Raw genomic sequence first — 230,686 nt, 5'->3', positions numbered from 1 at the left:
CCGGGACGGTCGTGGACACCAGCGAGAGCAGCACCGAACCCCGGGCCGAGGAACCCGCACCCAAGAGGGCCGTGCCGGGTCCGTCAGGTCCGTCGCGCACGGCAGGTCCTTCCGGGCGGCGCAGGCCGCGCGGCCTGCGCCGGTGGGCCATGGACACCCGCCCCCTGCGCCGCCCGGCCTACCGACGGCTGTGGGTGTCCACCGCCGTCACGGCGGTCGGCAGCCAGCTCACCGCCGTGGCCGTGCCCCAGCAGATCTACGGCATCACCGGCTCCTCCGCCTGGGTCGGCGCCGCGAGTCTGGCGGGTCTGCTGCCGCTGATCGTGTTCGCCCTGTGGGGCGGCGCGATCGCCGACGCCATGGACCGCCGCAGGCTCCTGCTGATCACCAACACCGGGATCGCCGTCACCTCGGTCCTGTTCTGGGCGCAGGCCGCCACCGGACTGGACTCCGTCGCCGTGCTCATGGTCCTGCTCGCGGTGCAGCAGGCGTTCTGGGGACTGAACGCCCCGGCCCGCAGCGCCTCCATCGCCCGCCTGGTCCCCGAGGAGGAACTGCCCGCCGCCAACGCCCTGGGCTCCACCGTCATGCAGACCGGCCAGATCGCCGGACCGCTGCTCGCGGGCGCGCTCATCCCGGTCGTCGGGCTGGCGGAGCTCTATCTGATCGACGCGCTGGCGCTGTGCGTCACGGTGTGGGCGGTCCACCGTCTGCCCGCCCTGCCGCCGCTCGACGCCACGGTGGCGCGGCGCGCGGGTCTCCGGGAGATCCTGGACGGATTCCGCTACATCTCCGGGCACGCGGTGCTGCTGCTGTCGTTCGTGGCGGACATCGTCGCCATGGTCCTCGGCATGCCCCGGGCCCTGTTCCCGCAGCTCGCCGCCGAGACCTACGCCTCCTACGGCGAGGGGTTCGCGCTGGGGCTGCTGTTCGCCGCCATCCCGATCGGCGCGGTGGCGGGCGGACTGTTCTCCGGCACGTTCTCCCGGGCCCGCCGGCACGGCTGGATGGTCATCGGCTCCGTGGTGGTGTGGGGCGTCGCCGTCACGGGGGCCGGGCTCAGCGACAGCCTCTGGATCGCCGTGGCCTTCCTCGCCGTCGCCGGGATCGCGGACATGGTCTCGATGGTCTTCCGCGGGGCGATCCTGCTCTCCGTCGCGACCGACGAGATGCGCGGCCGGATGCAGGGCGTCTTCACCGTCGTCGTCGCGGGCGGTCCCCGGCTCGCCGACGTCCTGCACGGCACCGCCGGGTCCGCCTTCGGCCCCCGCACGGCGGTGGCGGGCGGCGGGCTCCTGGTCGTCGTGGTGATGCTGGCCCTGGCCGCCGCGATGCCGGCGCTGCGCCGCTACCGGGTGTGAGGCGCGGCCGGGCCGTGGGGGGCGCCGGGGCTGTGCCGGGTCACAGCGCGTGGTGTCCGCGCGTCGTGTGCGGCTCCATCAGCCGGATCCGCGTCGCCTCCAGCCGGTGCGCGAGGACCTCGGCGACGCAGCGCACCAGCGTCAGCCCGAGCGCCGGGTCCTCCTCGCACAGCCGGAGCACGGCCGCCGCGTCGAACTCGTAGGCGCGGACCGGGCTGAACGCCTCGGCGCCGAAGTCCCACCGGTGGGGCGGGAAGAGCCAGGACCAGCCCAGCAGATCGCCCGCGCCGAGGGTGGCGACCGTCACCCGGCGCAGGTCGTTCACCCGCTGGTCGAGGGAGACCGCACCGGAACGGACGACCCAGAAACGGTCGGCGACGGCTCCGGCCTCGAAGATCCGGGTGTCCTCGGGGAAGGCCACCTCCCGCGCGAGCGCCATCAGACGGTGGCGCTGCGGTGGGGGGAGGGCCGTCAGGAGTTTGATCGCTTTGGTCATGAAGCAGGGCTCCTCGCCGGGCATTCGGTACCGGTGCCTACGTCCATTGGAGCCGCTGCCGCCGTTCGGGGCACTTCGGCAGATAAAAGCCCTGGCTGGACGGGGGAAGCCAGCCAGGGCGGTAAAGGTGGTGGAGGGAGGACGGGCGTCGACTCCGTCACCACTTATGGATGAACGATAAACCATCTGCGCCGGCGTGCGCCGCCGGAACCAGGTCACGTGACCGGTTTCACTTCCGCCGGTTCGGGACCAGTGCCGGAACCGGCCGGTCAGCCCCGCACATCGGACTTGCCGGGAGTCAGGATCTCGTCCAGCACCCGCAGCACGGCCTCGTACGCCAGCCTGTGCATGTCGGCGACTCCCTTCTCCGCGGGATCGGCCCGTTCGAGTTCGGCGCTCCTCGTCCGCCACAGCCGCTCCTCATGGGCCGCGCGGGCCCGCGCCCGCTGGATCCGCCGTACCAGTTCGTCCGAGTCCACCACACCGGTCATGACGTCCGCCTACCCCGTTGCGCCAAGGCAATGGCAGGCGTCCGGAAAAAAGGGCCGGAAGGTTTGCCGGTGCCGGGGCAGGTGAGCCGAAAGAGATGACATTCCTCATCGGACAGGGAGCCGAACGATGTGCGAGGAGCGCATGACCGGAACCGACACCGCCCCGCCCGGCGCGCGCCGCGCCGACACGCGGCGACCGTATCGGCCACGGCCGGCCGAGGCGCGCCAGGCCGTGTGGCAGGCGGTGTGCGAGCGCTGCCGCGCCACGCACACCCCGTGCGACACCGAGGCCCTCGCGGACGCGCTGCTCGTCACCTCCGAACTCACCACCAACGCGATCCTGCACGGTGGCGGCATCACCGACTTCCGGGTCGACGTCACCGGTCCCGGAGTGCGCGTCTCGGTGAGCGACCGCAGCGCGGAACTGCCCGTCGCGCGGCCGACGACCGACCGGCAGGGGCGCTTCACACCGGGCGGCCGAGGCTGGCCCATCGTCTGCCGGCTGTGCCGCGACGTGCGGGTGGCCGACCTGCCCTCGGGCGGCAAATGCATCACCGCCGTGGTCCCCCTCTCCTGAGGGCCTGCCGAGCCCGTCCGGCAGATTGTGCCGGGAAGCGGAGTTTGCGCCACCGGCGGGAGGGCAGTCGGAGGGTCGTGCTTCGGACCGGAGGCGCGCCAGCGGGAGAGACACGGCTGCTGAGGGATTCCCTCCGGACACCCCCGCAGCGGCCGTCCCGCGGTAGACCATCCTGAAATCCACTGTTCGGGAGCGAAATCGCATGCTCATAGACACGCCCACCGACCGCCCCGACCCCGCTGCCACCACGACCGCCACCGCCACCGTGACGGCGGCCGCCCCCACGGCCCGCGACGCGCGCAGGCGCCACGAAGACGCTCCGGACACCGCGGCCCTGTTCGCCCGGCTGGCCTCCCTGGAGGACGGCCCCGAGCGGGACGCCGTCCGCGACGAACTCGTCACCGCGTGGCTGCCCATGGCCCACCGCATCGCCGGCCGCTTCCGCGACCGCGGCGAATCCGTCGAGGACCTGCGTCAGGTGGCCGCACTCGGACTGGTCAAGGCGGTGGACCGCTTCGACCCGGCACGCGGAGCCTTCGAGAGCTACGCCGTCCCCACCGTCACCGGTGAGGTCAAGCGGCACTTCCGGGACCGGATGTGGGCCCTGCGGGTGCCCCGCCGGGTGCAGGAACTGCGCAACAAGGTACGGATCGCCCGGCGGGACCTCGCCCAGACGCCAGGCAGCCCCGAGCCCTCGCCCGCCGCCCTGGCCGCGCACACGGGACTGACCGAGGAAGAGGTCGGGGCCGGGCTGGAGGCGCTGGAGAGCTTCAGCACCCTGTCGCTGGACGCGGAGATGTCGCCCGACGACGACGGCTACAGCCTGGCCGACACCCTGGGTGCCCCGGACGCGGCCTACGACGTCGTGGTCGACCGGGAGTCCGCCAAGGAAGGACTGCGCCGCCTGCCCGAGCGCGAGCGCACCATCCTGTACATGCGCTTCTTCGAGGACATGACCCAGAGCCGCATAGCCGACCATCTGGGGATCTCCCAGATGCACGTCTCCCGGCTCATCAGCCGCAGCTGCGCCCGCGTGCGTGCCGACGCGATGGGCCGGCGGACGACGACCGCCCATCGGGGGCATGCCTGAGCGCCGTGCCGTCGTCGGGCCGTACCATCCTCAGTCCTCAGTCGTATGAGCGACCGCAAGAAGGGAACACGGTGCAGATGAGTGAATCCGAGATCCCGCCGGAAGGCCGCCCCGTGGACGTCTACCTCGACCTGCTGCGCATCCGGATGGACACCGAGGACTACCGCCTGCTGCTCCGTGTGGTGGAGCCGGTGCTCCGGGCGATCGAGGAACACCGCCTGTCCGGTCTCGACGTCGCCCTGGACGGCGGGGACGACGAACTGCCCCAGGAGGTCCGCGACGAGGCCGCCCTCGTCATCGCCACAGCCGTCACCGGCCGCATGGACAACGAGGTGGTGGAGCTGGACGTCGACGAGAGCGGACCGGTCCGCGTGGTCACCGACGCGACCACGGCCGCCGACCCGTCCCGGCTCGACGAGATCGCCGGCTACATCAGGGAACGGCACCGGCAGAACGACGAACTGCGCGGCATCGCCGAGGCCAGCGGCCTGCCCACCGACTTCTGAGCGGACCCGCCCACCGGACCCGCCCCCGGACCGCACGAGGCCGCCGGCCGGCCGCCCGCCGCGGACGGCCCGTCACCGCTCGCGCCTCGCCAGCGGTACGTCCAGCGGGCGCGCGAGACCCACCACCGCTTCGTCCAACCGCTCCAGGTGCCGCAGCACCCGGCCGGTGATCCGGCCGTAGCGCGAGGCACCGTCGTCACCGGAACCGCCCAGCAGTGAGGCGAAGCTCGGCCCCGTCTCGATCCTGCCCGTGACCTCCTCGTCCGCGACCCGGGCCGCGATCACCGCGATGTTGCGCACCGTGCGTCCCGTCGCCCCGCGCAGCCGTGGATCCGCCGCGATCGAGGGGTGGGTCTGCAGCAGTTCGGCCGTCGCCGCCAGCGAGCGGGCGTGGTACGCACAGGTCTCCAGAAGTGCCACGACGTACCGCGCGGTGTCCCGTCGGCCCCGCAGCGGAGTGACCGGATGGGTGAGCGGCTGGGTGGCGGAGCGCAGATCGCCCAGCGCCTGGTCCAGCTCCCGCGCCCGGTCCAGCAGATCGACGGCGGGTCCGCCGCTGAGCTGGTCGACGGCGGCCTCGGTGACCTCGGTGAGCCGCTCCAGCACGGTGCCCAGCAGCTCGTTCGTGCGCCGGTCCGTACGCACCGGCAGGACCAGGGCCGCGGCGACCACCCCGCAGGCGGCACCCAGCGCGGTCTCCTCCACGCGCAGCACCAGCACCTCCCAGCTGTAGGTGTGCAGCAGCGTGTACAGCAGCCCCACCATCGCCGTCACGAAGAACGACATCAGCGTGTACGAGAGCGGCGCGGTGTAGGACATCGCGAAGATCAGCACCAGGATCAGGCCGAACGTCGTCCAGGTGTGCCCGCCCACCACCGTGGCCAGCGCGATGCCGGCGACCACGCCGAGGACCGTGCCCAGCAGCCGCCGGTAGCCCTTGACCAGGATCTCGCCCGTCGACGAGGTGTTGATGAAGACGATCCAGCACGTCAGGACCGCCCAGTACCAGCGCTCGGCGGACAGCAGCTCACCGCCGACGATGGCCAGCGACGAGCCCACGGTGACCTGTACGGCGGCCCGGGTGGTGGGCCGTCGCAGTCCCCTCTCCTCCTCGGCCGTCCGGTGCTCCTCCCCGGCGTCGATGGAGGCGTCCTCGGCGTCCAGCTCCTCCCGGGAGCGGGCCGTGGCAGGGGTGTCGTCCGACTCGTTCTGCGGGCCGTCCAGGGCGATCCGCAGGCCCATCACCGAGCGGGCCGACTCGCCGATGGCCCGGAAGACGTCCTGGAGGGACGGAGAACACGCCGGCAGGTTCTCCTCGTCCCGATAGGCGAGCAGGCGGTTGCGCAGGTGCGCGACCGCCGTCCCCGGCGCCCCGGGCCCGGCGAGCAGGACCAGCGTACGCAGCGCGAGCAGATCGCGGCGCAGTCCGGCGGTGGCCTCGTCCGGCACCGCCGCCCGGCCCGCCTCGGGAGCGGGCGCGCCCGGCAGGTGCAGGGTCAGCGTGTCCGCGCGTTCGGCGCTGCGGGCGGACAGCAGCAGCAGCCCCAGCCGCTCGGCCGCGATCTCGGCGTCCGCGATCCGGCGCTGCACCAGCCGCGCCGACGACTCGTCGGGGGTCCCCTGCTCCAACCGCGTCTGGATCATCAGGGCCGTCTCGTGCAGCCGGGCCGTACCCGCGCGGACGTCCTCCAGCGCCTTGTCGACCTCGTCCGGCGCGGCGTCGAGCAGCGCCAGTTGCGCCGTCACGAGCTGCGCCAACCGGGCACGGAAGGCATCCCGGAGCCGCGCCAGGAGCCCGGCAGGGGTCACGGGGACGACGGCGAACCGCATGACGGCACTGCACGCGAACGCGGCGGCCAGGGCCGCCCACATCCCGGGCAGCTCCCCGGGGGAGGCGCCGATGAACAGGGAGACGAAGTAGACCTGGAAACCGATCAGCCCCAGGGCGGTCCCGCGGTCGCCGAACCGGCGGGCGTACACCGCGCAGAAGATGAGGAGGGTGAAGAAGACGTCACCGACGACGATCCGCTCGCCCAGCACCGCGCCGAGCGACACGGCCACGAGCGCGACCGGCAGACCGAGGGCGAGCGTGACGGCCTGGGCGCCGCGCTGCTTCTCCCGGATGGCGAAGGTGGCGACCGTCGCGGTCATCGCACCCGCCACCAGCTGGGTGACACTCGCCCCCGTGAGGGCCAGCACGGCCAGCGTCAGCGCGATGGCGCCCACCGTCCGCAGTCCGGCCGTCAGCCGCAGCAGCCCGGGATCCGACGCCGCCAGGCGGTCCCGCAGCCGTGTCCGCACCGAGTGTCCCGCCGCCTTCACGCCGCCGCACACGCTCCTGTCGCTCGCGTTGATCGGGATGCCAGCATGGCACGTGCCCGGGCGGCACCCGCCCCGGGCCCCCGCCGGCAGGGTCACCGGGACGTCGGGGAACCGAACGGGCGGAGCGGCCGCGGGAGCGGGGTCACCGCACCCGCCGGCCCGCCTCCTCGACGTGCGCCCGCACCTGCTCGGGCGTCAGATAGGCATGCGTGTACTCGAAGTCCCCCAGCTTGGCGCGCTGGCGGGACTGGAAGCCGGTCCGCACGAAATCGTCCCCGGCGACCGAGTTGAGCAGCCAGTTCGTCATGACCCGCGCCTTGGCGACGTTGGTGCGCAGCGCCGTCCAGTGGTACCCGCGGGCCGCCACCTGGGCGGGCAGGCCCCGCAGTTCCACACCGAGCGGCTTGGACACGGCGTCGGTGCCGCCCAGGTCCACGACCAGCCCGAGGTCCTTGTGGTGGTACGGCCGCAACGGCCGGCCGGCCAGCGTCGCGATGACGTTGTCGGCGACCTGCCTGCCCTGCCGCAGGGCGTGCTGAGCGGTCGGCGGGCACACCGCGCCCTCGCCCTTGGCGAGGTCGGGCACCGCGGCGGAGTCACCGAGGGCGAACACCCCGTCGTGGCCGGGCAGACACATGTCCGCGTTGACCGCGAGGCGCCCCCGGACCGTTTCCGCGTCGAGCGTGGCGATCAGCGGGCTGGCGACGACACCGGCCGTCCAGATGAGGGTGTGGGTGGGGATCACCCGGCCGTCGGTGAAGGTGACCTCCTCGGGACCCGCCTTCGCGATGGAGACACCGAGCGAGATCTCGATGCCGCGCCGGGTGAGGATCTCCTGCGCGCTGCGCCCGAGCTTCTCGCCCAGCTCGGGCATGAGCTTCGGCGCGATGTCGATCAGGTGCCACTTGATCAGGCCCGGGTCCAGACGCGGGTAGCGCTCGACGGCGGCGTGGGTCAGCCGCTGCAGACAGGCGGCGGTCTCGGTGCCCGCGTAGCCGCCGCCGACCACCACGAACTGCAGCCGCGCGGCCCGCTCGGCCGGGTCCTCGCTGGCGTCGGCGAGGTCGAGCTGGGCGATCACGTGGTCGCGGATGTAGGCGGCCTCGGCCAGCGTCTTCATGCCGTAGGCGTGATCGGTGAGTCCGGGGATGTCGAAGGTGCGGGTGATGCTGCCGGGGGCCAGCACGATGTAGTCGTAGGGTTCGGTGACGGTCCGGTCCGTGATCGTGCGGATGACACAGACCTTGGACCTCAGGTCCACTCCGATGGCCCCGCCCGGGATGATCCGGGTGCGGTACTTCGTGCTGCGGCGCAGGGAGAGGGCGACCGACTGCGGTGTCAGCACACCGGAGGCGACCTGGGGGAGCAGCGGCATGTAGAGCTGGTAGGAGGTCGGTGTCACGAGGGTGATGTCTGCTGCCCACGGAGAGAGTTTCCGCTCCAGCCGGCGAACGCACGCCACGCCGGCGAAGCCTCCGCCCACCACCAGGATCCTGGGTCGTGTCACGGTGTTCATCCCTTTCTGTGGCTCCGCACGGTCTGCCCCGAACGTCGACGCCCTTCGCGTTCCCCGGGAAGGCTGCCCTGCACCTCCTCGATCGCGGCACACCCCACGTCACATCGGCCCCGAGGGGCCGGCACACGAGAACCTTCAGCACCACGATGCCCGCACCGGCGGCGGAACGCACCGGGAAGCCCGTGACACGCGCGGACCCGCCGCCCGCCGCCCGGCGGGCGCGAGGGCTCAGCCGTGCAGGTGGCAGAGGAGCAGGCAGACGTCGTCGTCGCGTTCGGAATCGCTGAGCATCGGCTGCAGCAGGCGGTCCGCCGAGCCTTCCAGGTCCGTGTCCAGTTCCGCGGGGACGAACGAGCCGAGCGCCGCCGCGAGCCGCCCGATGCCCGGATCGATGCCCTCGGCGCGCCGCTCGACCAGCCCGTCCGTGTAGAGCGCCAGCGTCGAACCCGGTGCCACCCGTTCGGTGTGGTCGGCGATCTTCTGCTCCAGCGGGATCCCGAGCATCGCGCCCGGTTTGGCGTCCAGGGTGCGCACCCGCCCGTCGGGCAGCCGCAGCACCGGCGGCGGATGCCCCGCGGCGGCCCAGGTCAGCGTGGACCCGTCCGGATGGAAACGGGCGATGACGGCCGTGGCGTACAGATGCGGCTGGAGCTGGTGCAAGAACCTGTGCAGCCGGGTCAGCAGCCGGCCCGGACTGCCGACGTCGACGGCGTAGGCGCGCAGCGCGGTGCGCAACTGGCTCATCATGACCGCCGCGTGCAGCCCGTGCCCGGTCACGTCGCCGATGACCGTGATCAGGCTCCCGTCCGGCCGGTGGAAGGCGTCGTACCAGTCGCCGCCGATGTTCATGCCGTGCGTGGCCGGCAGATACCGGGCGGCCAGGCTCAGCCCCGGAGTCGTGGGCAGTTCGGTGAGCAGGGCGCGCTGCAGCGTCTCGGCGATGTCCCGGTTGTGCTCGAAGCGGCGGGCGTTGCCGATGGCGATACTGGCCCTGCGGGCGAGCTCGAGCAGCATCACCGCGTCGTCCGGATCCCAGCGCTCACCGGGCGGCGACAGGGTGAGTACGCCCAGGGGCGCCTGGCGCGTCAGCAGCGGCACGCACAGCAGCGGCCTGCCGGGATCGAGCAGGGAGGGCGGCCGGTCGTCCACGCCGCGCAGCCCACCGGGGTGGTCGGCGGCGTACTGCGGCCGGCCGGTGCGGGCCGCGCGCACCGCGGCGGCCGGACGGGTCGGGGGGTGGTGCGGATCGTCGTCCTCGTCGAACAGCCATATGTCGACCCGGGCCGCGTACCGCGGCACCAGCAGTTCGGGCAGCCGGCGCACGATCTCGCCATGGTTCAGCGAGGCGTTGAGCACCGCGCTGGCGTCCGCCAGGAAGGTCAGCCTGCGGCGGGCGTTCTCCGCCTCGTTGCGCGCCCGGTGCTCGGCGGCGAACGCCTCCCGCTGGGCCCGCCCGGCCGCGTCCAGCTCGGCGTGCAGGGCCAGGACGCCCTGGTTGGTCTGGTGCAGCTCCTCCCGGTGGAAGGCGACCAGCGCCTCCTGCTCGGCGAGCCGGTCCAGCACCTGAGCCGTGTCCTCGTCGGCGCTCAGCAGTGCCTGGGCCAGATCGGCCGGATCGTCCGTCACCGTGCCTCCGTCGTCCGGCCGGCCCGCCTCCGGGCAGGGGACCGTCACCTCCCACGGAGTCTCCCCGGCGGCGCTCACGTCCGGCGGGGGGAACAGCACGACGTGCAGCACGCCCTCCTCGTCGTCCGAGCCGGGCGTGCCCACGGTGAGCCGCCAGGTACCGCCCTTGGCCAGGCACTGCCGCAGCCGGATGCCGAACGCCGCCGCCAGCCGGGCCCGCTCGACGGCGGGCACCCCGTGGCGGGCGGCCAGCCGTGCCAGCGAGACCCGCGCGCGTGCCGCGTCGGTCACGCTGCCGATCTGCCATACGCGGGTCATGACCGGCCCGGCGGTGCGGAGGTGAGGACGGCCACCGCGGTGTCGTCCCGTACGGGGCGGGCGGCACTGCCCGCGTCGCGGATCGTCACCGCGGCCGTCACGGCAGGGTCGGCCGCCGGGAGACAGGGGTCCGACGGCGGGGTCCAGGAGCTGGGCAGACCGTCGGTGTGCAGGATGAGCACACTCCCGGCGGACCACGCGAGATCCTCCTCGCGCACGGTGCCGGGCCGGTGGTGACCGACGATGCCGGGCCGGGAGAGCAGGGCCCGCCACCGGTCGCCCTCGCGCAGCCGGGCCCCTATGTTGCCGATCCCCGCGAACCGCAGCCGCCCGGTCCGGGTGTCGAGCTGGGCCACCGCGACGGCCGCGCCCCGGGTGGCACCCAGCTCCTCGTGCAGCCGGAGCAGTGCCTCGGCGGGGGCGAGACGGGGCCTGCGGCGCACCGCCTCCACCGCGGCGGTGGAGGCGCGTGCCGCCTCGGGGCCGTGGCCCAGCCCGTCGGCCAGCATCAGGGTGTGCCGGTCCCCGGACCTGACCCAGACCCAGGCGTCCCCCGAGTAATCGGCCCTGGCGTAGGGGACGTTGACCCCGCCGGCCCGGATCACGGGCACCGGCGGCCCGCCGTCGCCGGGCGGGCCGTCGTCGCCGGGCGACGGCGGGGCGCCGCCACCGACACGAGCCACCGCGACCGTGCCCCGGCCGAGCACGCTGTGCAGAGCGAATTCGTCCGAGAGCCGCCGGCAGGTGCCGAGGCCCGCGCCCAGCGAGCGGGTCGTGCTGAACCCGTCCCGCAGCGCGTCGGCCACATCGGCGATGCCCGGTCCGTGGTCGACCGCGGCGATCTGCACGGCCGGTGCCCGCCCGCCCTCGCGGAGCACGGACGGCTGCACGACGTCGATGAGCACCTCACCGTCCCGCGCGTGCTTGAGGAGATTGGTGGCGAGCTCCGTCGCGACCAGCGACACGGCGGCGGTGCTCCGCTCGTCGAGACCGGCCAGGGCCGCCGCGTCCTCGGCCGCGACCCGGGCGTCCCGCACCCGGGTGGAGTCCCGCACCGGCACGTTCCAGAGCCGTGGCATCAGATCTCCTCCCGCGCGCGGGGCGGCCGGTTCACCCACGAGGTCACCCGCACCGTGGTTCCCGATCCCACTGTGCTCTCGACCTCGAACTCGTGCACCAGGCGCCGCGCGCCGCCCAGCCCCATCCCCAGCCCGTCGCCGGAGGTGTAACCGTCGCTGAGCGCCCGGTCGAGGTCGGGGATGCCCGGTCCGGAGTCGGTGAACGTCAGCCGCAGCCCGCCACCGAACCCGGCGGACACCTGGGAGGCGTTCATCTGCCCGCCCCCGCCGTGCACCAGGGTGTTGCGCGCCAGCTCGCTGGCGGCGGTGACCAGCTTCGTCTGGTCGACCAGTCCGAAGCCGAGCAGGGCGGCGGCCTGCCGCACATGCTGGCGCACCCACATCAGGTCCAGGTCCGACCGGATGGGCAGGCAGGCCTCGACCTTCGAGGCGGTGGGCGTCACCGGTGCTCCCGGCGTGCGGCAGCCGTGCGGGACAGCACGACGGGCTGCTCGAGCAGTGCCATCGCCGCCTGGGTGTCGAGCGAGGTGCGCAGCCCCGGCAGCGTCAGCCCCAGCTCCACCAGGGTGATGGCGACCGCCGGCCGCATCCCGGCCACGACGGTCCGCGCGGCCAGCAGCGACGACTGTGCCGCGATCTCGGAGAGCACCCGCCCCAGGAAGGAGTCGACGATCTCCACACCGGAGATGTCGATCACCACCCCCGTGACCCCGCTGCTCGCGATGGTCTCCGACAGGTCCTGCTGGAGCTGCTGGGCCGCGCTGTCGTACAGGTCCCCCTGGAGGGTCACCAGAAGCACGTCGCCGAGCCTCAGTACCGGCACATGTCCCGCGACCGGGCGGGAGAACGCCTCGCTCACCGGCGGACCGCACTGCCGGCCGTCGCGCTCACGACGTCGACCCCCAGCTCGTGCAGGCAGTAGCCCAGCGCGTCGGCGAGGCTCGCCCGGGTGAGGACCGAACCGAGGTCGAGACCCAGGTGGACCATGGTCTGCGCGATCGCCGGACGGATACCGGAGACGATGCACTCCGCGCCCATCAGCCGGGCCGCCGCGACCGTCTTCATCAGATGCTGCGCCACCAGCGAGTCGACCGTCGGCACCCCGGTGATGTCGAGGATCGCGAACCGGGCGTGCTGGTCGACCACCGAGTTCAGCAGCGTCTCCATCACGACCTGGCTGCGGGCACTGTCGAGCGTCCCGATCAGCGGGACCGCGACGATCCCGTCCCAGAGCTTGATGACCGGCGTCGCCACCTCCAGCAGCTGCAGACGCTGCCGGTCGATGAGCGCCTGCCCTTCGCTCAGGGCCGTCTGCATGGCCACCACGCGCAGGGTGCCCATGAGCATGCTCAGCGTGGTCGCGCACTCCCGCAGCTCCTCGGGCGGGGCCTGCTCCAGGTCGGCGGCGAGGAGATTCTCGACCGGCGGCCACAGGGCGGCCAGCTCGTTCGACACCTGCGTGGCGGACAGCCCCGCGCGGCTGCGGGCCGCGGTCATCCGCGCCAGCTGCTCGCGGACACCGGTGAACCCGGCGGCGTCGGAGTCCTCGACCCGCTGCGCGTCGGCGACCTGGGCCAGGGCGTCGACGACCGCCTTGCCGGCCTCCACCGCCTCGTCGCGCGAGAGGGTGAACACCGCACGGAACAGGGGCTCGTCCGCCCAGCGCTGGGCGATCTGCTCACGCCGTCGCCGCAGGAAGTCCCTGACCTCGAGCGTCGGCGTTCCGAGCGGTTCGCCCGCTTCGCGCTCAGGCACCTGTGTCTCCTCATCGTCGTTGCCGCACCGAGCCCGTGAAGGTGCCGAGACGGTGCTGTGACCTTTTCGGACGACCACTCTAACGACGCCCCGGGCCGGTGCGGCATCCCGTGCGGGACGAGCGGCCCCGCGGGCGGTTTCCCCCGGGTCTCTCAGGAACCGGGTTCCCGCGGTGCGCCGGAAAGGGAGTCGACGCGCCCCAGAGCCTCCTCGAGGCTCTCGGACAACGGAACCGTGATGCTCACGCCGGTCAGGTCCAGGACGCGGCGCACCGCAGGGAGAGGGGAGATGATCTGCACGCTCCCCGGCAGATCACGGGCCTCCTGATAGACACGCAGGACGATGTTCATACCGGACGAGTCCATGAAGGGGACCGCCGACAGGTCCAGCAGGAAGTGCCGGCGCCCGTGATGGAACTGGTTGGCCAGATGGTGCTGGAACTCCTTCGCGGTGTCGGCGTCCAGGTATCCCTGAACCGTCAGCAGGACGGTGTCCTCCCGGGGCACGGTCACCTCGACGGACAGCGGGTTCGGAACCATGGACACGAATTACCTCCCAGACGAGCCGGCGGCCCGGATACGGCCGCACGTGCGGCCGCCTACCCCCGCATCGCCGTGTCATGCGGTGCCCCGCACACCGGCCCGGCCCCGCCCAGGGCCGGTTTTGTGGCGGCGCCCGCCGAATGCACCGGCTCCAGCCGGGTAGTTGGCTGCTGTGGAGACGGCCGGGCCGACGGGGGGCCCGCCCGCTCCGGGAGCGTCGTCCACCGGGGAGGCAAGGAGCAGCGTGTCCAACGACAGCATCTGGTCATACGCGCCGGAGCTGGGTCCCGCCCAGGGGCAGGATCTGGACCTGACGGGATACACCGTCGTCGCGAGCGACGGCACCATCGGCCATGTGGACCGGCAGGCCGACCACCACTCCATGCGGCACCTGGTCGTCGACACCGGCGTCTGGGTGTTCGGCCGGAGCCTTCTCGTGCCGGTCGGCGTCATCACCGCCGTCGAGGCCGGCGAGCGGAGGATAACGGTGTCCTGCACGAGGGCGGAGGTGAAGGCGGCGCCCCGGTTCAGGACCGACAGCGAGACCATGGACCCCGAGTACCTCACGGCGGTCGGTGAGTACTACCGGGGGCTGCCCGGCCCGGTCTGCTGAGCGCCGCCGGGCGAACCCGCCCGGCGGCCCCCGCCGGCCCCGTCCGCGGCCGTCACCAGGGCAGGAACACATGGATGTCCTTGCCGTGGTCGGTACCGACGACGCTGACCTGGTCGCACAGCGTGTGGATCAGATGCCAGCCGATCCCGCCCCCGCCGCGGCTGGGCCGGAAGGGCCGGGGCGCGGGCGCGGTGGTGCTCGTGTCGTGCATCACCACGTGCACACCGTCGAACGTCCGGCGCAACCGCATCTCGAAGGGGCCCGGCGCGTACTGGACCGCGTTGGCGGCCAGCTCCGTGACCACCAGGAGGATGTCGTCCCAGTGTTCCGGAGCCGTCGGCGCGGACACGCGGGCCAGGTCGAAGAGGAACTCCTCCGCCACCAGACGCGCGTCGGTGACGTCGTGCAGCTCCCCGTGGAAGCCGGCGACGCGGTCCGTGATCTCCTCGGCGGCCAGTGACTTGTCCCTATACGGCTCGGATGCCATGTCGCCTTCCCTGCCCCGCATTCGACGGGCAGCCGTTCATGTGGCTCGTTCCTTTTCCTTCGTCTCCCTGGTCTGTGGGTTCCCGGGCCGGCGGAGCCTACGCGCCCGTATGTCCGTGCGCGGTGGGTGACACCCACGTCACTTCGGCGACACGTGCCGCGCGGTCAGCGGAAGACGTTGTCCGAGTCGTCCCAGACCGACGGCTCCTCCGCCGCCGGGGCCCGTTTCGGACGCGAACGCGCGTGGTACATCGCGTCGATCTCCAGCGCGTGACGTCGCACGATCTCGTCCCGGCGCAGTTTCATCGACGGCGTCAGCAGCCCGTTGGTCACGTCGAAGGGCTCCGACAGCACCCGGAACACCCGGATCGACTCCGAACGCGACACACTGCTGTTCGCCGCGGCGACCGCCCGCGCGATCTCCTCGTGCAGCGCGTTCTCCTCCCGGGCCTCCCGGGTCGGCGCGTCGCCCGGCGGGGAGAGAGCCGCCCGCCAGTGCGTCAGGAACTCCGGGTCCAGGGTGATCAGCGCCCCCACACAGGGCCGGTCGTCGCCCACGACGACGGCCTGGTGGACGAGAGGGTGCATCCGCAGCCGCTGCTCCAGGGCGGCCGGCGCGACACTCTTGCCGCTGCTGGTGATGATGATGTCCTTCTTGCGGCCGGTGATCGTCAGATAGCCCTCCGGGTCCACCCGGCCGAGGTCCCCCGTCGCCAGCCAGCCGCCGGCCAGCGCGGTCAGGGTGGCGGCCTCGTCGCCCAGGTAACCCTGGAACACCGACGGCCCGCGCACCAGGATCTCCCCGTCGTCGGCCACCCTGATCTCGCTGCCCGGCAGCGCCCGCCCGACGGTGCCGGACTTCTCCCTGCCGAGCGGCTGCATCGTCACACCGCCACCGGTCTCGGTGAGCCCGTAGCCGTCGTGGACGTAGATGCCGATGCCCTCGTAGAAGAGGGACAGGTCGCGGCTGAGGGTAGAGCCGCCCGAGGTGGCCCTGCGGACCCGGCCGCCCAGCGAGGCCCGCAGCTTGCGGTAGACCGTGCGCTCGTACAGGGAGTGCTGCATCCGCAGGTCGAAGCCGGGCCCCGGGCCCCGGCCCAGCCGCTGCCGCTCCACGGCGGCGGCGAAGTCGCGGGCCGTGCCGGCGGCCCGCTCGAACAGCGTTCCGCGTCCGGCCTGCTGGGAGGCGCGCAGGAAGTTCTTGTAGATCTTCTCCAGCAGGGAGGGGACCGCGTGCAGATAGGTGGGCCGCAGGGTCTGCAGGGCCGAGGAGAGGGACTCCGTGCTGATGTCGGGTTCGTGCCCCATCAACAGGCCGCCGCGCACGCACAGGCCCTGGACCATCAGCCCGTACACATGGGAGAACGGCAGGTAGGCGAGGAGCACGGGCTGCTCTCCCGGCGGGGCCGCCGTGTGGGCCCAGCCCGCCAGCAGGGTGTCGCAGGAGGCGGCCAGGCTGCGGTGGCTCAGGGCGCACCCCATCGCGTGCCCCGAGGTGCCGGAGGTGTAGGCGATCACGGCCGTGGAGTCCGGCAGTACGATCCGGCGCAGCGAGTCGATCATGGCCGCCGGTATGTACTCGCCGCGCGCCACCAACTGCTCCAGCGCGCCCGAGTCCAGCTGCCAGACGTGCCGCAGCAGCGGCAGCGCGGCGCACACGGACCCGACGGTCATCACCCCCTGCTCGTCCTCGACCATCACGGCCACGCAGCCGGACTCCCGGAGGATCCACTCCACCTGCTCGCGTGAGGAGGACGGATAGACGGGGACGACCTCGGCACCCACGGTCCACAGCGCGTAGCACAGGACCGTCCACTCGTAGCGGGTACGCGCCATGATCGCCACGCGGTCGCCCGGGGACAGTCCCGAGGCGACCAGCCCCTTGGCCAGGTCGACGACCTGGTCGCGGAACTCCAGCGCGGTGACCTCCTCCCAGGTCGTGGAGGCCGGGCCGGTGCGGCGGGCGAGCATCGGCAGGGTGGGGCTCTCGGCGGCCGTCTCGAAGAGACTGTCCGCGAGGCCGCCCGTCAGGGGCGAGGCGGCCCAGGGAGCGAGAGCGGGGTCGCGCATGCACTGCTCCTGACATGTACGGGCTGTGACTCGGCCGACGAGCAGAGTCATCGGCGGTGCCTGAATGTAGCCGAGCCGGGGCGTTCCGGGGCCGGGATCGCGGGAAGTGTGGCCACACCGATGATCGCGGAGCTTCCCGTGCCCCCGGACCGGACGTGAGCCGCACGGTTCGGTGACCCCGGACCGGGACGTACGCATGGCTCCGGACAGGGCGCACACATGACCCCGGACGGAGCCGATGATGGTGATCATCACGCCCGTGTATACCGCACACGGCCGGTCGGGGCATCGCCGGGCCCTCCCTTACGGGCCGTCAGGACGCCCTGTACCCACGCCGGTTGCCGTCCGGCGCGGGTACGGGGCGGGGTGCCGCCGGGGTTCACGGGACGTCGGGCACCAGCCACACCGTCGCGAGGGGCGGGAGCGTGATCCGGACGCAGCCGTCCTCGGGCTTGACCGGGTCCGGATGGGTGACGTCACCGCCGCCGTACCGGGCCGCGTCCGTGTTGAGTACCTCCCGCCAGGCACTCACCTCGTCGGGCACGCCGAGCCGGTACCCGTGCCGGACGACCGGGGAGAAGTTCGACACCGAGAGCAGCGGCCGCCCCTCGGCGTCGAACCGCAGGAACGCGAACACGTTGTCCTCGGCCGCGTCCACCGAGACCCAGCGAAAGCCCGCCGGGTCGGTGTCCCGCTGCCACAGCGCCTCCGTCGCGCGGTAACGGGTGTTGAGGTCGCGCACCAGGTCCTGTACCCCGCGGTGGTCGCCCGCCGAGTGGTACGCGTCGTCCAGCAGCCACCACTCGGGGCCGTGCTGCTCGGACCATTCGGCGCCCTGCGCGAACTCCTGCCCCATGAAGAGCAGTTGCTTGCCCGGGTGGGCCCACATGAAGCCGAGATAGGCCCGGGTGGTCGCCCGGCGCTGCCACCAGTCGCCGGGCATCTTCGACACCAGGGCCTGCTTGCCGTGCACCACCTCGTCGTGCGAGATCGGCAGGACGTAGTTCTCGCTGTAGGCGTACACCATCGAGAACGTCATCTCGTGGTGGTGGTACTTGCGGTGGACCGGTTCGTGGGAGACGTACTCGAGCGAGTCGTGCATCCAGCCCATGTTCCACTTCAGGCCGAACCCCAGCCCGCCGGTGTCGGTGGACCGGGTCACCCCGCCCCACGCGGTCGACTCCTCCGCGATCGTCACCACGCCGGGGCAGCGCCGGTACACGGTCGCGTTCATCTCCTGCAGGAACGCCACGGCGGCCAGGTCCTCCCGGCCGCCGTGCACATTGGCCTCCCACTGGCCGGAGTCCCGTGAGTAGTCCAGGTAGAGCATGGAGGCGACCGCGTCCACGCGCAGTCCGTCGATGTGGAACTCCTGGCACCAGTACACGGCGTTGGCGACCAGGAAGTTGCGCACCTCGGTCCGGGCGAAGTCGAACGTGTACGTCCCCCAGTCCGGGTGCTCCGCCCGCCGGGCGTCCCCCGGCTCGTACAGCGGGTCCCCGTCGAACCGGGCCAGCGCCCAGTCGTCCTTCGGGAAGTGGGCCGGCACCCAGTCCATGATCACGCCGATCCCGGCCCGGTGCAGGGCGTCGACCAGGTACTTGAAGTCGTCGGGTGAGCCGAGTCGCGCGGTCGGCGCGTAGAACCCGGTGACCTGGTAGCCCCAGGACGGACCGTAGGGATGCTCGGCGACCGGCATCAGCTCGACATGGGTGAACCCGAGGTCCTTCACGTACGCGGGCAGCTCGTCAGCGAGTTGACGGTACGTCAGGCCGGGTCGCCAGGACGGCAGATGCACCTCGTACACCGAGAACGGTGCCTCGTGCACGGGCACACCGGCCCGCCGCTCCAGCCACTCGGCGTCGTCCCACTCGTACCGCGAGGACGTCACGATCGACGCCGTGTTCGGCGGTTCCTCCGCGAGGCGCGCCATCGGGTCCGCCTTGAGGGCCAGGTGACCGTACCGGGAGTGCACCTCGAACTTGTAGCGGGTGCCCTCACCGATCCCCGGCAGGAACAGCTCCCACACCCCGGAGGCACCGAGCGAGCGCATCGGGAACGCGGTGCCGTCCCAGCAGGTGAAGTCCCCGGCGACCCGCACCCCTTGAGCGTTCGGCGCCCACACGGTGAAGCGGGTGCCGCTCACGCCCTGGTGGGTCATGGGGTGCGCGCCGAGCGCGGTCCACAGCTCCTCGTGGCGGCCCTCGCCGATCAGATGCAGGTCGAACTCGCCCAGTGCGGGCGGCATCCGGTACGGGTCGTGCACCTCCACGGCGTCCTCGTCCCCGTACGCCACCGCCAGGGTGTACGCGGGGATCGTGTCCAGCGGCAGGACCACGGAGAACAGGCCGTCGCCCTCCGAGGTGAGCGGGACACGCTCGCCGCCGGTGACCACACTCACCGCCCGTGCGAAGGGGCGCAGCGCCCGGAAGGCGATGCCGCCCGGCACCGGGTGCGCGCCGAGCAGCGCGTGCGGATCGTGGTGGGCGCCCGCCAGCAGGCGCCCCCGGTCGGTGGGATCGAGGGCGGGAGCGGTCCCGGGGGCCGCCGGAGCGGACGGGGCGGGCCCGGCCGACTCGGGAAGCGGGGTGTCATGCAGGGCCACGGCTTCAGTCTCCTCTCACGGCGAGGCGCTCGATCGCCGCCATGGGTACGGGCAGCCAGTCGGGTCGGTGCCGGGCCTCGTACAGCACCTCGTACACGGCACGGTCCGTCTCGTAGGCGCGGAGCAGGCCGTGCTTCTTTCGCGGGTCCCAGCCGGAGCGCGCCGCGTAGCCCGCGCAGTAGGCCTCGCGGCAGCGGCGCGCCCACTCCGGGCGCCAGGGGCGCCGCTGGCGGGCGGCGTAGTCGAACGAGCGCAGCATCCCGGCGATGTCCCGCAGGGGGGAGTGGGCGCTGCGCCGTTCGGAGAGCGGCCGGGACGGCTCGCCCTCGAAGTCGATGACGAACCAGTCGCGTCCGGCCCGCAGCACCTGCCCGAGGTGCAGGTCACCGTGGATGCGCTGGGCGGCCGGCCCGGGGTCGCAGAGCGCGAGTGCGGCGAACGCGGCCTTCAGGCCGGGCACGAACGGCTGGAGGACGGGGACGGAGTGCGCGGCGGCCGTCAGCCGCTCGGTCATCGCCGTCGCCGTCGGCCCGTTCTCCCCGGGGCCACCGACGGGGAAGGCCGAGGCCAGCGCCAGGTGCACGTCCGCCGTGGCCCGGCCGAGGGCGTACGACTGGGCGGTGAAGTCGTCCCCGGCGGCCAGTGCGTCCAGGGCCAGCGTCCAGCCGTCGGAGGCGTCCCGCAGGAACGGCTGGAGGACACCGAGCGTCGCCTTGAACGGATGCGTGGTCCGCAACCAGGCCACCGGGGCGGGAACCCGGTGGCAGCCCTGCCGGGACAGCGCGCCCGGTACCTCCAGATCCGGGTTGACTCCGGGCTGGATCCGCCGGAAGACCTTCAGGATGAACTCCTCGCCGTACACCAGCGAGGAGTTGGACTGCTCGGCGTCCAGCAGACGTGGTACCAGCCCGGCGCCGGGCCCCGGCTGGGCCGCGTCGCACTCGAAGTGCAGGGGCCCGGTCGTGCCGGGGTACCGCAGCCGCTCCAGGAGCAGCTGGGCCGAACGGGGGTCGTGGAGGGCGTCGTAGACCGTCCGCCCGGCCAGCGGCCCGTCCTGCACCCTGCCGATGAGGGCCCGGCCGAGGCGCGGCGTCGGGTGCTCCCGCACACCGAGGAGGAGCTGGTAGCAGTCACCGGCCCAGGGAGTGTTGCCGGGGGAGGGCACGCCGCCGTGGCCCGCGTGGACCAGCAGGTGCAGACAGCCCGGGAACAGCTCCGTCATCGACAGCACATGGAGGTCGGTGACGGGACGGTCCTTGCCGGCGAACCAGCGCTGCCCCGGCAGCCACTCGCGCAGCAGCCCGGTGAACGACTCCATGGACCCGGCGGGTGCGCTGCGCGGGCGCAGGAACGCGGCCTTCGTCATGGTGACGCCTCCTCTCGTCGGCGCACGCTCACAGTCGTCGGCCGATGCGGGGTCGAGGTGCGGTTCGGGTGAGCCGGAACCAGTAGAAGCCGTGGCCCCCCAGGGTCAGCAGGTACGGCAGTTCACCGACGGCCGGGAAGCGCACCCCGCCGAACAGCTCGACCGGATGGCGGCCCGCGAAGGCGCTCAGGTCGAGTTCGGTGGGCTGGGCGAAGCGGGAGAAGTTGTTGACGCAGAGCACCAGGTCGTCTCCGTTTTCCCCGTTCGGGGGGGCCTCCCGCAGGAAGGCGAGGACCGCGGGGTTGGAGGAGGGCAGCTCGGTGTAGGTGCCCAGGCCGAAGGCGGGGTTCTGCTTGCGGATCTCGATCATGCGGCGGGTCCAGTGCAGCAGCGAGGACGGGGAGGCCATGGACGCCTCGACGTTGCTGACCTGGTAGCCGTGGACCGGGTCCATGATGGTGGGCAGGAACAGCCGGCCCGGGTCGCAGGAGGAGAAGCCGGCGTTGCGGTCGGGGGTCCACTGCATCGGGGTGCGCACCGCGTCGCGGTCGCCGAGCCAGATGTTGTCGCCCATGCCGATCTCGTCGCCGTAGTAGAGGATCGGCGAGCCGGGCAGGGACAGCAGCAGGGCGGTGAAGAGTTCGATCTGGTTGCGGTCGTTGTCCAGCAGCGGGGCGAGCCGGCGGCGGATGCCGATGTTGGCGCGCATGCGGGGGTCCTTGGCGTACTCGGCCCACATGTAGTCGCGTTCCTCGTCGGTGACCATCTCCAGGGTCAGTTCGTCGTGGTTGCGCAGGAAGATGCCCCACTGGCAGCCGGCGGGGATGGCGGGGGTCTTGGCGAGGATCTCGGAGACCGGGTGGCGCGATTCGCGGCGTACGGCCATGAAGATGCGGGGCATGACGGGGAAGTGGAAGGCCATGTGGCATTCGTCGCCGTCGGCGGTGTAGTCGCCGAAGTAGTCGACCACGTCCTCGGGCCACTGGTTCGCCTCGGCCAGCAGCACGGTGTCCGGGTACTGGCTGTCGATCTCCTTGCGCACCCGCTTGAGGAACGCGTGCGTCGCGGGCAGGTTCTCGCAGTTGGTGCCTTCCTCCTGGTAGAGATAGGGCACCGCGTCCAGCCGGAAACCGTCGATGCCCAGGTCCAGCCAGAAGCGCAGGGCCGCCAGGATCTCCTCCTGGACGCGCGGGTTCTCGTAGTTGAGGTCCGGCTGGTGGGAGAAGAACCGGTGCCAGTAGTACTGTCCGCGCACCGGGTCGTAGGTCCAGTTGGAGGCCTCGGTGTCGACGAAGATGATCCGCGCGTCCGGATAGCCCTTGTTGTCGTCGGCCCACATGTAGTAGTCGCCGTAGGGGCCGTCCGGGTCCTTGCGGGACTCCTGGAACCAGGGGTGCTGGTCGCTGGTGTGGTTCATGACGAAGTCGATGATCACGCGCATGCCGCGCTGGTGCGCGGCGTCGGCGAACTCGACGAAGTCGGCGAGGTCACCGAAGTCGGGCAGTACGGCGGTGTAGTCGGAGACGTCGTAACCGCCGTCGCGCAGGGGTGACTTGAAGAAGGGGGGCAGCCACAGGCAGTCGACGCCGAGCCACTGCAGATAGTCGAGTTTGGCGGTCAGCCCCTTCAGGTCGCCGATGCCGTCGCCGTTGCTGTCCTGGAAGGAACGGACCAGGACCTCGTAGAAGACGGCCCGTTTGAACCAGTCCGGGTCGCGGTCTTTCGCCGGTGTGTCCTCGAAGGTGTCCGGTACGGGCTCGTTGACGATCATGGCGTTCCCGCCCCTCCGGCTCGCTGTGCGGCGGTCGGTCGCTGGACGTGCAGGACATGCGCGGGAGCCCGCCCCGGTTCCAGACGTACGTAGTTGGTGCTGCCCCAGTGATAGGTCTCGCCGGTGAGCTCGTCGTGCACCGGCACCGACTCGTGCCGTTCCAGGCCGAGTTGCGGCATGTCCAACGAGACGGTGGCCTCCTGGGTGTGGTGCGGGTCGAGGTTGGCGACCACCAGCACGACATCGGACCCGCTGCGCTTGCTGTACGCGATGACGGCGTCGTTGTCGGTGTCGTGGAAACGGAGGTTTCTGAGTGCGCGCAGGGCGGGGTGCGCCCGTCGGATGGTGTTGAGCCGGGTGATCAGGGGGGTGATGGTCTCGCCCCGGCGTTCGGCGCCCTCCCAGTCGCGGGCGGTGAGCTGGTACTTCTCCGAGTGCAGGTACTCCTCCGAGCCCTCCCGCAGCGGGGTGTTCTCACACAGTTCGTAGCCGCTGTAGATGCCCCAGGACGGCGAGAGGGTGGCGGCCAGCACGGCGCGGACCTCGAAGGCGGGCCGGCCGCCGTGCTGCAGGTAGGCGTGCAGGATGTCGGGGGTGTTGGTGAACAGGTTGGGCCGCATGGAGCAGGCCGCCTCCCCCGACAGTTCGGTGAGGTAGTCGGTCAGTTCCCGTTTGGTGGTGCGCCAGGTGAAGTAGGTGTAGGACTGCTGGAAGCCGACGGCCGCCAGGGTGTGCATCATCGCCGGGCGGGTGAAGGCCTCCGCCAGGAAGATGACGTCGGGGTCGGTGCGGTTGATGTCGGCGATCACCCGTTCCCAGAAGGCCACCGGTTTGGTGTGCGGGTTGTCCACCCGGAAGATCCGCACGCCGGCGGTCATCCAGTGCCGCAGCAGCCGCACGGTTTCGGCGGTCAGGCCGTCCGGGTCGGTGTCGAAGGCGAGCGGGTAGATGTCCTGGTACTTCTTGGGCGGGTTCTCCGCATGGGCGATGGTGCCGTCGGGGCGGTGGTGGAACCACTGGGGGTGTTTGTGCACCCAGGGGTGGTCGGGGGAGCACTGCAGGGCGAGGTCGAGGGCGACCTCCAGGCCGAGTTCGCCGGCCCGGGCGACGAAGCGGGTGAAGTCGGCCAGGGTGCCCAGTTGGGGGTGGACGGTGTCGTGGCCGCCCTCGGGGGAGCCGATGGCCCAGGGCACGCCGACGTCGTCGGGGGTGGCGGTGAGGGTGTTGTCGCGGCCCTTGCGGTGGGTGGTGCCGATGGGGTGGATGGGGGGGAGGTAGACGACGTCGAAGCCCATGGCGGCGATGGCGGGCAGCCGGCGGGCGGCGGTGGTGAAGGTGCCGTGCGGCTGTTGGGGGGTGCCCTCGGAGCGGGGGAAGAACTCGTACCAGGAGCCGTACAGGGCGCGTTCGCGTTCCACGAGCAGGGGCATCGGGTCGCCGGTGGTGAGCAGTTCGCGCAGGGGGTGGCGGGCCAGGACCGCGTCCACCTCCGGCGTCAGTGCCGCCGCCAACCGGGAGGCGCAGGGCAGGGAGTCGTCGTGCAGCCGCTTCGCCGCGGCGAGCACGGCGGAGCGGCCGTCGCCCTCGGGTACCCCGGCTGCGGCCCGCCGGTACAGGTTGCCTCCCTCCTCCAGCACCAGACCGGTGTCGATGCCGGCGTGCACCTTGATCCGTGCGTGGCGGCGCCAGGTCGTGACGGGGTCGCTCCAGGCCTCGACGCGGTAGGTCCACCGGCCCATGGTGTCCGGGGTGATCTCCGCGCCCCACCGGTCCGTGCCCGGCGCCAGCTCCCGCATCGGGACGAACGGCCGCCGACGGCCCTCGGGATCCTTCAGGACGACATGGGCGGCCACCGCCTCGTGCCCCTCACGGAACACGGTGGCCGTCACCTCGAACGTCTCACCGACGACGGCCTTCGCCGGCCGTCTGCCGCATTCGACGGCCGGTCGGACGTCCCGTACGGGGATACGTCCGATGGTCCGCGTCGTCTTCATGGGTCTGCACCTCCGCCGTGCTCGACGCCGGGCCGGCGCCCGGTCGTGGAAACCAAACTGAGGCGGGAAGGTCCGTTACCTTCCCGCCGGGGAGCGCCGCTCGATCGACGGCGGGGCCCGTCTCGCCGGGGCGGCCGGACGCGGCCTGTCGTCCGCCACCGGGCCGGGCCACGCGGTCGCGGACGGACGGGTCCGTTCGCTCTGTTCCTGCAGGTAGGTGACGAGACTGGTACGCAGGTACCGTTCGGCGGCGTCGGCCGCCTCCCGTGCGCAGCGCTTTCCCATCAGCACGCAGAGGGTGTATCCCGAGTCCTCGAACGTGGTGCGGACCGTGCGATCCGTCGGGGCGGCGAGCATCACGCGTTCCCAGGCCCGGTAGCGACGCAACTGCCGGGCGACTTCGGCTCTGGCGGGTAGCAGCATGGCGCCGTTCACCTTTCCGTGGCTCGATGGGGTACGTACTCCCGACGGCAGGGTGACGGTCGTGCGTACGGCGGCACGGACCCGTGACGGCGATCGAGGGTGTTCACACATGGTGCACGCCCGGTAACCCGGCGTCTTGTTGGTTTTTCAACCATGAAGAGCCGGTGTGCGGGCCGGGTGTGGACCGGACGCGGCTCGACGGCGAGATCCGGAGCGGGGCGCATCATGCGCGGCCGTCACCCCGGGCGCCTCGGCCGTGCGCTCGTGTTGCACGGATGGACCAACCGGGTCACGCTGATGGTGACTCAGAAGCGCCAACCGCTCACTTTTCGTGTTCGGGGCTCGTCCCGCAGGGGCGAGGGGAATCGGGAGCTTCGCGGTGAGGAGCCAACGACGATGAAGACGACAGTGCCCTGCTACTACCACCTCGACGTGGAAGTGAGCCCGGAGCGGGTGGGGCAGGTCAGCCGCATTCTGGCCGCTCACCTCCGGCACTGGGACCTGGAGAACCTGATGGAGTCCGTCTGCCGCGGCACCGAGATGCTGCTGCACGCCATCGACGAGCACGCCACCGACAAGAACACGTCGATCGAGATGTGGTGGAACGGCCAGCACCTCATCACGGCCGTCGGGGACCACGACCGCGCACTGCGACCCGACCAGGAGCTGCGCGGCTGTCTGGAGCACATCGCGGCCAGCAGTGACGGGTGGGGCTGCTGTGCCGCCGAGACCGGCAGCAGGGTCATCTGGTTCTCGCGGCGGGCCCGGGCCGGCGAACGCGTCCCGCTGGTGCCGGCCGCGCCCGATCCGAGGGTCAGCGAGGGCCTGGACCTGCCCCGCGTGATCAGCGTCGCCCAGCTGACCAGGCTGGTGCGCACCCCGGCCGGCCTTCTGGAGGCGGCCCGGTGACCCGACGGAACAACCGGAAAGGGGCGCCCGCGTGGAGCGGGCGCCCCTACCCGCTGGGTGCGGTCCCCGACAGTGAGGGCACCAACTTCGCGTTGTTCAGCGAGGTCGCCGAACGCGTCGAACTCGTCCTGGTGGACGACGCCGGCCGGCACACGGGTGTCCCACTGACCGAGGTCGACGGGTCGGTGTGGCACGGCTACCTGCCCGGTGTCGGCCCCGGCCAGCGCTACGGCTACCGGGTGCACGGGCCGTGGGCACCGGCGGCCGGGCACCGCTGCAACCCGGCGAAGCTGCTGCTCGACCCGTACGCCACGGCCGTCGACGGGCAGATCGACAACCACCCCTCGCTCTACGAGCGCCGGCCCGACGGCCCCGACCGGGCCGACAGCGCCGGACACACCATGCTGGGCGTGGTGACCGATTCGGCGTTCGACTGGGGTGACGACAGCCGGCCCGGCCGGTCGTACGCCGACACGGTGATCTACGAGGCCCACGTCAAGGGCATGACCCGCGCCCACCCCGACGTCCCCGCCGAACTGCGCGGCACCTACGCCGGACTGGCGCACCCTGCGGTGGTGGACCACCTGACCTCGCTGGGGGTCACCGCGGTGGAGCTCATGCCGGTCCACCAGTTCGTTCAGGACGGCGTGCTGCAGAGCCGCGGCCTGGCCAACTACTGGGGCTACAACACCATCGGCTTCTTCGCCCCGCACAACGCCTACGCCGCTCACGGCACCCGCGGCCAACAGGTCACCGAGTTCAAGACGATGGTGCGGACCCTGCACGCGGCAGGGCTCGAGGTGATCCTGGACGTCGTCTACAACCACACCGCCGAGGGCAACGAGAAGGGCCCCACCCTCTCCTTCCGCGGCATCGACAACTCCTCGTACTACCGCCTGGTGGACGGTGACTGGTCGCATTACTACGACACCACCGGCACCGGCAACAGCCTGCTGATGCGCCACCCCTACGTACTTCAGCTGATCATGGACTCGCTGCGGTACTGGGTCACCGAGATGCACGTCGACGGCTTCCGCTTCGACCTCGCGGCCACGCTGGCCCGGCAGTTCCACGAGGTGGACCGGCTGTCGGCGTTCTTCGACCTCATCCAGCAGGACCCCGTGATCAGCCGCGTCAAGCTGATCGCCGAACCCTGGGACCTCGGTGAGGGCGGCTACCAGGTGGGCAACTTCCCGCAACTGTGGTCGGAGTGGAACGGCAAGTACCGGGACGCCGTGCGGGACTTCTGGCGCGCCGAGCCGCACACGCTCGGCGAGTTCGCCTCCCGGCTCACCGGCTCCTCCGACCTGTACGCGCACAACAGGCGGCGGCCCCGCGCCAGCGTCAACTTCGTCACCGCGCACGACGGTTTCACCCTGCGCGACCTCGTCTCGTACAACGACAAGCACAACACGGCCAACGGAGAGGGCAACCAGGACGGCGAGAGCCACAACCGGTCCTGGAACAGCGGCGCCGAGGGCGACACCGACGATCCGTCCGTACTCGAACTCCGGGCCCGGCGCCAGCGCAACTTCCTCGCCACCCTGTTTCTTTCGCAGGGCATCCCGATGCTCTCGCACGGCGACGAAGTGGGGCGCAGCCAGCGCGGCAACAACAACGCCTACTGCCAGGACAACGAGATCTCCTGGATAGACTGGCGGCCGACCGGCGAGCAGCGGGCCCTGCTGGACTTCACCCGGCGGGTCATCGCCCTGCGGACCGCCCACCCCGTGCTGCGGCGGCGCCACTTCTTCCGCGGCGAGAGCACGCGCCGCGCGGGCCGGCACCTGCCCGACCTGGCGTGGCTGCTGCCGAACGCCGAGGAGATGACCGACGACGACTGGCAGCGCTCCGACGCCCACAGCGTCGGCGTCTTCCTCAACGGCGACGCCATCGCCGAACCCGATCCGCGCGGCCGGCGCCTGGTCGACGACTCCTTCCTGCTGCTGCTCAACAGCCACTGGGAACCGGTGGACTTCCGCCTCCCGGCGGCCGCCTACGGCGAACGCTGGACGGCGCTGATCGACACCACCGACCCGGACGGCGTCCCCGACGAGTCGGAGCACAAGGCGGGCACCCGGCTGACCGTCGGACCACGCAGCCTGGTGCTGCTGTCCAGGCCCTCACTCACCGCGGAATGAGGCACGGACGGGCCTGCCGGGCGCACCGCCCGGCGGGCCCGGATCAGCGGCCGTGGCGCGAGGTCACCGTGAACTGGGCGCCCTCGTTGTCGCGCAGCACGGCCTCGTCGTCCCGCAGGGCCAGCACACTGCCGCCGTGCTGCTCGGCGGCACGGACGCACGCGGCCACGTCCGCCACGGTGAAGTGGACCTGCCAGCGCGGCCGGATCGCGGGATCGGGGGCCGACCCCAGCGCCCCCGACTCGATGCAGGCGACCACATGCCCGTCACTGCGCAGCACCACCTCGTCGCCCTCGTAGACGACCTCGGTGTGTCCGGCCCCCGCCGCACCCCAGTCGAAGACCTCGCCGTAGAAGATCGCGGCGTCGAAGGCGTCACGGGTGTGCAGCCTGACGAAGGCGGGTTGCGACCGGCGCCAGCTGAGCCAGTGGGTGAACAGCTCGCCCTCCCAGACGCCGAAGGTCGCGCCGTCCCGGTCGGCCAGCAGCGCCGCGCGCCCCGGAGGCAGGGAGAGGGGACCGACCGCCAGGGTGCCACCTCGTTCCTGCACCCGCGACACCGCCTCGTCCGCGCTGCGCGCGGCGAAGTACGGGGTCCAGGCCACGGCCATCCGCCACATGTCGGCCACCCCGGCGAGGCCGGCCACCGGCACGCCGTCCATCAGGGCGATCCTGAACCGCTCGCCCAGCCGGGCAGGGCGCCACCGCCAGCCCAGCACGGCCGTGTAGAAATCCTCGGTCGTCCTGATGTCGCGACTGGTCAGGCTCACCCAGCAGGGTGTCCCGTACACGGAGTGGGTGGAGAAGACGTCCGTCGTACCGACGGTGGAGGGGGTGTCGTGGTTCATGGGCAGTCGCGTCCTGATCTCGTAGGCCTGGCAGCCGTCTGCAGGACTCCAGTGTCCGGCCTGTACCGCTCCGGGCGCCCGCCGAGTACCCCGGTGGGGGCGCCGAAACGGTGACCGGGACGTCTCCGCCCCGTCCGGGTGGCACCGGACGGGGCGAGTGACGACGATGGAGGGGCAGGACCCTGGGTGAAGGCACCCGAGCACTGGGTGAAGACACCACGAGAGCGGCACACCGGACCCGGAGGTGACCATGCCCACGGACGGGGACGCGGACGCGGAGCGGATCCTCCGGCTGGAGGAAGAGGTACAGCAGCTGAAGGAGGCGGTCGTCTCGCACGCGGTGGTGGACCAGGCGATCGGTGTGATCGTCGCGATCGGGCGGGTGTCACCCGATCAGGGGTGGACGGTGCTGAAGGAGGTCTCCCAGCACACCAACGTCAAACTCCGCGACGTGGCCGGGACGATCGTCGGCTGGGGAAGCACCGGCGTGCTGCCGCCGGAGACGGGCGCTGAGCTGGAGAAGGTCCTGGACCGGATCAGCCGGCCTCCGTCCGCAGCTCCTCACGTACCTGGGCGAAACAGCTGCTGAGCAGCCGGGACACATGCATCTGCGAGATGCCGAGCAGCTCGGCGATGCTGCTCTGCGTCATGCCCCGGAAGAACCGCAGATAGAGGATGAGCCGCTCGCGCTCCGGAAGCGCCTCGAGACAGGGCCGGACCGCCACCCGGTCGACGACGGTGTCGTAGGCGGGGTCCGGGCCGCCGAGCGAGTCCCCGAGCGCGTAGCCGTCCGTACCGGGCATCTCCGCCTCCAGCGACAGCGCGGAGAAACATTCGAGAGCCTCCGTGCCGGTGCGCACCTCGTCCTCGGTCAGCTGCGCGTACGCGGCGATCTCGGCGGTCGTCGGGGCCCGGCCGGGAGTGGTCTGGGCCAGTTCCTTCACGGCGTGCCGCACCCGGTTGCGCAGGTCCTGGACCCGGCGGGGGACGTGCAGGGTCCACATGTGGTCCCGGAAGTGACGCTTGATCTCGCCGGTGACGGTCGGTACGGCGTACGCCTCGAAAGCGTTGCCGCGCGCCGGATCGTAGTGGTCGACCGCCTTGACCAGGCCCAGAGCCGCCACCTGGTACAGATCCTCCAGAGCCTCACCGCGCCCCCGGAAGCGGACGGCGATCCGCTCGGCCATGGGCAGCCAGGAACGGACGAGCCCGTCCCGCAGCGCCTTACGCTCGGGGCCCTCGGGCAGCCGGGCGAGGCGGAGGAAGTCCTCGGCGGTGTCGGGTGCGTCGTGGTGGGGATGCGGCTTCGTGGTGCTGCCGGCGATACGCATGAGGCGCACCTCCCTGAGCAGGTGCCGGGTGGACGGGCACCGTGGGAGCGCGGGCTCGGACCGCACGGAGGTGACCCCGGGGGCGGCGAGCCGGTTCCCACGGTCGTGCCTCCGGTCCGAAGCACTGGCCCTTTCCTTCCCCCGCGCCGGGCCGGTGAAACTGCTTCCCGAATTTCCGGGGCGGCCATGCGCGAAAAAACGAGGGAATACAGGGGAAACGCACGCTGCGACATCGCGGAAATTCATTGTGTGAAGTTCCGGAATACCCGGGGAGCCGGTCGGCGGCCGGGACGCGGGCGGGTTCGCGTCGTACGCCGGTGGCGCGGCCCGCCTCCGGGCCGGCCGATGTGATCGATGTGATCGCGCCCCCGAACGTGATGTGCGGCACGCCGTGCTCCGGGCCGGACGACCGGTCCGGCGGATCGTTCCAGCGCAGCGCTTGATCAACGATCAACGGGGATGAACCACTGACCACAGCGCATTCCGCGCATTTGACAGTGCCGGGAGCCCACGGATAGGAAACAGCGACGGAAGTGGAAAGGTGAACCGTGTACGAGCCGAACGTGGTCGGGGACTGGCAGGAGTACGACGAGCATGCCGGTCTGCGGGTACGCGTCCACCGTCTGGAATCGGGTGAACCGCCCCGGGGACGGGACGACGCCGCCCAAGGGCTGACGTACTTCAGCGTCCGGGTGACCGTCGAGAACCGCGGTGAGCGGAAATTCGGGATTCATCTCGAGGACGGTCAGGTCGACGTACGGACAGGGCCGGACGGGGAGAGCGCGTTCATCGACTGGCGCAACTCACAGTTCATCGAGGGATTCGACGTCTATCCGCTGCGCCGTGCCACCGCCGTGCTCTACGCGGCAGCCCCTGAGGCGTCGCTGAGCCATGTCGACGTCCAGATCCAGCTCCGGGCCGACGAGGAGTGGACCGGCCGCCGCCTGTGGTCGGGGGGCATCGCCGTGCACGACGGGACGGCCGGGGCCCCGGGGGGCGGGGCCAGGGAGGGTCTCGCGCACCAGCTGAGCGCGTTCCTCCGGGGCCAGGCGGAGGAGGGGACCGCCTGATCCGCCGTCAGTGGGCGATCCCGTCGATGATCTCGCGGGCGCCCTGACGCAGCAGGGCCACGGCGACGGAGGTGCCGAGCGTTGCCGGATCCAGTCGGCCCGCCCACTCGTGGGCGTTCAGCCGCACCTTGCCGTCCGGTGTGAAGACGCAGGCCCGCAGGGACAGTTCGCCGCTCCGGTCGACTCGTGCGTACCCGGCGATCGGGCTGTTGCAGTGCCCCTGCAGCACATGCAGGAACATGCGCTCGGCGGTGGCCTCCCGATGGGTGTCCGGGTGGCCGAGGGCGCTGACCGCGTCGATGAGACCGGTGTCGCCCTCACGGCACTGCAGGGCGAGGATGCCCGCGCCGATGGGCGGCATCATCGTCTCGGGGGAGAGGACCTCGCTGATCACGTCACCCCGGCCGATGCGTTCCAGGCCGGAGACCGCGAGCAGCAGTGCGTCCGCCTCACCGGCGGCGAGTTTCGCCAGCCTCCGGTTGGCGTTGCCGCGGAACGGCACGCACCGGAGGTGCGGATGGGTGGCCGCCAGCTGTGCGACCCGGCGCACCGCGGAGGTGCCGACCCTGGCCCCGGCCGGGAGTTCGTCCAGAGTGAGCCCGCCCGGGTGCACGAGCGCGTCACGGATGTCGTCCCGCTTCAGGAACGCGGCGAAAACGGTGCCCGCCGGGAGCGGGCGGTCGGCGGGCACGTCCTTGACGCAGTGCACCGCGACATCCGCCTCCCCGGCCAGCAGCGCGGCGTCCACCTCCTTGGTGAACGCGCCCTTGCCCTCCACCTGCGACAGGTCGCCCAGCCACTTGTCCCCGGTGGTCCGCACGGGGACGACCTCGGTGCGCACACCGGGCAGGGCGACCGCCAACTCCTCCTGGACACGACCTACCTGAGCGAGTGCCATGGGCGAGTCGCGGGAGACGATTCGAATCAGTTCGGGGACCGGCATGGCGACACGATAGACCCTTCTGCCCGAATCCCACTGCCGGACGGACCGGGTCGGGAGTCCGAACGGGGGATCCGTCCGGACTCCCGGTGACGGGCGGTCGGCCGGAAGCCGGTATCAGGCGTTCGGGTCGAACGGTATGCCCGACGGCTTCGCCGCGGCCAGATGGGAGGCGAAACTCCCGTCCTTGAGGCCGAAGTTCGCACTGCCGAAGTTGTGGGCGACGAGTTTGTCGCGCAGCCCGGCGGGATAGCCGTTCCAGCCGACCAGCGGCGGGAACTGCCAGCTGCCCTTGTGGTTCTCCGGCGGTTCGTCACCCGGACCGGCGAGCCGGAAGCAGTGCGTGCTGATGCCGTCCTTGTGGTACACGATCTTCGGGTGCGTCCCCTCGAAGCGGACCGCCGACCGGGCGTGGATCGAGAACGAGCCGTGGCGGGAGGTCGCGACGTACTGAGCGGTGTCGTTCTGCACCCACACCACGACATGCTCCCAGTCGTGGCGGTGGCCGCCGAGGCTGACACCCGGCAGTGCCTGGTCCTTCTCGAAGTACAGGGCGTAGACGATGGCGCACCAGCCGTTGTTGCACTTCGAGCGTGAGTAGCCGTTGGTGCTGTCCAGGTCCGGGGCGTCACGGCAGTTGCCGTTGAGGGCGCCGGTCGGGTTGAGCCCGGGGTTGACCGCTCCGTCCGGGCCGATCGCGGGTGTGGGGTAGCACCCGTCGGTGTCGTAGTCGTAGGCGGGCTGGAAGGTCTGGTCGAGGCTGTCCGCGTTCGCCGGCAGGGCCGGCGGCGGAGCGGCGAAGGCGGTGGCGGGGAAGGCGACGACGAGAGCGGCGGCACCGGCGAGACCGGTCAGCCATCTCCTGCGGTGCGTTCGGGACGAACTCGACGACACTGCGTCCTCCTCATGGTCCGGGCGCAGCCCAACGGCTCTGGGGGGCAAGGGCGTTCAGCATCCCGGCTGAGCACTTCCGTGCCAAGGGGCCACGGGCGTACCGATGGTGAAACGCTGCCCAACACTTGACGAGCCGTTACCGGATCACTCCCTGCCGTCCGGAATGTCGGAGGCCGCCTTCTCGGGCGTGAGGTCAGGACGGGGTGCGCGGCCTGACGGTCTCGGCCCGTGCCGCCCGGTTCCGTTCGCGTCGATCCCGGCGCGAACGGCGCAGTTCGGCGCCCCTCCGCATCCTCACTGTCCGGTGAGGTCGTGTGGCAGTCCGTCAGAGGCCTTCAGAGGCCGCCGGAGGAGGAACCGTGCCCCGGTCCGCTCGTTCATCCCTGCTGCTCGCGGGCCTGCCGGCCGTCACGGGCGCCATCCTCCCCCATGGTCTTGAGGGCATGGGCGGTGCCCCCATCGCGGCCCCGCGCCGGTTCGACCCCATCGTGCCGCGCTCCCTGCCCGGCTCGCCCCGGACCTGGACCTACGCGAGTGGCGCCGCGGAACTCGCGCCGGCCGCCGGAGTGGTACTGCCGCAGACCCGCAAGGCGGCCGCGCAGGCCACGCCGCCTTCTTCGTCGGAGTGTTCCCCGCCCCTGTGAAGGCGGCCGTCCATCGGAACCGCCGCCCCGCCCCGCAGCGGGTCGCGGCCCGGGGGCGGCTGCCCCTGCAGGCGCCCCTGGTGCTGTGGGCGCGCGGAGTCGCCAAGGGGGTGGCGGGCCGGCCGTGAGCGGGCGACCGCGGCGGCGGTGACGAGGTGGGCCGGCGGGCGGAGTCCACCGGCGGGGTGGGGCGGGGCGGTCAGAACTCCTCGTGCACTTCCGGGTCTCCGCCGATGCGCCGATGGGCCCGGTCGGCGATGGCCCGCATCTGGGCGGCGTCCAGTTCGAAGCCGAAGACGTCGAGGTTGGCGCGCTGCCGTCCGGGATCGGCCGACTTGGGCACGGGCAGTGCGCCGAGCTGGATGTGCCAGCGCAGCACCGCCTGGGCCGGTGTGACCCCGTGGGCCTCGGCCACCGAGGCCACGGTCAGGTCGTCCAGCACCTGTGAACCCCGGCCCAACGGGCTCCAGCTCTCGACGAGCACGCCCTTGTCCGCGTGGTAGGAGCGCAGCTCCTCCTGGGGGAAGAACGGGTGCAGCTCGACCTGGTTGACCGACGGCAGCACCCCGGTCTCCTGCTCCAGCCGTTCGATGTGGGCGGGTGTGAAGTTGGAGACCCCGATCGAGCGTACGAGCCCGTCCTCCCGCAGCTTGATCATGGCCTTCCAGGAGTCGACGTACCGGTCGACCCGGGGGAGCGGCCAGTGGATGAGGTACAGGTCGACGTACTCCAGCCCGAGACGCGCGCGGGACTCCTCGAAGGAGGTGAGGGTCTCCTCGTAGCCGTGGTGGCGGCCGGGGAGTTTCGTCGTCACGACGACCTCCTCGCGCGGGACGTCGGCGCGGGCCACGGCACGGCCGACACCGGTCTCGTTGCGGTAGTTCGTCGCCGTGTCGACGAGGCGGTAGCCCATCTCCAGGGCCGCCGTCACCGACTGCTCCGCCTGTGCGTCGTCCATCGGCCAGGTGCCCAGGCCGAGAGCGGGGATCGTCGTGCCGTCGTTGAGTGTGTGGTTCGGGATGCTGATCACGAGGGGACCCTCCCATGGACAGTGTCGTCACCCTCCAGCCTCACCGACAGAACGGCCGATGATCAACCCGACGGGCGGGCCGGACGACACGCACGTGTGTGAACCGGCAGGGATCCGCACGGATCGACCCGGAACGACGGAGAGGGCACACATGACGACGGGCGTGAGCGGTGCGGGCGGGGCGGGTGGAGGAGGCGCGGAGAGCGGGACGGGCGGAGGGGAGGACGCAGAGAAGGCCGAGAAGAGCGTGGGGATCGGGGTGCGTCCGGTCGCCGGGCACATCGGTGCCGAGATCACCGGCGTCGACCTCGCCGACGAGCCAGGCGACGCCGTGATCGCCGCCGTCCGGGCGGCGGTGCTGCGCTGGAAGGTGGTGTTCTTCCGCGGACAGCGCCTGGACCACGCCGGACATGTGGCGCTGGCGCGGCGGTTCGGTGAGCCGGTCGTCCTGCCCCGGCGCGGGAGGGCCTCGCCGCCCGGCTTCCCCGAGGTCGAGACGACCGCCGACCGGCTGGAACTCGGCGGACGGTTCGGCATGGAGCACGACGAATGGCTGCGGCGCCGCCGCCACACCCTGCTGCGCGGCTGGCACTGCGACCACGGCGCCCGCGTCGATCCGCCCGCCGCGACGATCCTGCGCGCGGAGACCGTACCGCCCTACGGAGGCGACACCACCTGGTCGAATCTGGCCGCCGCCTACGCCGGACTGTCCGCGCCGGTACGGGAGTTCGCCGACCGGCTGCGCGCCGAGCACCGGCTGGGGGTCGGCTACCAGCCCCGGCCCGGCGACGACGCGTATCTGCGGCACCTGCTGGTCCGTCAGACCGCTTCCGAGCACCCCGTGGTGCGGGTCCATCCGGAGACGGGGGAGCGGGTGCTGTTCGTCAACGGCTACTACGTCGAGCAGATCACCGGCCTGTCCCGGCCGGAGAGCCACGCCGTCCTGGAGATGCTGCTGGAGCAGGCGACCCGGCCCGAGTACACGGTGCGCTTCCGGTGGGAGCCGGGCAGCGTGGCGTTCTGGGACAACCGTGCCACCATCCACCTGGCTCCGAACGACACCGCCCACCTGGGCCACCCGCGGATCATGCACCGGGTGATGCTGACAGGTGACGTGCCGGTGGGTGTCGACGGCCGCCCCTCGGAGCCGATCACCGGAACCGCCCCGGGACGCTGGTGACCGGCCGATCAGCCGACCGCCCCTACTCGAACCGTGAGGTGTCGCCCGCGCCCCGCCGTACGATCTCCGCCTCCCCGCCCGAGAAGTCGATCACCGTGGTCGGCTCGGTGCCGCAGTCCTCGGAGTCGAGCACCGCGTCCACCTGGTGGTCGAGCCGGTCCTTGATCTCCCAGCCCTGGGTCATCGGCTCGTCCTCACCGGGCAGCAACAGGGTGCTGGACAGCAGGGGCTCGCCGAGTTCCGCCAGCAGCGCCTGGGTGACGACGTGATCGGGGATGCGCACGCCGACGGTCTTCTTCTTCGGATGCTGCAGCATGCGCGGCACCTCCTTCGTCGCGGGCAGGATGAAGGTGTAGCTGCCCGGTGTGGACGCCTTGACCGCGCGGAACACGTCGTTGTCGATCCGTACGAACTGGCCGAGCTGCGCGAAATCCCGGCACACCAGAGTGAAGTGGTGGCGCTCGTCCAGCTTGCGGATGGTACGGATCCGGTCGATGCCCTCCCGGCTGCCCAGTCGGCAGCCGAGCGCGTAACAGGAGTCCGTGGGGTACGCGACCAGGGCGTCGGCGCGGATGCTGTCGGCGACCTGGGCGATAGTGCGCGGCTGGGGGTTGTCGGGGTGCACGTCGAAGTACTTGGCCATTCACCGAGCTTATGCCGCCCAAGGAGCAGGGCCGCACACCCCGGCCGGTGCCCGGCGTCCGGCCGGGCCCGGATGGACTGGAAGTTCCTCCTCGGCCTGGAGCCGGACGACCCGGGATTCGACTTCTCCGCCCTGAGTGACTTCCGGGCCCGGCTGATCAAGCACGGGCTGGAGGAAAAGGTCCTGGCCCCGGTCCTGGAGCGGATCTCCGCGCTGGGACTGCTGCGCGCCGCACTGGAGGCCCTGGCGGCGGCCGCCCCGCGATGGCTGTCACCAGGTTCGTTCCTGCCGCGGGAGCGCGGCCGGAACGGGGGACCGGTCGCGCTCCCGCGTGTCCTTCCCGCCAGGACCCGCCGCCGGCCCGCCTCATGACGGCCGTGGCGGCCGCGGACGGCTCCGCCGTTCTCGCACCGGCCCGCGCGCCGCGCGTGTGCGCCGCTGCTCCGAGTCGCCGCTCTCCGTGATGCACGGCAGCATGGCCCTCGTACGTACGCCACCGGCGGGACGCGCGCGATGCGCGTGACCAGGCCGTCCGGCGACGGGAGGTCCCGCGAGCGGGCCCCGGGAACCGGGGAGCCCGCGAGCCCGGGACACCGGAGGACCACATCACCCGGACCGGCCTCGACGACCGGCCCACGGCCACACGCCACCGTGCTCCGGCCCGCCCCCAGCCATGAGCAGCCGAAGGAGTCCACGAACATGACGGACGTTTCGAGCCGAGGTCCTGCCCCGGGCGACGGCCGCAAGGTACTCACCAACCGGCAGGGCCATCCGGTCCACGACAACCAGAACCAACGCACGGTCGGCGCCCGCGGGCCCGCCACGCTGGAGAACTACCAGTTCCTGGAGAAGATCAGCCACTTCGACCGGGAGCGCATCCCCGAACGCGTCGTGCACGCCCGGGGGGTGACCGCGTACGGCTACTTCGAGGCCTACGGAACCTGGGGCGACGAACCGGTCGGCCGTTACACCCGGGCCCTGCTGTTCCAGGAGCGCGGCAAGCGCACGGACGTGGCCGTCCGGTTCTCCACCGTCATCGGCGGACGCGACTCCTCCGAGACCGCCCGCGACCCGCGCGGCTTCGCCGTGAAGTTCTACACCGAGGACGGCAACTGGGACCTCGTCGGCAACAACCTCGGGGTCTTCTTCATCCGGGACGCGATCAAGTTCCCGGACGTCATCCACGCCCTCAAGCCCGACCCCGTCACCTTCGAGCAGCAGCCGCGGCGCATCTTCGACTTCATGTCGCAGACGCCCGAGTGCATGCACATGCTGGTCAACCTGTTCAGTCCGCGCGGCATCCCCGCGGACTACCGTCACATGCAGGGCTTCGGCGTGAACACCTACAAATGGGTGAACACCGAGGGTGAGACCAAGCTCGTCAAGTACCACTGGATGCCCAAGGCGGGCGTCCGCTCCATGACCGAGGAGGACGCCGCGAACGTCCAGGCGGGCTCCCTCGGCCACGCGACCAAGGACCTCTACGAGGCGGTGGGGCGCGGCGACCACCCGGAGTGGGAACTGCTCGTCCAGATGATGGACGACCACGACCACCCGGAACTGGACTTCGACCCGCTCGACGACACCAAGACCTGGCCCGAGCAGGACTTCCCGCCGAAGCCGGTCGGCCGGATGGTGCTCGACCGGATGCCGGAGAACTACTTCGCCGAGAACGAGCAGATCTCCTTCGGCACGGGTGTCCTCGTCGACGGCCTGGACTTCTCCGACGACAAGATGCTCGTCGGCCGGACCTTCTCCTACAGCGACACCCAGCGCCACCGGGTCGGCCCGAACTACCTCCAGCTCCCCGTCAACCAGGCCAAGGCCGCCGAGGTGAACACCAACCAACGCGACGGCCAGATGGCCTACCTCGTGGACCAGGCGGGAGAGCACCCCGAGGTCAACTACGAACCGTCGCTCATCGGCGGCCTGCGCGAGGCCAAGGAGCCGTCGCACGACGAGCAGGGCCCGGAGATCCGGGGCTACCTCACCCGCAAGCGCATCCCCCGCACCAACGACTACCTCCAGGCGGGCCAGCGCTACATGCTCATGGAGGACTGGGAGCGCGACGACCTGGTGAAGAACTTCACCGACCTGCTCTCCCAGTGCGACCGGCCGGTGCAGGAGCGCATGGTGTGGCACTTCCTGCTGGTCGAGAACGACCTCGGCCGCCGGGTCGGTGACGGACTCGGTATCGCTCCGGGGGACGTCGCCGGTCTGGGACCCCTCGCGGACCAGGACCTCACCGACGAGGACCGCAAGCGGCTGGCCAACCTGGGCGACAACCCGTCGCGTGACGTGCGGGGACTGACGATGACCCACTGCGTCCCCGACGAACGGCACGTGGTGAACCGCTGAACAGGTCACCGGCCCCGGGCCGGCCCCACCAGGGGGCCGGCCCGGGGGCGAGTGCCGTGCGTCCCTTCGCACGCCCGGCACTCGCCCCCGACGTGTCACGACTCGTCGCGCAGGACGGTGAAAACGCGCCGCCCGCCGATCGAACGGACCGGTTCCCGGGGACCAATCGAGTCATGACAAGCGCATCGTTCCAACGCACCCTCACCCTGCCCGCCTCCGTGTGCGACCAGGCCGCACAGCACCTGGAGCAGGCCGCCAAGCGGACCGTCGACGGGGCCGGGATCCCGTTGAAGGCGTTCCGCACGGCCGCCGACAGCGACTACACACTCCCGGTCTCCGTGGTGGAACAGGCCGCGTCCTGCCTGCTCGTCCTGGCCACCGAGACCGCCCAGACGGTACGGCCGTCGGCGCTGCGCGCCACCATCAGCGTCGCCCTGAGCCTGCGCGACGCCGCCCAGGCGGTCCGCCGGCCCGCGCTCACGAACCGGTTCTGGTGAGACACCGCCCTGCCGTCACCGGAGCAGGTGCCGCCGAATGGCCCGTCACCGCGGGGGAACCCGGCGACCCGCACACCACGGACCCCACCGAGAGCATCCCGAGACCCCCGACACCCACCAGGAGAAGGCCATGAGTCTGCTGCGCGCCGTCGGCCGCCCGATGCTGGCATCGATGTTCGTCGCGGGCGGTCTGGAATCCGTTCGCCACCCCCAGGACGTCGTCCCGGTCGCCGAGCCCGTCGTCCGGCCCGTCACCGAACGCGTCGCCGTGCTCCCGGACCGCACCGAGCAGACCGTACGGCTCAACGGCGCCGTACAGGTCGTGGCCGGGCTGCTGCTGGCCACCGGACGCCTCCCCCGCACCGCGGCGCTCGCACTCGCGGTCACGCTCGTGCCCACGACGCTCGCCGGACACCGCTTCTGGGAGGAGGACGACGCCTCCCGGCGTGTCCAGCAGCGCATCCACTTCCTCAAGAACCTGGCCATGCTCGGCGGCCTGCTGATCACCGCCGACGACACCGGGGCCGCCCCCTCGATGCTGTGGCGCGGCCGTCGCACGGCTCGCGAACTGCGTCGCGACGCCCACCTGGTACGGCACGCCGCCCGGGCGGGAGCCCGCCCCGCCGCGGCGGCCGCCCGCGTCCGGGCCAAACTGCCCGGCTGACCCGGGGCCCGTCGGTGAGGGGACCGACCGGGGGCCGAATCGCGTTAGCCCCCCGGAGCCCGGGGAACCCAGGGGCGGGTGGACCCGGCCGGGTGCCACCACGATCCGGAGGTGAAGAACATGGGACACGGAGGCAACGTCATCGACGAACTGATGACCGATCACCGGGAGGTCGAGGAGCTCTTCGGCAAGATCGAGGCCCTGCCCCCCGGCCACAAGGACCGCAAGGTGTACGCGGACCAGGCGACGATCGAGCTCGTCCGGCATTCGGTGGCGGAGGAGGCATATCTCTACCCGGCCGTGCGCGAGCACGTGGAGAACGGGAACACCCTGGCCGACAGGGAACTCGCGGACCACGCCAAGGCCGAACAGGTCATGAAGGACTTGGAGGGCCGCGACGCGGGGGAGGCCGAGTTCGACCGGCTCGTCGGCATGCTGATGGGCGAGATCCGCGAGCACATCGCCGACGAGGAGCAGAACCTGTTCCCCGAGCTGCGCGCGTCCTGCTCCCCGGGACAGCTCGACCAGCTCGGTGACAAGGTCCGGCAGGCCAAGAAGACGGCCCCGACCCGGCCGCACCCTGCGGCCCCGGACAAGCCCCCGGCCAACAAGCTGCTGGCACCGGGCGTCGGCCTGGTCGACCGGCTCCGCGACGCGCTGAGCGGTCGCGGCAAGCTCGACTGACGCCGTCACGCCGTCACGCCGTCACGCCGTCACGCCGTCACGCCGTCACGCCGACGGTCCGACACGCCCGCTGCCCGGGCCGGGTGGTCCGGGCAGCGGGCGTGGACGGGCCCGGCGTCAGGCGGTGAGCGTGTGGTCCGGAGGGAGACGGTCGAGCAAACGGGAGCGGTGCAGTTCGGCCACGGGCGCCAGCAGATCGGGGTGGCGCAGCAGCGCCGCTGCCTTCTGGTCGCTCTCGTCGGGTGCGAGCAGCCGCCGGAACTCGGCCGGCGCACCGGTGGTGTGGGTTCCCCCGGCGAGCGCGGTCACGGCGCGGGAGGCCATGTCCGGGTCGGCGAGCAGACAGGCCGCCCAGCTGGTCACGACCTCGTCCACCCAGGTGCGCCAGGCGGCTGCGCCGTCCGGGTCGGCGCCGGCGCCGGTGACCCCGTCGAGCCGTGCCGAACCGCCCGGGCCCGCCAGGCCGACCAGGGCGGCGTCCATCGCCGTCGGATACCGGAGCCACGCGGCGACCGTCACCGCCTGCCGCGCCTGCACCTCGCACAGGGCGGAGGCGAGCGCTCCGCCGGAGGCGGGGAAGGAACGGGTCAGCCACTGCGTGGTCGCCGCGATGACCGGGGAGAGGTCTGCTGTCACTGCCGGGCCGTCCGAGCTGATGGGGTCAAGGACATCTGCCCGGAAACGGTAGCTTCCGGCACACCCGGCCGGATATGGCCCCGGTCTCCTCCGGTGCGTGGCCCCGGCCACACCGGCCGGGGCCACGCACCGGAGGAGACCACGGACGTGCTCAGCCGCCCGGAGGTTCACCGCGGCCCTGGTGGAACGGTCACCCGCGCTGCCACAGGGCCGGGGCGTCGGCCGGTGCCCAGGCGCCCTGGGCCTGGTGGCTCTGCAGACACCGGTAGCGCACGCCGTCGCGGGTCACCACCGCCCCTGCCTCGTACACGCGGCCCTCGGTCCACTCCCGGGTGGCGCCGTCCTGCGGGGCGGGGGCCGGGGCCGGTGTCGTGGCCTGGGTGGTGGTGAGGACGAGGCCGAAGTCGCTGAGGATCGGGTTGACCGGCTGGTAGAACGTCGTGCCGCCGCTGGTGCAGTTCCCGGTGCCGCCGGAGGTGACGCCCTGCGCCTGGACGCCCGCGACGAACGGCCCGCCGGAGTCGCCCGGCTCGGCACACACCGTGGTCCGGGTCAGCCCGCCGACCGTGCCCTGGGGGTAGGTGACACTCGTGTCGTGCTGCTGGATCGTTCCGCAGTGCCATCCGCTGGTCGAGCCGGACCGGCACACCGCGGCACCGACGAGTGCCTGCACCGATCCGGCGACCTGCACCTCCTGACCGTCCTGCGCCTTGACGCCGGGCGTGGCCGTCCACTGGTCGTCGGTGGCCACCCACGCCATGTCCTTGCCGGGGAACGTCGAGGCCCGGAAGGTGCCCTGGGCGGTGCGGTCGTAGCCGGTCGTCACCGCGCCAGGCGCGCCGCAGTGGCCCGCGGTGACGAAGCCCTGCTGCTCGTCCCCGGTGACGGAGAATCCGACGGAGCAGCGGGCGGTGTCGTCGATGTAGAAGGCGTCGCCGCCGGTGATGTCCTGCATCAGGCGCGGCGACTCCGTCGTCGTGTGGATACCGACGTCCGACCCCTGGAGCCCCGCCGCCTCGACGAAGGCGGCGCCGGCCGCCCGGCTCCTCGCCCGCACCATGACGCGGTTGTTCGGCACGTCGACGTACCACACGGGCGTGTCCAGGGTCTGGACCCGGGCAGCCGTCGAGTCCAGCTTCTCCTTGGCCGCCACGAGGTCGGACAGCGTCCGCCGGACGACCGCGGCCGTCGCGCCCTGGGCCTCGATGGCGGGGACGTCCCCGGCGTCGACGGTCGCGACCGTGAGGTTCTCGGAGGCAGTGCCGTGCACCCAGGCACCGGCGAACCGCTCGCCCAGGGAGATGCGCAGCCGGCCCGCGCGGGTGCCCGCCTCCGCCTCGTTGGCCGGCCGTTCGGACGCCTGGGCCCCGGTCAGCCCCAGATCGCGCTGCAGGGCACGGAGCAGCTGCGCCGGCGGTTCGTCGGTGTCGGCACCCGGCGGCCGGGCGGCGACGGGCGCGGGTCCCGCCGTGGGCGGGAGCCCGGCCGCCGCGACGGAGGGGAGGCCGGCGAGGACGAGACCGCCGAGCGCGGCCAGGGCCGCTCGGCGCGCGGTCCGGGCATGTCTGAGGGCCATTCGGTACGTCTCCTTCGTTCGGGGGCCGACTGCCGCGAGCCCCGGGGTCTGTCCGGCGGTTTCCGCCGGGCCCGCTGCCGCGCCCCGCCACGCTGCCGGGGCCCGCTCGCGTACGTCCCGTACGAAAACGGCCCTCCGCCCGGCGACGCCTCCCCACTGACTGAAGGACGGGGGAGGTGCCCCGGAGCCGGATCCCGCGGTCCGGTCCGGCGCGAGACGCCGGACCGGACCTAGGTCTTGCCCGCGGCGCCCGATGCGATGTCGGGAGCGCGCCCATTTCGCGCTTTGGTGAGACGAACGCGCCATGTGCAGTACCAGGACGCGACGGCGGACGCCGGGCGTGGGCGGACGGGAAGCGCCGCCGGCAACCCGGCCGGCGGCGCCGACGGGACCGCCTCGGGTGAACAGGAAAAGCGCTCCGGCCGTTCACGGCTGAAAATGGGTCACAAGGCAGGGGAACCGATGGGCGCCCCTGGGTGACGCGCTTCGGAGGTCGACATGAACGACATGGCCGGCAGGGACCCAGACACGTCTCGTTCGTCGGATCTTCCGCAGCCCCTGCGGGCCATGGCGTCGGGGCTGCGGCAGGTGCCGGGCGCGGAACAGGTCGGGAAGGCGGCCGGCGGTGCGCTGGACGCGATCGGGGCGGTGTCCCCGCGCGGTCGCCGCATGGCCGTCTACGCCGGAGCCGGCGTGCTCGGTGTGGCCGGCCTCGTCGAGTGGCCGGTGGCGCTGACCGGCGCGGCCGTCGCCTGGCTCACCCAGCAGCGGCCGGCCCGGCCGCCGGAGACGGAGTCGCCGAACGGCACGGCACCGTCCGGTGAGGACGGGGCGCACCGCCCGGAAACCGGAACGGAACCGCAGCCCGCGCCCGGACCGCCCACCGACCAGGGCCCCGGCGACCGGCTGGCCCTCTCCCGCCACCGGCAGGAACCGGCGGAACCCCCTGTGCGCGAACAGCCCGCCAAGGTGGGCGACCCCGCGACGGCGTCCGCGCTCAAGCAGGTCGCCGAAGCCACCGCGCACCACGAACCGCACACCGACCGCCACCCGGGCCGGGACGGCGCACACGACCCGCAGACCGGCTGAGCCAGGACCACGGGACACCCTCAGATGCTCACACGCTTCGATGTCGCCCCCCTCGCCGGGACCGTGGCGGGGGCCGCCGCGGGCGCCGCCCGCAGCACCGCCCGGGGCATGACGTCCGTCCACGGCACGACGCGCCGCATCGGCAACGTCGCCCGCAACGCCCTGGGCGGCGGCCGGCACTGGCGGGCCGGACGCCGCGTCCACCTGGCGCTGCGCAATCCCGGCGGCGACGCCGGCCCGCTCGCCCGCAAAGTGGCCACCGAACTCCTCGACCACCCCGACGTGCTGACGGCGTACTGGGACGAGGGGCTGACCCGCCTCGTCGTGACGGCGGCGCAGGACGCGGCCGGCGACCGGGTGACCGAGCGGGCCGTCGCGCTCGCCGCCCGCCTCGGGCTGAGCGAGGACGCCGATCCGGAGGCGGACGAGACCCGGCACCCCGGCGACCCCCGCGAGGTACGGGTCAACGCCGCCGCGCTGCTGCTGGACGCCGCCGGTGCGGCCGGGGCCCTCGCCGGACGCTCGTTGGGCCTGCCACGGAGCCCGAGAACGGTCACCGCCGCCGTCACGCTGATGCGCGAGAACCCCCGCTTCCGCGCCCTGCTGCGGCAGCGGCTCGGCTGGAACGGCATGGAACTCGTCCTCGCCGCCGCCAACGCCGCCGCCCACGGAGCCGGACAGTCCCCGATGTCCCTGGTCCTCGACGGGCTGCTGCGGACCGGCCAGCTGACCGAGGCGGTGGCCCGGGCCGCGGCCTTCGAGGCGCTGCACGACGACCTCTGCACCGAGGAACGCGCGGGCCTCCCCGGCCTTACCGGCGGCCGCCCACCGCTGCGGGTCACCCCCGCCCAGGCCTACGCGGCCAACGCCGGCACCGGCAGCCTGGCCGGCGCGGCCGCCGCCCTCCTCGTCACGCACGCGGCACAGGAGGCGGCCGAAGCCCTCCTCGCCGGATCGCCCAAGGCGGCACGCTACGGCCCGGCCGCCTTCCAGGCGGCCCTCGGCACCTTCCTCGCCCGGTCCGGGATGCTCGTACGCAGTGGGGAGCGGCTGCGGCAGCTGGAGATCGCCGACTCCCTCGTCCTGCACGCCGACGTCCTGCGCAGCCGCCCGCCGGACACCCCGGACGCCGTCAGCGGGACCGCCGCGTTCGACGATCCGGTCGACCCGTTCGCCGAAGCCGTCCTCGACGCGGCCCGCCGGGCCGGGCTGTACGTCGTGATCACGGGCGGTTCCGACCTGAGGGACATCACCCGGCTCGCGGACGAGGCGGCCCCGGCGGACATGCCGCTCGGTGACGTCGTACGGGCGCTGCAGAACGACGGGCACATCGTGGTGGGCGTCGCCCGGGTGGCCGAACGCGGTGGCGGCGAGGTGGCGGACGGGCTGTCCGCCGCCGACGTGGCCGTCGCCCTCACCGACGCGCGGTCGGCGATCGCCTGGGGAGCCGACCTGATCGTCCCGGGGGGAACGGCCGATGTGTGGCGGCTGCTGACGGCCATTCCGGCGGTCCGCCGGGTCGGCCGCCGCTCACAGGTCCTGGCCCGTGCGGGCGCCGCCCTGTCGGGGCTCATGGTGGCCCGCGGCGGAAAACCCGGCGGCCGCGCCTGGCAGCGGCTCACCCGGCACGCCCCGGTGAACTTCGCCGCGGCCGGCGCCCTGCTCTCCGGCTGGGCCGAGGCCGTCGGCGTGGCCCGCGCCACGCCGCCCGAACCACGGCTGCACGTGCCCTGGCACGCGCTGGAGCCGCACGAGGCGCGCGACCGGCTGAGCAGCCCCGCGACCGACGCCGGACCCCGCGGTCCCGCCCTGCTCGCCGACCGGTCCCGCCGACGGGCGGCCCGGCTCGCCCGCACCCCCGTGGCGGCCCCGGCCCGCTGGGCCTGGCAGGCGGCCGGTGCCGTCCGCCGGGAACTCGACGACCCCCTCACGCCCGTCCTGGCCACCGGGGCGGTCGCCTCCGCCCTGCTCGGCTCGCTCGTCGACGCGCTGCTCGTCGTCGGCGCCATGGACCTCAACGCCGTGACGGGCGGACTCCAGCGGCTGCGCGCGGAACAGGCGCTCGCCCGGCTGGCCGCCCGCCAGCAGCCCACGGCACGCCGGCGGGACACCCGCGGGCGCACGGTCACCGTCGACGCGGTCCGGCTGCGGCCCGGAGACCGGATCAGCCTCGCCGCCGGCGATGTCGTACCGGCCGACGCGCGACTGCTGGAGGTGGACGGGCTGGAGGTCGACGAGTCGGCGCTCACCGGCGAGTCCCTGCCCGTGGCCAAGGACGTCGACGCCACTCCCGGCGCGCCGGTGAGCGGGCGGACCTGCATGGTCTTCGAGGGCACCATCGTCGTGGCCGGCCGGTCCGTCGGGCTGGTGGTGGACACCGGCGACCGTACCGAGGCGGGCCGCGCCGTCGCGCTCGCCGCCCGCACCCCGCCGCCCGCCGGCGTCCAGGCGAGGCTGCAGGAACTGACCCGCAAGACGCTGCCGGTGACCCTCACCGGCGGCGCACTGGTGACCGGGCTGTCGCTGCTGCGCGGCAGCCCACTGCGGCAGGCCGTCAGCGGCGGGGTCGCGGTGGCCGTCGCCGCCGTCCCCGAAGGACTGCCGCTCGTCGCGACCGTCGCCCAGATGGCGGCGGCCCGCCGCCTGTCCCGGCGCGGCGTCCTGGTGCGCACGCCCCGCACCCTGGAGGCGCTCGGCCGGGTCGACACCGTCTGCTTCGACAAGACCGGCACCCTCACCGAGAACCGGCTGCGCCTGGTCCGGGTCGCCACCGCCGACGGCACCGTCCTCGCCCCGGACGCCGAGTCCGCCGTGCCGGTGGTCCGGCTGGCCGCCCGCGCCTGCCCGCAGGTGGAGACGGGCCAGGGACGCCGGGTCGCGCACGCCACCGACGAGGCGGTCCTCGACGCCGCACCGCCCGACGAGCACTGGGTGCCCAGCGGTGAGCTCGCCTTCGAGGCCAGCCGGGGATACGCCGCGGCCGTCGGCCGGGACAACGGCGGCACCCACCCGGACGCCGGTGACCTCCTCGTGGTCAAGGGCGCCCCCGAGACGGTCCTCCCGGCCTGCCGCGACCTGCCCGACGACACGACCGGAACGGCCCACACCCTCGCGGGACAGGGGCTGCGCGTCCTCGCCGTCGCCCGGCGGCCGTGCCGGGGCCCGGACGCCACCGCCGGACTCGAGGCCGACCTCGCGGACCTGGAGTTCGTCGGGCTGATCGCCCTGGCGGACGTCCCGCGCGACACCTCGCAGGCCCTCCTCACCCAGCTGCGCCGCTCCGGCATCCTGCCCGTCATGCTCACCGGCGACCACCCGGAGACCGCCCGCGCGATCGCCCTGCAACTGGGCTGGCCGGAGGCGACCGAGGTGGTCACCGGCGACGAACTGGTCGCCATGGGCCGCCGCGACCGGGTCCGCGCCCTGCACGGAGCCGGAGTCGTCGCCAGGGTCGCGCCCGAGCAGAAACTCCATGTGGTGGAGGCACTGCAACAGGCGGGCCGGGTGGTGGCCATGGCCGGCGACGGCGCCAACGACGCCGCGGCGATCCGCGCCGCCGACGTGGGCGTCGGCATCGAGGCGCGCGGCTCGGCCGCCGCCCGCAACGCCGCCGACCTCGTCCTGACCACCGGCGACCTGTCGGTCCTGGTCGACGCGGTCCACGAGGGCCGCGCGCTGTGGCGCAGCGTCGCCGACGCGGTGAGCATCCTCATCGGCGGCAACGCGGGCGAGGTCGGCTTCAGCGTGCTGGGCACCCTGCTCGCCGGCTCCTCACCGCTGTCGACCCGTCAGCTGCTGCTGGTCAACCTGCTCACGGACATGTTCCCGGCGATGGCGGTGGCGGTGACCCCGAGCGACGATCCGTCGACGGCGGCCCACGCCGAAACCGGCCCGATGGGCCTCGACGTCCTCGGCGCCCCCCTGCTGCGCGCCATCCGGCGCCGGGGCGTGACCACCTGCCTCGGCGCGGTCACCGCGTACCTGATCGGCCGCCTCACCCCCGGCAGCAACCGCCGCTCCACCACCATGGCCCTGTGCGGCGTGGTCGGCGCCCAACTCGTGCAGACCCTCTCCGGCCGCCGGCACAGCCCCCTGGTGTGGACGACGGCCCTGGGCTCCGCCGCGGTGCTCGCCGCCCTCGTCCAGACGCCCGACGTCAGCCACTTCTTCGGCTGCACCCCGCTGGGCCCGGTGGCCCTGACGGGCGTGACGCTGGCCATCGCCCTCTCGGCGCTCGCACCGCGCCTGGAACGCCTGGAGGCGGTCCGGCGCCTGTACGAGCTGCTCTCCCGCCTCGCCCTGCGCCTGGGGGCCGACGCCCGGCAGGCCCGGCACCTGCTGCGCAGCGGCGTCGCGCGGCCGGTGGTGGCGTAGAGGCCCGGTCCAGCGGGAAGCGGGCCGCCGGCGGGACGGCGGCGGCCCGAGCGGAACTCTCCGGGTGCGCTCAGACTGGAAGGGCAGGGCGGCCCCGGGCTCCTTCGGGAGATCCGCCGACGCAGTCGGGCGCGGGCCGCGCCCGGGACGGTCCGGCGCATGGGCCGTTTTCGGGCCGGTCCGACCCCGGGGCGGGGCCGTTCGGCCCATGCGCCGGACCGCCCCGGTGACGGATCCTGGAGAGGAGGCGCCGCGGCCCCGACGGACCGGCCGGTCCGGCATACCGGCGCGGCACGTCGTGGCCTGCGGCACCCGCGCGAGGAGGTGACGTCCCATGGCGCGGACGCGTGGTGCGCGGCCACGCACAGTGTGGTGGTGGCGCTGGCGCAAGAACCCGTTGAGGCGTCGCAGCGATCTGATCGAGGCCTGGCTGCTGCTCGCCACTCTCGTCCTCGCCCTCCTGGCCGGGACGTTCACCGGCCTGGCGGTGGCGGGGGCGGTGGACGGGTCCCTCGCGGAGCACCGCGCCCAGGCCCGTACCGCACCGGCCACCCTGGTCGGGGACGCGGCACGGGCGCTGCCCGCGCCGGTGGCCGGGGACGGTGGCGGCAGCGGTCGCGTGTGGGCCAAGGTCCGGTGGACCGCCCCCGACGGCACCGTCCGCACGGGCCGGGCGGAGGTCGACTCCGGGAGCAAGGCCGGCAGGGTGGTCACCGTGTGGACGGACGGGGAGGGGCGCCTGGTCTCCGAACCGCCCGGTGGAGTGGACGCCCGGTTCCAGATCGTCGTGGCGGGCCTCACGGTCGCGGCCGCGAGCGGGGGACTGGTCCTGCTCGGCGGACGGCTCGTCCAGGGGCGGCTCCAGCGGGGGCGCGCGGCGGCCTGGGAGGCCGAGTGGCGGCTGGTCGAGCCGACCTGGCGAAAGCGCATGACGGGCTGACGGAGGCACGGCCGGAGCGGGACCCGCAGGGATCGTATGCGGCATTCGCGACCTGCTGAATTGCAAAAATTAGCAATTGCCTACATCATTGAATGGTATGCCCGTCGTCGCGGCCCCCTGAGCGCGTCGTACGACGGAGCGCCGTAGAGCCCCGAACCCAAGGGGCGCCTGGTGCGTGCGACGCCTTGCGATCGCACGCTCCCCCAAGCTCTGGGCTTCGCTCGAGCAGGGGGGACCCCATGACGCCGCGAGCTGATCGGACGCCCGCGGTGTTCGGAGTTCTTGACCACCTGGAAGTCGAGGGGTTGTGTCGGTACCGTTGCTGCTCGCCGGGGTCTGGACCCGGATCACGTCGCTGCTGCCCACCCGCGGCGACCTCGACCAGATGCGGCGCGATCCGCGCCGTGACCTGCTCGCCGGACTGACCGTCGCGGTCGTCGCACTGCCCCTCGCCCTCGGATTCGGCGTCTCCTCCGGGCTCGGCGCGGAGGCGGGGCTGGCCACCGCCGTGATCGCCGGTGCGCTGGCCGCCGTGTTCGGCGGCTCCAACCTCCAGGTCTCGGGCCCGACCGGGGCGATGACCGTGGTGCTCGTCCCCATCGTCGCCGACCACGGCGCGTCGGGCGTGCTCACGGTCGGGCTGATGGCGGGCGTGATCCTGGTCGTGCTGGCGCTGCTGCGGGCCGGGGGCAGCATGCGGTACGTGCCCGCACCCGTGGTGGAGGGCTTCACACTCGGCATCGCGTGCGTGATCGCACTGCAGCAGATCCCCAACGCCCTCGGTGTCCCCGTGCCCGAGGGCGACCGGGTGCTGGTGGTGGCCTGGCGGGCGTTCGAGGAGTTCGCGCGCACACCCGACTGGATCGCCGTCGCCCTGGCGCTCTCGGTGGCCGCCGTGATGCTGATCGGGGCGCGCCTGCGGCCGACCGTCCCGTTCTCCATCCTGGCCGTGATCGCGGCCACGCTCGTGGTCCAGGTCGCAGGACTGGACGGGGTGCGCCCCATCGGCGACCTGCCCTCCGGCCTGCCCACCCCCTCGCTCGCCTTCCTCGACACCGGCGCACTGACCGAACTGATCGCACCCGCCGTGGCCGTGGCGGCGCTGGCCGCGCTGGAGTCGCTGCTGTCCGCCTCCGTGGCCGACGGCATGACCGTCAACCAACGGCATGACCCGGACCGCGAACTGTTCGGCCAGGGCCTGGCGAACATCGCCTCGCCGCTCTTCGGCGGCGTCCCCGCGACCGGCGCGATCGCCCGCACCGCGGTCAACGTCCGCACCGGAGCCACCTCGCGACTGGCCGCCCTCGCGCACGCGGCGGTCCTCGCCGTGATCGTCTTCGCGGCCGCCCCGCTGGTGTCGAAGATCCCGCTCGCCGCGCTGGCGGGCGTCCTCCTGGCCACCGCCGTCCGCATGGTCGAGGTCGGTTCGCTGCGCGCGATGGCCCGCGCCACCCGCTCCGACGGGCTGGTCCTGGTCCTCACGGCCGTCGCCACCCTCGCCCTCGACCTCGTCCTCGCCGTGATCATCGGGCTGGCCGTCGCGGGCCTCCTCGCACTGAGCGCCGTCGCCCGGCAGGCACGCCTCGCCCCGCTCCCGCTCGACCGGGGCGACCACACGGAGGCGGAACGCGAACTGCTGGCCGAGCACATCGTCGCCTACCGCGTCGACGGCCCGCTGTTCTTCGCCGCCGCCCACCGCTTCCTGCTGGAACTGACCGAACTCGCCGACGTGCGGGTGGTCATCCTGCGCCTCTCCCACGTGAGCGTCATCGACGCCACCGGCGCCCTGGTGCTCAAGGACGCGGTGGCGAAACTGCGGCGCCGCGGCATCGCCGTCATGATCTCGGGCGTCCGGCCCGAGCACCGCAAGGTCCTCGAATCCGTCGGCACACTGGAGTCGCTGCGGCGCGAGGGCCGGGAGTACGCCACGACGCCGGAGGCGATCCGTGCGGCCCGCGACCACCTGGAACTCACCGGTGTCCTGCCCGCGCCCAGGGCCCCGCAGTCGGCCGCCGCGCCCACCGGGCCGCCGAACAGGCCCTGACCGACCGGGAGATCGGCCGGTACAGCCCCCGGAACACAGGGATGTGCGAAGTTGCTAATGTCGGAAAGCTCAGAGAATGGCGAGGTCGGGTGCCGACGACGCACAGGTGGGGCGAGGGACCTCGGACCGGACGACGGGACCGGGGCGGCGCGCCGGAAACCGGGAACCGGAGAGGGGACGGCACGATGACCATGCCGCTGTACCAACTGAAGGCCGAGTTCTTCAAGACCCTGGGCCATCCCGCCCGCATCCGGGTCCTGGAACTCCTCAGTGAGCGCGAGCACGCCGTCGCGGAGATGCTGCCCCAGGTGGGCATCGAACCGGCTCACCTCTCCCAGCAACTGGCGGTGCTGCGCCGGGCGAACCTCGTGGTCAGCCGCAAGGAGGGCTCGACCGTGTACTACTCGCTGACCAGCCCGCACGTGGCGGAACTGCTCCGGGTGGCCCGCACCATCCTGTCCGGAGTGCTGGCCGGCCAGGCCGAACTGCTCGCCGACCTCAGGGGCGAGACGAAACCGCTTCCTTAGCCCCGGCTTCCCCGACCCCGGCCCGCGGGGCCGGGGTCAGCCCGCCGGGGCCGCCTCCCCGCCCTCGCGGCGGCCGTGCAGGAAGAGCTGGGGCTCCGGAGTGGCGTCGGGATGGGCCGGGGTGAACAGCACGCTCTCCTCCGACAGCACCGTCAGCCCCGCCTCGCGCACCAGCGCGGTCACGGCCTGGGCGGCGAAGCTGGTGACCCGCACGCCCTGCCCCATGAAGACACCGTCGAAGCCCTCGACGTCCAGGGGCACGGTGGCCAGCGCGAACAGGCCGCCGGGGCGCAGGACCAGGGCCAGCCGCCGCACCAGGTCCGCCTGCTCCGCACGGGACATCTGGAGCAGGGCGAAGTACACGCAGACGGCGTCGAGGGAACCGTCCTCGAGCGGCAGCCCGCGGATGTCACCGCAGCGGAACTCGGCCTCGGGCACCTGCCGGGACGCGATCTCCACCATCACCGGCGACACGTCGACCCCCAGCACCCGGTGACCGGCCGCGGCGAGCGTGGCGGCCGTGGGCCGTCCCGTCCCGCTGCCCACGTCCAGCACCCGGCTGCCGGGCGGGAGCCGTTCGAGCAGCCACGCCAGCGAGGCCCGGTGCGCCTCGGAGGCGGCGAACGCCTTCTCGTAGTCGCTGCCCAGCGCGTCGAACACCGCCGCTGCCGGTGACCTGCGATTCCCGTCGGCCAAGACGCACCCCGTCTCCGCGTGTCGATGCCGGGCATCGTGCCATCCCCGAGCCGCCCTCACAAGCGTTCCCCGCTGCTCCTTCCGGCGCCCCTCCCACACCCCGGACCGGCTTGCGAAGGCCCCGGCCGGCACGGCAGGGTCGGGGTGTGCCGACTCTGCTGATCATCCATCACACGCCCTCGCCCCACTGCCAGACGATGTTCGAAGCGGTCCTGTCCGGGGCCGGCGCCCCGGAGATCGAGGGCGTCCGGGTCGTCCGGCGGGCGGCGCTCTGTGCCACGGCCGGCGACGTCCTGGACGCCGACGGCTATCTGCTCGGCACCCCGGCGAACCTCGGCTACATGTCAGGGGCGCTCAAGCACTTCTTCGACCAGGTCTACTACCCGTGCCTCGACACCACCCGGGGCCGGCCGTTCGGCTACTACGTGCACGGCGGCAGCGACGTCACCGGGGCGGTGCGGGGCATCGAGTCTGTCACGAAGGGCCTCGGCTGGCGGCGCGCCGCGGACGCGGTGACCGTCACCGGCGAACCCGACAAGGCCGCCGTCGAGCGGTGCTGGGAACTGGGCGCCACGCTCGCCGCCGGACTGATGGACGACTGATCCGCCCGGACCTCGGTGGCGGGATCAGCCCCCTCCGTCCACCCGGCGCCGCTCCTGCTCGTCCCAGGCACGGGTGTCCCGGGGCCGGGTGTACGGCTCGGCCTCGGGCGGATGACCACCGGCGATGGCCCGCTGCCGGGCGATCTCCGCGTCGAACTCCAGACCCAGCAGAATGGCCAGATTGGTGATCCACAGCCAGACCAGGAAGACGATGACACCGGCCATCGTGCCGTACGTCTTGTTGTACGAGGCGAAATTGGCGACGTAGAACGCGAAGCCGCCGGAGGCGGCCAGCCAGATCAGCAGGGCCAGGAAGCTGCCGGGGGTGATCCACCTGAACCCCCGGACCTTGGCGTTCGGAGCGGCCCAGTACAGCAGCGCGATCATGATCGTCACCAGGACGACCAGCACCGGCCACTTGGCGATCGACCACACCGTCAGCGCGGCGTCCCCGATACCGAGGGTGCCGCCGACCTGACGGGCCAGACCACCGGTGAAGACGACGATGAGCGCACTGACCACGGCCAGCACCATCAGCACCACCGTCAAACCGAGCCGCACCGGCAGCACCTTCCACACCGGACGTCCCTCGGGTATGTCGTAGACCGCGTTGGCCGAGCGGATGAACGCCGCCACATAGCCCGACGCCGACCACAGGGCGAGCACGAGACCGACGATCGCCACGACCGATCCGGTACCCGCGTTGCCCTGGAGCTGGTCGACGGCCCGGGTGATGATGTCGCGGACCGCCCCGGGGGCGAGTTGCCGGACGTTCTCCATCACCTTGTCCACCGTCGAGCGTCCCGTGATGCCCAGCAGCGACACCAGCACCAGCAGTGCCGGGAACAGTGCCAGCACGCCGTAGTACGTGAGAGCGGCGGCCCGGTCGGTCAGCTCGTCGTCCTTGAACTCGCGCAGCGCCCCCTTCAGCGCGGCGCCCCAGGCCCCTTTCGGGAGCTCGGTCGGCGCGTCCGGTGCCGACTGCTCCACCTGGTCGCTCGGTCCTTGCTCCCCCGGATCCGGGCCTGAGCGCTCCGGGTCCGGGGCGTCGCCGTCGGACCGCCTGCGGCGTCCCGGGACATTCGGTTTCATGGCCTTCGAGTAACCACGGAACGGGAGATCACTCCGCGCACGAGCGGCCACGGGAACGGGACAAGGTTGTGGGAGCGCTCCCAAAGCGTGCAGGATGCCGGGCATGATCTCCTCTCCCGTGATTCGTCCGTACCGCCGCGAGGACCGGCCGGCCCTCGACGACATCTGTGTCCGCACCGCGCACAACGGTCAGGACGCCCGCCTCCACTACCGTGACCCCGGCATCCTCCCGGCGGTCTTCGCCGCTCCCTACGTCCACCTGGAGCCCGAACTCGCCTTCGTCCTGGACGACGGGAAGGGGCGCGCGGTCGGTTACGTCCTCGGCACCGCCGACACGCCCCGCTTCGCGCGGGACTTCCGTGCCGCGTGGCTGCCGCTGGTCGCCGACCGGCACCCCGAGCCGGACGGGCTGCCCGGGAGCCCGGACGAGGAGATGGCCTGGCTCCTGCACCACCCCGAGCGGATGTCCGTCCCCGAACTGGCGGCCTACCCCGCCCACCTGCACATCGACCTGCTGCCCCGGTGGCAGGGGTGCGGGTACGGCCGGGAGCTGATGCGGACGTTCCTCGAGGCGCTGCACGTCCGCGGGGTGCCCTCGGTCCACCTCGTGATGGCGAAGGCCAACAGCTCCGCCAGGGCCTTCTACGACCGGATGGGCTTCCACGAGATCGAGGTGCTCCTCGACGATTCCGTCACCTGCCTCGGGCGCTCGACGCGGGACCACGACCGGCTCTGAGGGTCCCGTGCGCCGGCAGCCGACGGACGTGAACCTCCGTCGGCCAGCGGTCACTTCGGCTGTCCGGCATCTGAACTCCCTGCCGCGCAGGCCGAGTCGGGCGGGACCGTGGAGGCGCCCGGGCGCCCTGCGGTTCCCGGGAGGTTCCTGAGAATTCCCGAAGAAACCGTGAGGCGCTTGAACACACCGCGACGCGCCTACGTATGGGGCGTGGGAATCCCATGCCCACCCCCCGCGACAGAAGCGTAGGAGTACCGCCTTGGCACGCAACACACGCAGACGCCCACGAGGTCCACAGCGCGCGACCTTCGCCGCGGTCGCGCTGATCCTGGGCGGAGGGGGGTTGATGGCGGCCAATGTCTACGCTTCCGCGACGGAGGACGACTCCGTGGGCGGGGCCGGTCAGGCGCGCGTCCTCGGCGGCACCACCATCGACTGCCCCGACGTGGCGACCGAGCTGACCACGGTCCCCGAGAAGGCGCGGCCGGACGTCGACAAGGAACTGGCCGCGCTGGACGAGCAGATCGCCCAGGCCTACCAGCGCCTGGGGGAGTCCGCGCAGGCCATCCAGCAGGACCCCGGCGTCGCCGACGACAAGGTCATCGACCCGCTCGAGGAGGAACGCTCCGCGACCCTCGAACGCATCACGGCCGCCATGGAGAAGGAGGGCGACCGCCCCGAGGGCCTCGGTGGACTCGCCGACTGCTCCGTCCGCGACTCCGGAAACGCGTCCGCCCAGCCGGAAGACGGCCAGGACGGGAACGGCCAGGAGGGCGACCAGGGCGCAGGCGGCGCCGACGGCCAGGACCAGGGCGGCGGAAACGGCGGACAGGCGGGCAACGGGCCCGTCGCCGCGGACTTCGTGGACATCGAGAGCGTCCAGCCCAACGTGGTCAAGCCCGACCCGGCGGCGGACGCCTCGAAGGGCACCTTCGTCAGCAGCTGCGGTGTCAACGAGAACGGTCTGTTCAACTCGGACAACGTGATCGCGGCTCCCGGTGTCGCCAACGGCGCGCACCACTTCCACGACTACATCGGCAACCAGGCCACCAACGCCTTCTCCAGCGACGACCAGCTGGCGGCGGCCGACACCAGCTGTGAGGACCAGGGCGACAAGTCGTCGTACTACTGGCCCGTGCTGCGGCTGCAGAACGGCACCGAGGAGCAGGACGCCAACTCCCCCGGCGGCGGCATCGAGGGCAACGCCGGTGAGATCGTGACCCCCAAGGAGGTCACGCTGACGTTCGTGGGCAACCCGCAGGGCGAGGTCACGGCCATGCCGCGGCTGCTGCGCATCATCACCGGTGACGCCAAGTCGTTCGTCAACGGCCCCGCCAACGCCAACGCGTCCTGGAGCTGCACCGGTTTCGAGGACCGGCAGCTCGAGGACAAGTACCCGCTGTGCCCGCAGGGCAGTGACGTGGTGCGCACCTTCGACTTCCAGAGCTGCTGGGACGGCCGCAACACCGACAGCGCCAACCACCGTACGCACATGGCGTTCATGGACGCCCAGGGCAACTGCCCGTCCGGCTTCGCGCCCGTGCCGCAGCTGGTCCAGCGCATCGTCTACGACGTCGACGCGCCGAGCCTGAACGACGGCGGCGCGACGACCCCGCTGTTCGCCGTGGACTCCTTCCCGGAGCAGCTGCACAAGCCGGGCACCGACCACGGCGACTTCATCAACGTCTTCGACGAGGACCTGATGCAGGAGATGGTCGACTGCATCAACAGCGGCCGCACCTGCGGTGTCGGCGCCGGCGACGGCGGTGAGCAGCCGGGTGGGGACCCGACGGAGGAGCCCACCGAGGCTCCCGGTGGGGGCGGCAACGGCGGCAACGGCGCCGAGCAGCCCGGTGACGGCGCCGCCCAGCCGGGCGACAAGGGCGGTAAGGACGACAAGGGTGGCAAGGGGGGCAAGGGCGACAAGCCCGGTGCCGGTGACGGCGGTCAGGAGAACCCCTCGGAGCCCCCGGCCGACGCCCCGGCCACCGAGGAGCCCGCGGGTGACGACGCCACCACCCCGCCCGGCGACAAGCAGCCCGAGGTCCGGGCCTCGGCCGCGCCCCAGGGCGGTCAGCAGGGCGACGGCGCCGGCCAGGAGACGCCGGGCGTCGGCACGGCGACCGACGACGGCGGCCGGCAGACCGCGGCGGCCGACGCCACCGAGCCGCAGACCGTGAGCGGCGGTCTGGCCGAGACGGGTGCCCAGCTCTGGCCGGCGGCCGCGGGCGCGGTCCTGGTCATCGCCGGCTTCGTGCTGCTGCGCCGCGTGCGCCGCACCTGACCCGGACGGCCCGCGCGGCGAGGCGCGGGTACGCACGACGGCGGCAGGCCCCGCGGGGCCTGCCGCCGTCGTGTCGCACGCCCGGCCGTCCGGGCCTTGGGGAAGGCGCCGGCGCACCACGGTGGCGTCGACGAGGACGCTGCCGGCGAGGCCCGGACCCCAGCATCCTGACCACGATGTTCTCGCTGATGACGAACGCCGCGAACACGCTCACCACGATCAGCGCGGCGCAGGTGATGACCCGCGCGGTGATCTACCAGGGCGTGTTCTCCTCCGCCCCGGCTCTCCGCCCCGCCCCGTGCCGAGGCCGAGCCGGTCCTGGCCTCGTCCCCATCGCACGGGGAGGGGATCACCCCGGCTCTCGGACCGCGCGGGTGACCATGGCCGGCGACGGGCCCGGTGCCCGGGCGCGGTCACCCGGCGGACCCGGGCGGGGCGGGCCGCGAGGACATGCCCGCGGAGCGGGTCGGGCGTACTGTCCGAGGTGTGGAACGTGTACGTCCCTGAGGGAACAGCGGGCACCCGCGCACCTTCTCTGACGGGCGGGCAGCCTTCCTGCCACCGGAGCGGAGGCCGTGATGTCCGGGATGAGCGAGTCGTTCCTGGGCGCCGCCTCGCTGGACGACGCCCTGGGTGCGGGCCTGGCCGCCACGGTGCGGCGCACCGGAGCCTCGGCCGGCGCCCTCTACCTGCTGGACGCGGCGGACGGGGTACTGCGCCTGGGATGGCTGAGCGGGATCCCGGAGGATTTCAGCACCCCGTGGCAACGGCTGTCCCCCATCTCACCGACGCCCGTCACCGACGCCGTCCGGGAGGACCGGCTGGTCTGGCTCGGCGGTCAGGACGAGATGGTGCGCAGATACCCCCGGATCGCCGCGGTCCTGCCGTACCCGTTCGCGATGGCCGCGATGCCCCTGACCGGGGCCCGCCGTTGCTGGGGCGCCATCGGCCTGATGTGGCCCGCCGACCACCCGCAGCACGTCACGGCCCGTGAACGGCACAACATCACGACCAGCGCGCGTCACCTCGCACGGCTCCTGGAGGACAGCTCCCGGCCGCCCACCCTCCACGACCGGCCGCGGATCGTCACCCCGGGCGCCGTGGCCGGCCCGGCGCAGACCGGGCTGGCCGCCTGCGACTATCTGGAGCGGCTGCCCGAGGGAGCGGTGTCCCTCGATCTGGAGGGCCGGATCACCTTCCTCACCACCGACGCCGCCCGCCTGCTCGGCCGCCGCACGGAACAGCTCCTCGGCACCAGGCCCTGGCAGTCCCTGCCCTGGCTGGACGACCCGGTCTACGAGGACCACTACCGCACGGCGGTGGTCAGCCGGGTACCCGTGACCTATGCCGCCTGCCGCCCCCCGGACCAGTGGCTGACCTTCGAACTCCACCCGGGCAGCAGCGGCATCAGCGTCCGTATCACCCCCCGGAAGGAGTACACCGCGGTCCTGCCGACGCCCGCGGACCTGCCGCGCCCCGAGCCGGCCCCCATGGGACGCCTGCACCAACTGGTCCATCTGGCCGCCGCGCTCACCGAGACGGTGACCGTGCAGGACCTCGTGGACCTGATCACCCACCAGATACTGCCCGCCTTCGGAGCCCAGGGCCTGATGCTCACCTCGGCCGAGGCAGGCCGGCTGCGGATCGTCGGCCACCACGGCTACCCCGGCGGCGTCGTGGAACGGCTCGACGCCCTGGACCTGGACACGGAACTCACCCCCGCGGGCGATGTCCTGGCCGCCGGCACGGCCGCCTTCTTCGGCAGCCAGGACGAGATCGCCGCCGGGTATCCCAGCACCGTCCACCTCAGCGACAAGACGGCCTGGGCCTTCCTCCCGCTGACCATCTCGGGACGACCGGTGGGCTGCTGCGTCCTGTCCTACGACCGGCCGCACACCTTCACCGCCGACGAACGGGCCGTCCTGACCTCCCTGGCCGGCCTGATAGCCCAGGCCCTCGACCGCGCCCGCCTCTACGACACCCAGCGCCACCTCGTCGCCGCCCTGCAGCGGACCCTGCTGCCACGCGCCCTGCCCACCGTGCCCGGCCTCGACGTCGCCGTCCGCTACCTGCCCGCCGGGCCCGGCCTCGACGTCGGCGGCGACTTCTACGACGTGCTGCCCCTCGACGACACCACCGTGGCCGCTGTCATCGGGGACGTGGAGGGCCACGGTGTCACCGCGGCGGCCCTCATGGGCCAGGTCCGTCTCGCCGTCCACGCGCACACCACGGCCGGCGCGGCACCGGACAAGGTCCTCCTCCGGACCAACCGGCTGCTCGCGGACCTGGACTCCGAACTGCTCGTCTCCTGCCTCTACGCCCATATCGACCTGGCACGCCACGAAGTGACCCTCACCAACGCCGGACACGTCCCGCCGCTGCTGCGCCGGGCCCCCGGACGGGCCGACGTGGTGCACCTCGAACCCGGACCGCTGCTCGGTGTCGGCACCGGCGGCCACTATCCGGTCACCACCGTCGGCTTTCCCCCGGGCTCCGTCCTCGCCCTCTACACCGACGGCCTGGTGGAGGCCCCCGGCACCGACGCCACCCACGCCACCGAGCGGCTCGCCGAACGTCTGGCGGCGGGCGCCGACCTGGACCTGCACCGGCTCGTCGACCACCTTCTGCGCACCACGGAGCGCACCGGCCAGTCCGCCGACGACATCACCGCACTCCTCCTGCGGCCCACGGAACAGGGAGAGGGCGTCCTCCCGGTGCAACCTTCGGCTCAACCAGGCCGTCTCACCTGATACCAGCAGAAGGCGACCCTTGGGGGCGTAAAAAATGAAAAGAAGAACAATGTGCGTGACTCTGGCACTCGTGGGCGGCACGCTGGGAACGGTGGCGGCCCCCGCCGCCGCCACACCCACCGCCTCCCCCCGGACCGTCTCCGTCCAGGCCGTGACGCCCCGGTCCGCGGCGTGCCCCACCGGCTGGGGCAGCCGGGCCAAAACCGCCCCCACGGCCACGACGACACCGGTCCGGGACGTCAGGACCGGACACCACACCTGCTACGACCGGATGGTCGTCGACCTGCCGGGAGCGGGCGGCAGCGGCATCGGGTACACGGTCCGGTACGTCGACCGGCTGTACCAGGACGGCTCCGGCCGGCCGGTCCCCGTCGCCGGCGGCGCCGTCCTGGAAGTGCGGGTGGCCGCTCCGCCGTACGACCCCGGGACCGGCCGGCCCACCTACCCCGCGCGCGCCGGACAACCTCTGCCGGGAGTGGACCTGACCGGGTACCGCACCTTCAGGGACGCGCGGTTCGCAGCCGGCTTCGAGGGCGACACCCAGATCGGGCTCGGGGTGCGTACCCGGTTGCCGTTCAGGGTGCTGCAGCTCCCGGACCGTCTCGTGATCGACGTCGCCCACAGCTGGACGGACGCGAGCTGAACGCGACTGTCAGTGGTGGATGCCACCCTGCCGGTATGGACGAGCTGGAGTTCATGCGCGGCAGGGTCTACGGAGCGGACCACGACGATCCGGGGCCGCGCGACGGGCGGTTGTACGCGGAGCTGGCGGGAGGGCCGCTGGACGGTCTCCTGCTGGACATCACGGACCGTTCCGAGAGGGACCTGAGAGGCGGCGTCGGGCTGCCCACCGAGATAGGCCGCTACGGCGCGGGCGGCCGCGCCCTGTACGTGCCCCGCGGCAGGGGCGGGCGTGTGTTCGACTGGAAGGGCGACGTTCCCTGAACACGCGGCCCGTGCCGGCCGGCCGGCACGGGCGCGAGGAGGCGGGAGTGAGCCATGGGACTCCTTTCGGACGGCGGCCGGGCGGTGCGCGGCCGGATCGGTGACGCGATCTTCTCCCGGGTGGCGGGACCGGACGGCCGGGACAACCGTGCCCGTATCCACGGCACGCCCGGCCCGCGCTGGTTCGGTCCCGAACGGCCCGTCAGACAGGTGCACGGGGATGCCTCGATGTTCATCGGCGGACTGTCGGCCCTGCTGCTCCAGTCGCTCCATCCGCTGGCCATGGCCGCCGTCGCCGGGCACTCCGGGTTCCGCGGGGACCCGTGGGGCCGCCTGCAGCGGACCAGCACCTTCCTCGCCATGACCACCTACGGCCCGGCCGACGGCGCCCAGCAGGCCGTCGACCGGGTACGGGCCGTGCACGAGACGGTACGCGGCACGACCGCCGACGGCCACGAGTACCACGCCGCCGATCCCCACCTGCTGTGCTGGGTGCACATCGCGGAGGCCGACATGTTCCTGCGCGCCCACCAGCGCTACGGCGCCCACCCGCTGGACGACGAGGGCTGCGACGGCTACGTGGCGGACATGGCGCGCATCGCCACCGCGCTCGGCGTGCCCGACCCGCCGAGGAGCCGAACCGAACTCGCCGACCGGCTGGCGGACTACCGCGGGGAACTGCGGTCGACCCCCGAGGCACGCGGCGCGGCGCGTTTCCTGCTGCTCAACCCGCCCGTACCGGCCCTCGCCCGGCTGCCCTACGGCGCCCTCGCCGCCGGCGCCGTGTCCCTGCTGCCGAACTGGGCGTCCCGCGCGCTGTGGCTGCCCCGGGCGGCACCCGCCGAAGGCGTGCTCGTCCGCCCGTTCGGCACCGCCGTCACCGCGGGCATCCGCTGGGCGCTGGCCCCGCCCGCCGGCCCGGGGCAGGACGTCGCCGGTTGACCCGTCCGATCCGGGGCACTCAGAGCTGGCCGGTGCCGTTCGGACACGGGAGGCCGCAATGGCGGTTCGTCATCGTCTGATCAGTACGCGTCCGCAGACGGTCTGGGCCGTCCTCGCCGACGGCCGTCGCTACGCACAGTGGGTGGTGGGAACCTCGGATTCGGAGCCGGTCCGGGGCCACTGGCCCCGGCTCGGCGCGGCGATCCGCTACGAGGTGCGGCTGGGGCCCCTTCGCCTGTCCAACGAGACGGTCGTCCGACGCTGTGAGCAGGGTGAGGCCCTGGAACTCGAGGCCAACGCGGGCCCCCTCGGCACGGCGCGCATCGCCATCGAGCTGCGGCCGTGGGGAGACCAGTGCCTGGTGCTCGTGGACGAGCATCCACTGCGCGGAGTCGGCGGCCGCCTGCACAACGCGGCCGTGGAAGCCCTGATCCAGGTACGCCACCGCGCCATGCTCGCCCGGCTGGCGAAGCTCTGCGAGGCCGAGGCCGCCGAGGAGGAACGCCGCCGCCCCCTCGGTCAGGTCGTGTCGCCGAAGCCCGGCCGGGGAGGCGCTCGTGCCTGACGCCGTGGTGATCGGGGCCGGTCCCAACGGACTCGTGGCGGCGAACCTCCTGGCCGACGCGGGCTGGAGTGTGGACGTGCTGGAGGAGCAGCCGGAGCCCGGTGGCGCGGTACGGCACGACCGGGGCGTCGACCCGGACTTCGTCAGCGACCTCTGCAGTTCCTTCTATCCGCTCGCCGCCGCGTCCCCGGTGCTCGGCGGGCTCCGCCTGGAGGACCACGGGCTGCGCTGGAGCCACGCCCCGCACGTCCTGGCCCACCCGCTGAGCGACGGCAGGTGTGCGGTGCTCGACCGCCGGATCGATGTCACCGCCGACTCCCTGGAGGCCTTCGCGCCGGGCGACGGAGCCGCCTGGCGGCGGCTGCACGACGTGTGGCAGGACCTTCGCCCCGACCTCCTGAACGCCCTGTTCACCCCGTTCCCGCCGGTCCGCTCCGCCGCCCGGCTCGCCGTCCGGCTGCGCGGCGCGGGCGGCCTGCGGATGGCCCGCACCCTGGTACTGCCCGTCCGCCGTCTGGGGGAGGAGGAGTTCCGGGGCGAGGGCGGCGGACTGCTGCTGGCGGGCAACGCGCTCCACGCCGACCTGGCACCGGAGGCCGCGGGCAGCGGGGGCTTCGGCTGGCTGATGTCGATGCTCGGACAGACCTACGGCTTCCCCGTGCCGTCCGGCGGCTCCGGTGCCCTCACCGAGGCACTGTCCCGCCGGCTGGCCGCACGCGGTGGCCTGCTGCACTGCGGCCGGCGGGTCGACCGCATCGTCGTGCGCGAGGGCCGGGCGGTGGGGGTGCGCACCGCGGACGGCGAGACGATCGGCGCCGGGCGGGCCGTCCTCGCGGACGTGTCCGTACCGGCCCTGTACGGCGAACTCGTCGACGCCGTGCACCTTCCCGCCCAGCTGATGTCCGATCTGCGGTGCTTCCAGTGGGACTTCGCCACCTTCAAGGTGGACTGGGCACTCGACGGCCCGGTGCCCTGGCGGGCCGAGCAGGCCGCGGGCGCCGGCACCGTCCACCTCTCGGACGGCGTCGACGAACTGACCCGGTTCGCGGCCCAGCTCGCCATGGGCCAGGTCCCCGACCGCCCCTTCTGCCTGTTCGGGCAGATGACGACCTCCGACCCCACCCGCTCCCCCCGGGGCACCGAGTCCGCGTGGGCCTACACCCATGTGCCCCACGCCGCCGCCGGCGACGCGGGCGACGAGGGACTCACCGGTACCTGGGGCGCCGGGGAGCAGGAGGTCATGGCCGACCGCGTCGAGCGCCAGGTCGAACGGTTCGCACCCGGGTTCCGCTCCCGGATCCGGGCCCGGCGCGTGCTCGCTCCGCCGACGCTCCAGTCCCTCGACCGGAATCTGCACGGCGGCGCCATCAACGGCGGCACCGCGGCCATGCACCAGCAGCTCTTCTTCCGACCGATCCCCGGCACCGGACGCCCGGAGACCCCCGTGAAGGGGCTGTATCTGGCGTCCGCGGGAGCACATCCGGGCGGCGGCGTCCACGGCGCACCGGGCGCCAACGCCGCCCGCGTGGCCCTGCGCCGGCACCTGACGCCGGGCCCGGCACGGGTGCAGCGCCTGCTGGCCCGCCGGGACCGCACCGGCCGCAGGCAACCCGGTCCGGGCGCCCGAGCCGACGGCGGATGACCGGCACACCGACGACCACAGGCGGAGGCCAGACGATGACCAGCCACGACAACGGTCCCGACCGCGCGCACCAGCGCCCCGAAGGCGTCAGCCACACCACCGTGGAAGCCCTGGGGTCACTGTCGAAGGCACTGGAGACCACCGAGCGCGCCCGGGGCCACCTCTACAGCTTCCACCAGCTCACCGGCACCGCCGACCTCGAGCTGGACCGGGCGGTCGAACTCCTCCGCGAGGCCGGGCACCCGGAATGGGCCGAGACGGTGCGCACACAGATCCTGGGCCGGAACGTGATTCCCGGCCACTGGACGTTCCAGATCGTCGAGGCCTACGACCACACGTACTACGAGCCGTTCAGAGAATTCGAACGCGCTGCCGTCGAGGAACTCGCCGAGGGACACGACCACCTCTACGAGGCGGAGATGAAGGAAGCCCGCCGTACCGCCGGTCACCCCGACCACACCGCCCGTCCCGGCACCACCCCGGGGCCCGGGGCACGGGCGGAGGAGCACAACCGCACGGACCGCGCCCGGGAGTCCCGGAAGGAAGGGCCATGAAAGCCAACCCGCTCCACGGCCGTACCGTCGTGGTGACCGGCGCCGCGCGGGGCGTCGGAGCGGCCCTGGCCCGCGACCTGTCCCGGCGGGGGGCCCGGCTCGCCCTGCTCGGCCACGAGAAGGCGGCGCTGACGGCGGTGGCGGCCGGCCTGCCCACGGCGACACTGGTCTGCGAGGTCGACATCACCGACGAGGCAGCCCTCGGCGACGCCGCCGCACTGGTGCGGACGCGCCTCGGCACACCCTCCGCCGTCGTGGCGAACGCGGGTGTCGCGGAAGGCGGCCCGTTCGCCACCTCGGACCCCGCCGACTGGCGCCGGGTCATCGACGTCAACCTGACGGGAAGTGCGGCGACCGCCCGCGCCTTCCTGCCCGACCTGCTGGCGACCCGGGGCTACTACCACCAGGTCGCCTCGCTCGCCTCGATCGGCGCCGCCCCCATGATGAGCGCCTACTGCGCCTCCAAGTCCGGGGTGGAGGCCTTCGCCCACGCGCTGCGGGCCGAAGTGGCGCACCACGGCGTGGCCGTGGGCATCGGATACCTGAACTGGACCGACACCGACATGATCCGCGATGCCGACCGGTACCCCGTGCTGCGGGAACTGCGCGCCCGGATGCCGCCGCCCGCCCGGCGCGTGTACCCGGTGGACCGGGTCGCCGCCCGGCTGGCGGCGGCGGTGGAGCAGCGCAGTACGGCCGTGTACGTGCCCCGCTGGCTGCGCCTGGCGCAGGCGGCACGTGCCGCGCTGCCGCCGGTGGTGCTGCGGGTCGCCCGCCGCGAGCTGGCCCGCCTGGAGGCCGAGGACCCGATGCGGCACACGGGTCTGCTGGGCGCCGGCGGGGAGGCCGACCGGACGGCCTCCCGGAAGAACGGGTGACTCCCGGAGCGGCCGTGACGCCGGCCTCAGGACGCGGGCGTGGCCTCCCGCACGGCGCGGTGCACGGCCCGCGCCAACCGGGCGCCCCACAGGGAGCGGGGCCCGGCGAAGGCCTGCGGCTGCTCGCCGGGGCGGGGGACGCGGGCGGCGACACACACCGCGTCGGTGGGGGTCCCGGAGCAGTCGTGACCCGCCTCCAGAAGGGCCTGCACCTTCGCCTCGGTGGCCGTGGCCACCGCGTTGACCAGGGCGGCGTCGCTGAGCGGCACCGGCACGGCGACGATGATGTTGATCGTGCCCGGAGCGACGGAGCCGTCTGTGCCCGCGGTGTCCGGGGTATCCGCCGTATCCGCCGCCGGAGCGGCGGCCCAGCCGCGTACCTCGATGCCCGACGTGACGACCGCCTCCGCGCCGCCGTCGTGCGCGTGGGCGTACGCCGAGACATCCGCGGCCGTCATCAGCCCCACCCCCGGACCGCGGGCGCCCGCCCCGGAGGCGAGGACGGCGAGGTGCCGGTCGGGGTCGGTACGCCGATAGCCGTGGGAGACCTGGGCGTTGAGGACCCAGGCACGCTCGCCGATGCCTCCGCCCAGTACCGCGCTGCTGATCATCCGCAGGCCCGGCCCCGGAACCCACAGCAGGGCGTGCAGCCGCTCGCCGTCCTCGACACGGGTCAGGCAGCGTGGGCGCAGCAGCCCGACGGGGGTGCGGGGCGGTGGGAGGACGGCGGTCACCGGGCGGAACTCCTTGCGGGATCGGGGTCGGCCGATCGTATGCCGGACCGGCCGGCCCGGCACGTACGGGCCCCGCCCGGCCCTCCACCGCCGCCCCTGCTCCCGCCGGCCGGGCGCCGCCGCGGGCGCGTGCCGACGGGCGGGGGACACGGTCAGTGGCGACGGCCGCGGAGCTTGCCCAGCAGGCGCTGTGCCTGTGCGCGGCGCCGGGGGTCGGCCGCGGCACGTCGTACCTGCTCGGTCGCGCGCTGCCCCTGAGGGCTCCTGGCGAACCGCCTGATGCGCTCCACGATGCCGGCCATGAGGGCTCCTTTCCACGGGCCTGCGCCCTTGCCGTCCTCGGCGTTCCTGTTCCCCTCGCCTACCCCCCGAAGGACGGGATCAGCCCTGCGGGCACCCGGAGACAGTTACGTGCGGCGGGTACCGTCGGACTCCGGAGTGGAGTTGACGACCTCCGCCATCACGACCGCCTCGCCGCCGACGAGTTCGACACGCCAGAGCACGCCCGTCCCGTCCCGGTGCACGGGCTCGGCCCCGGAGTCGGCCAGACAGCGGTCGTAGCCGTAGCACTCGAGCATCACCCGGCGCAGTTCGGCGTTCTCCTCGGCCCGGATCCGCTCCGGCGTGAGGGCGCACAGCTCCTCCAGGACGGCACGCGGCACCGGCATGCCGCGCCAGGAGCACAGGGCGAAGCCCTCGGGGAACTCCGGCGCCGGGCCGTCGCCGTGGTCCAGCCGGTCCGCCTCGTCACGGTGCAGGGCGACCGGACGCTCGCACACCACCGCGCCCAGGTGGCCCGCCCGGAAGAAGCCGTACGGGAACTGCCCGACGAACAGCGTCTGTTCCCCTTCGTCGACGTGGCCGCCCTGCACCGGTCCAACTGGTCCCACCTGCCCGGCGCGACCCGGGAGGACGGCGACACCCGCCGACGCACGCCGCGACTACGTCTCCCGCCCGGCCGCCGACCTGGCCCGCGCCGAGTACGGCAGGCGCATCGACGCCGACGAGGTCCGCCGACGCCGCCTCGTCCAGTCACTGCTCCAGGCGGACGGCCTGCCCACCGCCGACTACCGGGCCCGGTTCGGCACCACGCCCCAGGACGACTTCGGCACCGAACTGTCCCGGCCCGCCGACCGCGGCCGGCTGACGGACGGCGATTCCCACACCCCGGTGCTGCGCCTGACCCCGGAAGGGCCGGCCCACTCCGACGCCATCGGCCCGGAGCCGTTCTCCCCGGCCGTACGGGCCGCCATGGCCGCCTGCGAACGGAAGTGAGACCCCGCCCATGGACCTGACCGCGCTCTGCCGGGGCCCGCTCGCCTCGTGCGACTACGACTGCCGTACTGCCCCTTCGCCAAGCGCCGCGACAGCCGGGAGCAACTGCGTGCCGACCGCGCCGCCCTGGAGCGGTTCACCCCCTGGGGAGAGGGCCTGGTCCGCTCCTGGTGCCGGCGCGCCCTGACGAAACTCTCCCACCGGCCGCACATCCGCCGGATCGCCGCCAAGTGCCACGAACCGGCCCGCCTCGGCGTCCGGTTCAGCGTCGGCATCGTCGGCCTGCCCGAGCACCTGGAACCCGCCCGGCGGCTGCGCGCCGAGCTCGGCAACCTCTACGACGGCACCCACCGGCAGGCACTGGGCCCCCGGACCTGCCCCCTCACCAGCTGCGACTGCCACATCGGCTACGTCCATCTGGAGACACTGCCGCTCTACGACGTGTTCGCGGGCGGTGTCCTGGAACGCATCGCGGCCTCGCCCGCGCGGACCGGTCCGCGCGATCGGGCGGGTTTGCCGCGGGACTCAGCGGCAAGTCGGTTTCCATGAGTGAACAGAACAAGAGCCCGAATCAGAAGACCACTTCCACCCGGACCGCCGCGTCCAAGGCCCGGAACGCCACGGAGAAGGCGACCGCCCCCGCCGGGCGGGCGGCCTCCGACACCGCCGGCAAGGCCGGTGACGCGGCGTCAGCGGCCAGGTCGGGCGCGGAGCGCGCGGCCGAAGCGGCGAACGGCGCCGTGCAGAGCGCGGCCAGGGGAGTCGAGGCGGGCCGCAAGGCGGTCGTCGCCACCTCGGGTCAGGTCGCCGCCACCGCGGTGACCGCCTGGACGGTCCTGTCGAACCGCAAGCTCGTCGCCGCCGGTGTCGGCGCCGGCCTGACCGTACTGAGCGCCGCGTCCTACGCGGTGGGCCGCCGTGCGGAACGCCACACCCAGGGGCCTTTCACCCGGATGACCGGCGGACGCGTCTGACCCGGAGCGGTGCCGGGGCGGGCGGTTCCACTCGCGCGGTGCGGCCCCGAAGGGGAAGGATGTGTCCGCAAGCGCACAAACAACCCCTGCCAAGGAGTGGGCACATGCAGCACGAGAGAGCGGGCGGCCCGGCCGGCCCCGAGGATCTCGTCGACGTCGCTCGGCTGGTCACGGCGTACTACGCCGTGCATCCGGACCCGGAGGAGGCCGGGCAGCGCGTCGCGTTCGGGACGTCCGGGCACCGCGGCTCGTCCCTGGCGGGCGCGTTCAACGAGGACCACATCGCCGCGACCAGCCAGGCCATCTGCGAGTACCGCGCGGGGCAGGGCACCGACGGCCCGCTCTTCCTGGGCGCCGACACCCACGCGCTCTCCGAGCCGGCCAGGGTCACCGCCCTGGAGGTGTTCGCGGCCAACGGCGTCACCGTGCTCATCGACAGCGCCGACGGATACACGCCCACCCCCGCGGTCTCGCACGCGATCCTCACCCACAACCGGGGCCGCACCGCGGGCCTCGCCGACGGCGTCGTCGTCACCCCGTCCCACAACCCGCCGGCCGACGGCGGTTTCAAGTACAACCCGCCCAGCGGCGGCCCCGCCGGCTCCGAGGCGACCACCTGGATCCAGGACCTGGCGAACACCCTGATCCGCGGCGGCCTGAAGGACGTCCGGCGCATCCCCCACGCCCGTGCCCTGGCCGCCCCCGGCACCGGCCGCCACGACTTCCTGGGGACGTACGTCGCCGATCTGCCCAGCGCGCTCGACCTGGACGCGATCCGGGCGGCCGGCGTCCGGATCGGCGCCGACCCGCTGGGCGGGGCGTCCGTCGCCTACTGGGGCCGCATCGCCGAACAGCACGGCCTGGACCTCACCGTGGTCAACCCGCTCACCGATCCCACCTGGCGGTTCATGACCCTGGACTGGGACGGCAGGATCCGCATGGACTGCTCCTCGCCGTACGCCATGGCCTCCCTCATCGCGCAGCGGGACCGCTTCGACATCGCCACCGGCAACGACGCGGACGCCGACCGGCACGGCATCGTCACCCCGGACTCCGGTCTGATGAACCCCAACCACTACCTCGCCACCGCCATCCACTACCTCTACGCACACCGTGAGCAGTGGCCGTCCGGGGCGGGTGTGGGCAAGACGCTGGTGTCGTCCGCGATGATCGACCGCGTCGCCGCCGACCTGAAGCGCGAACTGGTCGAGGTGCCCGTCGGCTTCAAGTGGTTCGTCGACGGGCTGGCGGACGGCACCCTCGGTTTCGGCGGGGAGGAGTCCGCCGGCGCCTCCTTCCTGCGCCGCGACGGTTCGGTGTGGACCACCGACAAGGACGGCATCCTCCTCGCGCTGCTCGCCTCCGAGATCACGGCGGTCACCGGAAAGACCCCCTCCGAGCACTACGCCGCTCTCACCGCGCGCTTCGGCGAGCCCGCCTACGAGCGGATCGACGCCCCGGCGACCAGGGAGGAGAAGGCCCGCCTGGCGAAGCTCTCCCCGGCACAGGTCACCGCCGACACCCTCGCCGGGGAGACGGTCACCGCGGTGCTCACCGAAGCCCCCGGCAACGGCGCGTCCATCGGCGGCATCAAGGTGACCACGGACAGCGCCTGGTTCGCGGCCCGCCCTTCGGGCACCGAGGACGTGTACAAGATCTACGCCGAGTCCTTCCAGGGCCCCGACCACCTCCGCCGGGTGCAGGAGGAGGCCAAGGCGGTGGTCCTGTCGGCACTGGGCGGCTGAGCGGTCCCGCGCGGCCGGTCCCTCGGCACGAGGGGCCGGCCACGCGTCAGCCCGTCCGGAGCTCCGACGCGGTCGGGGCGGGAGAGGCGAGTCCGGCCGGCGGCGACGTCGCCGTGGGCAGCTCCGCGGGGATGTCCTCCGACTGCTGCAGCACGGTTTCGCCGGGCTCCTGGCGCGCTGTGCCGGCCCCGGTGGACAGCAGGGACCAGGCGCCCACGGCCACCGCGATCGCGGCGGCCGTGCCGATCACCCGGCCGACCCGGCGCACTCTGGCCCTGCCGTCCAGATTCCGCCACGACGGCCCCTCCCACGGGTCCTCCGGGTACCACAGGTCACCGACGAAGGCCGTGGTGTCGTCCCCCTGTCCCTCGGTGCCGCGGCGGGCGGCGCGCGCCGGCTGCGGCCGCCACCCCGCCGCCCGCTGCGACGCGGAGGGTTCGACGGGGGCGGAGGCGCGGATGGCCCGCTCGTTGTCCGTGAGGAACCGCTGCCAGACCTCGTCCGGCGGGGACGGAGTGCCGTCCCCGCCCTTCGGCGTCTCGCCGTTCTCCGGTCGCTGCGCGGTCACGTCCGTTCGTTCCTCTCCGGTGCGGGAGCCCGCCGACGACACCACAGCCGACTCGCACCAGGACCCCGGCAGGATCATTGCACAGTGCGAAATCCGAGGACCAGGTACCCGACGGCCGACGCTTTCGCACGGCCCCTCCTCCGGGCGGGCGAACACATCCGCTCGAGCAACCCGGCACACCGGGCCCTGGAGGCACTGCGCGAGAACCGGCTCGCCGCACTGCCCCTGCCGCGTCAAATATGCATGTTAGGTTCCTATTTGAGAGGCCCCCGAGGACAGGACGGTGACACCCGATGACGGCAGACGGCGACGACGCCACCGAACACGACGGCGACCTCCCGCTGCCGCGGACGCTGTGCGACACCGCGGCGCTGGCGGCGCTCGAGGACGCGCCGGCCGGCGCCCTGTGGCGGCTCGCGGAGCCGGGACGGCAGCTCGACGCCAATGTCGTACGCATCCCGCCCGGCCGGCGGGTCGACACCCACCGCGAGCCCGACCTCGACGTCCTCCTGCTGGTCCTGGCGGGTGAGGGCTCGCTGACCGCGCCCGACGGCACGCAGCCCCTGCGCGCGGGCACCCTGATCTGGCTGCCGCACGGCTCCACGCGGAGCCTCGCCGCCGACGACGAGGGGCTGACCTATCTGACCGTGCACCGGCGCCGCCCCGGCCTGCGGATCGCCCCACCGGGCGCCACGGGTCCTTCGGACGGCCCTCCCCGGCAGCGGTGACGAGGTGAAACCGACACCAACAAAGTAATAACAGCAGACAACTTCTGAGCACTTCAGGCTGTCTAGTCCGCCATGAAGATCTCTTTCCTGATCCACAACGCCTACGGGATCGGAGGCACGATCACCACCACGTTCAACCTCGCGGCGGCACTGACCGGGCGTCACGACGTGGAAATAGTCTCCGTGTTACGGCACCGGGAGCACCCCCACCTCACCCCGCACCCCGGAGTGAGGCTGCGGGCCCTGGTGGATCTCAGGCGGGAACGGGACGATCCCCGGCACCGCAGACCGGCGAAGGTGTTCCCCTCGGCCGAGTACCGCTACCACCAGTACAGCGAGTTGACCGACCAGCGGATCGCCGAGTGCCTGGAGGACATCGACGCCGACGTGATCGTCGGGACCCGGCCGGGACTCAATGTGCACCTCGCGCTCCAGGCCCCGCAGCAGGTCGTACGCGTCGGTCAGGAACACCTCACCCTCGACAACCACCCGCCGAGACTGCGCACCGCCCTGCGCCGCGCCTACCGGCGGCTCGACGTGCTCACCACCGTCACGGAGGCGGACGCCGACGCCTACCGGCGCAAGATGCGGCTGCCCGGGGTACGGGTGGAGGCCCTCCCGAACAGCGTTCCCGACCCTGAACTGCCCCCCGCGGACGGCACCGCCAAGCTGGTGATCGCGGCCGGCCGGCTGGTCCCCGTGAAGCGGTACGACCTGATCATCGAGGCGTTCGCCCGGGTCGCGGCCGAGTACCCGGAGTGGCAGCTGCGCATCTACGGGAAGGGCGAGGAACAGGCCGGGCTGCGGCGCCTGATCGAGTCGCTCGGCCTGTGGAACAACGTTTTCCTCATGGGCGCGGCGACCCCCATGGAGGCGGAGTGGGTCAAGGGCTCGATCGGTGTGGCCGCGTCGAACTTCGAGCCGTTCGGCATGACGATCGTCGAGGCGATGCGGTGCGGACTGCCCGTCGTCAGCACCGACTGCCCCTACGGGCCCGGTGAGATCATCAAGGACGGAGTCGACGGCAGACTGGTGCCGGTCGGGGACGCCGCCGCCCTCGGCGCGGCCCTGCTGGACCTCGTCCGCGACGACGAACTGCGCCGCCGCATGGGCAGGGCGGCCCTCGACAACGCCCGCCGTTACGCACCCGGCCCCGTGGTGGCGCAGGCGGAACGCCTGGTCCGGGACGCCGTGGCGGCCCGAAGCGCCGGACAGCGCCTCGCCCCGGAGACCGGCCGCACACACCGTGCCCTGACCGGCCGGGGCCACGCCGCCGCCGACCTCGCCCGTGCCGCCGCGTCCGACGCGCTGCGCACCCTCCGGAAGGGACGCCCATGAGCACCCAGCAGGCCACGGACGGCCCGCGCGCCCACTGCACCGTCGACACCGACGGCCGGATCACCTTCCGTCTCCGGCTCCGGTCGTCCGGCCGCCCCCGACTGGAGTTGGTGCCACGGCCGAAGAAGAACCGGCCGGAGCAGCCGGCGCACCTCCTCGACCTCGAACCCCACGGTGACGACGGAGAGGTCCGGGCGGTACTCGCACCGCGACCGGAACTCCCGGAGGGCCGCTGGGACGCGTACCTGCTGAGGGAGCCGGAGGCCGGACGGGAACGGCTGCGCCCCGGCCTGCGGGACCTGCGCGCGCTCGTCGACGGAACGTTCCGGGTGGGACCGTCCCCGGTGGCGGTCCGGGTGCCCTATGCCACGAAGGCCGGCTTCCTCACGGTCCGGACCTGGCTGCGTACCGCCCACGCGGAGGCCGGCCGGCTCGACCTCACCGACGGTGCGATGACGGTCCGGGCCCGCCTGTACGGCGCCGAACTCACCGACGGGGCCGAGGTGCTGCTCCGGCTACGGGGCGACAGGACCACCGTGCGCGGCTACCGGCCGCGGGCCGAGGGCGACACGTTCGACTTCTCCGTGCCCTTCGCGGAACTGGCGGCCGCAGCGGCCGGCAATCAGGTCTGGGACGCCTTCCTGAGGCCCGCCGCCGACGCCCCGCTGGTCCGGATCAGCCGGCTCCTCGACGACATGGCCGACCGCAAGGCGGTGTGCGCGTACCCGCGGTCCGCGGCCGGCGGAGCCGTCCTGCGCCCCTACTACACCGTCGACAACGACCTCTCCGTCGAGGTGACCGCGACGGACCGACCGCGGTGACCGAGCGATCGTCATGACAGCCGTTCGGCACCCCCTGCGGCGGGCGCCGAACGGCCTTCGGCGGAGCGGGCGCCCGGAGTGCGGGCGGCCCCGATGAACGTGTGACCGTTTTGCCTCCCCGGACCGCTCTCTTGACCGTTTGTCGGTCGGGCGTCGACGATTCCCGTGTCCCGAACGGTTGTGTCCCCGACACGCAGGAGCCGCAGGAGGCGCCATGACCGGGCATCCGCCGGCCCCGCCTCCCGGCCCCTCGCCGCGCCTTCGCGCTGCACCGGCCGGCCGCATCCGTGCCGTGCTCGACGCCACCGACCCCGAAGTCCTGCCGCCCGACCACCCCTTGTGGCACTGCGAGCATGTCCTGCTCACCCCCCACCTCGCCGGTTCCCAGGGCAACGAGCCGCGCCGCCTGGCCGATCTCGCACTCGTGGAGATCGTGCGCCGGGCCGCCGGCGACGGCTTCCTCCACCCGGTATGCCGCGAAAGGATGACCTTCCTCGCATGAGCATCCCCTTCGAACTGCCCCCGGAGGACCGCGACCTGAGCCCGCACACCGGCTATACCCGCGCCCACTGGGAGGCCGCCGCGGACGGGCTCCTCACCGCGGCCTGGCGCTGGAGCACTCCCGGCCACGCCCTGCTGGACCTGCCGGGGCGCCCCTCCCGCTCGGGCGTGCGCTCCGACGGCCTCGAGGGGTACGCGAGGACGTTCCTCGCCGCCGCCTTCCGGGTGGCCGGCGCCGACGGGGACGACCCGCACGGCCTGCTGGAGCGCTACGCGAGCGGACTCGCCGCCGGCACCCGTACCCCGGGCCGCGAGGACACCGAGTCCTGGCCGCTGATCCTCGACTTCACGGTGCAGGGCCAGCCCATGGTCGAGTCGGCGTCGATCGCCCTCGGCCTGCGCCTGACCGCCCCCTGGCTGTGGAAGAACCTCGACCCCGGGGTGCAGGACCGCGCAGAGCAATGGCTGCGGGGCGCGCTGCGGCACACCCCCGCGCCGAACAACTGGTACCTCTTCCCGTACACCGTCGCCGGGTTCCTGGAGTCCGTCGGCCGGGGCGACGACGAGACGGCCGCCGCCCGGCAGCGCGCCGTGGAGCTCCTCGAGAGCTGGTACCAGGGCGACGGCTGGTACACCGACGGGGACCTGCGGGCCTTCGACCACTACAACGGCTGGGCCCTGCACCTCTACCCGGTCCTCGACGCCCGTCTCTCCGGCGACGCGGACGCCCTGGCCCACTACGGTTCCCGGCTGCGTTCCCATCTGGATGGCTTCGCCCTCATGTTCGGCGCGGACGGAGCGCTGATGCACTACGGACGGTCGCTGACCTACCGTTTCGCCGCCGTCTCCGCCGTCGCGCTGGGCGCGCTGACCGGCCACAGCCCGCTGACGCCGGGGGCTTCGCGCCGTGTCGCCGCCGGCAGTCTGCGCCACTTCCTGGACCGGGGCGCGCTGACCGGCGACGGACTGCTGAGCCTCGGCTGGCACGGCCCGCACGACGCCGTACTGCAGACCTACTCGGGTCCGGCGTCCCCCTACTGGGCGTCGAAGGCGTTCGTCGCGCTGCTCGCCCCCGCCGGCCACGCCTTCTGGAGGGACCGTGAGGAGCCCGCGCCGGTGGAGGAGCGCGACCGCGTGCTCGCCCTGCCCGCGCCCGGACTGCTCGTCCAGGCGACCCGGGCCGGCGGAGTCGTCCGGCTGCACAATCACGGCAGCCACCATGTGCGCCCGCACCAGGCGGAGTCGGCGGCCGAGGACGACCCGCACTACGGGCGCCAGGCCTACTCGACCCGCACCGGCCCGACCGCGACCGGGAACATCGCCGACAACCACCTGTCCGTGGTGGTCGGCGGCCGTCCCGGTGTCCGCCGCCGCGTCCACCCGCTGGGCACCGGGCACGGCGAGGGGTGGGGCTGGGCGGCCTCCTGGCACCGGCCGGTGTTCGCCGACGGTCCGCCGATGGTGCCGGGCCTGCGGGTGGAGAGCGTCACGGTGGCCCACGGCCACCACGAGCTGCGGGTGCACCGGGTGGTGGGGGCACCGGCGGACTCCCGTGTCACCCACACCGGCTGGGCCACCGGCCCCGACGAGCCGCTGGTCTCCTTCCTGCACGGCCTGTACGGCTGGGACGATCCCGCCCCGGTCCTGGTCCGCGCTCCCCGGGGCACGGCCTTCACCCGCTGGGCGCGGGTACCACGGCTGACCGGTCGGGCCGGCGGCACGACCGTCCACGTCAGCCTGGCGAGCCTGACCGCCGTGCCGGACCCCGGGCCCTTGTCGGAGGCGGTCCAGGAGATCCGGGTGGACGGGGCGGCGGTCGAGGTCGGGTGGGCCGACGGCGGAGCCCGTACCCGCGTCACGTTCGACCCGGTGGAGGTCGGCCACCCGCGGCAGTGAAGACCACTGCGCCGAACGGCCCCGTCACCTGGCGGTCCGTCCCGGATCCCTGGAGAGTCGTCCCGACCGGTGTGTGGACCGCCGGCCGGCCGGCACATCCCGCGACGCGCCGGGCCGAGCACGGGTCTTACAACTATGGCCGCGATTGCGGAATCCTGCCGGAGGGATTCTGAGCCCATGAGCAAGGAGCGGAACAGTGGCGGTGCACAGTACGTCGGACTCACTCGATTCGGACACTTACGAGGACGAACTGCCGGTCCGGCGGAGGCGCCCCGGAAAAGTCGTCGTCTCATGGCTGACCACGACTGATCACAAGACCATCGGCACGCTCTATCTCACGACATCATTCGTATTCTTTATTCTCGGTGGCATCCTGGCACTGGTCATCCGCGCGGAGCTCGCCCGGCCCGGTCTGCAGATCGTGTCGAACGAGCAGTACAACCAGGCGTTCACGATGCACGGCACGCTCATGCTGCTGATGTTCGCGACGCCGCTGTTCATCGGCTTCGCGAACTGGATCATGCCGCTGCAGATCGGCGCGCCCGATGTGGCGTTCCCGCGGCTGAACATGCTGGCCTACTGGCTCTTCCTGTTCGGCTCGCTGATCGCGGTCAGCGGTTTCCTCACTCCGGACGGACCCGCCAGCTTCGGCTGGACCGGCTACAGCCCGCTGTCGAACGCGATCCGCTCGCCGGGCCTCGGCTCCGACCTGTGGATCATGGGCCTGAGCTTCCAGGGCTTCGGCACCATCCTGGGCTCGGTCAACTTCATCACCACGATCATCTGCATGCGCGCCCCGGGCATGACGATGTTCCGCATGCCGATCTTCACCTGGAACGTGCTGCTGACCGCCCTCCTGGTCCTGCTCGCCTTCCCGGTGCTGGCCGCCGCGCTCCTGACACTCGAGTACGACCGGAAGTTCGGCGGAATGGTCTTCGAGGCGGCCAACGGCGGGGCGGTGCTGTGGCAGCACCTGTTCTGGTTCTTCGGCCACCCCGAGGTGTACATCATCGCGCTGCCGTTCTTCGGCATCGTGAGTGAGATCATCCCGGTCTTCTCCCGCAAGCCGATCTTCGGCTATCTGGGTCTGGTCGGCGCGACCATCGCCATCGCGGGTCTGTCGGTGACGGTGTGGGCGCACCACATGTTCGCCACCGGTGCGGTGCTGCTGCCGTTCTTCTCCTTCATGAGTTTCCTGATCGCCATTCCCACCGGGGTGAAGTTCTTCAACTGGACCGGCACCATGTGGAAGGGGTCGCTGAGCTTCGAGACGCCGATGCTCTGGTCCGTCGGCTTCCTGGTCACGTTCCTGTTCGGCGGTCTGACCGGTGTCATCCTGGCCTCGCCGCCGCTGGACTTCCACGTCACCGACTCGTACTTCGTGGTGGCGCACTTCCACTACGTGGTGTTCGGCACCGTCGTCTTCGCGATGTTCGCCGGATTCCACTTCTGGTGGCCGAAGTTCACCGGCAAGATGCTCGACGAACGGCTCGGCAAGATCACCTTCTGGACGCTGTTCGCCGGCTTCCACGGCACTTTCCTGGTCCAGCACTGGCTGGGCGCCGAGGGCATGCCGCGCCGCTACGTGGACTACCTGGCGGCCGACGGCTTCACCGCGCTGAACACGGTCTCCACGATCTCCTCGTTCCTGCTCGGCATGTCCATGTTGCCGTTCTTCTACAACATCTGGAAGACGGCCAAGTACGGCGAGAAGATCGAGGTCGACGACCCGTGGGGCTACGGCCGCTCCCTGGAGTGGGCCACCTCGTGCCCGCCGCCGCGGCACAACTTCCTCACCCTGCCCCGGATCCGCAGCGAATCCCCGGCCTTCGACCTGCACCACCCGGCGGTCGCCGCGTACGACCGGGAGGTCAACCGTCCGGAGACCTCCGCCATCCAGCCTCCCGGGGACGTGCGGGAGTGATCTCACAGCCCAGTGTGGAGGAGCATGTGAACCCCATCCAGGACAGTGCTCGAGGCCTCAACCAACTCGAGGGGTACCTGCTGTGGGCGGCCGAGGTCGAGGACGCCCGGCGGCAGGCCGGCCGATTCACCGAGCAACTGCCGTGGCTGACATCCGCACAGCGCGAGGACGTGGAGCACCTCTACACCGCCGAGCGGATCGCGGCCTCCCGCGCCTCACTCACCCGGATCTGCGACCGTGCGGCCGAGCTCCGGGGCGAGTACGAAGACCGCTACCGACAGCTGCGGGTGCGCTGCGTGGCCGCGGCGGTGGTGGGCGTGGCCAGTGGCGTGGGCGCGGCGATCGTCGCGATCCTCACCGGGTCATGACCGACCGCAGCGGTGCAGACGGGGGACGTTGCCCGGACTCGCGCGGGGTGCGAGGCGTTTTGACGAAGTCGAAGTCAGGCTGACCCCCATGGCTTCATCGATCCCCATGGCTTCACCGATCGAAGGTCCGCACCACGGATGTTGCCGGGTTCCGGCCCGGGGCGGCCGACGGTCCGCCGGCCTCGTCCGGGTGCGTGGACGGCTGCCGATGTCGGCCGTCGCGCTCCTGGTGACGGCGGTCCTCACCGGTTGCGGAGCGATCAGCGGCAGCACGGCGCGGGAGGCCCCGGCGGCCGCCGCACCCACGGCCGCCGCCTCCCCGGCCGCCACGCCCGAAGCCACGCCGTCGGTGGCCGCGCCGCACGCGGCCGGACCGCCGAAGACCGGATCGCCGGAGCACGGTGCCCCCGGCGCCGGGAGCACCACACAGGGCAGGTCCGATGCCGGCGCGGAGACGGGGTCACCCGCCCCGCTCGGCGCTCTCGGCCCACGGACGCTGGCGCTGATCCCCGGGAAAACCCGCCAGGCCGTCGTCGTCACCGGCGCGGGCAGGGACGCGAACCGCTCCGAGGCCGTGCTGTACCGGCGTACCCCCTCGGGGTGGAAGGCGGGTACTCCGTGGCCCGCCCGCAACGCCCTCAACGGCTGGACCGACGACCACCGGGTGGGCGACCTCCGTTCGCCGATCGGCGTGTTCACCCTCAGCGACGCGGGAGGCCTGCTGCCGGACCCGGGCACCCTGCTGCCGTACGACGCGTCACCGGGGTTCGCCATCAGCGGCACGGGCTTCATGGGGGAGCCGCTCGCCGGCTCCTTCGACTACGTCATCGCGATCGACTACAACCGCGTCCCGGGCACCTCACCGCTCGACCGGACCCGGCCGCTCGGCGCCGACCGGGGCGGCGGCATCTGGCTGCACGTGGACCACCAAGGGCCCACCCAGGGCTGTGTGAGCCTGGAGGAACCGCACATGAGGCAGCTTCTGCAGGCGCTCGACCCCGCGCAGCACCCGGTGATCGTCATGGGGGACGCCGGGTCACTGCGCAGGTGAACGCGGCCCCCGGGGAGCCGGTGCCACGCTTTCCCGTGCTCCGCGCTCCCGTGCCGCGTCGCGTGGTCCACTTGCCCGTACCGCGTTCGTCCCAGTCCGGGTCGACCTCGGCCCGCTGCGTTCCGCCCCTGTCCAGGAGGGACCGGCCGGGGGCGCTCTCGCCGGCGGTGAGGTGCTCCAGCACCTCGACCAGCTTCTGGCACGCGCGTTCCACGGAACGTCTGGTGTCGAGCTGCTCGGTGATCACCGCGGACAGGAGGAGGGAGGGCAGGGCCACCGTGCCGTTGAAGGCCTGGAGACCGATCAGCACCTCCTCGCGTGCCAGGCCCTGGAAGGGCCCGGCACGATCGGTGGCCGCGACGGTGGCCATGACGGAGGCGAACAGCGCGCACAGCGAGCTGCCGATCAGCTGGAACCGCAGCGCCGCCCAGATCAGCAGCGGATGGATGAGGAACAGCATGCTGGTGCCGATACGGGTGACCAGGGGCACCAGGCAGACCGTCACGACCAGCAGACCCGCGGCCTCCTTCCAGCGCGACCAGCGCAACGGACCGCGGAAGTGGTGGATCGCGAGCAGGACCGGGGTCATGATCGGCACCCCCGTGGCGTCGCCCACCCACCAGGCCGGCCATACCCCCCCCAGAAACCGGACACCGGCAGCTCGCCGGTGGCGACGAACAGGACGGCGGCGGTGGACGAGCTGATCAGCATCGAGGCGAAGGCACCGAGGAGCACCAGTGCCACACCGTCCCGCAGACGTGCGAGGTCGCTACGGAAACCCACCCCGCGCAGCAGCAGGTACCCGCACACAGGCGCGGCCGTGTTGCCCGCGAGGAGGACGAGCGAGTGGAGGGTCGGGGAGGTGAGCGACAGGATGACGGCCAGGGTACCGAGGGCGATCCCCGGCCAGCAACGCAGTCCGAGGACGAGCAGAGCGGCGACGGCCACCCCCGTGGGCGGGCCGGACGGGTGAGACCACGGTGCCCTGGATGCGCAGCTCCCGGGTCGGTCCCAGTTCTCCCGCCGCGTCACAGCAGGCGGCGACCGCCAGTGTCTCCAGTGTGCAGACGACCGGCTTGCGCAGATCCTGGCTGGCCACCACAGAAGCCATCGGACGCCGGACGCGCACCGTCTGCGAGGTGAGGGGCTTCAGGGCCGCCGGTCCAAGCCGTCGTGCCCGATCACCAGGACGGCGGCGTCGTCCTCGTGGCCGACCTGCGCCGCCCCCTTGATCACGGCGGCGGCGAGCGCGTCCGCGTCCCTCTGCACGACGGCCGCGGTCCCCGCGAGCCGGACCACGTGGTCCAGTCCTTCGTCGAGCCCCATCGAGGGGCCTTCCACGACCCCGCCCGTGACCATGACGAACACACCGCCCGCGTCGAGCCGGTACCGGGTGACCGGATGGGCCGCCCCCGGCTGGACGCCCAGGGGAGGTCCGCCCCCGTCCCTGCGTCACGCCCGACCGGCCGTCGGCCGTGGCCCACACGCACGGCAGATGTCCGGCCCGAGCGCTCTCCAGCACGCCGCTGGACGGGGCGAGCCGCATGAAGGTACAGGTGGCGAAGAGACCAGAGCCCAGCGACATCAGCACACCGTTGGTCCGGGCGAGCAGCTCGCCCGGTTCACCGGTGACGGAGGCCAGCGCCCGCAGCCCGACCCGGACCTGGCCCATGAAGGCGGCCGCCTCGACGTTGTGCCCCCGGACGTTTCCGATGGACACTCCGATGCGGCCGTCGGGCACCGTGAAGGCGTCGTACCAGTCGCCGCCCACATCGAGCCCCTGATAGGCGGGCGAGTAGCGCACGGCCAGGCGCACGCCGGGGGCGACGGGCAGACTCCGGGGGAGCATGCCGCGCTGCGGCGCGACGGCCAGTTCGACCCGGGAGCGCTGCACCTCGGCCTGCGCACGCGTCTGAGCCGTCAGCGCCCCGAGCCCGGCCAGCCCCTAGGCTGTGCCCATGGAGCAGCGCGAGATCATGCAGCGGGGTGTCGGCATCCTCACCGAGGCCCTCGAGATGCGGCGGCAACTCCGAGAGAACCCGGACGCCGAGGTGATGAGGAGCGGAGCCGTCTCCAAGCTTCTCGAAGAGATGCTGCCGCACATCCAGTTGCCGGCCGACGCGAACGCCCGCGAGGTGGCGGAGATCGTCACCGAGAAGCTGGGGCCCGCCATCGTGCACATCACCTCCGCGCTGGCCTTCGCCTTCGTGCAGCTCGCCGAAGTGCACGACGCGGGCCGCACGGACGTGTCCTCCGCGGACGTCCTGCGCTCCATCTCGCTGCGCTACGAATCCGGGAACGAGCGGTAACCGGCGGGGGCGTTCGCCGTACCGGGTGCGGGTGCGGGCGACGGTCGGCTGTGGCGCGACGGCGCCCGGGGGGACGGGATCCCGGGTCCGCCGCACCGCCGTTCGTCCCGGACTCTTGACTCCCTACGTGCCGGTAGCCATGCTCGGCGCATAGCTTGTACCGGTCATGACAATCGGATGGGCCCGGGTCATCGGTCCGGGCCGCCCGGTGGGCCGGCCGTGCCGCTGACGGAGGGACGTGGGCCGTGATCACCGCTCGACGCCGGTACGGCGGTGGACGCCGCCAAGTCGCCCTCGTGACAGTGCTTCTGCTCGTGCTCACCGTGATGTCCCTCGGTCCCACGCCCAGTTCCGCGGCCGACGGCGACTGGTGGGAGCCGACCGCGCGGCCGGCGCCGGACTCCGGGATCGGCGTCACCGGCGAGCCGTTCACCGGTACCGACGCGCGCGGAGAGGTCCGCGGGTTCGTCGACGCGCACAACCACATCATGTCCAACGAGGCCTTCGGCGGCCGGCTCATCTGCGGCCGGCCCTTCTCCGAGAAGGGGATCGCCGACGCGCTCAGGGACTGCCCCGAGCACTACCCCGACGGCTCGCTCGCGATCTTCGACTTCATCACCAACGGCGGTGACGGCAGGCACGACCCCGTCGGCTGGCCCACCTTCGAGGACTGGCCGGCCCACGACTCGCTGACCCACCAGCAGAACTACTACGCCTGGATCGAGCGGGCCTGGCGCGGCGGGCAGCGGGTCCTGGTGAACGACCTCGTCACCAACGGCGTGATCTGCTCCGTGTACTTCTTCAAGGACCGCGGCTGCGACGAGATGACCTCGATCCGGCTGCAGGCGAAGCTGACCTACGACATGCAGGCCTACATCGACAGGATGTACGGCGGCACGGGCAAGGGCTGGTTCCGGATCGTCACCGACAGCACCCAGGCCCGTCAGGTCGTCGAGCAGGGCAAGCTCGCGGTCGTCCTGGGTGTGGAGACCTCCGAGCCGTTCGGCTGCAAGCAGGTCCTGGACATCGCCCAGTGCGACAAGACCGACATCGACGCCGGGCTGGACGAGTTGTACGACCTCGGCGTGCGCAGCATGTTCCTGTGCCACAAGTTCGACAACGCGCTGTGCGGGGTGCGCTTCGACGAAGGCGCGCTCGGCACCGCGATCAACGTCGGACAGTTCCTGTCGACCGGCACCTTCTGGCGGACCGAGCAGTGCGCGGGCCCCCAGCGCGACAACCCCATCGGCCTGGCCGCCGCGCCCGGAGCCGAGAAGGAACTGCCGGCGGGCGTCGAGGTCCCCGCCTACGCCGAGGACGCCCGGTGCAATGTACGGGGTCTCACGGACCTCGGCGAGTACGCGGTGCGCGGCATGATGAAACGCAACATGATGCTCGAGATCGACCACATGAGCGTCAAGGCCACCGGCAGGGTGCTCGACCTCTTCGAGGCCGAGTCGTACCCCGGCGTGCTCTCCTCGCACAGCTGGATGGACCTGAACTGGACCGAGCGCGTCTACGGCCTCGGCGGCTTCGTCGCCCAGTACATGCACGGCTCCGAGGACTTCGTCGAGGAGGCGCGGCGCACGGAGGCGGTGCGCGACGAGTACGGAGCGGGCTACGGCTACGGCACCGACATGAACGGCGTCGGAGGCTGGCCGCCGCCGCGCGGCGCCGACGCGCCCCACCCCGTCACCTATCCCTTCCGCAGTGTGGACGGCGGGTCCGTCATCGACCGGCAGAGAACCGGCGAACGCACCTGGGACCTGAACACCGACGGAGCCGCGCACCACGGACTCGTCCCCGACTGGATCGAGGACATCCGGCGTGTCGGCGGCCAGGACGTGGTGGACGACCTCTTCCGGGGCGCCGAGACCTACCTCGGCACCTGGGGCGCCTCCGAGCGGCACCGGGCGGACGCCAACCTCGCCGAGGGCGCCCCGGCGACCGCCAGTTCGGCCGAGTGGAACCCGTTCACCAGCTACGCCCCCGGCCGGGCGGTGGACGGCGACCGGGGCACCCGCTGGGCCAGCGACTGGAGTGACGACCAGTGGCTCCGGATCGACCTCGGCGCCACCCGGGAGGTCGGACGCGTCACGCTCGACTGGGAGCGCGCGTACGGGACTTCGTACCGCATCGAGCTCTCCGCCGACGGCTCGGACTGGCGGACCGTCTGGTCCACGGCCTCGGGGGACGGCGGCCTCGACACAGCCCGCTTCCCCCCGGAGCCGGCCCGCCACATCCGCCTCCGGTTCCTGGACCGGGGGACCGGCTGGGGTTACTCCCTGCACGAGGTCGGCGTCCACCGGAATTGACGGCGGTCCCCGCCCGCCCGGGACGGGGCACTTCTCAACTCCGTTGCGGCAGGGCGCCGTCCAGGAGTTCGCGTACGGCGGGGAGCGCCGCCGTACGGTCGGCGGGGACGAGACCGATGCGGGTGCGGCGGTCGAGCAGGTCGCTCTCGTCGAGCGCCCCCTCGTGGCGCAGGGCCCACAGCAGTTCGGCCCCGGTGACCGGGTGCCCGGACAGCACGGGCTCGCCCAGCCGGGCGTCCCGCGCGCCGAGCGCGTGGACGGCCGGCGCCTCCGTTCCGTAGCGCCGCACCAGGCGGCGGGGTGCGGCCAGGGCGGTGAGGACGTGCGGCGGTGCGGCGCCCACGAGCGGGAGGGACGCGGTGCGGGACGGGCCGGCCGGCAGCCGGCGGACGCGGACGGCGGTGTCGACCGCGTCCTCGGCCATGCGCCGGTACGTGGTGAGCTTGCCGCCGACGACGGTGACGACCCCCTCGGACGAGGTCAGGACCGCGTGCCGTCGTGAGACGTCGGCGGTCCTCGTCGCCGTACCGGCGCCGGCCGCCGCGGTGTCCAGCAGGGGGCGCAGTCCGGCGAAGGCCCCGACGACGTCGTCCCGGTGCAGCGGGACCTCCAGGACGGAGCACAGGACGTCGAGGAGGAAGCCGATGTCCGTCTCGGGTGCCTCGGGAACCTCGGGGACACCGCCGTCCACGGGTTCGTCGGTGAGCCCGACGTAGACCCGGCCGTCGTCCTGGGGCAGCACGAGGACGAAGCGGTTGCTCTCCCCGGGGACCGGGATGTGCAGGCCGGCCGGGAGCGGACCGAGGCTGTCCGGGCGCAGCACGAGGTGGGTTCCGCGTGAGGGGCGGATCCGGATGCCGTCGACGAGACCGCCGGCCCAGACGCCGGACGCGTTGATCACCGCGCGGGCGCGGATCTCGCCCTCCTCGCCGGTGAGTTCGTCGCGGACCCGGGCGCCGGAGGCGGTCAGCTCCAGGGCCCGGAGCCGGGTGAGGACGCGCGCCCCGTGCGCGGCGGCGGTGCGGGCGAGGGCGGTCACCAGACGGGCGTCGTCGGTGAGCCGGCCGTCCCACGACAGCAGGCCGCCCCGCAGTCCGTCGCCCCGTACGGCGGGGGCCAGGTGCCGGGTCTCGGTCACCGAGACCCGGCGCGGTGCGGGCAGGGTCGCCCGCGCGGTGCGGGCGGCCAGCCGCAGGGCGTCCCCGGTCCGGAAACCGGCGCGGGCCAGGGCGGCCTGACCGCGGGAGACCAGGGGGGTGAGGGGCAGGACGAAGGGCTGGGCGTGCACCAGATGGGGGGCGGTGCGCTGCATCAGCACCCCGCGTTCGACCGCGCTCTCGTGGGCGACGTCCAGCTGGGCGGAGGCGAGGTAGCGCAGCCCGCCGTGGATGAGTTTGCTGCTGAAGCGGGAGGTGCCGAAGGCCAGGTCGCGGGCGTCGACGGCCACCACGCTCAGACCGCGGGCCGCGGCGTCCAGGGCGGTCCCGGCGCCGGTGGCACCGAGACCGACGACCAGCACGTCGACGGCCGGGCCGCCCACGGTCTCGGTCAGCTCGCGGATGCGGCGCCCGGCGGACAGGGACGAGACGGAGGACGGTCCGGTGAGGGCGTTCATGGGGTGAGGGTCCTCTCCAGGATGTCGCGCAGTTCTGCGAGGAACGCCTCGGAGGTGAGGTCGGGGTCGTCCTCGTCGGTCATGGTGCGCAGGGACAGGGTGAAGGACTGGACGATCAGGAGCACCGACCGCGCCTGCCGTTCGGGATGACCGGTGCGCACCGACCCGTCGGCGTGTCCCTCGCGCACGGTGCCGGCCAGCATGTCCAGCAGAGCCACCTGGCTCGCTCCGCGACGGTCCAGCACATAGGGCAGGAGCAGTTCGGGATCCACGTCGACGATCTTCCGGAAGAGCGGGTGCCCGCCGAAGGCGCGCACCCCCGCCACCAGTCCGCCGACCACGCGCTCCCGGCCGGTGACGTCCGAAGAGCGCTCGGGGATCGCGCCGGCGGCCACGGCGATCCATTCCCGGGTCATGAGGTCCCCGACCAGCGAGCGCACATCGGGCCATCGCCGGTACAGCGTCATCCGGGAGACCCCGGCGCGGCGGGCCACGTCGGTCAGTGTGGTGCGGCGGACCCCGACGGCCAGAACGCAGTCGCGCACCGCGTCGAGCACGGCGTCGTTGTCCGAATGATTGTGACGAGTAGGCGTCATGTGTAACAGTGTAACGGCAAGTGGGGCCGTCGGCGACGGCATCGCTCCTATCGACGCTCGAACCGACCGGTGAGGACGACAGTCATGGACATGCTGTGGAGCGGCTGGGGCGACCCGGCCCGGGCGACGCCGCTGCCCGACACGGTGATCGGGCTGTTGCGCGATCTGCTCGGCGTCGAGCCGTGCGCGGCCGAGCCGGTGGCCCTCGGGGAAGTGGCCGTGCCCGAGCCCCGGTTGGCGTCCGCCGCGCACCGCGCGCTGGTCGAGGCGCTGGGCGGTGAGGACCAGGTGCGCACCGACCCCGAGACACGGATCCGGCACACGCGCGGCAAGTCCACCCCCGACCTGCTGCGGATCCGGCACGGTGACGTCACCGACATCCCGGCGGCCGTCCTGTTCCCCGCCGGCCACGACGAGGTGCTCGCCGTCCTGCGCGTCTGTGCCGAACAGCGCCTGCCCGTGGTGCCGTTCGGCGGCGGCACCTCCGTGGTCGGCGGTCTCGCCCCCGGCCGGCAGGGCACCTTCGTCGCCCTGGACCTGCGGCGTATGGACGCGCTGCTCGCCCTCGACCCGGTCTCCCGCACCGCCACCCTGCAACCCGGCCTGCGCGCCCCGCAGGCCGAGGCGCTGCTCGCCGGACACGGCTTCACCCTCGGCCACTTCCCCCAGTCCTACGAGTGGGCCACCCTCGGTGGCTTCGCCGCGACCCGCTCCAGCGGCCAGGCGTCCGCCGGGTACGGCCGCTTCGACGAGATGGTGCTCTCCCTCACTCTCGCCACCCCCGAAGGCACCCTCGACACCGGCCGGGCCCCGCGCTCGGCGGCCGGGCCCGACCTGCGCCAGCTCGTCCTGGGGTCCGAGGGGGCCTTCGGCGTCATCACGTCGGTGACCGTCCGGATCCGGCCTCTCCCGCAGGCCCGCCTCTACGAGGGCTGGCGGTTCGACTCCTTCGAGGAGGGCGCCGCCGCGCTGCGCCGCCTCGCCCAGGACGGGCCGCGCCCCACCGTGCTGCGGCTGTCCGACGAGACCGAGACGCTGGTCGGCCTCGCCCAGCCGGACGCGATCGGCTCCGGCACCCCGCAGTCCGCCGGATGTACGGCCGTCGCCGGATACGAGGGCACGGAGGAGGACACCGCGTACCGCAGGGAGAAGGCCGCGGCCGTCCTGCGCGCGTGCGGTGGAACGCCGCTGGGGGAGGAGCCCGGCCGCCGCTGGGCCCACGGCCGCTACTCGGCTCCTTACCTGCGCGACTCGCTGCTCGACGCCGGGGCCCTGGCCGAGACGCTGGAGACCGCGACGTTCTGGTCCAGGATCCCCGGGCTGTACACCGCGGTCCGCGACGCGCTCACCACCACGCTCACCGAGGCCGGCACCCCGCCCCTGGTGATGTGCCACATCTCCCACGTCTACGAGAACGGCGCCTCCCTGTACTTCACCGTGGTCTCGGCACAGGGCGACGGCGACCCGGTGGCGCACTGGACGCGCGCCAAGCACGCCGCGAACGAGGCGATCCTCGCCGCCGGCGGCACGATCAGTCACCACCACGGTGTCGGCACCGACCACCGGGACTGGTACGTCCGCGAGGCCGGCCCGCTGGGGGCCGACGCCCTGCGCGCGGTCAAGCGGCGCCTGGACCCGGCCGGAGTGCTCAACCCCGGCGTCCTCCTGCCCGCCGACTGAACCGAAGCGCCGTCATCCGTCAGAGGGGCATCCCGCTCCATCCCGTCGGTCCGCCCGGAGGCAACCCGATGCGACAGTTCACCGCCGTCGTCAACCCCACCGCGGGCGGATCCACCGGAGCGGCCGCGCTGCTCGCCCTCGCACGACGGCTCCGGGAGGCCGGGGCCGAACTGCACACGGAGTACAGCCGCAGTCTGGCCCACGCGCAGGAACTGGCCCGGGACGCCGGGCGGCGGGGGCGGGTGGTGCTGGCCGTCGGCGGGGACGGCATCGCCGGAGGCATCGGCGGCGCCCTCAGCGGGACCGGTGCCACGCTCGGCCTCGTACCGGCCGGCCGGGGCAACGACTTCGCGCGGGCCCTGGAACTGCCCACCGAACCGGCGGCCCTGGCCCGGATACTGCTGGAGGGCGAACCGCGGCACGTCGACACCATCGAGGTCGAATCGGCCGTCCACGACCGCACCGTGGTCCTCGGCAGCGTGTACGCCGGAGTGGACGCGCTCGCCAACCGCCACGCCAACCGCAGTAGGCTGCTGCGGGGCGCCGCCTCCTACTACGCCGGCGGACTGCGGGCGGCCGCCACCTGGCGGCCGGCCCGCTACCGGGTCACGATCGACGGCGAGGAGCACGCACACACCGGCTACACCGTGGTGGTCGCCAACTCCGGCTACTACGGCTCCGGCCGCGTCATCGCGCCCGACGCCCGGGTGGACGACGGGCTGCTGGACGTCGTGATGATCGAGGACGCGCCCCGGCGCCTGTTCTTCGCCCTGATGAACGACCTGAGGACGGGCGCCCACGTCCACCGGCCCCAGGTGCGGATGGAGCGGGGCCGGGAGATCCGTGTCGCCGCCGACCGCGACGTCCCCTACGGTGCGGACGGCGAGGTCGACGCCCTTCTTCCCGTGACGCTCAGAGTGCTGCCCGGAGCGCTGCGCGTGCTGTGCTGACCTCAGACCCGGGAGCCGTGGTAGCGCTGGGCGAGCCGGGCCAGTGCGACCGCGCCGAGGAGCAGGCCGAAGTCGCGCAGGGCGATGTCGTAGTAACCGGGGACGGTGAGGAGGCTGACGATGATCCCGGCCAGCCAGCCGGCGACCAGCCAGCCTCCGAAGCGCGGCGCGAGCGCCACCACGACGCCGGCCACGATCTCGACGACCCCCACGGCGTACATGGCCGACTGACCGCTGCCCGGGACGAGGTCGTTGATCCACGGCGCGAGGTAGGCGGGCCAGTCGACGAGCAGGTTGGCGAACTTGTCCAGGCCGAACAGGATCGGGGCCACGGTGAAACCGGTGCGCAGGATCACGAAGGCCTGGTAGCCGGGGTCGGCGAGGGCGGCCCGCCGAGGTGCGGCCGAGGTGCTGCTGGAGCTGGAGGTACTGGGGGCGGCCATGGCCCCTCCTTCTGTCGTCCCGTCGAGCTTCTATCGACAACTTTCACTTTCTATAGAAGCTCCGTCTCCTTCTTCAGTCAATGCCTGTGGGTTTTACACTGGTGTTCGTGGACGACACGGACGAAGTACGGGGCCGGCCGGACGAGGCGCGTGACCAGGACGTCTCGGCCATCGCCGCCCTCGACGAACCCACCCGCCGCAGGCTCTACGACTACGTGGTGCGCGAGCCGGAACCGGTGGGCCGGGACGATGCCGCCGCGGCCCTGGGCCTGGCCCGGCAGACCGCGGCCTTCCACCTGGACCGGCTGGCCGACGAGTCCCTGCTCGACGTGGTCTACGCGCGGCGCAGCGGACGCACCGGCCCGGGCGCGGGCAGACCGGCCAAGCTCTACCGCCGCTCGGCGCAGCAGATCGCCGTCAGCCTCCCGGACCGGCGCTACGAACTCGCCGGGCAGCTCCTCGCCCACGCCGTGGAGGAGTCCGGCGCCACCGGGGAGCCGGTGCGTGACGTCCTGTACCGCACGGCACGGGAATGCGGCGTGCAGGCGGGCGCCGACAGCCATGAAGAGGTCTTCCCCCTGCTGGAGCGGTACGGCTTCGAGCCGCGGCACCAGGGCGACGCCGTCGTCCTGGGCAACTGCCCCTTCCACACGCTGGCCCGCGCGCACACCCGAACGGTCTGCGGGATGAACCTCCACCTGCTGCGCGGTGTCCTCGACGGCCTCGGCGACACCGGCTTCGAGGCACGCCTGGCGCCGGAACCCGGCCACTGCTGCGTCCGCCTGGAGCCGGCGGCCTGAAGGCCGCTCACCTCACTCGGCGAGGAAGGACAGAAGCGCCCGGTTGACGTCCTCGGCGTGCGTCCACAGCAGGCCGTGCGGAGCGTCCTCGACCTCCACGTACTCCGCGTGCGGCAGCGCCCGGTGGAACGGGCGTCCGGTCGAGTCGATGGGCAGGATGTTGTCCGCCGTTCCGTGCAGGATCAGGGCGGGCACGTCGACGGCGGGGATGTCCCCCCGGAAGTCGGTGAACCACGTCATCGGCGCGGCCGCCGCGGCGAAGGGTCCGCCGGACGCCGCCGTGTGCCAGCTGTTGCGGACGGATTCCGGGCTGATGCGGCTGCCGAGGTTCTCGTCGAGGTTGTAGAAGTCCTTGAAGAACGACGTGTAGTACGCGTACCGGTCGGCCTTCACCGCCGCGGAGATGCCCTCGAAGAACTCGCGGGGCGCCGCGCCGTCCGGGTTGTCGTCGCTCTTCAGCAGGCAGGGCTCCAGCGAGGCGAGGAAGGCCGCCTTCGCGACGCGCTCCGTCCCGAACCTGCTGACACAGCGGGCCACTTCACCGGTGCCCATGGAGAAACCGACGAGCACGGTGTCCGAGACGTCGAGGGTCTCCAGGACCATGTTCAGATCGGAGGCGAAGGTGTCGTAGTCGTATCCCGTCGTGGGCTGACCCGACTGTCCGAACCCGCGCCGGTCGTAGGTGATCACGCGGTACCCCGCGTCGAGCAGCGCGGCGGACTGTTTCTCCCAGGAGCGGCCGTCGAGGGGGTACCCATGGATGAGGACCACGGCCTGTCCGGCCCCGTGATCCTCGTAGTAGAGCTCGATGTCGGTGGAGTTCTCGCGTCCCACGGTGATGTACGGCATTGCGGTTCCGTCTTTCCTCGGCTCGATGGCGGGCAATCCGGGGCGCACGGCCGCGCCGGGGCGGAACCGGGCGATGTCTCCAGGTTCCCGCGACATGCGCGACCCCGCATCCGGTCGACGGCGCGTACGGGATCGCCGAAGGGGGCCTGCCGCAGCATCCTCTCCGCGATCTTGGGCATGCATGGGGCGTTCGACGGCCCCCCCACAAGGAGTGATCCGCTCGATGAGCGCCACGACGAGACCGTCCGCCCCGACTCCGACCGCTCCCGGCGGCCTGCCGCTGATCGGTCACGCCCACCGGCTCGCCCGGGACCCCCTTCCGTTCATCACCTCACTGCGCCGGTACGGCAGCGTCGTCCGGATACGCATAGGTCCGAGCCCCGCCTACGTCGTCACCGATCCCGCGCTGACCCGCCGAGTCCTGGTGACCGAGGCCGCCCACTTCCCGAAGGGCGGCAGGATCATCGACGCTCTCCGCCTCTTCTTCGGCGACGGCCTCGCCACCATCGCCGACGGCGAGGCACACCTGCGCAATCGCCGGCTGATACAACCCATGTTCAACAAGTCGCACATCGCCGACCGCGGCGACGCCATGATCCGTCAGGTGCGCGCCATGGTCGAGGCGTGGCCACAGGGCGTGCCGCGGGACGTGTACGCCGACATGAACGCGACCACCCTCGCCGCGTTCCTCGTCGCCCTCTTCGGCACGGACCTGCCCGACCGGCTGGAGAGCGAGTTCACCTCGCTGATGCCCGAGATCATGGAGGGAACGATCCGGCAGACGATCCTTCCCTCCTGGATCACCGGACTGCCGCTGCCCGCGAACCGCGCCCACGCCGCCCGCGTCGCCCGCCTGCGGGCCCTGATCGACCAGGCCATCGACCACCACGTCCACCGGGCCGCGCACCCGGGGACGGACGGGACCGGTGCGGTACCGGCGCAGTGCCCGCACGCGCCGGCACCACCGACGCGGCAGGCGGGCCTGTTCGCCGCCCTGCTCACGGCCGAGACCCCGCTCAGCCGCCGGCAGCTGCAGGACGAGGTCATCACCCTGCTGACCGGAGCGATCGAAACCACCGGGACCACCCTCGCCTGGGCCCTGTACGAGATCTCGCGGGACCCCGGGACCGAGCGGCTCCTCCGGGACGAACTCGCCCTCGTGTGCGCCGGCCGTCCCCTGCGGCACGAGGATCTGGACCGGCTGGTCCACGCCCGGAGGGTTCTCCAGGAGGCGATCCGGAAGTACGGACCGGCCTGGATGGTGACGCGCACCGCGAGTCGCGACATCGAACTCGGAGGGCACCGCATCCCCGAGGGCGCCGACGTCGTCTGGAGCCCCTACCTGCACCAGCACGACCCGGAGGTGTTCCCCGCCCCGGACGTCTTCGACCCGGACCGCTGGGCCCCCGACCGCTCGCAGGCCACCCGCGGCTCCTTCCTGGCGTTCGGCGACGGCCGCCGCAAGTGCATCGGCGAGAACTTCGCCTGGACGGAACTCCAGATCATCCTGGCCACCATCCTCCAGACCTGGCCCCGGATCGGCGTCACCTCCGCCGCACCGAGCGCCCAGGCGGTGGTCACCGTCAAGCCGGACAAGCTGATGATGACCTTCTCGTCCGAGGCTTCCGGCTGAAGACGGACCGGCCGGGCCGGTCGCGGCAGGCGCACCGGCCCGGCCGATCCGGCCGTGAACGGCGAAGAACAGCCAAGTGCGGTCAGAAATCAGCACCTTCAGTGGCCGGTGACGGGTTAATGTCGGTGTCAGGGAGCAGAATGATCAGTGAAAGAGATCAACACCGGCGCCGTGCTGGGTAGACGGTCTCGAGTTCCGGCTCCGGAAAGGCCCAGCGATGCTCATCACCATCAACCAGATGCAGGACCGTCCGCGCGCCGGACGGGTGACCACCGGGCTCCGGGCGGCCCCCGAGAGTTCGTTCACCCCGGCCGGTACCGGCAACGCCGACGTACTGCGCATCATCGCCGACCCGCGTACCCCCACCTTCGTCACGGTGTACGCGAACGGCCGCCGCAGATACAGCTACTGGCGTCCGCTCGACTCCACCACCGGCCAGGGCGGCTGCTACGCGGCCCTGCCCACCCCGGACTGCGACGAGCTGCACGCGGCCGGGAAGATCGAGCTCGGGGACCCCGTCGAGGACCCGAACCGGACGACATACCGGGTCAGCGCGTCCCCCCGGCTGGCCCCCGCGCCGATACGCTCGGCGCGGGAGCGCCCCCGCGTGGTGCGAGCCGCTCGCGTGGCCTGAACCGGCCGCCGGGGTGCGCTCCCGTGCCGCGCGAGGTGTGCGAGACGCGGCACGGGAAGGCCGAACGGCGACGTCGGGAGCCGGGCAGAGTCCCGGGGATGCGCGGGAACAGCATGAGCACGGAGGCGACGGCACACCGGGCGGGAACGACGCGGACGCGAGGGGCGGTCGCGCTCCGGGCGCTCGCCGTGCTGACGGTCGGCGCGCTGGCCGGCTGCGGCGGCTCGGGCGGAGTGGGCGCACCGTCCCCGGACGGCGACCGGGCGCCGGAGCCCCGTTCCGCCTCGACGCAGCTGCCGGTGCCGGCGGCGGACGGGCACGACACGGCCGTCTGCTCGGACGGGAACTGCGAGATCGCGGTCTCCGAGCCGGTGACCGTCCGCTTCGACGGGCCGGCCGGCACCACGACCCTGTCCGTGACCGAGGTCGGCCCGGACCGGATCGAGTACGTACTGAAGTCCGGCAACGGCCGGTCCAGGAACGGAGTCGAAGGCCCGGGGCAGGTCTGCCTCACCGTGCTGCGTTCCCACGGCTCCAGCACCTCGTGCGGCGGCAAGGGCGACGGGCGGCCGCCCGCCGCCCGGCCCGGCGCCGTCGTCATCCGGGCGGCGACGGGGGAGGACGGGACGGCCCTGCTCCACGTGGTGTCGGGCTGACGGGCCGTCAGGTGATGGAGGCCGGAACGACGGCGGACGCCGCGAGGCTGCAGGGCGCCGTCAGGTCTCCCGCCCGCTTCCCCGTTCCTCGCCGAGCACGGCCCACCGCGTCGGTTCGCCCTCGTGCGGCACGTGTCCTCGGCGCCCGGTCCTCCGCCACGGTGTACGCCTCGTCCGTCGGTGAGGCGCTCGGGGACCACTACGGGTAACAACTAAGCCTGAAACATTCTGCTTGGTGCTCAAAGGGGGCGGCGGCAGGCGTCTGTGGGCGGCGGACGGGTGCCTGTGCATCATTGGTCCGTACCAGAGTGTTGACGCCTTCTGGTTCATGCCTTAAATCAAGGAGCGAAGCACTTGCCCCCCCACACCCTCGGTCGGTGCGCCCGTGGACGCGGGCCGCCGCACGGAAGGGAGAGCCATGTCCTCTCCACGCACGCTTCGCAGATGGCTGACGGTCGCGCTGTCCGCGGCCCTGGTCGCCTCCGCCGCCGTCGGGACCGCCCGGGCGGAACCGGTGGACGACACCACCGCCGCTGCCGCGGCTCCCGCGGCCGTGACGTTCTCGGACCACTTCGACGGGCCCGCCGGGGCGGCCGTCGACTCCTCCAAGTGGCACATCGAGACCGGCGACAACGTCAACAACCACGAGCGGCAGTACTACACGTCCGGCAGCAAGAACGCCGCCCTGGACGGCCAGGGCCACCTGGTGATCACCGCCCGCAAGGAGAACCCGGCCAACTACCAGTGCTGGTACGGCACGTGCCAGTACACCTCGGCCCGACTGAACACCTCCGGAAAGTTCACCGCGCAGTACGGGCACGTCGAGGCGCGGATGAAGGTCCCGCGCGGTCAGGGCATGTGGCCCGCCTTCTGGATGCTGGGCACGCCGGTCAACTGGCCGGACTCGGGCGAGATCGACATCATGGAGAACGTCGGCTTCGAGCCCTCCACCGTCCACGGCACCCTCCACGGCCCCGGTTACTCCGGCGCGGGCGGCATCGGAGCCGGTTACACACTGCCCGGCGGCCAGGCCTTCGCGGACGGCTTCCACACCTTCGCCGTCGACTGGGCGCCCGACTCGATCACCTGGTCCGTGGACGGGAACGTCTACCAGCGGCGGACCCCCGCCGACCTGGGCGGGAAGCAGTGGGTGTTCAACAAGCCCTACTTCCTGATCCTCAACCTGGCGGTGGGCGGCTACTGGCCCGGGGACCCGGACGGCTCGACCGTCTTCCCGCAGCAACTCGTGGTCGACCACGTGTCGGTGACGACGAGTGACGCGCCGGCCGGCGGCGCGATCCGCGGCCTGGCGGGCAAGTGCGTCGACGTCGCCGGGGCGGACACGGCCAACGGCACCCCGGTGCAGCTCTACGACTGCAACGGCACCTCCGCCCAGCGGTGGTCGGTGGGCGGGGACGGCACGATCCGGGCGCTCGGCAAGTGCCTGGACGTCACTTCGGGCGGCACGGCGGACGGTACCCCCGTCCAGTTGTGGGACTGCAACGGCACCGCGGCCCAGAGGTGGGTCGTCACCGGCGCCCGCGACATCGTCAACCCCCAGGCCGACAAGTGCCTGGACGTGACCGGCAACAACGCGGCCAACGCCACCCGGCTGCAGATCTGGACCTGCACGGGTGCCGCGAACCAGAAGTGGACGGTGGGCTGATTCCCGACCGGCTCCGGCGGGACCGCGACCCCGGTGGCGGTCCCGCCGGCCACTACGCTCGCCGGATGCGTACTCCCCGCTCAGCCTCGGGCTGGACCATGGCCGTCTTCGGGGCGCTCGCCGCCGCCCTGGGCGCGGTGGGCCTGATCGCGCCGGCCGCGCAGCTGTCGCTGCTGGGCCTCGCGGCCCCGGGCGGGCAGGGCAGTGGCGGCCTCACGCCGGCCTTCGTGACGGCGTCCTCGATGGCGGCGCTCAACATGGGCGCGTACTACATACTGGCGGCGCTCGCCGACTGGCGGGCCTTCTTCCGGTGGACGGTGCCGTTCCGGCTGCTGACGTGCACGGTGTTCACGGTGGCCGTGCTCACCGGACGGGCACCCGGGGCGTTCGTCGGTGTCGGCGTGTGGGAGGGCCTCGGCGCGGTCGCGACCGGTGCGGCGCTGCGGTACGAACGGCGCACCGCCGCGGCGGGCGACCCCGACGGGAGTGCGGTGGCCCCCGGCCCCGCGGACCGTGCCGAAGCCTGAACCCGAGGCATCGGGCCGCCATAAATGTTTTTACCTTTCTTTTGTTGTCGGGGAACGTGGCCACCACCACGTCCGTTGACCGGTCGGACCGTGGGATCCGGGACTGACGACCGGTACCGGAAAGACAGCGACAGAAGCCGAGGTGGAACCAGTGGCGATGTGGGACCGAGTCAAGGACCAGGCCAGGGCGCTGCAACAGTCCCAGGGCGCGCGGGCGGGAGGCGGACAGCACGGGAACCCCGGACCGGCACCGGCCGGCGGCCCCGCGCGCGGTTCGTCCTCCGGCGGCTCCAGGGCCCAGCTGATGGGCCTGCTGAAGTCCCAGCTCGCCTCGGCGAAGGCGGAGCTCAAGAGCGGCGCCTACCGGGACGCCAGCATGGCGATGTGCGCGCTGGTCGCGGCCGCCGACGGGCGGGTGGACCCGGCGGAGCGGCAGCGTGTGGAGGAGCTGATCGTCTCCAACGACGTCCTGCAGAACTTCCCGCCGGACCAGCTCCGCAAGCGGTTCAACGAGCACGTGGACCAGCTCGTGGCCAACTTCGAGGTGGGCAAGGGGCGGGCTTTGCAGGACATCGCCAAGGCGGCGAAGAAGCCCGTCGAGGCACGCGCGGTCGTCCAGACCGGCATGGTCATCGCCGGCGCCGACGGCACCTTCGAGGCGTCCGAGCAGTACGCCATCCGTGAGGCCTGCGCGGCCCTGAACATCTCACCGACGGAATTCGGGGTCTGAGGGCCGCGCAGGTCCCTTCGGTCACACCGCCGGAGCGCCGCCGACGGTGTGACCGAGCAGATGCAGCGGGGCGGCCGACACCCCGGCCCGTTCCACGGCCTCCCAGTAGGCCAGGGACACCCCGGCGTCCACCAGGCCGTGCACCAGCGGCAGTTCCTGACCGGCCGCGTGCAGCAGGGACTCGGCACGGCAGGACGCCAGGGTGCCCTCGATCCAGGGCTGAGCGAGATAGCCGGCCGCCGCCACGGCCGGCAGGTCCTCGGCGACCTGCCGGTCGGTGCGGCCGACATGCAGCAGCCCGCCGCCCAGCACCAGCACGTCCTCGTGTTCCCGCATACGGGTAAGGGCCCGCTCGGTGTCGAAGCAGTGCGGGAAGGAGTCGTCGACCACGATGGCCCCCGGCCGCAGCCGGCCGACGTCGAGCACCGCGGTGGCGCCGCTCACCGCCGTCACCAGCAGGTCCGCACCGTGGACCGCGTCCGGCAGCACCCGCTCCGACTCCGCCACCTCGACGCCGCCCGCACCGGCCAGCCCACGTTCTTGCAACCGCCGTCCCAGCGCGGCCAGTCGTGGTCCGCTGCCCCGCACGTCGCACAGCAGCAGACGCCGGGGAGGCCGGGCGGCCAGGGACAGCAGCAGTTCCAGGGAGGAGGCACCGATCGAACCCAGCCCGGCGAACGCCACGTCGAGATCCGAGAGATTCCGGCCCGTGGCCTCGAGCGCCGCGTGCACCGTCCTGACCACCGCCACCACCGTCGCCGCGTGCCCCGTCGTCACGGCCGCCGGATGGCTCCCGGACCGCAGTACGTCGAAGCCGTATCCGGTCAGCGACGGAATCATCCCCGCCAGGGACACACAGCGCGCTCCCTGTGCGGCGGCGAGCGACACGGCACGGGTGGTGTGCCCCACCAGCCCGCTGCCCGCCGCGAGTTCGTCGGCGAAGAGCGGAACGCAGACGAAACCGGACCGGCCCAGTGGCGTACGGACCGTCTCCAGCAGACGCGGGGCGCCGTCGGGGAACAGCAGGTCGCGCAGCTCGGCCCGCGGCAGTGCCGCCCCGGGCAGACCCGCCAGGCGCGCCAGATGGCCGGGAGCGGGCAAGTAGCCGACCAGGGCCGCGTCCATGGTGTCCCGGGTTCCGGGTCCATGACGGCCACCCGACGCGGCCCGGGTGAGACGCCGGCGCACCGCGTCGGCGAAACGGTCGAGCGTGCCTGGTGGGAACGCCGCAGCCGAGCCCCGGACCGTGACCCGCACCCCGTCCGTCTCGGGCCGTACCGCCATGAACACGTCCGTCGTGGCGGCGGGTGGCAGGAACGTACTGTCGCCCGACTCCCACGACAAGCGCAGCGTTTTGCCGTCCGCGGGGGCCAGCGCGGAGAAGTCGAGGAAGGTGAAGAAGAACTGCGAGGTCAGGGGAAGCCCGTCGGCGCTCCGGGGGAGCACGTCCTCATGGGTGCGTGCCTCCTCCGCCTCCGCCGCGACACGGCGGAGCGCACCGCCGAAGTCCCCTTCGGAAAGGGGCCCCTCGGAGGCCGGCCGTACGGGTACGGCCGTGGCGAACGGGCCGAAGACCCGGTGCGCGTCGGGCAGCGTTCCGTCCCGGCCGCTCACCGCCAGCCCCACGATCAGGTCCGGTCGGCCGGTCAGCGCCGCGAGCTCCTGGTAGTAGGCGGTCAGCAACGGCGCGTAGAGGGTGGTCCGCGCGCGTGCGGCGAGCGCCCGCAGTGCCGCCGTCGGGGAGGCTTTGAGGGTGAACTCCGCGGAGCGGAACACGATGTCGCGGTGGGCCCCGGTCTGCTCCTCCTCGCCGTTTCCGCCGACGGCGGTCCGCAGCACCGGCGGCCGGTACGGGGCGCACACCCGGGCCCGGCGTCGCTCCCGGGCCCGCCCGGCGACACCGGCCTGGTGCCCGGCCTGCGTCGAGGACCGGACGTGGTCACGGAAGTCGCCGCGCAGCGGCGGGAGCGGGGGCGTGGAGCTGCCGCCGGTCAGCCGGTCGTACACCTCGGTCAGTTCCTGCGTCAGCAACGCCGCACTGTATCCGTCGCCGATGACATGGTGCGCGTGCACCAGCAGGACGTGCTCCTGTGGGGCCAGGCTCAGCACCTGAAGCCGCACCAGCGGCCAGGCCCAGGGTTCGAGGCACCGTGCCGCCTCGGCGGCGGCCCGTTCGTCCACTTCGGCCGGGGTCGCGACCGTCGTGAAGGCGACCGGCAGACGCAGCGACGGCGGCAGTTCCTGCTGCACGGGCGGCCGAGTACCGGCCGGGAAGACGGTGCGCAGCATGCCGTGACGCTCCACCAGCAGGTCGACCGCGGCCTGGAAGGCATCGGGGTCCAGCGGTCCGGACAGCCGAAGCCGCGCCAGCCAGGTACCACCGCCCGGCGAGAGCTCCTCCGCGAGCAGGAAACCGCGTTGACCGGGCGTGACGGGGAACGGGGCCGTGCGGTCGTCCGCGGCCGGGGAAAGGGGAAGGGAAGGGGAAGGGGAAGCGGAACACGGCTTCACCGCATCGGCGTCGACCGCGTCGTCGACCGCGTCGTCGACCGCGTCGACGGCCGCGGAGAGTGCCGCGAGGGTGCGGTGACGGTAGATCACGGTCGGCCGGGGCAGCGGCGCCTGCAGCTCCGCGAGCCGGGAGAACACCCTCAGGACGAGCAGCGAGTCACCGCCCAGGTCGAAGAAGTCGTCCTCCCGGCGTACCGAGGCCACCTGAAGCACGTCGGACCAGATCTCCGCCATGCGCCGTTCGGTCACGGTGGCCGGGGGAGTCCCGCCACCGTCCGGCAACGCCGAACCTGCGGGGGAACCGTCCTGGACCGCCGTCGCGCCGGAGCCAGGGGCCGGACCGGCCAGTGCGAGGCGGTCGACCTTGCCGGTGCCGGTGAGGGGCAGTGTGTCAAGGCAGGTGATCCGGGCCGGGAGCATGTACGAGGGCAGGAGACCGGCCAGATACCGGCGCACCTCCCGGGTGTCCGGCCGGTCCGCCGCGGACCCGGGGGTGACGAAGGCGAGCAGCTGCCCCTCCTGCGCGATCACCGCCGCCCGTGCGACGCCGGGACAGCCCTGGAGCGCCGCCTCGACCTCTCCCGGCTCCACCCGGTGCCCACGGATCTTCACCTGGTCGTCGATCCGGCCGAGGAAGTCCACGGTGCCGTCGGCCGACCGGCGTACCCGGTCTCCGCTGCGGTACCAGCGCCTCCCCGCCCGCAGGGTGAACGCCCGCCCGGTCAGCTCCGGTTCGCCCAGGTAACCGGGGGTCAGACCGGTGCCCGCGATGAGCAGTTCCCCCGGCTCGTCCGGCTCGCAGGGGGTGCCGTCGGCGCGGACCACCTCCAGGTCGGTGCCGGCCACAGGGCGTCCGATCGGCAGCTGCCGCACCTCGTCGCCGGGGCGGGAGTCGATGACGTGGCAGGTGGCGTTGACGGTCGACTCGGTGGGCCCGTACAGATTGGCGATGCGCGCGCCGGTCCCGAACAGGTCGAACCAGCGGCGCACATGGTCCACGGGCAGCACCTCCCCGCCGACATGGACCCACCGCAGCGCGGTCAGGTCCGGCAGGCCCGCCCCGCTCCGGGCCCTCGCCTCGGCGGCGGTCAGCAACTGCTCCCACAGCGTCGGCACGGAACTCCACACGGTCACCCGTGCCCGCTCCATCTGCGTGAGCAGCAGTTCGGGATCCCGCAGCGAGGACCGCTCCACCGTCACCACGGTGCCGCCGACCAGGAGGGGGGCGAGCAACTGGCGCACCGAGGCGTCGAAGCAGAGCGACGCGGTCTGTGCGAGGCGGTCGCCGGCACGGTACCCGAAGGCGGCGACGGCCCAGTCGAGGTAGTTCTCCATCGCCCGGTGAGTGATCGGTACCGCCTTGGGCCGTCCCGTGGAACCGGAGGTGAAGATGACATACGCGATCGCCTCGGCACCGGGCGGCGCGGCAGGAGCGGCAGGGGGCTCCGGCGCGGTCACCGGAACGCCGCCGTCCACCGGTGCGTCCCCGAGGACGGGAACCGCCCGTACGGCCGTGAGGACGTCGGCGGTCTGCCGGGTGGCGGCGTGGCACACCACGGTGGTGGCGCCCGTGCGGACCAGTTGGCCGGTCAGGCGTGCGACGGGATGCTCCGGGTCGAGCGGGACCCAGCCGGCCCCGGCGCGCAGGATGCCCACCACGCCGACGACGGTGTCGGCACCCGGCTCGGTGAGCAGGCCCACCAGATCACCCGGGCGTACGCCGAGGGCGCGCAGGCGCGCGGCGAGCAGAGCGGAGGCGCGATCGAGCGCTCCGTAGCTGAGCGACGCACCCGCGGCGTCCACGGTGGCGGTGGTGTCCACCGCGACCGCGTCGGGCTGCTCCCGGAACCGGTCGAGCAGCCGCGCGACCAGCGAAGCCGGCGCGGGGGACGGCACCGGGCGGACGGCGCCGGCATCCGGCGACGGTGTCGTCGAGCCGGGCGACGGCCGTGTGCCCAGCACCGCGGCCAGTTCGGCGCGGAACTCCCGGTCCAGTCGTGCCACGGTGGCCCGCCGGAACAGCGGCTCAGGGAAGTTCCATGACCAGCGAAGGAGTGGGCCGTCCGCCCAGCACAGCAGACTCAGCCGGGTAGCGGCCGACCCGGTGCCGGCCGCGGTCGCCCGTACCTCCACCGGGCAGCCCGCGGCCGTGCCCACCGGGAAACGGGCGAAGCTGAAGCCCGCCGGGCTCACCGTCCGGGGGCCGGCTCCGGCGCCGGGCGCGGCGCCGGGAAGCAGTGCGGCCAGGTCCAGACTGCTCAGCCCCGCGTGCCGTTCACTCTGCAGCCAGATCCGGCGCAACCGCTCCGCCAGGGGCAGAACCCCCTCGTCGTCGGCCGTCCGGCACAGCAGGGGGAGGGTGTCGGCGAGCGGGCCGACCAGCCGGTCCACCCCCTCGAAGCGGTCCTCGCGACGGGCCCTGGCCACGTTCACGGCGACGTCCCGGCCCTTCGACCACCGGGCCAGGCAGCGCACATACGTGGCGAGCAGCAGATGGAACAGGGAGACACCGTGCGCGGCGGCCAACTGTTCCAGACCGGCGGTGAGTTCCGCGTCGAGCCCGCCGTAGTGCTGCACGATCGGGCCGGACGGGCCGGACACGAGCGCGTCGGGATCACTGTCGTACGGCAGCCGCAGCGGTTCGCCCCGTGCGGCGAGGCGCTCGGACCAGTAGCGCCGGTCGGCACGCCGCTCAGCGGAGTCGGACGGCGGCAGACTCGACGCGTACCGCGCGAAGTCCGGTGCTGGGAGATCCTGTTGCGGACGGTCTCCGCGGCACAGAGCGGTGTACGTGTTCCACAGTTCCTCGGCGAGGAAGTTCAGGCTGTAGCCGTCCGCCGCCACGTGGTGCACCACCAGCAGCAGATGGGCGAGCGCCGGCTCCCGACGGAGCAGCACGGCCCGGATCGGTGGCAGCGCCGCCAGGTCGAACGGCTGGTTGCACACGGCCGTTTCGGCGGCGTCCACCTCGTCGGCGGCGCAGTCGCGCACCTCGTACCAGTCCGACAGCGGCACCGGCGGCACCGTGCGCTGCGTCGGCAGCCCGGCGGGTTCACGCACGTCGTCCACCCGCAGCCGCAGCATGCCGTGCCGTTCGGCCAGGGCCGCCAGCGCCCGGCCGAGCAGGTCGGTGTCGAGCGGGCCGCGGACCGTCAGGCGCAGATGACCCCGCGCCGGAACGTCCGGGTGCAGCCTGCTGCTGGTGTACAGCGCGAGTTGCACGGGCGTCAGGGCGAAGGACAGCTTGTTCCCGGCACCGGCACCGGACCCCTCACCCGCCCCGGGCTCGTTCATGGCCGGTACGGAGGGCCCGCCGGTGTGCTCCTCCAGGTGGGCGGCGAGTTCACGCACCGTCCGGTACTCGAAGAAGAGCGTGGTGGGCAGGTGCCGTCCCAGCCTCCGCTCCAGCCGCTTGACCAGGTCGACGGCGCCCAGCGAGTCCAGGCCGAGTCGCAGGAACGGCGTGTCGTCGTCGACGGCGGACGCCGGGACACCGAGCGACTGCGCCAGCAGTTCCCGCAGCACGACAGCGGTGTCCGACGGCACCGAGGGCCGGCGCCCGCCGGCCTCGTCCGGACCGCCGGACCGCTCGACGGCCGTGGGCCGCGCGGGACGCCGCGGCACTACGGCAGACCGTGGCGTCGGCGCCGAGGTCAGGTCGGCGAGGACCAGCTGAGCGGCGTCGGCGCCGCACGCCGTGCGCAACGCCGCGAGCGCGGGCGCGGTGGCCAGGGGCCGGCCTCCACCGCCCGCGCCGGCCGTGCGGCCCCCGGCACCGTCGCGTGCTCCGAGGCCCGCGGCGGCCGCGAGGCCCGTCTCGGCGAACGGACCCAGGTTCACCGACAGCCAGGGCCGGCCCGCCAGGCGCTCCGCCCCGGCGAAGGAGTCGAGGAAGGCGTTGGCCGCCGCGTAACCGCCCAGCGCGCCGGCCAGGCCCGGCAGGACCGACGAGACCGACGAGAACGCGACACACACCCCCGGACGCTGCCCGTGCCGCTGCAGCGCACCGGCCAGCAGGACCGTGCCCAGGGTCTTCGCCCCCAGCGCCTCCACCGTCTCCCGCACGTCCGCCCCGCGCAGGCTGCCGGGCCGTACCACGCCCGCCGCGTGGAACACGGCATCCAGCGGCGGCAGCCCGCGAACGAGGCGCTCCACGTCGTCGGGTGCCGTGAGGTCGGCCATGACATAGCGTGCGTCGGCACCGAGGCCGGTGAGTTGCTTCAGCAGACCCGAGGGCGGGTTCGGGGACCGCCCCGCCAGCACCAGGACCGGCCGGCCCCGGCCCGCCAGGTCCCGGGCCAGCGCGGACCCGATGCCTCCGGCACCCCCCGTGACGAGGTACGCACCGTCGACCGGCAGCCGGTCCTCGCCGACCGGCCTGCCGGACCCTTCCACCGGGCTCTCCGCGTCGGTGCCTCCCGGCACGACGGACCGTACGAGACGCCGCCCTCCCCTCCAGGCCACGGCCCCCGCCGCCTGCGGCGCCGTCAACTCGGTGACCAGATCCCGCAGCAGCCCCTCGTCACCGGGGGAGTCGGGGAGGCCCGGTGAGTCGTGGGACGAGAGGTCGACCCAGTTCGCGACCACCCCGGCCGACTCCTCCGGTACGGCCAGTGCCAGACCGCCCAGGACCGCCCGCCCCGGCACCGCGTGCTCCACACCGTGCCCGGTGACGTGCGCGTCCTCGGTCACGACCAGCAGGCGGCGGGCTCCGGTCCGGTCGAGCAGGGTGAGGGCGTCCTGGACCGCCGTGACGGCCTGCCGCAGGTCCCCTTCGAGGCCCTCCGCCGGGTGCGGCCGGGCCGGCCCACCGAGGAGGAGCACCGTCTGCGGACGGACCTCACCGTCGTCGGCCGTGCCGGCCCGCACTCCGACGGCGGCGAACCCGTCCACCAGGCGGCGCACCGCCACCGGGTCCGCCCCGGTCACCAGCACGGGGCCGGGAAGACCGTCGCCGGTCAGCGGCGCGGGCCGCCAGCCGATGTGGTGCAGCAATCCGCGTGCATCGGGTTCGGGCCAGTACCTGCGCCGCCGGTACGGGTACGGCGGCAGCTGCACCCTGCGGTGGCCCGCGTCGAGCGCCGTACGGTCCAGCGGCACCCCGCGCACCCACAGCCGCGCCACCGTCTCCATCAACTCCCGCGCCCCGCCCGGCGCGGACCCGGTGCCGGACGGCTGCGCGGGGGCGGACAGCACAAGGGCACCGTCATGAGTGCCGTCATGACGGTCGCCAGGACTGCCGTCATGGGCGCCGCCGAGGTGCCTCCGGCGGGCGGCCACCGCACGGAGGGGACCCGCGAGGCCCTCCCCCGGGCCGAGTTCCACGAACGTGTCGTAGCCCTCGTCCAGCAGACGGTCCACGGCCCGGCCGAACAGGACCGGCCGCAGCGCGTGTTCGCGCAGGTGGTCCGGGTCCAGGCGCGGCTGCCACTGGGCGGTGAGCGTACTCATCACCGCGAGCGCGGGCGCCGAGGGCTTCAGCAGCCTGCGCGCCGCATCGCTCACCGCGTGCGCGACCGGTGCCATCAGCGGCGAGTGGAAGGCGCGCGGCACCCGCAGCGCACGGACCGTCGCGCCCCGCGCGGTGAGCAGCTCCGACGCCTGCCGCACCGCCTCGGGGGTGCCGGAGACCACCAGTCGGCCGGGACCGTTGTACGCCGCCACCGCGAGGTCACCGGGGGAGGCCGCCACCAGGTCCTCCACCGCCCGTTCGTCGGCCCCCCGCACCGCCGCCATGGCGCCCGGGGCGGTCGATCCGCCCATCAGCCGCCCTCGTTCCGCGGCGAACAGCACCACCTCGGACAACGACAGCATGCCGCCGACACAGGCGGCCGCCAGTTCACCGACGCTGTGCCCGACCACCGCGTCGGGCCGCACCCCCCAGGCCGCCAACTGCCGGGCGAGCGCGACGCCGTGCGCCACCAGCAGCGGCTGCGCCACCTCGGTCGCGGCCAGCGAGGAGGCATCGGCTCCGCCGTCGACGCACCAGGCCGTCAGCTCCCGCCCGTGCACGGCTCCCACCAGCGCCGACGCCTCGTCGAGCGTCGTACGGTACACAGGCGCCGTGTCGTACAACTCCCGGCCCTGCCCCGGTCGAAGGCCGCCCTGACCGGGCAGGACGAAAACGGTCCGGGGCCGGTGCGTCACCGTCCCGGCGACCGCGCCCGGCACGGGCGCCCCGTCGGCGGCGCGCACCGAGGCGAGCCGCTCCCGCAGGTCGCCGTCGGCCACGACGGCGAGCCGGTGCGGCCGTTCGTCGCGTGCGGCGCCCGCCGTCAGGCAGACATCGCCCTCCGTGAACTCCGGGCGGTCGCGCAACCGCTCCGAGACCCGCGCCGTCCACGCGTCGAGCCCGGCGGCACTGCCCGCCGACAGGGTGAGCAGGTTCGGGCCGCGGACGTCCCCGCCCGGCGGCAGGGCACAGGAGGGCGGAGCCTGCTCCAGTACGGCGTGCGCGTTGGTGCCGCCGAAACCGAAGGCGTTGATCCCCGCCCTGCGCGGCCCGGACGACTCCCAGGCCGTCACCTCGGTGACCAGGGCGAACCCGGACCGCTCGACCGCGGGGGAGACCGGTGCGTGATGCAGGGAGGCCGGCAGCCGCCCGTGCCCGAGGGCCAGGACCACCTTCACCAGGGAGGGCAGAGCCGCCGCGTTCAGCAGGTGCCCGACGTTGGTCTTCACCGAGCCGAGCAGCCGGGGCCGGCCGTCCGGGCGGGCCGGGAAGGCATGGGCGAGGGACCGCAGTTCGATCGGATCCCCCACGGCGGTGCCCGTCCCGTGGGCCTCGACGTACGAGACCGACGCCGGGTCGACACCGCAGTGCGCGTAGGCCCGGCCGATCACCTCGCGCTGCCGCAGCGGGTTGGGTGCCATCAGACTCAGCGACGTACCGTCGTTGTTCACCGCGGTACCGCGTACGAGGGCCAGGACCACGTCGTCGTCCCGCCGGGCCTCCTCGAGGCGCCGCAGGACGAGGACCGCGCCGCCCTCACCCGGTACGAACCCGTCGGCCGCGGTGCTGAAGGCACGGCTGCGCCCGGTCGGTGACAGGGCCTTGGCCGCTTCCAGAGCCTGGTGCGCGGAGGGGGTGAGGTGCAGGTTGACCCCGCCGACGACCGCCACGTCGCACTCGCCGTCCGCGAGACTGCGCCGGGCCAGGTGCAGCGCCACCAGGCCCGAGGAGCACGCCGTGTCCACGGCCAGCGCCGGGCCGTCCAGGTCGAGGCAGTGCGCCACGCGCGCGGCGACCAGGTTGGGGAGATTGCCGGTCAGGGCCGTCGCGTCCGCAGGAGCGCCCGCGGGGCCCGCCTCGGCGAGAAGCTGCCGGTAACCGCTGTCGCCGACGGCGGCGAAGACCCCGGTCCGCAGGCCCCGCCGCCGGGCCCCCGCGTAACCGGCGCGTTCCAGCGCCTCGTGGGCGAGTTCGAGGAAGACACGCGCCTGCGGATCCAGCGTGCGCGCCTCCTCGTCGCCGATGCCGAAGTGGCCGGCGTCGAAGGCGGCGGGGTCGTCGAGGAAGGCCCCCCGACGTGCCGGCCGCCCCGCTCCCGTGCGGCCGTCCGCGCTCCAGCGGCCCGGAGGCACCGCGGACACGGCGTCGCGCCCGTCGGTGAGCAGGTCCCAGAACTCCTCCGGCGTGTCGGCCCCGGGAAACCGGCAGGCCAGACCCACCACGGCGGTCGCGGACACGCCGTCCGCACGGCCCGCGGCGGGCACGCCCTCCTGCCCGTACGCCGCCGAGGCGACCGCCTCCCCCGGCGCGGGCGTGCCCTCCCCGGCAGCCGTCCCGACGACGCCCATGAGGTGGTCGGTGAGCGTGGCGACCGTGTCGTTGCGCATCACCGCCGGCCCCAGAGCGACACCGAGGAACCGTTCCAGCCCGGCCAGCACCTCCATGGCCCTGATCGAGGTACCGCCCAGCTCGGCGAACCGCTCCCGGTCCCCGAACGACGCCTGCGGCAGCCCCAGGACCCCGGCCCACGCCTCACGCACCGCACGCCGGACCTCCCCACGGGAACGGGGCACCGTCCCCGGCCCCGCGGACGACGGCCGCGGCCGTTCCACCGGACCGCCGGACGCCGCACCGGAGCGCGCCGACGGCCGGTACGTCCCCGCCTCGAACCGGGAACGCATGAGCTGCCGCCGCACCTTTCCGCTCGTCGTCCGGGGGAAGGCGGACGGCGGCAGCGCGAGCACCCGTACGTCGTCGTGGCCCAGCGCCGCGCGGACCCGGCGCGCGACCCGGTCCAGCACCTCGGACGCGGTGCGCGGCGGTCGCGCCCAGGCGACGAACACCACCACCCGCTCCCCACCGCTCACCGGGTCGGTCGACCCGACCACCACCGTCGTACCGGCCGGCACCCCCGCCGTACCCGCCGCCACCTCCTCCAGGTCCGGGGCGTGGAACGTACGGCCGCTGACGAACAGGACGTCCTTGTGCCGGCCGCTGACGCACAGCCGGCCGTCCCGGAGGAAGCCCAGGTCCCCGGTGCGCAGCCAGCCGTCCGCAAAAGCCTGCTCCGTCGCGTCCGGCAGCCCGTGGTAGCCGCGTGCGATCTGCGGACCGCTCACCTCGATGTGCCCCACCCGCCGGTCGCCCAGCACCCGGCCCCCGCCGTCGGTGACACGCACCGAGCACCCCGGCACCGGTACGCCGACATCCATCAACTCCACGGCGTCACCGCCGGGTTCCCGTTCCACCACACGGCCCCGGCTGAGCGCGGCGCGCTCCACGGCCACCGGCACGGCCACCTCGCCCAGCGGCGGGAACGCGACGGCCAACGTCGCCTCGGCCAGCCCGTACACCGGCGTCGCCGCCCGCGGATCCAGCCCCGCCGCCCGGGTCCTGGCGGTGAAGTCCCGCCACACCGTCGCCGATATCGGTTCGGCCCCCACCAGGATCAGCCGCACCGCGCTCAGGTCCAGCCCGGCGAACACCTCGGCGGGAACCCGGCGGAGGGTCAGGGCCAGCGCGAAGTTGGCCGCCGACAGGATCGTGGCGCGATGCGCGGCGGCCACGTCGAACCACAGCCGGGGATTCTTCGCGAACGACAGAGGACCGATCTTCACCTGCTTGGCCCGCGCGGCCAGCGGTGCCAGATGGGTGCCGATCAGGCCCATGTCGTGGAAGTACGGCATCCAGCTGACCACCACGTCGTGTTCCGTGAGGGCGGAGGCCCCGGTCAGCTGCCGCAGGTTCGCCAGGACGGCCGTGTGGGTCAGCTCCACGCCCTTGGGCGCACCCGTGCTGCCCGACGAGAACTGCAGGAAGGCCAGTCCGTCCGGGGAGACTTCGGCGGGAGTGGCCAGGGGCGGGCACGCGCGCAGTGCGTCCAGCCGCAGGACCTCGGCGCCGTCGGGGAGTTCGGCGGCCACCGGAGCGCAGGCCGCGTCCACGACGACCGGGGGCCGGCCGAGGTGCTCCCACACCGGCCGGACCCGCCGCACGTCCGGCGCCAGTGGCACCGGTACCGAACCGGCCGCGAGCACGCCCCAGAACAGGGGCTGGAAGTCCGCGCCGTCCTCCGCGAGCACCGGAACACAGGTGCCCGGCGCGACATGTGCCGCACGCAGACCGCCCGCGACGCGCAGCGCCCGGTCCACCAGTTCCCGGAAGGTGACGGCCACCTCGCCGCCCTCCCCCCGGACATGGACGATCACCTGGTCGGGGGACCGGTGGGCGGCATCGAGCAGGACGTCCAGCAGCGTCTCGGCGTTCATCTGTCCGTTCGTTCGTCGGTGAGGCAAGCGGTGGGGCAAGCGGTGGGGTGCGGCATGCGTTGTGTGGGACGGTCGAGAACCGGGACAGGTTGCTTTTGCCGGTGCCGCCTTTCGCGGGGCGTACCTCCGGCGTACACGGTGCATGCGTGAGCCCTGTACGCGCCCCCGTGGCCGTACGGAGAATGCAGTGTCCGTGATCATGTGCGGAGTCCCCGGTTCCTTCCGCCGAAGCAGAGGAAAGCAGGTCGACCGCCGTGCTGTTGCGTCTGCCCACATCCCTGTCCGAAGCACGGAACTGCATGGCTGAGGGAGCGGTGCCCGTCGGCGGAGCCACCCTCGTGTGGGCACTCTGGCAGCGGGACGGCTTCCCCGAGCAGGCGATGTCCCTGCGCGGCCTCCCGGAGGCCAACGTGCTCGAGCGTGAGGCCCTGGGCGCGGCCGTTCTGCTGCACCGGATCGACGACCGGGTGCCGGAGGTCCTGCGCGGCGCGGCCGCCACCGTGGGCACCGGCGCCGTGCGCCGGACGGCCACGGTCGGCGGCAACATCGTGGGCAGCACCCTGCGCTGCCTGCTGCCGGCGGCGCTCGTCCTGGACGCGCGCGCCACCGTGCTGGACCGGGACGGAACCTACGAGACCGATCTGGCCGAGGTGGTGGCCAAGCGCCACCTGCTGCTCAGCCTGCGCTGGCGCGACCCCGTGGCGAGCGGGTACCACAAGGCGCCCGGCGAGGTGGGCGGACCGCCGCCGCTGGTCGTCGCCACCGCCGTGCACACCGAGGGTGACGGACGGCGCCGTGTCCGCGTCGCCGTCCGTGACGGCTACGAGGTGACCGGCGGGAGCACGGAGTGCGCGGCCGGCCCGGACGAGGTGCTGGACGCCCTGGAGCGCACGGATCTCGGTTCGCTCCCCCCGGCGCCCCGCGACGTGGTGCGCCGGGAGGTGTCCGAAATCCTCGTCCGGGCCACCGACGGCTGACGGCACCGACGGCCGACGGGGCACCGACGGCTCGACGCTTCAGCCGGCCATGAGAGGGGGTGCGGGGGCCCGCGTCAGTCGACGGGCCAGGTGTGCACCGGGGCGTTGAGGTGCATGTAGTCGATGTACAGCTGCGTCATCCGGCGCAGGGCCTCATGGCGGCCGCAGCGGGCCGAGGCGTCGATGTGGTGGAACATCTCCTTCTGCCACACCGCCCCGTTGCGCCCGGTGACGCACCGCTGCTCGATGATGCCGAGCAGCGGCTCCCGCCAGACCTCGTCCATGCCGGAGAGCTCCAGCCCGCGGTGTGCCAGCGGCAGCAGCCGCCGCAGCACGAGTTCGGGCACCGGCACCTCGCCCATCCCGGGCCAGTACAGCCGGGCCTCGATGCCGTGCCGTGCCGCCGTGTGCAGGTTCTCCTCGGCGGCCGAGAACGACATCCGTGACCACACGGGCCGTTCCTCCTCCACCAGGGCACGGGTGAGCCCGTAGTAGAAGGCGCCGTTGGCCAGCGTGTCGGCCACGGTGGGGCCGGCCGGCAGCACCCGGTTCTCCACCCGGACATGCGGCTTGTCGTGCGCGATGGCGTAGACCGGGCGGTTCCAGCGGTAGATGGTGCCGTTGTGCAGGGTCAGCTCGCCCAGTTCGGGGGTGTCGCCGCGGTCCAGCGTCTCGGCGGGGTCCTGCTCGTCGCACAGGGGGAGCAGCGCCGGGAAGTACCGCAGGTTCTCCTCGAAGAGGTCGAAGACGCTGTTGATCCACCGCTCCCCGAACCAGACCCGGGGGCGCACCCCCTGCACCTTGATCTCCTGCGGGCGGGTGTCGGTGGCCTGCTCGAACAGCGGAATGCGGGTCTCGTGCCACAGCTCCTTGCCGAAGAGGAAGGGTGAGTTGGCCGCCAGGGCGGTCTGGACCCCCGCGATCGACTGCGCCGCGTTCCAGTAGTCGGCGAACTGCTCCGGATACACCTGGAGGTGGAACTGGGTACTGGTGCACGCGGCCTCGGGGGTGATCGTGTCCGCGTAGGTCCGCAGCCGGTCGACGCCGTCCACCTCGATGCGCAGGTCCTCGCCCCGGGCCGCGAAGATCTGGTCGTTGAGCAGCCGGTAGCGCGGGTTCTCCGACAGCGCCGACTCGCCCACGTCCTCCTGCCGCAGGGTCGGCAGAATGCCGGTCATGATCAGATGGGTGCCGACCGACTTCGCGCGTCGCTCCGCGTGATTCAGCGCGGCGCGGATCTCGGACTCCCAGGAGTCCGGGCCACCCGCCGTCAGCTGGCGGGGCGGCACGTTGATCTCCAGGTTGAACCGGCCCAGTTCCGTGGACCAGGCGGGGTCCGCGATCACGTCGAGCACGTCGATGTTGCGCATCACCGGCTCCGCCCGGTCGTCGACCAGGTTCAGCTCGATCTCCAGCCCCACCTGGGGCCGCTCGGACTCGAATCGTTCCTCGCGCAGCATCTGCGCGAACGTGTCGAGGCACTCCTGCATCTTGATCCGGTACCGGCGGCGGTCCTCACGGGTGAACACCAACGCCGGGACGTCGCGTCCCATCGCTCTGCCTCCCGGCCTCCCGGCTTCCCGTCCTCAGACACCTCTCCACCCAGCGTCGCACCACCGGGCGACTCCGACCAGACGGGACGGGACGCACCGGGAAATCCAGGTGCCCGGTACCTGTACGGGGTACCTCCGGCACCCGGCTTCCGCCCCCTCGACCTCCGTGTCCCGGCGCCGCGCCCTGCGCCGATCGTGCCGGCGAGGGTGCGGCAGCACCCTGCGTACGCCGTTCGCTCCGGTCGCCGTGCGTCGGCCGGAGGCCTCGGTGAGCATCTCCGGTATGACCCTCGGCAACGGGACGGGCCGGCGTCCAGGGCTCTCGAACGGAGAAACGCGAACATGATGCACCGGACGGTCGTCCTCGCCCTGATGAGCGTGCTGACCGCGGCGCTCTCGGCCGGGGCGGCCCTCGCAGGGACCGCACCCCCCGGCGGAGGGCCGAAACCACCCCCTCCACCAGGGGCCGGGCCCAGCAGCGAAGCGTGGGCATGGACCCAACTGACCAGTCGCGGCACCCAGATCCGCTACGTGACCACCGACACCACCCTCACCTGCCCCACCGTGCGCTACACCGTGGGCACGACCAGGGGTTCCTTCCCGATGCACCGGGTGAGCACCCCGGGGTCGTCGCAGTTCCCCACCACCGTGTGCGAGTTGGGCGTGCCGCTCGGAGCCTTTGACGCGGTGCTCCAGCAATCGACGGTCCAGGCGGCCGTGGTGCACCCCGCGAACCGCCGGCTCCCCCTGCCGAACTGGACCGACACCACACGCCCCGGCACCATCGGCGTCATCGGCGACACCGGCTGCCGGGTCACGACGGCGGGCCCCGACCAGGACTGCGCGAACCACCAGACCGGCTGGCCGTTCCCGCGGATCGCGGACAGCGCCGCCACGGTGACCCGGCCGGACCTCGTGATCCATGTCGGCGACTACCTCTACCGTGAGGACCCGAGCCAGGCGAACGACACGGCGGCCAATCCGGGCTGCACCACGCAGGCGGACAGATTCAGCTGGCCGTGCGTCGTCGCCGACTTCCTCAGACCGGCGGAGACACTGCTGGCCACGGCACCGGTCGCACTGACCCGAGGCAACCACGAGGACTGCAACCCCGCACAGCAGGGCGGCGCGGGCGGCGCGTGGTTCCGCTACCTCGCCGACGACCTCCGCGCCGACGGATCGTGCAGTCCCTACACCGCGCCCGTGGAGATCCGCGCGGGCACTTTGAACCTCCTCTCCGTGGACTCCTCGTTCGCCGACCCGGCCGACAACGGGAGCACGACGCAGCGGGCGCTCTACACCGCGCAGTTCGACACCGTGAACCAGGCCGCGCGGCAGCACCCCACCCACGATTACTTCGTGTTCACCCACAAACCGCTGTGGATGGTGAGACTGGCCGGCCCTCCGGCCCGATCGGTGACCCGTGTCCTCGACGAAGCCGTCGCCGACACGACCCTGGGCCGGCTGGAGGACAACATCCGCATGGTGCTGTCGGGTCACGTCCACCTCTACCAGATGATCGACTTCGACACCGCACGCCCGCCCCAGGTGACCGTGGGCTTCTCGGGCGGAACACCACTGGACCAGGGCCCGAACGACGCAGGCGTCGTCGGACAACCGGTCGGTACACCGCCGCAGCCCGTCCACCAGTCGATCACCCAGGGAGGGGTCTTCGGGTACGGGCTCCTGCGCGACAACGGCGCGACCTGGGACCTCACCTCTCACGACCCGACCGGTGCTGTCCGCGGTCAGACCTGCACCCTGAGCGCGAGCACCGCCAACAAGGCATTCACCTGCCACTGAAGGACGCGAACGACGGCGGAGATGTCTCACGGCATCTCCGCCGTCGGCGTGACGTCCCGTCCCGGTTCCGGAGGCGTCGGTGAGTGGCCCGGCTCACATGGCGTAGTGGGCGCGGCACCGACACCATGGTCTTCGTCACCCGGCAGGCTGAAGGGATCAAGAATGTTCCGCAAGGTGCTGGTAGCCAACCGTGGTGAGATCGCGATTCGGGCGTTTCGCGCGGGCTACGAGCTGGGCGCCCGAACCGTCGCGGTCTTTCCGCACGAGGACCGCAACTCGCTGCACCGGCTCAAGGCGGACGAGGCGTACGAGATCGGGCAGCCGGGGCATCCGGTACGGGCCTACCTCTCCGTGGAGCAGATCATCGGCGCGGCGCGCCGGGCGGGAGCCGACGCCGTCTACCCGGGGTACGGATTCCTGTCCGAGAACCCCGAGCTGGCCCTCGCCTGCGAGGACGCGGGCATCACGTTCGTCGGACCGAACGCACAGATCCTCGAACTGACCGGGAACAAGGCCCGCGCGGTGGCCGCGGCCCGTGAGGCGGGCGTGCCGGTGCTGGGGTCCTCGGCGCCCTCCACCGACGTGGACGAACTCGTCCGTGCCGCCGACGGCATCGGCTTCCCCGTGTTCGTCAAGGCGGTCGCCGGCGGCGGCGGGCGCGGAATGCGCCGCGTGGAGGCCCCCGCCCAGCTGCGGGAGGCCATCGAGGCCGCCTCCCGGGAGGCCGAGTCCGCGTTCGGCGACCCCACGGTCTTCCTGGAGAAGGCCGTGGTCGAGCCCCGCCACATCGAGGTGCAGATCCTCGCCGACGGCGAGGGCAACGTCATCCACCTGTTCGAGCGCGACTGCTCGGTGCAGCGCCGCCACCAGAAGGTGATCGAACTCGCGCCCGCGCCGAACCTCGACCCGGGACTGCGGGACCGGATCTGCGCCGACGCCGTGCGCTTCGCCCGCCGGATCGGCTACCGCAACGCCGGGACCGTGGAGTTCCTCGTCGACCGCGACGGGAACCACGTCTTCATCGAGATGAACCCGCGCATCCAGGTCGAACACACCGTGACCGAAGAGGTCACCGACGTCGACCTGGTGCAGGCGCAACTGCGCATCGCCGCCGGTGAGACGCTGGCCGACCTCGGTCTCGCCCAGGAGAACATCACCCTGCGGGGCGCCGCGCTGCAGTGCCGCATCACCACCGAGGACCCGGCCAACGGCTTCCGCCCCGACACCGGGCGGATCAGCGCCTACCGCTCACCCGGCGGCTCCGGCATCCGCCTGGACGGCGGCACCACCCACGCCGGTACGGAGATCAGCGCCCACTTCGACTCGATGCTGGTGAAACTGACCTGCCGGGGCCGGGACTTCACCACCGCGGTCAACCGGGCCCGGCGCGCCGTGGCCGAGTTCCGCATCCGCGGCGTCGCCACGAACATCCCCTTCCTGCAGGCCGTGCTGGACGATCCGGAGTTCCAGGCCGGACAGGTCACCACGTCGTTCATCGAGCAGCGTCCGCACCTGCTCACCGCACGCCACTCCGCCGACCGCGGCACGAAGCTGCTGACCTACCTCGCCGACGTCACGGTGAACAAGCCGCACGGCGAACGGCCCGAGCTGATCGACCCGCTGACCAAGCTGCCCCGGCTGCCCGCCGGTGAGCCGCCGGCCGGGTCCCGGCAGCGGCTCACCGAACTCGGCCCCGAGGGCTTCGCCCGCTGGCTGCGCGCCTCACCGACCGTCGGCGTCACCGACACCACCTTCCGCGACGCCCACCAGTCGCTGCTCGCCACCCGGGTCCGCACCAAGGACCTGCTCGCCGTCGCCCCGGTGGTGGCACGCACCCTGCCCGAACTGCTCTCCCTGGAGTGCTGGGGCGGTGCCACCTACGACGTCGCCCTGCGCTTCCTCGCCGAGGACCCGTGGGAGCGCCTGGCCGCCCTGCGGGAAGCCGTACCGAACATCTGTCTGCAGATGCTGCTGCGCGGCCGCAACACCGTGGGCTACACGCCGTACCCGACCGGGGTGACCGACGCCTTCGTCCAGGAGGCGGCGGCCACCGGCATCGACGTCTTCCGCATCTTCGACGCGCTGAACGACGTCAGCCAGATGCGGCCCGCCATCGACGCCGTACGCGAGACCGGGACGGCCGTCGCGGAGGTCGCCCTGTGCTACACCGCCGACCTGTCCGACCCGTCCGAGCGGCTCTACACCCTGGACTACTACCTGCGCCTGGCCGAGCAGATCGTCGAGGCGGGCGCGCACGTCCTGGCCGTCAAGGACATGGCCGGCCTGCTCCGGGCACCCGCCGCGGCGACCCTGGTGTCGGCCCTGCGCCGGGAGTTCGACCTGCCGGTCCACCTGCACACCCACGACACCTCCGGCGGTCAGCTCGCCACCTACCTCGCCGCGATCCAGGCCGGAGCGGACGCGGTCGACGGGGCGGTGGCGTCCATGGCCGGCACCACCTCGCAGCCGTCCCTGTCGGCGATCGTCGCGGCGACCGACCACTCGGAGCGGCCCACCGGCCTCGACCTCCAGGCCGTCGGCGACCTCGAACCGTACTGGGAGAGCGTCCGCAAGGTCTACGCCCCCTTCGAGGCGGGCCTGGCCTCGCCCACCGGCCGGGTCTACCACCACGAGATCCCCGGCGGGCAGCTCTCCAACCTGCGCACCCAGGCCATCGCCCTGGGCCTGGGCGACCGCTTCGAGGACATCGAGGCGATGTACGCCGCCGCCGACCGGATGCTCGGCCGCCTGGTGAAGGTCACCCCCTCCTCGAAGGTGGTCGGTGACCTGGCACTGCACCTGGTGGGCGCCGGGGTCTCCCCGCGGGACTTCGAGCAGGATCCGGACCGGTTCGACATCCCCGACTCCGTCATCGGCTTCCTGCGCGGCGAACTGGGCACCCCGCCCGGCGGCTGGCCGGAGCCCTTCCGGACCAAGGCGCTGCGGGGCCGCGCCGAGGCCAAGCCCGTCCAGGACCTGTCCGCCGACGACCGGGAGGGGCTGGCGAAGGACCGCCGGCCGACCCTCAACCGGCTCCTCTTCCCCGGCCCCACGAGGGAGTTCGACACGCACCGCCAGTCCTTCGGCGACACCAGCGTCCTGGACAGCAAGGACTTCTTCTACGGGCTGCGCCCCGGCAAGGAGTACACCGTCGACCTCGACCCCGGGGTGCGGCTGCTCATCGAACTCCAGGCCGTGGGCGACGCCGACGAGCGCGGCATGCGCACGGTGATGTCCACCCTGAACGGTCAGCTGCGGCCGATCCAGGTCCGCGACCGGGCGGCGGCCTCCGAGGTCCCGGTCACCGAGAAGGCCGACCGGACCGATCCCGGCCATGTCGCGGCGCCGTTCGCCGGAGTGGTGACCCTCGCGGTCGCCGAGGGCGACGAGGTGGACGCGGGGGCCACGGTGGCCACCATCGAGGCGATGAAGATGGAAGCCGCGATCACCGCCCCGAAGTCCGGCACGGTGAGCCGGCTGGCCATCAACCGCATCCAGCAGGTGGAAGGCGGCGACCTCCTGGTGGAACTCGCCTGACCCGACCGCAGACGGTGGACGTCCCCGCCCGGCACGGGAGCGGGGACGTCCACCGTTCTGGGACCGGCCCCCGCTCCGCGCGGCCGGGGTGACGGCGCCGGCGGGTTCCCGGGGGGTTCAGCCGGCCGGTGTCGCGGTGCGGGGGCGCACCGGGTGCTTGCTCAGGACGGAGACCCGGTTGAAGGCGTTCATGGTGATCGCCACCCAGATCACGGCGGAGATCTCGTCCTCCGACAGCACGGAGCGCGCGAGCGCGTACGCGGAGCTCTGCGCGTCGGCGTCCGTGGGCAGGGTGGTGGCCTCGGCGAGTGCCAGCGCGGCGCGCTCGCGCGGAGGGAACAGTTCGGTGTCGCGCCAGGCGGCCAGCACGCCCAGGCGCTCTGCGGTCTCGCCGGCGCGCAGCGCCCGCGTGGTGTGCAGACTGAGGCAGAACGCGCAGGAGTTGAGCTGGGAGACCCGGATGTTGATCAGCTCGACGAGGACGCGGTCCAGGCCGGCGTCGGCCGCGACCTTGCGCACCGCCTCGGCCGTGGACGCCAGTGCGCGATAGGCGGCCGGGCTCTGCTTGTCGACGAACACCCGCTGGTCCGTGGTCTCCGCTGCCGTCTGGGTCACATGAACTCCTTCACCGCGCGGTGTCTGAACCTCTGTTCCTATCATCCATGATTGTTGAAGGATGTAGTTTCAGTGGCCGGCCGGACGCGGGCCCTCGCCCATCGCCGTGAGCTGCAGCCGCAGCGCCAGCCGCACCCGGGGCGAGGACAGGTCCACCGGGGCCACCTCGTCGAGCTTGCGCAGCCGGTAGCGCAGCGTGTTGGGATGGATCCGCAACAGCCGCGCGGCGCTCTGCGGGTCACCGAAGTGGTCCAGCCAGGCCGCGAGCGTCGCGCGGTACGGCGTGCCGTGCTCCTCGTCGTGCGCGCGCAACGCGGCGAGCGGCCCGCCGAGCAGGCCCGCGTCGATCCCGACGGCCGCCGTGGCACGCTCCACGACGACGGTGTCCCAGGCGTCCTCCATCAGAACGAGCCCCGTCCGGCCGGGGAGCGGGAGCCGGCCGGCGCCGATCAGCCGGTGGAGCTCGCCGGCCTCCGCGGTGGCACGGGGCAACTGGTCGGGGGAGCGGGCGGTACAGCCCGTCGCGGCATACAGGCCCGGGTCGTGGGCGTGGACCTCACGCAGCACATGCCGAAGCCAGTCCAGGGTGCCCGCACCGGCATCGGCCATGCCCCCGGCGGTGACGGGGCGTCTGCCCCGCGGCCGCTCGACGACCAGGCCGAACAGCAGTCCGTCGAGATCGGTCAGCAGGGGCTGGTGCCAGCCGAAGCGGAGGGCCACCGATTCCCACAGATCCAGTTGCCTGCGCACGTCGGTCCCGTCGGGGGAACCGAAGGCCACCACCCGCCAGGGCCCCGCCGGCAGCGCGGACGCGGCGCCCGGACCGGTGCCGGTGGCGGCACCCTCGCGCAGGGTCACCCGCAGCTGACCCGTCGAGACCCGCCGTGCGATACCGGCCTCGGCGCGCAGCCGCAGCAGATGCAGGGCGAGGACCGAGGCCACGTCGCTGAGCTCCCGGATACGCTCCGGGGGGACCGGGGAGCGGACCACCGCCCAGATCGAACCGAGCCACTCGCCGCCGGCCCGTACCGGGATGATCAGCCGGGGCAGGGTGCCGTCGGGGCCGGCCGGGGTCCAGATGGGGTCGCTGGAGCGGGCGAGCCTGCGGAAGACACCGCCGGCCCGGAAATGGGTGAGGGTCTCCGGGGGCACACGCCGGCCCACGATGGTGGAGACGCGCGCCGGATCGGTCGTGTCCTGCCGCGCGGAATAGGCGAGCACCCGGGACTGCGCGTCCTCCACCGTCACCGGCGCGTCGATGATCTCGGCCGCCGTGTCGGCCAGCGCGAACAGGTCGACGTGCGGCCCGGGACTGCCGAGGCGACTGGTGTCGGGCGCGGAGGCCCGGTCGATGACGCCCCGCAGCAGCCAGACGACATGCGCCCACGAGGTGTGCGGCTGCAGCTCGACCAGCGCGGGGCCCGCCAGCTCGCGGGCGGCACGGGCCACCTGCGGATCACCGGCGAAGGGGCCCTTGAGCACGACACCCCCGGCCGCCGCCCGGGCGGCCCGTTCCAGCAGGGCGACGGCCCCGGCCCGGTCGGCCACGCCCACCCCCAGGACGAGCTCTCCCGGCTGCCCCACGGCATCCCCGGGCTCGGCCAGGGCGACGTCGTGCACTTCGGCGTCCCCGGCCGCCACGACGGTACGGAGGAACCCGGCACCCAGGGAATCCACCAGATCGGTGACCGTGATCATCATCGGCCCCCAGCGGCGTGACGGCAGCAGCTCATGAGCAGAGTCATGCCCCCATTGTGACCCGGGGGCATGGTTCCCGGCGCACCACGTGCAAGGCCCCCATTGGCCGTACAGCACAAAGACAACGGCACGGCCCGGGCTCACCATCGAAGACACCACCGCCTTGGAGAAGAGGTTCCGCATGACCCGCCCCGCCTCGCCCGCGCACTCCGGCCCCCGCTCCGTCGCCGTCGTCGGTGCCGGCATGGTCGGACTGTCCACTGCCTGGTTCCTTCAGGAGCGAGGCGTCGACGTCACCGTGTACGACCGCGACGGGGTGGCCGCCGGCTCCTCCTGGGGCAACGCCGGATGGCTGACCCCCGGCCTGGCGACACCGCTGCCCGAGCCCGCGGTCCTCAGCTACGGCGTACGCGCGGTCCTCAGCCCGTCCTCCCCGGTCTACGTCCCGCCCAGCGCCAACCCCGGCCTGCTCAGGTTCCTCGCGGGATTCGCCCGGAACAGCACCGCGACACGGTGGCTGCGGGCGATGCGCGCGCTCGTCCCCATCAACAGCCTGTCGCTGGCCGCCTTCGACACGCTGGCCGAAGGCGGCGTCGAGGCGCGGACCCTCGACGCCAAGTCCTTCCTCGCGGCCTACCGCACGGCAGCGGAACGCCGGGTCCTGCTGGAGGAACTCGAGCAGATCCACGCCGCCGGACAGCGCATGGAGTTCGACGTCCTCGACGGCGACGAGGCCCGGGGGATCGAGCCGTCCCTCTCGGACGAGATCGGCGCGGCGATCCGCCTGCACGGCCAGCGCTACATCGACCCCGGACACTTCGTGCACGCCCTGGGCGACGCGGTCCGCGCCCGGGGCGGCGAGATCCGGGAGAGGACGGAGGTCACCGATGTGGGGGACGCGGCCACCGGTGCCGTCGTCCGCACCGGTGACGGCCAGGACCGGCGCTTCGATGCGGTGGTCCTGGCCACCGGAGCCTGGCTCGGCCGCCACGCCAGGAAGTTCGGGGTCCGCTCCGTGGTGCAGGCCGGGCGGGGGTACAGCTTCAGCGTCCCGATCGAGCACGTGCCGACCGGCCCCGTGTACTTCCCCGGCCAGCGCGTCGCCTGCACCCCGCTCGGTGACCGGCTGCGCGTCGCCGGAATGATGGAGTTCCGCAAGCCGGAAGCGCCCCTGGACGCGCGCCGGATCAACGCCATCGCCGAGGCGGCCCGTCCGCTGCTGCGCGGCGCCGACCTGGACGCCCGCGAGGACGAGTGGGTCGGCTCGCGCCCCTGCACGACCGACGGACTGCCCCTGATCGGGGCCACCCGCTCACCCCGGGTCTTCGCCGCCGGCGGACACGGCATGTGGGGCATCACCCTCGGCCCGGCCACCGGAGAGCTGCTCGCCGAGACGATGGTCACCGGCGCACGTCCCGCGCAGCTCGCGCCGTTCGACCCGCTGCGCTGACCCGCCGCCGGAGGCGGGGCGGGAACACCCGCCCCGCCGTTCCTAGTGGGGCGGGGTCGGTGTGTCGTGGGTCCGGTACATGGCCTGTACGTCGAGCGCCAGCTGGATCGTCGGCCCGACGACGGCGATGCCGCGGGCGAGCATGGAACGCCAGTTGAGGGTGAAGTCCTCGCGATGCAGCTCGGTCCTGGCGAGGGCGGCGCAGCGCAGCTCCTGCTCGTAGCCGCCGTTCACGGTGCCGAGATACTCGGTGTCGAGGCCCACCGAGCGAGTGGTGCCGTGCATCGTGAGGGTGCCGTGCACGGTCCACTTGGAGCCGCCGTGGTAGGCGAACCGCGTGCCGGCGAAGTCGATGTACGGGTAGTTCTCGACGTCGAGGAAGTCGGCCGACCGCAGGTGGTTGTCGCGGGTCTGGTTGCCCGTCGAGATGCTGGAGGCGTCGATGCGCACCGAGACCTGGGAGTCGCCCATGTCCTCCGCGACCCGGATGCCGCCCTCGAACCGCGTGAAGCGGCCGTGGACATGAGCCATGCCCACGTGCTTGGCGATGAACCGGATCGCGGTGTGCGGAGGGTCGAACACCCAGGTGCCGGCGGGCGGCAGCTCCAGTCGGCGTCCGGGCTCCAGCACGACGCGTGCGGGGGCGAGAGCCACCCCGGCGACGATGTCGACGCTCTCGCGGGCGGGTGACAGACCCTCCGCCGTCAGCATCACGCTGTACCTGCCCGGGGGCAGGGCCGCCATGTAGTAGCCGTACGGGTCGGTGGTGCCGCGAGCCGCGACGCGGTGGCTGTCCAGCTCGGTCACCGTGACCTCGGTCGCGCCCAGCGGCCGCCCCAGGGCGTCGACGGCCTCGCAGCCGAACGCCCCCGCGCCCGCCGGCAGGGGGACCGAGAGGCCCGACGCGGCGCCGGAGGCGCCCTGCGGACGCAGGCGCCGCAGCAGTCCGAGGACCATGGTGTTCACCTTTCTTCACGCATGTTTCCGCTTGGCCCGTACGGCACACCGCGTTCGCGGCTGCCAAGAGCCAGGGAATCAGGGCATCAGGACGAGGGGGTGGCCTGTCATCGATCCTAAAGCCGTCGGAAGGGGAGAGTGACTGTTCCCGAAGTCGGCGCGGGCACCGTGCGGTGCCGGGTGAGCCATCGGGGGCGTGGTGTTATGGAAGGTGATGTGCCGATTTTCAGGGGTGCTTCTTTGCAGTGCCGCTCCGGCAAATGGTGGGAACGTGTCGGAGTGTCCATGCGTCACTCGCGATTTCGGTGAACAATGCACACGATCCGCACACTCCGCCGGGGTCGCCCGGAGCGATGAGTTCTCGCGCGTTCCGCGGTCCAAGTCCGCCACGAGGCGACACCGCGCGGGCCGGCGGTCCACGTCTGCGAATCGACCGGACAGCCCGAGTACGGAACCCGCGGAGCCGGCGCACAGGGGACCACCGGGCGCACGGCACGGCGAAGGTCCTCGCCCCGGACCCGGTCTGTGAGGGGTGTGACCGGGCGGGGCGAGGACGGCTGCGTGCCGCAGGGCGTACCGGGCAGGCCGGGGCGCCGGTTCAGCCCTGCAGGCGGTACTCGATGATCGCGCCCGGGTTCTCCAGGGGGTCGGAGACCGGACTGCCCTGCGCGTCACGGACGGGGCCCGCGGAGTCGGTCACGACGAAGAGGGACCTGCCGTCGGCGCTGAACTCCGTGTCACGGAAGCGGTTGTGCTCCATGAGGAGCTCGGTGACCTTGCCGACGCCCTGGCCTCCCGGCGTGAGGTCGACGCGGTAGACGGTGCCGTCCTTGAGGGTGGTCATCACCAGGGAGTTGTTCCAGCCCGGGATGCCCTTACCGGTGGCTTCGGCGGACTTCCTGGACGTCCCGTAGTGCTCGAAGCTGGAGGGCGCGATGGTGGGCCAGCACAGGGACCACTCCTCGCCCCGCGCGCACCTGGGGTTCTGGAAGTTGAAGTCCGAGCCCACGGTGCCGAAGGTGTGGACCGGCTGGACGAAGGGCTGCTTGAAGTCGGTCTCCCGCTGGACGGGGACCGTCTTGGGGATCTCGAAGTTGCTGAAGGTCAGCTCGTCGCACGGCGTCGGCCACGAGGCGGACCAGTTGGCGTAGACGTACGCCTTGTCGTCGCGGTAGCCCGAGACGTTCGGCCAGCCGTAGTTGCCGCCCTTCTTCAGGATGTTGATCTCGTCGTCGGTCTTCGGGCCCTGCTCGTTCGAGTAGAGCGTGCCGTCGGGGCCGAAGGCCAGGCCCTGCGCGTTGCGGTGTCCGTAGGTGTAGACGTGGCTGCGCACGCCGCCCAGGACCGGGTTGTCCGAGGGGACCGAGCCGTCGGTGTTCAGCCGCAGGGTCTTCCCCTGATAGGCGATCCAGTCCCTGCCCTCGACTTCGTGGGCGGTGGGCAGCCGCATGGCGTAGCTGGGCTTGCAGGTGTTCCCGAACTGGTTCACCCCCTGGTCACCGATGGTGTAGTACAGCTTGCCGTCGGGACCCAGTCGCAGCCGTGCCGACTGGTGGTCGTTGCCGGCCGGCAGGCCGGCGATGACGGCCTTCGGGCTGTGCAGCCGCTTCCGGACGGGGTCGTAGGTGTAGCGCTCGATCTTGGTGCGGGCCTGCACGACCGGGGTGGGGTCGATGTCGTTGGTGTAGGAGAGGTACGCGTACACCTCGCCCGTCCCGCGCCGTTCCTCGATGGCGAGGCCGAGCACACCGTCCTGCCCGCCCTCACTGTGGACGGCCTGCGGCAGGCTGAGCAGGGTGGTTTTGGCACCGGTCTTCGGATCGACCCGGGTGACCTTTTTGCCGGTCTTCTCGGTGGCCCACAGGGACCCGTCGGGGGCCCGTACGATCTCGTAGGGGTTGTTCAGCCCGGTGGCCACGACGCGCTTGGCGAACATGCCAGGGGCGGGCGGTGTACTGGTGCGGGCGGGAGGGGAGACGGCGTCGGAGTCCGAGTCGCCCAAGGGGTCTCCACCGGTGACGGCGGCGCCGGTGAGGGAGGCGCCGAGGGCCAGGACGAGTGCGGTCGCCACCGGCCCGCGCAGTATGTGGTGCATGTGGTTCCTTCCAGTGAGGTCGCCCCTGTCCGAGCATCGCTTGGAGTAATCGATTCAGCACTCCGGGTGTCGCGACGTTCTGCCGTTCAGGTGACGGGGCGCCGTGGCCGGGAGGCGGGACATGCGCGAGAACCCGCCCGGTCGACGTCCGGGTGGGCGTGAAGAGCCGCTCCAACTCGACGAGTTGAGGGCCGGAGTGCCGGGGTGTCGCTGTACGCGGCGGCCGGCCCGGCGGTAAACCCAGGCTTCGGGGGCGCCCAAGGGGCGCGCCACCGGTGTTCACCCGATCGAAGTGCAAGGAGCGCCCCGCATCGTGGTTCGCCCGGATGGCTAGACTGCACCGGCAGTGCCGTACCGCCGAGCCGACCGCCCAGGAGTGCCCCGTGACCCACCGTTTCTCCTCGTGAGCCGGGGGCTCCGCATGGCAACGAACCGTACGGCCAAGAGCATCGCCACCCGTCAGCGATTCGTCGACGAAGCCCTGCGCCTCTTCAAGGAACAGGGGTACGAACGCACGTCCATGGCCCAGATCGCGGCCGCGGCCGGCAGCAGCCGGGCCAATCTGTACCTGTACTTCAACAGCAAGTCCCAGATCATCAGGGCCCGCATGGCCGAGATCGAGGCCGAGGTGGCCGAGCTCTACGCCGTACTGGACGGGATGCCGGGGCACACACCCGAGGCCATGCGGGAGTGGCTGGGCACCGCCCGTGAGATGTGGCTGCGCTACGCCACCGAGTTCGAGGCCGTCAACCAGGCCATGGCCATCGATCCGGACGTCCTCGAGGAGTGGCTGGGCCTGATCCGGCGCGTCTCGTCGGCCCACGCGTCGCTCCACCTGGACGGTGCGGCGGAGGACGAGCGGGTGGCACGCGAAGTGCACATGACCACGCTGATGATGAGCCTGGAACGCAACTTCTACTTCCTGTACATCCGCGGCCACAAGGAGCGGGAGGAGCTGATCCTCACCTCGCTGGCCCGGCAGTGGGCCCAGCTGTTCGCCGACTGACCGGACACAGGACTCCGTCGGGAAACCCGGTGAACGGGTTTCCCGACGGAGTGGGAGGAGGCAGTGAGCGGCCCGGCGTCAGCCGCCCAGCACCAGTCGGGGGCAGCCGGCCGCGGCCCGGGACACACAGATCAGCATGGTCCTGTCGGCCTCCTGCTCCGACGGGGTGAGGATCGAGTCCCGGTGGTCGGCCCGGCCATCGACGATGGGCGTCTCGCAGGTGCCGCACGTACCGGTCCTGCACGAGGAGACCACCGGGAGTCCGGCCTTCTGGGCGGCCTCCAGGATCGTCTCGTCCGCGCCGACCTCGACGACCGTCCCGGACTCGGCGAACTCCACCTGGAACGGTGTGTCGGGAACGGTCCGCACCACGGGCTTCGGGGCGAACCGCTCCAGGCGCAGAGAGTTCTTCGGCCAGTGGGCGGTGTTCTCCTCCACGGCCCGCAGCAGCGGCTCGGGGCCGCACGCGTAGACGAGCGTCCCCTCGCGCACCTCACCGAGCAGGCCGGGCAGGTCGATCAGCCCGAGCTCGTCCTGGGGGACCACCGTGACGCGGTCGCCGTGGGCGGCCAGCTCGTCGCGGAAGGCCATCGACGCGTGCGTGCGCCCACCGTAGACGAGGTCCCACTCGGCGCCGGCCCGCTCGGCCTCCCGGACCATGGGCAGGATCGGGGTGACACCGATGCCGCCCGCGATGAACAGGTAGCGGGGCGAGGGCAGGAGCCGGAAGTTGTTGCGCGGCCAGGACACGGTGACCCGGGACCCGACCGTCAGCGCGTCGTGCACCGCGGCCGACCCGCCCCGGCCGGCCTGCTCCCGCAGCACGCCGATGCGGTAGGAGGTGCGGTCCTTTGGGTCGGAGGACAGCGAGTACTGGCGCACCCACGGCTCACCGTCCCCGCCCGGCACATGGACGTCGACATGGGCCCCGGCCTTCCACGGCGGCAGTTCACCGCCGTCCGGATGGCTCAGGGTCAGGGCGACGACGCCCTCCGACGCCTCGGTGCGCTCCGTCACCTCCAGGGTGAGCGTGCGCACGGTCCGCGTCCGGGAACGCTCGACGTCCGCGACGTCCCAGCGCACCTGCAGGGAGCGGCGCACCGGGAGCAGGGCCATGCGCAGGAAGTCGAGCTCGTCCGTGTCCTCCGGGCGCAGCGACGGCAGCCGCTCGAAGAGCACCCGCAGCCCCGTGGCGCCCTGGACACGGGCCAGGGGGTTGCCCAGACAGGTGTGCCGTCCGGCCGTGAAGGCCAGGTGACCGGTGGGGTCGGGGCGGTGGATGTCGAACTCGAAGGGCCGCTCGACGTGCTCGGGATCGGTGTTGGCCGAGGCCAGCGCGACCCACACCATGTCACCGGCCGAGATGCGCACACCGGACAGTTCCACGTCCCGCGTCACCCGGCGCGAGGTGAACGTCGAGGACGGGCGCCGCCGCAGCGTCTCCTCGAAGACCCGGGGCCAGAGCTCCGGTTCGGCGAGCGCGTCCTCGAGCGCCTGCGGGTTCTGGGACAGGAAGAGCACCGCGTTGGTCATGGCCTGGGCCGTGGTGTCCGTGCCGGCCGCGGCGAACTCGGAGACGTGCAGGGCGATCTGGGGCGTGGGCAGCGCGTACGAGCCGTCCTTGGCCCGGGCCGACGCCATCACGGAGATGATGTCGTCGGCATCGGAGTCGCGTCGCGCGTCGACGATGGCACGCAGCTTCAGGTTGGCCTCGACGAAGCGGTCCCACACCTCGGACCGCGCCGGCTCGGGCAGCGGCTCGTGCGCGGACGACAGCACGGCGAACAGGTCGTCGCGCAACTGCCGCAGCATCGCCTCGTGTTCGTGGCCGAGACCCAGCAACGCCATGATGGTCTGGGTGGTCAGCTCCAGCGAGTACTCCTCGAGCAGGTTCGCGCAGCCGTTGCTCTCGAACCGGTCGATGATGCGGTGCGCCCTGGCCTCGATCTCGGGCTGCAGCCGGTCCATGCGCTCCTTGACGAAGCCCCGCTGCGCCACGGACCGCGTCTCGGTGTGCCCGGGCGGGTCCTGCCCCACGATCATCTTGGAGACGAGGTCCGGCGGGTAGACCTCCCGGTGCTTGGCCGGCACGTCCGCGGCCGAGTTGGCGGCCGAGGAGTAGGTCTGCCAGTCCGACAGGACGGTGAGGCAGTCCTCCCGCCGCGTGACGATCCACGCGTTCAGGTGCGGGTACCAGAACACCGGCGAGGTGTCCCGGACCGTGGCCAGATGAGCGGCCGGGTCCCGGTAGTAGTCGTCACCCATCGCGTCGAAACCGTGGGCGACGGGGCAGCGGCCCATGGGACGGGCCTCTTCCTGCAGTGACGTCATGGCCTGCTCCTTTCGCGGGTCAGACGCTGGTTGCCGCGGAGGCGGCGATCGAGGAGAGCTTCTGGAAGCGGGCGACGTTGTCGCCCTCGTCCATCACTCCGGAGGAGAGGAAGCAGAAGGACATGCCCGAGACCGGGTCCACCCACAGCAGGGACGAACCGGCGCCGTAGGAGCCGAAGGTGCGCGGCGAGACGAACGGGCCGAAGAAACGGGCGTGCGTCCCCGTGCCGGCGAGGGCCATGCCCAGGCCCATGTTGCCCGGCGGGAGGTCCCACTTGCGGGCGGCGGCGACCATGCCGTAGAGGTCGTTGATCTGGTCGCCGGTCTGGTTGGTCGTGGCGAAGTCCAGCACCGACTCACCGATGAGCTGCTCCCCGGAACCGGTGCGCCCCTTGTTCCGCAGCATCTCGGTGAACGCGAAGACGTCGTCGATGGTGGACACCGCGCCGACCCAGGGCATCTCGGCGTCCTCGCGGTCGATGACCTCGTTGAGGCACTCGATGTCCTCGGGCTTGAGCCAGGAGTCGTTGGCGACGATGACCTTCAGCGGAACGCCCAGGTCACGCCATTCGGCGGGCATCCCGAACCTGGTGTGCGTCATGCCGACGGGGCCGAAGACCTTCTCCTGCACGAGTTCCCGGAACGAGTCGGCACCGTAGGCGCGGCGGGCCATCTCGCCCATCAGCGCGTGGTTGATGGCCGCCGAGTAGTTCAGGTTCGTGCCCGGTTCGTGCACGACGTCGACGCCGCCCAGCGCCTCGATGACATCGGCGAGTACGGCGAAACCCTCCGGGCCCAGCCCCGGGTTGGGCGTCGCGGGCAGGCCGGCGCGATGCGTGAGCAGGTGGGCGAGGTTGATCCGGTCCTTGCGCGCCGCGCGGAACGGCTCGGTGCCGAAGAACTCGGGGATGAGGTCGACGACGCGGGTCGACAGCATCAGCCTGCCCTCGCTGAGGGCCCGGAAGACCAGGGCGTTGGTGAAGCCCTTGGACATGGACAGGATGCGGTAGACGTCGTCGCGCCGGGTCGGGCGGCCGGTTCGGGCGTCGGCCAGCCCGTAGCTGCCGCGCAGGGCGATCTCGCCGTGGCGGGCCACGATGACGTTCGCCCCGTGGTAGGCGCCGCTCTCGATGTCCGCGCGGATGGTCTCGTCCAGGACCTCGAGGAAGCGGCGCTCGACGCCGGGCGCCCCGGTGAGGGCGACCGCGGGCTTCGGGGCCTCGGTGTGCTGCACTGGATCTTCTCCGTCCGGTTGTCGATGGGGGTCAGAGCATGAGGGCGCCGCCGGAGGGCGCCAGGGTCTGACCGGTGTAGTGGCCCGCCGCGTCGGAGGCGAGGAAGAGGACCGTCCGGCCGATCTCGTCGGGCTCGGCCAGACGCTTCAGCGGCTGGAGGGAGAGCAGTGCCTGGACGTGGTCGTCGCCGGACGCCGTGAGCATGGCCGTCCTGATGCCGGCCGGGGCCAGCGCGTTGACCCGGATGTCGAAGGGGGCGAGCTCCGCCGCCACCGCCTTGGTGAGGCCCACGACCGCGGCCTTGGACGCCGGGTAGTAGGCGGGCATCGGCAGGCCGATGAGCCCCGCGACGGAGGCGAAGTTGACGATCGAGCCGCTGCCGCTCTCCTTCATCAGCGGTACGGCGGCACGGATCGTGTAGAAGGTGCCGTTGAGGTTGATCGCGACGACGCGGTCGAAGTCCTCGTCGGAGATGCCGTCCAGGAACTCGGGGTGGTAGGGCTCGCCGCTCTTGAAGGACTCGGTCATCCTCTGGTTGATCCCGTCCACCCACGCCTGCCCGGCCTTGTTCGGCGTGGCGACACCGGCGGCGTTCACGAGGACGTGCAGGCGGCCGTGATCCTCCCGGACCCGGTCGAAGACGCGGTTCACGGCGGCGGAGTCGGAGACGTCCGCGGCATGGCCCCGGACCCGCTCCAGACCGGCGAGCTCGCGGTCGAGGTCCTCCTGCCGCAGATCCTGCCGTACACCGTGGCACCGGCTCCCGCCAGGGCCTTCACAGCGGCCAGGCCCATGCCCGAAGCCGCACCGGTGACGACCGCGATCCTGCCGTCGAGTTCCATAGTCGATCCCCTCGTCGTTGAGGTGTGACCTGCCGATTCAGGGCAGGTCCTGCCTGCTGGCGGTGAAGTCCGGTCAACCTAACCAAGAATTTGACACCTGTCTAGGTTTGGTTCTCGAGGGGTTGTCCGGTGCCGGGATCCGATGGTTCGGACCGACGGGGTGCCCTGGTTCGATTCCACTGGGCGGAAGAGGGTTCTGGCCGGGCGGCTCGGACGGACGCAGAATGTCGCCCATGTCCTCCTCGCGCATTCACAGCCGTACACAGATCGGCATCGTCGGGGCCGGCCCCGCCGGCCTGATGCTCTCCCACCTGCTCGCCCGGGCCGGGATCGATTCCGTCGCGATCGACCTGCGCAGCCGCCGGGAGATCGAGGAGACCCACCGCGCCGGGATCCTCGAACAGGACTCGGTCGACCTGCTGGTCGGCACCGGCGTCTCGGACCGGGTGCACCGCGACGGTTACCGCCACGACGGCATCGAGCTGGCGTTCGGCGGGGGCGGCCACCGCATCGACTTCCAGGGACTGGTCGGCGCCTCGACCCAGCTCTACCCCCAGACCGACGTCTTCATCGATCTCGCCGACGCCCGCGAACGCGACGGCGGCGACGTCCGGTTCGGCGTCACCGACGTCACGGTCGACGGCCTCACCTCCGACTCCCCGGTCATGCGGTTCACCGACGCCGACGGCACCCGCCACGAGGTGCGCGCCGACTTCCTGGTGGGCGCCGACGGATCGCGCAGCCTGTGCCGCCGCGAGGTGCCGGAGGCGCGGCGCACGCAGTACTTCCGCGAGTACCCCTTCGCCTGGTTCGGCATCCTGACCGAGGCGGCGCCCAGCGCGCCGGAGCTGATCTACAACCACTCGCCGCGGGGCTTCGCGCTGATCAGCCAGCGCACCGAGACACTCCAGCGGATGTACTTCCAGTGCGACCCGGCGGAGGACGCCGCCACCTGGTCCGACGACCGGATCTGGGAGGAGCTCCAGTCACGCGTCGGGGCCAACGGCCACACGCTCAAGGAGGGGCCCATCACCTCCAGGACCGTGCTGCCGTTCCGCAGCTTCGTCCAGGAGCCGATGCACCACGGCCGGCTGGTGCTCGCCGGCGACGCCGCGCACACCGTGCCGCCGACCGGCGCCAAGGGCCTCAACCTGGCCCTGGCCGACGTACGGGTACTGGCCGAGGAACTCGAGCGGGCGGTCGCGAGCGGTGACACCGCCCCGCTGGCGACCTACAGCGAGCGGGCCCTCGGCCGGGTCTGGAAGGCCCAGCACTTCTCCTACTGGATGACCACGATGCTGCACACGCTGCCGGGGGCCGGCCCGTTCGACGTCCGGCGCCAGGAGGGCGAACTGGCCGCGGTGACCGGCTCGACCGCGGGCTCGACCTACCTCGCCGAGGCCTACACCGGCTGGCCGGAAGGACGATGAACGAGATGAACACGGCACTGCCCCGTCAGAGCCCCACCGCCAACCAGCTCGGCACGGACGTCACCGGCCATCTGCCCGACCGCGCCGGCGTGCCCGGTACCGCGGGCTTCCGGCCCGAGGACGACGCCGTGTGGCGCCTGGCCGTCGACCACCTCCACGTGCGGAGCAACGACGGCCACACCGCCTACTCCTACGGCCTCGCCGCGGCCCTGTGCGACCTGCATTCCGGTGCCGACCGCGATGTCGTGCTGCCCGCGATCATCCTCCACGACACCGGCTGGTCGAAGGTGCCCGAGGACGAGGTTCTCGAGGCCATCCGTCCCGGCGGGGGCCGCCGCGACCTCGTCCTGCGCCACGAGAAGGAGGGCGCCGCGATCGCCGCGGACATCCTCGCCCGGCTCGGCCACGATCCCGCGCGGACGGCCGAGATCGTCGAGATCATCGACGGCCACGACACCCGGCTCACCGCGCTCTCCCTCAACGACTCGCTGGTCAAGGACGCCGACAAGCTCTGGCGGCTCACCCCGCACGGCGTGGACACCGTCATGGACTGGTTCGGGCTGACCCGCGAGCAGGCGCACACGCTGATCGGCAGCCGGGTCCACGACCACCTGTTCACCGACACCGCCCGCACCATGGCCCGCGCCCTCGCCGCGGTCGCGACGATCGACAGCACGCCCCAGCGGATCGCGCTCGGCTGAGACGGGCGGGGAACCTCCGGCCGACGGGCCGTGCCCGTGCGGGGCACGGCCCGCCCCACGTGCTCGACGAGCCACCCACCGTGCGCGACGATGGCATTTCGACGATCTCTGGAGGTCCCATGCGCGGTGACGGCCGCACGGTGACCTCGAAGGCGTTCGCACTGCTCAGCGCCTTCGAGAGCGGTCCCAACGCGCAGTCCCTGAGCGACCTCGCCGAGCACGCCGGCCTGCCCCTGCCCACCGCGCACCGTCTCGTGAGGGAACTCGTCGAGTGGGGCGCGCTGGAACGTGACGAGCAGGGCCGCTACACCGTGGGTCTGCGGCTGTGGGAGGTCGCCCAGAACGCCGGCCGCCATCTGCGCGACACCGCGCGGCCCTACCTCCAGGACCTGTTCTCCCTCACCCACGAGACCGCGCACATCGCGATCAGGGACGGCGACGAGGCCCTCTACATCGACCGGATCTACGGCTCCACCCGGGTCCCCCGCGCCTCCCGCGTCGGCGGCCGTCTGCCGCTGCACGCCACCGCGGTCGGCAAGGTGCTGCTGGCCTACGAGGAGGAGTGGGTGCGCGCCGCGTACCTCGACCACCGGCTCGAGGCGGCCACCCGGCACACCCACGTCAACCCCGGACGGCTGGCCGCGGAGCTGCGCAGGGTCCGCGACGAGGGCTACGCGACCACCCAGGAGGAGGTGCGCGCCGGATCGTGCTCGATCGCCGTCCCGGTCCGCATCGAACCCCACCCGGCCGCCATCGGCCTGGTCATGCTGTCGAGCGACGGAAGCACCATGACCCGCCACCTGCCGGCCCTGCGAGGCATCGCGCGCCGCATCGAGGCGGCCGCCGTCCGCCCCCAGCCCAGCCTCGCCCGCATCCCGCGACGGCCGGGCCGCGGACGCTCCTGACCTTGCGCGGGCCGCCTCGGTGCGGCGCGCGAACCACTTCCGTCCAACGGAAGTCACACATGGACCTTCCAGGTGCCCGGGGCCACGATGAGGTGGTCGTCACACGGCGACGTGATGAACAGGAGGCGGGATGACGTCGACCCAGACCCCGGCCGGCACGGCTCCGGGCTGTCCGATCCATCACGGCTACGAGCCGTTCGCCCAGGACGACCCGTTCCCGTCGTACGCCGCCCTCCGCGCGGAGGAGCCGGTGATGTACGACGAGCGGATCGGCTACTGGGTGGTGAGCCGCTACGACGACATCAAGGCCGTTTTCGAGGACTGGGAGACCTTCTCCTCCGAGAACGCCCAGGCGCCGGTGCGTGAGCGCGGTCCGCAGGCGAAGCAGATCATGGAGGAGGGCGGCTTCACCGCCTACTCCGGCCTCTCCGCCCGGGTCCCCCCGGAGCACACCCGGATCCGCAAGGTCGCCGCCAAGGCGTTCACCCCGCGCCGGTTCAAGGTGCTCGAACCCGAAATCCGCGCCAACGTCGTACGGCTGCTCGAAGCGATGCTGGCCCGCCCCGAGCGCCACGGCGACCTGGTCCGGGACCTGGCCTACGACGTACCGACGATCACGATCCTCACCCTGATCGGCGCCGACGTCTCGCAGATCGACACCTTCAAGCGCTGGTCGGACTCCCGCTCGGCCATGACCTGGGGAGACCTCTCCGACGAGGAACAGGTGCCGCACGCCCACAACCTCGTCGAGTACTGGGCGGAATGCCGCCGGCTGGTCGCCGAGGCCCACGAGACCGGGCGGGACAGCCTGGTCGGCGACATGGTCCGGATGCAGGCGGAGGGCGACCCGATCAGCGACCACGAGATCGCCTCGGTCTGCTACTCACTGCTCTTCGCCGGGCACGAGACCACCACCACACTGATCTCCAACGCCCTGCGGGTGCTGCTCTCCCACCCCGAGCAGTGGCGTCGGACCGTCGAGGACCCCCGTCGCATCCCCGGCGCGGTCGACGAGGTGCTGCGCTACAGCCCCTCCATCGTCGGCTGGCGCCGAAAGGCCCTGCGCGACGCCGAGATCGGCGGTGTGGCGGTCCCGAAGGGCGCCGACATCCTGCTGCTGATGGGTTCGGCCAACCGCGACGCGTCCCGCTTCGAGGACGCCGAGTCCTTCGACATCGGCCGGGCCAACGCCCGTGAGCACCTGTCCTTCGGATTCGGCATCCACTACTGCCTCGGCAACATGCTGGCCAAGCTCCAGGCGAAGATCACGCTCGAGGAGACCGCCCGCCTCGCCCCCGGCCTCCGCCTGGCCGACGACTCCGACATCCACTTCGGTGACAACCTCTCCTTCCGCGCGCCCGCCGCGGTCAGGGTGACTTGGGAGGACTGACCCGTGAACGACTCCATCGTCTTCTTCGACAGCGGCCACGCGCCGACACTGGCGCTGCTCGGCGGCAAGTGCGCCTCGCTGGTCTCCATGACCACCGCCGGCATGCCCGTACCGCCCGGCTTCGCCGTGACCACGGTCGCCTTCGACCGCTTCGTCGACGGCAGCGGCCTGCGCGAGGAGATCCAGGCCGCCCTCGCCGAGATCGACCCCGACGACGTCGCGTGCGTCGACCGGGTGTCGGCGAGGATCCGGGCCGCGATCGAGTCCCGGGACGTCCCCGACGACATGCACGGCATGCTGCAAGGCGCCTACGACACCCTGATGGCGCGGTTCCCCGAGGAGGTGCCGGTCGCGGTCCGCTCGTCCGCGACCGCCGAGGACCTCCCCGACGCCAGCTTCGCCGGCCAGCAGGACACCTACCTCTGGCTCACCGGCTACCCCGCCGTGCGGGAACACGTGCGACGGTGCTGGGCCTCGCTCTACACCAGCAGGGCGATCACCTACCGGCTGCGCAACAACATCCCCGAGCAGGACCTGTCGATGGCCGTCGCGGTGCAGAAGATGGTCAACGCCCGCTCCTCGGGCGTCGCGATGACCCTCGACCCCGTCAACGGCGACCGCTCCAAGATCGTGATCGACGCCTCGTGGGGGGTCGGCGAGATGGTGGTCTCCGGACAGGTCACCCCCGACAACATCCTGCTCGACAAGGTCATGCTCACCGTGGTCGGCGAGCACCTCGGCGACAAGCACGCCGAACTCGTCCCCGACCCGCGGACCGGCTCGCTCGTCGAACGCGAGGTCGAGCCGGACCGCCGCGCGGTGCGCTGTCTGACCGACGACGAACTGCTCGCCGTCGCGGCCCTGGCCAAGCGGGCCGAGAAGCACTACGGCTGCCCGCAGGACGTCGAGTGGGCACTCGACGCCGACCTGCCCGGCGGCGAGAACCTCCTGCTCCTGCAGTCCCGCCCGGAGACGGTGCACTCCGCTGCTCCGGCCGCCCCGGCCGCCCCGGCCGCTCCCAGGGCCTCGGGCCCGGCCGGCTTCTCCATGACCGGTCTCACCTCCTCCCTCATTGGCCGCTGAGCCCGAACCGCAGAGGAACCCGCATGACCATCGAACAGACGATGAAGTCTTTCCCGAAGCCCTCGGAGATCGAGGTGCCCGCCGGTGCGGAGGGGTGGGAGAAGCTCTACCCCTACCACCTCGTCTTCGACAACGCCCCCGGCGGCGACGAGAAGTTCTGGTTCTGCGACAGCCAGCACTGGCCCACGGTGTTCAAGCCGTTCGAGACCATCGGCGGTGAGTTCGCGGTCAAGTGTCTCGGCCAGTACAACACCCGCCACCTGCTGATCCCGCCGGCGAACGGCATCGAGTTCAAGATCCACCTCGGCTATCTGTACATGAGCCCGGTGCCGGTGCCGGAGGGCGAGATCGCCGCCCGCGTACCGGAGTTCGAACGCCGCGCCGGCCACTACTTCCAGAACTGGGACAGCCTGCTGGAGGCCTGGCACTCCAAGGTCCGCGCCACGATCGACGAGATGGAGGAACTCGGGTTCACCGCGCTGCCCGACGCCGTGCCGTTCGACGACATCGTCTCCGGCAAGGCCATGGACGGCTCCCAGGTGCTGATGGAGAACTACGACCGCCTGATCGCCCTGCTCTACCGCAACTGGCAGTACCACTTCGAGTTCCTCAACCTCGGATACCTCGCCTACCTCGACTTCTTCGGCTACTGCAAGGAAGTGTTCCCCGGCATCCCCGACCAGGCCATCGCGAAGATGGTGCAGGGCGTCGACATGGAACTGTTCCGGCCCGACGACGAGTTGAAGAAGCTCGCCGTCAAGGCCGTGGAGATGAAGCTCCAGACGGCGTTCGCCGACCCCGACGACGTCGAGGGCACCCTGCGGACGGTCCGCGACGCGGGGGGCGAGGAGTGGCTCGCGGCGTACGAGGCCGCGCAGGACCCGTGGTTCAACTTCACCGTAGGCAACGGCTTCTACGGCCACGACAAGTACTGGCTGGAGCACCAGGAGATCCCGCTCGGCTACATCAAGGACTACATCCGGCGCGTCGACGAGGGGCAGGACATCATGCGGCCCGTCGACGCGCTGATCGCCGAGAAGGAGCGGATCGTCGGGGAGTACCGCGACCTGCTCCAGGGGGAGGCGCAGGAGCAGTTCGACGCCAAGCGCGGTCTCGCCGCCACCGCCTACCCCTACGTCGAGAACCACAACTTCTACATCGAGCACTGGACCATGGGCGTCTTCTGGCGCAAGGTCCGCGAGCTCGCCCGCGTGTTCACCGACGCCGGCTTCTGGGCCGAGCCCGCCGACATGCTCTACCTCAACCGCAACGAGGTGCGCGACGCGCTCTTCGACCTCGTCACCGGCTGGGCGGTCGGCGCCGAGTCGGCCGGACCGCACTACTGGCCGGCCGAGATCGAGCGGCGCCGCGGCATCATCGACGCGCTCTCCACCCGCCGTCCGCAGCCGGCGCTCAACACCCCGCCCGCCCAGATCACCGAGCCCTTCACGATGATGCTCTACGGCATCACCACCGACCAGGTACAGCAGTGGCTGGCCGGGGACGAGGGCGGTGACGACGGTGCCATCACCGGCATGGCCGCCTCGCCGGGCGTGGTCGAGGGAACGGCCCGCCTGATCACCTCCGCCGACCAGCTCGGTGAGATCCAGGACGGCGAGATCCTCGTGGCCACGATCACCGCGCCGTCCTGGGGCCCGATCTTCGGCAAGATCAAGGCGACCGTCACCGACATCGGCGGCATGATGAGCCACGCCGCCATCGTCTGCCGCGAGTACGGCCTGCCCGCCGTGACCGGCACCGGCTCGGCCTCGACCACCATCCGCACCGGCCAGCGTATCCGCGTCGACGGCACCGCCGGCCGTGTCGAGATCCTGGAGAGCTGAGCCACCATGTCGCTCCCTCACCCTCAGGCGTCCGCCCGCACCGTCCTCGTGACCGGTGCCGCGGGCGGCCTGGGCCGGGCCTTCGCCCTCGGCTTCGCCGGCCGTGGCTACCGCGTCGCCGTCGCCGACCTCGACATCGACGGCGTCAAGGAGACGGCCCGCCAGGTCCAGAACACCGGGGCCGACGCCTGGCACGGGCGCGTCGACGTCACGGACACCGACTCCACCGAGGAACTCGCCGCCCGGGTCGCGGACTTCGGCGGCGGCCGGATCGACGTCCTCGTCAACAACGCGGCCGTGTACGGCACCGTCACCCGCTCGCCGCTCGAGGACATCGACCCCGCGGAATGGGACCTCGTGATGGCGGTCAACCTCAAGGGGCCGTGGCTGATGACCCGCGCCGTCAGCCCGCACCTGCCCGAAGGCGGCCGGGTCGTCAACCTCTCCTCGGCCACCGTCTACAGCGGCTCGGAGAACTGGGCGCACTACGTCGCCTCCAAGGGCGGCGTCATCGCGCTCACCCGGGTGATGGCCAAGGAACTCGGCCGCCGCTCGATCACCGTCAACGCGATCGCGCCGGGCTTCACCCTCACCGAGGCGAGCCGCGGCCTGCTCGAGCACGCCGAGTCCTACGGCGTCGACCGCGGCTCCCTGCGGCGGGCCAGCCGGCCCGAGGACATCGTCGGCGCCGCGCTCTACCTCGCCGGCCCCGACAGCGACTTCGTCACCGGCCAGACCCTGGTCGTCGACGGCGGCCGCCAGTTCATCTGACCTCGAACCAGGAGGAAAGTCATGCCCCAGGTCACCTATACCGACCACACCGGCGCGTCCCGCACGGTGGCGGCCAACGTCGGCGACTCGGTCATGGAGACCGCGGTCCGCAACGGCGTCCCCGGCATCGTCGCCGAGTGCGGCGGCTCCCTGTCCTGCGCCACCTGCCACGTGTACGTCGACCAGGACGCCCTCGACTCGCTCCCGCCGATGGAGGAGATGGAGGACGAGATGCTCTGGGGCGCCGCCGAGGACCGTCAGGACAACTCCCGTCTCTCCTGCCAGCTCAAGGTCACCGACGGCTGCGACCTGCACGTGACCACCCCGACCACCCAGGTGTGAACGACCATGGCTGACGGACTGCTGATCATCGGCTCCTCGCAGGCCGGCGTCTCGCTCGCCACCTCCCTGCGCGCGCTCGGGTACGACGACCCGATCACCCTGCTCGGCGACGAGAACCACCGCCCCTACCAGCGGCCCGCCCTGTCGAAGGAATGGCTGCAGGGGGAGATCACCAACGAGTCGCTGATGTTCCGCACCCAGGAGTACTGGGACGAACACCGCATCGACGTGGTGAAGAACGAACGCATCATCCGCATCGACAAGAACGACGACGGCTCGGGCGTCGCCCACTCCATGTCGGGCGCCGACTTCCCCTTCGACCGGCTGGCGCTGGCCGTCGGCGCGCGGGCCCGGCGGCTGCTGCTCGACGGCGTCGACCTGCCCGGCGTCCTCTACCTCCGCAACGCCGACGACGCCCTCGAACTCAAGGCCCGGATACCCGACGTACGCGACGTGGTCGTGATCGGCGGCGGCTTCATCGGCATCGAGGCGGCCGCCTCCCTGACCAGGATGGGCCGCTCGGTCACCCTGCTCGAGGCGGCGCCCCGGCTGGTGCCGCGGGCCGTCGGCGAGGAGACCTCGGCGTACCTCCTCGACCACCACCGGGCCACCGGCATGGACATCGTGCTCGGCGCCTCGGTCCGCCGCATCGTGCCCCGCGGCGACCGGGTCGGCGGCGTCGAACTCGCCGACGGCCGGACGGTCCCCGCCGACCTGGTGCTGGTCGGCGTCGGCGTCATCCCCCACACCGAACTGGCCGAATCGATCGGCCTGGTGTGCGACAACGGTGTGCGGGTCGACGAGTCCGCCCTCGCCTCCGACGGGGTCACCGTCGCCGTCGGCGACTGCGCGAACCTGCCCAACCCCGTCCCCGGCGCCCCCGCCGGCGACCGGGTGCGCTTCGAGAGCGTCAACAACGCCGTCGAACAGGCCAAGGTGGCGGCCTACGCCATCACCGGCCGCCGCGAGGAGTACGCGGGCATCCCGTGGTTCTGGTCCAACCAGGGAGACATCAAGCTCCAGATCGCGGGGCTGTCCACCGGGTACGACCGCACGCTGGTCCGCGCCGACCCGGAGCGGGGAAAGCACTCGGTCCTCTACTACCGCGGTGATCGCATCCTCGCCGCCGACTGCGTCAACCACCCGCTGGACTTCATGGCGGTCCGGGGCGCGCTGGCCAAGGGCCTGTCCATCCCCCACGACGCCGCCGCAGACCCGTCCGTCCAGCTCAAGTCCGTGACCGTCGACCCGGCCGCCCTGGTCGCGGCCGACTGAGAAGGGAACCCCATGCCCACCGCGCTGCCCCCCGAGCGCCCCGTACCGGCGCCCGGACCGGTCGACACCTCACCCATCTCGTTGACCCCGGCCCCCGGCGACGATCTCGACCCCATATGGAAGGCGGTCGTCCCCGAGACCCGCACCCGCGCCAACGACATCCACCTGCCGATCTCGCTGGCCTATGCCGAGCGGCTGTGCGACTCCTTCCCCCACGCCGACCGGCTGCTGGTGCGCGTGGCGATCCAGCTGCACGACACCGGGTGGGGGAGGGTCGACGAGGAGCGCATCCTCTCCGAGGGCTTCTCCGGCGACTGGCGCAAGGCCGAGATCCGGTTCGAGCACGAGAGGCAGGGCTGCGCGATCGCCCGTGAGGTGCTGCCCCCACTCGGCTACGACGACACGTTCGTCCAGCAGGTCTGCGACATCATCGACGGGCACGACACCCGCAAGGAGGCGTACTCGCTGGAGGACGCGCTGGTCCGCGACGCCGACCGGCTGTGGCGCTTCGACCCCGCCGGGATCGCGCTGGCCTCCGGCTGGTTCCGCATGGACCCCGCGGCCTACAGCGACCGGCTCGAGACGGAGATCATTCCCGAACTGCTCACCGCCCCGGCCGTCGCCATGGCCACCGCCACCCTCAACCGCTCGCGCGCCCTGCTCAAGACGGCCGTGATCCGATGAGCGCCACCGATGCCAGGCCGGCGACCGGACGGACGGCGCCCACCCGGCCGGAGCCCCGCTGGACCCATGTGGACGATCTCTACGCCGACGGCGCCTGGATCCGCTCGACCGCCGCTGCCCGGCTGCCGTTGGTCGATCCGGCCACCGGCCGGGAGTGGGGATCGGTCCCGGACTGCTCGGCCGACGACGTCGACGCCGCGCTGTCCGCCGCCGACCGGGCCTTTCGCACCGGCCCGTGGCCGCGGACCACGCCGTCGCAGCGGGCCGCACTGCTGCTGCGGATCGCCGACGAGGTCGAGGCCCGCGCCGCCGACACGGCGCTGACCAACACCCTGGAGAACGGCTCACCGATCAGCGAGACCCGCGGCGCCGCCGCGAACGCGGCGGGCATCCTGCGGCACGTCGCCGGACTGGCGTCCTGGCTCGAGGACGAGGACGTACGGCCGTTCCCGGCGGGGGGCGCCGAGACCGTCGTACGCAGGGACCCGGTGGGCCCGTGCGTGCTGATCGCGCCCTGGAACTTCCCGATCAACCTCATGGTGGTCAAGCTGGCGCCGGCCCTGCTCGCAGGCTGCACGGTCGTCATGAAACCCGCGCCCGGCACATCGCTGTCGATCCGGTTCGTGGTCGAGGCGTGCGAGGCCGCCGGTCTCCCGCCCGGGGTGGTCAACCTGGTCACCGGCGGCGGTGAGGCCGGCGACCGGCTGGTGCGCCACCCGCTCACGGCCAAGGTCGCCTTCACCGGGTCGACCCCGGTCGGCCGCCGGATCGCGGCCGCGTGCGGCGAACTGCTGCGACCGGTCACCCTCGAACTCGGCGGCAAGTCCTCGGCGATCGTGCTCCCCGACGCGGACCTCGAGCAGATGTCCGCGGCGCTGATCCGCACCTGTCTGCGCAACACCGGGCAGACCTGCTACGTCTCCACCCGCATCCTGGCCCCCTCGGAGCGCTACGAGCAGGTGGTCGACATGGTCACCCGCACGGTCGGGGCCGCCCCGCAGGGCGACCCCTTCGACGAGCGCACCGTGTTCGGACCCATGGCCTCGCGGGCGCAGTACGAGGCGGTGTGCGACCACCTCGAGTCGGCCCACGAGGAAGGGGCGCGAGCGACCGTCGGCGGACGCCCCGCCGACACGGAGCGGGGCTGGTTCATCGAGCCGACGGTTTTCGCCGACGTCACCCCCGGCATGCGGATCGCGCGCGAGGAGGTCTTCGGGCCGGTGGTGAGCGTCCTGCGCTACGACGACGTCGACGAGGCGGTCGCCCTCGCCAACGACACGTCGTTCGGGCTGGGCGGCGTGGTGTTCTCCGCCGACCGCGAGGCCGCGCAGGCGGTCGCCGAACGCATGGACACCGGATCCGTCGGCGTGAACTTCTTCGGCTCCAACCACAACGCCCCCTTCGGCGGGCGGCACGACTCGGGGCTGGGTGTCGAGTACGGGATCGAGGGCCTGTCCCAGTACGTCACCTTCAAGTCGATCCACCGCCGTACCGGCTGACCCCCCGGCAGGCCCGCCGGCCGGCACGGCCCGCGACGAGCGGCGACCGCGACGGCATCCCACTGGAGAAGGAGGCGGTGAAGGGGGCGCCTGGGGCAACTGGATTTCCCCGAAAGCCGGTTGAGGGCTGTTCAGCTACGGCGTCACCCCCTCGGACAAGTACGTCACTCCCTCGAAGCCCGACATCCGTACCGCGTTCTCCTCCGTCCTCGGACGATGACCCCTGGGCGCCCTCGACGCCGGCCGTCGTGCGGCGCCCGGCTGTCAGTGCCCGGTGCGAGACTGCGGGGCATGACGAACCCGGAATCGAACCTGAACCCGAACCCCGACCTGGAACAGGACCCGAAAGCGGACCTGACCCGATATCTGCAGGACGCCAGGGAAGCCCTGGTGTGGAAGCTCGAGGGGCTCTCGGAGTACGACGTCCGCCGCCCGCTGACACCCACCGGCACCAACCTGCTGGGGCTGGTCAAGCACGCCGCCGGAGTGGAACTGGGGTACTTCGGCGACGTGTTCGGCCGGCCCTTCTTCCGGAAGGATCCGCCGTCCTGGTGGTACACGCAGGACGCCGAACCCAACGCGGACATGTGGGCCACCGCGGACGAGTCACGCGAGGAGATCGTCGGGCTCTACCACCGGGCGTGGGAGCACGCGGACAGTACGTTCGCCGCGCTCCCGCTCGACACCGTCGGTCATGTGCCGTGGTGGCCGAAGGAGCGGAGGGAGGCCACGCTGCACCACCTCCTGGTGCGGGTGATCGCCGACACCCACCGGCACGCCGGCCATGCGGACATCGTGCGGGAGCTCATCGACGGGGCCGTCGGCTGGGGGAAGAGGGCGAGCGATCTGCCGTCCGGTGACGCGGCCTGGTGGGAGGCCCACCGGGCCCGGCTGGAGCACGCGGCGAGGGAGGCGGACAGCCGCCGGCCGACCGAGGCGTAGCAAGCCCGACAAATCCTCGCGGCGGCACGGATCTTGACGGGCAGTCGGCTGTGCGGAAGGTCTGGACAGCCGACTGCCGACGTGTTGTCATTCCGCTGCACAGTGAATTTCCAACGTTGGAATAGCGTCCGGCCGTCGCGGCTCCGGCTCCGGTGCCGTGCCGTACCGGTGGTTCCGCGTGGGCCGCCGGTGAACACCCCCTGCCCGCCCGGCCGTCGACCTGACGCGGTCCCGTTTCGTCCTGTCCCCATGCCCCCTGCGCGAGGAAAGGTTCGATGACAAGACAACACACCCGCCCGAGAGCCCGGTGGTGGGCTCTGCTGACCGCCGCGGCCCTGCTCCTGCCCACGGGCGCGGCAGTCCCCGCCGCGGCGGCGGCGGAGCCCGTGAGCACCGGCACGTCCGCGCGTACCGCCGGTGCGGCGGCCGATGCCGCCGTCGAGCCACACGGCCTGAAGGGCGAGTACTTCAGCATGTCGGCGCCGGGAGCACGGGATTTCGCCGTGCTCGGCGGCACCCTCCTGGAGTCGCAGATCAACTTCTCCGGCCTGACGAGTACGTTCGAGGAGCTGACCGGGAGGACGGAGCACACGACCGCCCGCTGGACGGGGCAGATCGAGGCGCCGAAGACCGACGACTACACGTTCCACGCCATCGGGGACAACGGATTCCGGCTCTTCATCGACGACAAGCCGGTCATCGACCACTGGGAACCGGACTGGGACAGGGAACAGACCAGCGAGCCGGTCAGGCTCACCGCCGGTGAACGGCTCACCTTCCGGCTGGAGATGTTCCAGGACTTCGGCGGGTCGAACATGTTCCTGCGCTGGTCGAGCCCGACGACGCCCAAACAACTCGTCCCCGAGTCGGCGTTCACACCGCCCGCCGGCTTCGAGGTCTTCCCGGTGGACCTGTCGGTCGCCGCGGACGGGAAGCGGCTGCGCGCCCGCTTCGAGGACCGGGTCGGGGACCTCGCCGAGGTCGCGGAGCACCTGAAGATCGAGGCCGACACCACCGCCATGCCGGTCACGTCGGCGAAGGCGGTACCCGGCGACCGCAGCTCCCTCCTCGTCACGCTCGCGAAGCCGATCCAGAAGAACCAGCAGGTCCGGTTCACCTACGACGGCGAGGGCGGCCTGACGGCCGGCGGCAAGACCGTCCCCCGGATCGTCCGCTACGCGACGAACACCTCCGAGCACCGTCTCACCACCAAGTGGGGCGACACGCTGGACAGGAAGAACCCGCTGCCGGAGTACCCCCGTCCGCAGCAGGTGCGGTCCCAGTGGAAGAACCTCAACGGGACCTGGCAGTTCAGTGGCGCCGAGGCGGGCGAGCAGCCGGTCTTCGGCAAGAACCTGGACGAGAGGATCACCGTGCCGTTCCCCGTCGAGTCCCAGCTGTCCGGGCTCGAGCGGCACGAGGACCACATGTTCTACCGCAAGCTCGTCGAGGTGCCGAAGAGCTGGAAGGTCGGTGAGGGCAAGCGGCTGAAGCTCCACTTCGGCGCCGTGGACTACCAGGCCCGCGTCTGGGTCAACGGCCGGAAGGTCGCCGAACACACCGGCGGCTACACCGCGTTCAGCGCCGACATCACCGACGCGCTCAAGGGCAGAGGGGCGCAGGAGGTCGTGGTCGCGGTCACCGACACCGGCGGCGCCGACCAGCCGACGGGCAAGCAGCACACCCGTCCCAGCGGCATCTTCTACACCCAGTCGTCCGGCATCTGGCAGACGGTCTGGATGGAGCCCGTCGCCGAGCGGGCCGTTGACAACGTCGTCACCACACCGGACATCGGCAACAGCAGCCTGGCGGTGACCGTCGAGTCCGAGAGCGCCTCCTCGAAGGCGCGGGTGGAGGCCGTCGCCCGTGACGCCCGCGGCAAGGTCGTCGGCAGGGTCAGCGGTCCGGCCAACCGCGAGCTCCGGCTCCCCGTGGCGAAGCAGCGCCTGTGGAGCCCCGACGACCCCTACCTCTACGACCTCGACGTCAGGCTGACCGACGGCCGGTCGGCGGACGAGGTCACCGGCTACTTCGGCATGCGCGAGATCGGGATCGAGGAGGTCGGCGGCTACCGGAAGCTGGTGCTCAACGGAGAGCCCGTCTTCTCCCTCGCCACCCTCGACCAGGGGTTTTGGCCCGACGGCCTCCACACCGCCCCCAGCGACAAGGCACTGGCCTTCGACCTCGAGGCGCACAAGAAGCTCGGCTTCAACGCCGTCCGCAAGCACATCAAGGTGGAGCCGGCCCGCTGGTTCCACCACGCCGACAAGCTCGGCCTGCTGGTCTGGCAGGACTTCGTCTCCGGGAACCTCACCAGCGAGACCGGACAGAAGGCCTTCGTCGACCAGGGCCGCGCGATGATGCGCCAGCACCACAACTCGCCCTCGGTCATCGGCTGGATCGTCTTCAACGAGGGCTGGGGCGAGTGGAACCGCGAGGAGAGCGGCCGCCTCGCCGAGTCGGTGAAGGCCGCCGACCCCTCCCGCGTCGTCAACGCCCACAGCGGTGTCAACTGCTGCAACTCCAAGGGTGATTCGGGCAAGGGCGACATCATCGACCACCACGACTACAACAACGAGGACCCGCCCTTCCCCGACCACCGGGCGGCCATGGACGGCGAGCACGGCGGCTTCACCCTGCGCACCCCGGGCCACATGTGGCCGGGCACGCCGACGGTGATCTACAGCGGCGTCGCCGACAAGGAGGCACTGACCCGCAAGTACGTGGAGAACACCGAGCGGTTCTACCTCGACCAGGCCGCCGCCGAACTCTCCGGTTCGGTGTACACACAGATCACCGACCTGGAGAACGAACTGAACGGCCTCTACACCTACGACCGCCGGGAGATCAAGGTCGACCCGGTCCGGGTGCGCGAGGCCAACCGCAAGGTGATCGCGGCCGGCGCCGCCGCGGGCGAGCGGGAGCAACTCAAGGGCGGCGGCCACTGGGCCCTCGACGAGGGCACCGGCACGATCGCGAAGGACGGCGGCCCCAACGGCAAGCCCCTGACGCTCACCGGAGGCGCCGGCTGGACCCCCGGTGTCAGCGGCAGCGCGCTCGAGTTCGACGGGCAGGGGCAGCACGCCGAGACCGACGGCCCCGTGCTCGACACCACCGGCAGCTACTCGGTCGCCGGCTGGGTCAGGCTCGACTCGCTCCCCGGCAACTACGCCACCGCGATCAGTCAGGACGGGCGGCGCCAGGCCAGCCCCTTCTACCTGCAGTACGGGCAGGGCGCCTTCGCCTTCAGTACCCCCGACGGGAAGCGCGCCAGGCTGGAGACGAAGCCGGACACGGGCCGCTGGTACCACCTCGTCGGTGTGCGTGACGCCGCGCGGGGCGAGATCGACCTCTACGTCGACGGCGTTCCGGCGGCGACCGCCACCGCCGGCCCCGCCTATGTCGGCTCGGGGCCGCTCGCCGTGGGCCGTGCCCAGTGGAACGGCACCGACACGGACTTCTGGGACGGCGCGGTGGACGAGGTCCACGCGTTCGACAGGGCCCTCACCGCCGAGGAGGTGAAGGCCCTGCACGACCGGGAGGAGCCGTGACCGGCCGGGCAGGCACGGTCGCCTGTGCCTGCCGGCAGTAGCGGGAAGGTGCGGGTGCCGGACGGCACCCGCACCTTCCCGCACGCCGGGGAGCGCCGGCCCGGGAAGGCGGTGGCGGCCCTACGGCCGTCACCGCCTCTCACCCGGGGGACCGCACACCGCTCACGGTGCCCAGGGCGCCGCCACGGTCCAGGTGGTGTCCTCCGTGAACAGAGCGGGGTTGTCCCAGGCGTGCGTACCGCCCGGAGTGGCCAGCCACAACTGGGCGTCGTAGTGGCGCAGGTACTGCCCGGGGAAGTTGTGGGCGGACAGCCGCACCGCCCCGTTCGCGCCGCGCACCGGGCAGAAGGTGGCGTCCGCCCGGAACAGGTCGCCGCTGCCGGACTCCTTGTACACGCGGTACTCGCGGTGCCGCAGATACTCGCCGGGATAGTTCCGCGACTCGAAGGAGTAGCAGGATCCGTCGGCGAGGCCGGGGACGATCCTCCAGGTGGCGTCGTTCTTCAGCAGCGCGCTGCTGCCGCCGTCCACGGCCTCGGTGGACACCGCGCCCTCCCGGTGCCGTACATACCGGTTCGTCAGCCCCGGCGTCGTCACGCCGAGGGACCGGTACTGACCGGTCGGCAGGGTGACGGGGGCCGACGGCGAGCGGGACGCGTCGATCAGGGCGCGGTTGGCGGCCCGCACCCGTGCCTCGTCCACCTTGACGACCTGACGGTCGTAGGTGAGCAGACCGTTGGCCTCGTTCTCCACGTCGGTGATCTCGGTGTAGACCGAGCCGGACAGCCCCCGCGGGAGCCGTACCTCGCGGATCGCGTCCAGCAGACCGACGAACCGGTTGTCGAGGCGGGCCGCGTCCGGCTGGTCCTCGTAGCTGAACCCGCCGCCGGGATACCACTCGTGACCGGACACCTTCAGGCCCAGGCCGCCGTACTCGCCAAGGACGGCCGCGCGGCCGGCGTCGGGCACCGTGGTGCCGGGACCGACGTAGACGTGGTGGTCGACGACGTCCCCGTTGCCGCCGTCGACGGAGCCGCAGCAGTTGACGCCGCTCATGTTGTTCACCAGCCGCGACGGGTCGTACGCCTTGACCTTGTTCGCCATACGGGCCTGGTCGTACTGGCCCCATCCCTCGTTCTGGTTGACCCACATCACCACCGAGGGCGAGCTGCGGTGCTGGTCGATGACGCGGTCGTACTCGGCCTCCCACTGGGTGCGGGCGGCCGCGTCCGGCGTGCGCAGGTCCATGGACGGCATGTCCTGCCACACCAGCAGGCCGAGCCGGTCCGCGTGGTGGAACCAGCGCTGCGGCTCCACCTTGATGTGCTTGCGGACCATGTTGAAGCCGAGGTCCTTGTGCTTCTGCAGGTCGTACCGGAGGGCGGCGTCGCTGGGCGCGGTGTAGACGCCGTCCGGCCAGTAGCCCTGGTCCAGGGTGCCGGTCTGGAAGACGAACTCGCCGTTGAGGACGGGGCGCAGGACACCGCCGACGCGCGCGATGCCGATGGAGCGCATCCCGGTGTAGCTGCCGACGGAGTCGGCCGTCGTGCCGCCGGAGAGCAGGTCCGCCCGTACGTCGTACAGGAAGGGATCGTCCGGGGTCCACCGCCGGGCGGAGGGCACCGGCACGGTGAACTCGCTGCCGACGGGGCCGGTGGCGGTGCCCACCGCGTTGCCGCCGGTGGAGACCGTGACCCGGGCCTGGTGGCCGTTCGTCCCGGCGCCCCGCACCGTGACCTTGAGCCGGTTGTTCACCAGGTCGGGAACCATGTCGAGGCGCGTGATGTGCGCGGGCGCCGTGGGTTCGAGCCACACCGTCTGCCAGATGCCGGACGCGGCGGTGTAGAAGATGCCGCCGCCCGGATGCGGTGTCACGTCGTTGATCCGCTGCTTGCCGACGGCCTGGCCGCCGGTCTGGGTGGGGTCCCACACGGAGACGACGACGGTGTTGGTTCCGCCGCCGAGCAGGTCGGTGATGTCGTAGGAGAACGCGTCGAAGCCGCCGCTGTGCGGCGTGCCGGCCTGCCGGTCGTTGACCCACACGGTCGTACGCCAGTCACTGGCGCCGAAGTGGAGCTGCACGCGGCGGCCGTTCCAGCCGGACGGCACGGTGAAGGTGCGCTTGTACCAGAGCTTGTCGTTCTGTGTGATCCGGCGCTGGATGCCGGACAGGGCGGACTCGGCCACGAACGGCACCCGGATCTGCTCGGTGAACGACGCGGGCCGGCCGGCGTCCGCCGGGGTGACGGCGAAGTCCCAGATGCCGTTGAGGTTGGCCCAGTCGGGGCGGGTGAGCTGGGGGCGGGGATACTCGGGCAGGGGCGTGTCGACAGGGACCTGGCTGGTCCAGGGGGTGGTCATCGGCGCGGGTTCGGGCGTCCACGCCTGGGGTGCGGCGGTGGCGGGGGCGGACCCGGTGAGGGCCGCAGAGCCGAACAGGGCCAGCACCAACAGCGCGGTGGTGACCCACCACCGGTGTCCGGGCCCGTGAACCGGGGAACGTGGTGCGGGTGGTCGACGCATCGTGCCTCCTCGGAGAGTGGGGGTGGTACACGTGCGCGTGCGCGGGACGGCCGGCCCCGCTCCCGTACGGGAACCGGGGGCCGGCTGCCCCGAAAGCCGGACGCGGCAGCCGTTTCGGGGAGGGGGCTGCCGCGTCCGGAGCTTCACAGCAACTGGCGTCTGCGGCCCAGCCAGGTCTGGGCGACGACCACGACGGCCAGGAAGGCACCGCTGACGACCTGCTGGTAGGAGGAGTCCAGGGAGCCGATCTGGTTGATGACGTTCTGGATCACCTTGAGCAGAAGGACACCGACCAGCGAGCCGCTGACATAGCCGAGGCCGCCGGTGAGCAGCGTGCCGCCGATCACGACGGCGGAAATGGCCTCCAGCTCCATGCCGTTGCCGAGGATGGTCACACCGGACGCGAGCCAGGCGGCGTTGAACGCACCGGCCAGCCCGGCCAGCACCCCGGACAACGTGTAGACGAGGATCTTGGTCCGGGCCACCGGAGCACCCATCAGGGCCGCGGCGTCCTCGTTGCCGCCGACCGCGTACACATGCTGTCCGAAGCGGGTGCGGCGCAGGACGACCGCTCCGGCGACGAACAGCGTCAGGGTGACCCACACGGGGTTGCCGATGCCGAGCGTGGTGCCCTGGCCGAGTTCGGACAGGAAGGAACCCTTGCCGATCAGGTAGGTCTCGGCGCCCTCGTCGGTGAGGGCCAGCATCAGACCGCGCGCCCCCAGCATGGCCGCCAGGGTGACGATGAACGGCGCCAGCCGGGAACGCGCCACCAGCAGGCCGTTGACGGCACCGATCCCACCGCACACCACGAGGGGCAGCAGCAGCGCCACCAGGGTCCCGTGCCGAGACCCCCAGGCCGCCAGGACGCCGCCCAGGGCGAACAGGGAACCGACCGACAGATCGATGCCCCCGGTGATGATGACGAAGGTCATCCCGAGGGCGACGATCGCCAGGAAAGCCGAACTCGTCGCCATGTTGCCGACGTTGTCCCCGGTGGCGAAGGAGTCGAAGCCGACCGACGCCACCAGCGAGACGAGCACCAGCACGGCCAGCGCCCCGTGCTGCTGGACCAGGGCACTGAGGCGCTCCGAGCGCAGGGGACCCTCGGGGCCCGCGGCCTTCGGCGGTCGCCCGCCCGCGGTGGCCACGGGCACGTCCGTCTTCGTCGCGGTCATCGTTTCCCCCGTCCCCGTGCCGCGTAGACCGCGCACACGATCACTATGGCCTGCGCGATCTGGGTCCACGACGGCGGCAGATCGTGCTTGATGAGGGTGGCGGTGAGCAACTGGATGAGGACCGCTCCCGCCACGGTGCCGGCGATGTTGACACGGCCGCCGGTCAGCGGGGTCCCGCCGACCACGACGGCGGTGATGGCGGACAGTTCCATCAGATTGCCCAGTGAGGTCGGGTCGCTGGCCTGGAGCCGGGCGGTGGCCAGCACGCCCGCCACGGCCGCCAGCAGCGCGCACAGCACGTACACGACGATCAGCACGCGCCGCACCGGCAGGCCCGCCAGCTGCGCCGCGGGGCGGCTGTCACCGATGGCCAGCAGCTGGCGCCCGAACGTGGTGCGGCGGACCACGAACGCGGCCAGCAGCGCCAGGACGGCGGCGATGAGGATCAGATAGGGGACGCCCAGGACGTCGCCGGATCCCAGGGAGGCGAGCGCGGGGTTGCGCAGATCCTCCAGCTGCGGCAGCAGGACCAGGGCGAGGCCCCGGCCGCCGACCATGAGCGCCAGGGTGGCCACGATCGGCTGCACTCCGACGAAGGCGACCAGTGCCCCGTTGGCCACCCCCACCGCGGCGGCGAACACCGCTACCACCAGCAGCGCCGGCAGCAGACCGTAGCCGAGGTACAGGGCGGTCACGGAGGCTGCCAGCGCCATCACGGCGCCGACCGACAGATCGATGCCCTCGGTGCCGATGACCAGGGCCATGCCGAGCGCGACGATGATGACGGGGGAGACCTGCACGGCCTGGGTGCGGAAGTTCTCCGCGGACAGGAAGTGCGGGGTGATGACGGTGTTGACGACCAGCAGCAGTGCCACGCCGGCGTAGACGCCGTATGTCTGCAGCCACTGCAGGACGCGGGCCCGGTCCAGCGGCGCGGTGCGCAGAGCGGCTTCAGCCATCGCCGGCCTCCTCCGCGGCCGTGGCACCGGCCGTGTTCCCGGCCGGTGCGTGCCCGGCGATGGTCCGCATCAGTGTGTCCTCGGTGACGTCCTCGCCGGCCAGTTCGCCGACGACCGCACCGTCCTTCAGCACGACCACGCGGTCGGACCCTTCGATGAGTTCCTCCAGATCGGAGGAGATGAGCAGAACGGCCAGGCCGTCCGCGGCCAGTTCGTCCACGAGTCTTTGCACCTCGGCCTTGGCCCCGACATCGATGCCCCGGGTGGGCTCGTCCAGCAGCAGCACCTTGGGGTTCATCGCCAGCCAGCGGGCGAGCAGCACCTTCTGCTGGTTGCCGCCGGACAGTTCACCGACCTTCTGGTGCGGGGAGGACGCCTTGATGCGCAGCCGCTCGACGAAGGTGTCCACGACGCTGTCGACGCGTGCCTCGGAGACCAGACCGAAACGGGAGAGCCGGGGCAGCACGGCCAGTGAGATGTTCTCGCGGACCGAGAGCCCGGGAACGATGCCCTCGCTCTTGCGGTCCTCGGGCAGCAGACTGATGCCTGCCCGGATGGCGGCGGGGGTGGAGCCGCCGCGCAACGGGACACCGGCCACCAGGACCTGCCCGGAACTCGTCGCCAGCGCACCGGAGATGGCCTTGGCCGTCTCGGTCCGCCCGGACCCGAGGAGTCCGCCGAGTCCCACGACCTCGCCGGGCCGGATCGCCACGGACACCTCGTGCAACTTGTGCGGGGCCGTCAGCTCCCTCGCCTCCAGCACCGGTTGGGCGCTGACGGCGTGGTGGTCGCCGGTGAACCGGGTCAGGCCCTCCGTGCGGACCTCGCCCAGCTCCCGGCCCAGCATGGTCGACACCAGGGAGAGACGGTCGAGGTCGGCGAGGCGGCCGTGATGGACGCGCCGCCCGTCGCGCAGCACGGTGACCGTGTCGCACACGGCGTACAGCTCGTCCAGCCGGTGACTGACGTAGACGACCGCGATGCCCTCGTCACGCAGCCGCCGGATCACCGAGAACAGCGTCTCGACCTCACGCGGTTCGAGCGAGGAGGTCGGTTCGTCCATGATGACGACGCGCGCCTCGGTCGCCACCGCGCGGGCCAGGGCGACCATCTGCTGAGCACCGACGCCGAGGACGCGCAGCGGCAGACGGACGTCCACCCGGACGCCGTAGGAGCGCAGGGTCTCCTCGGCCTCCCTGTGCATACGGGCGAAGTCCAGCAGGCCGAGACGGGTGCGCGGCTCGCGGCCCAGGAAGAGGTTGCGGGCCACGCTCAGCAGCGGGATGAGGTTGACCTCTTGGTAGATGGTCGAGATCCCGGCCTTCTGCGCCTCCAGCGGTGTGGCGAAGGAGACCTCACGGCCCTGGAAAACGATGTCACCCGCGTCGGGCCGGTGGACACCGGTGAGGAGTTTGATGAGCGTCGACTTGCCGGCGCCGTTCTCGCCGATCAGGGCGTGGACCTCGCCCGGATGCAGGGTCAGGTCCACGTCGTCCAGGGCCCGGACGCCCGGGAAGGTCTTGCTCAGTCCGCGGACCGCGAGGACTGCGGCGGGGGGAGCCACCTGTGCCTCCAGGAAGTGAGTGGTGACGGACGGCGGGGCCCGGAGGGAACGGGCCCCGCGGGGGATCAGTAGGCCTTGCCGAGGTCCTGCCCGGCGTTGTCGGCGTCGTAGGCGCTGTCCTGGATGACGATCTCCTGAGGCACTTCCTCGCCCTGGGTGAAGGTGTCCAGCGTCTCGAACGCCAGCGGACCGAACCGCGGGTTGGACTCGATGACGCCGGTGATCCAGCCGTCGACGATGCCCTGTACGGCGTTGCGCGTGCCGTCGACCGTGACGATCTCGACGTCGCCGGCCTTCTTGCCCGCGCCCTTGAGCGCGGCCACCGCGCCCAGGCCCATCTCGTCGTTCTCCGCGTAGATGCCCTTGATGTCCGGCTTGGACTGGATGAGCTGCTCGGTGACCTGCTGCCCCTTCTCGCGGGCGAAGTCACCGGTCTGCTCGAAGACGACCTTCAGACCGGGGGCCTTCTCCGCGACCCGCTCCTTGAATCCCTCGGTGCGTTCGGTGGTGACGTTGTTCCCGGCCGCGCCCAGCAGGATCGCGACCTCGCCCTTGCCGCCGGTGGCCTCGATCATCTGGTCGGCGGCCCGCCGGCCCTGCTCGACGAAGTCCGAGGCGATGAAGGAGACGTAGTCCTTGCAGGCGGTGGCGTTGATCTTGCGGTCGATCGTGACGATCGGGACCTTCTTGGCGGCGGCGGCCTGCAGCACCGGGTCCCAGCCGTCGGAGTTGAGCGGCGCGATGACCAGCAGGTCGGCACCCTTGGCGAGCAGGTCCTGGACGTCGCTGATCTGCTTGGAGAACTGCGACTGGGCGTTGGCCGTCAGGAGTTTGACCCCCCGCTTCGCCGCCTCGTCCTTGATGGACTGCGTTTCGGCGATGCGGAACGGGTTGGCCTCCTTCTCCGACTGCGAGAAGCCGACGGTGGCGCCCTTGAGGTCGAGTTCCTTTCCGCCGTACGCGTCGATGGCGCAGGTCTTGCCGCCCGGCTTCGGCGTGACGACCTTCTGGCCGGCGTCGGCCGCGGCTGCCGGGGATTTCTTGCTGTCCGACGCGTCGTCCTCCGATTTCGCGCAGGAGGTGGCGGTCAGGGCCACCGTGGCGGCCAAGGCCACGAGCACGGGGCGGGCGAGGAGGTGAGGGCGATGAGTGGTGCGCTGCATGGTGACCCCGATCCGGGTGACGCTGAAAAGGGAACTGGGGAGCTGGAGAGCGCGGAACCGGTGCTGCTCCCGGTGGGCGATACGGCGTCCGGTTCGCCGCCAACAGGTTTTTACATCGTTGGAAGAACGCTGTAAACCCCCTGCGCGCAAGGCGGGAGCGGAGCGCGGCGGGGGAGAGGGTGGGCGGGGCGGGCAAGTTCTGCCCGCGGCGGTGACGGCGCGCGGACGCGGAGCGGGTCCGGCAAGCGCTTGCCGGACGGGGCCGGTCCAGGCCCGGTTCGGGGCCCGGGGAGGTGCCCGCACGGCCGGTGAGCCGGGAGCCGACACCCGCGGTCAGACGTCCGCGGTTCCGGTGCCGGCGGGCCGGCCCAGGGTGCTCTCCCGTTCGACCAGGCGGTAGTCGGCCCGGATGCGACGCGGCTCGGGAGCCGCGTCGTGCAGCCGGGCCAGCACCGACTCCACCGCGAGTCTGCCGATGGCGGCCTTGTCCGGTGACACGGAGGTGAGGGTCACCGCGCCGAACCGTCCTTCGAGCACGTCGTCGAATCCGACGACGGCGATGTCGTCGGGGATCCGCAGGCCACGCTCGTGCAGGACCCGCATCGCCCCGATGGCCATCGGGTCGTTGTAGGCGAACACCGCGTCGGGCCGCTGCCCGCTGTCCAGGATGTGGGCCATCGCCGCCGCACCGTCCGCGTGGCCCCAGCCGTCGGTGGCGGCGACGAGGCCCTCGTCGGCGGGGAGCCCGACGGCGGTGAGCTCCTCGCGCCAGCCCCGTACCCGCAGTTGGGCGGGTTCGCTGCGGGCGCGCCGGGCCCCGATGAACGCCACCTTGCGGCGTCCCAGTGAGACCAGGTGCCGGACGGCGGCGCGGGCCGCGGCGACGTTGTCGATGGCGATGTGGTCGTACGGCAGGTCGTACTCCCGCTCGCCGAGCAGCACCAGCGGCACCTGCTCCGTGCGCTCGCGGAAGTCCTTGGCCTCCAGCTCGATGGGGCTGAGGATGAGTCCGTCGATGACCCTGGCCCGGAACCCCTGGCTGACCAGGATCTCCTGCTCACGGCGGCCCCCGGTGTGGTCCAGCAGCACGATGTAGTCGTGCTCGGCCGCGGTGTCGATGACGGCGGCGGCGAGTTCGGCGAAGTAGGGGTTGCCGAGTTCGGGCAGGGCGAGCGCGATGATGCCGGTGCGCCCTTTGCGCAGGTGCCGGGCGGTCAGGTTGGGCCGGTAGCCGAGAGCGTCGATGGATCTCTGGACGCGCTCGCGCATGGCAGGGGTGACGTGCTGATAGTTGTTCACCACGTTGGAGACGGTCTTGATGGAGACCCCCGCGTGCGCGGCGACGTCCTTGAGGCTGACCCGCACGGCAATCCCTTCGTGGACGGCCCGGCCGGGGACCGGAGCCGAGACGGGTGCCGTCACCGTGAGCCGGGCGCCGAGCCGCCGGATGAGAGTTTTACAACGTTATACATGCGCTTCCGCGACACTGACAAGGCCAGGGGCGGGACGGGGAGGGCGGACCCGGACCGGCCGCCCCCCGCCGTCCCCGCCCGGACCGCCGCTTCGGGGTCAGGTGCCCGCCGTGGAGGTGGCGATGTGCAGGGGACAGATCACCGGGGTGCCGTGGACCGGGTCGGTGAGGATGGAGCTCTCGACGCCGTAGAGCTCTCGGACGAGGTCGGGGGAGACGATGGCGGACGGGGCGCCCTGGGCTACCACCGCCCCGTCCTTGAGGGCGATCATGTGGTCGGCGTAGCGGCACGCGGTGGTCAGGTCGTGGAGGACCAGGACCGGGGTGCGGCCCTGTGCGGCCAGCGAGCGGACCAGTTCGAGCACTTCGAGGGCGTGGCCCATGTCGAGGGCCGAGGTGGGTTCGTCGAGGAGGAGGATCTCGGTCTCCTGGGCGACGGCCATGGCGATCCAGGCACGCTGGCGCTGACCGCCGGAGAGCGTCTCGAGCGGGCGGTCGGCGAGGCCGTGCAGGTCGGCGGCGGTGAGCGCCTCCTCGACCGCGCGGGCGTCGGCGGCGGACCACTGACGCAGCAGGCCCTGGTGGGGCTGGCGGCCGTAGCGGACGAGGTCGCGGACGGTGAGGCCGTCGGGGGCGATCGCGGACTGGGGGAGCATGCCGATGGTGCGGGCGATCTCCCGGGTGGGGATCTTGGCGAGCTCCCGGCCGTCGAGGAGGACGGCGCCGCCCCGCGGGCGCAGGGTGCGGGCCAGCCCGCTGAGGAGGGTGGACTTGCCGCACCCGTTGGGGCCGACGATGACAGTGACCCGGCGCTGAGGCAGAGCGAGGTCCAGACCGTCGATGACGAGGTCGGAGCCGTGCCCCAGAGACAGGGCCCGGGTGCGCAGGCGGCTGTCGGCGTCGACCGGGTTCACAGGGACCTCCTGGTACGGGTGGTGAGCAGCAGCCAGATCAGGTACGGGCCGCCGACGACGGCGGTGACGAGGCCGACAGGGACCTCCAGCGGAGCGAGCACGGTGCGGCCCACCAGGTCGGCGAGGAGGGTGAAGAGCGCCCCGGCGAGGGCGGAGAGCAGGACGGGGACGGCGCGGGGCCCGGCGATGCGGCGGGCGGCCTCGGGGGCGGCGAGCGCGATCATGCCCAGCGGCCCGGCGACGGCGACGGCGAGGCCGCCGAGGACGACCGCGACGGCGATGACGGCCAGGCGCAGGGCCCTGACCCGGACGCCGAGACCGGAGGCGACGGAGTCGGACAGGCGCAGCAGGAGCAGCCGGCGGCCGAGGACCATGCCGAGCGGCAGGGCGAGGAGCAGGGCGACGGCGAGCAGGGACACCGTTCCCTGATCGCGGCCGTTGAGGGTACCGACGGTCCAGCCGTAGGCGGCGTTGGCCGCGTCGGCGGCCGAGCGGGCCAGGACGAGACTGGTGACCGCGCCGAAGACGGCGCCGACGCCGAGACCCACGACGAGGAACCGGTAGCCCCCGCGTCCGGCGCCGCCGCTGAGGGCGAGAGTGAGGGCGGCGGCGGTGGCGGCACCGGTGAGAGCGGCGGCGCTGGGCAGCAGACCGGTGCTGATTCCGGTGACCGAGGCGACGGCGAAGGCCGCGGCGCCGTCGTTGAGGCCGACGGTGTCGGGGGTGGCCAGCCGGTTCTGGGCGAGGGTCTGCATCAGGCAGCCGGCCGCGCCGAGGGCGGCGCCGACGGCCAGGCCGGCCTGCAGGCGCGGCAGCCGCAGACGTTCGACGACCAGGACGTCGCGGGGGGTGCCCTCGCCCGCCAGAGCGCGCAGCGCGTCCAGCGGGTGGACGAAGATCTCGCCGACGGCGAGGTGCACCCCGCTCGCGGCGATCAGCACGACCAGGACGGCGGCGGTGCCCAGCAGCGGCTTGCGCGGGACCAGGACGGCGTAGGGGCCGACGGCCAGGCGCCAGGTGCCGGGGACGCCGCGCGGTGCGCGGCGGGCCTGCGCCGCGGTCCCGGTCGCCGGTCCGGACGGGTCGGGGAGAGTCTTCACAGCGAGGGCAACCTGTGGGATCGGACGACGGCGACCAGGACGGGCGCGCCCAGGAGCGCGGTCATGACGCCGAGGGGCATCTCGTAGGGGCGCGCGACGAGCCGGGAGACGACGTCGGCGGTGAGCACGGTGGCGGGGCCGATGAAGACGGAGACGGCCAGCAGCCGGCGCAGGTCCGGGCCGACCAGGGCGCGGGCGGCGAACGGCACGACGAGCCCGACGAAGGCCACGGGGCCCGCCAGGGCGGTGGCCCCGCCGACCAGCAGGGCCACGGACGTCACCGCGAGGGCCCGGACCCGGCCGGGCCGGTGGCCGAGGCCGGTGGCCACGTCGTCACCGAGACTCAGCGCGGTCAGGGAGCGAGCCACGAGGACGGCGAGGAGAAGCCCGAGACCGACGACGGGGACGACGGCCCACAGATCCGCCAGTTCCCGTCCGGCCACCGACCCGATGGTCCAGAAGCGGATCTCGTCGGCGGCCCGGGCGTCGACGAGCAGCATCACCGAGGAGCCCGCGGCCATCAGCCCGCTGAAGGCCGCACCGGCGAGCACGAGGCGCACGGGATCGTCCCCGGCCCCGCGCAGCCGGGCCGCGGCCAGCGCCAGCAGACACCCCGCGCCCGCCCCCAGGACCGCCACATACGGGCCGAGGGTGGCCGCCGAAGCACCGAGGACCAGGGCGACGACCACGGCGAAGGACGCCCCCGCGCTCACCCCCAGCAGGCCCGGTTCGGCCAGGGGGTTGCGGGCGGCCGCCTGGAGCAGGGCTCCCGCGACGCCCAGGGCCACGCCGACGGCGACCGCGACCAGGGTGCGCGGCAGCCGCAGTTCCAGCACGGTGAAACGGGCATCGCCGTCCGCCCCGCCGAGCAGGGCGGCCAGGGCGCGCCCCGGTCCGACCTCCCCCGCGCCCAGGAGCAGACTCGCGAGTACGGCCGCCAGCAGCAGCCCGGCGCCGGGCAGCAAGCCGCGCAGGACGAGTGAACGCAGCGTCACGACCGTCCCTCCTTCCGCATTCAACAAAGGTGAGGTTAACCTAATTTTGCTTGTGTCATACATCCACCTTTCCTGGAGACCCCCATGTCCGGAAGCCGCTCCCCGCTGCGCTCCGCCGCTCTCGCTCTGGCGGCCGCCCCGCTGGTCATGACCCTCGCCGCCTGCTCGGGCTCCGACTCCGGCACTCCGGGCGACAGCACGGAGAAGGCGGCGGACGCCGGGACCGGGCGCACCGTGCAGACGGCCTTCGGCGAGGTGAAGATCGACGGCACGCCGAAGAAGGTCGTCACCCTCAATGACGCCTCCCTGGACACCGCCCTCTCCCTCGGCGTCACCCCGGTGGGCACCAGCGCCGCCAGAGGAGCCGAGGACGCCCCCGCCTATCTGGGCGAACGGGCCGAGGGCATCCCGCTGGTCGCCACCGTCCGGGAACCCAACACCGAGGCGATCCTCAAGGCCGAGCCGGACCTCATCCTCACCGGCCCCGATCTGGAGAAGTCGCAGTACGAGACGCTCTCCGCCATCGCACCGACCATCGTCCCGGCCGCCGGCGACTGGCGCTTCGGCCTCGACACCTACGGCGAGGCGCTCGGCAAGGCCGACGAACTCGACCAGAAGATCGACGCCCTGCTCGACCGCGCGCGGAAGGCGGGCGACGGCGCCAAGGGCACGGGCCTCGTGATGCGGTGGATGCCGGGCGGCCCGATCGTGATGAACGCCGCCAACATGCCCACCGCGATGCTGCGGGAGGCCGGTCTGACACCGATGCCCATCGCCGAGGACCTCGGCGCGCAGCCGCACTCGGACCCGCTGTCCCTGGAGAACCTCACCCGGGCCGACGCCGACCACGTCTTCATCGCCACGCTCAACGCCGAGGGCGACAAGGCGCTGGAGGCCGCACGCTCGGAGAAGGCCTTCACCCGGATGAACGCCGTCCAGGCAGGACAGGACCACGGGGTCGACGGCCAGGTCTGGAGCAGCAGCAACGGCCCGAACGCCATGGAGCAGGTCATCACCGACATCGAGAAGGCACTCACCGAGTGACCTGAGCCGCCCCGCTCCCGCCCCGTCGGTCCGGGGCACCGCGGACCCGGCCGGGAAGCGGCGAACTGCCCACAGAAGCCGGGCCGAGCGAGAGAGAATGACGCGGTCGTGACACGGGTCATGACGTCCACTCGGCTCGGAGAAGGCATGCCGCACAGTTCCCGACGCCCCGTCCGCGGTGCCCGTACGGCCGCCCCGCTGACCGCCGCCGTAGCCGTCATGGCCGTCGTACTCGCCACGGCGACACCGGCGGCGGCCGGACCCTCCGGGGCGCAGGCCCCGGCCGTACCGCTGCGGGTGGCGACCTACAACATCCACGCCGGAGCCGGCCAGGACGGGGTCTTCGACCTCGGCCGCACCGCGGAGGCCCTACGCGGTCTGGACGCCGACGTGATCGGTCTCCAGGAGGTCGACGTGCACTGGGGCGCCCGGAGCGACTTCGTCGACGAGGCCCGCGCGCTCGCCGACGCGCTGGACATGCGGGTGTTCTTCGCACCGATCTACGATCTGGACCCGGCCACCGCCGACGGGGAGCGCCGGCAGTACGGTGTCGCCGTGCTGAGCCGCCCCCCGGTGCTCGAGGCCGAGAACCACGAGATCACCCGGCTCTCCACCCAGACGTCCGATCCGGTGCCCGCCCCGGCGCCCGGCTTCGCCGAGGTGACGGTCGACGTCAAGGGCGTGTTCGTGCACGTCTACAGCACGCATCTGGACCACCGGGCCGACCCGTCGATCCGTGCGGCCCAGGTGGCGGACATGCTCGAGGTGCTGGCCTCCGACCACGGACCGAAGATCCTGGTCGGCGACTTCAACGCCGAGGCGACGGCTCCGGAGCTGGCGCCGCTGTGGCGGCGGTTGCGGGACGCCGCCCCGGACGGCGGTGGGACGTACCCGGCGGTCGACCCCGTCAAGCGCATCGACCTGGTGACGGTTTCCCCCGGCATCACCGTGACCGGTGCCCACGAGGCCGCGACGGACGCGTCGGACCACCGCCCCGTGGTCACGGACCTGAAGCTGCACCGGCGCGGCCGCTGAAGGGGACGGGACGTCAGCCCTTCTCGGGAACGCTCATCTCGCCCAGCAGCGACCAGTCGTCCTGCGGCACCGTCGCGTTCACGATCCGCGGGGTCTCGGCGAGGTGCGGCGGCAGGGTCCGCTGCGCGGCCCTGAAGTGCTCGGACTGTACATGGGCCGCCCCCGCCGCGTCGTCACGGAAGGCCTCGACCAGGACGTACTCCGTCGGGTCGTCGATGCTGCGGGACCAGTCGAACCACAGACAACCCGGCTCGTCGCGGGTCGCCGCGGTGAAGTCGGCGGCGATGTCCGGCCACTGGTCCGTGTACTCGGGACGGATACGGAATTTGGCGGTGATGAAGATCATCGGTCGGTCTCCCTCATCGGTTCTCTGCGCGCCGTCGCACCGCCCGGAGCCATCGTCCGACGGGCGAACACCGGCCCGGGCGGTGCCCGCTCCGCCAGCCGGGACGGTCACCGGTTCGATGGATCCGGCAGTGCGTGGTCGTGGCCGTGACACAGGTCGAACACGGCCGACTGCAAAGATCGTAGCCGACACGGAGCGGGCGGGCCTCGGCGTGGGGCGGTGCCCCGTCCGCTCGCCCGAGCGGCCGAAGACGGCCGCGTCGGCCGCTCGGGACGAAGCCTCCGCCGCTGCGGACCGGCACGCGGCGGAGGCTGAGGACCCGTCAGTCCTTGATCTCGCAGATGACCGCGCCGGAGGTGACGGACGCGCCGACCTCGGCGCTCAGCGCCTTGACGGTGCCCGAGCGGTGCGCGTTCAGCGGCTGTTCCATCTTCATCGCCTCCAGCACCACCACCAGGTCGCCCTCCTGGACCTGCTGGCCCTCCTCGACGGCGATCTTGACGATGGTGCCCTGCATCGGGGAGGCCAGGGTGTCGCCGGAGGCGGCCGGGCCGGACTTCCTGGCCGCCCGCCGCTTGGGCCGGGCGCCGGCCGCCAGCCCGGTGCGGGCCAGCGACATGCCCAGCGAGGCGGGCAGCGAGACCTCCAGGCGCTTGCCGCCGACCTCGACCACCACGGTCTCGCGGCCCGCGTCCTCCTCGTCGGCCTCGGCGTCGGTGCCGGCCGTGAACGGCTTGATGTCGTTGACGAACTCGGTCTCGATCCAGCGGGTGTGCACGCTGAACGGGCCGTCCTGGCCGTGCAGCTCGGGGGCGAAGGCCGGATCGGCCACCACCGCGCGGTGGAAGGGGATGGCGGTGGCCATGCCCTCGACGGTGAACTCGTCCAGGGCGCGGGCGGCGCGCTGCAGGGCCTCGGCGCGGGTGCGGCCGGTGACGATCAGTTTGGCCAGCAGCGAGTCCCAGGCCGGGCCGATCACGCTGCCGGACTCCACCCCGGCGTCCAGGCGCACGCCGGGTCCGGTGGGCGGGGCGAAGGCGGTCACCGTGCCGGGGGCGGGCAGGAAGTTGCGGCCCGGGTCCTCGCCGTTGATGCGGAACTCGAAGGAGTGGCCGCGCAGCGGCGGGTCGTCGTAGCCCAGCGGCTGGCCGTCGGCGATGCGGAACATCTCGCGGACCAGGTCGAGGCCGGCGACCTCCTCGGTGACCGGGTGTTCGACCTGCAGGCGGGTGTTGACCTCCAAAAAGGAGATGGTGCCGTCGGCGCCGACCAGGAATTCCACGGTGCCGGCGCCGACGTAGCCGGCCTCCTTGAGGATGGCCTTGGAGGAGGCGTACAGCTCGGCCACCTGGGTGTCGGAGAGGAAGGGGGCGGGGGCCTCCTCGACGAGTTTTTGGTGGCGGCGCTGCAGCGAGCAGTCGCGGGTGGAGACGACCACCACGTTGCCGTGGGTGTCGGCCAGGCACTGGGTCTCCACGTGCCGGGGTTGGTCCAGGTAGCGCTCGACGAAGCATTCGCCGCGGCCGAAGGCGGCGGTGGCCTCGCGGACCGCGGAGTCGTAGAGCTCGGGGATCTCCTCCAGGGTGCGGGCGACCTTCAGGCCGCGGCCGCCGCCGCCGAAGGCGGCCTTGATGGCGATGGGCAGGCCGTGCTGCTTCGCGAAGGCGAGGACCTCCTCGGCCCCGGTGACCGGGTCGGGGGTGCCGGCCACCAGGGGGGCGCCGGCGCGTTGGGCGATGTGCCGGGCGGCGACCTTGTCGCCCAGGTTGCGGATGGCGGCCGGGGGCGGGCCGATCCAGGTCAGGCCGGCGTCCAGGACGGCCTGGGCGAAGTCGGCGTTCTCGGAGAGGAAGCCGTAGCCGGGGTGGATGGCGTCCGCGCCGGACTCGGCGGCGGCCTTGAGGACCTTGTCGCTGTCCAGGTAGCTGGTGGCCGGGGTGTCACCGCCCAGGGCGAAGGCCTCGTCCGCGGCGCGGACGTGCAGAGCGTCCCGGTCCGGGTCGGCGTAGACGGCGACGCTGGTGAGGCCGGCGTCCCGGCAGGCCCGGGCCACACGGACAGCGATTTCGCCACGGTTGGCGATGAGCACCTTGGTCAGCATGCCGTCTCCTGTACGTCCGTCCGGTCGGCACTGAGCGCGTCGACGGTCTCGACGATGCGGCGGATGTTCGCACCGGGGGTGAACACCGCGGCGACGCCCATGGCTTCGAGCGCGCGGACGTCGGCGTCCGGGATGATGCCGCCGACCAGGATGCGTACGTCGCTCGCGTCTTCCCGTGCCAGCAGTTCGATCACGCGCCCCACGATCGTCAGGTGGGCGCCCGAGAGGACGGAAAGCCCCAGGACGGGCGCGTCCTCGGCGATGACGGTGGCGACGATCTGCTCCGGGGTCTGGTGCAGTCCGGTGTAGATCACCTCGTGCCCGGCGTCGCGCAGCGCGCGGGCGATCACCTTGGCGCCGCGGTCGTGACCGTCGAGCCCGGGCTTGGCGATCACCACACGCAGCCGGGGCGGCGCCGCACCGCCGAGATCTGCGCGCTGTCGCAGGACGTTCATGGTCTCTCCGTTCGGAAATTCACTGGGGGAGGGCTGAGGTGCGCCAGCCGGCAGGGCCGTATCCCTGTGGCGTGCGCAGGAGCAGGCGAGGGGAGGCCCAGGCACCGGCACGGAGGGGAGCGGGCCCGGGATCCGGTGCGCGGACGGCGGAGAGCAGCGCGACCATGGCGGCGAGCTCCTCCGGGGTGGGGTTGCCCCGTACGACCTTGATCACAGCGGCTCCTGGGGGGGCGAGAAGGCGGGCTGGAAGAGGCGGGTTGGAAGAGGGCTGGGGGGTCGGCGGGGGTCAGAGGGGGATGTTGCCGTGTTTCTTGGGCGGCAGCGTCTCGCGTTTGGTGCGCAGCTGGCGCAGTCCGCGGACCAGGTGGCGGCGGGTCTCGGAGGGCATGATCACCGCGTCCACGTAGCCGCGCTCGGCCGCGGCATAGGGGTTGAGCAGGGCGTCCTCGTACTCCCGCATCAGCTGGGCGCGGGCGGCCTCGGGGTCTTCGGCGCCGGCGATGGTGCGCCGGTGCAGGATGTTGACCGCGCCCTGGGCGCCCATCACCGCGATCTGCGCGGTGGGCCAGGCCAGGTTCAGGTCGGCGCCCAGGTGTTTGGAGCCCATCACGTCGTAGGCGCCGCCGAACGCCTTGCGGGTGATGACCGTGATCAGCGGGACGGTGGCCTCCGCGTAGGCGAAGATCAGTTTGGCGCCGCGGCGGATGATGCCGTCGTGTTCCTGGTCCACCCCGGGCAGGAAGCCGGGCACGTCCACGAAGGTGATCACCGGCAGGTTGAAGGCGTCGCAGGTGCGCACGAAGCGGGCGGCCTTCTCGCTGGCGGTGATGTCCAGGCAGCCGGCCAGCTGCAGCGGCTGGTTGGCGACGATCCCGACGGGGCGGCCCTCGATGCGGCCGTAGCCGGTGAGGATGTTCGGGGCGAACAGCGGCTGGGTCTGGAGGAACTCGCCGTCGTCCAGCACGTGCTCGATGACGGTGTGCATGTCGTAGGGCTGGTTGGCGGAGTCCGGGACCAGGACGTCCAGTTCCCGGTCGGTGCCGGTCAGCTCCAGGTCGGCTTCCTGGGGGAAGGCGGGCGCCTCGGCGAGGTTGTTGGAGGGCAGGTAGGACAGCAGCTGCTGGACGTACTCGATGGCGTCCTTCTCGTCGCCGGCCAGGTGGTGGGCCACCCCGGAGGCGGTGTTGTGGGTGCGGGCGCCGCCCAGCTCCTCGAAGCCGACGTCCTCGCCGGTGACCGTCTTGATCACGTCCGGTCCGGTGATGAACATGTGCGACGTCCGGTCGACCATGACGGTGAAGTCGGTGATCGCCGGGGAGTAGACCGCGCCGCCCGCGCACGGGCCCAGGACCAGGGAGATCTGCGGGATCACGCCGGAGGCGTGGGTGTTGCGGCGGAAGATCTCGCCGTAGGCGCCCAGTGAGGCCACGCCCTCCTGGATGCGGGCGCCGCCGGAGTCGTTGATGCCGATGACGGGGCAGCCGGTCTTCAGGGCGAAGTCCATCACCTTGACGATCTTCTGGCCGTAGACCTCGCCCAGGGCGCCGCCGAAGACGGTGAAGTCCTGGGAGAAGACGGCGACGGGGCGGCCGTCGACGGTGCCGTAGCCGGTGATGACGCCGTCGCCGTAGGGGCGGTTGGTCTCCAGGCCGAAGCCGGTGGAGCGGTGCCGGGCGAACTCGTCCAGCTCCACGAAGGAGTCCTCGTCCAGCAGCAGGGCGATCCGTTCCCGGGCGGTCAGTTTGCCCTTGGCGTGCTGTTTCTCCACCGCGCGCTGCGAGCCGGCGTGCGTGGCCTGGTCGATACGTTGTTGCAGGTCCGCGAGCTTCCCCGCGGTCGTACGCATGTCGATGTCGTTCACTGGTTGTTCCACTCCGGGGCTCACTGGTCAGAAGGTGTCGTGGGGGACGTGTACGCCCCAGACGTCGCGCAACGCGTGGGAGACCTCACCGACCGTGGCGTGCCCCCGCAGGGCCTCCCGTATCGCGGGGAGCACGTTCTCGGTGCCCTGGGCGGCGGTGCGCAGGGCGTCGAGGGCTCGTTCGAGGGCGTCGTTGTCGCGGTCCCTGCGCAGGGCGGCGAGGCGTTCCCGCTGGTCGAACTCGATCTGGGGGTCTACGCGCAGCGGCTCGTACGGTTCCTCCTCGTCCAGAACGAACGTGTTGACGCCGACCACGGTGCGTTCCTTGTTGTCGATCTCCTGAGAGATCAGGTAGGCGGAGCGCTCGATCTCGGACTTCTGGAAGCCCTGCTCGATGGCCGCGACGGCACCGCCGCGGTCCTCGACGGCCTGCATCAGCTCCAGCACCGCCGCCTCGATCTCGTCGGTCATCGACTCCATGAAGTAGGAACCCGCGAAGGGGTCGACGGTCTTGGTCACATCGGTTTCGTAAGCGATGACCTGCTGGGTGCGCAGGGCCAGTCGTGCTGCCTTCTGGGTGGGCAGGGCGATGGCCTCGTCGTAGGAGTTGGTGTGCAGGGACTGAGTCCCGCCCAGGACCGCTCCCAGGCCCTGCAGCGCGACCCGGACCAGGTTGACCTCCGGCTGCTGGGCCGTCAGCTGCACACCGGCGGTCTGCGTGTGGAAGCGCAGCATCTGTGACTTCGGATTCCGGGCGCCGAACTCCTCGCGCATGACGCGGGCCCAGATGCGGCGGGCGGCGCGGAACTTCGCGACCTCCTCCAGCAGCGTGGTGCGGGCGACGAAGAAGAAGGACAGGCGCGGAGCGAAGTCGTCGACGTCCAGGCCTGCGGCGAGCGCGGCGCGCACGTACTCCCTGGCGTTGGCGAGGGTGAACGCGATCTCCTGCGCGGGCGTGGCCCCGGCCTCGGCCATGTGGTAGCCGGAGATGGAGATCGTGTTCCAGCGCGGCAGCTCTCGATGGCAGTAGGCGAAGATGTCACTGATCAACCGCAGCGACTGCTTCGGCGGGAAGATGTAGGTGCCGCGGGCGATGTACTCCTTGAGCACGTCGTTCTGGATCGTCCCGGTCAGCAGGTCGCCCGGGACGCCCTGCTCGGCGGCGACCAGCTGGTACAGCAGGAGGAGCGTCGAGGCCGGTGCGTTGATCGTCATCGACGTCGACACCTTGTCGAGCGGCAGACCCCGGAACAGCGTGCGCATGTCCTGGATCGAGTCGATCGCCACACCGACCTTGCCGACCTCGCCCTGGGCGATGGCCTCGTCGGAGTCGTAGCCCATCTGGGTCGGCAGGTCGAAGGCCACGCTCAGGCCCCCGGTGCCGGCGCCGACCAGCTCGTGATAGCGCTCGTTGGACTCCTTCGCGGTGCCGAAGCCGGCGTACTGCCGCATCGTCCACGGCCGGCCGGTGTACATCGACGGATACACGCCCCGGGTGAACGGGAACCGTCCCGGCGCGCCCAGTTTGGCGTTCGCGTCGAAGCCCGCCGGTGTCCCGGCGTCGTAGACCGGCTGGATCGGCAGCCCGGACTCGCTGCGTGCGAGAGAACCCACGATGACCTCCTGTGGTACTCCATCTCTTTTGAACGGTACGCAGTACCATTCCATTGGGCAAGTGGCCCCCGAAGGACGAGACAGGGAAGGATGGGTGATCATGAGCAAGCCAGCCGCGCGGATCCGGCTCTCGGAAGCCGCCTTCGCCCTGTTCGACGAGCGCGGATACGAGCAGACCACCGTCGATGACATCGCCGAACGCGCCGGTGTGGGCCGCACCACCTTCTTCCGGCACTACCCGGCGAAGGAAGACGTCATCTTCCCCGACCACGACCGGATGCTGGACCAGATCAAGGACCGCCTGGCCACCTCCAACCACGAGACCGCCCTGGCCGCCGTCTCCGACGCGGTCCGCCTGGTGCTGCTGCACTACCTCGACGAGGGCGATCTCGCCCGCCGGCGGTACCGGCTCACCAGCAAGGTCGCCGCGCTCCGCGACCGCGAGATCGCCAGCGTGGCCCGCTACCAGCGCCTGTTCCGCGAGTTCATCTCGAACTGGCTGGGAGACTCCGGCGAGTCGACCTCGCTCAGGTCCGAGCTCATGGCCGCGTCCGTGGTCGCGGCCCACAACCACGTGCTGCGCCGGTGGCTCCGGGGCGAGTCCCCCGACCCCGTCAAAGAGGTCGACGCCGCGATGCGTGAGGTGCTCGCCCTGTTCCCGGGTCCGCAGTCCCGCTCGGAGACGGACACCGGCGGCACCACGGTCGTCGCCTTCCGGAGCGGACAGGACATCGACGCGTTGCTCCCCTCACTGCGGCGCCTCCTCGAGGGCCACCCCGAGCAGTGAACACGTCCGGCATGCCCCGTGCCCCTCGATGAGGGCGCCTGCTCACGTCGAGGTGACCGCTCCGGCCACGGGACCGGGCCCCACGCAGGGGGAAGATCCGAAAGCGCGGCCTGTCAGGGGCGCCGCCGGGTGTTGAGCCGGGCCGCCTGACGTGTCAGGTGGTCGCGCTCGGCGAGGTCGGGTGCCTTCAGGGCTGCCTCGGCGTACAGCCGGGCCGCCGTCGCCAGGTCACCGTCATGCTCGTGGAGGTACGCCGCCACCGCGGTGTGGCGGGGCAGTGAGACGTCCAGTTCCGCGAGCGCCGCCAGTCCGGCGCGCGGCCCGTCGGCCTCGCCGACGGCCACCGCTCGGTTGAGCCGGACGACCGGGCTGCCGGTCAGGCGCGTGAGTTCGTCGTACCACTCGACGATCTGCACCCAGTCGGTCTCCTCGGCGGTGGGCGCGTCGGCGTGGAGCGCCGCGACGGCGGCCTGGGCCTGGAACTCGCCCAGTCGGTCGCGGGCGAGGGCCGCCTGAAGGATCTCGACGCCCTCCGCGATCAGAGCGGTGTCCCATCGGCCACGGTCCTGTTCGGCGAGCGGCACCAGGCTGCCGTCGGGCGCGGTCCGGGCGGCGCGCCGGGCGTGATGGAGCAGCATGAGGGCGAGCAGCCCCGCCACCTCGGGGTGGTCGATCGTGGCCGCGAGCTGCCGGGTGAGCCGGATGGCCTCGGCGGCGAGGTCGACGTCGCCGGAGTAGCCCTCGTTGAAGACCAGATAGAGGACGCGCAGTACGGTCGCGACGTCACCGGGCTGATCGAACTTTCCCCGAGCTCTCGGCTTCTCCCCATGAGCAGGGGAGACCCCACTGCCGGCCACGGTGCGCTTGGCCCGGCTGATCCGCTGTGCCATGGTCGCCTCAGGCACCAGATAAGCCTGGGCGATCTGGCGGGTCGTCAGCCCGCCGACGGCGCGCAGCGTGAGCGCGACGGCGGACGACGGCGTCAGCGACGGGTGGGCGCACAGGAAGTAGAGCTGGAGGGTGTCGTCCACCGCGGACGCGGGCCCGGGTGCCGGCTCCTCGTGGACGAGGTCCTCCCGCCGGCGGCGGGAGGCGTCCGCCCGCCTCGCGTCGAGGAACCGGCGCCAGGCCACGGCGACCAGCCAGCCCTTCGCATCCCGCGGAGGACTGGCCGGCCAGACGCGGAGCGCCTCGACCAACGCGTCCTGCACGGCGTCCTCGGCCGCCGCGAAATCGGCTCCCCGGCGGACGAGGATTCCGAGCACACTCGGCGTGAGGCTCCGGAGCAGGACCTCGTCCATGGACGAGGTCACTCCGTGATGGTGGGCGGCGCGGCCAGGAACGGGCGTACCTCGAGCCACTCGTGGATCGGCTTCCCGCCCGCCCCGGGGGCGGCCGACAGTTCCCCGGCCAGCTCGAGGGCACGTTCGTAGGTGTCGACGTCGATGACCATCCAGCCGGCGATGAGGTCCTTGGTCTCGGCGAACGGGCCGTCGGTGACCGGAGGGCGCCCCTCGCCGCCGTACTGGACGAAGGTCCCCTCGGGGGCGAGCGCCTGGCTGTCGACGAACTCGCCGGTCTTCTCGAGCCGGGCCGCGAAGTCGTTCATGTACTGCACGTGGGCCGAGATCTCCTGTGGCGTCCACCGGTCCATGGGCACGTCGTTGACCGGAGCCGGAGCGCCGCGGTAGTGCTTGAGCAGCAAGTACTTGGCCATCGTGTCTCTCCTCGGTCCTGGTGCGCCCCATTGTGGGCGCGTTCACTGCGGGGACGTGGCCGGCCAGGGGTTCTCGACATCGACGTCCGTTTTTTTGGCTCTCGTGGACGAGCCCGGCGGAGGGTTCGCCCGATGCGTGGCCCGGCCCGCCTCGGCAGGCGCGCGTCTACCGTGGTGGTATGCGCGGCGACGTGGTGACGCTGTTCGTGTGCGGCGATGTGATGCTCGGCCGCGGCGTCGACCAGATCCTGGCCCGCCCCGGCGATCCGGTGCTGCGGGAGACCTGTGTCGCGGATGCCCGCACCTACGTCCGTATGGCCGAGTCGGTCAATGGGCCGGTCCCGGCCCCCGTGCCCCCGTCCTGGCCGTGGGGTGAGGCACTCCGACTGCTGGCCGGGGCCGCCCCGGACGTACGGATCGTCAACCTCGAGAACTCCGTCACGCGCAGTGACGCGTTCGCCCCCGGCAAGGCGGTTCACTACCGCATGCATCCGGCCAACGTGCCCGCCCTGACGGTGGCCCGGCCCGACGTCTGCGTCCTGGCCAACAACCATGTGCTGGACTTCGGCCGGGAGGGCCTGGCGGAGACACTGGAGACGCTCGACCGCTCGGGCCTGCGGGTGGCGGGCGCCGGGCGAGGTGCCGCCGAGGCGTACCGGCCGGCGGTCGTCCCCGTCAGGACCGGCGGCCGTGTCCTCGTCCTCGCGCTGGGAGCGGGCTCCAGCGGTGTCCCGTCCGGCTGGGCGGCGACCGCGGCCCGCTCCGGCGTCGCCCGTCTCCCCGATCTGTCGGCCGGCACGGCCGCCGCGGTGGTGGAACGTATACAGCGGGCGAAACGTGCGGGCGACACCGTGGTCGTGTCCGTGCACTGGGGCTCCAACTGGGGCTACCACGTCCCCCGCGAACAGATCCGTTTCGCGCACGCCCTGGTGGACGGCGGCGCCGCCCTCGTCCACGGGCACTCCTCGCACCACCCCCGCCCCATCGAGGTGTACCGGCAGAGGCTGGTGCTGTACGGCTGCGGCGACTTCATCGACGACTACGAGGGCATCAGCGGGTACGAGGAGTACCGCGACGACCTCCGGCTCGCCTACTTCGTCACGGTGGCGGCGGACACCGGCCGGTTTTTGGGCCTGCGCATGATGCCCCTGTGTTCCCGGCGTATGCGGCTGGAGCCCGCCTCGCGCCAGGACGCCGCCTGGATGCACGCGACCCTCGACCGTGTCAGCGCTCCCGTGCACCCGGCCCTCGAACCGGACGGCACACTCTCACTGGAGCCGAACCGCCAACGCCCGGCGCTCTGAGATCCCGCCTCCCGGTCCCTCCATCGCCGCACCGCTCGCACAGGCGGGGCCGGCCACTTCACGGCCGGCCCCGCCGGTCGGGCCTCGACTCAGTCGGCGATCACCGAGACCTCGTGTGCCCGGAGTTCACCCAGGTCCGAGCGGACCTGGTGATTGCCCGTCCCGATGTGCGAAATTCCCGCGTGAGGGGGTTCTCCCGCGGTCAGGCTACGAGTGCCTGGACGACCGGATGGACGCCGGGAGATTTCAGACGCACAACCGCGTGTATCCGATCGCGGCATTGGCCGACTGATGGAAGTACTGGTTCCCCTCTGGATCCGAAATGCGTGCTCCGAACAACACGCAGTCCTGACCGTCGTGCTCCCACGCTGTCTCACGGGACGGGCCGAGCGCGTACAGGCTCGGGCCGGACAACGAATTTCCCTTGTCGGCCGTACCAGACGCCCCCACCGTGGCGACATGCATGTCCGTCGCCACACCCACCCACCTGGATTTCACCGCGAAACCGCAGAACGAGCGAGTGGAGGAATTGTATTCCACGTACACGGTTCCTGCTGGCAGGAAACTTCCGGAACGCACCACGGGCTCCGCGTGGACGTATGCGTAACCCGCACCGCACACATCACCCACCATGCTCGGTGCCGATGGCGCGGCCGCCGCCGGTGACGCAGCGGAACCGAATGCGAGTGCTCCCAGAGCGACGCAACTCCATAACCGCCGAATGCTCATTTCTCTCCCCCTCCTCGGACGACATGTGATCAGAACCTGTGGCTCCGGTGAGGAGTTTACCGGGGGGCGGTGCAGGAAAAGGGGAGCCACGGAATGGGCTGCATCACACTCCATTCTCGCGAACTGTTCTCGAACTGCACCGCCCCGGATAATTCAATGGGTTCCGTCGCCACAATCCAACTTTTCTGTATGTGGATGTACGAGATGTGCCGGGGCAGGCGGTGGACGGCAGGGACTGCCGGCCCTCGCAGTGCGGCTTCGGCGCACTCGGCTGACGGGTTGCCTGACGGTTCGCCGTGTCGAGCGGGGTCTGATCCGAGACGGCACGGGCACCGGGAACGAGGTTTCGGGCGCGCCGGAACGTCTCGCCCAGGTCCCCCCCCCCCCGCGTGACCGGCGCAGAGTGCGGCAGACGGCGTGATCGGCCCGAGCCCCTTCGGCGAACCGGTGGCCGGGCTCATTCCCCCTGTGCTAGCCGCTCGGCCAGGAAAGCGATGATCTCGTTCCGAGCCTGCAGGGTGGGGTGGCCGTCCTGGTCGACGAGGTGAGCCGTGACGACGCTGTGGGCGCAGCCGACGACGTCACGGAAGAAGGGCGGGGGGTCCGTGTTCGCCGTCTCGGCTTTGAGCACACGGCCGTCGAACGCTTCCCCGAGCAGTGCTCGGTAAGCCGCGAACCGCTGGCCGGTGCACCAGCTGTCGTCGTCGAAGCGGTAGGCGAGAACCTTCAGCCCGTCGCGCGCCACGCGCTCGGCGACGGCGGCGGCGTCTGCGTCGCTGATCTCCAGAGCACCGGGGTCGTCGAGCGGAAGCGACGGATGGTTGACCACTGGTGCGATGACGGACGGTTCCAGCGCCATGGTCAGGGCGAAGTTGCCGGTGAAACACATGCCCACGGCGCCGACGCCGGGCCCGCCACGCTCGGTGTGCGCCAAGCGGGCGAGGCCGCGCAGCCATGTCACGACGGGACTGGTGCCACCACCGGCGAACGCCCGGAACTCGGCGCTGACGCACGCGCGTCGAACAACGGTCTCGCCTGCCCCGGCGAGCGGATAGGCGCCGTCGACGCCGAAAAGGGAGGGAAGGTACACGGAGAAGCCGGCATCTCGCACCCAACGCGCGAACCGCGCGACGTCGGGGCTGATACCCGGCATCTCGGGCATGAGGATGACCGCCGGCCCTGCCCCGGCGACGTACACGGTCTTGTCGACGCCATCGACGCCGACGGTTCTCCGTGAGAAGTCGTCCAAGGGGTCGCTCTGTCCTCGCATGATGGTCATGACCTAGAGGATGATGAGTGGTCGCCCTCCTGAGAAGCGGCGGCATCGCCACGTACCCCGGTAATATCGCCATTCGTTCAAGAGTGCCGGAGTGGCCGCATGAGTCCGCTGCGAGTCGGTGTGCTGGCCTACCCCGGCTGCTTCGCGTCGGAGGTGTTCGGGGTACCCGACCTCCTCGCCATGGCAACTCACGTCGCCGCGGCGCACGGGTCGCTTCAGCCCGCCTACGAGGTGTCGGTCGTCTCGCCCCGGCGGCGGGTGGTCGCGTCCGGCGGCTCGGCCCTCGACGTCTCGGCGATTCGCCCGGTGGACGTCCTGATCGTGCCGGGCTTCGAGCTTTCGCCCACGGTCGACCTCGACGCGACACTCGCACACCTGGGACCGGAAGCAGCGTCGATCCGGTCGCAGGCGGCCTCCGGGACCGCTGTCGTATCGATCTGCGTGGGTGCCTTCCTGGTCGCCGAAGCCGGGCTGCTCGGCGGGCGCGAAGCGACCACGTCCTGGTTGTTCGCGGATCGGTTCGCCGACCGGTACACCGACGTGCGCCTCCGCCCGGAGAGCCTGGTCGTGACCGACCGGGGAGTGACGACCACAGCGGCCTTCAGTGCCATGTACGACTTCGCGCTGCAGCTCATCCGAGAGCACGACGGCCCCCACATCGCCCGTAGTACCGCGCGTATCGCTCTTGTCGACGACGCACGTTCCACGCAGGCTCCCTATGTCGATCCGGGGCTCATGCCCACGGTGGGCAAGGAGTTCTCGCTCGGCGTCAAGCGGTGGCTCGACCAGAACCTCAACGCTCGCTATGACCTGGCCGCCCTCGCCCAGGAGTTCCACGTCAGCACAAGAACCATGCTCCGGCGCTTCGGTGCCGAAGCCGATGAGACACCGCTCGCGTACCTGCAGACGGCCAGGGTGCGTCGAGCCACACACCTGCTGGAGACGACGGACAGGACCGTCGCCCGCATCGCCGCCGACGTCGGGTACCGCGACCCCGGGGCGTTCAGCGGCATCTTCGCCAGACACACGGGCCGGAGCCCGAGGGAGTACCGCGCGGTGTTCCGTCGTCGCTGAGACCCTCACGTGTCAACCTGACGAGCGGAGACGGCGCCTCCTCCTGATGGGGTGATCTTTTGGCTGTACGGGACGCGCTGGAGGCCAAGCTCCCCCAAGCAGCGGCCCACTTGGACACCGCCCAGCACGACCTGCTGGCCTTCACCGCCTTCCCGCGCGAGATCTGGCGGCAGATCCGGTCGAACAACCCGCAGGAACGGCTGAACGAGGAGATCCTCCCCCACGGCTGCGTCGCGGAAGGTGCCCCAGCCGCGCCGACGTGGTCGGCATCTTCCCCGACCGCACCACTGTCATCCGGCTGGTCGGCGCGGTCCTGGCCGAACAGAACGACGAATGGACCGAGGCCCGCCGCTCCGTGGGACTCGATTTCCTCGCCAAGGCCCGACTCCACCCGATCGAGTCAGAAGCCGCGTTCCCCACCGCACAAACATGATCAGCCATCAGGAATCCGACACCTTGTCGTCAACCGTGCACGAGCTTCGGCGCCGTGGCATGAAGTTGCCGGGCGATGAGGGTGCGAGGAGACTGGCAGAGAAAGGGTGTTCCTCGGGCTGCGGGTCCGAGAACCGGCTCGACCGGGCCCAGGGAGCCGGATCGGCACCGCTCGTGAACATCACCGCGGCACCCCCGGTCTCGACGTGGTGCGGGGGCGGCCGTACGGCGGCACGGACGAGTTCATCACCGACCCGGCCGCCACAAAGATGTTCGGCTGCACGATCGAGCGCGGCGACACGTTCCCACCGGTGCTGAGCGAAGCCGAACAGGTGACCCCTAAGGTCTCGGCGGCGCTGCCGGCACTCGCGCTCGACTCTGCCGAGACCACGGACGGCTCGGTGGAGTGACCGCCGACGCGGCAGGACCGCCTCCGAGCCCAAGGCACGCGTCGAACGCTGCCACCCTCGTCAACAGAGCGCGAACGACAACTGCATACCGTGGTGGAAGGTGGTTGTCCGAGAGGTCGTTGCCGGCCGTCGACCGGGCCATGGGCGCGCCTCACGTACGCCGCCTCCTTCGGTGAAGGGATGAGCCTGCCATGGCCACCAAGACCAGGAAGAAGAGCACTTCGCCGGCCAAGAAGCCGGCGCCCTCGGAAGAGGAGCTGATCGCCTCGCTGCGACGTTACATCCGCACCCGTGGGCCTGAGCTGCTGGAGGATCCGAACATCAACTCCGTGGGCATCGGCCGCAAGTTCACCGGCGGGCGGCGCGGCAAGCAGGTCGCGCTGCAGTTCACGGTGGACAGCAAGGCCGAGCCGGAGGTGCTGGAGACGCTGGGCACCACACTGATACCCGGGACGATCACGGTGGACGGTACCGAGGTGCCCACCGACGTCATCGAGCGCAGCTACACACCGCAGTTCCGAAGGGTGGCCGAGGCCGAGAGCCCGGTGCGCAAGACCCGCCTGGACCCGATCGAGCCCGGGGTGAGTGTCGGGTCGGTGACGGTCTCGGCGGGCACGATCGGCTGCATCGTCTACGACAAGACCGACGGCGCCCCCTACGTGCTGAGCAACTGGCACGTGCTGCAGGGCCCGCGCGGCGAACTGGGTGTGGAGATCGTCCAGCCCGGACCGCACGACGACAACCGCGTCCACCGCAATCGGCTGGGCACGCTCAAGAGGTCCCACCTGGGCGTGGCCGGGGACTGTGCGATCGCCACCATCGAGGACCGCGCCTTCATCCAGGAGATCTTCGAACTGGGCGTGGCCCCCAGGGAGCTGGGGGAGCCGGAGCTCGACGACAAGGTCGTCGCCAGCGGACGGACCACCGGCGTCACCCACGGCATCGTCCGCCGCATCGAAACCATCGCCAAGCTCAACTACGGCGGCCAGGTCGGGAACAAGGCCATCGGCTGCTTCGAAATAGGTCCTGACCCCGACCGCCCGCCCGAGACCGGGGAGATCAGCAGCGGTGGCGACTCCGGCGCGGTGTGGCTCTTCGAACAAGGCGGCCGCCCCGGTACGGTCATGGCCGGGCTGCACTTCGGCGGTGAGGCCGCGGGCGACCCGGACGAGCACGCACTGGCATGCCTGCCGGCCTCGGTGTTCGAGAAGCTCGAGATCAGCCTGACCCCGCCGGCCCCGGAAGACATCCGGGCCATCGCCGGATACGCCCCGGACTTCCTCGACGAGCGGATCGACGTCCCGCAGCTGGACGTGGACCTCGCCCGCGACGCGGTCCGCCTCAACGGTTCCGAGGTGGTCTCCTACACGCACTTCTCGCTCGCCCTGAGCAAGAAGCGGCGCTTCCCCTTCTGGGTGGGCTGGAACATCAACGGTGGCACCTTGAAGAAGCTCAGCCGCAACGGCATCCCGTTCGTCAAGGACCCGAGGCTGCCCGCCACCGCACAGGTGGGCAACGAACTGTACGAGAACAACCGGCTCGACCGCGGGCACATAGCCCGCCGCGCCGATCTGCTGTGGGGCAGTCTGCCGGAAGCCGAGAAGGCCAACACCGACTCGTTCTTCTACACCAACATCACTCCGCAGATGGACGACTTCAACCAGAGCTCCAAGCACGGGCTGTGGGGCGAACTGGAGGACGCCGTCTTCGCCGACACGGAGGTCGACGACCTCAAGATCAGTGTGTTCGGCGGGCCGGTGTTCCAGGAGGACGACCGGACCTTCCGCGGGGTGAAGATCCCCCGCGAGTTCTGGAAAGTCATCGCCTTCACCGAGCACGGCAAGCTGAAGACCAAGGGGTTCCTGCTCACCCAGAACCTCGACCGGCTCGAGAGCCTGGAACTCGATGAGTTCCGCGTCTTCCAGGTCACCCTCGGCGAGCTCGAGAACCGCACCCGGCTCGGCTTCCCGGCCGTCCTGCACAAGGGGGACACCCTTCAGGTGCCCGAAGCCGTCGCCGACCGGGCCCCCTTGGAAGTCCTGTCCGACATCCAGTGGGACTGACCGGAGGAACTGCTTGTCGTCGGAGTCGGGAGTGTCGTCGAACGCCGTGAGCGCCTCCGCGCGAGTCCTGCCGGAGCCGTGCGACCGGCCCGCCGTCGCTCAGCCGGCGAGGTGGCTGCCGATCGACCGGGCGACACCGGCGTGAGCGAGATACTCCGTGATGCTGTGGGCCCGGTCGCGGGCATTGACGACGGCCAGGTCGGTCAGGCCGTCCGCCCAGTCGTCGGCCAGGGGACATCCGATGGCCACCGCGTCGGTCGGACACCATGCGTTGAGCCAGTCCACCACCTTCTCCGGGCGTTTCGGCCCACCGGACAGGAGCCGGTTGTACACGCTGTCCATCCCGAGGGGACTGCCCACCGTGGTCAGGTGGACGACCTCCACACCGGGAGACAGCCGAGTGATGAGGTCCATGCCGACGACCGTGCCCAGGCTGTGGCTGACGAGGACCATCTCGCCCGCGGCCGGCACGGTCTCGAGCACGCAGCCCAGGATCTCCTCGCGGATCCGCTGGTCGTCGAGGTACGCGGCCACGTCACGGAAGACGAGGGAGATGGCCCACGTGTCGAGATCGCTTCTGGCGGCCAGCCAGCCCAGATGCCGCCACACGGCGCCGACCGCGGGGTCCAGGTTCAGCCCTTCGGCGGCCTGCTGCGACTCGGGCGGCACGTACCACTGGGCGGCCGCCTCACCGATGATCTCCTCGTACACCGCGCGAGTGGTGGGGGAGCCGGGTGCGACGACCGCCGGCGCCTCGGCGGCCAAGGGAACGGACTCCTGCGTCCCGAGAGCCCGCACCAGACGGTCTCCGTAGAACGGGAACCAGATGTCCGCCGGGTCGATTGTCGCCAGCCCGGCCCGGACGAGCCCCTGGTTGAGCCCCGAGGCCCATTCGCGGCGCAGCGCCTCGGGGTCCTTGCCCTGCTGGGCGCGACCGTGCAGGAAGACCAGGTGCCGCCCGCCGCCGAACGCGCCGTCCCGGGCGCGCAGGCCCGTTGCACGCGGGGCGACCGCCTCGGTGGGCGCCCGTTTGACGGGAGCGGAAGGAGCGGCCGGCCCGGCGACGGCACCCGTGGTCGCGAGGGCCGGTCCGGCCACGGAACCGGTGGCCCCGACGGCAGCCAGGGGACCGCCCAGCCCCGACTCCGGCCCCATGCCGGCCAGCAGTGCCCGCTGCCCGGTGCTGAGCGGCAGCGACGCGAGATGCCTCAGGACGGAACTGATACGCACCCCCTCGTTGGACACCCAGTCGATGGTGTCGTCGCCGTCGCCGGGCTGCCAGACCCGGCCGTCGCGGCGCAGGAGGCGGCCCTGTTCATCGGTCCTGGGCACACCGCTGTGGTGGAGGGCGATGACCTCCCACTGGTCGTTGAAAACGGGGGAGCCCGAGTTCCCGGGCTCGGTGTCCGTGCGGTAGTGGAGGAAGTCGTCCAAGCGCACCTGCAGGGCGTTGTCGCGTACGGCGATCTCTTTCAGACGCCCCATCGGATGGCCGATGATGTTGACCGGCTCGCCGATCACCAGCTTGCCCCGCTGGGCGCTGAGCCGGTGCCAGCCGAAAGCCTCACCCGGTGCCCTCCGGTCGGGACCGGGGGACACCAGGACCAGGGCGAAATCGAGACGCTTGTCCGCCGTGAAGAACCCGTCCGGGGCGAACTCCAGCCGTGTCGGCGGCTGCGGGGTGTTGTCGACGGTGACCTGAGCGTCGAACTCCACGAAGCAGTGCCGAGCGGCATCAGCGTCGGGAAGGACGTGATGATTGGTCATCAGCAAGCTGGGAGACACCAGGAAACCGGTGCCGATCGGCAGCTCGCGGCCGTTCTCCCGTGCCGAGATCCGGGCGATGCTGCGTGCGGCCCGGGCGCCGCGCGGCAGGAAACTCCATGCCTGCAGTTCCTTGGAGACACCGAGAATCCGCTCGAACGCGGCGGACGGCGCCAGCGGTTCGGCGCGGACCGCCTCCACCACCATGGCGGCCGGTACGGCCTGCCGGTCGAGCAGACGGGCCGCCCGCACCGCCAGTGCTTCCGGTGAATCGGGGAAGCTGACCCCGGCCTCCTGCTGCCGCTCGACCTCCCGGCGCTGCTCGCTGGTCTCGTCGTACCGGGCGGCGGCGGCCGCCGCCTGGTGTTCCCGCTCACCGCGGGACCTGCCCGTGACGTCCATGACCTCCATGACCTTCACCGTTCTTCGAGGGCGCGGAACTGCACGAAGGAGTTCACCGGCCCGGTGGGAAAGGCACCCGGGCCGTCCGGCGTTCGCCCCGACGCAGGACACCGTGAGGCACGCGATCGCGGGCTCGTCTCCGTGTTCCTCCGAAAGCCCTTGAGGGAACGCGACGGGGCGGCGAGGCCGTGCCGGTTCCGCGCGGCCGTCGGGGCGACCAGCCCTCACGGGCGATCGGTAAACGCCGAGGCCGGCCGGTCGCACCCCCGCTCACTTCCATGGTGCGCCTCATGGGGAACCACGGCGACCCGTGGCCGTGAGCCGAAAACCGTCCCCGGGCCGGCGCGCCCTCCGGCCCGGGGAGAGCCGAGCCGGGCAGTCGCCACGGCACACTCGTCGCCCGGATTTCTCGCCTGGCGTGGAGTCCGCGACAGCAGGTCAGGGAATCCGGGTGCCCGCCTGGTGCCGGGTTCGCGTGCGACTTCCCTCGGGCGCGTGGTGGAACCAAGGGTGACTGCGGCGGTAAGTGGCGCGCGGCCCCGGGAAGGGGTGCGAAGCCGTCCGGCAGGTGCGTCGCCGTGCCGCCCGACAGGCTCACTCCTCGGCGGCCTCCAGTGCTCGGGAGGCACGATGGTCGCTCTTTCCCACGTGCGGTTCGGCAAGCGCAACGATGAGGTCAAGGCCACTGGGAAGGCGCTCGTCGCAGTCGGAGCGGACATCCCCGCGGGAGCCACCGGTTCTTCGGCGAGCAGACGAGATCGGCCTACGCGGCGTGGCAGCGCATGCCGGGACTCACCGGTTCGGCTGCCGTCTCGGAACTCCTTGCTCTTCCGGTACTTCTGTGCGGACTGCTCCGGTACCCGGAACATGTCCCGTGTCTTTGCTCCCCGTTCGGAGGAAACCCAGCGCACGGCAGAGGACCCGCTTCGGTGGGACGGCTGATCCAGGACCGTCCCACCGGACGGCGTTCGTCACCGCCGCCGTCGCCGCTTCGTGGGCGGACGGGGCGGACGGGGCGGACGGGGCGGGCGGCTCCCCTGGAATGTGGGCACGGGGTCGGCTGCCCAGGGGCCGGCGGCCGTCTCATCGGAGTCGAGCAGGTCCTCGCCGTAAAGATCGTGCAGCCAGTTGGACTGGTAGATGGTGTCGAGGTAGCGCTCGCCGAGATCCGGGGCGATGGCCACCGCGGTGAGTTCACGCGTGTCGTGGTCGTCCAGCCAGCGCATCGCGCCGCTGACGACCGTGCCGGTGGAGCCGCCGAAGAGGAACCCCCGTCTGGCCAGGCGATGGCACATACGGATGGTGTCCGTCTCCTCGACGCGTACCACCTCGTCCACGTAGGACTCGTCGAGCAGCGGCGGAGGCATGCTCATGCCGAGCCCGGGAATCATGCGGCGGCCCGGCGCGCCACCGAAGGTCACCGAACCGACGCTGTCCACCGCGACGATCCGTACCGGCCGGTGCCACTGGCGGAAATAGCGTGCGCAGCCCATCAGAGTTCCGGTGGTGCCGGCGCCGACGAACAGCACGTCCAGGTCCGGGAATTGCTGGGCGATCTCCGGCGCCGTTTTGCGGTAGTGCGCCTTCCAGTTGCCCGGATTGGTGTACTGACTGAGCCACACATACCGGTCATCGGAATCGCACAGCGCACGGACGTAGTCGATCCGCGCGCTCAGAAAGCCGCCTTCGGCGTCCGAGCCGGCGATGATGTGCACCCGGCTGCCCAGTGCCTCCATCAGAAGCCTGGTCGACAGGTTGCAGCGTGAGTCCGTCACGCACAGGAACCGGTAGCCCTTGCTCGCCGCGATCATGCTCAGCGCCACGCCTAGGTTGCCGGACGAGGACTCGACCAGGATCGAATCCGGTGTGAGCTCTCCGTCCCGTTCGGCGGCTTCCACCATCTCGGTCGCGGCCTTCAGCTTGATCGAGCCGGCGAAGTTGAAACCCTCGCACTTCAGGAACAGGGGACGCCCGAAGAGAGGCTCGAGGCCGACGTAGAGCTGGGATTCGTTGAAGGCGTGGGGAGAGGATACGACAGGCACGACGGCCTCCTCCTCGTCTGCGGCAGGGCGCTCCCGGCCGGTCATCCGTGACGGCGCAGTTCGTGGAAGAAGTCATCGACGACGTGCAGTTCTCCCGAGCGGACCAGTTCGTCGTAGACGTACTTGCCGACCGCGAGGTCGAGCACCCCGAGGCCGAAGGGTGAGAACACCACCGGCCGGCCCGTGGGCACTGCCACCCGCCCGGCCATCACGTCGTCCAACGTGCCCTGCAGGAAGTCCCGGTTGCCCGTGAGCTGCTCGGCCAGATGCGGCGAGGTGCCGGCCTTCAGGCAGTGCTCGACGTCATCCACGACATTGGTCGAGGCGAGAACGATCTCCGGCGCGAGGTCGCGCAGCGACACGTGCAGAACCACGGGATTGTGCGAGAACCACGTGAGGTCGCTGACGTGCGGCTCACCGGCGACGGTGGCGAAGACCACCAGGTCGCTGCCGCGGATCAGCTCCTCGGCACTGTGGTGCACCGTGATCCGGCCTGTGGTGCCCGACTGCCCGAGGTAGTGGCGGAACCCTGCCGTGCTGTCGGCGGACAGGTCGTACAGGCCTGTCTCGTCGAACGACCAGCCGTTGCCGACCAGGAACGTGTGGATGTAGCGGGCGATCAGGCCCGTCCCGAAGAACCCGACGCGCGTGGGCCGTGGCCGGTCCCGGCTGAGGCGATCCGCGGCCAGCACCGCGGACGCGGCCGTCCGGGTGGCGCTGATGATGGAACTCTCCAGGCAGGCGAACGGGTAGCCGGTCTCCTGGTCGTTGAGGATCAGCACGGCGGACGCCCGGGGGATGCCGGCCTGCACGTTCTCCGGGAAACTGGAGATCCACTTCACGCCGTCCACCCGTACGTGCCCGCCGATCGAGGCCGGCAGCGCGATGATCCGGGAGGTCGGACGGTCGGGAAACCGCAGGAAGTACGACGGCGGGTTCACCGAGTCACCGGCACCGTGCAGCCGGTAGGTGACCTCGGCCAACTCGACGAGCTGCTTCTCGCGCCCCTCCAGCACCTGCTGGACCTGGGCACCGGAGATCACCGCGAAGGGCCGCACGCTGTGCGGTCCGCCTGTCGCGGACGCCGTCACGGAGGCGGGGACGCCGGTCATCGGGCGGTCACCTCGAAGGCCGGCGAACAGTCGGACATCCGTACCGGGTCGGCCATCGCGACGAGCACGTCGCGCGGTCCCTCGAAGGGCTCCCGGCTGTGCGCGGTGCGCAGGTTGTCGACGATCATCAGATCGCCGGCCCGCCACGGCTCGCGTGCGGTGTGGATCTCGTAGACCTTGTTGAGCAGTTGCACCACGTCCTCACCGATCGGGTCGCCGCTTCCGAAACGGGTGTTGAACGGCAGCCCGTCGGCTCCGTAGACCTCGACGAGGTACTCGCGGACCTCGGGGGCCAAGGTCCACTCGTTGAGGAACGCGACCTGGTTGAACCAGCAGCGCCGCCCGGTGACCGGATGGCGCATCACGGCGCTGCGGCGCTGCCTGGTGCGCAGGGTCCCGTCGGGCTGCCATGCGAACTCGATGGCGTTGGCGCGGCAGTACCTCTCGACGGCATCCCGCTCGTCGGTGCCGAACGCCTCGACGAGGGAGCACCCGATCTCGTCGTTGTAGCTGCGGGTGAGCAGCCAGCCCTCCCGCTCGAACCGCTCGGTCAACGCGGTGGGCAGTTCCTCGAGCACACTCGCCGCGTCGGCCACTCCGGTCGCCCCGCCCCGGTCGGGCGCGGTGAGGCAGGCGAACAGCATCAGACCGGGGAACTCGAGCGTGTAACTCTGCTCGTGGTGCATGCACATCGGCTGGTTCGGCGGCCACTGCGCCGAGGAGTACACGCCGTCGGCATAGGTCCGCCGAGGTGCGAAAGCCTCCCGCTCGGCCATCAGACCGGTGCTCAGCCGCTCGAAGACGGCACCGGCCCCGGCCACATCACGCAGCCCGAGGCCGCGGATCAGGAGGCAGCCGTGCTCGGCGACGACGGCGCGCAGCGCCTCCCGGTGCTCGGCTGCCCAGCGCGGCGCGTCGCCGGTGATCTCGGTGAGCAGTACCGGAGGCCGTCCGGGCTGGAGTTCGACCTCGTCGAGCAGCGACGCCGGGGAGATGAAGGACATCCTGATTTCCTTTCAGTGTGCAGCTGGGTGTGCCGCTCAGGAGGCAGGCAGTAGTTCGACGGTGCGCAGCACGGCCTGCGCTGCCTCGGACGGACGGCTGCGCAGGAAGTAGTGGCCGCCCGTGGCGAGTTCCTGCAGATCGACGTGGACCGCGAGGAGCTCCCAGTCACGGTGGCGTCGCGGGTGATCAGCCGTGATCGGGTCGTCGGTGGCGACGACCACGGTGACCGGCACGGACAACTTCACCGCCGGGGGAGCGTCGAGGAGATCTGCGAAACAGCGGTGCGCGGACACGCAGTCGTGCCGGTAGGCCGCACCGATGTGCTCGGCGCGCCGCGCGTCCAGCTCATGGAGCTCGGCGTAGCCGCTGTCCGCACTCAGCCTCGCGGCGATCTCGGCGTCGCTCAGCCCGGTCAGCTCGGTGACCGCGGCGCGCCGGTCGGCGGCATCGCCGAGCAACTGCGCGCCGATGAAGACCCGCCGGACTTCCACCCCGTGCGCGTCCAGCTGTCCGGCCGTCTGCACGGCGAAAGCCGCGCCCGACGAGTGCCCCCACAACAGGACTCCGCGCAGGCCACGTTCAGTGATCTCGGCGACGACCTGAGCCACCACATCCGCCATCGACGCGAAAGGCTCGCTCGGGGCGGCCACGTCGTGACCGGGCAGCTCGACGGCGTAGACCGCGAGCCCGCTGCCCTGCAGGGCCCTGGCCATCGGCTGGAAGTTCACCGCGTTGCCGCCGGCGTAGGGGAAACACACCAGGGCACCAGCCGGCGCACCGTCCGGTTCGTACAACGGCTGGAGCAGTCCGGAACGCCGATCGGACCTGCCGTCGACCAGCGCGGCCAGATCGGCGAGGACCGGATGACGGGTCACGTCCTTGAGCGACACCGCGCGGTCCAGGCTGATCGCCAGCTTCACAGCCGACAGCGATGTGCCGCCCCGGTCGAAGAAGTGGGCCCGTCGGTCGATCTGAGCCTGCGGGATGCCGAGCACCTCCGCCCAAGCCGCCGCCAGCCGCCGCTCGGTCGGCGTACCCGGCATGGGGGAGTCTTCTTCACCGTCCTCGACGACGTCCGGTTCGGCCACGAGTGCTGCCAGTGCCCTCTTGTCGGTCTTGCCGTTGGCGGTCAGCGGCAGCCTTTCCCGCCAGTGGAAGGCCGACGGCACCATGTACTCCGGCAGCGACTCACCCAGCCGGCCCCGCAGGTCCTCGACGGGGAGCGGCGTCGGGCCGGAGTAGAAGGCCACAAGGCGCTTGCCCCGGCCGGGCGGCTCGGTGACCACCACCGCACCGTCGCGGACACCGGGGACCTGCAGCAGGGTGTTCTCGATCTCGCCGATCTCGATCCTGAAGCCACGGATCTTGACCTGGGTGTCGCGGCGTCCGAGGAACTCCAGCTTGCCCTCGGGCAGCCAGCGGCCGTGGTCGCCACTGCGGTAGAGCCGGGCTCCCTCGCGGTGCGGATCGGGCATGAAAGCCTGCTTGGTGCGGTCGGGGTCGTTGACGTATCCACGACCCACGCAGACGCCGGAGAAGACGATCTCGCCGGGGGCGCCGAGCGGTACCGGTGACAGCTGTTCGTCGACGACGTAGACGTGCACATTGGCGACGGGGGGACCGAGCGGGACCCGTTCGCGGTCCGGCACCCGGTCCAGGACCTCGTGGTTGGTGTCGTCGCAGGTCTCGGTCAAGCCGTAGGCGTTGACCAGCTTGATGCCGGGCTGGGCCGCGAACCAGCGCTGCGTGAGCTCCTTCTTCAACGCCTCACCGGTGACGGACACGTACCGCAGGCCGGGCAGCTCGCGCGGGTGCTGCTCCAGATAGGTCAGGACGACTTCGAGGTACGACGGCACGACCTGGAGCACGGTGACCCGACCGCGGTCGATCCTGTCGACGAACCGCTGGACGTCCAGGATCACCTCCTGCTCGACCAGCAGGGTCCGCCCACCCACCAGAAGGGCGGACAACAGTTGCCACAACGAGATGTCGAAGCACTGCGGGGCGGTCTGGGCGACCACCTGTCCCTCGTGGACATCGAGCTCCAGGTCCTCGATCTTGGCGTAGAGGTGGTTGAGCATCCCCGCGTGCTCGCACATCGCGCCCTTGGGCTCTCCGGTGGAGCCGGAGGTGAAGTAGATGTAGGCGAGTCGGTCCGGTGCGACGGCGATGCCCAGGTCGTCGTCGCGGCCACCCTCGTCGTACGCCGTAGCGATGAAGAGCTTCTGGACTCCCGGCAGCGAGTCCAGGGCCTCGTCGAGGGAGTCGGTGCTCGTGGGTTCGGTGAGCACGAGCCCGCACGCGGCACGGGAGAGCATGGCCGCGATGCGATCGGCCGGGAAACGCGGGTCGACGGGCAGGTACACGCCTCCGGCCTTGAAGACCGCGAGGACGGAGGCCATCCAGTCCAGGTTCCTCCCGGTCACCACCGCGACGACCCCCTCACGGCGCAGCCCCCGCGCCAGCAGGGCTCGTCCCAGCCGGTTGGCACGTGCGTTGAGCTCCTGATAGGTCCACTCCCGGTCGCCGTGCACGGCGGCGACGGCCTTCGGGTGCAGCCTCACCCGCTGTTCGAACAGCTCGTGCATCCGGGCGTCCGGCAGGGTACGGCGTGGCCCGGACAGCCCTTCGAGCTGGAACCGGAACTCCTCGTCGGAGAGCAGGCTCTGCCGCGCGTGCTCGGCATCCGGATCCGCGGCGATGAGCGCGAGCGCGGTGAGGTGGTAACCGGCGATCCTGGCGGCGTGGTCCGCGTCGAGTACGTCGGTCCGGTACCGCAGTCGCAGCGTGGGCCGGCCACTGTGCTCGGAGAACGCCGTCCACAGCACGGTGCCTTCGGCGAGATCGCCGGCGACGTCCGTCGGGCGGGGACCGGGGACCGGATGCGGATCGAGGACGGTCTCGGCCGACGGTTCGGCGAGGTCCAGCTCGCGTCTGAGTCCGTCGACCGGAAAGTCCTTGTGCGACAGCAGTTCCGATACGACGCGATGGGTGTCGGCCAGGAGCGCCCGCCACGATGCCGGTGCGGTCGTCAGCCGGCAGGGCAACGGCCGGCCGCCCTCCTCCACGACGTGGCCGGTCATGACCTCGTGCTCGCCCGACAGTGCGGCGAGTACCTTGGCGTGCGCGGCCAGCATCACGGAGCCGAGAGGCATCGTGAGGTCCTCCGCCAACCGGCGCAAGGCGTTCATGACATCGTCCGGAATCGTGGCCTCGTGCTCGTCGACACCCGCCACCGGACGGAGCGTCCACCGAGGGATCGTGGTGGATCCGCCGGTGACGAGCACACCGCGCCAGAATTCCCGGTCCGCCCATCGCGTTGCCATCGATCAGTCCCTCTCCACTCGCCGTGGCCACCCTGTCCGTCGCCGCCGACCAGGCCGGCTCCTCCGCCTTCGCCGCTGTCGGCAGACCGCCGGGCCTGACTGCCCGGCCGGTCGAGCCGACTCGACCAAGAGGGTCCTGTGCTACTCCTGCCGCGTCAGCGCCGGCGGCCGACCGGGGGCGTCGCTCGTCTCCGTGGCCGGGTTGCCACCCCACCGCGCGTACGGCGGGACTTCCTCGCCCTTCATGAGGAAGGAGTCGGGCGCGAGTACCGAGCCGTCACCCATCGTCACTCCGTAGTGGACGTGGGAGCCGACACCGAGGGTGCATCCGTCCCCTATCGCGCTGCGGTCGGACTTGAAGGTGCCGTCCTCCTGCGAGTGGCATTGGATCTTGCTCCCCGCATTGAGGGTGCAGTCGTCCCCGATGGTGGTGAGCATCCGCTCCGTCAGATAGCAGCCGTCGTCGAAGACCCTGCTGCCGAGACGGACCCCCAGGAGCCGCCAGATCACGTTCTTGAAGGGGGTGCCGTTGAAGATGTTGAGGTACTCGTCAGGGACCTTCCACAGACGCTCGTGCCACCAGAAGTACGGGTCGTAGATGGAGCACAACTGCGGCCGCAGCCCGCGGAAAGCCACGATGGCGCGCTCCACCAGTACGAAATAGAGGGGAGTGAGTACCAGACTGACCACCAGGAACGCCGCGATCGCCACATGCCCGAAGGAGTCGTACACTTCGACATTCGCGAGGGCGAGCACGGTGATGACGAAGAGGAAAAACCACCGTACGAGCAGGAAGAGGACCATCGAGCGGATATTGAAGCGGTTCTTGGCAGCGAGGTTGCGATGCAACTCGGTTCCGGTCCGCATGTGGTCGAACCGCAGGTCGCGCTCCACCGAACGGGGAATCTCGAAGCACGGCGAGCCGAGCAGACCCACCCCCTCACGCACCTCGCCGTCGAGGGGAACCATCACCTTCGTCGCGAGAAGGCAGTTGTCGCCCGTCTTCGCCCCGGACGGATACGCGATGTTGTTCCCGAGGAAGTTGTGCCGTCCGATCGACGTCCGGGACACCCGGAAAGACGTACTCGAGAAGTCGGCATTGACGATCGACAGACCGTCAGCAATCATCGTGCCGCTGCCGACGGAGGACAGATACGGGGTCTCGTGCTGTACTTCCGTGCCGAAGTTGGACCCCGTCTGCTCCACCTGCGACAGGTTGTATCCGAGGCCGCGCAGGTAGTGGACGATGTAGGAGCTGTCACCGAAGAGCCATGTGAAGAACTTCACGTTGGTGATGCGCGCGATCGCCCGGTGCATCGAGTAGTGAAAGCCGTACAGCGGATATATCTTGTCCGGCTCGATCAGCAGATTCAGCAGGCGCGGCACGGTGAACAGGGCGACGATGCCCACAACGGCGAAACCGAGGAACAGGACGCAGGACGCGATCAGCGCGTCGGCATAGAGCTCCGCCGACACGAGCCCCGTCGTGCCCGGGGCCAGTCGGTCGTTCAGTGCCGGGACTTCCGTCAACAGCATGTACAGGCCCCCGACGGCCAACGGCACGGAGAGGAAGAACAGCTGACCCACTGTGGCGAGGCCGAAGCCGGCCCGGCGCAAAGTGCCGCACCTGGCGGGCGGGATCCGCACGTAGTCGAACTCTGTGCGCTGCGCCGGAGAACCGTGCCACCGCTGGTCGTCGGGGACCGCCTGACCGCTGTGCAGTGATGACGTATGACCGAGTTGCGCCCCGTCGCCCATCGACGTGGCGATGTCGAGCACGGTCTTCTCACCGATGAACACATTCCGGCCAAGGGTGACCGGGCCCGTCTGGATACGGCCGGCGTGCGCCCGGTAGCAAGAGAAGAACGACTCCTTGCGGATCACCGTGCCGGCGCCGATCGTGAGCAGGTCGGTGCAGACCGGAACGTTGCGCGAGAGGATCGTGACACCCGTCCCGATGCGTGCGCCGAGTGCCCTCAGGTAGAGCACATACAGGGGATTGCCGACGAAGAGGACCATCGGGTTGGCGTGGAGCAGTACCTTGACGGTCCAGAAGCGCAGGTAAGTCAGACCCCAGACCGGGAACTCGCGTTCTTTCCATCGGCCGATGAGGATCCATTTGGCCGCGATCGGGAAAGCGCACATGCCGATGAAGCCGGCACCGCCGAAGACGACCGATCGCAGGTAGATGTCCGTCACGCTCGAGCCGGTGGATATCCATGCATAACCATGTGCGGCGAGGAGTGCGGCGAGGAAGGAATATCCCAGGAAAAGCAGAAACTGCAGCACTCCGCAAAGGGCGTACTGCAGCGTGCCGACCGAAGTCGTGGGTCCAGAGGCCGACGGGTCCGGCGAGCCGGCGGGAGCGGGTGCGGCAGCGATGCCGGCTCCGGCGTCGGCACTGGTGTCGGTGAGTGCCGACGCCAGACCGCGGATCGTCCGGTGAAGGTAGACGTCCTTTATCGAAACCGACGGTAGATCCGCCCTTTTCCTGACGCGTGCACAGAACTGTGCCATCACCAGTGAATTGGCGCCCAGGTCGTCGAAGAAGTTGGCGTCGACCGAAACCCGCTCCACGCCCACGACACCGGCGAGAACCTCGGCGAGATCCCTTTCCGCGGCTGTCGACGGACTGTTTTCTTTCGACGGGCCGTGCGTCCTGTGCTTGGCGGATCCAGATCTATCCGGCACGCCCGTCAGGGACTCGGCAGACTTCTCCAGCATGCAAGCTCCTTGAGCACTCACGGAACCATCACGCTCCAGTCTCTGTCGTCCACCGACGGGGTGCCACTCGAATCGACTACGCAGCGCGACATCAGGAGTCGTCGATGCCGGGGATCCGGCCGCAACGGCCTGGCGCCCGGTCCGCGGAGCCGGTGTGTGCTGTGGACCCGAAGCGCTTCGGGTCCACGCTCGTCGGCCGTGCGTGAGTGCTCTGGTGAGGGATGCGCGAACCGGTCGCCGGACGCGGCGAGAGGTCCCGTGGCGCCGTCCGTCACGAGGGCCGGCGCTTCCCCGCGCGAGCCGGCGAAGTCCGCGTGTGCCCTCTCCGGGACCCGGACGGGAGGGGTGACGCAGGCCACAGTGGCGTGCTGTCTGATCGGTCAGTCCTGACCGATCGGACAGTTATGGTGGGGGAATGGCCCGCTCAGCCTCCGCCATGCGCGGGCAGATCCTGAAGTCGGCACTGCGACTGTTCGCCGTGCACGGCTTCCGAGGCACCTCATTGCAGGACATCGCCTCGGACGTGGGCTGCTCGAAGGCATCACTGCTCTACCACTTCGCCGGCAAGGAGAAGATCCTCACCGAGCTGCTGACCCCGACCCAGGACGCCCTCGCCGCGCTGCTCGACCGCGTGGCCGGACTGGAGGGCGGTCGGCTGGTGGAGGAGACCGTCGTCGGATACGTCGACCTGACGCTGCGGTTCCGCTGCGAGATCAGGCTTCTCTTCGAGGACATCACCGAGATGTCCTGCCACCAGGACCTCGACGTCATGGAGTTGGCGGACGGCCTGCTGGACGCGCTGGCCGGCCGCTCGCAGCGGACGCCGGCCCGGGTGGCGGCGTGGATGGTACTGGGCGCCGTCTTCGTCACCGGTGCCGCCGACGACGAGGTGGCGCCGGACGAGGTGCTGCGCGCCGAGATGATCCGCAGCGCGCTGCGGACGCTTGACCACACTCCCAGTTGACCCCTCACGGAAAGACCCCTCCTCCATGGCGACCTTGCTGTACCGGCTCGGGCGGTTCTCCTTCCGCAGAAGAGGCCGAATAGCCGCGGTCTGGCTGCTCCTGCTGACTCTGCTGGGTATCGGAGCCGCCACCCTGATGGGCCCGACCAGCGACAAGTTCTCCATGCCGGGCACCGAGTCCCAGCGGGCGCTGGACGATCTCGACCGGCAGTTCCCCCAGGCCGGCGGAGCCACCGGCACCATCGTCCTCGCCGCGCCCGAGGGTGCGAAGCTGGACCCCGCCGCGGTGGCACCCGTGGTGGAGGAAGCCTCCGGGATCGACGGCGTCACCGCCGCCATGGACCCGTTCCAGACCGGCGCCGTCTCCCAGGACGGCCGGTACGCCCTGATCCAGGTGCAGTTCGACAAGGCCGTCGACGAGGTCACCGACGAGCAGAAGTCGGCCTACGAGGCCGTCGGCGCCGAGGCCGGGGACCTGCGGGTCGAGCACGGCGGCGAGGTCATGGGCGGTGAGGTGGAGGTCGGCTCCACCGAGGCGCTCGGAGTGCTGGTCGCCGCGGCGGTCCTGGTCGTCACCTTCGGCTCGCTGGTCGCAGCCGGCATGACCCTGCTGAACGCGCTGATCGGCGTCGCGGTCGGCATGGCCGGCCTCTTCTCCCTGACCAGTGTCATCGAACTGACCTCCACCGCCCCCATCCTGGCGCTGATGCTGGGTCTGGCCGTCGGCATCGACTACTCGCTCTTCATCACCTCCCGCTACCGCCAGTACCTCGGCGAGGGCCTCGAACCCGAGGAGGCCGCCGGCCGTGCGACCGGCACCGCCGGCTCCGCCGTCGTCTTCGCCGGCGCCACCGTCGTCATCGCCCTGGCGGGCCTCTCCGTCGTCGGCATCCCCTTCCTGAGCGTGATGGGCCTGGCCGCGGCGGGCACCGTCGCCGTCGCCGTCCTGGTCGCCCTCACCCTGCTGCCGGCCTTCCTCTCCTTCGCCGGCCGGAAGATCCTGCCGCGCAAGCAGCGCCGGGCGGCCGGGAAGGGTGCCGAGGAGCCCGCCGGGAAGGGCGCCGTCACCGAGGGCTTCGGCTTCACCTGGGGCCGCCTCGTCACCAAGCTGCGCGTCCCGCTCCTGGTCGTCGGGGTCCTCGGGCTGGGCGCGCTCACCCTTCCGGCCCAGGACATGCGCATGGCCCTGCCGGACGCGGGCACCGCCGCCGAGGGCTCCCCCGCGCGCGAGGCGTACGACCTGACGTCCGAGGGCTTCGGCGAGGGCTTCAACGGCCGTCTCATCGCCGTCGTCAACGGTGAGGACGCGCAGTCCACCGCGGCGGCCGCGGAGCAGGCCACCGCCCTCATCCAGGACACCGACGGCGTCCTGGCCGTGGCCCCGCCGCAGCTGAACGAACAGGGCACCACCGCCCTGCTGGCCGTCATCCCCGAGGCAGGCCCGACGGCCGCCGCCACCGAGGACGCCGTCCACGACATCCGCGACCGGGTCGCGGACATCGAGGGGGCCGACATCGCCCTCACCGGCGCGACCGCCCTGGGCATCGACGTCTCGGAGAAGCTCGCCGACGCCCTGCCGGTGTATCTCCTCCTGGTGGTGGGCCTGTCCATCCTGCTGCTCATGCTGGTCTTCCGGTCGGTCCTGGTACCGCTCAAGGCGGCCCTGGGCTTTCTGCTCACCGTGGGCGCGACCTTCGGCATCACCGTCGCCATCTTCCAGGAGGGCCACCTCGCGAGCCTGGTGGGCGTCGACACCCCCGGCCCGCTGGTGAGCTTCCTGCCGATCCTCCTCATCGGCATCCTGTTCGGCCTCGCCATGGACTACGAGGTCTTCCTCGTCTCCCGTATGCGCGAGGACTTCGTCCACGGCGCCGACCCGCAGGCGGCCATGGTCAGCGGCATGGGCCACAACGCCCGTGTCGTCACGGCCGCCGCGCTCATCATGACGTCCGTGTTCGGAGGCTTCGTCCTGATGGACGACCCGATCATCAAATCCATCGGCTTCGCCCTCGCCGTCGGCGTGATCATCGACGCCTTCGTCGTCCGCATGGCGCTGGTCCCCGCGGTGATGTCACTGCTCGGCCGTGCCGCGTGGTGGCTGCCCAAGGCCGTCGACAAGGCCCTGCCCGACCTCGACATCGAGGGCGAGAAACTGAACCGGCTGCCGTCCCCGCAGACGCGCGACGAGACCCCCGTCTCGGTCTGACCCGCGCACCGGCCGGACCGGACCACACCCCGGAGGACGGGACCCGCGACAACGGTCCCGTCCTCCCTCCGTTCCTTCCCGCTTCCCTCACCCTTTCCGACTCCCCCCGGGGGAGTCACGCGGACCGTCGTTCTTCGAACCGCGCGGTGTCCCGGGTGTCCCGCTGCCCCCGGTGCGCCGGAGGCTCACCGCGGAGCCCTGAACGGCTTGTTCTTCGCACACCCGCGTCCGGGGTTGAGGGGTTACCGGCAGACAGGGACGGGCCGGCGGTGGGGACGCCACCGGCCACGCCAGGCACCTGGTCGGCGGAACACCCGCACCCCGTTGTCAGAGGCCTGCCCTACAGTTCCCGTCACTTGATCAGTGTGGATGCGGGAGGCACGCATGGGGTGGGTGTCGGCCGGCGACTACGAAGTCGCCCTCGACGACGGCAAGGTGGTGTGCCGCAACGCGACGGGACGACGGCTGAAGTCCGTACCGTCCAAGATCGCCGACGATCCGGCGGTGGTGGGGCTGCGCCAGCTCGTCGAATGGCTGGAACGGCACGAACGACAGTGCCTCGCCGACGTCGAGCGGTGGATGGTGCGCTCCCTGCCGGTGCCGTTCGCGGTCCTGGCGCGGGTCTGGCCGGACCCGGCCTGGCAGGCCGCCCTGCGCGACCTGGTGGTCACGGGCACGGACGGCGTGGTGGCCGGGTTCCTGCGGGACGCCGACCCCGAGCGGGGCCTCGGCCTCGTCGACCTCGATGGCGACACCGTCCGGATCACTCCCGGTCTGCTCTGCCTGCCGCACCCGGTGCTGCTCGACGAGCTCGAGGACCTGCGCGAGTTCGCCGTCGAGATCGGCATCGAACAGCGCGCCCAGCAGCTCTTCCGCGAAGTGTGGCACCGGCCCGCGGCCCTCGACGCCGAAGCCGGCTCCGTCGAGGACCACGCGGGCGGCGCCTTCAAGGAACTGAGGTTCCTGCACGGCCGCGCGTCCCAGCTGGGATACCGCGTGCGCGGCGGCCACGCCGTGTGCTCCGTACTCGAGGACGGCCGCGGTGTCGAGGCCCGGGTATGGGTCGGCGACTACGACGGCTACTCCGAGACGGAGACCGGCCCGCTCGTCTTCACCGACCCGGCCGGCCGGGCCCTGAAACTCGGTCAGGTCGGTCCGGTGGCCTGGTCGGAGGGCATGCGTATGGCAGCCGCACTGTACGCCGGACGCGACATCGAGGACGAGGAGCGTGCGGCATGACGACCCACGAACACGACGGATTCACCTTCGACGAGACCACCTCGGCCGCGCTGCTCGACGCCGGCGCCGTACTGCCCCCGGCCGCCACGGACCGCGAGGACGCCGACGTCCTCACCGCCCGCACGTACACCCACACCGCGCTGGACGGGCGCAAGGTCGTACGACTGGTACCGGGCACGCTCGGTGAAGCCGAGGATCTCGCCCTGGACTTCCTCGGTCTCGCCCGGGAGCCGGAAACCCCCGAGGTCGGCCAGGTGCGCCGGGAAACCCTCGGCTTCCCCGCCTGGGCGCTCGTCAACGACCCGGCGAACGGACACCACGCCCTGGCACTGGTCAGGGACGTCGAGCGGCTCGCCCGGCAGGCCAAGTCCCGCCCCGGCACCGCCAAAGACGGCTTCGAGGCGCTCGGCGGGCAGCTCGGCCGGGCCGTGCCGCACTTCCTGCCCACCTTCTACGAGCAGGCCGCCCGCGTCTTCCTGCAGCACGAGAACACCACCTACGCGGCGGCCTTCTTCGGCAAGGCCCGCGAGGCGGAGCGGGTGCACGCGCTGACCGTGGACGAGGAGCGGCAGCGGTCCGTCTTCCTGGAGTTCGCCTTCGCCGGGGCACTGACCGTCAAGGCGCTCAAGGAGCATGTGAAGGCGCTCGCGGCCCGGCTCGCCCCGGCCGAGGCGTGGGCGCAGTTCCGGCAGCTGACCGTGGAGCGCTGCGCCGCCGGCATGCCGCCGTACGCGTCGCTGCCCCAGGACGCGCGCACCCTGATCAAGGCGGCGGGGCTGGACCGGGTCACCGAGGAATGCGCCCTGGTCGCGGACCTGCTCGCGTCGCCCGCGGCCGTGCGGGCGCCCGCCTCCTTCTGGAACACCTACCGGCCGACGCTCGTCGTCCTCGCCGAGCGGCAACCCGACGCACGGGCCCGGCTGCTGGAGATCATGCCGGCCGGACTGGGCCGCTCCACGAAGGACGACGAGTTCTGGCTGGCGCTGCTCGCGGAGACCGGCGCCGACCGGCTGCTGGCGGGCGAGAGCGCGGACGGGACCGACGCGGCGGACTGGCTCAGTCGCTGGGCACTGCACCGCAAGCACGGCGGCACGGTCAGCGACCGCTCACCGGCCACCCTCGCGCTCGTGGAGCGCATGGCCCCGTCCCTGCGCGCACACGGCCGCGCCGTGGACCTCTTCACGGGCCGCTGGCACGCCGGCGCCGATCTCGACCTGCTGGACCTGTGCGTGGCCGAGAACGTACCGCTGACCCGGCCCGGGTCCGGCACGGACGTCCACCTCTCCCTCGGCCGGTGGATGGAGGACACCGGAGCCGGGCGACGTGACCTGACGGCCGTCGCGGCGGACCCGCGCGGCCGGCGCATGCTGTACGACGCCGTCGGCAACCTGCAGCGTCAGCGGACCGGCACCGGGCTGCTGGAGCAGATCGCCGGCCATCCCGTCCTCGCCGACGTGCTCCGCGAGTGGCTGGAGGACGCCGCCGACGAACTGGACGGCGCCACCGGTCCGGCGGGCGCCCGCGCCGCGCTCGAACGGCTGCGTCCCTTCCGCACGGTCGCCGCCCGGATCAGCCGGCAGGCCGTCGCCAAGGCCGCCGCGTTCGACATCGCACCGCTGCTCGGCAACACCCTGCGCGCCGGCATCCCGGACGAACTGGGCTGGCCGGCCCTCGAGGAGGCGGTGCGCCGACTCGAGGCCGGGACCCGGCGCGGTCATGACGACACCCTCGCTGTCCAAGAGTGCTGGCCGGCCCTGATCCTCTCCCGCCGGCACAAGGCGATCGTGGTGGGCCCCCAGGACATCCTGCTGGAACACGACCTGCGGCTGCCGGCCGAACCGGACCGCTGGCAGCGGCCCTCGTTCCGCTACACGGACGGCGAACTGCTGGTGATGTGGCGGCAAGGCGCCAAGAGCCACGGCTACTGGTCGGCCCGCCCGACCGAGGTGTTCCCGCTCGGCGGCGAGCAGCTCCCGTCCTGGTACAGCAGCGGCGACGCGGGCGAGACCTCGATCCCGATCCCGGACGGCGGCCGCGCCACCGGCGGGCGCGCCCTGCACGCCGGCGACACGGTCCTGCCGCCCGGCCGCCCCGTCATCGGGGACGGCACCTCCTACTGGCGCCAGGGACGGCAGGGCGTGCGGCAGGTGTGGCTCGAGTACGACCCGGCCACCGGCACCCACGGTCGTGCCTCGCTGCCCGCGTTCCTGCGCTCCGGCATCCAGGACGGCGCCACCCTGCTCCAGCAGCACTGCACCGTGCTGCCCCTGCAGCCCGGTCTGGAGCACAGCCCGTTCGGCACCGACGGCACGGTCCTCGGCCGCTGGGTGCGCACCGAGGGCGAGGGCGACGAGACCCGCACCACCGTCGGCACACCGGACGGCCGAACCGCCACCCTGTCGGCGGACAACCGGATACCGGGCATACCGCTCGGCGTACTGCGGCTGCCCGGCGGCGTCGAGCCCCTCGTCGTCGCCCAGCACCGCCAGGTCACGCTGTACACCACGGACGACACCACCGGTGTGCGGGAACTGGGCCGGCTGACACCGCTGCAGCGCGGCGGCGAGTTCGCGGCCGGTACACCACTCGTTCCGCCGGTCGACTTCTGGCACGCGCTGCGCCCGCGCGACGAGAGCGCTTCGGCGATCCTGCGGACCCTGAGCGACGAGAAGGCGGAGGAGCTGCTGCGCGCCGGGGCCCGTGTCCTGGCGGAGCGGCAGGCCGAGGTGGCGGCGGCCGAGCGGGCGAACGCGGCCTCCGGGAACGGGGGCGGGGGCGGCCAGGCGGCCACCACCGGCAACCCCGCCGTCCCGAGCGCCCAGGAGGTCCTGCGCAAGGCCGTCTCCCGCGCCCTGCCCGACCTCACCGAGCCCCGGGTGCTCACCGGCGTCACCTCCCTGGTGCACGCGGTGCTGCGACTCGCCGAGTCCGTCGCCGCGTTCGTCGAGCCTCCGGCGGAGCGGCCCAGGGCCCGGTCCCAGTGGGTTCTGGGCATGTTCGCCGACTACCGTCCCGAGGACGGCGACGACCAGACGCTGCGCGAGGCGACCGCCGGCCTCGCCGGGCAGTACGGCTGGTGGGGTGGCGGACAGCGGTGGAGCGTGCTGCGCCAGATCCGCGCCGTCAACCACGTCCTGACCGGGAAGCCCGCCGACGGCAAGGCCCTGCCCGGCAACGCCCGCCTCACCGGCCCCGACGACGGATGGCGCAGCGACGAGCGCACCGTCCCCGCCGGAGGCCCCGCCTGGCCTTCCCTGCTCGACGCGCTGCGCCCGCTCGCCTACCGCGCCGCCGCCCCCACCCTGACAGAGGCACACCGCAGAGCACTGCTGCTGCTCTTCGAGGCGATCACGGAGGGCCCGCTGGCCGCACCCGGAGCCGCGCTGCGCGAGGTCGTGCTGAGCGAGCCGCGCGGCAAGCAGGACCGCGCCGGTCAGGTGCTGCGCCGCGACGGCCGCACCGTCGTCGTCCTCGGCTGTCAGAGCGTCGACCACCGCCACGACCGCGTGAACTGGCTGGCCCTGGACCACGATCCGGCGGGCACGTTCGGCGCCGTGGCCCACTTCACCTCGGCCCGGGAGGCGGCACACCCGCCGGTGTTCCCGGCCGACACGCTGGCGGCGGTGACGGGGCTGATCCGGGACAAGGGCCCCGCACCCTGGCAGCCGGAGGCACCCGCCGCGCTGGCCGCCGCCACGCGGGGCGGCCTGGGGCCGGTGCAGGCCGCCCTGCTGCTCGCGGGGAAGCCGACGCAGCTCACCGACGAGGTGAGCGCCGCGACAGCCCTGAAGCCACGGCAGAAGCAGCTCGGCGACGCGCTGCTGAGCTCGCTGGAGCCCGGCGACCGGGCGGCCCTGGTCGGCGCCCTGCTGCCGGCGAACCCCGGTGACCTGTGGACGACCGGACCGGACACGGGCGCGGCGGGCCGGGTGTGGGCCGAGCGCCTCGACGGCGTCGTCCGTCTCCCCGAGGACCTCGTCGGCGACATCGCCCTGCCGGGAGTGCCGACCGGATCCGTCGAGGAGATGCTCAACCCGCGCCGCACCCCCTGGCTCAGCCGCACCACGGTGCAGCGGCTCGACAAGGACGGCAACCTCGTACCGGAGGACCCCGCGGCGCTGCCCGGACGGTACGACCTGGCACGCGCCGTGTCCTCCCTGGCCGGGCTCGCCTACTCGCTGCCGTACGGGCACCCGCTGCGCGCCACGCTGCCGGAAGGACTGGCCGCGCTGCGCCGCCGCCTCGCGGACCCCGGGCTGCTGCTCGACCTCGGCCTGGAATGGACCGAGAAGGGCTCGTCGACCGCCGTCGAACTGCGCAAGGCGTACGGACTGCCCGCCACCGGCGGCGCCGGCGCAGACGGCCTGACACCCGTCGGCGAGGCGCTGGTACTGCGTCCCTGGCACGGCGACCAGGAAACCGTCCTGGTCCGCTCCGCCGCCCTCGTCCGCGCGGACGACCCCGTGTTCGGTCTCGTCGAGGGACTCGTCGGAACCGCGCGCGGCGACGGAATGCGGGCACTGCGGGCGGTCCTGGACGACGAACTCGCCCGCGCCGTCGCGGCCGGAACGGACCCGGCGGACCCCACCGGGTACGCCCATGCCCCGTCCGTCAGCGTGCCCGAACTGGTCACGGAGGTCGCCGAGGCCAACGGCCTGGGCGAGGACGCGGCGGGGCTCTACCTCCAGCTGCTCGCCCTGCCCGACCCGACGGACCGCAACTGCGTCCGCCGGACCGGCTGGAAGCCCGCCCGCATGAAGAAGGCACGCGCCGAACTGGCGGCGGCCACCGGGCTGGTCGTCGAGGCGAAGCGGTCCCGGGCCGGCCGCACCCTCTTCCTGCCCTGCGGCTGGCTGGACCTGAAGTCCCCCGCCCTGCCGGTGGAGATCTGGAAGCAGGACCTCTACCCGGTGCGCGGCGACGCCCCCGCGGTGCCGCTGCTGCCGGTACCCGAACTGTTCCGGCGCGCATGGGACCGCGTCCGCGCCAACGACGCGCCCGCCTACGAGGAACTCACCACCCGCGCCACCCGCAAGGGCCGCCGCCGATGACCACGAGCCTTGCGGGGCCCGCAGAAAGCAGGGTCCACCCGTGACCACCGTCCACCCGCGCCCGGAAGAACCCGCACCGATGACCACCGCCCTGCCCCCTTCCCCGGCCCGCCAGATCGTCCCGCCCGAGGACCGGTACGCGACCGAACTCGCCTTCCTCGCCGCCCACGACGACGGACCGCGCCCGCCCGCCTGGCGGCTCACCCCCCGCGCGGTCGTCACCTTCGTCATGGGCAGCGCCGGCGGCGCCCTGAAGCTGCCCGACGACGCCGAAGCGCCCGACGGGGTGCCGCGCCGACTGGTGATCGAGGACAAGTTCGTCGGCGACCGGGCGCTGGTCGAGCGGTGCGTGGTGACCCTCGCCGGTGAGCGCGGTCTGCTGCTCGTCGGCGAACCCGGTACCGCCAAGTCGATGCTGTCCGAACTGCTCTCCACCGCCGTGTGCGGCACCAGCGGCCTGGTCGTGCAGGGCACGGCCGGCACCACCGAGGACCAGCTCAAGTACGGCTGGAACTACGCGCTGCTGCTGGCGCAGGGCCCCACCCGGCAGGCACTCGTGCCCTCGCCCGTGCTGACCGCCATGTCCCGGGGCGCCGTCGCCCGCGTCGAGGAGATCACCCGCTGCCTGCCCGAAGTGCAGGACGCGCTGGTGTCGCTGCTCTCCGAACGGCGGATCGCCGTCCCCGAACTGGCCGGCGGCGAGGACGCCCTGGCGCACGCCGCGCCCGGCTTCAACCTCATCGCCACCGCCAACCTCCGCGACAAGGGCGTCTCCGAGATGTCCGCGGCCCTCAAGCGCCGCTTCAACTTCGAGACCGTCGGCCCCATCGGGGACCTCGACGCGGAGACCGCACTGGTGCGCGGCCAGGCGCGGGCGTCCGTGGAGCGGGCCGGCGCACCGTTCCAGGTGGACGACGCCGTCCTGGAGGCCCTGGTCACCGCGTTCCAGGACCTGCGCGAGGGCCGGTCGGCGGAGGGCTGGGAGGTGGAGCGGCCCTCGACCGTGATGAGCACTGCGGAGGCCGTGTCCGTGGCCGGCGCGCTCGCCCTCGCCGCGGCGTACTTCCCCGGCGACCGCGACGTGCTCGGACTGCTGCCCGGCCATCTGCTCGGCGTGGTCCGCAAGGACGACCCCGCCGACGCCGCCCGGCTGCGCGGCTACTGGGACGGACCCGTCCGGCGCCGCGCCGAACAGGGGTCCGCCACCTGGCGCACCCTGTGGGACCTGCGTACGGTCCTGGAGGGCTGACCGCCGTGTCCCTCTCCCACCGGGCCGCCCACGAGGGCCCGCCCGTCCCGCCCGACGAGGCGCTCGCCGCCCTCACCGGCCCGTCCGCGCCCTACCTCGTCGGCGTACGGCACCACGCGCCCTCCCTGGCCGCGGCCCTGCCCGCGCTGCTGGACGAGGCGAAGCCACAGGTGCTGCTCGTCGAACTGCCCGCCGAGATGCAGCAGTGGCTGCCCTGGCTGGGACACGAGGAGACACGGGCCCCGGTGGCGCTCGCCGCCGCCCCCGTCGACGGGACCGGCGGGGGACCGGCGTTCTACCCGTTCGCCGACTTCTCGCCCGAACTGGCCGCCGTGCGCTGGGCCGCCCGGCACGACGTACCGGTGGTCGCCTGCGACCTGCCGCTCGCCGACCCCGCCTGGGCCGAGGGACGGCGGGCCGCCGCGACGGGGGCCGGCGGCCCCGGGCTCGCCACCGCGGTGCGTTCCCGCCTGACGGGCCGCCCGGGGGACGACCTGTGGGACCGGCTCGTGGAGGCGACCGCCCCCGGTTCCCCGCCCGAGGCGCTGCGCCGGGCCGCCCTGCTCACCGGGTGGGCCCTGCGGGAGGACGCGGCCGCCTCGGGCGGCGTGCCGGAACTGGACCTGCGGCGTGAGAGCTGGATGCGGGCCCGGCTCGCCGAAGCCACCGCACGGGGCGAGCGGGCCGCCGCGGTGGTGGGAGCCTTCCACGCCCCGGCGCTGCTGCGGCCGGACGCGGGCGAGGACACGGCACCGGACCGGGACCGGGACCCGGGGAGGCCCGGGTGGACCACCTCGCTGATCCCGTACACCTACGCGCTCCTCGACGAGCGGTCCGGCTACCCGGCGGGCATCCGGGACCCCGAGTGGCAGGACATGGTCCTGCGCGCGGGGGGAGACCTGGAGGCACTCGAGGAGGCGCTGACCCGGGCGGCCGTACGCATCTGCGCCGAACTGCGCGGACTCGGACACCCCTCCGGACCCGCCGACGCACGGGAGATCAGCCGGCTCGCCTCGGACCTCGCCCGGCTGCGCGGCCTGCCCGCGGCCGGCCGGGGCGAACTGGTCGAGGCCGTACAGACGGTGCTCGCGCAGGGGGAGCCGTACGGGAGGGGACGGGCCGTGGCGCGGGCGATGGAACGCGTCCTCGTCGGCACCCGCAGCGGGCGCCCCGCCGCGCGGGCGCCGCGCAGCGGCCTCGCCCCCGCGGTCGAGGCCGAGGCGGCGCTGCTGGGCCTGCCCGGCCCGGAGACGGACGGCCACAGCCCCGGTCCCGCACGGGACCTGCGGCTGGACCCGCTGCGCTCCGACCTGGACCGGCGCCGTGAACTGCTGCTGCGCCGGCTGGCGGTGTGCGGGGTTCCCTACGGGGAGGCCAGGGAGGTCGTCGGCGCGGGCGGCGCCGAAGCCCTCACCTCCCGCTGGGAGGTGCGCTGGACACCCGCCACGGCGGCCGTGCTCACCGCGGCCGGCATCCGCGGAGTCACCGCCGCGCAGGCCGCCGAAGGCGTGCTGCGGGAACGGCGGCACCAGGAGCGCGACGAGGGCGGGCCGACGGCCGCGCAGGCCCTCGAAGGGCTCGTACAGGCGGCGGAGTGCGGCCTGAACGGGCTCGCGGACGAACGGCTCGGCGATGTCGCCGACGTCCTGCCCGGAGCCGGAACCCTGCCGGAACTCCTCGCCGGCCTGGCCCTGCTCGACCGGCTGCGGGCCGGTCATGTACCCGGCCTCGGCTGCGACACGGACCGTGAGGCCCGGGCGGCCGCCGTCGGGGAACTGCTCACCGCGGCGGCGGTACGGCAGGTGGACGGCCTGACCGGATCCGAGGACCTGGCCGACGCCCACGCCCTGCTCGAACTCGCCCACCGGGCCGACCTGCTGGGCGGCATCCGGCTCGCCGACGCCCTGGACCGCCTGTCCGCCGACGGCTCCCCGCTGATGCGTGGCGCCGCCGGAGCCGTCCGCGTCCTGCTCGGGCACGAGGACGCGCGGACCTTCGGCGACCGCGTGGCCTCCTGGATCGACGGGGCCACCGACCCCGACTCCCGTACCGCGCTCACCGCCCGGATCGGCGGACTGCTGTCCGCCGCGGGCCCGCTGCTGGAGACGGCGGAGCCCGCGCTGGAGCCCCTGCTCACCCGGGTGACCGAGCTGCCCGACCGGGAGTTCCTCGACCGGCTCCCCGCGCTGCGCGGCGGCTTCGACACCCTGAGCCCCGCGGCCCGCGACCGGCTCCTCGCCGCCGTCGACGAGCGCCTCGGCACCGCGCACATCGCCGACACCGACGGCGTCGACCCGGCCGCACTCGCCGCCTGGACCGCGGCGGACTTCACGGCCCGCGAGAGGCTGCGGTCACTGGGCCTGGTGACGGATCCGTCCCCGGCTCCGGCCGAAGACACCCCGCCGGACGGCACACCGCGGAACCCGGGGAGCGACGCCCCGCAGCAGCACACGCCGAGCGCTGTGCCACAGCCCCCGCCGGAGCCCGGACGGGCGCCCGAACCGGGTGTCACAACCCGCCCCGCAGCGGCTGCCGGCCCCGAACCGGACACCAGGCCCGGCCCCGCGGCGCGGCCGGGGCCGCAAGGGACCGCCCGGCCTGGTGCGGAAGACACCGCGCAGTCGCCCGGAACGGGCCCCGGGGCGGATGCGGCGGCCGAACCCGGGGTGCGTCCCACGGCGCCGTCCGGGACACGGGGCGCGGTGCCGTCGGGGCCGGCCGTCACGGCGCCACGAGGACAGGGGCGCGACGCGCGCACCGAACCGGGTGCCGTGGTGCGGCCCGGACCCGGGGGCGCCCTGGTGGGCGGGGTCCACCCGGCGGGGGCCGGGGACACCTTCCTTGCTCCCGCCGACCGCTGGCGCCTCCTCCTCGGCCGTCGTACCGACACGCTGCCGTCGTCCGCCGCGCCGCTCGCGACCGCGCTGGACGAGCTGTACGGCAGCGGACGCGGTGAGGGCAGCCGGGGCAGTCTCGCGGGCCGGGGAACCGGCGGGGGACGCCAGGCGCCGTATCCCGGGGTGCGGGAATGGTCGGAGGAACTGGCCGCGCTGTTCGGGCCGGGTATCCGCGAGGAGGTCCTGGCGGCGGCCGCCGCGTCCGGCCGCACCGACGTCCTCACCGAACTGGACGCGGACGCGGCGCGCCCCTCGGTGGACCTGCTGCGCACCGTACTGCGGCACGCGGGCGGCCTGCCCGAGGCCCGGCTGGCCGCACTGCGTCCGCTCGTACGGCGGTTGGTCGACGCGCTGGCCCGGCAACTGGCCACCCGGCTGCGCCCCGCCCTGCACGGCACGACCCTGCCCCGCCCCAGCAGACGGCCCGGCGGCGGCCTGGACCTGCCCCGCACCCTGCGGGCCAACCTCGCCACCGCGCGCCGCGGCCCGGACGGAACGGTACGGGTGATCCCCGAACGGCCGGTCTTCCGCACCCGGGGCCGCCGGGCCGCCGACTGGCGGCTGATCCTGGTCACGGACGTGTCGGGTTCCATGGAGGCGTCCACGGTGTGGGCCGCGCTGACCGCCTCGGTGCTGGCCGGGGTGCCGACCCTCTCCACCCACTTCCTGGCCTTCTCCACGGAGGTCATCGACCTCACCGGGCACGTGGACGATCCGCTGTCCCTGCTGCTGGAGGTCAGCGTCGGCGGCGGTACCCACATCGCCGCCGGCCTGCGGCACGCGCGTGAGCTCGTCACCGTGCCGTCCCGCACCCTCGTCGTGGTCGTCAGCGACTTCGAGGAGGGCTATCCGCTCGGCGGTCTGCTCGCCGAGGTCCGCGCGCTGGTCTCGGCCGGCTGCCACGTCCTGGGCTGCGCGAGCCTCGACGACACCGGCCGGCCCCGCTACTCCACGGGGGTCGCCGGTCGGCTCGTCGCCGCGGGCATGCCCGTCGCCGCCCTCAGTCCGCTCGAACTCGCCCGCTGGGTAGGGGAGAAGATCGCATGAGCCCGGACCTCCCTCCGGTCGTCCCGTCCGTCACCGCCGAACTCGTCGGGGCGCTCTCGGCCCGGCTCCGCAAGCGCCTCGACGCGGGCGTCACCAAGCTCCTGGCGCGTCCGGTCACCCGGGACGGCGACACCGTACGGATCTCCGTCGACGACGAGACCGACGTCGTCCTGCACGCACCCAGTGGAGCGGTCACCGGCGCGGACGCGATCCGCTGCGGATGTCTGCTGGCCCCCGCCTGCCTGCACCGCGCCGCGGCCGCCTCGGCGGCGCCGGTCGCCGACGGCACCGCGGACCGGGACCCGGATCCCGACGGGGCCACCGGCACCCGGGACGGGACGGCACAGGCGGACCGTCCGAACGTGGAGTCCGAACCCGAGACCGCGACCCCCGCCCAGCACGCCGCCGCCCGCGCGGTGTTCGACGCGGCCGCCGCCGTCCTGGAGGCCGGTACGGACGGCTCCGGTGCCGTGCTCCAGGCGGAGCTTCTGCACGCCGCGCACACCGCCCGCCTCGCGGGTCTCCCACGGGCCTGCGCCGCGGCCGTCTCCGTGGTGAGTGCGGTCCGGGCGGCCCGCACCGCCGACCCCGCCTACCGGCTCACCGGCCTCGCCGACGCGCTCGCCGGTGTCCTCGGCGTCGCCCACCGCCTCCCGCACGCCACCGGCCGCGAACTGACCGACCTGCGGGGCACGGCCCGGCAGCCGTACCGCCCCGACGGCTCCCTGCGCCTGTACGGGATCTTCTCCGAACCCGTCCTCACGGCCACCGGCTACGCGGGCGCGGTCACCTGGACCGCCGACGCCGACGGACGCCTGTACACGGTGTCCGACGTGGCACCCGGCGGACCCGCCCGGGCGACCGGCGCCGCCGACCGGGCCGTACGCATCGGCGACACCGCCCTGACCCACCGTGAACTGTCCCGTGCCGGGCTGGCCGTGTCCGGCGCCACCGTCTCCCCGGCCGGCCGCCTCGGCGCGGGCGCCGGCGTACGGGCGGTCCGCGCGTCCGGCGCGGCCTGGCGCGACGCACCGCTGGACCGGCTGTGGGCCGTGCCCCCCGCCGAACAAGTGACCCGGGCACTGAGCGGCGCGCAGGACCTGCTGTTCCTCGAGGTGACCCTCACCGGCACGGTGCGCGAGGCGACGGGCGACTGTCTGCTCGCCGACTGCGCGGGCGTGCCCCTGCGCCTGACCACCGCCCACGACGACCCCGCACTGCCCTGCCGCGACAACCTCCGCCTGCTCGCCGCCGCCGGTGGCAGCCGGCTGCGGATCGTCGCACGCCTGGTGCCCGGACCGCATCCCCGTGCCCTGCTGCTCGCCACCGAACACCCCACCGACCCCGCGGCCCGGGTGGACCTCGGCCTGGACCGCCTCCAGCACGCCGATCTGCCCCCTGGGGCCCTCGCGCCACCGGCCACGGACGCCGCCACCGGGGACGAGGCCCCGCTGCACCTGCTGCGCCGCCGCGTCCACCAGGCGGTGCCGGGGGGCCGCCGGGTCCTCACTCTCGCCGGGAACGCACCGGGCGATTCCGCCCGACTGCGCCGTCTCGGCCTCGCCACGGCGGCCGACCTCCTCGACGACCTCCACGCCGCCGCCGCGGACCGCGCCCGAGACACCTTCGGCCGTCTGCTCCCGGCCGACACGGGCCGCTTCGCCCGGTCCTGGCTCGCCGCGGCCGTCTACACCGACCTGGTCGAACAGGCACTGTGCGCCCACGCCTGGGGAGCCGCCGCCGACGAGGAGGCCCCACCGGCCAGGACCTGACCGACCCGGACCCGGACCCGGACCCGGACCCGGACCCGGACCCGGACCCGACCGATGGGGCCCACCGGCCCTCCCGCTCCCCGACACCCACAGTTCGGCCTCGGCTTCGGCTTCGGTGCTCTCCGGGCCAGGCCGACCGCGGTACGGGTCCGATGGGAACCACTCAGTGAACACGTCCCACCACAGATACCGGATGGCCTCCGGGACCGGCCCCGAAGCGGTGAACACCGCCCAGGTGCCGACCGGGACGGGCAGTACGGCCGCGCGCCCGGCTGCGCCCTCGCCGGGCCCCTCGCCGCCCCGGCCCCGCAACGAGGACGAGCAGGCGCGCGACTACGCCAAGGACACCCTGCCGCAGGCGCTGCCGCTGCCCCTGCGTGACCGCCCCGGCCACCCCGCAGCGGCCCGGCGCGAACTCGAACCCGTGAAGGCGGTCGTGCCGCTCGGGGCGGAACCCCGAGCGTCCACCGACCCGGAAGGCGGGGCCCCGCCTGTCCGGCGGACAGGGAACGCGACACGGACGGTACGGGAGCACCCTGCTCCTCCCGCAGCAGTGGCCGGTCGGCGAGGTCCCGCAGCAACTGCCGGTCGTGCCTCGTCGAGCAGCCCGAGCGCCGAGAGGGAGGCGGCCCACGCGGCGGACGTCAGGGTGCCGACGGTCTCGCCCACCACGGCGATCCGTGACCGGGCAGCGACAAGGTTTCCGGGGTGGTGTCGGGATTCAACGGATGCTCCGCAGCTCGCGGCGGAGCCGGGCAGCGGAGAAAGCCCCCGGCGGGAACCGGAACGGCGAGCACGGGTTCAGCAGGAAGGACGCCGCCGTCAGCGGGCGGAGCGGACCTTCCACGACCAGACAACCCCGTGCCGTACGGCCGGGCTGACAGGACCGGCTCCCTCGGCGCGTCCGGGTCACGGACCGGGGCAGCACGGGGCACCAGCAGAATGACGTCCATGGCATCCGACTTCCGAACCTCCGACGGCACCCAGGGCAATGCGATACGGAGGCGCCTCGCGGCGGCCGTGGCCGTGCCGGTCGTCATCGGCGCGGGACTGGGGCTCAGGGCCGTGGCGACGGGAGACGTGGCCAAGTACGGCGGGGACGCCCTGTACACCCTCCTGATGCTCGCCCTCGTCGTCCTGGTCGCACCACGGACGACGCCGCCGAGAGCCGCCGGAGTCGCGCTGGCCGTCAGCTGGGGCATCGAATTCCTGCAACTCACCGGGCTGCCGGCGGAGCTCGCACGGCACAGCACCGCCGCCCGTCTGGTCCTCGGTTCCACGTTCAACGCACCGGACCTGTTCTGGTACGCGGTCGGCGCGGCCGCCGGCTGGCTCGTGATGAGGGGATGCGCGGCACCGCGGCGGGACGCGTCACTTGACGAGACCGACGCCTGACCGCCTCCACGAGAAGCACCGCCATGCCCGCAGCGGCCCGCCACCGCCAGAGCGGCCGACGCAACCGACGCGGCCGGCACCGCGCCCGCCAGCCCCCCCACCCACCCGTACGAACGTCCTCCACGCGGAATGCCGGTCGCTGTCGTCACGGCCGAAGCCTTCCCTCCCCGTCGCCCCCGTCACGCACCCTCACAAGGGTGATGGAGTGTGCGCCCACCTGACGGGCGGGTCACCATGGCAAGGAGCGGGGGCCGTCTCGTCGTTCCGGAGGACTCCCACGGTGGACATCCTGCTGCCGGTCCTGTTCGCGGTGGGTGCAGCACTGAGCAACGCCCTCGCGACCGTCCTCCAGCGCAAGGCGGCCCTGGGCGTTCCACGCTCCGACAAGCTGCGGGCGGGACTCATGCTCGATCTGCTGCGGCGCCCCGTCTGGCTCATCGGCATCTCCGCCGTCATCACCGCGGCGGCCTGTCAGGCCGTGGCCCTCGCGACGGGACCGATGACGATCGTTCAGCCGCTCCTCGTACTGGAACTGCCGCTCGCCCTGGTCATCGCCACGCTGCTGCTCCAAGGGGGGCTCTCCCGCTCCGGCTGGGCGGCGGTGTGCGCCGTGGTGACAGGGCTCGCCGTGGCCCTGCTCGCCGCTTCACCGGCGGGAAACCGCACCCATGCGCCCATGGACCGATGGCTCCCGGCACTCGCCGTGTGCACCGCCCTGCTCGTCGGCCTCGTACTCACCGGACTCCGCAGGCCGGAGGGCCGGGGGCGTGCCGCGTGCTTCGGGCTGGCCACCGCCGTCTCGTACGCGGTGACGGCGGCGCTGATGAAGACATCGATGCACACACTCGACGACGGCGGTGTCACCGCCTTCCTCACCACTTGGCAGACCTACGGCTTCGCCCTCTTCGGCGCGGCCGCCCTGTTCTTCCTCGAGAACGCGATGCAGGCCGGACCGCTCGTCACGTTCCAGCCCGCGATCACACTCGGTGACGCCGGTGTGAGCCTGGCCCTCGGAATCACGATCTACGCCGAGTACGTGCGCGGGGGCTGGTGGCTCCCGCTCCAACTGCTCGGTGTCGCACTCATCGTCGGGGGCGTGCTGGCCCTCCCGAAGCTGCCGCTCGCCCGTGCCCTGAGCAGCGAGGACCGGAAGCCGCCCCCCGCCGAGACACCGTGAGGTGCCACATGGCGTCCATGGCGCGCCGGTACGCGGAGCGGGTGCCGAGGCGGTCGGGCAGGTGCATCAGGACGAACCGGGCGTGGATCAGATGCCACGGCGACGGCCGCCGCGGCCAGAGTCCGGGCAGCTCCGGACATCGCGTCCGCGCCCACGGCACGGTCCACCGACCAGGAACCCGGGCCGGTCATCGCCAGGACCAGCGCCAGGGCCCGTACCGGAATATCCCGCCCGCCGACGCCGTTCCACCCCCATGCCGGCATGCCCGAGTCAAAAGGATCGGGCGGTGGCGGAAGGAGCACCTCATGGCACGCAGCACAGCGCGGCCCGTCGTCAGGCTGAAGTCGGCAGCCGGTACGGGAGTCACCTACGTGACCCGTAAGAACCGTCTGAACGACCCCGACCGGCTCGTCCTGCGCAAGTACGATCCGGTCGCCGGAGAGCACGTCCTCTTCCGTGAGGAACGATGACACCCGCCTCCCTCGCCCTCGTGCAGTCCCGCGGAAGGAGACCGTGATGAAGGTACGCAAGTCCTTGCGCTCGTTGAAGTCCAGGCCCGGCGCCCAGGTGGTGCGCCGACGGGGCGTGACCTTCGTGATCAACAAGAAGGATCCGCGGTTCAAGGCCCGCCAGGGCTGACGAGCCACCGCACCACCCGGACGGCCCGGTACCGCGCTCGCGGTACCGGGCCGTCGCGGCGTGGTGCGGCGCCCGGTCGACGCGCGCCTGGCCAGGATGGAGCCCCACGCCCCGTCGGGGCGAGCGGACGTCCAGGAGGCGGAGATGGCGGTGGACCGGGTCGGCATGGTCGTACACGGCGGACGTCCCGAAGCCGCGGAGGCGGCCCGCACGGTCCGTGCATGGTGCGCCGAACATGCCGTCGCCTGCAAGGACATCGACGTGTGGAACGACGGCGAACGGCGCAGCGCCCGGCAGGAAGTGGCGGCGGCCGGCGACCCCGGCCTCGTCGTCACCCTCGGCGGGGACGGCACCTTTCTGCGCGGGGCCCGGCTCGCCGCCGCCATCGACGCGCTGGTCCTCGGTGTCGACCTAGGCCGCGTGGGTTTCCTGACCGAGGTACCCATGACCATGGTGCGTACGGCGCTGGACGCCGTGCACGACGACCGGCTCGACGTGGAGCAACGCATGCTGCTGACCATGCGTGCCTCGTGCCGCCTGGAGGTGCCCTCGGACATCGAGGCGCTCATGAGCTACGGCCGAGGCCCGCTCCTGCCCCCGGCCGGCGTGCGCTCCGACTGCGAGACGGGCGGCGAGTGGGGCATCCCGCTGGACGTGACCGCCCTCAACGACGTCGTACTGGAGAAGCTCGCCAGGGACCGGCAGATCTCGGTCGGGGTCTACATCGCGGGCCGGCTGCTGGCCTCGTACTCCGCCGACGCGCTGCTGGTGGCCACGCCGACGGGATCGACCGCCTACAGCTTCGCCGCCGGCGGCCCCGTGGTCTCGCCGGGCACCGAGGCACTGGTCTTCACACCGGTGGCACCGCACATGACGTTCAACCGGTCGGTCGTCGCCGCCCCGGACGAGCCCGTCGGGCTGCGGGTGCTGGAGCGCTCGGGCCGTGCCGCCGTCAGCATCGACGGCCAGCTCCGCGGCGTGATCGGCCCCGGTGACTGGATCGGCGTCTACGCCGCACCGCGCAGACTGCGTGCCGTACGGCTCGGCCCGATGGACTTCTACGGCCGCCTTCGTGACCGTATGAACCTCACCGACGCGCCTGCCGCGGTCGCCGACGGCACGCCCGCACCGCTCTGGCCGGTCCGCAGCGCGCCGCCGGGAGACCTGGCGCACCTCGCCCTGCCGGACGACCCGACGGCATCCGGGTGACGGGGCCCGTCACTCCCTGCCCCACCTGGGGACCTCCCGCGCCCCCGGGGACGCGGCACTCGGCGCGGACTGCCGGCGGAGCAGGCCCGTCAGCGTCAGGGAGCCCGGCCCGAAGAAGACCAGGAGAAGGAAACCCCAGCAGAACAATGCCGGGGCCAGGCCGCCGTTCTGCAGAGGAAAGGCACCGTCCTTCTGATGTTCGGTGAAGTAGGCGAAAGCCATGGCCCCCGAGCTGAGGAACGCCGCGCTGCGGGTCGCGACTCCGAGGAGAATGAGGGCACCGCAGACGAGCTCGATCACACCGGCGTACCAGAACGGCCAGTCACCCGTGGGGCTGGCCTGCCTGCCCAGTACACCGAAGAGCGTGGCGGCGCCCTCGCTGGTGAACAGCAGGCCGAGGACGATACGGAACAACCCCAGGACGAGAGGCTGGTGGCCGGCGAGCCGGTCGCTCAGTCGGTCGGTGCTCATCGCTGCGTACTCCTTGCACGATTGATGCGACGCAAATGGGCCGCCCGGGCGAGCGGCCGTCTGTTCTCCTCTACGCGCGGGGTGCTCCGACGGTTCAGCCGACCAGCACACCGGCCGAAACCGCCTGCCGGAAGGGGACGAGATACCCGGACCATGTCGCCCCCCCCAAGCCGCATTCTGATGCTGTCATGACAGCCCCTTCCGTGTGATGACGACGGGAAGGCGACCGGGTGGCCGTGCGCGGCTCCTCGGCCAAGGCGGTTCTCACCACCGTCCTCCTGCCGGCGCCCGCTCCCGCGGACAACGGGACGGCGACACTCAGCACACGGGGCCGCCGGATCGTCGACGCGGACGGCGGCCGTTTCACACTGCGGCCCGGCAACTGGCTTGGAACCAGAAGCACTTGGAACGGAACCGGCACCGGCAGCACGGACGCCGACCACCACACGGAGATACCGCTCGGCCTCGACCACGCCCCCATGCCCGAGAGCATCGCCGGCTTCCAGGAGAGCGGGATCAACAGCGTCCGGCGTGCTTCTCGGCTTCCCGGGAACCGCCTTGCCGGTACTGCTCTTCGCCGCTCCGGGCCCATCAGCGGGCCGGAGCCCTGCGAGGGCGCCCCGCGGCGGGCTGAGCAGTCGCTGGAAGTTCCCTGCGTGACTGTCCGCCCCCCCGAAAGCCCCAGCATGACGACGCCGGCACTTTGTCTCACATGTGGAAGAAGACGAGGGATCGGACGCGAAAGGGGTTACGCGTTCGCGCGAGGCCCGCTAACTTCCTTGAAATGAACCGGTCATGAGCCCGTTCGGGTGAAGGGACCGGTGCTCGACGGCGCGACGGCGCGCGCCCGGACTCCTCACGGCAGGCCCTCGGGCCGCCGCAACCCCCATAGTCCTGGAGACTCCTGTGCGCACGAGATCGCTCGGACACAGACGTGTCCGTACGTTGCTGACAGCCATGGCCTGCGCGGTGGGCCTGGCTCTGCCCATGGGCCCCGCCGCAGCTGCCCCCGCGCCCGCCCCGCCCGCCCCGGCCGGCGCGGGCGGCGCGGCCGGGGCCGCGGCAGCCGAAGACTTCCAACAGGTCACCCTAGCCAAGGGCGTCGCCGAAACGGGCGAACCCATGACCCTGGCCGTCCTGCCGGACCGCTCGGTGCTGCACACCTCGCGCGACGGCACCCTGCGTCGGACCGACGCGGCCGGCACCACCACCGTCGCGGGCACGCTGGACGTCTACAGCCATGACGAGGAAGGCCTGCAGGGCGTGGCCGTCGACCCCGCCTTCTCCGCCAACCGCTTCGTCTACCTCTACTACGCTCCCCGGTCGGCCACCCCGGCCGGCGACGCGCCCGCCGACGGAACGGCATCCGACTTCGCCCCGTTCGACGGCGTCAACCGGCTGTCCCGGTTCGTCCTCAAGTCCGACGGAACCCTGGACACCGGCAGCGAGAAGAAGATTCTCGACGTGCCCGCCTCCCGCGGCCTGTGCTGCCACGTCGGCGGCGACATCGACTTCGACGCGGCAGGCAACCTCTACCTGTCGACGGGCGACGACACCAACCCCTTCGCCTCGGACGGCTACACCCCCATCGACGAGCGCGCCTCGCGCAACCCCGCCTACGACGCCCAGCGTTCCTCGGGCAACACCAACGACCTGCGCGGCAAGATCCTGCGCATCAAGGTGAACCCCGACGCGACCTACAGCATCCCGGCGGGCAACCTCTTCGCACCCGGCACCGCCAGGACCCGGCCCGAGGTCTACGCGATGGGCTTCCGCAACCCCTTCCGGATGAGCGTGGACAAGGCCACGGGCACCGTCTACGTCGGTGACTACGGCCCCGACGCGGGCACCGCCAACGCCTCCCGCGGCCCCGCCGGACAGGTCGAGTTCAACCGGATCACCAAGGCCGGCAACTTCGGCTGGCCCTACTGCACCGGCAAGAACGACGCCTACGTCGACCACGACTTCGCCACCGGAACCACCGGGGCGACCTTCAACTGCGCGGCACCGAGGAATACTTCGCCGCGCAACACCGGACTGACCGAGCTGCCCCCCGCCCAGCCCGCCTGGATCCCCTACGACGGCGGTTCGGTCCCCGAGTTCGGCAACGGCTCCGAGTCGCCCATGGGCGGACCCGTCTACCGGTACGACGCGAACTCCACCTCCGAGGTGAAGTTCCCCGCCGAGTACGACGGCGACTTCTTCGCCGGCGAGTTCGGCCGCCGCTGGATCAAGCGGATCGAGACCGGCGGCGACGGGACCGTGCAGTCCATCAACTCCTTCCCCTGGAGCGGCACCCAGGTGATGGACATGGCCTTCGGCCCGGACGGCGCCCTCTACGTCCTGGACTACGGCACCGGCTACTTCAACGGCGACGCCAACTCGGCCCTGTACCGCATCGAGCACGTGACCGGCGGGCGAGCCCCGGTGGCCCAGGCCAAGGCGAACGTCACCTCCGGCGGGGCACCCCTCGCCGTCGCCTTCTCCTCGGCCGGCAGTTCGGACCCGGACGGCGACGCGCTCGGCTACGCCTGGGCCTTCGGCGACGGCGCCACCTCGACGGCCCCCGACCCGTCCCACACCTACACCACCAACGGCCAGTACACCGCGACACTGAAGGTCACCGACTCCACCGGCAAGTCCGCCACGGCCTCCGTCCAGATCACCGTCGGCAACACCGCCCCGACCGTACGGCTCGACACACCCACCGACGGACGGATCTACGACTTCGGCGCCGCCATCCCGTTCAAGGTGACGGTCACCGACCCCGAGGACGGCACGATCGACTGCGCCAGGGTGAAGGTCACCTTCATCATCGGTCACGACAGCCACGGACACCCGCAGACCTCGGCCACCGGCTGCACCGGCACCCTGCAGACCCTGGCGGACGGCGAACACGACCCCAACGCCAACATCTTCGGCGTCATCGACGCCGAATACACCGACAAGGGCGCGGGCGGACAGCCCGCGCTCACCGCCCACGACCAGCACATCACCCAGCCCAGCCACCGCCAGGCCGAGCACTACGGCGACTCCGCGGGCGTCCAGGTCATCAACCACACGCCCGCGCACGGCGGCAAGACGGTCGGCGAGATCCACAACGGCGACTGGATCTCCTTCACGCCCTACAGCCTCGACAACGCCACCGGCTTCACCGCCCGGGTCTCCTCGGGCGGCAGCGGCGGCACCCTCGAGGTCCGCGCCGGCTCCCCCGCCGGCACCCTGCTCGGCACGGCCACCGTGCCGGTCACCGGCGGCTGGGAGACCTTCCAGGACGTCACTACGTCCCTGACCGGCCGGCCGGCCGGCTCCACCACCCTGTACCTCGTCTTCAAGGGCGGCAGCGGCGCCCTGTTCGACGTCGACGAGTTCTCCTTCACCACCTCCACCGGCGGAGGCCCCCGTACGGGTGAGGTGAGGGGGGTGAACGGCAAGTGTCTGGATGTGGACAACGCGGGCACGGCGGACGGTACGGGTGTGCAGGTCTGGACGTGCAACACGTCGGCCGCGCAGCGGTGGACGGTCGCCGATGACGGCACGCTGCGGGCGCTCGGCAAGTGTCTGGACGTCTCCGGTGGGGGGAGTGCGGACGGCAGCCGGGTCCAGTTGTGGACGTGCAACGGCACGGGTGCGCAGAAGTGGGCGGCCCAGCCGGACGGGACGGTCCGCAATCCGCAGTCGGGCAAGTGTCTGGACGCTTCGGGCGGTACGTGGAACGACGGGACGCCGGTCCATCTGTGGACCTGCCACACCGGACCCAACCAGAAATGGACCCTGCCGTAGAAAGGAGGCGACCCACCATGCGTACCCCGCTCAAGACGGCGCTCAGCCTGTGTGCCGGCGCCCTGCTCTGCCTGACCCCCCAGGCCGCGGCCCCCTCCGCTGCCGCACCCGCCTTCGACCACGCCGCGCACGCCCCGGACCGTACGGTCACCACCACGGCCGACCCGGCGTACGAGATCCTCGTCTTCTCCCGTACGGCGGGCTTCCGCCACTCCTCGATCGACGAGGGCATCGCGGCCCTGCGCGACCTCGGGGCGGCGAACAACTTCACCGTCACCGCCACCGAGGACCCGACGGCCTTCACCACCGCCCACCTGGCCCGGTACCGGACCGTGGTCTTCCTGTCGACCACGGGCGACGTCCTCGGTCCCACCCAACAGACCGCCTTCGAGCAGTACTTGGGCGCGGGCGGCGGCTACGTCGGTATCCACGCCGCCGCCGACACCGAGTACGACTGGCCCTTCTACGAGGGACTGGCCGGCGCCCTCTTCCAGTCCCACCCCGCCATCCAGCCCGCGACCGTCAAGGTCGAGGACCGGGCGCACGACGCCACCGCGCACCTGGGCCGCACCTGGCAGCGCACCGACGAGTGGTACAACTACCGCACCAACCCCCGCACCACCGCCCACGTCCTGGCATCGCTGGACGAGTCCAGCTACTCCGGCGGCACCATGTCCGGCGACCACCCGATCGCCTGGTGCAAGGACTACGCCGGTGGCCGCGCCTTCTACACCGGCGGCGGCCACACCGAGGAGTCCTACGCCGACCCCGCCTTCCGCAGGCATCTGCTCGGAGGGATCCGCTGGGCCGCCGGCACCACCCAGGCCGACTGCCGCCCGGAGACCGGCTACACGCCCCTGTTCGACGGCACCTCCACGACCGGCTGGAAGCAGGCGGGCCCCGGCGGCTTCACCCTGGCCGACGGCACCCTCACCTCGCACGGCGGACTGGGCCTGCTCTGGTACAACGCGAAGGAGTTCACCGGCGACTACTCGCTGAAGCTGGACTGGAAACTGAGCGGTGACGACAACTCCGGTGTCTTCGTGGGCTTCCCGGCGTCCGACGACCCGTGGTCGGCGGTGGACAACGGCTACGAGATCCAGATCGACGCCACCGACGCGGCCGACCGCACCACGGGAGCGGTGTACGGATTCCGCTCCGCCGACCTGGCCGCACGCGACGTCGCGCTGAACCCGCCGGGGGAGTGGAACACGTACGAGATCCGCGTCACCGGAGAGCGGCTCGAGATCTTCCTCAACGGCCGGAAGATCAACGACTTCACCAACACGGACCCGGCGCGCAGCCTGAAGCAGGGCCACATCGGACTCCAGAACCACGGCGACGGCGACGAGGCGTCCTTCCGCAACATCCGGATCAAACAGTCCGGATCACCGTCCGATCCCCGTACGGGTGAGGTGAGGGGGGTGAACGGCAAGTGTCTGGATGTGGACAACGCGGGCACGGCGGACGGTACGGGTGTGCAGGTCTGGACGTGCAACACGTCGGCCGCGCAGCGGTGGACGGTCGCCGATGACGGCACGCTGCGGGCGCTCGGCAAGTGTCTGGACGTCTCCGGTGGGGGGAGTGCGGACGGCAGCCGGGTCCAGTTGTGGACGTGCAACGGCACGGGTGCGCAGAAGTGGGCGGCCCAGCCGGACGGGACGGTCCGCAATCCGCAGTCGGGCAAGTGTCTGGACGCTTCGGGCGGTACGTGGAACGACGGGACGCCGGTCCATCTGTGGACCTGCCACACCGGACCCAACCAGAAATGGACCCTCCCCTGACGCGGGGCTCCTCCGGTGGTGTGTCGGCGTCGGACCGCTGATGCCCACCGGGCGGCACGGAGCCCACGGCTGAGCCCGACAGGCCCGGCGCACCGCCCTTCTCGGCGGTGCGCCGGGCCTGTCGGCCACGCAACGTGAACACGCGCTGTCCATGATCGTGAGGGAACTTCAAGGCGGTGTTCGCCCTTACCGAGGTCCAGGCCGAGGAAGACGCCGGTGCCGTCGGTGTCGCCGGTGTCGATTCCGTTCGGAAACCTTCCGGACGCCGCCGTAGCGCCCCTTGAGCGTGGCCCGGGCACCACGAGGCAGGCAGCACTCCGCCTCGTTCACGAGGGAGAGCGATTCAACTGAGAGTGATCGCGTAGACCTGTACCCGAGGATCGTTCTGCAGGCCGAGGGAACGCACGGTCTTCGAGGCGTCGAGCACCGCGGAGGAACCGAACAGACGCACCGGCGGGCCGTCCACACCCTGCCCGCGCTTGATCCGGTGCGGCATCTCCAGCGCCACGGAGTTGCCCTGCGGTGCCGCTCCCGCCCAGTCGCCCACGATGACCGGCACCTCGACGGTGGTGCCGTCGGTGTAGCGGACTGTGAGCAGGGTCGTCACCGGGCCGTGGTGGGCCGTGGTGACCAGGCGCAGCGAACTGTACGACCCGGCCGGGAGCAGCAGGGCCTGACCGCGGGCCTCGACGAAGTTCGAGGCAGTCCCGGACGGATCGGGAGCGTGGTAGGTCACGCCGTCCCAGACGACCGGCCCTGCTGCGGGCAGCAGATCGCCGTCGTAGCTCCACCCCGATCCGTCGAAGTCGCCCTCGCCGGAAGCCGCGACGGTTGCGGTACCGTCGTGGTTCACCTCCTTGCCGAGGTCCAGGGCACACTCCTCACCGACGTCCGCCGCGCAGCGTGCCGCGGCGCGCACCTCGATGGTCGCGACGCGTTCCACGCTCTCCACACCGTTCGCGGCCGCCGTGATCCGCACGGTGTACGAACCCGGCGCGGTTTTGGCCGGGAGGGTCACGTCCACCGCCGCGGTCCGCTGGACCGGCAGCCGCCGGGACACGAGCGAGAAGGGCCTGGTGGTCTTCACGGTCCAGCCCCGGGGAACCTTCGCGCCGACGCCCACCCGTAGCGTGCCGGGGGACTGGCCCAGCACGTCCAGTCCCAGACGGACGTGCTGGGCGCTGTCGGCCGTCGGCAGGACATCGGATCCGGTACGGAGCGACGCGTCGAGGCGTCGGCGGGAATCGGCTGCCGCGCGGTTCACGGACGGCGGCTCCGCCCCCTTGCCCGTACCCCAGACCGACGGCTTGCCGGACATCTCGAAGACGAGGTCACCGCCCCTGGCGACCGCGTCCCAGTCCAGCCAGGTGGCGCGCAGGTTCTTCCCACCGAACTTCGCCCGCTTCACATAGCGTTGGGAGTCGCTCGTGCCCGGTGCCTTGACGGTCAGGGTGCCGCCCTGCTGGCCCCTGTAGTCGCCGATACGGATGACCGCCGACGGGAACTGGGGGCTGGAGACGGCGAGGAAGTCGCCACCGTTCGTCGTCGGATACAGGCCGAGGGAGGAGAAGACGTACCAGGCCGACATGGTGCCCAGGTCGTCATTGCCGGTCATGCCGTCGGGCCCGTCCGTGAACAGCGTCATCGCGGCGCGGACGACGGTGGCCGTCTTGGCAGGTGCGCCGGCCCACAAGTACATGTACGGGGAGTGCAGATCGGGCTCGTTGTTCGGGTTGTAGGTCGGCTTTCCGTAGTAGTCGTACGGTGCCGAGATCCAATCCTCGCGAGCGGTTTTGGCAGGGTCCTCGAGGAGTCTGTCGTACACGAAGAAGGCGTCGAGCCGCTTCTCGGCCTCCCGCTTGCCGCCCATCAGGGACACGAGCCCGGCCGGGTCCTGGGGCACCAGCCACTGGTACTGGTAGGCGCCGCCCTCATGGAACTGATGGCCCGCCTCCACGGGATCGTACGGCGTCAGCCAGGTGCCGTCGGTCGTGCGCGGCCGGAACTGCTTGATGGAGGAATCCCACAGGTTCCGGTACCACTGGCCGCGTGCCGCGAACGTGCGGGCGTCCGCCGTGTGCCCCAGCTCCCCGGCCATCAGGGCCAGCGACGCGTCCGCCGCCGCGTACTCCAGGGTCGCCGAAGCAGGATGACGGCAGTCGTTGTCGCCGCCCTTGTCCGGACAGTCCTTCCCCGGTTCCAGCCCGCTGGGGATGTAGCCACGCTGCTGGTAAGCGGCGATGCCCGCACGGCCGTTGTAGGGGGAATCGTCCGGCGGTGCACTGAGGGCGTTCTTTCTGAGAAGCGCGTACGCCTCCTTCTCGTAGCCCGCGAGCAGCCCCTTGGACCACGCCTCGACGAGGAACGGAGTCACCGGGTCGCCCGTCATGATGTTGGTCTCGCTGTTGGCGAGCGACCAGCGCGGCAGCCAGCCGCCGTCCCGTCCGATCGCGACGACCGACAGCGCGACATCGCGGGCGACCTTCGGCTGCAGCATCTGGAGCAGTTGGTTCTGCGGCCGGTGGGTGTCCCACAGCGAAAGGTTCTGGTAGGGCGTGAACCCGGACGCGGCATGGGACTTCCCGTCGAAACCCGCGTACCGGCCGTCGACGTCCCCGGCGAGGTTCGGGTGCAGTTGCGCGTGGTAGAGGGCCGTGTAGAACGCGCGTCGCCGCTCGGTGGACCCGCCGTCGATCTTCACGGCGGCGAGCTGCCGCTCCCAGGTAGCATGCAGCGCCGCGCGGGTGGCGTCGAAGTCGTACGAGTCGTCCGTCTCCGCCTTCAGGTTCTTCCGGGCGCCTTCGATGCCCGTGTAGGAGAGCCCCACCTTGACGACGACGTCACGGTCGGCGCCGGCGTCGAAGGTCACCCAGGCACCGTTCCCGCCCTCGCCGGCCGCGTTTCGCTCACCGGGGGCGCGGGTGGAGCCCCGCCAGGTGCCGTGCGAGGCGAACGGCCTGTCGAAGGTCGCTGTGAAGTAGACGGTGTGCCGGTCCTTGCCCGCGCAGAAGTTGCCCGCCTCGACACGCCCCTCGACCGTCCGGTCGCCGACGACACGCACCCCCGAGCTGTACACCCGTTGGTTGGCCTTACCCGTGTTGAACAGGACATTGGCGCGGTCGGTCGAGGGGAAGGTGTAGCGCTGCCATCCCGTACGGGGCGTGGCGGTCAGCTCGGCGTCGATGCCGTACGTCTTCAACCCGACGCGGTAGTAGCCGGGTTCGGCGTCCTCGTCGTCGTGAGAATAGGCCGAGCGGTAGGCGTCGGGGTCGACGCTGTCGACCGCTCCGGTCGTCGGCATGAGCGGTAACTCGCCCATGACGGAGCAGCCGACACCCGAGAGGTGGGTCTGGCTGAATCCGTGGATCTTGTCCTGCTGGTAGTCGTACCCTCCCTGGCCACCGGTGTCCGGGCTGACCTGGACCATGCCGAAGGGGGCACTCGCGCCGGGGAAAGTGTTGCCGAAGTTCTGTGTGCCGATGAAGGGGTTGACCAGGGAAGTGAGTTGAGGAGCGGCGGCAGGGGCCTGGGCGATGGCCGGCGCCGGGCCCAGGGCGCCGCCGGCAACGAGCAGTGCGGCAAGGACTGTCGATGCGCGGTGACGCAATCGGCGGAGGGGTCTGCGCATGGAAACGGTCTCCGGTTCCTCATCCCTCATGCGCTGCGCGACATGAGAGATGATCTCCAAGGGACGGGCGGAGTGGGCACATCCGATCGGTCGCACGTGCAGTACTCGGAATCCTGGCTGGATGGAAGCGGACTAGATCACGCGTCTGACATCGTTGTCAATAACTTTGACGCCGACTGGTTACCGGCACTTCGGCCCGACTCGGAGCAGGATCCGATCACCAACCGATCACCGGCGGGCGCGGCACCGGGCTCGCGGTCCTGCCGACCGGCGGTGATGGTGCGGATCGCAATGATCCGGGAGGCACTGTCACGTTGGCCGACGGGTGGGACGATCTTCTCGTTGATCAGGTTGGGGGGTCGTCCATGGACAGAGTGCCGTCGTACCAGGGGCACCGGTACCCGGTCGAGGTGATCTCCCACTGTGTGTGGTTGTACTTCCGCTTCCCGCTGTCGTTCCGTGAGGTGGAGGAGCTGATGCTCCAGCGCGGCGTGCTCGTCTCCTATGAGACGGTCCGGCGGTGGTGCGCCACGTTCGGGCAGGCATACGAGAACGGACTGCGCCGCCTCCGGCCCCGGCCCGGGGACAAGTGGCATCTGGACGAGGTGTTCGTAAAGATCAACGGGGAGCTGAAGTACCTGTGACGGGCCGTCGACGCCGGCGGCACCGTTCTGGACGTCCTCGGGCAGAGCCGCCGGGACAAGGCCGCCGCCCGGCGCGAGGTCATGCCCTCCGTGGAGCACCGCTCCCATAAGGGCCTGAACAACCGGGCCGAGAACAGTCACCAGCCCACGCGGCAGCGCGAGCGCGCCATGAAAGGCTTCCATTCCGCAGGCGGGGCTCAGCGGTTCCTCGCCGCCTTCAGCGGCATCTCCCCCCCCACTTCCGACCCCGCCGCCACCTGATGACCGCCGGCGAACACCGCCTCGAGATGATCATCCGCTTCACCATCTGGGACCAGGTCACCAGCAGCACCGGCCTGGCCGCGGCGGCCTGACCCAACACACCAGCCAGGCCACAACACGCCCCGGCACGCCGTCGGCCGCTCACACCCTCGCCAAGGTGACAACGCCTTTACGAGTCCCACACCCGCACATGCGGGTTGATCTCTGCCTCCTGCTTCCGGCCTCGGGACCGGTGAGGCCGCATGTTCATGTGTCCCGTATTCCTCGATCATGCAGTCCAGCCTGTGACGCCAGTGTCTCCAGAGGGCCTGCTGGCGCGTCCCGCGACACCTGCGACCGGTGCAGGGCATCAGGGGTTCGTCGGTCCGGATCGGCCAGCCAGTGGTGGACTGCGAGCGCGGTGGTACGGGCATGCTCTTCCAGCATGGTGAAGTGGTCTCCGGGCACGGTGACTTCGGTGTGCGGAAGATCCCATACCGGGGCGGGCTCCGCGCCGGGCAGCGGGTCCCGGGCCCGTACGAAGAGGGTGGGGGAGGCGAGCCGCAAAGGCTTCCAGCCGGCGAAAAGCTCGAAGTACCCGGCCATGGCGGTGAGCCGGTCCGGGGCGGTCGGGAGGAACTCCGCCGCCCGGTGCAGCATGTCCGACGTCATCGCGGAGAGCGCCTGCCCATGGTCGTCGTCACTGCTGGGGTAGGTGTCCACCAGAACTACGGCGAGCGGGGCAAAGCCTTCGGCCTCCAGCCGCTCGGCCACGGTCTGGGCCACCCAGCCACCGGCCGAGCGGCCCAACAGGACCAACGGACCGTCACCCGCGGCCGCGCGGACGGCCACGGCCTGGGCGGTGACGAGGGCGTCCAACGTGGCCGGCAGCGCCTCCCCGGGCCCGAACCCCGGGTGCCGCACCGCCGAGACCGGCCGCAGACTCCGCAGCCCGGCGCCGAAGCGCGCGTATTCCTGGGGTCCCGAGAGCGCACTGAGGGCGGGGAAGCAGATCAGCCGGGGCCCCGCGCCGCCCGGTGCGAGCGTCACAGGATCGAGTGCCGCACCGGGCGCCCCCGCGCTGTCGAAGGCCGGGCGGAGGCGTGCGGCGATGGTGAGCAGCGCCATGCCGTCCCAGGTCCGCTCCCGGTCGCAAGCGGCGCGGAAGAGCGCACCCAGGGAATCCGAAGCCCCTCCGGCGTCCGGTGCGTCCCCGGCCCGCGCCGGAACTTGCGGTGGCCCGGCCGTTCCCGGACCGCCGGGAACACCGTTGTCCGCCGTTCGGTCGGGGCCGCCCGGGCGGCCGATGGCATCCGGCCGTGCGAGGACGCCGGGGCTGCCGGGGGCACCGGTGACGCCGGGAGGAGTCGCCTCCTGGGCGTACCGTTCCGCCAGTTCGGCGGCAACCGTGCGCGGGGTCGGGAAGTCGAACAGCAGCGTGGGCGGCAGCGTCAGCCCCGTCGACGTCGCGAGCAAGTTGCGCAGGTCCACCGCGGCCAGGGAGTCGAGCCCCAGGTCTGCCAGCAGGTCGTCCCCGTCGATCGCGGCCGCCCCCTCCGGGTGACCCAGTGCCGAGGCCGCCAGGGCCCGCACCTCCGTGAGCAGCAACTCGCCCCGCTCGCCCGGGGAAGCGGCCGCCAGCCGTCGGCCGAACAGGGCCCCGCCCCCGCCGCCCGTTCCCGCCGCATCGGGGACGGGCGGCCGGGACCGCGCCGCTGGACCGCCGCCGCTCAGGACGGCCGGGGCGAGGCGGGCCGCCACCACCACCGGGTCGTCACCGGCCACGGCGGCGTCGAAGAGGGCCAGGCCCTCGTCCGCCTCGAGCGGGCCGAATCCCGAGCGGGTCATCCGCCGCAGGTCCGTGTCGGTGAGGTGCGCCATCATGCCCTCGCTCTGCCGCCAGGGACCCCAGACGATCGACGTACCGGGCAGACCGAGCCGTCTGCGGTGCCGTGCCAGGGCGTCCAGCACGCAGTTGGCGGCCGCGTAGTTGGCCTGACCGGCGGAGCCGAAGGTACCCGCCACCGAAGAGAACAGCGCGAACATCGCCAAGTCGCGTCCCCGGGTCAGCTCGTGCAGGGCGAGAGCGGCGTCCGCCTTGGGCCGCAGTACCCGCTCCAGACGGTCGGCGGTGAGCGCCGGGAGGGTGCCGTCGTCCAGCACCCCCGCGGTGTGCACCACACCGGTCAGCGGACGGTCCGCCGGCACCGAGCCGAGCAGGGCGGCGAGCGCCGTCCGGTCCGCGACGTCGCACGCCCGGACGGTCACCTCGGCGCCCGACTCGCCCAGTTCCGCGACGAGTTCGTCCACCCCTGGTACGTCCGGTCCGCGTCGGCCGGCAAGCAGCAGACGTCGGACGCCATGAGCGGCGACCAGGTGCCGTGCCACCAGCATGCCCAGGGAACCGGTACCGCCGGTGACCAGGACGGTGCCCCCCGGATCGAGCCGCCGCCGGGACTGCCGTTCCCCCGTCGCCCCGGCCACCCGGACCAGCTTCGGTACGTACGCTGTTCCCCGTCGTACGGCTGTCTCCGGCGCCACGGCGGCCAGCAGGACGGGGAGGAGACGCACGGAGTCGGGGTGATCGTCCATGTCGACCAGGGCGAACCGGCCCGGATTCTCCCGCAGGGCCGAGCGGACCAGCCCCCACACCGATGCGTGGGCCGGTGCGGAAGCGCATCCACCGGATGCGCCGGAATCCCCGGAACCGGCACCATCGTCCGGGGTGACGGCGCCGGAGGTGACAAGAACGAGACAGGAGTCCGCCGGACGAGGTTCGGCGAGCCACTCCCGTACCAGCTTCAGTGCCCAGCCCGCCGCCCACCGTATCTGCGCCGCCGGGTCCTGTGCACCGTCGGCCGTGTCCGGTGGTGGTGGGCACGGTGCGACGAGGACGGCCGGTGATGCGCCGTCCGCCGCCAGGTCGGCGTGCACCGGAACGCCGGAACCCCGGGGCGCGAGCACATCCACCGGCCGGGTGCCCGCCGTGCCCAGGACGCCCCACGGGGGCACCACCGAAGGTACGGGCGGCTCGGGCAGAGGCACCCAGTCCATCCGGTGGAGAACCCCAGGGACCGGATCCACCGTTCCCGATCCGGTACGCGGAAGGGGCCGGAGCATCAGCGAACGCACCGCGGCCACCGGCGCGCCCGCCGCGTCGGTCAACTCCACCCCGGCCCGCCCGTCCGGACCGGGAGTGACCCGCACCCGCAACCGCCGCGCGCCGGCCGTGTGCAGGCGCACCCCGCCGAAGGCGAACGGCAGGAAAACCCCACCACCATCCGTCCTGTCCGTCCCGGCACGGTCCGCCGTGCGCCCGTCGAGCGCCAGGACGTGCAGCGCCGCGTCCCACAGCGCCGGATGCAGAACGAATCCCGGGCCACCCGCGTCCGGGAGTGGGGCCCCGGCGGCCTCGGGCAGCGTGACCTCGGCATACAGCTCCTCCCCGAGCCGCCAGGCGGCGTGCAGGCCCCGGAAGGCGGGGCCGTAGCTCAGCCCGCTTTCGGCCAGCCGCTCGTACGGGTCGGCACCCGGATCGCCGGCGTACAGCGGCACCGCGTCCGGCGGCGGCCAGGGCGCGGCCCCGGCCCCTGCCCCGGCCGCTCCGCGGTCCGCCGGCTGCCGCTCCGGCACGAGTGTCCCGGAGGCATGCCGATGCCAGGGCCGGTCACCCGTCGGCGTGTGCGGCCGGGCGTGGAAGAGCACGGTCCGCCGTCCCGCACCGTCTGGCCCCGACACCTTCACCTGCAGCTCGACCGTGCCGTCCGCAGGCAGCGACAGCGGCGCGGTCAGGGCGAGTTCGTCCAGGACGGGCGCGCCTGCCGACTCACCGACGTGCAGGGCCATCTCCACGAAGGCGGCCGCCGGCAGCAATATCTTCCCCGCCACCACATGGTCGGCCAACCAGGGCTGGTCGTGCACCGAGAGCAGCCCGCTCAGCAACAGCCCGTCGTCGTCGGCCGTCGCGGTACGGGACGACAGCAGCGGGTGGGCCGGGGCGTCCGGTGGGGGAGCGGCCCGATGCCGCGGGGTGGCGTCGAGCCAGTACCGGCGGCGCTGGAAGGCGTACGTGGGCAGGGGGACGCGCCGACCGCCGCGCCCGGCGAAGACGGCCCGCCAGTCGACGGGCACGCCATGGGTGTGCAGCGCGGCCACAGCGTCGAGCAGGGCGTCCGCCTCCGGCCGCGCCCCCCGCAGCGTCGGCAGGACCAGCGGCGTCGGGGTTCGCTCACCGACGGGCGCTCCGTTTGCGCCCGGGCCCGCCGGAGCCGCTCCGGTCGCGGCGAGGCAGCTGCGGACCAGGCCGGTGAGCACCCCGTCCGGCCCCAGCTCGACGTAGTGTGCCGCGCCCCGGTCCCGGAGATACGCCACCGAATCGGCGAAGCGGACCGGGCGGCGGACATGGCCCACCCAGAACTCCGGTGAGCTCAGCTCCTCCTTGGTGGCGGCCCGGCCGGACACGGCGCTGACCAGGGGAATCCGCGGTGCGGCGAAGAAGAGGCGCCGCACCACGTCCGCGAAGTCGGCCAGCATGGGTTCCATCCGCGCGGAGTGGAAGGCGTGGCTCACCCGCAGTGGCGTCGTGGACCGGCCCCGCTCCTGGAAGTGCGTGACGGTCTTCCGCACTGCGGTCTCGTCCCCGGAGACGACCACCGAGGCGGGCCCGTTGACGGCGGCGACCTCCACCGCACGTCCCGTCCCGGCGAGTCGGGCGGCCACTTCGGCCACCTCGTCCGCGTCGGCGGCCACGGCGGCCATCGCACCGCCCGCAGGCAGCGCGTCCATCAGCCGGCCCCGGGCCGCCACCAGGGTGCAGGCGTCCGCGAGGGACAGCACCCCGGCGACATGCGCCGCGGTCACCTCGCCCACCGAGTGCCCGGCCACCAGATCCGGGCGCACACCCCAGGTCTCGAGCAGCCGGAACAGGGCTGTCTCCAGGGCGAAGAGCGCCGGCTGCGCGAACCGGGTCGTGTGCAGGAGCGCTTCCGTCTCCGTGCCGGAACCGGCGAACACGACGTCCCGCAGAGGCACCGGCAGCAGCGGGTCGAGCAGGGAGCAGCTCTCGTCGAACGACCGGGCGAAGCTTGGATGGAGTTCCCGGGACTCGTACAATTCACGCCCCATACCAACGCGTTGGCTGCCCTGGCCGGTGAAGAGCAGGGCCAGCGGGCCCTGGCGACGGGACGTGCCCGTCCGCATCCCGGGCCGGCTTTTTCCCTCCGCCAACGCCCGCAGGGAGGCGAGCAGTTCCGCACGGTCCCGGGCCACCACCACGGCCCGGTGCTCGAAGGCCGCGCGGGTGGTGGCGAGCGAGTACCCGATGTCCACCGGCGCCGCGTCCGGGTCGGCGGCCACCTGGTCGTACAGCCGCCGCGCCTGGGCCCGCAGCCCCGGCCCGCTCCTCGCCGACACCGCAACAGCCACGGACGGCGGCACCGCCCCGCCATCGACGCGGCTGCTCCCGGCCTCGTAGTCCGCCACGGAAACCGGCGGCGGGGCATCCCGATCCGCCGGGGCCTCCTCCAGCACCACATGGGCGTTGGTGCCGCTGATGCCGAAGGAGGACACCCCCGCTCTGCGGGGGCGGTCCGTCCTCGGCCACTCCACCTCCCGGGTCAGCAGCGCCAACCGCCCCGACGACCAGTCGACCCGGCTGGTCGGTTCGCCGGCGTGCAGCGTACGCGGCAGCACGCCGTGGGCCATCGCCTGCACCGTCTTGATCACGCCCGCCACCCCGGCGGCGGCCTGGGTGTGACCGATGTTCGACTTCACCGAGCCCAGCCGGAGCGGATGCTCCCGCGCCTCCCGCCCGTACGTCGCCGAAAACGCCTCCGCCTCGATGACATCGCCCAGCCGGGTGCCGGTGCCGTGTGCCTCCACTGCGTCGATGTCCCCGGGGCCCAGCCCCGCGTCCGCGAGGGCCTGCCGGATCACCCGCTGCTGAGCCGGGCCGTGCGGCGCCGTCAGCCCGTTGCTCGCCCCGTCCTGGTTCACCGCCGAGCCGCGGACCACGGCCAGCACCGGAAGCCCGGCGCGGCGCGCCTCGGACAACCGGCTCAGCAACAGCATGCCGGCGCCCTCGGCCCATCCCGTGCCGTCGGCGGACGCACCGAACGCCTTGCAGCGGCCGTCCGGGGCCAGCGCCCGCTGCCGGCTGAACTCCACGAACGACGAGGGCCCCGACATCACCGTGACCCCGCCGGCCAGCGCGAAGGAACACTCACCCCGGCGCAGCGCCTGGGCCGCCAGGTGCAGGGCCACCAGGGACGACGAGCACGCCGTGTCCACCGTGACGGCCGGGCCCTCCAGTCCGAAGGTGTAGGCGATACGACCTGAGGCGACGCTTCCGGCGCTGCCGATGCCGAGGTAGCCCTCGACATGCTCGGGTACCTCGGTGAGACGGCCGGCGTAGTCGCTGTACATCAGCCCGACGTACACCCCGGTCGACGAGCCGCGCAGGGTGCGGGGAACGAGACCGGCGTGCTCGAAGGCCTCCCACGCCACTTCGAGCAGCAGCCGGTGCTGCGGGTCCATGGCCAAAGCCTCGCGAGGGGAGATGCCGAAGAAACCGGGGTCGAAGCGGTCCACACCGGACAGGAAGCCGCCCTCACGCACATACGTCCGGCCGGACCGCCCGGGGTCCGGGTCGTACAGCGCCTCCGTGTCCCAGCCCCGGTCGGTGGGGAACGGACCGATGGCGTCCCTCCCGTCGGCCACCAGCCGCCACAGCTCCTCGGGGGAGGCCACGCCCCCGGGATAGCGGCAGGCCATCCCCACGATCACCACAGGATCGTCGTCCGACCCAGCCGCGCCTCGGTGCGCGATCCCGGCTCCCGACGGTGCGGTGGCGCTCCGCGAACGGAGGTGGGCGGCGAGTGCGGCGGCCGTGGGGAAGTCGAAGGCGACGGCCTCGGAGAGCGGGAGGCCGGTCGCCGCCGACAACCGTTCCCGTAGCACCGTCGCCGTCAGCGAGTCCATGCCGAGATCGCGGAGCGCCGTTTTGGACTCCACTGCCTCCGCCGTGCAACCGAGCACGGCGGCAGCCTCGTTCCGCACCAGGGCCAGCAGATCCGCCGTCGACTCCTCGGCCGCCCCTGTGCCCAGCGTCCGTGCGGGCCGGTCGGCGAGGTCGTGCCGCCGCACCTTTCCAGAGGCGGTACGGGGGATGCCCTCCACCTCGTACAGTTCGGCGGGCACCTTGAAAGCGGACAGTTCCGCGCGACAGGCGGCGAGGACCGCCCCCCTGTCCAGTACACCGCTGCCCGGTGCGGGGACCAGATAGCCGACCGGCACCTCGCCGAAGACGGGGTGCGGGCGTCCGGCCACGGCGGCGTCCGCCACCCCGGGCAGCCGCCGCAGCACCGCTTCCACCTCCGAGGGGTGGATGTTCGCCCCGCCTCGGATGATCAGCTCACTCGCCCGGCCGGTGATCACGAGTTCGCCGGAGGCCTCGATCCTGGCCAGGTCGCCGGTGCGGAACCAACCGTCGCGCAACACCTCGGCGGTGGCCTCCGGCCTGCCGTGGTAGCCGGTCATGACCCCAGGCCCGCTCACCCACAACTCGCCCTCGCCGGTGTCCTGTCCGTTCGCGCCACCGCCGACCCGGACCCGGGTGCCGGGCAGCACCCGGCCGCACGACCCGGCCGCCGATGTGCTGCCCGGTGCCGCCATGGTGACCGGACCCGCCTCGGTGCTGCCGTAGTGCTCCAGGTAGGGGGCCCGGCAGATCGCCTCGAAGGACCTCCGGAACTCGGACCCCGCCGAAACGCCCCCGCTGATGCAGCCCCGCAGCGCGGGCGCCCTGAGCCCGCCGCCCTCCTCCCCGTCACCCCCCTCGCTCCGGACCGCGTCGAGCAGGGCCGAGTACGTCGTCGGCACCCCGCCGAGGAGAGTGTAGGGGGCGTCCGTACGGCGCAGTTCGCCGAGCACCTCGGCCACCGAGAACCGGGGCGGGAGCATGGCGCTCGCCCCGGTCGCGGTCACCCCAAGGGCGCAGACCACCTGGCTCATGGCGTGGTGGAGGGGCAACGGCCACAGCACCCGGTCCCGTTCCGACAGACCGAGAACACCGACGAGGCCCGCCGCGACCGGCGCGAGGCGGTTGCGCTGGGTGGACAGCACTCCCTTGGGGGTGCCGGAGGACCCGGAGGTGTAGAGCAGCCACGCCGTCTCGTCCAACCCAAGATCGTCCCGGGCGGTCGTCCCCGGCTCCGTACACGCCAACTCCTCGTACCGCAGAACGCCGCCCGCCGCCCCGGCCCCGTGCGCCGACGCTCCGGAGTCGCCGGTCAGCGGAGTGTCCCCGTCCTCCTCACCGCCCTCGGCCACCACCACGATCAGCCCGGAGCGGGACAGCAGTCCCCGCCGATGCGTCAGCCGGGCCTCATCGGTGATGAGCACGCGCGCACCACAGTCCTCCAGCAGACGGGCCAACTCCGCCCCTGAGCTCCCGGGATCCAGCGGCACCCCCACCCCGCTCGCCCGGGTGACGGCGAGCAGGCTCTCGACCGCCTCGACACGGTTGCCGAGCAGGATGGCCACCCGTTCGCCCCGCGCCAGGCCGAGCCCCGCCACATGTCCGGCCAGCCGTCCGGTCCTGCATTCCAGGTCCCGGTAGGTCCGCCGCGTACGGCGGTCCTGGAAGGCGACCTTCTCCCCGAGGCGCCGGGCATGTTCCCGGAGCGACTCCGGCAGTGGCCTGAGGGTGTCCGTGTCCGTACCCACTCGTTCCGCCCCTTCCGTGGACTCCTGGGGAAGATGGTGGCGCGGTTCGCCTGGTTCCCCTGCGGCAGTGGCACAGCGACCCTGCTCATTCCGTGGCGGAGGGCCCGGCCCTTGCTGAATACCTCATCCATACAGGTGGGAGCGGGTTTCGGGGTGCTGGCCGTGGCCGATCGAGTCGCCGCTGTCGCGCGGCGGCGGTGGGCGCGGCAGGATGATCGGTCGTGCTGCTGCGACTGGCGTACCTGGGTATGGCGAACGCGTTCGAGATGGGGTGCGGTCCTCTGAAGGGAAGGGTTGAGCTGGAAGAGCGCTGAACGGGGCTGTGTTCGGGGCCGTTCGTCTCTACCGTGGTAGCGGAGGAGGGATGGCGGATGGGCTCGCTGTTCGAGGAGTTGGAAGCGCGCGAGGCAGCCGCCCGTGTTCGGTATGGTCCGGGTCGCCAGAGTCGCCCACCGGGGCCGGGGCGTGGGCAACGTCCACCCCGCCGACGCTGTGCTGTCGCTGCCGGCGGGCCGGCACTCGACGGGATTACGGCGACTCGCGGTGACCGAAGCCGTCCGCGGCTCGGAGCGGAAGCCGTACTGCGACTGCGTGCCGTCCTTGCCAACGGAGACCTCGACCCCTACTGGCGCTACCACGCCGCCCGCGAACACGAACGCCTCTACCTCGCACCCGACCAGCGGAACTACGCACGCACTGCCTGATCCCGGCGGTCGTTCGAAACGAACTGCACCCCACCGCCAGCCCTACTTGGGGCGACGGCGGCCGAGAGCGTGGGCGAGTTCGCCGACCGGCGCCAGCATGCGTCCGTCATCGCCCGCGCACCACCACACAACCTCGCGCTCCCGCTTCGAGCCGTGGACGCCGAGGTCATGTCGGGGGCACACCGGCCAGACCTGCCAGGTCTGTTCGAGCAGGCTCTCCTGGATCATGGTCGTCAGACTGGTCAGTGCCATGGTCGGGTCGTCGCACATGCTCGGCAGGATGTGGCCGCCCCGGTTGAGCCTTTCACCGTCGGCAAGGCGGACACCGGCTCCCGCGGGGAACCAGTCCTCCAGGACCTCGATCTCCTGTTCGCCCTCGATCCCACGCGTGGGCAGGTCGCGGGCTATGATCCGCAGCGCGTCGCGCAACGTCTCCAAACGCTCGGGGGCGAGGTCGAAGCCCGGCTCGAAACCCACGTCGTCCAGGATGCGCCAGGCCAGGGCTGTCATCTCCGACCGTGGCACCTCGGCCGGATTCCGTTCGACGGCCTCCAGGACGGCGTCGGTGCGGTGGAACCAGTCGAGCAGTTCGCAGGCGAGGGCGACGACTTGCTGTGGGTCGAGATTGTCCTGACGCAGGCCGAGGTAGATCCTTCGCTTCAACTGTTCGGTATCCGCTTCGTACTCAGCCATGGCGTTGCTCACCGGCCCAGTGGCCCGACGCGGCGCGGTTCCCCGCCGCATGGTTTTCGGCATGCCGCCTGATGCACTCACCAGCGGAACTACGACCTCACCACTTGATCGCGGCCGTCACTCGAGAGGAACCGCACCCAACTCGGCTTCTACGTGGGCTGCCTGCACCTCCATCAGCGGCTTGCGGCCGAGCAGGAGCCGCTCTGCTTCCCCTTCCCCACAGCTCTGCCCGCTGGAGCGCCCGCCCTGAGCTGCCGCAGCCTCTACGACCCCCGCCTGAGTCTGCGCCGCAAGGAGCGGGTGGTCGGCAACGACGTCGACGCCGACGGGGTGCCACTGCTGGTGATCACCGGGGCCAATGCGGGCGGCAAATCCACGTTCCTGCGCAGCGTCGGAGTGGCGCAGCTGATGATGCAGGCGGACATGTTCGTATCCGCCTACTCCTTCGCGGCGGACGTCCGTGCGTGGCTGTTCACGCACTTTTGGCGCGAGGAGGACGCGGAGATGGAGAGCGGCAAGCTGGACGAGGAGCTGTCCCGGATGAGCGGCATCGCGGACCTCGTGATGTCCGGGGCGATGGTGCTGTTCAACGAGTCCTTCGCGGCGACCAACGAGCGAGAGGGGGCCGAGATCGCCCGGCAGATCACCCGCGCCCTTCTCGATTCCGGCGTCAAGGTCCTGCTCGTCGCCCACCTATTCGACCTCGCCCACAGCCTCCACAAGAAGCCACCGGCAGAAGGCGCGGTGTTCCTGCGGGCCCAGCGGCAGGCGGACGGGAGCCACACCTCCCGACTGGAGGTGGGCGGGCCGCTGCCCACCGGCTTCGCCTGGATCTGTATCGCGGCGTCTTCAAAGAGCCCGCTCAGGCTCCGGGGCTTCGGGATCGAGCCTTG

General features: G+C 72.2%; 165 protein-coding genes and 10 pseudogenes (1 of these 175 cut by a window edge). 99 read left to right on the top strand and 76 right to left on the bottom strand.

Annotation, left to right across the window (positions count from 1 at the left end; genetic code table 11):
* Positions 1–71 precede the first annotated feature (71 nt).
* Positions 72–1,361 carry an MFS transporter gene (locus tag ACTWJ9_RS32295; RefSeq protein WP_279338153.1) on the top strand — a complete coding sequence of 430 codons (1,290 nt, stop codon included), beginning with the start codon at positions 72–74 and terminating at the stop codon, positions 1,359–1,361.
* 40 nt (positions 1,362–1,401) lie between these two features.
* On the opposite strand, the gene ACTWJ9_RS32290 is transcribed toward ACTWJ9_RS32295, so the two are convergent.
* Together ACTWJ9_RS32290 and ACTWJ9_RS32285 are read right to left on the bottom strand one after the other, a co-directional pair.
* Positions 1,402–1,857, bottom strand: coding sequence for a cyclic nucleotide-binding domain-containing protein (locus ACTWJ9_RS32290; RefSeq protein WP_279337616.1), 456 nt, complete (start codon positions 1,855–1,857; stop codon positions 1,402–1,404).
* A 269-nt stretch (positions 1,858–2,126) separates the two neighbouring features.
* Positions 2,127–2,348 carry a hypothetical protein gene (locus tag ACTWJ9_RS32285; RefSeq protein WP_279337617.1) on the bottom strand — a complete coding sequence of 74 codons (222 nt, stop codon included), beginning with the start codon at positions 2,346–2,348 and terminating at the stop codon, positions 2,127–2,129.
* Positions 2,349–2,475: 127 nt separating this feature from the next.
* On the opposite strand from ACTWJ9_RS32285, the gene ACTWJ9_RS32280 reads away from it, so the two are divergent.
* The 3 genes from ACTWJ9_RS32280 to ACTWJ9_RS32270 all read left to right on the top strand — a co-directional run bounded on the left by ACTWJ9_RS32280 (position 2,476) and on the right by ACTWJ9_RS32270 (position 4,521).
* Positions 2,476–2,925, top strand: coding sequence for an ATP-binding protein (locus ACTWJ9_RS32280; protein ID WP_279337618.1), 450 nt, complete (start codon positions 2,476–2,478; stop codon positions 2,923–2,925).
* A gap of 202 nt (positions 2,926–3,127) precedes the next feature.
* Positions 3,128–4,015, top strand: coding sequence for a SigB/SigF/SigG family RNA polymerase sigma factor (locus ACTWJ9_RS32275; protein ID WP_279337619.1), 888 nt, complete (start codon positions 3,128–3,130; stop codon positions 4,013–4,015).
* A gap of 77 nt (positions 4,016–4,092) precedes the next feature.
* Positions 4,093–4,521 (top strand): hypothetical protein, encoded by a 429-nt coding sequence (locus ACTWJ9_RS32270; RefSeq protein ID WP_279337620.1) that lies wholly within the window; start codon positions 4,093–4,095, stop codon positions 4,519–4,521.
* Between the two features lie 72 nt (positions 4,522–4,593).
* Here ACTWJ9_RS32270 and ACTWJ9_RS32265 read toward each other — a convergent pair whose 3' ends face one another.
* The 8 genes from ACTWJ9_RS32265 to ACTWJ9_RS32230 all read right to left on the bottom strand — a co-directional run bounded on the left by ACTWJ9_RS32265 (position 4,594) and on the right by ACTWJ9_RS32230 (position 13,676).
* On the bottom strand, positions 4,594–6,843 hold the full coding sequence (locus ACTWJ9_RS32265; RefSeq protein ID WP_443296094.1) for an FUSC family protein: 2,250 nt from the start codon (positions 6,841–6,843) through the stop codon (positions 4,594–4,596).
* Positions 6,844–6,985: 142 nt separating this feature from the next.
* Complete coding sequence (locus ACTWJ9_RS32260) at positions 6,986–8,359, bottom strand: NAD(P)/FAD-dependent oxidoreductase (RefSeq protein WP_279337622.1); 1,374 nt, start codon at positions 8,357–8,359, stop codon at positions 6,986–6,988.
* A 228-nt stretch (positions 8,360–8,587) separates the two neighbouring features.
* Entirely contained in the window at positions 8,588–10,303 is a 1,716-nt protein-coding gene (locus ACTWJ9_RS32255; protein WP_279337623.1) for a PP2C family protein-serine/threonine phosphatase, read from the bottom strand.
* Positions 10,300–11,382 carry a SpoIIE family protein phosphatase gene (locus ACTWJ9_RS32250; RefSeq protein WP_443296092.1) on the bottom strand — a complete coding sequence of 361 codons (1,083 nt, stop codon included), beginning with the start codon at positions 11,380–11,382 and terminating at the stop codon, positions 10,300–10,302. The genes ACTWJ9_RS32255 and ACTWJ9_RS32250 overlap by 4 nt, the downstream gene beginning before the upstream one ends.
* Positions 11,382–11,765, bottom strand: a complete 384-nt coding sequence (locus ACTWJ9_RS32245) for an anti-sigma regulatory factor (protein ID WP_279338154.1) — start codon at positions 11,763–11,765, stop codon at positions 11,382–11,384. Before ACTWJ9_RS32245 ends, ACTWJ9_RS32250 begins: the two co-directional genes overlap by 1 nt.
* A 56-nt stretch (positions 11,766–11,821) precedes the next feature.
* The gene (locus ACTWJ9_RS32240; protein ID WP_279337625.1) at positions 11,822–12,241 is read right to left on the bottom strand and encodes an STAS domain-containing protein; all 420 of its coding nucleotides are present in this window, start codon (positions 12,239–12,241) and stop codon (positions 11,822–11,824) included.
* Positions 12,238–13,137 carry an STAS domain-containing protein gene (locus ACTWJ9_RS32235; RefSeq protein ID WP_443296091.1) on the bottom strand — a complete coding sequence of 300 codons (900 nt, stop codon included), beginning with the start codon at positions 13,135–13,137 and terminating at the stop codon, positions 12,238–12,240. The genes ACTWJ9_RS32240 and ACTWJ9_RS32235 overlap by 4 nt, the downstream gene beginning before the upstream one ends.
* 152 nt (positions 13,138–13,289) lie before the next feature.
* On the bottom strand, positions 13,290–13,676 hold the full coding sequence (locus ACTWJ9_RS32230; RefSeq protein WP_387038278.1) for an STAS domain-containing protein: 387 nt from the start codon (positions 13,674–13,676) through the stop codon (positions 13,290–13,292).
* 247 nt (positions 13,677–13,923) lie between these two features.
* Here ACTWJ9_RS32230 and ACTWJ9_RS32225 point away from each other — a divergent pair, with 247 nt between their 5' ends.
* Positions 13,924–14,292 (top strand): PRC-barrel domain-containing protein, encoded by a 369-nt coding sequence (locus tag ACTWJ9_RS32225; RefSeq protein WP_279337628.1) that lies wholly within the window; start codon positions 13,924–13,926, stop codon positions 14,290–14,292.
* Between the two features lie 52 nt (positions 14,293–14,344).
* Here ACTWJ9_RS32225 and ACTWJ9_RS32220 read toward each other — a convergent pair whose 3' ends face one another.
* The 7 genes from ACTWJ9_RS32220 to ACTWJ9_RS32190 form a co-directional block, all read right to left on the bottom strand.
* Positions 14,345–14,779 carry an ATP-binding protein gene (locus tag ACTWJ9_RS32220; protein ID WP_279337630.1) on the bottom strand — a complete coding sequence of 145 codons (435 nt, stop codon included), beginning with the start codon at positions 14,777–14,779 and terminating at the stop codon, positions 14,345–14,347.
* A gap of 164 nt (positions 14,780–14,943) precedes the next feature.
* Positions 14,944–16,848 carry an AMP-dependent synthetase/ligase gene (locus ACTWJ9_RS32215; protein ID WP_279337631.1) on the bottom strand — a complete coding sequence of 635 codons (1,905 nt, stop codon included), beginning with the start codon at positions 16,846–16,848 and terminating at the stop codon, positions 14,944–14,946.
* A 379-nt stretch (positions 16,849–17,227) separates the two neighbouring features.
* Positions 17,228–19,453, bottom strand: coding sequence for a 1,4-alpha-glucan branching enzyme (gene glgB, locus ACTWJ9_RS32210; protein WP_279337632.1), 2,226 nt, complete (start codon positions 19,451–19,453; stop codon positions 17,228–17,230).
* Between the two features lie 4 nt (positions 19,454–19,457).
* On the bottom strand, positions 19,458–20,819 hold the full coding sequence (locus ACTWJ9_RS32205) for a maltokinase N-terminal cap-like domain-containing protein (protein ID WP_279337633.1): 1,362 nt from the start codon (positions 20,817–20,819) through the stop codon (positions 19,458–19,460).
* A gap of 28 nt (positions 20,820–20,847) precedes the next feature.
* The gene (gene treS / locus ACTWJ9_RS32200; protein WP_443296090.1) at positions 20,848–22,590 is read right to left on the bottom strand and encodes a maltose alpha-D-glucosyltransferase; all 1,743 of its coding nucleotides are present in this window, start codon (positions 22,588–22,590) and stop codon (positions 20,848–20,850) included.
* A complete protein-coding gene (locus tag ACTWJ9_RS32195) occupies positions 22,587–24,584 on the bottom strand; it encodes an alpha-1,4-glucan--maltose-1-phosphate maltosyltransferase (protein WP_443296089.1) in 1,998 nt (665 codons plus the stop codon). Before ACTWJ9_RS32195 ends, treS begins: the two co-directional genes overlap by 4 nt.
* A 75-nt stretch (positions 24,585–24,659) precedes the next feature.
* Positions 24,660–25,007 (bottom strand): DUF5133 domain-containing protein, encoded by a 348-nt coding sequence (locus ACTWJ9_RS32190; protein ID WP_279337635.1) that lies wholly within the window; start codon positions 25,005–25,007, stop codon positions 24,660–24,662.
* Positions 25,008–25,403: 396 nt separating this feature from the next.
* Between ACTWJ9_RS32190 and ACTWJ9_RS32185 the strand changes: the two genes are divergently transcribed.
* Together ACTWJ9_RS32185 and glgX are read left to right on the top strand one after the other, a co-directional pair.
* A complete protein-coding gene (locus ACTWJ9_RS32185) occupies positions 25,404–25,916 on the top strand; it encodes a pep a2 (protein ID WP_279337637.1) in 513 nt (170 codons plus the stop codon).
* A complete protein-coding gene (glgX, locus tag ACTWJ9_RS32180; protein ID WP_279337639.1) occupies positions 25,913–28,057 on the top strand; it encodes a glycogen debranching protein GlgX in 2,145 nt (714 codons plus the stop codon). Before ACTWJ9_RS32185 ends, glgX begins: the two co-directional genes overlap by 4 nt.
* Positions 28,058–28,100: 43 nt before the next feature.
* Here the strand turns inward: glgX and ACTWJ9_RS32175 are convergent, their stop codons facing one another.
* On the bottom strand, positions 28,101–28,904 hold the full coding sequence (locus ACTWJ9_RS32175) for a VOC family protein (RefSeq protein WP_279337640.1): 804 nt from the start codon (positions 28,902–28,904) through the stop codon (positions 28,101–28,103).
* 244 nt (positions 28,905–29,148) lie between these two features.
* On the opposite strand from ACTWJ9_RS32175, the gene ACTWJ9_RS32170 reads away from it, so the two are divergent.
* Positions 29,149–29,493: an ANTAR domain-containing protein gene (locus ACTWJ9_RS32170; protein WP_279337641.1), complete on the top strand. Its 345-nt coding sequence runs from the start codon at positions 29,149–29,151 to the stop codon at positions 29,491–29,493.
* Here the strand turns inward: ACTWJ9_RS32170 and ACTWJ9_RS32165 are convergent.
* A complete protein-coding gene (locus tag ACTWJ9_RS32165) occupies positions 29,441–30,235 on the bottom strand; it encodes an RNA polymerase sigma factor SigF (RefSeq protein ID WP_279337643.1) in 795 nt (264 codons plus the stop codon). The genes ACTWJ9_RS32170 and ACTWJ9_RS32165 overlap by 53 nt on opposite strands.
* A 548-nt stretch (positions 30,236–30,783) precedes the next feature.
* Here ACTWJ9_RS32165 and ACTWJ9_RS32160 point away from each other — a divergent pair.
* Positions 30,784–31,305, top strand: coding sequence for a hypothetical protein (locus tag ACTWJ9_RS32160; RefSeq protein ID WP_387040426.1), 522 nt, complete (start codon positions 30,784–30,786; stop codon positions 31,303–31,305).
* 7 nt (positions 31,306–31,312) lie between these two features.
* Here ACTWJ9_RS32160 and hemC read toward each other — a convergent pair whose 3' ends face one another.
* Together hemC and ACTWJ9_RS32150 are read right to left on the bottom strand one after the other, a co-directional pair.
* On the bottom strand, positions 31,313–32,248 hold the full coding sequence (gene hemC, locus ACTWJ9_RS32155; RefSeq protein WP_279337645.1) for a hydroxymethylbilane synthase: 936 nt from the start codon (positions 32,246–32,248) through the stop codon (positions 31,313–31,315).
* Positions 32,249–32,362: 114 nt separating this feature from the next.
* Positions 32,363–33,139 carry an NPP1 family protein gene (locus tag ACTWJ9_RS32150; RefSeq protein WP_279337646.1) on the bottom strand — a complete coding sequence of 259 codons (777 nt, stop codon included), beginning with the start codon at positions 33,137–33,139 and terminating at the stop codon, positions 32,363–32,365.
* 359 nt (positions 33,140–33,498) lie between these two features.
* On the opposite strand from ACTWJ9_RS32150, the pseudogene ACTWJ9_RS32145 reads away from it, so the two are divergent.
* A pseudogene (locus ACTWJ9_RS32145) lies at positions 33,499–33,911 on the top strand (DoxX family protein).
* A gap of 71 nt (positions 33,912–33,982) precedes the next feature.
* On the opposite strand, the gene ACTWJ9_RS32140 reads toward ACTWJ9_RS32145, so the two are convergent.
* Complete coding sequence (locus ACTWJ9_RS32140) at positions 33,983–34,813, bottom strand: aldo/keto reductase (RefSeq protein ID WP_279337647.1); 831 nt, start codon at positions 34,811–34,813, stop codon at positions 33,983–33,985.
* Between the two features lie 151 nt (positions 34,814–34,964).
* On the opposite strand from ACTWJ9_RS32140, the gene ACTWJ9_RS32135 reads away from it, so the two are divergent.
* Positions 34,965–35,993, top strand: coding sequence for a TauD/TfdA dioxygenase family protein (locus ACTWJ9_RS32135; protein WP_279337648.1), 1,029 nt, complete (start codon positions 34,965–34,967; stop codon positions 35,991–35,993).
* Between the two features lie 22 nt (positions 35,994–36,015).
* Here ACTWJ9_RS32135 and ACTWJ9_RS32130 read toward each other — a convergent pair whose 3' ends face one another.
* Positions 36,016–36,636, bottom strand: coding sequence for an L-threonylcarbamoyladenylate synthase (locus ACTWJ9_RS32130; RefSeq protein WP_443296088.1), 621 nt, complete (start codon positions 36,634–36,636; stop codon positions 36,016–36,018).
* Between the two features lie 72 nt (positions 36,637–36,708).
* On the opposite strand from ACTWJ9_RS32130, the gene ACTWJ9_RS32125 reads away from it, so the two are divergent.
* The 5 genes from ACTWJ9_RS32125 (at position 36,709) to ACTWJ9_RS32105 (ending at position 40,839) form a co-directional block, all read left to right on the top strand.
* On the top strand, positions 36,709–37,008 hold the full coding sequence (locus ACTWJ9_RS32125; protein WP_279337650.1) for a transposase: 300 nt from the start codon (positions 36,709–36,711) through the stop codon (positions 37,006–37,008).
* Between the two features lie 327 nt (positions 37,009–37,335).
* Positions 37,336–38,994 carry a catalase gene (locus tag ACTWJ9_RS32120; RefSeq protein WP_279337651.1) on the top strand — a complete coding sequence of 553 codons (1,659 nt, stop codon included), beginning with the start codon at positions 37,336–37,338 and terminating at the stop codon, positions 38,992–38,994.
* Positions 38,995–39,167: 173 nt separating this feature from the next.
* Positions 39,168–39,491, top strand: coding sequence for a hypothetical protein (locus tag ACTWJ9_RS32115; protein ID WP_279337652.1), 324 nt, complete (start codon positions 39,168–39,170; stop codon positions 39,489–39,491).
* Positions 39,492–39,621: 130 nt separating this feature from the next.
* Positions 39,622–40,155 carry a DoxX family protein gene (locus tag ACTWJ9_RS32110; protein ID WP_279337653.1) on the top strand — a complete coding sequence of 178 codons (534 nt, stop codon included), beginning with the start codon at positions 39,622–39,624 and terminating at the stop codon, positions 40,153–40,155.
* 120 nt (positions 40,156–40,275) lie between these two features.
* Positions 40,276–40,839: a hemerythrin domain-containing protein gene (locus ACTWJ9_RS32105; RefSeq protein ID WP_279337654.1), complete on the top strand. Its 564-nt coding sequence runs from the start codon at positions 40,276–40,278 to the stop codon at positions 40,837–40,839.
* 117 nt (positions 40,840–40,956) lie between these two features.
* Here the strand turns inward: ACTWJ9_RS32105 and ACTWJ9_RS32100 are convergent, their stop codons facing one another.
* Both ACTWJ9_RS32100 and ACTWJ9_RS32095 read right to left on the bottom strand, forming a co-directional pair.
* Positions 40,957–41,475, bottom strand: coding sequence for a hypothetical protein (locus ACTWJ9_RS32100; RefSeq protein WP_279337655.1), 519 nt, complete (start codon positions 41,473–41,475; stop codon positions 40,957–40,959).
* A 190-nt stretch (positions 41,476–41,665) separates the two neighbouring features.
* Complete coding sequence (locus tag ACTWJ9_RS32095; RefSeq protein ID WP_279337656.1) at positions 41,666–43,051, bottom strand: alpha-lytic protease prodomain-containing protein; 1,386 nt, start codon at positions 43,049–43,051, stop codon at positions 41,666–41,668.
* A 498-nt stretch (positions 43,052–43,549) separates the two neighbouring features.
* On the opposite strand from ACTWJ9_RS32095, the gene ACTWJ9_RS32090 reads away from it, so the two are divergent.
* The 5 genes from ACTWJ9_RS32090 to ACTWJ9_RS32070 all read left to right on the top strand — a co-directional run bounded on the left by ACTWJ9_RS32090 (position 43,550) and on the right by ACTWJ9_RS32070 (position 52,025).
* A complete protein-coding gene (locus ACTWJ9_RS32090) occupies positions 43,550–44,140 on the top strand; it encodes a hypothetical protein (protein WP_443296087.1) in 591 nt (196 codons plus the stop codon).
* A 24-nt stretch (positions 44,141–44,164) separates the two neighbouring features.
* On the top strand, positions 44,165–48,514 hold the full coding sequence (locus ACTWJ9_RS32085) for a cation-translocating P-type ATPase (protein ID WP_443296085.1): 4,350 nt from the start codon (positions 44,165–44,167) through the stop codon (positions 48,512–48,514).
* Positions 48,515–48,848: 334 nt separating this feature from the next.
* Complete coding sequence (locus ACTWJ9_RS32080) at positions 48,849–49,454, top strand: Rv1733c family protein (protein WP_387041895.1); 606 nt, start codon at positions 48,849–48,851, stop codon at positions 49,452–49,454.
* A 307-nt stretch (positions 49,455–49,761) separates the two neighbouring features.
* A complete protein-coding gene (locus ACTWJ9_RS32075; protein ID WP_279337661.1) occupies positions 49,762–51,498 on the top strand; it encodes a SulP family inorganic anion transporter in 1,737 nt (578 codons plus the stop codon).
* Positions 51,499–51,683: 185 nt separating this feature from the next.
* On the top strand, positions 51,684–52,025 hold the full coding sequence (locus ACTWJ9_RS32070; RefSeq protein ID WP_109377945.1) for an ArsR/SmtB family transcription factor: 342 nt from the start codon (positions 51,684–51,686) through the stop codon (positions 52,023–52,025).
* A 36-nt stretch (positions 52,026–52,061) separates the two neighbouring features.
* Here the strand turns inward: ACTWJ9_RS32070 and ACTWJ9_RS32065 are convergent, their stop codons facing one another.
* Complete coding sequence (locus ACTWJ9_RS32065) at positions 52,062–52,721, bottom strand: class I SAM-dependent methyltransferase (RefSeq protein ID WP_387041891.1); 660 nt, start codon at positions 52,719–52,721, stop codon at positions 52,062–52,064.
* Between the two features lie 146 nt (positions 52,722–52,867).
* Between ACTWJ9_RS32065 and ACTWJ9_RS32060 the strand changes: the two genes are divergently transcribed.
* A complete protein-coding gene (locus tag ACTWJ9_RS32060) occupies positions 52,868–53,323 on the top strand; it encodes a flavodoxin family protein (RefSeq protein ID WP_279337663.1) in 456 nt (151 codons plus the stop codon).
* Between the two features lie 24 nt (positions 53,324–53,347).
* Here ACTWJ9_RS32060 and ACTWJ9_RS32055 read toward each other — a convergent pair whose 3' ends face one another.
* On the bottom strand, positions 53,348–54,415 hold the full coding sequence (locus tag ACTWJ9_RS32055; RefSeq protein ID WP_443296084.1) for a YhjD/YihY/BrkB family envelope integrity protein: 1,068 nt from the start codon (positions 54,413–54,415) through the stop codon (positions 53,348–53,350).
* Positions 54,416–54,518: 103 nt separating this feature from the next.
* Between ACTWJ9_RS32055 and ACTWJ9_RS32050 the strand changes: the two genes are divergently transcribed.
* Positions 54,519–55,151: a GNAT family N-acetyltransferase gene (locus ACTWJ9_RS32050; protein ID WP_279337666.1), complete on the top strand. Its 633-nt coding sequence runs from the start codon at positions 54,519–54,521 to the stop codon at positions 55,149–55,151.
* 346 nt (positions 55,152–55,497) lie between these two features.
* Positions 55,498–57,435 (top strand): DUF1996 domain-containing protein, encoded by a 1,938-nt coding sequence (locus ACTWJ9_RS32045; RefSeq protein ID WP_443296137.1) that lies wholly within the window; start codon positions 55,498–55,500, stop codon positions 57,433–57,435.
* A gap of 111 nt (positions 57,436–57,546) precedes the next feature.
* Here the strand turns inward: ACTWJ9_RS32045 and ACTWJ9_RS32040 are convergent.
* A pseudogene (locus tag ACTWJ9_RS32040) lies at positions 57,547–57,688 on the bottom strand (MMPL family transporter); the annotation flags it as partial.
* A gap of 325 nt (positions 57,689–58,013) precedes the next feature.
* Between ACTWJ9_RS32040 and ACTWJ9_RS32035 the strand changes: the two are divergent.
* The 8 genes from ACTWJ9_RS32035 to ACTWJ9_RS32000 are packed head-to-tail and all read left to right on the top strand — an operon-like array spanning position 58,014 to position 65,711.
* Entirely contained in the window at positions 58,014–60,185 is a 2,172-nt protein-coding gene (locus ACTWJ9_RS32035) for a SpoIIE family protein phosphatase (RefSeq protein WP_279337667.1), read from the top strand.
* Between the two features lie 34 nt (positions 60,186–60,219).
* Positions 60,220–60,828, top strand: a complete 609-nt coding sequence (locus ACTWJ9_RS32030) for an AMIN-like domain-containing (lipo)protein (protein ID WP_443296083.1) — start codon at positions 60,220–60,222, stop codon at positions 60,826–60,828.
* Between the two features lie 35 nt (positions 60,829–60,863).
* A complete protein-coding gene (locus ACTWJ9_RS32025; RefSeq protein ID WP_279337669.1) occupies positions 60,864–61,130 on the top strand; it encodes a hypothetical protein in 267 nt (88 codons plus the stop codon).
* A 54-nt stretch (positions 61,131–61,184) separates the two neighbouring features.
* Positions 61,185–62,072, top strand: a complete 888-nt coding sequence (locus ACTWJ9_RS32020; RefSeq protein WP_387035310.1) for an oxygenase MpaB family protein — start codon at positions 61,185–61,187, stop codon at positions 62,070–62,072.
* A gap of 58 nt (positions 62,073–62,130) precedes the next feature.
* The gene (locus tag ACTWJ9_RS32015) at positions 62,131–62,637 is read left to right on the top strand and encodes an SRPBCC family protein (protein WP_384208741.1); all 507 of its coding nucleotides are present in this window, start codon (positions 62,131–62,133) and stop codon (positions 62,635–62,637) included.
* Positions 62,630–64,279 carry a phytoene desaturase family protein gene (locus ACTWJ9_RS32010; RefSeq protein ID WP_387035312.1) on the top strand — a complete coding sequence of 550 codons (1,650 nt, stop codon included), beginning with the start codon at positions 62,630–62,632 and terminating at the stop codon, positions 64,277–64,279. Before ACTWJ9_RS32015 ends, ACTWJ9_RS32010 begins: the two co-directional genes overlap by 8 nt.
* A gap of 35 nt (positions 64,280–64,314) precedes the next feature.
* On the top strand, positions 64,315–64,833 hold the full coding sequence (locus ACTWJ9_RS32005) for a hypothetical protein (protein WP_279337673.1): 519 nt from the start codon (positions 64,315–64,317) through the stop codon (positions 64,831–64,833).
* Positions 64,830–65,711 (top strand): SDR family oxidoreductase, encoded by an 882-nt coding sequence (locus ACTWJ9_RS32000; RefSeq protein WP_279337675.1) that lies wholly within the window; start codon positions 64,830–64,832, stop codon positions 65,709–65,711. Before ACTWJ9_RS32005 ends, ACTWJ9_RS32000 begins: the two co-directional genes overlap by 4 nt.
* A 26-nt stretch (positions 65,712–65,737) precedes the next feature.
* On the opposite strand, the gene ACTWJ9_RS31995 is transcribed toward ACTWJ9_RS32000, so the two are convergent.
* From ACTWJ9_RS31995 to ACTWJ9_RS31985, 3 genes and pseudogenes are all read right to left on the bottom strand, one after another.
* A complete protein-coding gene (locus ACTWJ9_RS31995) occupies positions 65,738–66,445 on the bottom strand; it encodes an adenosylcobinamide amidohydrolase (RefSeq protein ID WP_387035314.1) in 708 nt (235 codons plus the stop codon).
* A 152-nt stretch (positions 66,446–66,597) separates the two neighbouring features.
* Positions 66,598–66,747, bottom strand: a complete 150-nt coding sequence (locus ACTWJ9_RS31990; RefSeq protein ID WP_279337677.1) for a hypothetical protein — start codon at positions 66,745–66,747, stop codon at positions 66,598–66,600.
* A gap of 108 nt (positions 66,748–66,855) precedes the next feature.
* Positions 66,856–67,230 (bottom strand): annotated as a pseudogene (locus ACTWJ9_RS31985) (DUF6745 domain-containing protein); the annotation flags it as partial.
* On the opposite strand from ACTWJ9_RS31985, the pseudogene ACTWJ9_RS31980 reads away from it, so the two are divergent.
* The 5 genes and pseudogenes from ACTWJ9_RS31980 to pgm all read left to right on the top strand — a co-directional run.
* Positions 67,231–67,371: pseudogene (locus ACTWJ9_RS31980) on the top strand (STM4013/SEN3800 family hydrolase); the annotation flags it as partial.
* Between the two features lie 13 nt (positions 67,372–67,384).
* Positions 67,385–67,720, top strand: a pseudogene (locus ACTWJ9_RS31975) (STM4012 family radical SAM protein); the annotation flags it as partial.
* A 10-nt stretch (positions 67,721–67,730) separates the two neighbouring features.
* Positions 67,731–68,269, top strand: a pseudogene (locus ACTWJ9_RS31970) (hypothetical protein).
* On the top strand, positions 68,266–68,694 hold the full coding sequence (locus ACTWJ9_RS31965) for a hypothetical protein (protein ID WP_279337678.1): 429 nt from the start codon (positions 68,266–68,268) through the stop codon (positions 68,692–68,694). Before ACTWJ9_RS31970 ends, ACTWJ9_RS31965 begins: the two are co-directional and overlap by 4 nt.
* A 104-nt stretch (positions 68,695–68,798) precedes the next feature.
* On the top strand, positions 68,799–70,439 hold the full coding sequence (gene pgm, locus ACTWJ9_RS31960; protein WP_279337679.1) for a phosphoglucomutase (alpha-D-glucose-1,6-bisphosphate-dependent): 1,641 nt from the start codon (positions 68,799–68,801) through the stop codon (positions 70,437–70,439).
* Between the two features lie 46 nt (positions 70,440–70,485).
* On the opposite strand, the gene ACTWJ9_RS31955 is transcribed toward pgm, so the two are convergent.
* Positions 70,486–71,007, bottom strand: coding sequence for a hypothetical protein (locus ACTWJ9_RS31955; RefSeq protein WP_279337680.1), 522 nt, complete (start codon positions 71,005–71,007; stop codon positions 70,486–70,488).
* Between the two features lie 293 nt (positions 71,008–71,300).
* On the opposite strand from ACTWJ9_RS31955, the gene ACTWJ9_RS31950 reads away from it, so the two are divergent.
* The 8 genes and pseudogenes from ACTWJ9_RS31950 (at position 71,301) to ACTWJ9_RS31915 (ending at position 79,634) form a co-directional block, all read left to right on the top strand.
* The gene (locus ACTWJ9_RS31950; RefSeq protein ID WP_279337681.1) at positions 71,301–71,735 is read left to right on the top strand and encodes a cupin domain-containing protein; all 435 of its coding nucleotides are present in this window, start codon (positions 71,301–71,303) and stop codon (positions 71,733–71,735) included.
* Positions 71,736–71,807: 72 nt separating this feature from the next.
* The gene (locus tag ACTWJ9_RS31945) at positions 71,808–73,073 is read left to right on the top strand and encodes a glycosyltransferase family 4 protein (protein WP_443296082.1); all 1,266 of its coding nucleotides are present in this window, start codon (positions 71,808–71,810) and stop codon (positions 73,071–73,073) included.
* Positions 73,070–73,894: a transferase gene (locus tag ACTWJ9_RS31940; RefSeq protein WP_443296081.1), complete on the top strand. Its 825-nt coding sequence runs from the start codon at positions 73,070–73,072 to the stop codon at positions 73,892–73,894. The genes ACTWJ9_RS31945 and ACTWJ9_RS31940 overlap by 4 nt, the downstream gene beginning before the upstream one ends.
* 265 nt (positions 73,895–74,159) lie before the next feature.
* Positions 74,160–74,396 (top strand): annotated as a pseudogene (locus ACTWJ9_RS31935) (NAD(P)-dependent oxidoreductase); the annotation flags it as partial.
* Positions 74,393–76,291, top strand: a complete 1,899-nt coding sequence (locus ACTWJ9_RS31930; RefSeq protein WP_443296080.1) for a DUF2264 domain-containing protein — start codon at positions 74,393–74,395, stop codon at positions 76,289–76,291. The pseudogene ACTWJ9_RS31935 and the gene ACTWJ9_RS31930, both read left to right, overlap by 4 nt.
* Before the next feature lie 196 nt (positions 76,292–76,487).
* Complete coding sequence (gene ctaD / locus ACTWJ9_RS31925) at positions 76,488–78,215, top strand: aa3-type cytochrome oxidase subunit I (RefSeq protein ID WP_387035324.1); 1,728 nt, start codon at positions 76,488–76,490, stop codon at positions 78,213–78,215.
* Between the two features lie 26 nt (positions 78,216–78,241).
* A complete protein-coding gene (locus tag ACTWJ9_RS31920) occupies positions 78,242–78,583 on the top strand; it encodes a hypothetical protein (RefSeq protein ID WP_279337686.1) in 342 nt (113 codons plus the stop codon).
* 208 nt (positions 78,584–78,791) lie between these two features.
* A complete protein-coding gene (locus ACTWJ9_RS31915; protein WP_279337687.1) occupies positions 78,792–79,634 on the top strand; it encodes a hypothetical protein in 843 nt (280 codons plus the stop codon).
* On the opposite strand, the gene ACTWJ9_RS31910 is transcribed toward ACTWJ9_RS31915, so the two are convergent.
* From ACTWJ9_RS31910 to ACTWJ9_RS31900, 3 genes and pseudogenes are all read right to left on the bottom strand, one after another.
* Entirely contained in the window at positions 79,603–80,223 is a 621-nt protein-coding gene (locus ACTWJ9_RS31910; RefSeq protein WP_341483706.1) for an MASE1 domain-containing protein, read from the bottom strand. The genes ACTWJ9_RS31915 and ACTWJ9_RS31910 overlap by 32 nt on opposite strands.
* Positions 80,220–80,582: an MASE1 domain-containing protein gene (locus tag ACTWJ9_RS31905; protein WP_341483707.1), complete on the bottom strand. Its 363-nt coding sequence runs from the start codon at positions 80,580–80,582 to the stop codon at positions 80,220–80,222. The genes ACTWJ9_RS31910 and ACTWJ9_RS31905 overlap by 4 nt, the downstream gene beginning before the upstream one ends.
* A 201-nt stretch (positions 80,583–80,783) precedes the next feature.
* Positions 80,784–81,576 (bottom strand): annotated as a pseudogene (locus ACTWJ9_RS31900) (PP2C family protein-serine/threonine phosphatase).
* A 16-nt stretch (positions 81,577–81,592) separates the two neighbouring features.
* Here ACTWJ9_RS31900 and ACTWJ9_RS31895 point away from each other — a divergent pair.
* Positions 81,593–81,943, top strand: a complete 351-nt coding sequence (locus ACTWJ9_RS31895) for a hypothetical protein (protein WP_279337688.1) — start codon at positions 81,593–81,595, stop codon at positions 81,941–81,943.
* Positions 81,944–82,269: 326 nt separating this feature from the next.
* Positions 82,270–84,258: a discoidin domain-containing protein gene (locus tag ACTWJ9_RS31890; protein ID WP_387035364.1), complete on the top strand. Its 1,989-nt coding sequence runs from the start codon at positions 82,270–82,272 to the stop codon at positions 84,256–84,258.
* Between the two features lie 34 nt (positions 84,259–84,292).
* Here the strand turns inward: ACTWJ9_RS31890 and ACTWJ9_RS31885 are convergent, their stop codons facing one another.
* Positions 84,293–85,873, bottom strand: a complete 1,581-nt coding sequence (locus ACTWJ9_RS31885) for a glycerol-3-phosphate dehydrogenase/oxidase (RefSeq protein ID WP_388707655.1) — start codon at positions 85,871–85,873, stop codon at positions 84,293–84,295.
* On the bottom strand, positions 85,870–86,469 hold the full coding sequence (locus tag ACTWJ9_RS31880; protein WP_388707658.1) for a TetR/AcrR family transcriptional regulator: 600 nt from the start codon (positions 86,467–86,469) through the stop codon (positions 85,870–85,872). The genes ACTWJ9_RS31885 and ACTWJ9_RS31880 overlap by 4 nt, the downstream gene beginning before the upstream one ends.
* 84 nt (positions 86,470–86,553) lie before the next feature.
* Between ACTWJ9_RS31880 and ACTWJ9_RS31875 the strand changes: the two genes are divergently transcribed.
* The gene (locus ACTWJ9_RS31875; protein WP_279337691.1) at positions 86,554–88,149 is read left to right on the top strand and encodes an FAD-binding oxidoreductase; all 1,596 of its coding nucleotides are present in this window, start codon (positions 86,554–86,556) and stop codon (positions 88,147–88,149) included.
* A gap of 68 nt (positions 88,150–88,217) precedes the next feature.
* Positions 88,218–89,099 (top strand): YegS/Rv2252/BmrU family lipid kinase, encoded by an 882-nt coding sequence (locus tag ACTWJ9_RS31870; protein WP_443296079.1) that lies wholly within the window; start codon positions 88,218–88,220, stop codon positions 89,097–89,099.
* A 2-nt stretch (positions 89,100–89,101) separates the two neighbouring features.
* Here the strand turns inward: ACTWJ9_RS31870 and ACTWJ9_RS31865 are convergent, their stop codons facing one another.
* A complete protein-coding gene (locus ACTWJ9_RS31865; RefSeq protein WP_279337693.1) occupies positions 89,102–89,542 on the bottom strand; it encodes a hypothetical protein in 441 nt (146 codons plus the stop codon).
* A gap of 101 nt (positions 89,543–89,643) precedes the next feature.
* On the opposite strand from ACTWJ9_RS31865, the gene ACTWJ9_RS31860 reads away from it, so the two are divergent.
* Positions 89,644–90,342 carry a helix-turn-helix transcriptional regulator gene (locus tag ACTWJ9_RS31860; protein ID WP_443296136.1) on the top strand — a complete coding sequence of 233 codons (699 nt, stop codon included), beginning with the start codon at positions 89,644–89,646 and terminating at the stop codon, positions 90,340–90,342.
* A gap of 12 nt (positions 90,343–90,354) precedes the next feature.
* Here ACTWJ9_RS31860 and ACTWJ9_RS31855 read toward each other — a convergent pair whose 3' ends face one another.
* Positions 90,355–91,191, bottom strand: a complete 837-nt coding sequence (locus ACTWJ9_RS31855; RefSeq protein WP_279337695.1) for an alpha/beta fold hydrolase — start codon at positions 91,189–91,191, stop codon at positions 90,355–90,357.
* Positions 91,192–91,414: 223 nt separating this feature from the next.
* Between ACTWJ9_RS31855 and ACTWJ9_RS31850 the strand changes: the two genes are divergently transcribed.
* From ACTWJ9_RS31850 to ACTWJ9_RS31825, 6 genes are all read left to right on the top strand, one after another.
* The gene (locus ACTWJ9_RS31850; RefSeq protein ID WP_443296078.1) at positions 91,415–92,824 is read left to right on the top strand and encodes a cytochrome P450; all 1,410 of its coding nucleotides are present in this window, start codon (positions 91,415–91,417) and stop codon (positions 92,822–92,824) included.
* A 217-nt stretch (positions 92,825–93,041) separates the two neighbouring features.
* On the top strand, positions 93,042–93,458 hold the full coding sequence (locus tag ACTWJ9_RS31845) for a hypothetical protein (RefSeq protein WP_279337699.1): 417 nt from the start codon (positions 93,042–93,044) through the stop codon (positions 93,456–93,458).
* 98 nt (positions 93,459–93,556) lie between these two features.
* Complete coding sequence (locus tag ACTWJ9_RS31840) at positions 93,557–94,114, top strand: hypothetical protein (protein WP_387035336.1); 558 nt, start codon at positions 93,557–93,559, stop codon at positions 94,112–94,114.
* Positions 94,115–94,532: 418 nt separating this feature from the next.
* The gene (locus ACTWJ9_RS31835; RefSeq protein ID WP_387035338.1) at positions 94,533–95,780 is read left to right on the top strand and encodes a lectin; all 1,248 of its coding nucleotides are present in this window, start codon (positions 94,533–94,535) and stop codon (positions 95,778–95,780) included.
* 65 nt (positions 95,781–95,845) lie between these two features.
* The gene (locus ACTWJ9_RS31830; protein WP_388707672.1) at positions 95,846–96,307 is read left to right on the top strand and encodes a hypothetical protein; all 462 of its coding nucleotides are present in this window, start codon (positions 95,846–95,848) and stop codon (positions 96,305–96,307) included.
* Positions 96,308–96,458: 151 nt separating this feature from the next.
* Positions 96,459–97,037 carry a tellurite resistance TerB family protein gene (locus ACTWJ9_RS31825; protein WP_279337703.1) on the top strand — a complete coding sequence of 193 codons (579 nt, stop codon included), beginning with the start codon at positions 96,459–96,461 and terminating at the stop codon, positions 97,035–97,037.
* Between the two features lie 21 nt (positions 97,038–97,058).
* Here the strand turns inward: ACTWJ9_RS31825 and ACTWJ9_RS31820 are convergent, their stop codons facing one another.
* Positions 97,059–109,268, bottom strand: a complete 12,210-nt coding sequence (locus tag ACTWJ9_RS31820) for an amino acid adenylation domain-containing protein (RefSeq protein WP_443296077.1) — start codon at positions 109,266–109,268, stop codon at positions 97,059–97,061.
* Between the two features lie 254 nt (positions 109,269–109,522).
* Here ACTWJ9_RS31820 and ACTWJ9_RS31815 point away from each other — a divergent pair, with 254 nt between their 5' ends.
* The gene (locus tag ACTWJ9_RS31815; protein ID WP_388707678.1) at positions 109,523–110,245 is read left to right on the top strand and encodes an FAD binding domain-containing protein; all 723 of its coding nucleotides are present in this window, start codon (positions 109,523–109,525) and stop codon (positions 110,243–110,245) included.
* Between the two features lie 74 nt (positions 110,246–110,319).
* On the opposite strand, the gene ACTWJ9_RS31810 is transcribed toward ACTWJ9_RS31815, so the two are convergent.
* Entirely contained in the window at positions 110,320–111,798 is a 1,479-nt protein-coding gene (locus tag ACTWJ9_RS31810) for a glutamate--cysteine ligase (RefSeq protein WP_279337706.1), read from the bottom strand.
* Positions 111,799–112,140: 342 nt separating this feature from the next.
* Here ACTWJ9_RS31810 and ACTWJ9_RS31805 point away from each other — a divergent pair, with 342 nt between their 5' ends.
* Both ACTWJ9_RS31805 and ACTWJ9_RS31800 read left to right on the top strand, forming a co-directional pair.
* Positions 112,141–113,601 (top strand): metallophosphoesterase family protein, encoded by a 1,461-nt coding sequence (locus ACTWJ9_RS31805; protein ID WP_279337707.1) that lies wholly within the window; start codon positions 112,141–112,143, stop codon positions 113,599–113,601.
* Between the two features lie 162 nt (positions 113,602–113,763).
* Positions 113,764–117,138, top strand: a complete 3,375-nt coding sequence (locus ACTWJ9_RS31800; protein WP_388707681.1) for a pyruvate carboxylase — start codon at positions 113,764–113,766, stop codon at positions 117,136–117,138.
* A gap of 117 nt (positions 117,139–117,255) precedes the next feature.
* Here the strand turns inward: ACTWJ9_RS31800 and ACTWJ9_RS31795 are convergent, their stop codons facing one another.
* On the bottom strand, positions 117,256–117,753 hold the full coding sequence (locus tag ACTWJ9_RS31795; RefSeq protein ID WP_279337709.1) for a carboxymuconolactone decarboxylase family protein: 498 nt from the start codon (positions 117,751–117,753) through the stop codon (positions 117,256–117,258).
* A gap of 69 nt (positions 117,754–117,822) precedes the next feature.
* On the bottom strand, positions 117,823–119,454 hold the full coding sequence (locus ACTWJ9_RS31790) for a PucR family transcriptional regulator (protein ID WP_279337710.1): 1,632 nt from the start codon (positions 119,452–119,454) through the stop codon (positions 117,823–117,825).
* Positions 119,455–119,632: 178 nt separating this feature from the next.
* Between ACTWJ9_RS31790 and ACTWJ9_RS31785 the strand changes: the two genes are divergently transcribed.
* Positions 119,633–120,901 (top strand): NAD(P)/FAD-dependent oxidoreductase, encoded by a 1,269-nt coding sequence (locus ACTWJ9_RS31785; RefSeq protein WP_443296075.1) that lies wholly within the window; start codon positions 119,633–119,635, stop codon positions 120,899–120,901.
* Between the two features lie 42 nt (positions 120,902–120,943).
* Here ACTWJ9_RS31785 and ACTWJ9_RS31780 read toward each other — a convergent pair whose 3' ends face one another.
* Positions 120,944–121,858 (bottom strand): YceI family protein, encoded by a 915-nt coding sequence (locus tag ACTWJ9_RS31780; RefSeq protein ID WP_279337712.1) that lies wholly within the window; start codon positions 121,856–121,858, stop codon positions 120,944–120,946.
* Between the two features lie 598 nt (positions 121,859–122,456).
* Complete coding sequence (locus ACTWJ9_RS31775) at positions 122,457–123,953, bottom strand: glucose/sorbosone family PQQ-dependent dehydrogenase (RefSeq protein ID WP_279337713.1); 1,497 nt, start codon at positions 123,951–123,953, stop codon at positions 122,457–122,459.
* A 421-nt stretch (positions 123,954–124,374) separates the two neighbouring features.
* Here ACTWJ9_RS31775 and ACTWJ9_RS31770 point away from each other — a divergent pair, with 421 nt between their 5' ends.
* Positions 124,375–124,959 carry a TetR/AcrR family transcriptional regulator gene (locus tag ACTWJ9_RS31770; protein WP_279337714.1) on the top strand — a complete coding sequence of 195 codons (585 nt, stop codon included), beginning with the start codon at positions 124,375–124,377 and terminating at the stop codon, positions 124,957–124,959.
* A gap of 78 nt (positions 124,960–125,037) precedes the next feature.
* Here ACTWJ9_RS31770 and ACTWJ9_RS31765 read toward each other — a convergent pair whose 3' ends face one another.
* The 3 genes from ACTWJ9_RS31765 to ACTWJ9_RS31755 are packed head-to-tail and all read right to left on the bottom strand — an operon-like array spanning position 125,038 to position 129,176.
* Positions 125,038–127,290 (bottom strand): cytochrome P450, encoded by a 2,253-nt coding sequence (locus tag ACTWJ9_RS31765; protein WP_279337715.1) that lies wholly within the window; start codon positions 127,288–127,290, stop codon positions 125,038–125,040.
* Between the two features lie 19 nt (positions 127,291–127,309).
* Positions 127,310–128,524, bottom strand: coding sequence for a serine hydrolase domain-containing protein (locus ACTWJ9_RS31760; RefSeq protein WP_387035351.1), 1,215 nt, complete (start codon positions 128,522–128,524; stop codon positions 127,310–127,312).
* A 31-nt stretch (positions 128,525–128,555) separates the two neighbouring features.
* Positions 128,556–129,176, bottom strand: coding sequence for an SDR family NAD(P)-dependent oxidoreductase (locus tag ACTWJ9_RS31755; protein ID WP_443296072.1), 621 nt, complete (start codon positions 129,174–129,176; stop codon positions 128,556–128,558).
* 27 nt (positions 129,177–129,203) lie between these two features.
* Here ACTWJ9_RS31755 and ACTWJ9_RS31750 point away from each other — a divergent pair, with 27 nt between their 5' ends.
* From ACTWJ9_RS31750 to ACTWJ9_RS31685, 14 genes are all read left to right on the top strand, one after another.
* On the top strand, positions 129,204–129,395 hold the full coding sequence (locus ACTWJ9_RS31750) for a hypothetical protein (RefSeq protein WP_443296070.1): 192 nt from the start codon (positions 129,204–129,206) through the stop codon (positions 129,393–129,395).
* Between the two features lie 205 nt (positions 129,396–129,600).
* Positions 129,601–130,797 carry a 4-hydroxybenzoate 3-monooxygenase gene (locus tag ACTWJ9_RS31745; RefSeq protein WP_443296069.1) on the top strand — a complete coding sequence of 399 codons (1,197 nt, stop codon included), beginning with the start codon at positions 129,601–129,603 and terminating at the stop codon, positions 130,795–130,797.
* Positions 130,794–131,498, top strand: a complete 705-nt coding sequence (locus tag ACTWJ9_RS31740; protein ID WP_443296068.1) for an HD domain-containing protein — start codon at positions 130,794–130,796, stop codon at positions 131,496–131,498. The genes ACTWJ9_RS31745 and ACTWJ9_RS31740 overlap by 4 nt, the downstream gene beginning before the upstream one ends.
* Positions 131,499–131,617: 119 nt before the next feature.
* Positions 131,618–132,403 (top strand): IclR family transcriptional regulator, encoded by a 786-nt coding sequence (locus ACTWJ9_RS31735; RefSeq protein ID WP_279337722.1) that lies wholly within the window; start codon positions 131,618–131,620, stop codon positions 132,401–132,403.
* Between the two features lie 130 nt (positions 132,404–132,533).
* Positions 132,534–133,793, top strand: a complete 1,260-nt coding sequence (locus ACTWJ9_RS31730) for a cytochrome P450 (RefSeq protein ID WP_388707693.1) — start codon at positions 132,534–132,536, stop codon at positions 133,791–133,793.
* A 3-nt stretch (positions 133,794–133,796) separates the two neighbouring features.
* Positions 133,797–134,876, top strand: coding sequence for a PEP/pyruvate-binding domain-containing protein (locus tag ACTWJ9_RS31725; protein ID WP_388707696.1), 1,080 nt, complete (start codon positions 133,797–133,799; stop codon positions 134,874–134,876).
* A 23-nt stretch (positions 134,877–134,899) separates the two neighbouring features.
* Positions 134,900–136,720: a PEP-utilizing enzyme gene (locus ACTWJ9_RS31720; protein ID WP_443296067.1), complete on the top strand. Its 1,821-nt coding sequence runs from the start codon at positions 134,900–134,902 to the stop codon at positions 136,718–136,720.
* Positions 136,721–136,726: 6 nt separating this feature from the next.
* Positions 136,727–137,491 (top strand): SDR family NAD(P)-dependent oxidoreductase, encoded by a 765-nt coding sequence (locus ACTWJ9_RS31715; protein WP_443296066.1) that lies wholly within the window; start codon positions 136,727–136,729, stop codon positions 137,489–137,491.
* A 21-nt stretch (positions 137,492–137,512) separates the two neighbouring features.
* The gene (locus ACTWJ9_RS31710) at positions 137,513–137,833 is read left to right on the top strand and encodes a 2Fe-2S iron-sulfur cluster-binding protein (RefSeq protein ID WP_279337728.1); all 321 of its coding nucleotides are present in this window, start codon (positions 137,513–137,515) and stop codon (positions 137,831–137,833) included.
* A gap of 6 nt (positions 137,834–137,839) precedes the next feature.
* The gene (locus ACTWJ9_RS31705; RefSeq protein WP_279337729.1) at positions 137,840–139,108 is read left to right on the top strand and encodes an NAD(P)/FAD-dependent oxidoreductase; all 1,269 of its coding nucleotides are present in this window, start codon (positions 137,840–137,842) and stop codon (positions 139,106–139,108) included.
* A 12-nt stretch (positions 139,109–139,120) separates the two neighbouring features.
* Positions 139,121–139,792 carry an HD domain-containing protein gene (locus ACTWJ9_RS31700; protein WP_279337730.1) on the top strand — a complete coding sequence of 224 codons (672 nt, stop codon included), beginning with the start codon at positions 139,121–139,123 and terminating at the stop codon, positions 139,790–139,792.
* A complete protein-coding gene (locus ACTWJ9_RS31695) occupies positions 139,789–141,291 on the top strand; it encodes an aldehyde dehydrogenase family protein (protein WP_388707701.1) in 1,503 nt (500 codons plus the stop codon). The genes ACTWJ9_RS31700 and ACTWJ9_RS31695 overlap by 4 nt, the downstream gene beginning before the upstream one ends.
* Positions 141,292–141,582: 291 nt before the next feature.
* Complete coding sequence (locus ACTWJ9_RS31690; RefSeq protein WP_279337732.1) at positions 141,583–142,233, top strand: DinB family protein; 651 nt, start codon at positions 141,583–141,585, stop codon at positions 142,231–142,233.
* A 275-nt stretch (positions 142,234–142,508) separates the two neighbouring features.
* Complete coding sequence (locus ACTWJ9_RS31685; RefSeq protein WP_388707704.1) at positions 142,509–145,784, top strand: LamG-like jellyroll fold domain-containing protein; 3,276 nt, start codon at positions 142,509–142,511, stop codon at positions 145,782–145,784.
* A gap of 162 nt (positions 145,785–145,946) precedes the next feature.
* On the opposite strand, the gene ACTWJ9_RS31680 is transcribed toward ACTWJ9_RS31685, so the two are convergent.
* The 9 genes from ACTWJ9_RS31680 to ACTWJ9_RS31640 all read right to left on the bottom strand — a co-directional run bounded on the left by ACTWJ9_RS31680 (position 145,947) and on the right by ACTWJ9_RS31640 (position 157,651).
* Positions 145,947–148,307, bottom strand: a complete 2,361-nt coding sequence (locus tag ACTWJ9_RS31680) for an AbfB domain-containing protein (protein ID WP_443296065.1) — start codon at positions 148,305–148,307, stop codon at positions 145,947–145,949.
* A 143-nt stretch (positions 148,308–148,450) separates the two neighbouring features.
* Entirely contained in the window at positions 148,451–149,485 is a 1,035-nt protein-coding gene (locus ACTWJ9_RS31675) for an ABC transporter permease (RefSeq protein WP_387040440.1), read from the bottom strand.
* Positions 149,482–150,444, bottom strand: coding sequence for an ABC transporter permease (locus ACTWJ9_RS31670; protein ID WP_443296064.1), 963 nt, complete (start codon positions 150,442–150,444; stop codon positions 149,482–149,484). Before ACTWJ9_RS31670 ends, ACTWJ9_RS31675 begins: the two co-directional genes overlap by 4 nt.
* Positions 150,437–152,008, bottom strand: coding sequence for a sugar ABC transporter ATP-binding protein (locus tag ACTWJ9_RS31665; protein WP_279337737.1), 1,572 nt, complete (start codon positions 152,006–152,008; stop codon positions 150,437–150,439). The genes ACTWJ9_RS31670 and ACTWJ9_RS31665 overlap by 8 nt, the downstream gene beginning before the upstream one ends.
* Positions 152,009–152,073: 65 nt before the next feature.
* Positions 152,074–153,171 (bottom strand): ABC transporter substrate-binding protein, encoded by a 1,098-nt coding sequence (locus ACTWJ9_RS31660; protein WP_387040437.1) that lies wholly within the window; start codon positions 153,169–153,171, stop codon positions 152,074–152,076.
* Between the two features lie 333 nt (positions 153,172–153,504).
* Positions 153,505–154,536, bottom strand: coding sequence for a LacI family DNA-binding transcriptional regulator (locus tag ACTWJ9_RS31655; protein WP_279337740.1), 1,032 nt, complete (start codon positions 154,534–154,536; stop codon positions 153,505–153,507).
* Between the two features lie 204 nt (positions 154,537–154,740).
* Complete coding sequence (locus ACTWJ9_RS31650; protein ID WP_387040435.1) at positions 154,741–155,556, bottom strand: ABC transporter ATP-binding protein; 816 nt, start codon at positions 155,554–155,556, stop codon at positions 154,741–154,743.
* The gene (locus tag ACTWJ9_RS31645) at positions 155,553–156,656 is read right to left on the bottom strand and encodes a FecCD family ABC transporter permease (protein WP_279337742.1); all 1,104 of its coding nucleotides are present in this window, start codon (positions 156,654–156,656) and stop codon (positions 155,553–155,555) included. The genes ACTWJ9_RS31650 and ACTWJ9_RS31645 overlap by 4 nt, the downstream gene beginning before the upstream one ends.
* The gene (locus tag ACTWJ9_RS31640; protein ID WP_279337743.1) at positions 156,653–157,651 is read right to left on the bottom strand and encodes a FecCD family ABC transporter permease; all 999 of its coding nucleotides are present in this window, start codon (positions 157,649–157,651) and stop codon (positions 156,653–156,655) included. The genes ACTWJ9_RS31645 and ACTWJ9_RS31640 overlap by 4 nt, the downstream gene beginning before the upstream one ends.
* Before the next feature lie 84 nt (positions 157,652–157,735).
* Between ACTWJ9_RS31640 and ACTWJ9_RS31635 the strand changes: the two genes are divergently transcribed.
* The gene (locus ACTWJ9_RS31635; protein WP_443296062.1) at positions 157,736–158,695 is read left to right on the top strand and encodes an ABC transporter substrate-binding protein; all 960 of its coding nucleotides are present in this window, start codon (positions 157,736–157,738) and stop codon (positions 158,693–158,695) included.
* A gap of 147 nt (positions 158,696–158,842) precedes the next feature.
* Positions 158,843–159,730 (top strand): endonuclease/exonuclease/phosphatase family protein, encoded by an 888-nt coding sequence (locus ACTWJ9_RS31630; protein WP_388707718.1) that lies wholly within the window; start codon positions 158,843–158,845, stop codon positions 159,728–159,730.
* 13 nt (positions 159,731–159,743) lie between these two features.
* Here ACTWJ9_RS31630 and ACTWJ9_RS31625 read toward each other — a convergent pair whose 3' ends face one another.
* From ACTWJ9_RS31625 to ACTWJ9_RS31600, 6 genes are all read right to left on the bottom strand, one after another.
* Positions 159,744–160,076: a putative quinol monooxygenase gene (locus ACTWJ9_RS31625; protein WP_443296061.1), complete on the bottom strand. Its 333-nt coding sequence runs from the start codon at positions 160,074–160,076 to the stop codon at positions 159,744–159,746.
* 322 nt (positions 160,077–160,398) lie between these two features.
* A complete protein-coding gene (locus ACTWJ9_RS31620; RefSeq protein ID WP_443296135.1) occupies positions 160,399–162,174 on the bottom strand; it encodes an acetyl/propionyl/methylcrotonyl-CoA carboxylase subunit alpha in 1,776 nt (591 codons plus the stop codon).
* A complete protein-coding gene (locus tag ACTWJ9_RS31615; RefSeq protein ID WP_279337747.1) occupies positions 162,171–162,632 on the bottom strand; it encodes a cobalamin B12-binding domain-containing protein in 462 nt (153 codons plus the stop codon). Before ACTWJ9_RS31615 ends, ACTWJ9_RS31620 begins: the two co-directional genes overlap by 4 nt.
* Before the next feature lie 19 nt (positions 162,633–162,651).
* Positions 162,652–162,846: an acyl-CoA carboxylase subunit epsilon gene (locus ACTWJ9_RS31610; RefSeq protein WP_279337748.1), complete on the bottom strand. Its 195-nt coding sequence runs from the start codon at positions 162,844–162,846 to the stop codon at positions 162,652–162,654.
* 72 nt (positions 162,847–162,918) lie between these two features.
* Complete coding sequence (locus ACTWJ9_RS31605; protein ID WP_279338157.1) at positions 162,919–164,478, bottom strand: acyl-CoA carboxylase subunit beta; 1,560 nt, start codon at positions 164,476–164,478, stop codon at positions 162,919–162,921.
* Between the two features lie 42 nt (positions 164,479–164,520).
* Entirely contained in the window at positions 164,521–166,107 is a 1,587-nt protein-coding gene (locus ACTWJ9_RS31600; protein WP_279337749.1) for an acyl-CoA mutase large subunit family protein, read from the bottom strand.
* A gap of 100 nt (positions 166,108–166,207) precedes the next feature.
* Between ACTWJ9_RS31600 and ACTWJ9_RS31595 the strand changes: the two genes are divergently transcribed.
* Positions 166,208–166,894, top strand: coding sequence for a TetR/AcrR family transcriptional regulator (locus tag ACTWJ9_RS31595; RefSeq protein ID WP_279337750.1), 687 nt, complete (start codon positions 166,208–166,210; stop codon positions 166,892–166,894).
* A gap of 113 nt (positions 166,895–167,007) precedes the next feature.
* Here ACTWJ9_RS31595 and ACTWJ9_RS31590 read toward each other — a convergent pair whose 3' ends face one another.
* Both ACTWJ9_RS31590 and ACTWJ9_RS31585 read right to left on the bottom strand, forming a co-directional pair.
* Positions 167,008–168,195 (bottom strand): RNA polymerase sigma factor, encoded by a 1,188-nt coding sequence (locus tag ACTWJ9_RS31590; protein ID WP_443296134.1) that lies wholly within the window; start codon positions 168,193–168,195, stop codon positions 167,008–167,010.
* An 8-nt stretch (positions 168,196–168,203) separates the two neighbouring features.
* On the bottom strand, positions 168,204–168,611 hold the full coding sequence (locus tag ACTWJ9_RS31585) for a YciI family protein (RefSeq protein WP_384205708.1): 408 nt from the start codon (positions 168,609–168,611) through the stop codon (positions 168,204–168,206).
* Between the two features lie 179 nt (positions 168,612–168,790).
* Between ACTWJ9_RS31585 and ACTWJ9_RS31580 the strand changes: the two genes are divergently transcribed.
* Positions 168,791–169,915: a CapA family protein gene (locus tag ACTWJ9_RS31580; RefSeq protein ID WP_443296060.1), complete on the top strand. Its 1,125-nt coding sequence runs from the start codon at positions 168,791–168,793 to the stop codon at positions 169,913–169,915.
* A gap of 1,186 nt (positions 169,916–171,101) precedes the next feature.
* Here ACTWJ9_RS31580 and ACTWJ9_RS31575 read toward each other — a convergent pair.
* A complete protein-coding gene (locus ACTWJ9_RS31575) occupies positions 171,102–171,914 on the bottom strand; it encodes a dienelactone hydrolase family protein (protein WP_443296133.1) in 813 nt (270 codons plus the stop codon).
* A 108-nt stretch (positions 171,915–172,022) separates the two neighbouring features.
* Between ACTWJ9_RS31575 and ACTWJ9_RS31570 the strand changes: the two genes are divergently transcribed.
* The 4 genes and pseudogenes from ACTWJ9_RS31570 to ACTWJ9_RS31555 all read left to right on the top strand — a co-directional run bounded on the left by ACTWJ9_RS31570 (position 172,023) and on the right by ACTWJ9_RS31555 (position 175,902).
* A complete protein-coding gene (locus ACTWJ9_RS31570) occupies positions 172,023–172,997 on the top strand; it encodes a GlxA family transcriptional regulator (protein ID WP_279337755.1) in 975 nt (324 codons plus the stop codon).
* A 71-nt stretch (positions 172,998–173,068) separates the two neighbouring features.
* Positions 173,069–173,430 (top strand): annotated as a pseudogene (locus ACTWJ9_RS31565) (transposase); the annotation flags it as partial.
* 205 nt (positions 173,431–173,635) lie between these two features.
* The gene (locus ACTWJ9_RS31560) at positions 173,636–173,839 is read left to right on the top strand and encodes a hypothetical protein (RefSeq protein ID WP_443296059.1); all 204 of its coding nucleotides are present in this window, start codon (positions 173,636–173,638) and stop codon (positions 173,837–173,839) included.
* A gap of 191 nt (positions 173,840–174,030) precedes the next feature.
* Positions 174,031–175,902: a DNA/RNA non-specific endonuclease gene (locus ACTWJ9_RS31555; RefSeq protein WP_387037255.1), complete on the top strand. Its 1,872-nt coding sequence runs from the start codon at positions 174,031–174,033 to the stop codon at positions 175,900–175,902.
* Between the two features lie 99 nt (positions 175,903–176,001).
* Here the strand turns inward: ACTWJ9_RS31555 and ACTWJ9_RS31550 are convergent, their stop codons facing one another.
* The 6 genes from ACTWJ9_RS31550 to ACTWJ9_RS31525 all read right to left on the bottom strand — a co-directional run bounded on the left by ACTWJ9_RS31550 (position 176,002) and on the right by ACTWJ9_RS31525 (position 188,277).
* Positions 176,002–178,068 (bottom strand): S1 family peptidase, encoded by a 2,067-nt coding sequence (locus tag ACTWJ9_RS31550; protein WP_279338159.1) that lies wholly within the window; start codon positions 178,066–178,068, stop codon positions 176,002–176,004.
* A gap of 971 nt (positions 178,069–179,039) precedes the next feature.
* Positions 179,040–180,110: a 2,3-diaminopropionate biosynthesis protein SbnA gene (gene sbnA, locus ACTWJ9_RS31545; protein WP_443296058.1), complete on the bottom strand. Its 1,071-nt coding sequence runs from the start codon at positions 180,108–180,110 to the stop codon at positions 179,040–179,042.
* A gap of 41 nt (positions 180,111–180,151) precedes the next feature.
* Positions 180,152–181,222 carry a 2,3-diaminopropionate biosynthesis protein SbnB gene (gene sbnB / locus ACTWJ9_RS31540; protein ID WP_387037253.1) on the bottom strand — a complete coding sequence of 357 codons (1,071 nt, stop codon included), beginning with the start codon at positions 181,220–181,222 and terminating at the stop codon, positions 180,152–180,154.
* Positions 181,219–182,226: a TauD/TfdA family dioxygenase gene (locus ACTWJ9_RS31535; protein ID WP_279337760.1), complete on the bottom strand. Its 1,008-nt coding sequence runs from the start codon at positions 182,224–182,226 to the stop codon at positions 181,219–181,221. Before ACTWJ9_RS31535 ends, sbnB begins: the two co-directional genes overlap by 4 nt.
* Before the next feature lie 36 nt (positions 182,227–182,262).
* Positions 182,263–185,553 (bottom strand): non-ribosomal peptide synthetase, encoded by a 3,291-nt coding sequence (locus ACTWJ9_RS31530; protein ID WP_443296057.1) that lies wholly within the window; start codon positions 185,551–185,553, stop codon positions 182,263–182,265.
* 141 nt (positions 185,554–185,694) lie between these two features.
* Complete coding sequence (locus ACTWJ9_RS31525) at positions 185,695–188,277, bottom strand: Pls/PosA family non-ribosomal peptide synthetase (protein ID WP_387037249.1); 2,583 nt, start codon at positions 188,275–188,277, stop codon at positions 185,695–185,697.
* A 415-nt stretch (positions 188,278–188,692) separates the two neighbouring features.
* On the opposite strand from ACTWJ9_RS31525, the gene ACTWJ9_RS31520 reads away from it, so the two are divergent.
* The 12 genes from ACTWJ9_RS31520 to ACTWJ9_RS31465 all read left to right on the top strand — a co-directional run bounded on the left by ACTWJ9_RS31520 (position 188,693) and on the right by ACTWJ9_RS31465 (position 209,122).
* Positions 188,693–189,241: a TetR/AcrR family transcriptional regulator gene (locus ACTWJ9_RS31520; RefSeq protein ID WP_387037247.1), complete on the top strand. Its 549-nt coding sequence runs from the start codon at positions 188,693–188,695 to the stop codon at positions 189,239–189,241.
* A 25-nt stretch (positions 189,242–189,266) separates the two neighbouring features.
* Positions 189,267–191,447: an MMPL family transporter gene (locus ACTWJ9_RS31515; protein ID WP_443296056.1), complete on the top strand. Its 2,181-nt coding sequence runs from the start codon at positions 189,267–189,269 to the stop codon at positions 191,445–191,447.
* A 384-nt stretch (positions 191,448–191,831) separates the two neighbouring features.
* The gene (locus tag ACTWJ9_RS31510; RefSeq protein WP_279337765.1) at positions 191,832–192,686 is read left to right on the top strand and encodes a DUF4132 domain-containing protein; all 855 of its coding nucleotides are present in this window, start codon (positions 191,832–191,834) and stop codon (positions 192,684–192,686) included.
* The gene (locus ACTWJ9_RS31505) at positions 192,683–197,737 is read left to right on the top strand and encodes a hypothetical protein (RefSeq protein WP_443296055.1); all 5,055 of its coding nucleotides are present in this window, start codon (positions 192,683–192,685) and stop codon (positions 197,735–197,737) included. The genes ACTWJ9_RS31510 and ACTWJ9_RS31505 overlap by 4 nt, the downstream gene beginning before the upstream one ends.
* Before the next feature lie 79 nt (positions 197,738–197,816).
* Positions 197,817–198,986 carry an ATP-binding protein gene (locus ACTWJ9_RS31500; RefSeq protein WP_443296132.1) on the top strand — a complete coding sequence of 390 codons (1,170 nt, stop codon included), beginning with the start codon at positions 197,817–197,819 and terminating at the stop codon, positions 198,984–198,986.
* Positions 198,987–198,991: 5 nt separating this feature from the next.
* A complete protein-coding gene (locus tag ACTWJ9_RS31495) occupies positions 198,992–202,930 on the top strand; it encodes a DUF5682 family protein (protein ID WP_443296054.1) in 3,939 nt (1,312 codons plus the stop codon).
* Complete coding sequence (locus ACTWJ9_RS31490; RefSeq protein WP_443296053.1) at positions 202,927–204,702, top strand: hypothetical protein; 1,776 nt, start codon at positions 202,927–202,929, stop codon at positions 204,700–204,702. Before ACTWJ9_RS31495 ends, ACTWJ9_RS31490 begins: the two co-directional genes overlap by 4 nt.
* Before the next feature lie 951 nt (positions 204,703–205,653).
* Positions 205,654–206,097: a ribosomal maturation YjgA family protein gene (locus ACTWJ9_RS31485; RefSeq protein WP_279337769.1), complete on the top strand. Its 444-nt coding sequence runs from the start codon at positions 205,654–205,656 to the stop codon at positions 206,095–206,097.
* Positions 206,098–206,377: 280 nt separating this feature from the next.
* Positions 206,378–207,274: a DMT family transporter gene (locus tag ACTWJ9_RS31480; protein ID WP_443296052.1), complete on the top strand. Its 897-nt coding sequence runs from the start codon at positions 206,378–206,380 to the stop codon at positions 207,272–207,274.
* A gap of 305 nt (positions 207,275–207,579) precedes the next feature.
* Positions 207,580–207,744 (top strand): 50S ribosomal protein L33, encoded by a 165-nt coding sequence (rpmG, locus tag ACTWJ9_RS31475; RefSeq protein WP_279337770.1) that lies wholly within the window; start codon positions 207,580–207,582, stop codon positions 207,742–207,744.
* 46 nt (positions 207,745–207,790) lie between these two features.
* Entirely contained in the window at positions 207,791–207,913 is a 123-nt protein-coding gene (ykgO, locus tag ACTWJ9_RS31470; RefSeq protein WP_019525784.1) for a type B 50S ribosomal protein L36, read from the top strand.
* A gap of 144 nt (positions 207,914–208,057) precedes the next feature.
* Positions 208,058–209,122 (top strand): NAD(+)/NADH kinase, encoded by a 1,065-nt coding sequence (locus tag ACTWJ9_RS31465; protein WP_388708663.1) that lies wholly within the window; start codon positions 208,058–208,060, stop codon positions 209,120–209,122.
* Positions 209,123–209,131: 9 nt separating this feature from the next.
* Here ACTWJ9_RS31465 and ACTWJ9_RS31460 read toward each other — a convergent pair whose 3' ends face one another.
* On the bottom strand, positions 209,132–209,593 hold the full coding sequence (locus ACTWJ9_RS31460; protein WP_279337772.1) for a DoxX family protein: 462 nt from the start codon (positions 209,591–209,593) through the stop codon (positions 209,132–209,134).
* Between the two features lie 957 nt (positions 209,594–210,550).
* Between ACTWJ9_RS31460 and ACTWJ9_RS31455 the strand changes: the two genes are divergently transcribed.
* Together ACTWJ9_RS31455 and ACTWJ9_RS31450 are read left to right on the top strand one after the other, a co-directional pair.
* A complete protein-coding gene (locus ACTWJ9_RS31455) occupies positions 210,551–213,376 on the top strand; it encodes a lectin (protein ID WP_443296051.1) in 2,826 nt (941 codons plus the stop codon).
* A gap of 17 nt (positions 213,377–213,393) precedes the next feature.
* Complete coding sequence (locus ACTWJ9_RS31450; RefSeq protein ID WP_279337774.1) at positions 213,394–215,160, top strand: lectin; 1,767 nt, start codon at positions 213,394–213,396, stop codon at positions 215,158–215,160.
* 343 nt (positions 215,161–215,503) lie between these two features.
* Here the strand turns inward: ACTWJ9_RS31450 and ACTWJ9_RS31445 are convergent, their stop codons facing one another.
* A complete protein-coding gene (locus tag ACTWJ9_RS31445) occupies positions 215,504–218,788 on the bottom strand; it encodes a GH92 family glycosyl hydrolase (protein WP_387035085.1) in 3,285 nt (1,094 codons plus the stop codon).
* Positions 218,789–219,153: 365 nt separating this feature from the next.
* Here ACTWJ9_RS31445 and ACTWJ9_RS31440 point away from each other — a divergent pair.
* Positions 219,154–219,660, top strand: a pseudogene (locus tag ACTWJ9_RS31440) (IS6 family transposase); the annotation flags it as partial.
* Positions 219,661–219,939: 279 nt separating this feature from the next.
* Here ACTWJ9_RS31440 and ACTWJ9_RS31435 read toward each other — a convergent pair.
* Together ACTWJ9_RS31435 and ACTWJ9_RS31430 are read right to left on the bottom strand one after the other, a co-directional pair.
* The gene (locus tag ACTWJ9_RS31435) at positions 219,940–228,396 is read right to left on the bottom strand and encodes a type I polyketide synthase (RefSeq protein ID WP_443296050.1); all 8,457 of its coding nucleotides are present in this window, start codon (positions 228,394–228,396) and stop codon (positions 219,940–219,942) included.
* A 746-nt stretch (positions 228,397–229,142) separates the two neighbouring features.
* Positions 229,143–229,793 carry a hypothetical protein gene (locus ACTWJ9_RS31430; RefSeq protein WP_387035089.1) on the bottom strand — a complete coding sequence of 217 codons (651 nt, stop codon included), beginning with the start codon at positions 229,791–229,793 and terminating at the stop codon, positions 229,143–229,145.
* 300 nt (positions 229,794–230,093) lie between these two features.
* On the opposite strand from ACTWJ9_RS31430, the gene ACTWJ9_RS31425 reads away from it, so the two are divergent.
* Positions 230,094–230,686, top strand: partial view of a histidine kinase gene (locus ACTWJ9_RS31425; protein ID WP_443296049.1) — the 5' portion only. It continues 1,381 nt past the right edge of the window; the window shows 593 of its 1,974 coding nt (coding positions 1–593); its start codon is at positions 230,094–230,096; its stop codon lies off the right edge, out of view.

Source organism: Streptomyces sp. GDS52 (assembly GCF_052246875.1).
Classification (GTDB): domain Bacteria; phylum Actinomycetota; class Actinomycetes; order Streptomycetales; family Streptomycetaceae; genus Streptomyces; species Streptomyces cathayae.
Note: the sequence above shows the minus strand (reverse complement) of the source record. Positions and strands in the feature narration are given on the sequence as shown.

What these genes read in the sequence shown, in the direction of transcription:
- ACTWJ9_RS31490 (WP_443296053.1), top strand. Translation starts at nt 202,927, where the DNA reads ATGAGCCCGGACCTCCCTCCGGTCGTCCCGTCCGTCACCGCCGAACTC.
- ACTWJ9_RS31680 (WP_443296065.1), bottom strand. Translation starts at nt 148,307, where the DNA reads ATGCGTCGACCACCCGCACCACGTTCCCCGGTTCACGGGCCCGGACAC.
- ACTWJ9_RS31770 (WP_279337714.1), top strand. Translation starts at nt 124,375, where the DNA reads ATGGCAACGAACCGTACGGCCAAGAGCATCGCCACCCGTCAGCGATTC.
- ACTWJ9_RS32195 (WP_443296089.1), bottom strand. Translation starts at nt 24,584, where the DNA reads ATGAAGACGACGCGGACCATCGGACGTATCCCCGTACGGGACGTCCGA.
- ACTWJ9_RS32095 (WP_279337656.1), bottom strand. Translation starts at nt 43,051, where the DNA reads ATGGCCCTCAGACATGCCCGGACCGCGCGCCGAGCGGCCCTGGCCGCG.
- ACTWJ9_RS31740 (WP_443296068.1), top strand. Translation starts at nt 130,794, where the DNA reads ATGAACGAGATGAACACGGCACTGCCCCGTCAGAGCCCCACCGCCAAC.
- ACTWJ9_RS31460 (WP_279337772.1), bottom strand. Translation starts at nt 209,593, where the DNA reads ATGAGCACCGACCGACTGAGCGACCGGCTCGCCGGCCACCAGCCTCTC.
- ACTWJ9_RS31750 (WP_443296070.1), top strand. Translation starts at nt 129,204, where the DNA reads ATGGCCCCGGACCCGCTCCAGACCGGCGAGCTCGCGGTCGAGGTCCTC.
- ACTWJ9_RS32290 (WP_279337616.1), bottom strand. Translation starts at nt 1,857, where the DNA reads ATGACCAAAGCGATCAAACTCCTGACGGCCCTCCCCCCACCGCAGCGC.
- ACTWJ9_RS31910 (WP_341483706.1), bottom strand. Translation starts at nt 80,223, where the DNA reads ATGACCCCGGTCCTGCTCGCGATCCACCACTTCCGCGGTCCGTTGCGC.
- ACTWJ9_RS31675 (WP_387040440.1), bottom strand. Translation starts at nt 149,485, where the DNA reads ATGACCGCGACGAAGACGGACGTGCCCGTGGCCACCGCGGGCGGGCGA.
- ACTWJ9_RS32030 (WP_443296083.1), top strand. Translation starts at nt 60,220, where the DNA reads ATGAAAAGAAGAACAATGTGCGTGACTCTGGCACTCGTGGGCGGCACG.
- ACTWJ9_RS31765 (WP_279337715.1), bottom strand. Translation starts at nt 127,290, where the DNA reads ATGACGTCACTGCAGGAAGAGGCCCGTCCCATGGGCCGCTGCCCCGTC.
- ACTWJ9_RS31840 (WP_387035336.1), top strand. Translation starts at nt 93,557, where the DNA reads ATGCGCGGGAACAGCATGAGCACGGAGGCGACGGCACACCGGGCGGGA.
- ACTWJ9_RS32035 (WP_279337667.1), top strand. Translation starts at nt 58,014, where the DNA reads ATGTCCGGGATGAGCGAGTCGTTCCTGGGCGCCGCCTCGCTGGACGAC.
- ACTWJ9_RS31930 (WP_443296080.1), top strand. Translation starts at nt 74,393, where the DNA reads ATGAGCATCCCCTTCGAACTGCCCCCGGAGGACCGCGACCTGAGCCCG.
- ACTWJ9_RS31635 (WP_443296062.1), top strand. Translation starts at nt 157,736, where the DNA reads ATGTCCGGAAGCCGCTCCCCGCTGCGCTCCGCCGCTCTCGCTCTGGCG.
- ACTWJ9_RS32000 (WP_279337675.1), top strand. Translation starts at nt 64,830, where the DNA reads ATGAAAGCCAACCCGCTCCACGGCCGTACCGTCGTGGTGACCGGCGCC.
- ACTWJ9_RS31585 (WP_384205708.1), bottom strand. Translation starts at nt 168,611, where the DNA reads ATGGCCAAGTACTTGCTGCTCAAGCACTACCGCGGCGCTCCGGCTCCG.
- ACTWJ9_RS31605 (WP_279338157.1), bottom strand. Translation starts at nt 164,478, where the DNA reads ATGCGTACGACCGCGGGGAAGCTCGCGGACCTGCAACAACGTATCGAC.
- ACTWJ9_RS32115 (WP_279337652.1), top strand. Translation starts at nt 39,168, where the DNA reads ATGACAAGCGCATCGTTCCAACGCACCCTCACCCTGCCCGCCTCCGTG.
- hemC (WP_279337645.1), bottom strand. Translation starts at nt 32,248, where the DNA reads ATGCCGGTCCCCGAACTGATTCGAATCGTCTCCCGCGACTCGCCCATG.
- ACTWJ9_RS31445 (WP_387035085.1), bottom strand. Translation starts at nt 218,788, where the DNA reads ATGCGCAGACCCCTCCGCCGATTGCGTCACCGCGCATCGACAGTCCTT.
- ACTWJ9_RS32110 (WP_279337653.1), top strand. Translation starts at nt 39,622, where the DNA reads ATGAGTCTGCTGCGCGCCGTCGGCCGCCCGATGCTGGCATCGATGTTC.
- ACTWJ9_RS32255 (WP_279337623.1), bottom strand. Translation starts at nt 10,303, where the DNA reads ATGACCCGCGTATGGCAGATCGGCAGCGTGACCGACGCGGCACGCGCG.
- ACTWJ9_RS31950 (WP_279337681.1), top strand. Translation starts at nt 71,301, where the DNA reads ATGACGGCAGACGGCGACGACGCCACCGAACACGACGGCGACCTCCCG.
- ACTWJ9_RS32055 (WP_443296084.1), bottom strand. Translation starts at nt 54,415, where the DNA reads ATGAAACCGAATGTCCCGGGACGCCGCAGGCGGTCCGACGGCGACGCC.
- rpmG (WP_279337770.1), top strand. Translation starts at nt 207,580, where the DNA reads ATGGCACGCAGCACAGCGCGGCCCGTCGTCAGGCTGAAGTCGGCAGCC.
- ACTWJ9_RS31785 (WP_443296075.1), top strand. Translation starts at nt 119,633, where the DNA reads ATGACCCGCCCCGCCTCGCCCGCGCACTCCGGCCCCCGCTCCGTCGCC.
- ACTWJ9_RS32270 (WP_279337620.1), top strand. Translation starts at nt 4,093, where the DNA reads ATGAGTGAATCCGAGATCCCGCCGGAAGGCCGCCCCGTGGACGTCTAC.
- ACTWJ9_RS31835 (WP_387035338.1), top strand. Translation starts at nt 94,533, where the DNA reads ATGTCCTCTCCACGCACGCTTCGCAGATGGCTGACGGTCGCGCTGTCC.
- ACTWJ9_RS32135 (WP_279337648.1), top strand. Translation starts at nt 34,965, where the DNA reads ATGACGACGGGCGTGAGCGGTGCGGGCGGGGCGGGTGGAGGAGGCGCG.
- ACTWJ9_RS31455 (WP_443296051.1), top strand. Translation starts at nt 210,551, where the DNA reads ATGGCCTGCGCGGTGGGCCTGGCTCTGCCCATGGGCCCCGCCGCAGCT.
- ACTWJ9_RS31820 (WP_443296077.1), bottom strand. Translation starts at nt 109,268, where the DNA reads ATGAACGCCGAGACGCTGCTGGACGTCCTGCTCGATGCCGCCCACCGG.
- ACTWJ9_RS32215 (WP_279337631.1), bottom strand. Translation starts at nt 16,848, where the DNA reads ATGCGCGACCCCGCTCTCGCTCCCTGGGCCGCCTCGCCCCTGACGGGC.
- ACTWJ9_RS31940 (WP_443296081.1), top strand. Translation starts at nt 73,070, where the DNA reads ATGAGCACCCAGCAGGCCACGGACGGCCCGCGCGCCCACTGCACCGTC.
- ACTWJ9_RS31715 (WP_443296066.1), top strand. Translation starts at nt 136,727, where the DNA reads ATGTCGCTCCCTCACCCTCAGGCGTCCGCCCGCACCGTCCTCGTGACC.
- ACTWJ9_RS32165 (WP_279337643.1), bottom strand. Translation starts at nt 30,235, where the DNA reads ATGCGTATCGCCGGCAGCACCACGAAGCCGCATCCCCACCACGACGCA.
- ACTWJ9_RS31530 (WP_443296057.1), bottom strand. Translation starts at nt 185,553, where the DNA reads ATGGCAACGCGATGGGCGGACCGGGAATTCTGGCGCGGTGTGCTCGTC.
- ACTWJ9_RS31580 (WP_443296060.1), top strand. Translation starts at nt 168,791, where the DNA reads ATGCGCGGCGACGTGGTGACGCTGTTCGTGTGCGGCGATGTGATGCTC.
- ACTWJ9_RS31735 (WP_279337722.1), top strand. Translation starts at nt 131,618, where the DNA reads ATGCGCGGTGACGGCCGCACGGTGACCTCGAAGGCGTTCGCACTGCTC.
- ykgO (WP_019525784.1), top strand. Translation starts at nt 207,791, where the DNA reads ATGAAGGTACGCAAGTCCTTGCGCTCGTTGAAGTCCAGGCCCGGCGCC.
- ACTWJ9_RS31890 (WP_387035364.1), top strand. Translation starts at nt 82,270, where the DNA reads ATGTCCCTCGGTCCCACGCCCAGTTCCGCGGCCGACGGCGACTGGTGG.
- ACTWJ9_RS32130 (WP_443296088.1), bottom strand. Translation starts at nt 36,636, where the DNA reads ATGGCCAAGTACTTCGACGTGCACCCCGACAACCCCCAGCCGCGCACT.
- ACTWJ9_RS31685 (WP_388707704.1), top strand. Translation starts at nt 142,509, where the DNA reads ATGACAAGACAACACACCCGCCCGAGAGCCCGGTGGTGGGCTCTGCTG.
- ACTWJ9_RS31450 (WP_279337774.1), top strand. Translation starts at nt 213,394, where the DNA reads ATGCGTACCCCGCTCAAGACGGCGCTCAGCCTGTGTGCCGGCGCCCTG.
- ACTWJ9_RS31690 (WP_279337732.1), top strand. Translation starts at nt 141,583, where the DNA reads ATGACGAACCCGGAATCGAACCTGAACCCGAACCCCGACCTGGAACAG.
- ACTWJ9_RS31805 (WP_279337707.1), top strand. Translation starts at nt 112,141, where the DNA reads ATGATGCACCGGACGGTCGTCCTCGCCCTGATGAGCGTGCTGACCGCG.
- ACTWJ9_RS31525 (WP_387037249.1), bottom strand. Translation starts at nt 188,277, where the DNA reads ATGCTGGAGAAGTCTGCCGAGTCCCTGACGGGCGTGCCGGATAGATCT.
- ACTWJ9_RS31990 (WP_279337677.1), bottom strand. Translation starts at nt 66,747, where the DNA reads ATGGCCGGCATCGTGGAGCGCATCAGGCGGTTCGCCAGGAGCCCTCAG.
- ACTWJ9_RS31870 (WP_443296079.1), top strand. Translation starts at nt 88,218, where the DNA reads ATGCGACAGTTCACCGCCGTCGTCAACCCCACCGCGGGCGGATCCACC.
- ACTWJ9_RS31590 (WP_443296134.1), bottom strand. Translation starts at nt 168,195, where the DNA reads ATGGACGAGGTCCTGCTCCGGAGCCTCACGCCGAGTGTGCTCGGAATC.
- ACTWJ9_RS31510 (WP_279337765.1), top strand. Translation starts at nt 191,832, where the DNA reads ATGGGGTGGGTGTCGGCCGGCGACTACGAAGTCGCCCTCGACGACGGC.
- ACTWJ9_RS31895 (WP_279337688.1), top strand. Translation starts at nt 81,593, where the DNA reads ATGGAGCAGCGCGAGATCATGCAGCGGGGTGTCGGCATCCTCACCGAG.
- ACTWJ9_RS31965 (WP_279337678.1), top strand. Translation starts at nt 68,266, where the DNA reads ATGAGTGAACAGAACAAGAGCCCGAATCAGAAGACCACTTCCACCCGG.
- ACTWJ9_RS32050 (WP_279337666.1), top strand. Translation starts at nt 54,519, where the DNA reads ATGATCTCCTCTCCCGTGATTCGTCCGTACCGCCGCGAGGACCGGCCG.
- ACTWJ9_RS31500 (WP_443296132.1), top strand. Translation starts at nt 197,817, where the DNA reads ATGACCACCGCCCTGCCCCCTTCCCCGGCCCGCCAGATCGTCCCGCCC.
- ACTWJ9_RS32250 (WP_443296092.1), bottom strand. Translation starts at nt 11,382, where the DNA reads ATGCCACGGCTCTGGAACGTGCCGGTGCGGGACTCCACCCGGGTGCGG.
- ACTWJ9_RS31550 (WP_279338159.1), bottom strand. Translation starts at nt 178,068, where the DNA reads ATGGACGTCACGGGCAGGTCCCGCGGTGAGCGGGAACACCAGGCGGCG.
- ACTWJ9_RS31865 (WP_279337693.1), bottom strand. Translation starts at nt 89,542, where the DNA reads ATGGCCGCCCCCAGTACCTCCAGCTCCAGCAGCACCTCGGCCGCACCT.
- ACTWJ9_RS31790 (WP_279337710.1), bottom strand. Translation starts at nt 119,454, where the DNA reads ATGATGATCACGGTCACCGATCTGGTGGATTCCCTGGGTGCCGGGTTC.
- ACTWJ9_RS31660 (WP_387040437.1), bottom strand. Translation starts at nt 153,171, where the DNA reads ATGCAGCGCACCACTCATCGCCCTCACCTCCTCGCCCGCCCCGTGCTC.
- ACTWJ9_RS31875 (WP_279337691.1), top strand. Translation starts at nt 86,554, where the DNA reads ATGGACATGCTGTGGAGCGGCTGGGGCGACCCGGCCCGGGCGACGCCG.
- ACTWJ9_RS31485 (WP_279337769.1), top strand. Translation starts at nt 205,654, where the DNA reads ATGGCATCCGACTTCCGAACCTCCGACGGCACCCAGGGCAATGCGATA.
- ACTWJ9_RS31615 (WP_279337747.1), bottom strand. Translation starts at nt 162,632, where the DNA reads ATGAACGTCCTGCGACAGCGCGCAGATCTCGGCGGTGCGGCGCCGCCC.
- ACTWJ9_RS31670 (WP_443296064.1), bottom strand. Translation starts at nt 150,444, where the DNA reads ATGGCTGAAGCCGCTCTGCGCACCGCGCCGCTGGACCGGGCCCGCGTC.
- ACTWJ9_RS32260 (WP_279337622.1), bottom strand. Translation starts at nt 8,359, where the DNA reads ATGAACACCGTGACACGACCCAGGATCCTGGTGGTGGGCGGAGGCTTC.
- ACTWJ9_RS31780 (WP_279337712.1), bottom strand. Translation starts at nt 121,858, where the DNA reads ATGGTCCTCGGACTGCTGCGGCGCCTGCGTCCGCAGGGCGCCTCCGGC.
- ACTWJ9_RS32185 (WP_279337637.1), top strand. Translation starts at nt 25,404, where the DNA reads ATGAAGACGACAGTGCCCTGCTACTACCACCTCGACGTGGAAGTGAGC.
- ACTWJ9_RS32230 (WP_387038278.1), bottom strand. Translation starts at nt 13,676, where the DNA reads ATGGTTCCGAACCCGCTGTCCGTCGAGGTGACCGTGCCCCGGGAGGAC.
- ACTWJ9_RS31745 (WP_443296069.1), top strand. Translation starts at nt 129,601, where the DNA reads ATGTCCTCCTCGCGCATTCACAGCCGTACACAGATCGGCATCGTCGGG.
- ACTWJ9_RS31775 (WP_279337713.1), bottom strand. Translation starts at nt 123,953, where the DNA reads ATGCACCACATACTGCGCGGGCCGGTGGCGACCGCACTCGTCCTGGCC.
- ACTWJ9_RS31515 (WP_443296056.1), top strand. Translation starts at nt 189,267, where the DNA reads ATGGCGACCTTGCTGTACCGGCTCGGGCGGTTCTCCTTCCGCAGAAGA.
- ACTWJ9_RS32220 (WP_279337630.1), bottom strand. Translation starts at nt 14,779, where the DNA reads ATGGCATCCGAGCCGTATAGGGACAAGTCACTGGCCGCCGAGGAGATC.
- ACTWJ9_RS31520 (WP_387037247.1), top strand. Translation starts at nt 188,693, where the DNA reads ATGGCCCGCTCAGCCTCCGCCATGCGCGGGCAGATCCTGAAGTCGGCA.
- ACTWJ9_RS31575 (WP_443296133.1), bottom strand. Translation starts at nt 171,914, where the DNA reads ATGCGAGGACAGAGCGACCCCTTGGACGACTTCTCACGGAGAACCGTC.
- ACTWJ9_RS31850 (WP_443296078.1), top strand. Translation starts at nt 91,415, where the DNA reads ATGAGCGCCACGACGAGACCGTCCGCCCCGACTCCGACCGCTCCCGGC.
- ACTWJ9_RS31710 (WP_279337728.1), top strand. Translation starts at nt 137,513, where the DNA reads ATGCCCCAGGTCACCTATACCGACCACACCGGCGCGTCCCGCACGGTG.
- ACTWJ9_RS31535 (WP_279337760.1), bottom strand. Translation starts at nt 182,226, where the DNA reads ATGTCCTTCATCTCCCCGGCGTCGCTGCTCGACGAGGTCGAACTCCAG.
- treS (WP_443296090.1), bottom strand. Translation starts at nt 22,590, where the DNA reads ATGATCGTCAACGAGCCCGTACCGGACACCTTCGAGGACACACCGGCG.
- ACTWJ9_RS31915 (WP_279337687.1), top strand. Translation starts at nt 78,792, where the DNA reads ATGTCGGCCGTCGCGCTCCTGGTGACGGCGGTCCTCACCGGTTGCGGA.
- ACTWJ9_RS32020 (WP_387035310.1), top strand. Translation starts at nt 61,185, where the DNA reads ATGGGACTCCTTTCGGACGGCGGCCGGGCGGTGCGCGGCCGGATCGGT.
- ACTWJ9_RS31695 (WP_388707701.1), top strand. Translation starts at nt 139,789, where the DNA reads ATGAGCGCCACCGATGCCAGGCCGGCGACCGGACGGACGGCGCCCACC.
- ACTWJ9_RS31730 (WP_388707693.1), top strand. Translation starts at nt 132,534, where the DNA reads ATGACGTCGACCCAGACCCCGGCCGGCACGGCTCCGGGCTGTCCGATC.
- ACTWJ9_RS32125 (WP_279337650.1), top strand. Translation starts at nt 36,709, where the DNA reads ATGGACTGGAAGTTCCTCCTCGGCCTGGAGCCGGACGACCCGGGATTC.
- ACTWJ9_RS31810 (WP_279337706.1), bottom strand. Translation starts at nt 111,798, where the DNA reads ATGGGACGCGACGTCCCGGCGTTGGTGTTCACCCGTGAGGACCGCCGC.
- ACTWJ9_RS32285 (WP_279337617.1), bottom strand. Translation starts at nt 2,348, where the DNA reads ATGACCGGTGTGGTGGACTCGGACGAACTGGTACGGCGGATCCAGCGG.
- ACTWJ9_RS32205 (WP_279337633.1), bottom strand. Translation starts at nt 20,819, where the DNA reads ATGACGAAGGCCGCGTTCCTGCGCCCGCGCAGCGCACCCGCCGGGTCC.
- ACTWJ9_RS31505 (WP_443296055.1), top strand. Translation starts at nt 192,683, where the DNA reads ATGACGACCCACGAACACGACGGATTCACCTTCGACGAGACCACCTCG.
- ACTWJ9_RS32275 (WP_279337619.1), top strand. Translation starts at nt 3,128, where the DNA reads ATGCTCATAGACACGCCCACCGACCGCCCCGACCCCGCTGCCACCACG.
- ACTWJ9_RS31430 (WP_387035089.1), bottom strand. Translation starts at nt 229,793, where the DNA reads ATGGCTGAGTACGAAGCGGATACCGAACAGTTGAAGCGAAGGATCTAC.
- ACTWJ9_RS31800 (WP_388707681.1), top strand. Translation starts at nt 113,764, where the DNA reads ATGTTCCGCAAGGTGCTGGTAGCCAACCGTGGTGAGATCGCGATTCGG.
- ACTWJ9_RS32025 (WP_279337669.1), top strand. Translation starts at nt 60,864, where the DNA reads ATGGACGAGCTGGAGTTCATGCGCGGCAGGGTCTACGGAGCGGACCAC.
- ACTWJ9_RS32005 (WP_279337673.1), top strand. Translation starts at nt 64,315, where the DNA reads ATGACCAGCCACGACAACGGTCCCGACCGCGCGCACCAGCGCCCCGAA.
- ACTWJ9_RS31855 (WP_279337695.1), bottom strand. Translation starts at nt 91,191, where the DNA reads ATGCCGTACATCACCGTGGGACGCGAGAACTCCACCGACATCGAGCTC.
- ACTWJ9_RS31465 (WP_388708663.1), top strand. Translation starts at nt 208,058, where the DNA reads ATGGCGGTGGACCGGGTCGGCATGGTCGTACACGGCGGACGTCCCGAA.
- ACTWJ9_RS31595 (WP_279337750.1), top strand. Translation starts at nt 166,208, where the DNA reads ATGAGCAAGCCAGCCGCGCGGATCCGGCTCTCGGAAGCCGCCTTCGCC.
- ACTWJ9_RS32080 (WP_387041895.1), top strand. Translation starts at nt 48,849, where the DNA reads ATGGCGCGGACGCGTGGTGCGCGGCCACGCACAGTGTGGTGGTGGCGC.
- ACTWJ9_RS31555 (WP_387037255.1), top strand. Translation starts at nt 174,031, where the DNA reads ATGGCCACCAAGACCAGGAAGAAGAGCACTTCGCCGGCCAAGAAGCCG.
- ACTWJ9_RS31885 (WP_388707655.1), bottom strand. Translation starts at nt 85,873, where the DNA reads ATGAACGCCCTCACCGGACCGTCCTCCGTCTCGTCCCTGTCCGCCGGG.
- ACTWJ9_RS31720 (WP_443296067.1), top strand. Translation starts at nt 134,900, where the DNA reads ATGACCATCGAACAGACGATGAAGTCTTTCCCGAAGCCCTCGGAGATC.
- ACTWJ9_RS31630 (WP_388707718.1), top strand. Translation starts at nt 158,843, where the DNA reads ATGCCGCACAGTTCCCGACGCCCCGTCCGCGGTGCCCGTACGGCCGCC.
- ACTWJ9_RS31700 (WP_279337730.1), top strand. Translation starts at nt 139,121, where the DNA reads ATGCCCACCGCGCTGCCCCCCGAGCGCCCCGTACCGGCGCCCGGACCG.
- ACTWJ9_RS31880 (WP_388707658.1), bottom strand. Translation starts at nt 86,469, where the DNA reads ATGACGCCTACTCGTCACAATCATTCGGACAACGACGCCGTGCTCGAC.
- ACTWJ9_RS32085 (WP_443296085.1), top strand. Translation starts at nt 44,165, where the DNA reads ATGCTCACACGCTTCGATGTCGCCCCCCTCGCCGGGACCGTGGCGGGG.
- ACTWJ9_RS31625 (WP_443296061.1), bottom strand. Translation starts at nt 160,076, where the DNA reads ATGATCTTCATCACCGCCAAATTCCGTATCCGTCCCGAGTACACGGAC.
- ACTWJ9_RS32015 (WP_384208741.1), top strand. Translation starts at nt 62,131, where the DNA reads ATGGCGGTTCGTCATCGTCTGATCAGTACGCGTCCGCAGACGGTCTGG.
- ACTWJ9_RS31570 (WP_279337755.1), top strand. Translation starts at nt 172,023, where the DNA reads ATGAGTCCGCTGCGAGTCGGTGTGCTGGCCTACCCCGGCTGCTTCGCG.
- ACTWJ9_RS31945 (WP_443296082.1), top strand. Translation starts at nt 71,808, where the DNA reads ATGAAGATCTCTTTCCTGATCCACAACGCCTACGGGATCGGAGGCACG.
- ACTWJ9_RS32120 (WP_279337651.1), top strand. Translation starts at nt 37,336, where the DNA reads ATGACGGACGTTTCGAGCCGAGGTCCTGCCCCGGGCGACGGCCGCAAG.
- ACTWJ9_RS32090 (WP_443296087.1), top strand. Translation starts at nt 43,550, where the DNA reads ATGAACGACATGGCCGGCAGGGACCCAGACACGTCTCGTTCGTCGGAT.
- ACTWJ9_RS32190 (WP_279337635.1), bottom strand. Translation starts at nt 25,007, where the DNA reads ATGCTGCTACCCGCCAGAGCCGAAGTCGCCCGGCAGTTGCGTCGCTAC.
- sbnB (WP_387037253.1), bottom strand. Translation starts at nt 181,222, where the DNA reads ATGACCGGCGTCCCCGCCTCCGTGACGGCGTCCGCGACAGGCGGACCG.
- ACTWJ9_RS32280 (WP_279337618.1), top strand. Translation starts at nt 2,476, where the DNA reads ATGTGCGAGGAGCGCATGACCGGAACCGACACCGCCCCGCCCGGCGCG.
- ACTWJ9_RS32245 (WP_279338154.1), bottom strand. Translation starts at nt 11,765, where the DNA reads ATGTGGGTGCGCCAGCATGTGCGGCAGGCCGCCGCCCTGCTCGGCTTC.
- ACTWJ9_RS32045 (WP_443296137.1), top strand. Translation starts at nt 55,498, where the DNA reads ATGGCGGCCAATGTCTACGCTTCCGCGACGGAGGACGACTCCGTGGGC.
- ACTWJ9_RS31845 (WP_279337699.1), top strand. Translation starts at nt 93,042, where the DNA reads ATGCTCATCACCATCAACCAGATGCAGGACCGTCCGCGCGCCGGACGG.
- ACTWJ9_RS32105 (WP_279337654.1), top strand. Translation starts at nt 40,276, where the DNA reads ATGGGACACGGAGGCAACGTCATCGACGAACTGATGACCGATCACCGG.
- ACTWJ9_RS32175 (WP_279337640.1), bottom strand. Translation starts at nt 28,904, where the DNA reads ATGAACCACGACACCCCCTCCACCGTCGGTACGACGGACGTCTTCTCC.
- ACTWJ9_RS32070 (WP_109377945.1), top strand. Translation starts at nt 51,684, where the DNA reads ATGACCATGCCGCTGTACCAACTGAAGGCCGAGTTCTTCAAGACCCTG.
- ACTWJ9_RS31705 (WP_279337729.1), top strand. Translation starts at nt 137,840, where the DNA reads ATGGCTGACGGACTGCTGATCATCGGCTCCTCGCAGGCCGGCGTCTCG.
- pgm (WP_279337679.1), top strand. Translation starts at nt 68,799, where the DNA reads ATGCAGCACGAGAGAGCGGGCGGCCCGGCCGGCCCCGAGGATCTCGTC.
- ACTWJ9_RS31830 (WP_388707672.1), top strand. Translation starts at nt 95,846, where the DNA reads ATGCGTACTCCCCGCTCAGCCTCGGGCTGGACCATGGCCGTCTTCGGG.